Origin of the sequence: Pseudomonas sp. HN8-3, assembly GCF_020790195.1 — a bacterium.
Lineage (GTDB): Bacteria > Pseudomonadota > Gammaproteobacteria > Pseudomonadales > Pseudomonadaceae > Aquipseudomonas > Aquipseudomonas synxantha_A.
Map to the genome: position 1 here is coordinate 688856 of NZ_CP086206.1, position 227948 is coordinate 916803.

Consider the following 227948-nt stretch of genomic DNA (forward strand, 5'->3'; position numbering starts at 1 on the left):
GTTGGCGTAGTCGCTGGCGTTGACCACGATGGCCACGTCTTTGTGGTTCTTGGCCGCCGAGCGCACCATGGTCGGGCCGCCGATATCGATGTTCTCGATGGCGGTGGGAAGGTCGCAGCCTGGCTTGTTGATGGTGGCTTCGAATGGGTAGAGGTTAACGGCCACCAGGTCGATCGGCTTGATGCCGTGCTCGGTCATGATGGCGTCGTCGATGCCGCGACGGCCGAGGATGCCGCCATGGATTTTCGGGTGCAGGGTCTTGACGCGACCGTCCATCATTTCTGCGAAACCGGTGTAGTCCGCGACTTCTACTGCGGCCACGCCGTTGTCCTGCAGCAGTTTGAAGGTCCCGCCCGTGGAGAGGATTTCCACACCCAGGGCTTCCAGCTCCCGGGCAAATTCGAGGATCCCGGTCTTGTCGGAAACACTGATCAAGGCGCGGCGGATCGGCAGGCGGGTAGTCTGGTCGGTCATTTCAATTTCCATCAAAAGCAAAGGAGTCAGCAAAAAAGGCGACCGGTTTTACGCGGGCGCCTTTCTGGTTTGATTGAATGCTTACAGCAAATCGTACTGCTTGAGCTTTTTGCGCAAGGTGCCACGGTTGAGGCCCAGCAGCTCACTGGCTTTGGTCTGGTTGCCCTTGACGTAGTTCATCACGCTTTCGAGCAAGGGCGCCTCGACTTCGGAGAGCACCAGGTTGTACACGTCCGTGACGGAAGCACCCTCAAGGTGGGCGAAATAATTGTGCAGCGCTTTCTCGACACTCCCGCGAAGGGTCTGGCCTTCTTCGCTGGGCGTGTTGAGGTGCTGTTTCAAATTGACGTTGTCGCTCACGGGTGTTGTTCCACTCACTAAAGTCTCGGTCATCATCGTCATGCGGCCACCCCTTTTCCATCCCCTGTTCCCAGGCTCTTGTCACGTTCGGCGAAGAACTCACGAACGGTGGCGACCTGTGCCTGCGTTTCATCCAAACGATTGAACTGAGCGCGAAATTCCTTGGCGCCCGGCAAGGTGGCGAGATACCAGCCGACATGCTTGCGAGCAATGCGTACGCCCATCACATCCCCATAGAAGGCGTGCAGGGCGGCCAGATGCTCCAGCAGAATACGTTCCACTTCGACCAACTCCGGCGCCGGCAAGACTTCACCAGTGCGCAGGAAATGCTCGATCTCGCGAAAAATCCACGGTCGCCCCTGGGCGGCCCGGCCAATCAACAATCCGTCGGCACCGGTTGCGTGCAGCACACGCCGGGCTTTCTCGGCGCAGTCGATGTCGCCATTGGCAAATACCGGCATCGACACGGCCTGCTTGATCGCGGCAATGGTGTCGTACTCGGCTTCACCGGTATAAAGGTCGGCGCGGGTACGGCCATGCACCGCCAGCGCTGTAATCCCGGCCTGTTCAGCGATCTTTGCCACTGTGAGGCCATTTTTGTTGTCCCGGTCCCAACCGGTACGAATCTTCAGGGTCACCGGCACATCGACCGCGCCAACGACGGCCTGCAGGATCTCGGCGACCAACTGCTCATCTTTCAACAGGGCGGAACCGGCGGCCTTGTTGCAGACCTTCTTGGCCGGGCAGCCCATGTTGATATCAATGATCTGTGCACCCAGCTCCACATTGGCCCGGGCCGCATCCGCCAGCATCTGCGCATCACCCCCGGCGATCTGTACCGAGCGTGGCTCGGGATCACCTTCGTGGATCATGCGCATCCGCGATTTGCGGGTGTTCCACAAACTCATGTCGCTGGTAACCATTTCAGAGACTACTAGACCCGCGCCCAAACGCTTGCACAGCTGACGAAAGGGCTGATCGGTGACACCCGCCATCGGGGCGAGGATCAAGCCGTTCTGCAATGTATATGGGCCGATGCGTACCGCCGACATAGGACTTCCCTGTTGTGGGGCCGGATCATTAGAGTTCGAAAAAGGGTTGGCATGATACCCGCTCTCGATGACGGGTTAAAGGCTGAATTGGATAAAATCTGAACAGTTATTTTTTTATCGCCACCGGTTTGGTTGACGTCGGTCAAGTCAATAATCCGCCGTCAAACCTCTTCGGGCGTGGCGTTTCACTCGGGCGAGTGGAAGCTCAGGCTGTAGTTCACGGCTTTGTTGCCGGGATCAAGGATGTCCAGGGAAATGTGGATCGGTGTCTGCGAAGGCATTTCGCTGACGCCAGCCAACTCGCCGCTCAGATATTCGGCGGGTTTGAAGCGACGACTGGCGATCAGGCTGCCGTTCAAATCTGCAAAACGCAGTTCCAGCAGCGGGAACGGCTGGGAAAAGGTTGCGCGGTTATAGAGGATCGCATCCACCACCAGCGCACCGGCGAACTCCGGGTGGCTGCGTACCACCAGGTTGCTGCTCTTGATATGGGCGATATCGACCCGCGATGGCACGGTGCAACCCAATTTCGGGCACAGCTGCTGGAACCACGGACGGTAGGCGTCCTGACGGGCCAGTTCGTCGAATTGGTAGGCGATGTACTGGCCTGCCAGGCCGGCGGCGGCGATCAGCACCAGCAGGATCCAGATCAGGCGGCGGCCCCAGCCCGACGGACGTTTCTGCGCATAGAGGTGCAGCGGGTCGTCTTCAAGGTCCTGGAGCACGGCGTCGTGCACGCTGGCCTCGGTGCGTGGGCGTTTACGCCGTGATTGCGGGCGTTCATCGGCTTCTTCTGCCGCTGGGGTCAGGGGCGTGAAGGGCGGGTCGGGCTCGTCGTCATGCAGGGGCGAGAGCAGGGTTGGCTCGTCGTCGATGGTTTCGCTGTGCAGCGACATGGACGGTTCGGTGCGCTGCCGGGTATTGCTTGGTTCAGGCTCGTCTTCGTCGCTGTCTGCGCGCTCTTGCGCGGGCTCGCTGAACAGGCTGGCGGCCCATTGTTCTTCCTCGGCCTTGACCGTGTCGCGGCTGGCGCTGAGGGTGTCTTCCTTGTGCCGACGATCGGTGCCGGGTTGCCGACGCTCCGCGCCCTGGGGTTGAGTGTGCTGAATCTCGCGGCGCTCGAGCTTGGCCAGTTCTTCGTCCAGGTCCAGGTTGTCCAGGTCAAGCTCCTGGGCTGTCCACTGTTTCTGGCTGATGGCTCGCGGGGGTTCAGGCGTTGGCTCAACCGCAGCGGGCAGTTCAGGTTCGGCTGCCGACACTTGGGCGCGCTGCTCCAGCAACTGGCGAGCGGCGTTGAACACTTGCAGGCACGAGCCGCAGCGCACAACGCCACGGGCCACGCTCAACTGAGCGTGGTTGACGCGGAAACGGGCTTGGCAATGCGGGCACTGGGTGACGAAACTGTCGGTCATGCGGCCATCCGATTCAGACAAGCGCTCATTCTAGCGCCGACGACCGCTGATGCGTACCCAGCCATCACGGTTGGCGATCGGGTCCAGCTCGAAATCCCTGGCGTAGGCCGCAGCCACTTCTTCACCTTGCTCGGCGAGGATACCCGACAGCGCCAGGCGCCCACCCGGCTTGACCAGGCTCGACAGTTGCGGTGCCAGCGACACCAGCGGCCCGGCGAGGATATTGGCGACCAGTACATCGGCCTGTACCTGGGGCAGATCTTCAGGCAGATAGAGTGGGAATTTGCCTTCAGCGATGTTATTACGCCCGGCGTTATCGCGGGAGGCTTCCAGGGCCTGCACGTCGATATCGGTGCCCACGGCCTCCTTGGCGCCCAGCAGCAGCGCGGCAATCGCCAGGATTCCGGAGCCGCAGCCGAAGTCCAGTACGTTGCTGTCGGTCAGGTCCTGGCCGTCCAGCCATTCCAGGCACAGGGCGGTGGTGGGGTGGGTGCCGGTGCCGAACGCCAGGCCCGGGTCCAGCAGCAGGTTGACGGCGTCTGGCTCGGGAGCAGCGTGCCAGCTTGGCACGATCCACAGGCGCTGGCCGAAGCGCATGGGCTGGAAGTTATCCATCCAGCTGCGTTCCCAGTCCTGGTCTTCGATGACTTCGCTGTGATGCTCGGGCAGCGGGCCGCCGGTGAGCAGTTCCATATGGGCCAGTACGGCGGCGGCATCGGTGCCGTCTTCGAACAGGGCCAGCAGGTGGGTGTGGGACCACAGCGGCGTGGTGTTGAGTTCCGGCTCGAAGATCGGCTGGTCTTCGGCGTCCATGAAGGTCACCGACACAGCGCCCACTTCGAGGAAAGCGTCTTCGTAGGTTTCGGCTTGTTCTGGGCTGATGGCGAGACGGACTTGCAGCCAAGGCATGGCGGGCACCTTTGAAAAAATGAATGTGCAGCGAGTAGGCCGCGAAAGCGCGCAAGTTTACGCGAGCGGGCAGCATAAGACGACATTACTGAATGAATGCGGACCAAATGTGGGAGGGGGCTTGCCCCCGATAGCGGTGGATCAGTTACAGATACTGAGGCTGACACACTGCAATCGGGGGCAAGCCCCCTCCCACATTTGTACTGTGTATGGCCTGAAAGCTGGGGGGCAGAAACAACAAAGCCGCCCGAAGGCGGCTTTGTTGGGTGGAGCACTTACTGGTTGGCCAGCTTGTGTTCCAGGTAGTGAATGTTCACACCACCCTCGCAGAAGCCCTCATCGCGAACCAGGTCCCGATGCAGCGGGATGTTGGTCTTGATGCCGTCGACCACGATTTCGTCCAGGGCGTTGCGCATACGGGCCATGGCCTCGTCGCGGGTCGCGCCCCAGGTTATCAGCTTGCCGATCAGCGAGTCGTAGTTGGACGGAACCTTGTAGCCGCTGTACAGGTGCGAATCCACACGTACGCCGTTGCCGCCGGGCGCGTGGAAATGCTTGACCAGGCCAGGGCTTGGGATAAAGGTTTTCGGGTCTTCGGCGTTGATGCGGCACTCCAGGGAGTGGCCGTGCATCTTCACGTCGTCCTGGGTGAAGGACAGCACGTTACCCGCGGCGATGCTCAGCATCTCCTTGACGATGTCGATACCGGTGACCATCTCCGAAACCGGATGCTCTACCTGCACACGAGTGTTCATCTCGATGAAGTAGAAGCGACCGTTCTCGTAGAGGAACTCGAAGGTACCGGCGCCACGGTAGTTGATGTCGATGCACGCCTTGACGCAGCGTGCCAGGACTTCCTGGCGGGCTTTTTCGTCGAGGCCCGGTGCCGGGGCTTCTTCCAACACTTTCTGGTGACGACGTTGCAGCGAGCAATCGCGGTCACCCAGGTGGATGGCGTGGCCCTGGCCGTCGGACAGCACCTGGACTTCCACGTGACGTGGGTTGGTCAGGTATTTTTCCAGGTAGACCATCGGGTTGCCGAACCAGGCGCCCGCTTCGGAGCGGGTCTGCTTGGCGGCTTCGATCAGGTCTTCTTCCTTGTGCACCACGCGCATACCGCGACCACCACCGCCACCGGCGGCCTTGATGATCACCGGGTAACCGACTTCGCGACCAATGCGCAGAGCGGTTTCCTCGTCTTCAGGCAGTGGGCCGTCGGAGCCTGGAACGGTCGGCACGCCCGCTGCAATCATGGCGTCCTTGGCCGAGACCTTGTCGCCCATCAGGCGAATGGTTTCGGCTTTGGGGCCGATGAAGGCAAACCCGGATTTTTCCACCTGTTCGGCGAAGTCGGCGTTTTCCGCGAGGAAGCCGTAGCCCGGGTGGATGCCATCAGCGCCGGTCACTTCTGCGGCAGCGATGATGTTCGAGACTTTCAGGTACGAGTTCGTGGCCAGTGGCGGGCCGATGCAGATGCTTTCGTCCGCCAGTTTCACGTGCATCAATTCGGTATCGGCCGTCGAGTAAACAGCGACGGTCTTGATGCCCTCTTCCTTACAGGCGCGCAGGATACGCAGCGCGATCTCGCCGCGGTTGGCGATCAGGACTTTTTGCAGTTTCTTCGCAGGTTTCAACATCGAAGGCGCTCCGCGGTTCAAACGATGGTGAACAGCGGCTGGTCGTACTCAACCGGCTGACCGTTTTCTACCAGGATGGATTCAATGACGCCGGCTTTTTCAGCGGTGATGTGGTTCATCATCTTCATCGCTTCAACGATGCAGATGGTGTCGCCCACTTTCACGGTCTTGCCTACTTCAACGAAGGCTGGCGAGGTCGGTGCCGGGGTGCGGTAGAAAGTACCGACCATTGGCGACTTGACCACGAAGCCGTTCAACGCTGGTGCGGCTGGGGCAGCAGGGGCTGCGGCAGCGGCTGGAGCGGCGGCAGGGGCGGCAGCGGCAGGAGCCGGTGCTTGCATCTGCGGTGCGTAGAACTGTTGGGCCGGGGTCTTGCTGTGACGGCTGATCCGTACGGACTCTTCGCCTTCCTTGATTTCCAGCTCGTCGATACCGGATTCTTCCAGCAGTTCGATCAGTTTCTTAACTTTACGGATATCCATGAATCATCAACTCCCAAGGGTCGGTCAGGGGCGTTTAGCCTGTTCTTCAACGTGTTCCAGGGCGGCCTCCAGGGCCAGTCGGTAACCGCTGGCGCCAAGGCCGCAGATCACTCCTACCGCTACATCGGAGAAGTAAGAGTGATGGCGGAAAGCTTCGCGTTTGTGCACGTTCGATAAATGCACTTCGATGAATGGGATGCTCACTGCCAGCAGCGCGTCACGTAATGCAACGCTTGTATGCGTAAAAGCGGCGGGATTGATCAGGATAAAGTCCACGCCTTCGTTACGCGCGGCGTGGATGCGATCAATCAATTCATACTCGGCATTGCTTTGCAGGTAGAGCAGATGGTGGCCGGCTTCACGGGCCCGTCTTTCCAGGTCGAGGTTGATCTGGTCGAGGGTCACTGCCCCGTAGACGCCCGGTTCGCGGGTGCCAAGCAGGTTCAGGTTGGGTCCATGAAGAACCAGTAAGGTCGCCATCGGCTGTTCCTTGTTATTGGTAGGGGTGCGGCAGAACCCGGCGACTATGCCGCAAAGCCTTTGTGACTGTCCAGTTCTATGCAGTAGCCAGCACGATTAGCGAGGATTGCGCGAAATTTGTGACTGTGGCCCGGAATCCGGTCATGCTGAACACGGTCTTGAATTCACTGAAGATCAAATGTGGGAGGGGGCTTGCTCCCGATAGCGGTGGATCAGCTACAGGTATTGAGACTGACACACTGTAATCGGGAGCAAGCCCCCTCCCACATTTGATCTCCATAGGGCGGGAGAGCGGGTCAGACGCGGAAGGCTTGTACGGCAGTGTTGAGTTGCCCTCCGAGCACCAACAGGTGCTCACCCTGGCTACGCCCCTGGCCGATACGCAGCAGGTTGTCCTCACCCAGCTGGTGAATCCGCTCACTGTTATCGCGAATCTCACTCACGGCCCCACTCTGCTGCGCAGTCACATCGGCAATGCGTACCGCCGTCTCGGAAATCGTCTGGATCGCGCCGACGATTTCATCCAGCGCACCATCTGCTGCCTGGGCTTGCTGGGCGGTGGCTTCGGCGTGTTCAACCTGGGCGCGCATGCCTTGTACCGATTGATGGGCGGCGGTTTGCAGGCCGGCGATCAGGCCCTGGATTTCGGCAGTAGCGCCAGCGGTGCGCTGGGCCAGGGAACGGACTTCGTCGGCCACCACCGCGAAGCCGCGTCCGGCTTCACCGGCGCGAGCCGCCTCGATAGCGGCATTGAGCGCCAGCAAGTTGGTCTGCTCGGCAATCGAGCGAATCACGGTCAGCACGCCGCCGATGGTGGCGGATTCTTCCGCGAGTTTCTCGATCATCTGCGCATTTTGCTGCACTTCGCCCACCAAGGCGTGCAACCCGGTCAGGCTCAGGCCGATTACGCGCTGGCCTTGCTCCACAGCAAAGCCTGCACTGCGACTGGCGCCGGCAGCCTGGCTGGCATCCCCGGCCACTTGCTGGATGGTGGCTTCCAGTTCACCCAGGGAGTCACGGATTTGCGCGGTGTCGCCGGCCTGACGCTCGGCGCCGTCGTGCAGGCCGCTGCTCAGTTCGGCGAGGGCGCGGCTGCTGCCGGCCACTGCTTCGGCATTCCCGCGAATAGTGCCTACCAGGCCCACCAGATAGGCGCGCAGGCGGTTCAGGGAGGCTTCGATAGCGTGCAGTTCATGGTTGGTCTTGCCCAGGGCTATCGGCTGGCTGAAATTACCTTCGGCCCAGGTCGACAAGGCCGGTGCCAGATTGGTCAGCACCCGTGCCAGGCGCCGTTGCAGCGTGTCGATCAGCAGTGCGATCAACAGGATCAGGCCGATCATCACGCCTTGCAGCACACGCACCTCGCCCTGGATTCTGGCGTGCTGTGCACGCACTACCGGCTCCAGGCCGGCGATGGCCTGTTGCACGTTGGCGATCTTCAGGTGGGTGGCAGCGGCGAGGTCGGCGCGCTGCTGGATCTGCTCGCGGGTGCGCTTGAGTTCGGCGGGGTAGCGGGTCAACAGGCTGTTGAGCTCGCGCTTGAGGTCGACGCCGGTGTCCTGGGCTGCGGTTTTTTCGGTGTTTTCCAAGCCCATCAACGCGGAGAAATCGTCAGCGTTGGATTCGGCGCTGGCCTTTACCCCAAGCAATGGCAACTGCGCCAACAGGTCGGCCTGGGTGCGCATGGTGGCAATCTCGCGCTCCACCTCGTCGGCCAGCTCGGCGCGGCCGCTGCTCACCAGCTTGTCGCGGGCCAGGGACAGTTTGCCCAGATGCTGCGAGGCGGTCAGCAGGGGAGGCAGGTAGCGTGCTGCGTCTGTGGAGTTGACGCCGCTGGCGTACTGGCTCAGTTGCTCCAGGTTTGCGCCCAGTTCGCGCTCGGCCTGAACCAACAGTGCTTGCGGGTCGCCGGCCAGCTTGCCTGCCGCCAGCAGGTCGGTCTTACTGAAGGTTTCCAGGTCCGCAAGGCTGGGGTGCAGGGTTTGCGCTAACTCGGCCGGCAATTGCGCGAGTTGCTGCAACAGGCTCTCCAGGCTTTGACTGGCGCTGCTCAGGCGCAGGGCATCGCCGCTGGCCAGGTAGTCGTCGATATTGCGCGCTGCCTGGTTTTGAAAGCCCTGGGACAGGCCCAGGTAGCGCTCCATCAATAAATAAGGCCGCTCCAGCGCCCGTTGCGACCACCACAGCGTCGCCCCGAGGGCCAGGCATACGGCCACCAGCAGAAGGGTATTGAGATTGGTCAGCAGCTTGAGGCGCATGCGGGGTTTCAACCGACGGCAAAAGATAAGTGCCTGAAGTTATTGCGCTTGCGTTACAGAGTTATGACCGATTCGGTGGATTCCGGTGAAAAGATGGCACTTTGCTTTGATGCGCGCGCGGCTTGCACGCGGTTGCGTCCGGCGTCCTTGGCAAGATATAGCGCTTCGTCAGCCTGGGCAGCCATCGTCAGGCTGTCGCAACCGTCACACAGCTCCACCAGGCCGGCGCTGAAGGTGCACCACAAATCCTGCGGTTGGGCGGGGTAGTGGATTTCTGCAAAGCGCCGCCGAATGTCGTCCAGTACCTTGCAGGCCGATTCCACGTCGGTGTCGGGCATCACGATGGCAAACTCTTCACCGCCATAACGGCCGATGTAGTCGGTCTTGCGCAGGCGCTGCTTGAGAAACAGCGCCAGGCTCTTGATCACCCGGTCGCCCATGGGGTGGCCGTGGCTGTCATTGACTCGTTTGAAGTGGTCGATATCCAGCATCGCAAAGCTCAATGGCTTGTTCTCGCGGCGGGCGCGAAAGCTGCAGTCTTCGAGCAATTGCAGGATATGCGTATGGTTGTACAGCCCGGTCAGGCTGTCGCGCACCATCCGCGCCTTCAAGTTGCGCGCACGCGCTGCGCGGTTGCGCACGGTGGTGATCAGGTGGCGCGGCTTGATCGGTTTGGTCAGGAAGTCATCGCCGCCTTCGCTCATCGCGTCCAGCTGTTTGTCCAGGTCGTCTTCGGCCGACAGGTAGATGATCGGCACGCTGACGTAACGGTCGTTGTGGCGAATCACCTTGGCCAGTTCGGTGCCGGTACAGGCGGGCATATACATGTCGAGGATGATCAGGTCGGGCTGGAAATCCGCCAGTTCGGCCATGGCCTGGATCGGTTCGATCAAGGTGCGCGTGACAATCCCGGCGCTGTTGAGCAGGCGCTCGGTGTGCAGCGCCTGGGCCCGCGAGTCGTCAATGATCAGCACTTTGTACGGTTCGTACTGGGCAACGCAGGTCAGCACTTCGATCTTTTCCAGCAGGCTCGAAGCCTCCAGCGTGCCGGTCAGGAACTCCTCGCCTCCGGCGCGCACGGCGGCCAGGCGCGTCGGCGTGTCGGTTTCGTGCAGGCTGAAAAACAACAGCGGCAGCTTTTGCTCCAGGCCCTCCTGGGCTTGCGCGGCGAGGGTGAGGCCCAGGCCGGGGCCGCAAAAGTCCACGTCCATGACGATGGCTGACGGCAGGCGCTCAGCCATGGCCGTGTGAAAAGCCGAGACGCTGTCCAGGGATTGGGCACTCAGGCCAAAGAATTCCAGCTGCTTGGCCAGGCGCTCGGCGCGGTCGTGGTCGGCCAGCATCACGTAGATCGGTTTGCGCATCGGTGGCAGCAGGGTTTGCTCAAGCTGGTCACCCTGACGCAGGCCGGTGCGCGACAGGCGCTGCATCAAGCGGTTGAGTTCGGTGATCAGTTGGCTGCTCAAACGGCCACGGTTTTCGTCCACCGCCTGGAGAGTTTGGCCAATATGCTGGGCCAGTTGGCGGTGTTCGGGCTGTTCAAAACGCTCGGCGAAGCGCTGCAGGCGCAGGTTGGCTTCGCTGAGTTCGGAAAAGTCGGCGTTCGACCATTCGCCGCGTTGCAGGCGCTGCCAGATCTCAAGAATTTGACGTGCCTGATGAATTACCCGCTGGGCAAAATGCTGCTTGAGACGCTCGCGGCTAGGGTCTTCTGACTCGGTCATATCCTGACTACTGTGAGGGTGCATGCTGAGGTCGACTGATGGCTCTATGCTAGCACCTCTTTTCTGTTGCATGAGTGTCATACGTCAATTAAGTCTGCGTGCCGGATATTCAGTTATTGACTCGCGGGTCGCGCAGCGTAAAAAGCGTGCATCCTTTATAGTCCAACCTTGCTTGTGCGCCACTTTCGCGTAAAAGCCCCGCAACGATGGGCACGATGGGGTAGGGTTGTGGTCGGAGTGTCTGAACGCACCCGGACAATTGACGTGCATGAACTCAAGTGATTGAAAGGATATCGCCATGCTGGACTGGAAAAACCGTGAAGGCAGTGCCAAAGGCCCCGCCCCTGAGCCCAAGTCGGCCAACCGCAGCTATTTTCGCAACTTGCTGATGAGCCGGGCTTTGCTCAGCATTATCGGCCTGTACCTGCTGGTCACCGGTGGCCTGGGTTGGTACTGGAGCCAGGAGCCGGCGCTGTTTCCGGTCCAGCAGAACGCCCAGCTTGCCGCCGAGAAGGAAGGCAAGCAGATGGTCGTGGGCTACACCACGGTCGAAACCCTCAAGACCGTGGTCGGCACCTTGCTGAACAAGCCTGGCGGCTACATCTCCAACGACCGTTTCCCGCCGGGCTTGTGGATGGACAACATGCCGAGCTGGGAATATGGCGTGCTGGTGCAGGTGCGTGACCTGACCCGCGCACTGCGCAAAGACTTCGCTCGCTCCCAGTCGCAGTCGGCTGAAGACGCGGACCTGGCCAAGGCCGAACCGCGGTTTAACTTCGATAACAAGAGCTGGGTGCTGCCTTCGAGCGAGTCGGAATACCAAGAAGGCATCAACTCCCTGAGCCGCTACGAAGCGCGCCTGTCTGACCCGAACCAGCGCGGCGCACTGTTTTACGCGCGTGCCGACAACCTGAACAACTGGCTGGGCGATGTGGCGACCCGTCTGGGCTCGCTGTCCCAGCGCCTGTCGGCCAGCGTCGGCCGCGTCAAACTGAACACCGCGCTTAAAACCGAGGCGCTGGCGCCGGGCGAAGTGCCGCAAGTCGATGAAGAAGTGGTGGAAACCCCATGGATGCAGATCGATAACGTGTTCTACGAAGCCCGTGGCCAGGCATGGGCCTTGTCCCATCTGCTGCGCGCCATCGAAGTCGACTTTGCCGACGTGCTGGCCAAGAAAAACGCCACCGTCAGCGTGCGCCAGATCATTCGTGAGCTGGAGGCCTCGCAGGAGCCGGTGTGGAGTCCTATGATTCTTAACGGCAGTGGCTTCGGGGTACTGGCGAACCATTCGTTGGTGATGGCCAACTATATTTCCCGGGCAAACGCTGCAGTGATCGACTTGCGTCAGCTCCTCAACCAGGGTTGATGATGGACGCTACTCAAAAGGAGGCCGAACACCGTGCGGCCTCCGATGCTGAACTGATCTGCTGGGTCGACGAGCAGGACAAGCTGCTCGGCCACCTGGTCAGGTCCGACCTGCGCCAGCGCGGCCTGATTGGCCGTTGCACCTTTATCTTTCTGTTCAATTCCAAGGGCGAGCTGTGTGTGCATCGGCGCACCTTGAGCAAGGCCCTGTATCCGGGGTTTTGGGATACGGCGGCTGGCGGTATGGTGGCGGCGGGGGAAAGCTATGCCCTGTCGGCACAGCGAGAATTGGCCGAAGAGCTGGGCGTAAGTGGAGTGGAGTTGGTCGAGCACGATCATTTTTACTTTGAAGATGGTGACAGCCGCCTGTGGTGCACTTCCTACTCTGCCGTATGGGACGGCCCGTTGTGTTTGCAGCCTGAAGAGGTCATGGAGGCACGCTTTCTGCCCCTCGAAACGGTGCTTGCCGAGGCCGAGCAAAAGCCCTATTGCCCGGATGCTCAGGAAGGTCTGCGGCGCTATCTCGCCTCACGTCGCTAAAGTTGCATAAATTGGCGCCATTTGGCTCTTAGCAACTTCGCTTTTTGCCGTTACACTGCGCGCCTTTTCACCCGAACCACATTAGCGGTTCGGTAGCGCTGCCCCTGCCTGAGTGGGGCTTCGCGGTCGGTCACCGCCCTTTGCGGCGCCGATCAGTCTTCATCCTCCCAAGAGGATTGCCGGTGGCCAAAAAAGCCGCATCCTTCGCCGCCCTTGGTGGCCTGGTATTTTCCACCGACGCAGGTCGACACTGCCCGGACTGTCGTCAGCCCGTGGATTCGTGTACCTGCAAACAGACCCTGATCCCCGAAGGTGATGGCATTGCCCGCGTACGCCGCGAGAGCAAAGGCCGTGGCGGCAAAACGGTGACCACCATCACCGGCGTGCCCCTGGCCGAAGATGCCCTCAAGGAGCTGGCCACCACGCTGAAAAAGCGCTGCGGCACCGGTGGTGCGTTGAAAGACGGGGTCATCGAGATTCAGGGTGATCACGTCGAACTGCTGTTGGCCGAGTTGATCAAGCTCGGTTACAAGGCCAAGAAGTCCGGTGGCTGAAAGCCTCTTCCCAACCTGTGGCTAAACTCTGTCCTGCGAGTGGGGTCTGACCTTCTTGCAGGCAAATCGTCATTTTCATTCTTTAGACTGCGCCAGCCTCCGCTTGAGGTGGCGCCTTCGCCTTCATTTATAGGGGACTTCGATGTCCGTACGACGCACACGCAAAGACGATGGCAGCCAATGGACAGTTGCGGACAGCCGCAGTGTTTACGGGATCCGCCATTGGGGGGCCGGTTATTTCGCGATCAATGAAGCCGGTCGCGTAGAAGTCCGCCCCAACGGTCCGAACAGCACGCCGGTCGATTTGTACGAGCAGGTCGATCAACTGCGTAAAAGCGGCCTGTCGTTGCCGCTGCTGGTGCGTTTCCCCGACATTCTGCAAGACCGTGTACGCCAACTCACCGGCGCCTTCGATTCGAATATCGAACGCCTGGAATACCAGAGCAAGTACACCGCGTTGTACCCGATCAAGGTGAACCAGCAGGAAGCGGTGATCGAGAACATCATCGCCACCCAGAACGTTTCCATCGGCCTGGAAGCGGGCTCCAAGCCCGAGCTGCTGGCCGTGTTGGCCCTGGCGCCGAAGGGTGGCACGATCGTCTGCAACGGTTACAAGGACCGCGAGTTCATCCGCCTGGCGTTGATGGGTCAGAAGCTTGGTCACAACGTATTTATCGTGATCGAGAAAGAATCCGAGGTCGGGCTGGTGATCGAAGAGGCCGCCAGCCTCAAGGTCAAGCCTCAGGTGGGTCTGCGTGTGCGCCTGTCTTCCCTGGCATCGAGCAAGTGGGCGGACACCGGTGGCGAGAAATCCAAGTTCGGCTTGTCGGCGGCGCAGTTGCTGTCGGTGGTCGAGCGTTTCCGCGCGGCCGGCCTGGACCAGGGCATCCGCCTGCTGCACTTCCACATGGGTTCGCAGATCGCCAACCTGGCCGACTACCAGCACGGGTTCAAGGAAGCTATTCGTTACTACGGCGAACTGCGCAACCTCGGCCTGCCGGTGGACCACATCGACGTCGGCGGCGGCCTGGGCGTGGACTACGACGGTACCCACTCGCGTAACGCCAGCTCGATCAACTACGACATGGACGACTACGCCGGCGTGGTCGTGGGCATGCTCAAGGAATTCTGCGGTGCGCAGAGCCTGCCGCACCCGAACATCTTCTCTGAAAGCGGTCGCTCCCTGACCGCCCACCACGCCATGCTGGTGGTGCAAGTCACTGACGTCGAGAAGCACAACGACGAAATCCCGACCATTGAAAACAAGGAAAGCCTGCCGGAAACCGTGCAATGGCTGGTGGACCTGCTCGGTCCGACCGACATCGAAATGGTCACCGAAACCTACTGGCGCGCCACCCACTACATGAGCGACGTGGCCACCCAGTACGCCGACGGCAAACTGACCCTGGCCGAAAAAGCCCTGGCCGAACAGTGCTACTTCGCCGTGTGCCGCCGCCTGCACAACTCGTTGAAAGCCCGCCAGCGTTCGCATCGCCAGGTGCTGGACGAGCTCAACGACAAGTTGGCCGACAAGTACATCTGCAACTTCTCGGTGTTCCAGAGCCTGCCGGACACCTGGGCCATCGGCCAGGTCCTGCCGATCCTGCCGCTGCACCGCCTCGACGAAGAGCCGCTGCGCCGTGCCGTGCTGCAAGACCTGACCTGCGACTCCGACGGCAAGATCAAGCAGTACGTCGACGAGCAGAGCATCGAGACCAGCCTGCCGGTGCACGGCTTGAACGAAGGTGAAGACTACCTGCTGGGTATCTTCCTGGTCGGCGCGTATCAGGAGATCCTGGGCGACATGCACAACCTGTTCGGTGACACCGACTCGGTGAACATCTACCAGCGTGAAGACGGTTCGGTGTACAGCGCCGGGATCGAGACCCACGACACCATCGAAGACATGCTGCGCTATGTGCACTTGTCGCCGGAGGAGTTGATGACGCATTACCGCGACAAGTGTGCGAGTGCGAAGATCTCCGCGTCGGAGCGTACCCAGTTCCTGGATGCGTTGCGCCTGGGCTTGACCCGTTCTTCGTACCTGTCCTCGTAATATATGTGGGAGGGGGCTTGCTCCCGATAGCGGTGGATCAGTCAATGAGTCTGTTGACTGACACTCAGCTATCGGGAGCAAGCCCCCTCCCACATTTGGATCTGCATTCCTTCAGTTTGCTCCCAGCCACAGCCCTTGCCGATTCAAGCGCCAGGCGATCGCCCACAGCGTCAAACTGCGCACCGCCATGAACAGCAGGAAAGTTATCCACAACCCGTGGTTACCCAGCCCCTGCAATGCCCAGGCAATCGGTAGCACCAACAGCACGGTCAGCAACATCCCATTGCGCATCTCCCGCGCCCGCGTTGCGCCGATAAACAGGCCATCGAGCAAATAACTCCACACCGCAATCAACGGCAGTACCGCCAGGTAAGGCAGGTAGATGTCGGCGGTTTCGCGCACGCTGGGAATATCCGTTTGCATAGCGATAAACAGATGGCCGCCGAAGGTGAACAGCAGGGCGAAGCCGAGGCTGGCGATCAGTGACCAGCCGCAGGCAACCACCAGCGAGCGGCGCAACGCCTGGCGGTCATGGGCGCCAATGGCGTGCCCGCACAGGGCTTCGACGGCGTGAGCCAGGCCATCCAGCGCATGGGCCGTCAGCAACAGGCCATTGAGCAGCAGCGCATTGGCTGCAACGGTGGCGTCCCCCAGCCGTGCACCTTGCACCGTGATCATGAAGAACACCGACTGCAGGGCCAGGCTGCGGATAAAAATGTCGCGGTTGACCGCCAGCAACGGCCTCCAGCTTTGCCACAGTTTCAGTGCAGCCCAGGCGATATGGCCAGGGTAGGCGCGCAGGGCTTTTTGCGTAAGTGCCAAGCCGAGCAGCGCGCCGGTCCATTCAGCGATCACCGAGGCGCGGGCGGAGCCGACCACGCCCCAGTCCAGGCCGAGTACAAACCACAGGTTAAGCGCAATGTTGACCAGGTTGGTGGTCAGCAGAATCGCCAGCGGCGCCCGCGCATTCTGTGTGCCGAGGAACCAACCGACCAGCGCATAGCTGGCAAGGGCGGCGGGCAGGCCGAACAGGCGGGTGTGGAAGAATTCGCGGGTCAGTTGGTTCAGTTCAGGGGAGGGCTGCATCCATTCCAACGCCAGATGGCTCAGGGGAATACCGACCGTGCCCAGTAACATCGCCAACCCCAGCGCCAGCAGCAAGCCTTGCAACAGGATTTGCCGCAGCGCCGCGCCATCCTTGCGCCCGGCGGCCTGGGCGGCGAACCCGGTGGAGCCCATGCGCAGGAAACCCATGGCCCAGGCCAGAAAGGTATACAGGCTGGCGCCGACAGCCACGGCGCCCAGTTGGTGGGCGTGTGGCAGGTGGCCGATGACCATGCTGTCGACCAGGGCTACCAGCGGCACGGAGATATTCGACAGGATCATCGGCGCGGCCAGGGCCCAGACGCGGCGATGGGTGGGGCGGTGGCGCCAGTCGGCAAGCAGGGCGGTCATGAAGGCTCCTTGGTTGAGCGGGCATTGTACCCGTCCACCCATCACGCCGCAGATCCATGTGGGAGGGGGCTTGCCCCCGATTGCGGTGAATCGGCCAGGAATTTCTAACCTGATACACCGCCATCGGGAGCAAGCCCCCTCCCACATTTTGAACTGCATTGTTTGTGGGATTTGGTTTAGCCCGGAAGGCACCCAGAACCAAACTTCCCTCCGTCGGTCAATGTGACCGGCACCGCAGCAGCCAGCGCGGCGCTGATATATAGTTCACCCCTCGGTTCCCTCTGACTACGAGTGCCCCATGCTTAACAAAGGACTGTTCCTCGCTTGTGCGCTGGCCCTGCTGAGCGCCTGTGATTCTTCCGATAAGCCCGCTGCACCGACGGCACCCGCCGCGGCAAGCGTAGTGCCCAAACCCGCCAAGGCGGCGGTCGACGTGGCGGCGCTGAAGCAGCGCTATGCCGGGCGCGAGTTAAGCGTGGTGGACGTGTCCGAGGTGCAGTTGGACGGGGCCAGCACCTTGTCGGTGAGTTTTTCCATTCCTCTGGACCCGGATCAGAAGTTCGCCGACAAGCTGCACTTGGTGGACAGCAAGTCCGGCAAGGTCGATGGCGCCTGGGAGCTTTCCGATAACCTGATGGAGTTGCGCCTGCGCCACCTGGAGCCGCAGCGCAAGTTGGTGCTGACCGTGGACGCCGGGGTGAAGGCAGTCAACGGCAACACCCTCCCCGCCGAATACAGCGCCCGCCTGGAAACGCGCGACCTGCAAGCCACCGTCGGCTTTGCCAGCCGTGGCACGTTGCTGCCGACGCGCCTGGCCGAGGGCTTGCCGGTGATCGCGCTGAACGTCGACAAGATCGATGTTGAGTTCTTCCGCATCAAGCCCGAATCCCTGCCGTCGTTCCTGGCGCAGTGGGGGCGCAATACCAGTCTGCAAAGCTATGAGTCCCGTGAACTGCTGCCAATGGCCGAGCTGGTCTACGGTGGGCGTTTCGACCTGAACCCGGCACGCAACACTCGCGAAACCCTGCTGCTGCCGATTGCCGGCCTCAAGCAATTGCAGCAGCCGGGCGTGTACCTGGCGGTGATGCGTGCCTCGGGCACCTACAACTATTCGCAACCGGCCACGCTGTTTACCTTGAGTGACATCGGCCTGTCGGTGCACCGTTATGCCAATCGCCTGGATGTGTTTACCCAAGCGTTGGAAGGCGGCAAGGCACTGAACGGCGTCGAACTGGAAATTCTCGATGCGGAAGGCCGCGTACTCGGCCAGGGCAAGACTGAAGACGGTGGTCACGCCGAGCTGCCGCTGCCGAAAAAAGCCCAGGTGTTGCTTGCCAAACAAGGCGAGCAGACCAGCCTGTTGCGCCTGGACAGCGCCGCGCTGGATTTGGCCGAGTTCGATATCGGCGGGCAGCCGTCCCACCCGCTGCAGTTCTTTGTGTTCGGCCCGCGTGACCTGTATCGCCCCGGCGAAACCGTGCTGCTCAATGCGCTGTTGCGCGACAAGGATGGCAACGCGGTCAAGCCGCAGCCGGTGAGCGTCGAGGTGCGTCGTCCGGATGAACAGGTGAGCCGCAAGTTTGTGTGGGATGCGGATGCCTCCGGCCTGTATCAATACGCGCTGCAACTGGCCGGCGAAGCACCGACCGGGCGCTGGCAGTTGGTATTTGACCTGGGTGACGGCAAGCCGCAACTGTATGAATTCCTCGTCGAAGACTTCCTGCCCGAACGCCTGGCACTGGAACTCAAGGGCAGTGAAACCGCACTGAGCCCGGCGGAGAACCCGGTCATTCAGGTCAATGGGCGCTATCTGTACGGCGCACCGGCATCCGGCAATCGGGTCAGCGGCCAGGTCTATGTGCGCCCGCTGCGTGAGGCGGTCAAATCCTTGCCGGGGTACCAGTTCGGTTCCGTCACTGAAGAAGAGCTGAGCCAGGATTTCGAACTGGACGAAAGCGTACTCGACGCCAACGGCGAGCAAGCGCTGACCCTGGAAAGCAAATGGGCCGAGGCCAAATCCCCGTTGCAACTGATTGTGCAAGCCAGCCTGCAAGAGTCCGGCGGGCGGCCCATCACCCGACGCCTGGTGCAGCCGATCTGGCCGGCCGAGCAATTGCCGGGCCTGCGCGGGTTGTTTGACGGCAAGGAAACCAATGGCGATGGCCCGGTGGAATTCGAAGTGCTGGTGGCCAACCAGGACGGTCAGAAACTAGCTGCGCAAAACCTCAAGGTGCGGCTGGTGCGTGAGCGCCGTGACTACTACTGGAACTACTCGGAGAACGATGGCTGGAGCTATCACTTCAACGAGAAATTCCTCAACCTCGATGAGCAGAGCCTGAACATCAAGGCCGGCGACACCGCCAAGGTCAGCTTCCAGGTGGAGTGGGGCCCGTACCGTGTCGAGGTGGAAGACCCGCAGACCGGACTGGTCAGCAGCGTGCGCTTCTGGGCCGGCTACCAGGCCCAGGACAACACCGAAGGCGGCGCCGTGCGCCCCGACCAGGTCAAGCTGGCGTTGGATAAACCGGCCTATGGCGATGGCGACACCGCCAATGTCACCGTCACGCCACCGGCTGCCGGTAAAGGCTACCTCTTGGTGGAATCCGCCGAAGGCCCGCTGTGGTGGCAGGAGATCGACGTACCGGCCGAAGGCAAAAGCTTTGCGGTGAAGCTCGACCCGAAATGGTCGCGCCATGATCTGTATGTGAGCGCCCTGGTGATTTGCCCCGGCGAGCGCAAAGCCAATATCACCCCCAAACGTGCCGTGGGCCTGTTGCACCTGCCGCTGGATCGTACCCAGCGCAAACTCGGCCTGACCCTCACCGCACCGGAAAAAATGCGCCCCAAACAACCTCTGACGGTGAAGATCGCCGCCAAAAACGCCGATGGCAGCGTGCCCCAACAGGTGCATGTGCTGCTGGCGGCGGTGGATGTGGGCATCCTCAATATCACCGAATACCCCACGCCTGATCCGTATTCCAGCCTGTTCGGCCGCAAAGCCTATGGCGTCGACCAGTTCGACATCTACGGCCAGTTGATCGAAGCCGGCCAGGGGCGCCTCGCCAGCCTGGCATTTGGCGGTGACGCGGCGTTGGCCAAAGGCGGCAAGCGCCCGGACACCAGCGTGACCATCGTTGCCCTGCAAAGCGCGCCGGTGACCCTGAACGACAAAGGCGAGGGCGAAGTCAGCGTCAATATCCCCGACTTCAACGGCGAACTGCGCCTGATGGCCCAGGCCTGGAGCGATGATCGCTATGGCATGGCCGAGGGCAAGACGGTCATCGCCGCACCGCTGATTGCCGAACTCTCGGCGCCGCGCTTCCTGGCCGGAGGCGACCAGACCACCTTGGCCCTGGACCTCTCCAACCTGTCGGGCAAGGCGCAGAAACTCGATGTGCAATTGACCGCGCAAGGGCAGTTGGAACTGGTCAACGGCGGCGCGCAATCGGTTGAGCTCAAGCAAGGCCAGCGCACCACCCTGCGTATTCCGGTAAAAGCCTGGGGCGGTCTCGGCCAGGGCAAGGTCAAGGTCACCGTCAATGGCCTGGACCTGCCGGGGGAAAACCTGCCGCCGTTCAGCCGCGAATGGACCCTGGGCGTGCGCCCGGCGTACCCGGCCTTGCTCAAGCATTACCGCGCTGTGCTCAAGGATCAGCCGTGGAGCCTGCCGGCGGGCACGCTCGATCAGTTCGATGCCTCGGGGCGTGAGGCGCTGTTGAGCCTGTCGAGCCGGCCGCCGTTGAACCTTGGTGCACAGATCAGTGCGCTCAAGGCCTACCCCTATGGCTGCCTGGAACAAACCGCCAGCGGCTTGTACCCGTCGCTCTATGCCGATGATGCGCTGCTCAAGCGCCTGAGCATCAAGGGCGAACCGGATGCCGAGCGCAAGCGCAAGATCGAGTTGGGCATCGAACGCCTGCTGGGGATGCAGCGCTACAACGGCAGCTTTGGCTTGTGGGGCGCTGACGGCGAGGAAGAATATTGGCTGACCGCCTATGTCACCGACTTCCTGCTGCGCGCCCGCGACCAGGGGTTTGCCGTACCGCCTGAAGCCTTGAAGAAGGCCAGCGAGCGGTTGCTGCGGTATGTGCAGGAACGCAACCTTATTGAAGTCGACTACAGCGACAACGCCGAGCACACGCGTTTTGCCGTACAGGCCTACGCCGGCATGGTGCTGGCGCGCAGTCAGCAGGCGCCGTTGGGTGCCTTGCGCAGCCTGTTCGAACGCCGCAGTGATGCGCGCTCCGGCTTGCCATTGGTGCAGTTGGCCATCGCCTTGCAAAAAATGGGCGACCAGCCGCGTGCCGATCAAGCCTTGCTCGCCGGTTTGGCGGCGCAGCGCAGTGCCAAGGAATGGCTGGCCGACTACGGCAGCCCATTGCGCGATCAGGCGATGATCCTGGCGCTGCTGGAGGAAAACGACTTGGCCAAGGGCAAACGTGAAGAGCGCCTGTTTACCTTGTCGGACCAGTTGGCGGCCAGCCCGTATCTGTCGACTCAGGAGCGCAACTCGCTGTTCCTGGCCGGGCGGCTCGGCTTCGCCAAGCCCGAGGCTGACTGGCAGGTGTCGCTGACCGGCAGTGGCGGGGCGCGGGAGCTGAACAACCAGCAGTCCACGCTGCAACTGGATGAAAAGCTGCTATCCAGCGACCTGAGCCTGAGCAATCAGGGCCAGACCCCCGTTTACCAGCAGCTGACTATTTCAGGTTACCCACAACTGCCACCGGCAGCGGGCGGCGAGAACCTGAGCATTCGCCGCGAATACCTGGGCATGAACGGCCAGCCGTTGAACCTGCGCAGCCTCGACAGCGGCGACCTGGTGCTGGTGCACCTGGCCGTCAGTGCCAAGCAGCGCGTGCCGGATGCCCTGGTGGTAGACCTGCTGCCCGCCGGCCTGGAACTGGAAAACCAAAACCTGGCACAAAGCGCGGCGAGCCTTGAGAACGCCAGCAGCCAGGTGAAGGAGTGGCGCGAGTCGATGCAGAACGCATCGCTCAAGCATCAGGAGTTCAGGGATGATCGCTATGTGGCGGCGATGAACCTGGACGGCTACGGCACCACGCACTTGCTGTACCTGGCACGTGCGGTGACGCCTGGCACCTATCGCGTGCCGCCGCCGCAAGTGGAGTCGATGTATCGGCCGAACTGGCAGGCGGTGGGCGAGACGCCGGCGGATATGGTGATCAAGGGCCGCTGATCGCTGAAGTTGAAGTGGGGGGCTTTTGTGGGAGGGGGCTTGCTCCCGATAGCGGTGAATCAGTCACAACATCATTGGCTGACACTCAGCTATCGGGAGCAAGCCCCCTCCTACAAGGGATTGGGGCTGTCAGATAAATCAGTGCACAACCCAACTCAGCAACCACAGGCCCAGCAGCAGCCAGATGATGCCCACGATGATCGAGGCCCGCATAAAGGCGCGTACCGCCGAGTACAAGAAGAGCAACCCGACGATCAGGGTGATGATGCTGATGATCGAGGTGTCCATGCCTAGCGCTCGAGACATCCCATCGACAAAGTTGCCGCCGGCGTTGGATAGCATATTGAACAGCCCACTGAAGAACTCGATGATGTAGTGGATGATCAAGCCGAGTGTGTTACCCAGCCATCCAAAAAAGTCTGCTTGCATAGGTGTGTCTCGATGAATAAGTGGACGAAATTGCCAGCACTGAGCCTTTTGTCGCGATGGGGCGTGGCTAGTTCCCTACAAGCATAGAGGTTTAGCCGCTTGAATTTGCGTTTTGTTGCCCGCTGGACCCTGGCGAGCCTGCTGTTGGTAATCGCCGTGCTATGGCTGGCCGATCGTATCTGGCCATTGCCCCTGCCCCAGGACGACCTGGCCCGTGTGGTGCTGGCCGAAGATGGCACGCCGCTGTGGCGATTTGCCGATGCCAACGGCGTATGGCGCTACCCGGTGCAGACGCGCGAGGTGTCGCCGTATTATCTCGACGCGCTGCTCACTTACGAAGACCGCTGGTTTTACCAACACCCCGGGGTAAACCCGCTGGCGCTGGTACGCGCGACCTGGCAAAACCTGACCGGTGCACGGGTGGTGTCCGGCGGCAGCACCTTGTCGATGCAGGTGGCGCGTTTGCTCGACCCGCATTCACGCACCCTGCATGGCAAGTTGCGTCAACTGTGGCGTACCGCGCAGTTGGAGTGGCACCTGTCCAAGGACGAAATCCTCAACCTTTACCTCAATCGTGCGCCCTTCGGCGGCACGCTGCAGGGCGTGGCAGCGGCGAGTTGGGCGTATCTGGGCAAGTCGCCCTCACAACTGACCCACGCCGAAGCCGCCTTGCTCGCGGTATTGCCCCAGGCGCCCAGTCGTTTGCGTCCGGACCGTCATCCGCAACGTGCCCAGGAGGCCCGCGACAAAGTGCTGCGCCGCCTCGCCGAGTTCAAGGTGTGGCCGCAGCCTGCGGTCGATGAAGCCTTGGAAGAACCGCTGCTGCTCGCCCCGCGCCTGGAACCGAGCCTGGCGCCGTTGCTGGCGCGGCGTCTGAACCGCCCCGACAGCCCGCCGCTGATTCGCACCACCCTGGACGCCACCCTGCAACGCCGCCTCGAAGACCTCCTGCTGGGTTGGCGTGCACGCCTGCCGGAACACACCTCGGCAGCGATTCTGGTGGTGGAAGAGGAAAACATGGCGGTGCGCGCCTACCTGGGCTCGGTGGATATCAACGACACCAAGCGTTTTGGCCATGTGGACATGATCAGTGCGCTGCGCTCGCCCGGTTCGACCCTGAAGCCTTTCCTGTATGGCATGGCGTTGGACGACGGCCTGATTCACTCCGAGTCCCTGTTGCAGGACGTGCCCCGGCGTTACGGCGATTATCGGCCGGGCAACTTTTCCATGGGCTTTACCGGGGCGGTGCCGGCGAGCACGGCGCTGTCCAGCTCGTTGAACCTGCCGGCGGTGCAACTGTTGGAAGCCTACGGGCCCAAGCGCTTTGCCGCACAGATGCGCATCGGCGGCATGCCGTTGGCGCTGCCGGCGCTGGCCGAGCCGAACCTGGCGCTGATCCTCGGCGGCGCGGGCAGTCGCCTGGAGGACCTGGTGAGCGGCTACAGCGCCTTGGCCCGTGATGGCAAAAGCGCGACGTTGCGACTACAGCCGGAGGACGCGCTCAGGGAGCGGCCTTTGCTGTCGCCGGGGGCTGCGTGGATTGTGCGGCGCATCCTCAGCGGCCAGGCACGGCCCGACCGCGACCCGCGTGCCGAGCTGGTGCAACGCCCGGTGCTGGCGTGGAAAACCGGCACCAGCTATGGCTTTCGCGATGCCTGGGCGATTGGCGTGGGCCCGCGTTATTTGATCGGCGTCTGGATTGGCAGGCCCGATGGCACACCCGTGCCGGGCCAGTTCGGCCTGGCGTCGGCGGCGCCGTTGATGCTGCAGGTGCATGACGTGCTGACCAACCGCGACAGCCAACGCGGCATCAGTGCCCCGGTCAAACCGGTGCCGGCGAATATCGGCGTGGCGGCAATCTGTTGGCCGCTGGGCCAGCCCATGGCCCGCAGTGACCCCAATTGCCGGCGCCAGCGGTTTGCCTGGACCCTGGACAACACTACGCCGCCTACCTTGCAGGCATTGGATCAACCCTTGAGCGTGGGGCTGATGGAGAGCATCTGGGTCAATGCCAAGGGCTTGCGGGTTGATGCCCATTGCCCTGGCGCGGTGCCGAGGCATATTGCCCTGTGGCCCGCGCCGCTGGAGCCCTGGTTGCCAAGGGTTGAGCGCCGTGAAGCGCGCATTCCTGCGCCTGACCCGGATTGCCCGCCACCGGCGCTGGCTGCGGCTTCGCCATTGTCCATTGTGGGCGTGCGCGAGGGCGACCAGTTGCGCCTGCCCGCGGCCAGCCAACAAGCCTTGCGCCTGAAAATCTCCGCGTTGGGCGGCAGCGGTCGGCGCTGGTGGTTCCTTAATGGCGCGCCGTTGGGTGATAGCGCCAATCAGGACAGCATCAATGCCAGTTTTGAGCGGCTGGGGCGCTATCAGCTCAGCGTGTTGGATGAGGCCGGGCAAACTGCGAGGCTTGAGTTTAGCGTGGTTGATTAGGGCCTCATCGGGGGCAAGCCCCCTCCCACATTTTGAAATGTGTTCACAAATCAAAGTGTGGGAGGGGGCTTGCTCCCGATAGCGCCCTTGAGAACACCACCGCTATTCACTTGCCTTCAATCCCCATCCCCCTGAAGCTATACCCATTCAGGAGCCCCCCAATGAACCTCGAACACCTCACCGAACGCCTGCACCGCATCCGCGATACCAACGACTGGAAGCAGTTCCACAGCCCGAAAAACCTGGCCATGGCCGCCAGTGTGGAAATGGCCGAACTGGTGGAAATCTTCCAATGGCTTACTGAAGACCAATCCCGCCAGCTTCCCGCCGATAAACTCGCCCATGCGGGCCAGGAAGTCGGTGACATCGTGCTGTACTTGCTGTTGCTGTGCAGTGAGCTGGGCCTGGACATGAATGAAGTGGTGCGTGCCAAGTTGGCCGACAGCGAGCGGCGGTTTGCCCATGAGTGATCGTCATTTCGACCAGTTGGCCACGCGTTTTGCCGAGAAAATCTATGGCGGCGCCAAGGGCGCGATTCGCCTGGCGGTGCTTCAGGCTGACTTGCTTGAAGCGTTGCCTGATCGTCCGTTGCGCGTGCTGGATATCGGCGCGGGCCTGGGGCATATGTCGCTGTGGCTGGCCGAGCGCGGCCACCAGGTGACCTTGGCTGAACCCGCTGAGCCGATGCTCGACGGTGCGCGCCAACGTTTTGCCGACGCCGGCCAAAGTGCGACGTTTATTCATGCGCCATGGCAAGACTTGCTCGGCCAACTCACCGAGCCTTACGATCTGGTGCTGTGCCACGCGGTGTTGGAATGGTTGGCCGAACCCCATGCCATCCTGCCGGTGCTGCATCAGTTGACGCTGCCCGGCGGCTGGTTGTCCCTGGCGTTCTACAACCGCGATGCGTTGATTTACCGCAACCTGCTCAAAGGCCACTTTCGCAAAATGCGCAAGAATGACATGGCCGGTGAAAAGCAGAGCCTCACGCCGCAGCAACCGCTCGACCCTCGGGAATTGGCGGCGCAACTCGAAGGGTTGTGGCAGGTCGAAAGCCAGAGTGGGGTGCGGGTGTTTCACGACTACATGCCGATGGAATTCCAGGCCCGCGCCGATTTGCAGGACTTGTTGGAGATGGAGCTCGCTCATCGTCGTCACCCAAGCTTTGCCGGGCTTGGGCGTTATTTGCACTGGATCTGCCGTCCGGTTTAAGCGGCCCAGTCTGCGGAGGTCGAAATGCGTCGTCTCGGTTTAATCCTGTTATCCCTGGGGCTGGGGGCGTGCTCCAGCCCCAACCCTTACGTCGCCGCTTCAGCGCCGATGCCGCCGGCTCCGGCGCAGGCGGCCACGACCTTTGATGCCAGCGCCTATCCGGCACCAGTACGCGACTATGGCGCCTATCGCAGTTGGGGCTGGCTCAACGGCCAACTGCCGGCGGGTACGGCCTGGGCCGATTCGGCACAGATTGCCGAGGCGGTCAGCGGCGCCCTCGACCAGCGCGGCCTGCGCCCCTTGCATGACAACCGCGCCCCTGACCTACTGGTGAGTGCCGATGTGCGTTTGGAGAAACGCTTGCGCCAGGTCCAGGACGATTACGGGTATGGCTACAGTGGCTACAACCGCTATGGCAACGGTTATGGCATGTACAACACAGTGCCTGTGGTACGCACCTATGAAGTGACGGTGGCGGTGGCGCGCATCAGCCTGTTCGACGCCCGCACCCGCCAGCCGGTGTGGAGCACCAGCGCAGAAACCACCAGCCAGGGCAGCCTGAGTGAGCGCGCCGATAGCTTGCGCAAGGCGATGCAGAAGGCAATGGCTGCCTATCCGCCCAGTTAGCAGCTATTCTCATTTCAGGTTCATGTCGTTTTCTGGAGAACATCATGTTGGGTCGCATCGCTGCACTTGCTGTTGTTGTGTTGCTGGGCGGTTGCCAGAGCAACCAGGTCAACCACGATTTCGACGCCAGCCGCGACTTTGGCGCCTACCGCAATTGGGCCTGGAAAGACCCGGCGTTGCAGTACCGCCCCGATGACCCGCGGATCAAGAGCGACCTTACCGAGCAGCGCATCCGCCAGGCCGTGGGCGAGCAACTCGACCAACGCGGCCTGCGCCCGGCAGCGGCAGGTACCAAGGCCGACCTGAATGTACAGGCGTACCTGATCGTCGAAGACCGCCAGCAACAAGTCACCACCAACTACGGCGGCGCCTGGGGCGGCCCATGGAATGGCTACTGGGGCGCGCCGATGTACAACGAAACGCGCAACATCACCTATAAAGTGGCGACCATCCAGATCGACCTGCTCGACGGCAAGGACGGCAAACTGGTGTGGCGCGGCAGCGACGAGCAAATGATGGCCAGCACGCCTAATCCGGAAGATCGCAGCAAGGCCATCCGCAGTACGGTGACCAAAATCCTTTCCAACTATCCTCCGCACTAATCAACATCGGATAACTAATGTGGGAGGGAAACTTTTATCAGTCGTCAATGTGGCGAGTTGCCAGCAACCTGCCTGTCCCTTGTCTACACTCCAGTGCAACCCCGGTGAGTTAGCGCAGGAGTGCTTCGATGTCTCCCCGATTCGGTTCCAGGCAGCGTGGGGCAATAGGCTTGATGGCGGCAGGCACCTTGGCCTTGGCCCTGGTGTTTACGTTGCTGGCGGTCGACAGCGGGCGTCTGTATCTGGAAAAGCGCAAGCTGCAGTCCGTTGCCGATACTTCGGCGCTGGAAGCGGCCGGCCTCGGTGGTCAGTGCGGCGCCAACACCACGGCCAACGCCTATGCCACGCAAAACGCTGCGCGCAATGGTTTTGTGGTCGGCAATGGCCGCACCTTGGCCGTAACGTGCGGGACCCTGGCCACCAACGCCCTGAACACTCGGGTGTTTACCGCCGATGCCACCAAGAGCGACGCGATCCGCGTGGTGGCTTCGCGCACGGTGATGAGCAGCATCGCCAACGGTCTGTGGAACCTCTTTAGTGGCGCGCCGATCACCGCGCAAATCAACCTGAGCGCCACCGCTGTCGCGGCGACGCCTCCTCCGGTAGCGCAGTTGTCGATCCGCAGCAGCCTGGCCAGTGTCGATTCGAGCAAGTCGCCAATACTGAACCTGGTCATCGGCAACCTGCTGGGGGGCAACCTGTCGCTCACGGCAGCCGGTTGGAACGGCTTGTTGCAGACCAACGTCAACCTGCTCAGTTATCTGGACCAGTTAGCGATCGACTTGCAGGTAAAGGCTGGAGACTACGATGCATTACTTAACACCGCCGTCTCCGCTACCCAGTTGATCGATGCCGCCGTCAAGGTCTTGCAGAAAAACGGCGCGGCGGTCACGTCGGTGATCAATGACGTGATTTCTATTGAAGCGATTGCGCCTAATTCCAAGCTGTTGACGGTGGGGGACCTGATCGACATCGCCACTGGCACGCCGACGGCGGCGCTCAATACCAATGTGCAACTGTTTCAGTTGCTCGAAGCGGTGGCGCAGTTGTCCAGCAGCAAGAATGCCGTGAGTGCGGCGGCGCAAATCGCTATTCCGCTGGTGGGCAACGTTTCGATCCAGACCAAAGTCATTGAGCCGCCGCAGTTGTCGGCCATTGGCAATCCGGCATTGGCGAAGAAGGGCTTATTGAATGTCCCTCCGACCGATCAGATTTTTGTGCGTACTGCGCAAGTGCGCACATTGGTGACCGTACAGGCGCCGATTATCAAGGCCGTGTCCGGCGTGGCTTCCATATTGACGGGGCTGGGTACGCCGGTGTCTCAAGTGGTCAAGGGCTTGTTGAACCTCAACCTGCCGGCAGTGGTGGGAGGGGTGCTATGCCTGGTGGCCTGCAATGTGGCTGATGTTGATGTTACGACGTCGCTGGCCATTTACATTGAAGCCGGCAGCGCGCAAACCCACGTCACGGACTTCAATTGCGACTCGCCGGCCTCCAAATCCTTGACGGTGAAAACCACTACGTCCCTGGCTACCCTGGCGGTTGGTACGGTGGATCCGGTAGCGGCTTTTTCTTCATCCGCACCTGTCAATGTGCAGCCTGTCAGGCTGATCGATTTTGGCGAGCGCTACTGTGTTGTCCTGACGCTGTTGTGCAGCCCCACCCGTACACCCAATGTGGGGGGCGGTTTGCTGTTGAAGGCCAACTCCACCATTGCCGCGCAAACCAGCACGATGGTGTTTTCGCCGGTTGCCGAGATGAATGCGCCGCCGACCTATAAGTTCGCGCCGGGCACAGCCAATATCGTCGGTAGCCTGGCGGCGACTTTAAATGGCTTGCAGGTGACTTACGCACCGCCCAGCGGCAGCGTATCCAACGGTGCGCTGGCTGGCGTCGCCGGGCTGCTGGCGACAATCACCACGGCGGTGGTGGGGCTGATCCAGAACGTGCTGTCGCCGATCCTTGATCCCATCGTCAACACGTTGCTCAGTGCCTTGGGCATCAACTTGGGCAACGCCGAAGTTGGCGCCAACCTCACCTGCCATATGGGCCGGGCTTACCTGGTGATCTGATCCTGGACGATGGGCAGTTCTACGCAGAATTTCGCTCCCGCCTCGCCATTGCTGACGCTCAGGCGCCCGCCCATGTTTTCTACAATCCCATAGCTCACCGAGAGCCCCAGCCCGGTGCCTACGCCGATTGGCTTGGTGGTAAAGAACGGCTCGAAAATCCGTTCCAGCAGGCGCGGGTCAATGCCGCCTGCGTTGTCTTCGACCCAGATGCGTACATGGTGGCGGTCATGCTCGCTGTACAGGGCAATCCAGGGGCGCAGTGCGGGATTCTTTTCGCGCTGGCTGAGCAGCGCGTCGCGGGCGTTGACCATCAGGTTGATCAGCACCTGTTCCAACTGATCGACGTAGCCTTTGACCTGCACCGCAAAGTCCGCAGGTGTGATGCGCACTTCCACACCTTTGCCACGCAAGCCTTCGCTGAGCAACGCCAGGGTGCCTTCCAGCGCTTGCGCCGGGTCGAACGGTTGCTGCTCGATTTCCGAGCGACGGCCGAACACGCGCATGTGGTCGACCACCCGGGCTGCGCGTTGCACCTGGGCGTCGATGCGCTGGAGTTTTTCGGTGAGATAGTCGATTTGCACATCGCCATTGCCCAGGCGCTTGAGCACGTTGACGACGGCCATATGCATTACGTTCAGCGGCTGGTTGATCTCATGGGCCAGGCCGGTAGCCATTTCGCCGAGGGTGGCCATTTTGGCGCTTTGGGTCAGTTGTTGTTGTGAGCGGCGCACTTCAGTGTTGTCGCGGCCCACGGCTTGCACTTCCACCAGGGTGCCTTGCTGATCAAACACGCCACGGTCGGACCACACCCACCAGGCATGTTCGCGTCCGGGCAGTTGCAGGCTGATCTCGGCGGTGCTGACCGGGAATTCGGGGGTCAATCGCGCGATGCGTTGCACAAAGGACGCGCGCTGTTCATCCGACAGCCATTGGCCTAGGTCAATGCCCGGCAATTGGGCGGGCTGGCATTCCAGGTAGTTGGCCAGCGGCGTGTTGCCGAAGGTCAGGATCAGGTCGGGCCGGTAGCGGCAGATCATTGCCGGTGAGTCTTCCACCAGGATGCGGTAGCGCTCCTCACTCTGGCGCACTTGCTCAGCCGCCAGGGTCGCTTCGGTCACGTCCAGCCACAGGCCCACGGCTTCCACCGGCAGGCCGAGGTCATCGCGCAACAGCTTGGCTTCGTCGAGCAGCCAGTGGTAATGGCCTTGTTTATCGCGCAACCGGTAGCGGCTGCGCACGGTGCCTTCGCGCAGCAGTTGGCGGGTGCGTTCAAAGTAGAGTTCGCGGTCGTCGGGGTGGATCAGCGTTGCCAGGGTGTCGTGGTTGCACTCGGCCAAGGTCCAGCCCAGCAGCGGTAACAGGCTGGCGCTGAAAAACGCCGGGTGCAGCGCGCCGTTGACGTAGCGCTGTACATAGATCACCGCCGGTGAGCTGGCAATCAGGTTGTCCAGGCGCGCATGGGCGGAGGCGGCTTGCAGTTGCTGGTTCTTGATGTCGCTGATGTCGAGCATGAAGCCGATCCAGCGCCGCTCACTGCCCACGCCCAGCACTTGCCCCTGTATGCGATACCAGAGCGGCGCCTGCTCGGCCTGTGTGCGTTGCAGGCGTACGCTGGTCAGCAACGGCTTGCCCAGGGCTTGCAGATCTTGCAGACGGCTATTGAGGGCTTGGCGGTCGGCGGGGTGGATCAATCCGAGCCAGGTGTCGAGGGCCTGGCGGGTGGGGCCGTCCTCCTGGCTCAGGTTGCGCAGCAATTGTGGCGCCAGCTGGATCTCTTGGGTGGCGGGCAACAGTTCCCACCAGCCGGTGCCGAGCAGGCCCTGCAAGGCTTCCACCCGTTCCAGTTGTTGGTGGTGGCGCTGTTCACGCAGGCGGCTCAGCAGTGGCGCGGCGAGGGCGGCGCACAGGGTGAGCCAGTCACGTTCGCGGGTGTGATCCACCTGGCCGTCGTAGCAGCCACACAACAACCAGGCCGCCACGCCGTGGCTGTCGCGGTAGGGCACCAGCAATCCGCCGGCATTACCGAAGATGCTGTGCAGGCGCGGGTTCTCGCTGCGGCCCAGGGCAATGTCCAGGTTCAGAGGCATGTTGCCGTTCAGGCTGTCAAGGCTGGTGCCAAGATGTTGCCCGGTTTGCCACAGGGCCGGGGCATCATGGGCGGCGTATTGGCTGTAGATGCGCCAACCCTGATCGTCTTCGTCGAGCAGCGCCATCGCTACGCAAGGTATGCGCCAGCGCTGGGCCACGCTGCGCAGGTGCTCGTTGAACACCTGTGGCAGGCGGTTGAAGCTGCACACGCGCAGTTGTTCGCTCATCAGGCCAGCGAGTTGATGGTTCTGTTCGCGCTGTTGCATCCGTGCCCGGTCGGCCAGCAGGTCGGTGACATCCAGCAGACGCAGGGCCCAGCCGTCGCCCTCTGGCTCAACCCAGCCGCGGGTGTGCAGAACCAGGCCGGCGGCACCCTGAAAGTCCAGGTCCAGACCCTGTCGTTGCCATTGCGGCGGTGCACCTTCGACACTCAGCGCGCTGCTTGGGCACAGCAATGTGCGCAACGGCGGGTTGGGCGTGTTGACCAGGTGTTGATCGAGCAGAGGCCGCAGGCTACCGGCAATGCTTAGCACTTGGCCCAGGTTGTCCAGTTGCAACTGCAGGCCCGGCGCAGGCGTTGCCGGGGCATCCAGGGCCAAGGCGCTGCTGCGCCCGCGCAGGCGTGCGAACAATTTATCCCCCGTCGTCAAAACTGAAGGCTCGAGGTAGCGGTCAGGTTGGTGGGCAGGTTCGGAACGGTGCCAACGCCAGGCAATACCAGGGCCGGCAATACCGCTTTGATGTTGGCTGATGGATAAGTGATTTTCACCGTCAGCAAGTTATTGGTGTAAGTGGCGGTGATGTAGCCGGGCAAAAAATTCAAGGAGCCGGGGATCCAGTTCAACTGCGCCTGGGCTGCATCTTTGGCGCGCTGCACAACCAAAGCCGAATAGCCTGCGGTGCCTGGGTCCAGTGACACACTGCGGCGCACGCCTTCTGCCGCCGCCTGGTGGAACGACTGCATCAGCAGCAGCGGCAAGCTGTAGCTGAGGAGGCCGTAGAACACCGCAAAGAAGATTACGAAGACCAAGGCAAACTCGATCGCCGCCGCACCTTTTTGCTTTCTCGGGAGGCCTGATTTCATGACTGCGTCTACCCTGAGGCGAGTACCTGATATCAGCATAGAATCATTCGGCAAAAAGGGATGTTTTTTACGTGATCCAGAATGTAGTGATATTGCTGTGGTTGGGGCTGTGCGCTTTACAGGATATGCGTGAGCGGCAAATTGCTAATACGCTGACCCTGGGCGTCGGATTACTGGCGTTGATCTACCTGCTGTGGACCGGCTCGACGTGGCTCGGTGCTCCACGCAGCGATGGCGGCCTGGCCCTGGTGCTGGCGCTCGCCCTGACCCTGCCGGGTTATGCGTTGGGCCGCTTCGGCGCCGGGGATGTGAAGTTGTTGGCAGCCCTGGGCCTGGCCTCCAATACCGAGTATCTGCTGGGGTCTCTGATTGGCGCGGGCATCGCCATGGTGGCTTGGGCACTTATGCATCAAGGGCTTAGCTCAAGCCATGTAGAGCGGGACGCGCAGGTGTCAACAAAACAGCCTTTTGCACCCTTTGTTCTAACAGGTTATGCCGCCTGCTGGCTTTGGATCCACTAGTCGTTCGAGTTGATTAGTCGTATGTACATAGTCAGAAAGTACGTCTACGTTTAATGAGTGGTTGTGGGATTTTTCGTCAGAAAGGATAGGTCACCTTTTGGCTTGCCAGGCATGGAGTAGCGCGTGAACAAGCTTACATCTGCAGTAAAAGTGCTCGTAGTCGACGACCAACCGTTAATCGTAGAGGAGCTCTGTGAATTTCTTGAAAGCAGCGGGTACCGTTGTGTCCCGTGCGAGTCCAGCAAACAAGCTATAGAGCGTTTCAGCGAAGACCCTCTGATCGGCCTGGTGCTGTGCGATCTGCATATGCCGGACATGGATGGCATCGAACTGGTTCAGGCGTTGCAACGCGTCGCCGGCAAGCATCGTGCATTTGAAGCGATCATGCTCACCGGGCGCGCCGATAAGCAGGATGTGATCAAGGCCCTGCGTGCAGGGATCGCCGATTACTACCAGAAACCGATCAACCTGGATGAACTGCTCGAAGGCCTCAAGCGCCAGGAAGCGGCATTGGAGGAGCGGCAAAAGGACCTGCAACTGGGTACGCTTAACCAGAAGTTGCAGTACCTGTCCGAATCCATCAATGACTTGTATATGGACCTGGACAAGGTGCGGCGCAACCCGGCGCCCAAGGCCAGCGACGGCGAGGCGATGGCTGACGAAGCCGGGCCAGTGGAAATCCCGGCGATCTTCAATCAGTTGTCTCCGCGCCAGTTGGACGTGGCGCGCCTGGTCGGCAAGGGGCAGACCAACTACCAGATCGCCTGTGAACTGGGGATCACCGAGAACACGGTCAAGCTGTATGTGTCCCAGGTGCTGCGCCTGACCCATATGCACAATCGCACACAGTTGGCGCTGGCGTTGTCACCGAGCAACTCGGCGATGGGCCAGCGGGTGACGGCGCACTGAAAGCCCAGTCAACGGCAGAGCAAAAGCAGGTAGAGATTCAATGTGGGAGGGGGCTTGCCCCCTCCCACAGTCACCCTATTTATTCCCGCTCTGCGCAGACCCGCCCACCTTCTGATCAAAGAACTCCGGGATCGGATGCTTGTTGCTGTCCAGCCAGCGCTTCAGCGCCTGCTCGCGTTCCGCCGGCGTGGTCTTTTGCGGGTTGGCCGAGGCTGCGCGCCCGCTGAGTTGCAGGGCCATCCAGTTTTCTGTTTCCGCCTGTTGCGGGGAGGAGGGCCCGGCCTCGATGGCCGATGCTGCGTAGGGCAGGGCCAGCAATGCGAGGCTGGCGAGGTAATGGATTTTCATCATCGACTCCCTATTTCACAGACGCCGGCAGCGTGTCGCTGACGGCCGCTACCTGGTCTTTGGATGGACGTACCGTTGCCGCAGTCGCCCCCTTGATGCGTTGTGCGCGTGCCTGGGCCTGCGTCACTTGCTCGGGGCTCAGCCCGAGTTGGCCGACCACTTTTGCGGCCTGCTCCCAGTTGTCCTGGTAAATCAGCAAGGTCACCAGGTTCACCGCCGCCAATTGATCGCTCTGCTTGAGTTCGATGGCGGTCATGAATTCAAAGCGTGCGTCTTCAAGGCGCAGTTGATCGAGGTACACCACGCCCAAGTCATTGCGGATTTTTTCGTCGGTGGGCGCCAGGCGTGCCGCACGTTGCAGATGGGCCATGGCCTGGCCATTGTCGCCCTTGGCCGATGCCAGTTGCCCCAGGCCGTGCTCGCCATCGGCGGCCAGGCAGGTGCCGAGCAAACTGCGGTACAACGGCTCGGCCTCGGTGCGGCCCAGCAGGCGATAGGCGCGGGCCTGGCGCTGGCGCACCTGAGGCAAGGTAGCGGGCAGGTTTTGCAGGTTGGCCAGGCTGGCGTGCAGCTTGCCTTCGTTGGCCATGTCGTCGGCCAGGTTCAAGGACAGCTCCTGGTCCGAGCTGGGTTTGGGGCAACTGCCGGGCGCCAGCAAGCCGGCCCACGGAGCCAGGCCATTACTGGCGCAGCCACCCAGCATCAGCACGCTTATGGCGACAATCAGTGGCTTCATAACAGACTCCTCAGAAGTTATTCAGGGCGCGGGAGATGGCGATCATGGCCGGGCCCCCGAGCACAATCAGCAAGGCTGGAAACAGGAACACCATCATCACCACCGACATCTTCGCCGACATTTTCGAGATGTATTCCTGCAGGCGAGTCAGGCGGCGGTCATCGAGCAATTGCTTGAGCGCCAGCAGCGACTTCATCGCGCCGCCGCCCTGCTGAATCAGTTGCTGAAGAATGATGCAGGTGTCGGTGAACTCGTCCACCGCCAGCAGGCGCGCGGTCTTGCCCAGCTCCTCGGACAGCTCCAGGCCCGAGTCGACTCGCGCCAGGATCAGGCGCAGTTCATGGGTCAAGTCAGGGAGCAGGCGCTGGGCTTCGGTGCTCAACACTCGCAGTGATTGCTCAACCGCCATGCCGGATTCGAACAGGATGCGCAGCAGCGGAATGAACGTGGAGATTTCCCGAGCAATGCGTTCCTGGCGATATTTGGCGCTGAGGGCCAGGACGCGCTTGGGCAGCAGGTAACCAATCCCCAGGGCCACCGCCGGCGCGATCCACGGCGAGCCGGCATGGGGGAACAGCAGTTGCTGGCCCAGTAGGGTCAGGCCCAGCAGCACGATCGGTACGCCGACCTGGCAGGCGGCAAACATCGAGCGTTGGTTGGCCTTGCGCCAGCCCACACGGTTGAGCAGGGTCTGTGTTTCGTTGTCCAGGCTGACCGAGCGCTGGGCCACCTGGCTTGCGCCCAGTTGGCGCATCAGGCTGCCGAGTTTGTCTTCGCGGGTCAGGTGGCCTTGCAGGCGCTGGCTGACCATGCGCTGGCGCCGCCGTTGCTCCAGCAGGTTGCCGGCGATCAAGGCGACGGCGGCGAGCAACAGCAGGATGCTGATCAGAATCGCCATTTCAAATACTCCGCAACATGCGCCACATGACGAAGGTGCCCGTGATGTCGAGCGCCACCGCGGCCAGCAACAAATAGCGCCCGGTACCGTCATTCCACATGCTCATCAGATAACCCGGGTTGACCATCAGGAAGTAGCCCACCATGACGATGGGCAAGCCCGCCAACACATAAGCGGTCATGCGTGTTTCACCGGTCATGGCCTTGAGTTGGCGTGCGCCCTGCTCACGCTCGCGAATCATCTTGATCAGGTTCTCCAGCAATTCACTGGCGTTGCCGCCGTAGCGGTGGTTGACCTTCAAGCCCAGGGCAAACAGGCGAAACTCATCGCGTTCATAGAACTCGGCAAAGTCGCTGACAGATTCCGGCAGGCTTACGCCCATCTGCACGTTGCGCTGGATGCGGCTCATGGCCTGCTTGAGTGGCGCCTCGGTGCTGTCGATAGCACCCAGTACGGCATCGGCCAGGGTGCGGCCGGACTTGAGGCTGCGCACGCTGTGGTCCAGCAGTTGCGGCAATTGTTCGATCATGCGCTGCACGCGTCGCTGGTAGCGCCAGGCAATGTACAAGCGCAGCAGCAGCGGCGGCGCTATCAACAGGGTGAGCAAACCCAGCCAGTCGGCCAGCAGGTAGCCCAGCAACATGCCCACGGCCCAGCAACTGAGCCACAACCCGAGGCGATCGGTGGGTTTGCCCAGGCCGGCACGCTGGAACATGCGCTCCAGCGCAATCCAGCTGCCGTTCGGTTCCTGGGGCAACGGCTGGCCGTCGGCGAGACGCTCCAGCACGCGGTCGGTGCCGGCCTGGCGCAGCCCGCGCTGGAACAGCCACACCGACAGGCTGATCAGCAGGATGCAGATGAGCAGCAAGATAAGTCCGGTCATGGTGCCCTCTACAACGGCAATGCCGATTCACGCCGCAGCTTGTCACCGGCCGGGTTGAGCGCCTCGCGCAGGAAGCCAAAACCGGTACGGCGGTCCAGGCGAAACAGGGTATTGGTGACATACACGTCATCTCGCACGCCCACCACTTCCACCACCTCGCTGACGCACCGGCGCCCATCGGGCAGGCGTGTCAGCTGGATCACCACATCGAGTGCCGCACAGATCATTTGCCGCAGGGTTTTTTCCGCCACCACGCGACCGGTCAGACCCACCAGGGTTTCCAGGCGCAGCAGCGCGTCCTGGGCATTGTTGGCGTGCACGGTGCTCATGGAACCATCGTGGCCGGTGTTCATGGCGGTCATCACGTCGAGTACTTCCACGCCGCGAATTTCGCCAAGAATGATGCGGTCGGGGCGCATCCGCAGGGCGTTGCGGATCAGGTCGCTGGCTTTGACCTCGCCATGCCCTTCGGCATTGGGCGGGCGGGTTTCCAGGCGCACCACATGGGGGTGGCCCAGTTGCAGTTCGGCCACATCTTCAATGGTGACCAGGCGCTCATGGGGGTTGATCAATTGGCTGAGGATATTGAGCAGCGTGGTCTTGCCGGTACCGGTGCCGCCACTGATAAGGATATTGCAGCGCTTGCCCACCGCCTCCTGGAAGAACTCGAAGATGCTGTGGTCTATGGTTTGCATCGCCACCAGGTCGCTGCTCTTGAGCATGTCCTTGCGAAACTTTCGGATCGACAGGCAGGGCCCATCCAGGGCAATCGGCGGGATGATCGCGTTGACCCGGCTACCGTCAGGCAGGCGCGCATCGACCATTGGCGAGGATTCATCCAGGCGCCGCCCCAGTGGCGCAAGGATGCGCTGCATGACGCGCTCCACATGGTGCGCATCGATAAAGCGCAGGTCGCTCTGGTACAGCACACCGTCGCGCTCGATAAACACCCGGTGCGGGCCGTTGACCAGGATCTCGGTCACCGACACATCGCGCAGCAGCACTTCCAGTGGGCCGAAGCCGGTCAGCTCATCGACGATTTCTTCGGCCAGGCGCTCCATCTCATAGCGCGAGATCGCCAGGTGCATGCGCGTGATGTATTCGGCGACTTTGTCGATGACAAATTGCGCCAGGGATTGGCGCGAGCCTTCCAGCAAATTCTGTCCGGACTCCTCGATGGCGTCGATGATGTAGCGATGCAGCACCAGTTTCAGGCCGTCGTGATCGTTGTGCGCGGCGGCGCCGCGAGTTGGGGCGCCGAAGAGTTTTTCGCCGTTCATCGACCTGGCCCCAACAGGCGCTCGAACCAGCGCGTCGAGGGTTTTGCAATGCCCTCGGAGCGTTTCGCCAGGCGCTCACCCAGCTGACGCAGGGCTTGGGTCAAGGCTTCGCGTGGCGCCAAAGTGAACAGGCTTTGCCCCTGGTTCTTGGCGTTCAGGCGCACTTCGGGGCTCAGCGGCAATACGGCGATGCACTCAAGGCCGAAGCTTTTTTCCAGGGCTTCGGTGTCGGGCGCGCAGCCTTTGATATAGCGGTCGACAAGCAGCTTGGCATGGTCGAGTTTCATGCCTTTTTCGCGCCACAGGTTCAGCACCGCGAGGTTGCGGCGACAGTCGAGTACGCCCTGGTCGGTGCACCACAGCAGCTTGTCGCAGTGGCTGACAAAGGTGCGCAACGCTTCGCTGTCAGCCTGGCCGGTGAGGTTCACCACGATGTGCTGGAAGTGCTGGCGCAGGGCGCTGAGCAGCATGTACAGCTCGGCGGCGCTGGTCACTTCCAGGGGCTCTTCGTTGCCGGCGTAGGCGAGGATGCGCAAGCCCGTGTCGGTGCTGGTGAACGCGCTGTTGATCAGTGTGGTGTCGAGGCGGCGCAGGTGGCGCAAGGCGTCGCCGAAATTGAAGGTGCTCTCCAGGCCCAGCAGCGCGAGGCTGTCGCCCTTGGGCAGGCCGAGGTCGAGCAGCAGGGTTTGTTGGCCGCTCTTTTGCACCACCATCGCCAGGTGGCTGGCGAGCAGGGCGCCATCGGTATTGCCCTGGGCGCCGTAGAGCACGGTCAGGCCGCCAAGGTGGGCATTGGGCGCGGTGGGCGGCAGGCGTTTGCTCAGGCGCCGCACCAGCCCGGCGACTTCACTGGAGCGCGAGCCATAGGCGACAAAGTCCCTGGCGCCGGCGCGCATGGCGTTGAGTACCAATTGGTTATCCATGCCATCGCCGAGCGCGACCACCGCCAGCATCGGTTTGGCTTCCAGTGCGCCTTCGATCAAGGCGCTTTGGGCCACCAGGTGCTCGCGGTCCAGGCCCACGAACACCAGGTTGGCGAAGGTCACGTCCACCAGCGCCAGCAGTTCGTCGAGGCTGCCGCCGCCCACGCTGATCACTTGACCCAGCGGTGCCAGCGCACCCTGGAGCCATTCCAGGTCGGTGCTGTTGCGGGTGATTGCCAGGAAGGTCTGGCTCAGGCTATCGCTCATTGGGAAAGTCCACTGCGACGGTCGAAGTTGCCGTTTTCCAGGAAGAACAGGCGGAACCAGTTCGGGTCATAGTTGCGCAGTTTTTCGCCGGGCAAGGACGGCAATTGCGCATTGGCCGCCAAGGGTCGAACCAGGTGCGGGGTGACAATCATCAGCAGCTCTTTCTCTTCGCTCTGGATATTGGAGTCACGGAAAAACGCGCCAAGGATCGGGATATCGCCCAGGCCCGGAAGCTTGGCGATGGTGGAACGGTTGGTACTGCTGATCAGGCCGCTGATCACGAAGCTTTCGCCGTCGGCCAACGACACGCTGGTGTCGGTACGTCGCACGGTCAGGGCCGGCACCTGAATGCCCTCGATGCGGATCGCATTGTTGTAATCCAGTTCGCTGACTTCCGGGGCGACTTTCAGGGCGATGCGATTGTGGTCGATGACCGTGGGCGTGAGGGTCAGGCGAATACCGAACTCCTTGTACTCGATGGTGATGGTATCGCTGCCGGCACTGGGCACCGGGATCGGCACTTCACCACCGGCCAGGAAGGTCGCGCTCTGGCCGCTCATGGCCACCAGGCTCGGGCGCGCCAGGGTGTAGGCGAAGCCGCTGCTCTCCAGCGCGTTGATCAATGCCTTGACCCGCCCACCACCGAAACCGATGTTGAAGCTGTCAGCGCTCACCGGCAATTTGAACACGCTCTCGGCTGGAGACAGCAGGTCGGGGCTGCCGAGGAAGAAGTTCTTGCCCATGCCGAGGATCTTGGTGCTGGCTTCCTTGAGCTTGGTACGGCTGACTTCGACGAAGCGGATGTCGGTCTGCACTTGGCTGGGCAGTGTCGGGTCTTCGGAGGGCGACAGCGATTGGCTGGTCAGCGCCGAAGTGGCCTTGCCCTTGACGAACACCATGCTCTGGCGCGGGCCGGTGGAGCAGCTCGTCCACACCATCAGGCTGGTGGCGCCGGTGCCGACGCCGGTCAGCAGGAAGTTGCGGTCGCCATTGACCCGCACGTCGGCGATTTTCGGGTCGCCAATGGCCAGGCGCGTGATCGCCACCGGCGAGTGCAGTTCGGTTTGCAAACCTTCGCCCACCTCGACCACAGCGGGCAGTTGGCCCAGGGTGTTGCAGTTACCCGGTGCTGCCATCGCCACGCCCACGGGCAAGCACGGCAGCATCAAGGCCAAGGCCAATTGAGCGTAGCGTTGGCTCATTCAAGGCATCCTTGTTCAATCAGGGGGTTTGGGGTGCTGACGCTGCGCCGCGAATCACTTCGACGCCGCGACGCTGGCCGGTGTCGGCAACCGTGGGGGCGATTTTCTTCGGCGGTCCGCTGAGGGCCAATTGAGTGAATTGGTAGAGGTCGCGGTTGGCGCTTTGCACTTTGTCCGGGGTATCGCTTTCGCCAGCCCAGTAGCGGCTGAGCAGTTGCTCATCGGCACTGCGCACGGCCAGGCGCAACGTGCCGGCCTGGGAGGCGAGCATCAGCCGGCTCAGCAGCGGTTCTGGCACTGCCAGCACGACGCTGCGCGCGGCGGTACGGCGTTGGGCCGCCTGGGCGCGTTCTTCGGCGGTGGCCGGTGGCGGCACTGCGGGTTGGCCGTCGTTGGCCAGGCCCAGTTGATCGCCGACGCTGAGCAAGCGAATCGCCGGAATAACCACCTGTGCCGACTGCTCGGCATTGGCATTGTCCTGGCGCAGGAACAGCAACACATCGACGTAATCGCCGGGGCTCAACTGGCCACCGGCCCCGATGACTTCATCGACAGCCACGGCCAGGGCACGTTCATTCGCCCGGATCATGCGGGCCAGGGGGCCGCCGGCGGTGAAGCTTTCTTCGTTCAGCCAGGTGCCGGCACCCAGGGCACGCAAAGGCGCGCGGCCGATGGCCTGGTCGAGACTAGTGAGGCTCCCGGCCGGGACGGTGCGCAGTTTTTCCACCGCCACATCGGCGGCAGTGAGAGCGACGAAAGGCGGCACCGCGTGTACCAGCACCACCACCGGCTGGCGGGTCTGGTCCTCGACGACGGCGACGGTTTTTTCAACGGAAATGACAGGTTCTGGTGATGGGGCCGCCACTGGCACTGGAGAACGGCTAAGCACCAGGCCCCAATACCCTGCAATCAAAGCCCCAACAAGCAGCAAGCCAGCCAGGACCATGCTGATGCGACTGTTCATGACGGCTCTCCCTATCCTGTTGCACGGCTTTTTTCCCGTTACTTCAAACGAGTTAAATTCGCAACTTGGCTGTGATGAACAACTAACGATTTGGCTATTTGAAGGTAGCTCAGCTAGGACAAAATGCCATTACCGAACGAAAAAATTATCTGAGGTTCAAGGGTGGTCCTGTAAATGCAGGATGTGCGGCGTGTTTGCGGCGACTAATACTTTGTGATTAATGCGTTCTTACAGTTGTGAGTGTTAAATTTCTTGACAATGCTCTAGTGGCACACGGCAATCATTGTGCGGGCCAGCTGTAACGGCGCTTTGTGGCGCATGAAGGAGATCTTCCTATGATCCTTGACCTGTTCTTGAAGTTGTACATTCATGCCCAGTTATTTCTGCGTCGCAGAGAGGGGGCGTCGGCTATTGAATATGTGATTATTGTGGCGATAGTGGCGTTGGTTATCGTCGGCATTGGTACTGGGCTTGGCGATAAGATAAAAGGCATCTTTAAGCAAGTGTCTGATGCGCTGCCAGCTGCGCCTTAACCGTAACTGCTGTACGTTTTCGTTCCGGTGATTCTTTTTAACAGGTACTGCCCATGAGCAACCCCTCGTCATCCCGCCAAAAAATCCTATTGGTGGACGACGAGGAGGATGCGCTGATCGAGTTGGCCGAATCCCTCGAAAACGAGGGATTCGTCTGCTTTACCGCCACGTCCGTTACTTTTGCCCTGCAAGAACTGACACTTAATCCCGATATCGCCCTGGTTATCACCGACCTGCGTATGCCTGAGGAAAGTGGTATCTCCTTGATCAAGCGCCTGCGCGAACATACCTCTCGCTCGCATTTGCCTGTGATCGTGATGTCCGGTCATGCCGAGATGGATGATGTCAGCGATATGCTGCGCTTGCAGGTGCTGGATCTATTTCGCAAGCCGATCTATCTGGTGCGGTTGATTGATACGCTGGATAACTTGTTTCCCCCCTCGAAGCCTCATTGATCGATGGATCAAATGCGAGTGCTGCCTGACAACTGACAGGTATTGAACTAATACACCTCGGTCAAAATGTGGGAGGGGCGGTGCGACGATTCGACTTGCCCCCGATAGCGGTGGGTCAGGCAAAAATGCATTTGCTGACACTCCCTCATCGTGGCATGGGTATCTACACAAATTCAGTTCGCAGCCCCCTACGGTAACTACGATGCGAAGCGAGCCGCTCTTGATCTGCTTTTGATCTGAGGCGCCCCGTTAAACCACGCTGGCCGGAATTCGACAGGGATTTGGGGGGTAAACCGGCAGGGATGCCGGTTTAGCCGCCCCGCGCCATGGATGGCGCGTGGCGGCGGCCCCCCAAATCCATGGCGGATTACGGGCACACCGAGCCTAAGCGAGGTGCCGAGTGGTGGGGCAAGAGCCCTTTTGGTTACTTTTGGCTGGGCCGGCATTCCGGGCTCTTTTCCAAAAGTGACCCGCTGTAAAAGCGGAACCAATAGTGGCCGTTACCTAAATAACGGATATGTACTCGGTCTAATCCAACATCCTGGTCGGCCCTGAGGCCGCCATCGGGAGCAAGTCGAATCGTCGCACCGCCCCTCCCACATGTTCACCGAGTCTGATCCAACAAATGATCAAGGCATCAAGCTCCTCAAAGCTGATAACTGAAACTCAGCGTATACCGTGGCCTGCGGTTAAAACTGTCCAGGGCGATATCCGACATCGGCTTGGCCGCCTCCAGGGCGATGTTGTAGTACTTGTTATCGCCAAAGCGTAACCCCACTGCCGCCGAAGACATGTCGCTGGCCTTGACCGGCAGGTCGTTGAACCAGGTCTTGGCGCGGTCGAGCACCACGTAGGGTTGCAAAACCTTCACCCAGTTGCCAGCACGGTTGAAGCTGTAGTTGACCTCGTACGCCACCCCCCAGCCCTTGTCGCCCGAGCCTTGATCATCAGGATAGCCACGCCCGAAGTTTTGCCCGCCGAAGGTGGCGCGTTCGCTGTCGGGCAAGGTGTTGTTGCTCCAGTACAACGCACCTGAGAGCACGCCTTGCCAGTTGTCGAAGAACTTGTCGCTTTGCACGCCGGAGAGGCGCAGGCGGAAGAAATCGAGGTCGGGTTTTGCCACGTCCAGGTCACTGCGCGCCTTGGCGCCCAAACCGTCGATGCCTTGGTACAGGCCGCCGCTGATGATGCGTAACCGGCGTGCGTCGGCCTTGCGCCAATCACCCTCGAAGGCGAGGGCGCGCAGGTTGGATTCGATGTCGAAACTCAGCGGGTAGCCCACCAGCTTGTAACGGGTGGTCTGGTCCACCACGTACAGGCGTGTGCCCAGGCTCAATGACTCGGTGGGAGAGGCGATAAACGGGTGGCTCAGGCCGATGGAATAGCGATCGATCGACTGGTGCGGCTTGAGCTCGAAGCCGCCGTCCAGTTGCACGCTGCTGTTGGGGTCGGCGCGGTAACGTTCGGCAGCGAGTGCCAGTTGGGTGCCCTCGGCATTGATGAACTGGTTGTAGTCCACACGGTAGTAATGCTCTTTGTCCTCGCCGGGCGGGAACAGGCCGCTGACGGTCAGTTGTTCGCCCATGAACGTTTGCGAATTGCTGGTGGCGCTGAGCAAGGCTTGCGTACCGCCACGGCTTTTCTGCACCAGGCTCATGCTGGTGGTGAAAGGTTTGCGGCTGGCCTGGATCTGCATGTGCGTGGCGCCATCGGTGGTGCCGGGCGGTGGCACCTGGGCTTGTACGGTCAGGCCGGGAATGCGGCTCATCAGCGTGGTGTAGCGCTCGAAGGTCTTGCGCGTCAGCGGGCGTTCGGCCAACAGTTTTTTCGCCAGTTTGTCGACGTAGGCCGACACCGAGCCGATGTCGCCGGTTTGCTGGTAGTCCTTGATGTAACCCTCCACCAAAACAACGCGGACCAGGCCGTTTTCGAAATTCTGCTGTGGCAGGAACGCGTAGGACAACAGGTAGCCGTCCTCCTGGTAGCGGCGGGTGATGCCACGGGTTGCTTCGATCAATTGCGCGAGGTTGGTCTCACGGCCAATCAGCGGTGCGTAGACTTGGGCCGTCTCGGTCAGCGGGTAAATGGTGCCGCCTTCGATCTGCAGCTTGCGAATGGTGACCTTGGTGTCCATCAACAGGGGCTGGCCGGCAGTCGGCGGTGCTTCAGGCACTTGGGTTTGTGGCGTGGCCGGTCGATAGGCATCGGCGGGCAGGTTGGGTACGGGCAAGGTGCGCACGGTGTCATTGCTGTTCAAAAAGCTGGGAAGGGGCTCGGCCTGGGCGTAAGCGCTGAGGGTTAGCATTAACAACGGCGTTAATACGCGCATAGGACACTCCATGGTCAACTGCAGCAGCGCTTCGGGCCCGCCGGGTTCTGGGACTCGGTTCGGGAGGGTGGCGGCTCATCACACAAGGCGTCGCCCATAAAAAAGACGAGAGACTTATTTAGGGTCTCTCGTCTCAACCAAGCGTAGGCGCTGTAGGGGAGGCCGTCTAATCGGCCAGGTGCATTTCTATTTGCCGGTCAGGCCGTTCAACAAACCGCCCAGACCGCCAGTGGCTGTAGTGCCGCCGGTGGTTGTGGCAGTGCCTGTGGTCGTGGTGGTGGCGCCGATGTTCAAGCCACCGAGCAGGCCACCGCTGGTGCCGGTAGTGCCGCCGGTGACCAAGCCACCCACCGAACCTACAGTGTTGCCGACAGCCGTTACGGTGGTGCCCACTGCGTTGGTGATCGGGTTTGCATTGGCGGCAGTCAGGTTGGTGCCTACGCTGCTGACTGCCCCTCCCACTTGCGTCACCAGCCCGTTGACCGGAGCGCCAACGCCAGTGGTAGTACCAATGTTTTGCGTCAGCGCGGTGACGCCGGATGTGACCGGGTTAAGCGCGGCGCCGACATTGGTTGCCACGGCGGCGACCGGTGCCGTGGCGCCTGTGTTGGCGACACCTGTACCACCCAGCACAGTCCCTACCGAAGCGATGGTGTTGCCCAGCGCGCCACCGGTTACACCCGCTGCACTGACCGTGCCGTTGGTGTTGCCGACATTCAGGCCGGTACCGACGTTGCTGACCAGGCCGCCGACCAGTTCTGGAATGCCGGGAGCTGCGGTGCCACCGGTTGGGGCGACATAGCCGCCAGACTTGTCGAGCGTGCCGCCAACGCCAGTCAGCACGCTGCCGACCACGGTAGTGACAGGGTTGCCGGTACCGCCAGTACTGGCGACTTGAGTCCCCAGGCTGGTGACCGTCGAGCCGACTTTATCCAGCAGGCCATTGACTGGAGTGCCCAGGCCGGTTGCCGTACCGAGGTTGCCGGTGGTGTTTTCCACCAGCGATACCACAGGCACCACTACTTTGCCGCCGAGGGTGTTGGTCAACGAGCCCAATGGGCCGGTGGTGCTGGCGGTACTGAGGGTATCGCCGAGCATGGTTACCGTAGTGCCGACTTTATCCACTACGCCGCCGACTGCAGTGCCTACGCCACCTGTCAGGCCGCCGACGACGGGTACACCGCCGAGGGTGGTCGACAGTGATTGGCCGGTGGTCGAAAGGCCGCTGCCCAAGTCAGCAACGCCGCCGCCGACACCTGCGACCGTAATGCCCAGCGAGTTGCTGCTGGTCCCCAGGGAACCCAAGCCTGTTGTGACTCCGGTGCCGATGGTGTTGACAGCCGTGCCGACCGAGGTGACCAGCCCGCCTGCTGTTGTGCCTACGATCGGAACCGCGGTCAGGGTGCCGCCGAGATCACCCACCGCTGTGCCTACATTGCCTACGGTGGTGCCGAGGGTGCCGGCGATCTGGCCAGTGATCAGTGGGGTGGTTGTCGAACCTGTTCCGCCGCCAGTGCCACCACCCGTCCCGCCGGTGCCGCCACCTGTGCCGCCAGTACCACCGCCGGTCCCACCAGTGCCGCCTGTGCCGCCAGTGCCACCGCCGGTCCCACCAGTGCCGCCGCCTGTGCCGCCAGTGCCACCGCCGGTCCCACCAGTGCCACCGTCAGTGCCGCCCGTGCCACCGCCGGTCCCACCAGTGCCACCGTCAGTGCCGCCCGTGCCGCCGCCCGTGCCACCAGTGCCACCGTCAGTGCCGCCCGTGCCGCCGCCGGTTCCACCAGTGCCACCGTCAGTGCCGCCGGTTCCGCCGCCGGTTCCGCCAGTCCCACCGTCAGTGCCGCCAGTACCGCCGCCAGTGCCACCACCAGTCCCGCCAGTGCCGCCACCCGTGCCGCCGTCACCTGTGCCCGCACCTGCACCAGCATCCGGCGATGACGCCGCCACGCTGGATTTATGCCCGCCGCCACCACTGCTGCAGCCGCCGAGGCTCATTGCCAGAATCAGGGCCAACGCGGTACTTGCTTTCCACAACACGACTTGAGTTTTCATGATTGAGTTCCTTGCACCTGGTACAACCTGGGTTGTTTCAAACCTTCGCTACTTCTTGGGGCAGCAATAGATTTGTCCGTGGTTCTATCTCAGGCCATGGCACTCTTTCGCACAACGCTCAACTTGGTATTAACAATTTATATACCCTAGGCATCGGTCAACTTAGCGACTAATACAAAGGGTGTATGGCAAGGATGCTTACTGAAATTTAGGTGATGTAAATCAAAAGGTTGAATAAATAAGCGGACCTCGTAAGGTCCGCTATAACTTTGGGTGTATATATACAATTAATCGGTTTTTTCAGGCGATCGGCTGCCACTTTCCGAACATATGCTCAATGCCGCCCGGCCCTTTAAGTTCCAACTCGCCACTGGAACCGGCTGCGCTGCTCATCAATATCACTTCACCGGGCAGGCACACGGGTTTCCTGAACTCGACATTGATTTCAATATTGGCGGCCGGCAGGTGTTCTCCCAGCGCCGCGAGCGTGCGGGCCTTGTTCCACAGCCCATGGGCGATGGCTTGGGGAAAACCGAACAGCTTGGCCGTCGGCGCACTGAGATGGATGGGGTTGTAATCGCCGGACACGCGGGCATAGCGGCGACCGATATCGGTGGGCGCTTTCCAGCGGGTCAGTTCGTTGAGCGGCCCTGGGACGTGCACGCTGTTATTCAGCGATTCGCCTTCAAGCTTTACGCTACGACAGAGCATCTGGCTTTCGGCTTCCCATAGCAGTCCAAGGGCATCTTCGACCACGGTCGCAATGTCAAAGGTCGCGCCCTTGGCGTGGGGCTGTAGGTTGTGCGCGTACACACCGATGCTCAGCTCTCCCACGCCGCCCAGAGGCCGGTGAATGCGGATGCGATTGCTCAGGTGGACCAGCCCCAACAGCGGAAACGGAAACGCCTTGTCGGTCAGCAGTTGCAGTTGCAGACCGAACGCCAGGATGTGCGGGTAAGTCGCTGGCAGCATCGGGCTGTCGGTGAACCCGCAGACCTTGCGGTACGCCGCGACGGCCTTGGGATCGACGCTGACCCGACAGCGCCAGCCGCGTTCGGGCAACGTGCTGCCGGTGATCTTGCGCTTGAGTGCCGCACGCCAGTACAGCGGGAGTAGCGACGGTGTGCTGTCCAAGGTTTGCCATTGCATGCTTATGCTCCCAGAAGACTTTGCCCACACACACGCAGCGCCTGGCCGCTGACGGCACCGGAGCCCGGCTGGCCGAGCCAGGCCACGGCTTCGGCCACGTCCTGTGGCATGCCACCCTGGCCAAGCGAACTCATGCGTCGCCCGGCCTCACGCAGGGCAAACGGGATGTGTGCGGTCATCTGGGTTTCGATAAAGCCCGGCGCCACGGCGTTGATGCTGATCCCGCGTTGCTTCAAAAGGGGCGCCCATGCCTGGGCCAGGCCGATCAAACCGGCCTTGCTCGCGGCATAGTTGGTTTGCCCACGATTGCCGGCGATGCCACTGATGGACGCCAGCAGCACGACCCGTGCGTTGTCGTGCAGAGTGCCGCTGTCGAGCAGGGCCTTGGTCAGCACTTGCGGAGCATTGAGATTCACCGCCAGCACTGCGTCCCAGTATTCGGGCGTCATGTTGGCCAGGGTTTTGTCACGGGTGATGCCGGCGTTGTGCACCAGGATATCGAGCCCGTCGGGCAAGTGTTCGACCAACTGGCTGGCGGCGTCTTCGGCGCAGATATCCAGCACCACCGTACGCGCATTCAGGCGTGCGGCCAGGGCTTCGAGGTCGGCCTTGGCCTGGGGCACATCGAGCAAAATCACCTCGGCACCGTCGCGGGCCAGGGTTTCGGCGATGGACGCACCGATGCCCCGGGCGGCGCCAGTGACCAGCGCCTTGCGCCCCGCCAGCGGGCGCGTCCAGTCTTCGACCGGGGTGTCGCAGGCTGACAGGCGAATGACTTGGCCAGAAATGTAAGCGCTTTTGGGCGAGAGGAAAAACCGCAGCGCGCCCTCTAATTGGTCCTCGGCCCCGTCACCCACATACAGCAACTGCAACACGCCACCGCTGCGCAGTTCCTTGGCCAGCGAGCGGCTGAAGCCTTCCAGGGCGCGCTGGACGCTGGCGGCAAACGGGTCGCTGAGGCTTTCCGGCGCACGGCCGAGGATCACCAGGTGCGCGCTATGGTCTAGGTTTTTCAGCAATGGCTGGAAGAACTCACGCAGTTGCTTGAGTTGGTCGGTGTGCTTCAAGTCACTGGCGTCGAACACCACCGCCTTGAGCTTGGGGCCGTGCCCGGGAATCCACGCGGATGCCGTCGAGGCTTCTGCGCCGTAGCTGTAGATGGCGTCGGTGAGCCGATTGGCAAACGCCAGCACCTTGCTCGTCAATGCGCCGCCGCCCAGCAACAGTGCGCCTTCGACCGGGCGCAGGCGTCCGGCTTGCCAGCGTTCCAGGCGTACCGGTGACGGCAGGCCAATGGCGGCGACCAGGCGATGGCCGAGGCTTGAGTTGGCGAAGTCGATATAACGGTCAGACATGGAACGCTCTCCGAAGGCTGGGGTTCAAAGGGTTGACCATCCCAGGGTAGCAGTCGTTCGACTAGGCTCAGTGATCAAGCCCATAACCGACAGAGGGAGCTTTTCATGACTCAATTGCGCCGAGTGGCGATCATTGGCGGTAACCGCATTCCTTTCGCCCGTTCCAATGGCCCTTACGCCACGGCGAGTAACCAGGCGATGCTCACGGCCGCCCTGGAGGGCCTGATCGAGCGCTACAACCTGCATGGCCTGCGCATGGGCGAGGTGGCCGCCGGCGCGGTGCTCAAGCATTCCCGCGATTTCAACCTGACGCGCGAATGCGTGCTCGGCTCGCGGTTGTCGCCGCAGACCCCCGCGTACGACATCCAGCAAGCCTGTGGCACCGGTCTGGAAGCGGCGTTGCTGGTGGCTAACAAAATCGCGCTGGGCCAGATCGAATGCGGCATTGCCGGCGGGGTGGACACCACGTCCGATGCACCGATTGGCGTGAATGAAGGGCTACGCAAGCTGCTACTCAAAGCCAACCGCAGCAAATCCATGGCAGACAAATTAAAAATTCTGTTACAACTTCGTCCCCAGCACCTCAAGCCGGAACTGCCGCGCAATGGCGAACCGCGCACTGGGCTGTCCATGGGCCAACACTGCGAACTGATGGCCCAGACCTGGCAGATCCCGCGTGCCGACCAAGACCAGCTGGCGCTGGAGAGTCATCAAAAGATGGCCGCGTCTTACGCCGAAGGCTGGCACAACGATTTGCTCACGCCGTTTCTCGGCCTCACCCGTGACAACAACCTGCGCCCGGACCTGACCCTGGAAAAACTCGCCGCCCTCAAGCCGGCCTTCGAGCGTAGCGAAAAGGGCACGCTGACCGCCGGCAACTCTACGCCGCTGACCGATGGTGCCTCCCTGGTGCTGCTGGGCAGTGAAGCGTGGGCCAAGGAGCGGGGGCTGCCGATCCTTGCGTACCTGCGTGATGGCGAAGCGGCGGCGGTGGATTTCGTCAACGGTGCCGAGGGCCTGTTGATGGCGCCGGTGTATGCGGTGCCGCGCTTGCTGGCCCGCAATGGCCTGACCTTGCAGGATTTTGATTACTACGAGATCCACGAAGCCTTTGCTGCCCAGGTGTTGTGCACGCTCAAGGCGTGGGAAGACGCCGATTACTGCAAGACGCGCCTGGGCCTGGATGCTCCGTTGGGGGCTATCGATCTCAGCCGGCTCAACGTCAAGGGCAGTTCTTTGGCGGCAGGCCATCCATTTGCCGCTACCGGCGGGCGCATCGTTGCCAACCTCGCCAAGTTGCTGGATGCGGCGGGCAAAGGGCGGGGGTTGATTTCGATCTGTGCTGCTGGCGGCCAAGGGGTGACAGCGATTATCGAACGCTGATTGCCAAAAAAATTGGCCCATTGCATGCATTCTGAAGGGGTCAGAGGTCGGTAGCCTCTCCCACCGGCGAGCTGATTGCCGTATAACGAGTGCCACACGCGTGTTTGGTAATACAGGACCCACAATAAAAGCTGATGAAGACTCCTAAACGCATTGAACCCCTGATCGAAGACGGTCTGGTCGACGAAGTGCTGCGCCCACTCATGAGTGGTAAAGAAGCAGCTGTTTATGTGGTGCGCTGCGGCAACGAATTGCGTTGCGCGAAGGTTTACAAGGAGGCGAACAAACGAAGTTTTCGTCAGGCGGCCGAATACCAGGAAGGCCGAAAGGTCCGTAACAGCCGCCAGGCCCGGGCCATGGCCAAGGGCTCCAAGTTCGGCAAGAAAGAAACCGAAGATGCCTGGCAGAACGCCGAAGTGGCGGCGCTGTTCCGCCTCGCCGGTGCGGGCGTTCGCGTGCCCAAGCCGTACGACTTCCTTGAAGGCGTGCTGTTGATGGAGCTGGTGGCCGACGAGTACGGTGATGCAGCGCCGCGCCTGAATGACGTGGTGCTGGAGCCAGACCAGGCGCGCGAGTACCACGCCTTTCTGATCTCGCAGATCGTGCTGATGTTGTGCACCGGCCTGGTGCATGGTGACCTGTCCGAGTTCAACGTACTGCTTACGCCGACGGGCCCGGTGATCATCGACCTGCCCCAGGCAGTGGATGCGGCGGGCAACAACCACGCCTTCAACATGCTGGAGCGGGACGTGGGCAACATGGCTTCCTACTTTGGACGCTTTGCCCCGGAGCTGAAGAAGACCAAGTACGCCAAGGAAATGTGGGCGCTGTACGAAGCCGGCACCTTGCACCCGGCCAGTGTGTTGACCGGTGAGTTCGACGAACCGGAAGAGCTGGCGGACGTAGGCGGTGTGATCCGCGAAATCGAAGCGGCGCGGCTGGATGAAGAGCGTCGCCAGGCGATTCGCGCGGCAGACGATGCGCCACCGAGCAAAGTGCCGGACGAGCCACCGCCGCCGCCCTGGATGCAATGATCTTCGGGTAAATGAAGATCAAAATGTGGGAGGGGGCTTGCTCCCGATGGCGGTGTGTCAGCGACAGATGTGTTGACTGACACTCCCTCGTCGGGAGCAAGCCCCCTCCCACATTTGGATTTGCGTGTAGCCAGTTAGAGCATCAGGCACAGCAGTTCCCCGCCGCCAACTCCTTGAGTATCGGGCAATCGGGCCGATGATCGCCCTGGCAGTGCTCCATCAGGTCCTGCAGGGTGTCGCGCAGTTGCCCCAACTCGCGAATCTTGTGGTTGAGCTCGTCTATGTGCTGGCGCGCCAGGGCTTTTACGTCGGCGCTGGCCCGCTGCCGGTCTTCCCACAAGGTCAGCAGCTTGCCGACCTCTTCCAACGAAAACCCCAGGTCCCGCGAGCGCTTGATAAACGTCAGGGTGTGCAGGTCGTCGTGGCCATACACACGGTAGCCGCTATCGGTGCGATGGGCCGTTTTCAGCAGGCCGATGGATTCGTAGTAGCGAATCATCTTTGCACTCAGCCCGCTGGTGCGGGCGGCTTGGCCGATGTTCATGGGCGTTGATCCTCCAGGTCCTTGGGTTTCCAGGTTTTCAACAGCAGTGCATTGCTCACCACGCTGACGCTGGACAAGGCCATGGCAGCCCCAGCCAGTACCGGGTTGAGCAGGCCGAAGGCGGCCAGGGGAATGCCGATCAAGTTATACACAAAGGCCCAGAACAGATTCTGTCGAATTTTTGCATAAGTCTTGCGGCTGATCTCCAGCGCGGCCGGCACCAGGCGCGGGTCGCCGCGCATCAGGGTGATACCGGCGGCGTGCATGGCCACGTCGGTGCCGCCGCCCATGGCAATGCCGATATCGGCAGCGGCCAGCGCCGGGGCATCATTGATACCGTCGCCCACCATGGCCACCACCCCGGTTTTTTTCAGCTCGGCAACGGCGGCAGCTTTGTAAGCCGGCAGCACTTCGGCGTGCACGTCATCGATCCCCAACGCCTGCGCAACGACCCGTGCACTGCCGTGGTTATCGCCGGTAATCAGGTGGCTGCTGATGTGCTGCGCCTTGAGTTGTTGCACCGCCTCAAGTGCGCCGGGCTTGAGGGTGTCGCCAAACGCAAACAGGCCCAGCACACGCGGTTGCGCACCTTGCTCGATCAGCCAGGACAAGGTGCGGCCTTCGGCTTCCCATTCCTTGGCACGCTGAGCCAAATCGCCTGCGTCCAGACCGGTTTCCTCCAGCAGGCGTCGATTGCCAAGCGCCAGTGGGCGACCGTCCAGCGTACCGGCAATGCCGCGTCCGGTCAGGGATTGGCTGGCGCTCACATCGGCCACGTCCAGACCTTTCTCTTGGCAGGCATCCAGCACGGCTTTGGCCAGCGGGTGTTCACTGCCGCGTTGCAAGGCGCCGGCCTGTTGCAATAAGAGGGCTTCGTCGCCGTCTACCGCCGCCAGGTGCGCAATTTTCGGTGCGCCGGAGGTCAGGGTGCCGGTCTTGTCGAACACCACGGCGCTCACGGCATGGGCGCGTTCCAGGGCTTCGGCATCCTTGATCAGAATACCGTGGCGTGCTGCGACGCCGGTGCCGGCCATGATCGCGGTCGGCGTGGCCAGGCCCAGGGCACAAGGGCAGGCGATCACCAGCACGGCGACCGCATTGATGATCGCGGTTTCCAGCGATGCGCCATACAACCACCAGCCCACTACGGTGATCAGTGCCAATACCAACACGGCCGGTACGAACACCTGGCTGACTTTATCCACCAGTTTCTGGATCGGTGCCTTGGCGGCCTGGGCGTCTTCGACCAGGCGGATGATGCGCGCCAGCACGCTCTCCGCGCCCAGGGCCAGGGTGCGCACCAGCAAACGGCCTTCACCGTTGATGGCTCCACCGGTGACCGGGTCGCCGGGCTGTTTCGGCACCGGAAGGCTTTCGCCGCTGATCAGCGCTTCATCGGCATGGCTTTGGCCTTCCACCACCTCGCCGTCTACCGGGAAGCGTTCGCCGGGTTTGACCAGCACCAGGTCACCGTGCTTCAAGGCATTGATCGCGACGTCTTCTTCGCGGCCATCCAGCACGCGGATCGCCCGTTCCGGACGCAAGGCTTCAAGGGCGCGGATGGCGCTGGCGGTCTGGCGCTTGGCGCGGCTTTCCAGGTATTTGCCCAGCAGCACCAGAGCGATGACCACCGCTGAGGCTTCGAAGTACAGGTGCGGCGTCACGCCGGGGGCGGCGGTGAGCCATTCATAGATACTCAGGCCGTAGCCGGCGCTGGTGCCGATCGCCACCAGCAGGTCCATGTTGCCGGCGCCGGCGCGTACGGCTTTCCACGCGGCGACGTAAAAGCGGGCACCCAGAATAAATTGCACCGGTGTGGCCAGGGCGAACTGTATCCAGGCCGGGAGCATCCAGTGCAGGCCGAAGGGTTCTACCAGCATCGGCAGCACCAGGGGCAGCGCCAGCACAATCCCCGCCACCAGCGCCCAGCGTTCGCGGCGCAGGCGCCCGGCCTGGTCGGCTTCGGTGGCGGTTTCGCTTTGTGGCAGGGTGGCGGTGTAGCCGGCCTTGTCGACTGCGGCGATCAACACGCTGGCATCCATCGGGCCGAGCACTTCGATATGGGCGCGTTCGTTGGCCAGGTTGACGCTCACGCGTTGCACCCCCGGCACCTTGCCCAGCGCGCGTTCGACGCGGCCGGCACAGCTGGCGCAGGTCATGCCGCCGATGGGCAAGTCAAATGTGGTGGATCCATTCATGGGGCAGTCCTCCAGAAGAAGTTGCCACTAGGATCAACCTTAACCTGTGGGGAAGGTCAAGCGTCTTCAGTATTCCAATGCGGCAGGTTTGAGGTACATGCCGTCCTGGCCCTGGGCAATACGCAATTTGCGGACATCACCGGCTTTCAACGTAATGTTCTGCGCCGCCGGCGCCAGCATCCCTGGCTGGCAGCCCGGGGACTGGCCTGGCAATAGCTTGAGGCGCAGCGACACGTTACCTGCGGGCAGATTGAACGAGGTGGCTTGTTCCTGGAACAGGCGTCCGGCCAGTTGGTCCTGAAGATACAGGCCAATTTCGCAATTGGTGGGTACTTCCAGGCGTTCGCGGGAAATGATCAGCACCGCATAATCTTCAGCGGCGAGAGCCTGGGGCGCAGCGGCAGACAAGCTCATCAGGCCGGCAAGGGCAAAAAACGACCAGCGCATGGCGAATGCTCCATGGTTCACAGCGAGGAAAGTTGAAGCTTGGCCGACGTCGCCTGCGAATACCAGCCCGGCCGATTTTTTTGAAACTTGACCTTGCCATCATGGCAAGCTTGAGACTGGGTTCAACCTCATCAAAGGAGTCATGTCATGCAAATATTCAGCGTTGAAGGAATGACCTGTGGCCATTGCGTTAAAGCGGTGACCCAGGCGGTACAGAGCCAGGACCCGGCAGCGAGTGTCGAAGTAGATTTGGGCGCTAAAGAAGTGCGCGTGGCAAGCAGTCTGCCCTCGGATAAGGTCATCCAACTGATCACCGAGGAGGGCTACACCGCCAAACTGGCGTGATTTTTTCTGATCGTTAGCGACCTAACGTAATGTTCACGGCACCCAAGCGCGGCTAGACTGTCGAGCTGCCGACTCACTTGGGTGTCTGATGAACCTTCGCATAATCCTGATTCTGGGCGCCTTGAGCGCCTTCGCGCCGTTGGCGATCGACTTCTACCTGCCGGGCTTTCCGGCCATGGCCACGGCCTTTGCCACTGACGAAAAACATATCCAGTTAACCTTGGCGGTGTATTTCGCCGGCCTGGCTATCGGTCAATTGATCTACGGCCCGCTGGCTGACCGTTTCGGTCGGCGCGTGCCGCTGCTCAGCGGCGTCACCTTGTTTACCCTCGCATCCTTCGCCTGTGCCTACGCGCCGTCGCTGGAGTGGCTGATCGGCGCGCGTTTCGTGCAGGCCCTTGGCGGTTGTGCAGGCATGGTGATTTCCCGGGCGGTGGTCAGTGACAAGTGCGACGCGGTGGGCTCGGCCAAGGTGTATTCGCAACTGATGCTGGTCACCGGCCTGGCGCCGATCCTTGCGCCATTGGCGGGTGGGCTGATGGTCGGGGTGTGGGGCTGGCAATCGATTTTCCTGGCACTGTCGTTGTTCAGCGTGATGGCGGCTATTGCCGTGGCAGTCGGGTTGCCGGAAACCTTCCCGGCCGATCAGCCGCGCCAGCCATTGTCTGGTTCGTTGCGCCGCTACGGCTCGCTGTTGTCGGACCGCGTGTACCTGGGCTATGCCTTGACTGGCGGCATCTCGATTGCCGGGATGTTTGCCTACATCGCCGGCTCCCCCTTCGTATTTATCAAACTCTACGGCGTGCCTGCCGAGCATTACGGCTGGCTGTTCGGTTCCAACGCAGCCGGCTTTATCCTGGTGGCGCAGTTGAATGCGCGGTTGCTGGCCAAGCGTGGCCCGGCGTTTTTGCTGTCGCGTACGGTGTGGGTCTACGTGGCGGCAGCGTTGACGCTGCTGGGGATTGCCGCGCTGCGTACTGAGGCGCTGTGGCCGTTGCTGGTGCCGCTGTTTATCTGCATCGCCAGCCTGGGCTGCATTTTGCCGAACACCTCGGCCTGTGCCATGAGCGGGCAAGGCGCACGGGCGGGCAGTGCCTCGGCGTTGCTCGGGTGTATCCAGTTCGGCGTGGCGGCGGGTGCGGCGTCGCTGGTCGGCGTGTTGCATGATGGTACGGCGATGCCGATGGCCATGGTCATCAGCTTGTGCGGCGTGCTGGCGGTAACGATTGCAATGTCGACCCAGCGCCTGCAACGGGCAAGGGCCACGCAGGCGCAGGTCTGATAGACGGGTCAGCCAGCGGCAGAGCGCTGCTGGACGAGGGGGAAACGGTGGGGGGCCTGTATCCGCGCTTGCAGGGTGTCAACGAAGGCGCGGGCCTCGGCTTCACTGCGGAAGGTGATGGCTTCGCCGTCGAGACGAACCTGCCATTGGCTACCTGGGGATTTTGCTGACGCTTTTATCAGGATCTTCATTGCTGACTTCCTCGCGTAAAAGACTCGTGGCAAAGGCGGCCAATATAAACCCGAATCCCCTTAAAAATATGACAAGGGTCAACTCTCAGACTAATGGTGTCGTCCATTACTTACATGAATAACGGACGACACTGACAGTCGTTTTTTCAGAACCCTTCCAGCACGATCTTGCCCTTGGCCTTGCCGCTTTCCAGCAGCGCGTGGGCACGGCGCACATTGGCTGCATTGATCACACCGAAATGCTCGCCCACCGTGGTTTTCAGGGTGCCGGCGTCGATCAGATCGGCCACGCGGTTAAGCAGGTTGTGCTGCTCGATCATGTCGGGCGTCTCGAACATCGAGCGGGTGTACATGAACTCCCAGTGCAGCGACAGGCTCTTGCGCTTGAGCTTGCTTACATCCAGCGCCTTGGGGTCGTCGATCAACGCCAGCTTGCCTTGGGGTTGCAGCGCTTCCACCAGTTGATCCAGGTGATGCTCGGTTTGGGTCAGGCTGGCGACGTGGGTCACTTGCCCAAGGCCTGCCTGTTTCAGCGCTTCGCTCAGCGGCTGGCTGTGGTCGATCACTACGTGGGCGCCCAAGGCTTTGGCCCATTCCTGAGTCTCGGGGCGCGAGGCGGTACCGATGACTTTCAGCGCCGTGAGTTGGTTGGCCAGTTGGGTCAGGATCGACCCCACGCCGCCGGCAGCGCCGACGATCAGCAGGCTCTGGCCGTGATCTTCCTTGCCTTCGGGTATTTGCAAACGTTCAAACAGCAGCTCCCACGCGGTGATAGCGGTCAACGGCAGCGCGGCCGCTTCGGCAAACCCCAGGCTTTTGGGCATATGGCCGACGATGCGTTCATCGACCGTATGCAGTTCGCTGTTGCCGCCTGGGCGCACCAGGGAGCCGGCGTAGAACACCTTGTCACCGGCTTTGAACAGCGTCACATCGCTGCCGACCGCCTTGACCACACCGGCCACGTCCCAGCCCAACACCTTGGCGTCGCCATTTTCCGGGGCGACGTTGTGGCGCACCTTGGTGTCCACCGGGTTGACCGAGATGGCTTTGACTTCCACCAGCAGGTCGCGCGGGCCGGCCACGGGCTCCGGCAGCTCTATATCTTGCAGGGATTTTGGGTCGTTGATCGGCAATGACGTGTAGTAGGCAATGGCTTTCATGAGGGCTCCAGTAAAAGGTCTGAGTGATATAGCTAAGAACGGGATGGGCAGATGATTGGCTATTTCCTACGCAGATAAAAGCGGCTAAAACAGCAGTCTGTTTCAACCAAATTTTGATAATTGGCGGAATTCCATGCTGCGTTTTGATGATTTGCAGTTGTTTGTACGTGCTGCGGACCTGGGCAGCCTGTCGGCGGCGGCACGGGTGATGGACCTGTCACCGGCAGTGGCCAGCGCCGCGCTCAAGCGTATCGAACAACAGCTGGGCACGCGTTTGCTGGCGCGCTCCACCCGCAGCCTGCGCCTGACTGCCGAAGGCGAGGGCTTCCTGGAATATGCGCGTGCGTCATTAAGTGCGCTGGACGATGGCCGGCGCTTATTGGCCAGTGGCCAGGATCATGTGAGCGGCGTGCTGCAATTGTCGGCGCCGTCGGATTTTGGTCGCAACCAGCTGTTGCCGTGGCTGGATGAGTTCCAGCAGCAACACCCGCAACTGAACGTGCGCCTGTTGCTGGGCGATCGCATTGCCGACCTGTTCCGCCAGCCAGTGGACATAGCCCTGCGCTATGGTGAACCCGAAGATTCCAGCCTGGTGGCTCTGCCCATCGCCCCGGACAATATTCGTGTGCTGTGCGCCGCGCCGAGCTACCTCGCCCGGCATGGCGAACCCCAGCATCTGGAGCAACTGGCCCAGCACAATTGCCTGCTGTACATGCTCGGCAGCCGGGTGCATGACCATTGGGGGTTTTATGACGGCAAGCGCCACGTGAGCCTGACAGTCAGTGGTGACCGGTTCAGTGATGACGCCGATGTGGTGCGGCGCTGGGCGGTGGCGGGCATGGGCATCGCTTACAAATCCTGGTTGGATATCAGCACCGACGTGCTGGCCGGGCGCTTGCGTTTGATCCTGCCGCAGCTGCAGGGCGAGCGCACACCGCTCAACTTGCTATGTGCCCATCGTGCGCAATTGAGCAAACCCATCAATCTGCTGCGGGAGATGCTCGTGTCCCGCTGTGCGACCTTGACGGCGCAACGACCGGGGCGAACGGCGACTGGGCAATAGCCTGCGTAATGATCGGAAATTTCACTCATACCCTGTCCTGATCCGAGCTGTCGGAGGCCGCGGAACCTGCTGCGTGCGCACCTATACTTTGGCGTCAACCGCAGCAGAAAAATGGTCTTACAGGGAGTGAATACATGGAAGCAGCACCTTGCATCAGTCAGATCGCCAGCTTGCTTGCCGAGCCCAAACGCACGGCCATGCTCTGGGCCCTGATGGACGGTTCGGCGAAGTCTTCAGAAGAGCTGGCAACGCTGGCCGGGTTGTCGCCGGCGTCGGCCAATGCCCATTTGGCGCGGCTGACCGGCAGCGGTTTGCTGCGGACCGAGGCCCGACGTGGCAAGCGCTTGTTTCGCGTGGCGGCTGCGGATGTGAGTGCCGCCATTGATGCGCTGGCCAGCACCACCATGGCCAGCGCGGCGCGCAGCACACCGCAAGCCTTGCCGCCGGCACTGATGGCACCGCAGTTGTTGCGCCGTGCCCGCTGGTGTCACGGCCATCTCGGCGGCGAGTTGGCGGCGCAGTTGTATCAACGGATGCTTGAGGCCGGATGGTTCGAGCGCCATGAGCAGCGTACCGAGGTTACGGTCAAGGGCGCGCAGCATTTGGCGGACCTGGGGATTTTTATCCAGGCCCTGGCAGCGCCGCTGGTGTGCGACTGTTTCGACTGGAGCCAGCAGCAACCGCATCTGGGCGGAGCATTGGGGGCGGGGTTGATGCAGCTGTTTCTGCAGGCCAACTGGATCAGCGTGATCAACGAGTCGCGTGCCTTGTCAGTCAACGAGGCAGGGCTCAGGGAGATCAGCCGGCTGGCGGCACGTTAAGCGCGTCGTTCAGAGCTGCAATCAGGTCGCATCCAGCAATAGCCAGGACAAACGATGCCGCACACTCGCCAAGGGGGATTTTTCATACGGGGGGATGCGGCATGGTCAGGCAGGGTTATAGCGCAGCACAGCGGCTGGAACGGTTGCCCATCAGCGGTTACCACCGAGTCATCTTCATCATCATTGCCTTGGCGTTTTTCTTCGACTCCATGGACTTGGCAATGATGACCTTTCTGTTGGGCTCGATCAAAACCGAGTTTGGCTTGAGCACGGCCCAGGCCGGGTTGCTGGCCAGTTCGAGTTTTTTCGGCATGGTGGTGGGTGCTTCTCTTTCTGGAATGCTCGCGGATCGCTTTGGGCGCAAACCGGTGTTTCAGTGGAGCATCGTGTTGTGGGGCGTTGCCAGTTACCTGTGCTCCACGGCGCAGACGGTGGAGGCGTTGACGTTGTTTCGGATCCTGTTGGGTATTGGCATGGGCATGGAGTTTCCTATTGCTCAGTCGATGCTGTCGGAGTTGATTCCCGCCAAACGGCGCGGGCGTTACATCGCGTTGATGGATGGTTTCTGGCCGTTGGGCTTTGTAGCCGCCGGGGTGCTGTCGTACTTTTTGCTGCCGGTGATTGGTTGGCGCGACATCTTCCTGGTGTTGGCGGTACCGGCGGTGTTTGTGTTGGCCATCCGCTTCTTTATTCCAGAGTCGCCGCGTTGGCTGGAACAGGCCGGGCGCCACGAAGCGGCGGACAAGGTATTGCTGGGTATCGAGCAGAAGGTACGCGACTCCCTGGGCCGCGCCGATTTGCCGGAGCCGATGGCCCTGCCATGGGTAGAGAGTACGCCGGGTACATTCTTTTCCGCGTTCCAGCAGCTGTGGTCGGCGCAGTACCGCCAACGCACGATGATGATCTGGAGCGTGTGGTTCTTTGCCTTGCTCGGGTTCTACGGGCTGACGTCGTGGTTGAGCGCGCTATTGCAGCAATCGGGTTTCGCCGTGACCCAGTCGGTGTATTACACGGTGATCATTTCCCTGGGCGGGATCCCCGGCTTTTTGATGGCGGCCTGGCTGGTCGAGCGCTGGGGGCGTAAACCGGTGTGCGTCGTGACGCTGCTGGGTGGCGGGGTGATGGCGTTTCTGTATGGGCAAAGTGCTGTGTTTGGCGGCAATGTGGCCCTGCTGATCACCTCCGGGTTGTTGATGCAGTTTTTCCTGTTTGGCATGTGGGCGGTGCTGTACACCTACACGCCGGAGCTATATCCCACTTCGGCGCGAGCTACAGGTTCCGGATTTGCGTCAGCAATTGGCCGCGTAGGCTCGTTGCTGGGGCCGTTGGTGACCGGGTTGGTATTTCCGATAACCGGGCAGGGCGGGGTATTTGCCTTGGGGGCGTTGTGCTTTGCCGTGGCGGCGCTGGTGGTGTGGGTGTTCGGGATGGAGACCAAGGGCAAGACGCTGGAAGAGCTCACCCAAATCTAAAGGTCAGCGCAAAACCTATGTGGGAGGGGGCTTGCTCCCGATGAGGGAGTGTCAGTAAACACATCTGTGACTGACCCACCGCCATCGGGGGCAAGCCCCCTCCCACATTTAGCCTGCATTCGTTCAATGATGGCCGGTTATGGCTTTACGAGCCGCGCATCCAGGCTGTTCTGCGCCAGGCGTTTGGCCTGGTCCTGGGTCATGCCCAGGGAGGTATGCAGCGCGTGGAAGTTCTCGGTGACATAACCGCCGAAGTAGGCCGGGTCGTCCGAGTTCACGGTGACTTTCACGCCACGTTCGAGCATGTCGAGGATGTTGTGCTGGGCCATGTCGTCGAACACGCAGAGTTTGGTGTTGGACAGCGGGCATACCGTCAGCGGGATCTGTTCGTCGATGATGCGCTGCATCAAGCGTTCATCTTCAATGGCACGCACGCCGTGGTCGATACGCTGGATTTTCAGCAGGTCGAGCGCTTCCCAGATGTACTCGGGCGGGCCTTCTTCGCCGGCGTGGGCGACGGTGAGGAAGCCTTCGTGGCGGGCACGGTCGAACACGCGCTGGAACTTGCTCGGCGGGTGACCCATTTCCGAGCTGTCCAGGCCCACGGCCACGAACGCGTCACGGAACGGCAGGGCCTGGTCGAGAGTTTTCTCGGCTTCGGCTTCGCTCAGGTGGCGCAGGAAGCTGAGGATCAAGCCGCTGGTGATGCCCAGTTGCTGCTCGCCATCTTTAAGCGCAGCGGCGATGCCGTTCAGCACGACTTCGAACGGGATGCCACGGTCGGTGTGGGTTTGTGGATCGAAGAACGGTTCGGTGTGGATCACGTTTTGGGCTTTGCAGCGCAGCAGGTAGGCCCAGGTCAGGTCGTAGAAATCCTGGGACGTGCGTAGCACATCGGCACCTTTGTAATACAGGTCGAGAAACTCTTGCAGGTTGTTGAAGGCGTAGGCCTTGCGCAGGGTGTCGACGTCGTTCCACGGCAGCGCAATCTTGTTGCGCTCGGCCAGGGCGAACAGCAACTCAGGCTCCAGCGAACCCTCCAGGTGCAGGTGCAGTTCAGCCTTGGGCAGGGCGTTGAGCCAATCGTACATAGTTAAAATCTCATCAGGTGCAATGGCGGCATTCTACAGGCCATGGCTGAAATAATCGGCAAAACCTGACCAGCAGGAGAGTATTTGTGTCACTCACGCAAGGGTGAGGTGAACTAAGGTGTAACGAAACGTTAGCGGCTTGGCGCAGTCTGTACCCCATCAATGACTGATTCGCTGCACGAAAAGGCCCGTAATGCTCACACACCTCAAGCAAGAAAAATTCATGCTGCTGGCGCTGATTGCCGCCATTGCGGCTTATCCGCTGGAGCACTGGATGCTCCACAGTGGGCAACTGGTGGCCCTGCTGGCCGGTGCTGCGCTGATTGCGTTTATCGTAATGGCCTCAATGCGCGTAGCCCACCACGCCGAGCAGTTGGCAGAAAAGGTTGGCGACCCCTACGGCACCATGATCCTGACCCTCGCGGCCGTGTTGGTGGAAGTGGTGATCCTGGCGATCATGATGAGCAACGAGCCATCGCCCACCCTGGTGCGCGATACCATTTACTCGGCGGTGATGCTGGATATCAACGGTATTCTCGGCCTGGCCGCCTTGATGGGGGGCATCAAGCATGGGGAACAGTCCTACAACGATGACTCAGCGCGCACCTACAGCGTGATGATCCTCACCGCCATGGGCGTGTCGATGGTGGTACCGGAATTTATCCCCGAGGCCGATTGGAAAATTTACTCGGCCTTCACCATTGGCGCGATGGTGGTGCTCTACACCTTGTTCCTGAGGATGCAGGTAGGCCCACACAGTTATTTCTTCAGCTACAGCTACCCGGAAAAACGCCGCAAGAAATCAACCGAAGAAGAACACACACCGCCCGTTAACCTCGCGTTCTCGATAGGCACGTTGGTGTTTGGCGTGATTGTGATTGGCGCGTTGGCCGAGGTGATGTCCAAAACCCTGGATCTGGGCCTGGAAGGCACGGGCGCGCCGCCGGTGATCACGGCGATTGTGGTGGCGGCTATCTCGGCCGCGCCAGAAATTCTGACGGCATTGCGCGCTGCATTGGCCAACCGTATGCAGTCGGTGGTGAATATCGCGTTGGGTGCTTCGTTGTCTACGGTGATCCTGACGGTGCCGGTGATGGAAGCCATGGCGCTCTATAGCGGCCAGCCGTTCCAGATGGCGATGACGCCGGTGCAGACGGTGATGGTGTTTATCACGCTGATTGTCAGCGCGATCAACCTCAACGATGGCGAGACGAATGCCATTGAAGGGATGACTCATTTTGTGTTGTTTGCGACTTTTATCATGTTGTCGCTGCTGGGGCTGTAACTGTTTTTGATGACGCCGTAGACCCAATGTGGGAGCGAGCAGGCCCCCCTCCCACATTTTGATCGGCGTCTGGCTCAGGTGCCGGCGATGAGTTGGCGAGCCGCCTGGGTGTGATCGGCGATCAAGCCTTTCAGGTCCAGGCCTTCGACTTGGCCGTCGATCACCCGCCACTGGCCGCCGATCATCACTCGATCCGCCCGATCTGCACCGCACAACAGCAGCGCTGAAATCGGATCGTGGCTACCGGAGAAGCGCAGCTCATCAAGTTTGAACAATGCCAGGTCAGCCTGCTTGCCTACGGCCAATTCACCGATGTCCGTTCGGCCCAGCAACTGTGCCGAACCTTTGGTTGCCCAGCCCAGCACGCCTTCTGGGGTGATCTTTTCTGCGCCATAACTCAGGCGCTGAATGTACAGGGCCTGACGCGCTTCAAGGATCATGTTCGAGGCATCGTTGGACGCCGAGCCGTCCACGCCCAGCCCGATGGGCGCGCCGGCGGCAAGCAGGTCCAGGGTCGGGCAGATACCGGAAGCCAGGCGCATGTTGGAGCTTGGGCAGTGGCAGATCCCCGTACCGGCGGCACCCAGGCGTGCGATTTCATCCGGGTTGAAGTGAATGCCATGGGCCAGCCAGGTACGTGGGCCGAGCCAGCCGACGCTGTCGAGATAATCCACGGTACGCAGGCCGAAGCGTTGCAGGCAGAAGTCTTCTTCGTCGAGGGTTTCCGCCAAGTGGGTATGCAGGCGCACATCCAGACGGTTGGCCAATTCGGCGCTGGCTTGCATGATCTCGGGGGTGACGGAAAACGGCGAGCACGGAGCCAGGGCAATCTGAATCTGCGCGCCGTCACCCCGCTCGTGATATTCGCGGATCAGGCGCTGGCTGTCGTCAAGAATGACCTGGCCTTGTTGCACGGTCTGCTGCGGTGGCAGGCCGCCATCGGCTTCGCCCAGGCTCATGGAGCCGCGGGTGAGCATGGCGCGCATCCCCAGTTCGCGCACGCTGGCTACCTGCACATCAATGGCGTTTTCCAAACCATCGGGGAACAGGTAGTGGTGGTCGGCCGCCGTGGTGCAGCCCGACAGCAGCAATTCAGCCAGGGCGACTTTGCTGGCTAGGGCGAGTTTTTCCGGGGTAAGCCGCGCCCATACCGGGTACAGCGTTTTCAGCCAGGGAAACAGTGGCTGGTTGACCACCGGGCCCCAGGCGCGGGTGAGGGTTTGATAGAAATGATGGTGAGTGTTGATCAGCCCGGGCAGGACCACATGTTCGCGAGCATCGAACACCTGCGTGCAGGGTTGTGCCGGTTCTTGGCCCTGGGCCAGTAATTCGGTGATCACACCGTCTTGCAGCACCAGGCCGCCACGGGCGTCGAGGCCATTGGCAGTGAAAATCGCGAGGGGGTTTTTTAACCAGATACGGGTCGCAGGCATTGGCCGGCTCCTCTGAATGATGGGTTCAGGTTTGCCAGCTCAGTGTTGCCCTGTCTGCTGATCCAGGGTCGCCGGGGAGGGCGAGGGGGCTAGATTACGTGTAGTTCATTACGGGGTCTAGCTGTAGGAGCAGGGACAGAGTGGGAGGGGGGCTTGCTCCCGATAGCGGTGGGCCAGTCCACACAGCATTGACTGACACTCAGCCATCGGGAGCAAGCCCCCTTCCACAGGTTGATCGGTGTATTTACCAGGCGATGGTGTCGCCCTTGTAGTCCACGAAGTGATGGCCGCCCTTGCCGGTGTAGGCATTTACTTGATCCACCAGGCCGCGCACGCTGGTGTCGACGTCGATATGTGCGTTCTCTCCGCCCATGTCGGTTTTCACCCAGCCCGGATGCAGCGACAGAACCGTCGGCTTGTGGTCGCCCAACTGGGTGATAAAGCTGTTGGTCATTGAGTTGAGGGCAGCCTTGCTGGCCTTGTACAGCGCCAGGTCCGAACCGTCGGGAATGGTCACGCTGCCCAGCACCGAACTCATGAACGCCAGCACGCCGGTGTCTTTGCGGATCTGCCCGACAAAGCGCTGGGCCAGGTTGATCGGCGCCACGGCGTTGGTGAAAAACAGCTGGCCGACCTCTGCGAGGGTGGCGTGGCCTGGCTCCTGGTTCGCCGGGCCCTTGACGCCAGCGTTGACGAACAGCAGGTCGAAGGTGCGGTCTTTCAAGCGTTGGGCCAGGGCGATCACGGCTTGCTGATCATCCATATCCAATTTCTCGATCTGCACCGGGCCCACGGCTTTGAGGGCATCGGCCTTGTGCGGATCACGCACGGTGGCGGTGACGTCCCAGCCATCCTGGAGCAGTTGCTTGACCAGGCCAAGGCCCAGCCCGCGCGAGGCGCCGATGATCAGTGCGGTTTTTGGCGTAGACATGAAGGCTTCCTTTGAAGTCGCGGTTCAGGGAGTTCAGCGCCTAACAGTAGCAGTTTCAGCGTTGCAGCAGGATGCGCCCACGGCTCAGGTCGGCGAGCTGGGTTTGCAGGGTGTCGATGTGTGCCCCTGCCAGCGCAAGGTGTAGCTCCACGCCGTTGGCGGTGAAGGTTTCTTCCAGCACTAAACCGCCGAGTTCGGCGACGCGCAGCTTCACCAGGTTCAGCTCGGAGAACCCACAGGCGCAGCTCAGGGGCACACGGCTGATCAGTTCGATACGCTCGGCATTTTGCAGGCATTTGTTTGCGCCACCACCGTAGGCACGGGCGAGTCCGCCCGTACCCAATTGAATGCCGCCGTACCAGCGGATCACCAGCACCGCGACCTGATCGAACCCCTGGGCCTCGATAGCCGCGAGGATCGGTCGCCCGGCGGTGCCACCGGGTTCGCCGTCGTCGTTGCTGCGGTATTGATCGCCCAGCTTCCAGGCCCAGCAGTTGTGCGTGGCGTTCAGGTCGCTGTGCTGCTCGAAAAACGCCTGGGCGTCCTGCGGGCTGGTGATCGGCACCGCCAAGGTGATAAAGCGGCTTTTGCGTATTTCTTCACGAAATTCGCAAAAGCCTGTCAGCGTAAAAGACATAACTCGCTTCGTTTTTATAGGGCCGGCTTGATGCCGCAGCCTTTGAGAATGATATGGATCAGGTTGGTGCCGGCGTCTTCCATGTCCTGCTTGGTCAGCTTGGTGCGACCGGTGACGCGGCAGATCTGGGTGGCGAAGTCGGCGTAGTGCTGGGTGCTGCCCCACAGCAGGAAGATCAAGTGCACGGGATCGACGGGGTCCATTTTGCCGGCGTCGATCCACGCCTGGAACACCGCGGCTCGGCCACTGAACCAGGCGCGATAGTCCTGACCGAAATATTCGGTGAGGCATTCGCCGCCGCTGATGATCTCCATGGCGAAGATCCGCGAGGCTTGTGGTTGGCGCCGCGAGAACTCCATCTTGGTGCGGATGTAGCGCGCAAGCGCCACGGCCGGGTCATCCTCGGCGGTCAACGCGTTGAAGGTGCTGTCCCATAATTCGAGGATATTGCTGAGCACCGCGATATACAGGCCCAGCTTGTTGGTGAAGTAGTAGTGCAAGTTGGCCTTGGGCAGCCCGGCACTGGCAGCGATGGTGTTCATGCTGGTGCCTTTGTAGCCATGGCGGGCGAATTCATCTTCAGCAGCCTGGAGAATAGCTTGTTCGTTCTTTTGCCGAATGCGGCTGGCGGGTTTACCGGCGTGGTTGCTGTGGGCAGGAACTTCGAGGCTCATGGAGGTTTCCGTGCTGATCGATAAAGGCGACGTGTGCACAGATAACCCACCCTCAAGCCTCAGACAAGTCCCGATGCAATAAAACCGTCAAAGCGGCTCCAGGCTTTCGCTTTGCGCTGTTGGGTTTGTAGCGCATGTACTCACCTTGGCTTCCGGCAGCAACAGGCACAATACGATGGCGGTGAGGCCGCCGCTGGTGATGGCCGAGTCGAACAGGTTCTGTACCAGTGTCGGCATCAGGTGCAGCAAGTTGGGTTGAGCGGCGATACCCAGGCCGACGCCAAACGAGGTGGCAATGATCAACATGCTGCGTCGATCCAGCGGCGCCTGGGCGAGGATACGCACGCCGGCGGCGGCCACGCTGCCGAACATCACCAGGGTCGCGCCGCCCAGCACCGGCTTGGGGATTTGCTGCAGTACGGCGCCGATCAATGGAAACAGGCCCAGACAGAACAGCAGCACACCGATATACAAACCGACGTAACGGCTGGCCACGCCGGTGAGCTGGATCACGCCATTGTTCTGGGCAAAGGTGGTGTTGGGGAACGCGCTGAAGGTGGCGGCAATCATGCAGCTCACGCCATCGCCCAGCACGCCGCCCTTGAGCCGGCTTATATAAGATGCACCGCTGATGGGTTGGCGGGCGATCATGCAATTGGCCGTGAGGTCGCCGACGGTTTCGATGCTGCTGATCAGATAAATCAGCGCAATCGGCAGGAAAGCGCTCCAGTCAAAGTTGAAACCAAATCGGAACGGCATCGGCAGGCTGATCAAGGGCAAGTCGGGCAGGGCTTGGGGCACCAGTTTACCGCTGAACCACGCCGCGAGGCTCCCCAGGGCCAGGCCGATGATAATGGCGCTCAAGCGTACCCACGGGGTATTGGAGCGGTTGAGCAGGATGATTGTCAGTACCACGAACAGGCCGAGTGCCAGGTTCGCAGGGGCGCCGAAGTCTGGCGCATTAAAACCGCCGCCGAGGTCGGTAATCCCCACTTTGATCAGGCTGATGCCGATCAACGTGATGACGATCCCCGTTACAAGGGGGGTGATGACACGACGCAGTTGGCCAATGAAGCGGCTCAACACGATCTGTACCGCCGCGCCGAAGAAGCACACGCCGAAGATCATCGCCAGAATGTCTTCCGGGCTGCCGCCGCGTTGCTTGACTAGAAAGCCTGCCGCCAACACCGCGCCGAGAAACGCAAAGCTAGTGCCTTGCAGGCAGATCATACCGGCGCCGATACCATACGGCCTGCGTGCCTGGATGAACGTGCCTACGCCGGACACCATCAGCGCCATGCTGATCAGATAGGGCAGGTGGGCGGTGAGGCCGAGCGTGGAGCCGATGATCAGCGGCGGAGTAATGATGCCGACGAACGCCGCCAGCACATGTTGTAGTGCTGCCAATAGAGCCGGCAGTGGTTTGGGGCGGTCGTTGAGGCCGTAGATCAGGTCGCTGGGGCTGGCAGATTCTGGTGGCATGGCGGGTAGACTCGAGGCGGACGGTTCAAGGTCCTTGTGCCTTGCAAAAAGCTGTCCATGTGCTCAGCTTTTTGCGTGAGGCCCGAGTTAGCGCGTCGCGGCCAGGCTTTCAAGGAAACTTTCCAGCACCAAATGAGGGCGCCGGCCTTTGCGTGTGACCGATGCCAGGCTCAAATCGTAAAAACGTGTAGCCGGTTTCAGCGCGCGCAGTCGGCCTTGTTGCACCCACAGGCTGGCGTAGTGATCGGGCAAGTAGCCGATATAGCGGCCAGTGAGGATCAGGAACGCCATGCCTTCACGGTCCGAAGCGCTGGCCGTGCAGTTGAGCGCCTGGTAGTGGGCCTGGATCTCTGCGGGGAGGCGAAAGGTAGGGGCGATGGCGTCCTGGCTGTCGATGCGCTCGTCATCGAGTTGTTTGTTGTCGGCATAAAACAGCGGGTGCCCGACCGCGCAATAAAGCAGTGAGCGCTCGCTGTACAGCGGTTGGTATTCCAGACCCGACAGGGCGCTGGCCTGGGGCACCACGCCGACATGCAGGCGGCCATCAAGTACACCTTGTTCTACTTCATTGGGGGCGATCATGCGGATCTGGATCTGCACGTCCGGGCCGCGCTCCTTCAACTGCGCCAGTGCGTGGGTGATGCGCATATGCGGCAGGGTGACGAGGTTGTCGGTGAGGCCGATGATCAACTCGCCGCGCAAATGCTGGTGCAGGCCGTTGACCTCGGTGCGAAAGCTTTCCAGGGCGCTCAACAATTGCAGGGCTGACTGATAAACCTCGCGGCCTTCCTCCGTCAGGGAAAAACCGGCGCGGCCGCGTTGGCAAAGTCTGAGGCCGAGCCGCTGCTCCAGGTCGCTCATCTGCTGGCTGATGGCCGAGCGGCCGATGCCGAGCACGGTCTCTGCCGCCGAGAAGCCGCCGCATTCCACCACGCTGCGAAAGATGCGCAGCAAGCGAATGTCGAAGTCGCTGACTTGGGCCAAAGGGTCGGGACGACGGCTGCTCATAGTTTAGTGAAGTCCTGACTGAAGGTTAGAAGAGTTGGATTTCACCGACTTTATCCCCGTGGCAATTTAGCTGCAACAACGCTTTTTCAATCCCGACGCTGCCTGTTGCCCTGCGAGGTTTTGCTGATGAACATGCCCGAAAACGCCCCATCGTCCCTGGCCAGCCAACTCAAGCTGGATGCGCACTGGATGCCCTACACCGCCAACCGCAACTTCCAGCGCGACCCGCGCCTGATCGTGGCCGCTGAAGGCAGTTGGTTGACCGATGACAAGGGGCGCAAGGTTTATGATTCGTTGTCGGGCCTGTGGACCTGTGGCGCCGGGCATACGCGCAAGGAAATCCAGGAGGCGGTCGCCAAGCAATTGGGCACCTTGGACTACTCCCCAGGCTTCCAATACGGTCATCCGTTGTCCTTTCAGTTGGCGGAAAAGATCACCGACCTGACCCCAGGCAACCTGAATCATGTGTTCTTCACCGATTCGGGCTCTGAATGTGCCGATACGGCGGTGAAGATGGTGCGGGCCTACTGGCGCCTCAAAGGTCAGGCCACCAAGACCAAGATGATTGGTCGCGCCCGTGGTTACCACGGTGTGAACATCGCTGGTACCAGCCTGGGCGGTGTGAACGGTAACCGTAAGCTGTTTGGCCAGGCGATGATGGATGTCGACCACCTGCCTCACACCTTGCTGACCAGCAACGCCTTCTCCCGGGGCATGCCGGAGCAGGGCGGTATTGCCTTGGCCGATGAGTTGCTCAAGCTGATCGAGCTGCATGACGCGTCGAACATCGCAGCCGTGTTTGTCGAGCCGATGGCCGGTTCAGCTGGCGTATTGGTGCCACCGCAGGGTTATCTCAAGCGCCTGCGCGAAATTTGCGACCAGCACAATATCCTTTTGGTGTTCGACGAGGTGATCACCGGCTTCGGCCGTACCGGCTCGATGTTCGGTGCCGACAGTTTTGGCGTGACCCCGGACCTGATGTGTATCGCCAAGCAGGTCACCAATGGCGCTATTCCGATGGGCGCGGTGATTGCCAGCAGCGAGATCTACCAGACCTTCATGAATCAGGCGACGCCGGAATACGCCGTGGAATTCCCCCACGGCTACACCTACTCGGCGCACCCGGTGGCTTGCGCGGCAGGCTTGGCGGCATTGGACCTGTTGCAGAAAGAAAACCTGGTGCAGAGCGTAGCCGAAGTCGCACCGCACTTTGAGAATGCGCTGCACGGTTTGAAGGGCAGCAAGAATGTGATCGACATTCGCAACTACGGCCTGGCCGGTGCTATCCAGATTGCCCCGCGTGATGGGGATGCCATCGTGCGCCCATTCGAGGCCGGCATGGCATTGTGGAAGGCCGGTTTCTATGTGCGTTTTGGCGGCGACACCCTGCAGTTCGGGCCAACCTTCAACAGCAAGCCGCAGGACCTGGACCGTCTGTTTGACGCGGTCGGCGAAGTGCTGAACAAGATCGACTGATTTCTCCTTCTATATAGAACAATTTTTCAGGAGCCCTGCATGAGCCTTATCCAGCATTTGATCAACGGTGAGCTGGTCAACGACAGCGGTCGTAGTGCCGACGTCTATAACCCGTCTACCGGCCAGGTGATTCACCAGGTGCCGTTGGCCAGCCGTGAAACCATTCAACAGGCGATTGACTCAGCCAAGGCGGCGTTTCCGGCCTGGCGCAATACGCCTCCGGCCAAGCGTGCCCAGGTGATGTTCCGTTTCAAGCAGTTGCTGGAGCAAAACGAAGCACGTATCTCGCAGTTGATCAGTGAGGAGCATGGCAAGACCCTGGAAGACGCGGCGGGTGAACTCAAGCGTGGGATCGAGAACGTGGAGTACGCGTGCTCGGCACCGGAGATTCTCAAGGGCGAATACAGCCGCAACGTGGGGCCGAACATTGATGCCTGGTCGGACTTCCAGCCGCTAGGCGTGGTGGCGGGTATCACCCCGTTCAACTTCCCGGCGATGGTGCCGTTGTGGATGTACCCGCTGGCGATTGTGTGCGGTAACTGTTTCATCCTCAAACCTTCGGAGCGTGATCCGAGTTCTACGTTGTTGATCGCGCAACTGTTGCAGGAGGCTGGGCTGCCTAAAGGCGTACTGAGTGTGGTGCACGGCGACAAAGGCGCGGTGGACGCATTGATTCAAGCGCCGGAAGTTAAAGCCTTGAGCTTTGTAGGCTCGACGCCGATTGCCGAGTACATCTATAGCGAAGCGACCAAGCGCGGCAAGCGTGTGCAAGCGTTGGGCGGGGCGAAGAACCATGCGGTGCTGATGCCGGATGCAGACCTGGACAACGCCGTGAGTGCCTTGATGGGCGCGGCTTATGGTTCTTGCGGCGAGCGTTGCATGGCGATTTCGGTGGCGGTGTGCGTGGGCGACCAGGTGGCGGACGCGTTGATCGCTAAGCTGGTGCCGCAGGTCAAGGCGTTGAAGATCGGCGCGGGCACCTCCTGTGGCCTGGATATGGGCCCGTTGGTGACGGGGCAGGCACGAGATAAGGTCAGTGGCTATATAGAAGAGGGTGTTTCGGCGGGTGCAGAGCTGGTCGTTGATGGTCGCGGCTTGAGCATTGCCGGGCATGAACAAGGATTTTTCCTTGGCGGCAGTCTGTTCGACCGCGTTACCCCCGAGATGCGGATCTATAAAGAAGAGATCTTTGGGCCAGTGTTGTGCGTGGTCCGGGTGGATAGCCTGGAAGCGGCGATGCAACTGATCAACGATCATGAATACGGCAACGGTACCTGCATCTTCACGCGTGACGGTGAAGCAGCGCGGCTGTTCTGTGATGAGATTGAGGTCGGCATGGTAGGGGTTAACGTACCGTTGCCGGTGCCGGTTGCGTATCACAGCTTCGGTGGCTGGAAGCGCTCTCTGTTTGGCGACTTGCACGCCTATGGGCCGGACGGGGTGCGTTTCTATACCCGTCGCAAGGCGATCACTCAGCGTTGGCCGCAACGGGCCAGTCATGAAGCGTCGCAGTTCGCCTTCCCTAGTCTGTAAGACTCGATAAGCGAAAGCCGGCCCCCTTGGGGCCGGCTTTCGCGTTTCTAAGGCATTTTCGACCGATATGACAGAAATGTGAAAAAGAAGGTTGACGGCAGATTCTGGAAGCCTATAATTCGCCCCACTTCCGGCGCAGTCGAAACGGAAAACTCCTTGGTAAACAATGAGTTACGTGGTTTTCGGCAGCAAGTTGCTTCAGCTCATCGAAGCCAAAAGGAAGTTGAAAAAGAGGTGTTGACAGCAGCGTGTAACGCTGTAGAATTCGCCTCCCGCTTCGGAGAGATCTTAAGCGCAAGTGGTTGAAGTTGTTGAAGAAATCTTCGAAAGCTTCTGAAAATAATCACTTGACAGCAAATGAGGCTGCTGTAGAATGCGCGCCTCGGTTGAGACGAAAGATCTTAACCAACCGCTCTTTAACAACTGAATCAAGCAATTCGTGTGGGTGCTTGTGGAGTCAGACTGATAGTCAACAAGATTATCAGCATCACAAGTTACTCCGCGAGAAATCAAAGATGTAACCAACGATTGCTGAGCCAAGTTTAGGGTTTCTTAAAAACCCAAAGATGTTTGAACTGAAGAGTTTGATCATGGCTCAGATTGAACGCTGGCGGCAGGCCTAACACATGCAAGTCGAGCGGTAGAGAGAAGCTTGCTTCTCTTGAGAGCGGCGGACGGGTGAGTAATGCCTAGGAATCTGCCTGGTAGTGGGGGATAACGTTCGGAAACGGACGCTAATACCGCATACGTCCTACGGGAGAAAGCAGGGGACCTTCGGGCCTTGCGCTATCAGATGAGCCTAGGTCGGATTAGCTAGTTGGTGGGGTAATGGCTCACCAAGGCGACGATCCGTAACTGGTCTGAGAGGATGATCAGTCACACTGGAACTGAGACACGGTCCAGACTCCTACGGGAGGCAGCAGTGGGGAATATTGGACAATGGGCGAAAGCCTGATCCAGCCATGCCGCGTGTGTGAAGAAGGTCTTCGGATTGTAAAGCACTTTAAGTTGGGAGGAAGGGTTGTAGATTAATACTCTGCAATTTTGACGTTACCGACAGAATAAGCACCGGCTAACTCTGTGCCAGCAGCCGCGGTAATACAGAGGGTGCAAGCGTTAATCGGAATTACTGGGCGTAAAGCGCGCGTAGGTGGTTTGTTAAGTTGGATGTGAAATCCCCGGGCTCAACCTGGGAACTGCATTCAAAACTGACTGACTAGAGTATGGTAGAGGGTGGTGGAATTTCCTGTGTAGCGGTGAAATGCGTAGATATAGGAAGGAACACCAGTGGCGAAGGCGACCACCTGGACTAATACTGACACTGAGGTGCGAAAGCGTGGGGAGCAAACAGGATTAGATACCCTGGTAGTCCACGCCGTAAACGATGTCAACTAGCCGTTGGAAGCCTTGAGCTTTTAGTGGCGCAGCTAACGCATTAAGTTGACCGCCTGGGGAGTACGGCCGCAAGGTTAAAACTCAAATGAATTGACGGGGGCCCGCACAAGCGGTGGAGCATGTGGTTTAATTCGAAGCAACGCGAAGAACCTTACCAGGCCTTGACATCCAATGAACTTTCCAGAGATGGATTGGTGCCTTCGGGAGCATTGAGACAGGTGCTGCATGGCTGTCGTCAGCTCGTGTCGTGAGATGTTGGGTTAAGTCCCGTAACGAGCGCAACCCTTGTCCTTAGTTACCAGCACGTAATGGTGGGCACTCTAAGGAGACTGCCGGTGACAAACCGGAGGAAGGTGGGGATGACGTCAAGTCATCATGGCCCTTACGGCCTGGGCTACACACGTGCTACAATGGTCGGTACAGAGGGTTGCCAAGCCGCGAGGTGGAGCTAATCCCATAAAACCGATCGTAGTCCGGATCGCAGTCTGCAACTCGACTGCGTGAAGTCGGAATCGCTAGTAATCGCGAATCAGAATGTCGCGGTGAATACGTTCCCGGGCCTTGTACACACCGCCCGTCACACCATGGGAGTGGGTTGCACCAGAAGTAGCTAGTCTAACCTTCGGGAGGACGGTTACCACGGTGTGATTCATGACTGGGGTGAAGTCGTAACAAGGTAGCCGTAGGGGAACCTGCGGCTGGATCACCTCCTTAATCGACGACATCAGCTGCTCCATAAGTTCCCACACGAATTGCTTGATTCATTGAAGAAGACGAAAAGAAGCAGCCCGAAATTGGGTCTGTAGCTCAGTTGGTTAGAGCGCACCCCTGATAAGGGTGAGGTCGGCAGTTCGAATCTGCCCAGACCCACCAATTTTGTGTGGGAAACGCCTGTAGAAATACGGGGCCATAGCTCAGCTGGGAGAGCGCCTGCCTTGCACGCAGGAGGTCAACGGTTCGATCCCGTTTGGCTCCACCACTACTGCTTCTGTTTGTATAAAGCTTAGAAATGAGCATTCCATCGTTGTGATGGTGAATGTTGATTTCTAGTCTTTGACTAGTTCGTTCTTTAAAAATTTGGGTATGTGATAGAAAGATAGACTGAACGTTACTTTCACTGGTAACGGATCAGGCTAAGGTAAAATTTGTGAGTTCTCTTAATCGAGAAATTCGAATTTTCGGCGAATGTTGTCTTCATAGTATAACCAGATTGCTTGGGGTTATATGGTCAAGTGAAGAAGCGCATACGGTGGATGCCTTGGCAGTCAGAGGCGATGAAAGACGTGGTAGCCTGCGAAAAGCTTCGGGGAGTCGGCAAACAGACTTTGATCCGGAGATGTCTGAATGGGGGAACCCAGCCATCATAAGATGGTTATCTTGTACTGAATACATAGGTGCAAGAGGCGAACCAGGGGAACTGAAACATCTAAGTACCCTGAGGAAAAGAAATCAACCGAGATTCCCTTAGTAGTGGCGAGCGAACGGGGACTAGCCCTTAAGTGGCTTTGAGATTAGCGGAACGCTCTGGAAAGTGCGGCCATAGTGGGTGATAGCCCTGTACGCGAAAATCTCTTAGTCATGAAATCGAGTAGGACGGAGCACGAGAAACTTTGTCTGAATATGGGGGGACCATCCTCCAAGGCTAAATACTACTGACTGACCGATAGTGAACTAGTACCGTGAGGGAAAGGCGAAAAGAACCCCGGAGAGGGGAGTGAAATAGATCCTGAAACCGTATGCGTACAAGCAGTGGGAGCCCACTTTGTTGGGTGACTGCGTACCTTTTGTATAATGGGTCAGCGACTTATTTTCAGTGGCGAGCTTAACCGAATAGGGGAGGCGTAGCGAAAGCGAGTCTTAATAGGGCGTCTAGTCGCTGGGAATAGACCCGAAACCGGGCGATCTATCCATGGGCAGGTTGAAGGTTGGGTAACACTAACTGGAGGACCGAACCGACTACCGTTGAAAAGTTAGCGGATGACCTGTGGATCGGAGTGAAAGGCTAATCAAGCTCGGAGATAGCTGGTTCTCCTCGAAAGCTATTTAGGTAGCGCCTCATGTATCACTGTAGGGGGTAGAGCACTGTTTCGGCTAGGGGGTCATCCCGACTTACCAAACCGATGCAAACTCCGAATACCTACAAGTGCCGAGCATGGGAGACACACGGCGGGTGCTAACGTCCGTCGTGAAAAGGGAAACAACCCAGACCGTCAGCTAAGGTCCCAAAGTTATGGTTAAGTGGGAAACGATGTGGGAAGGCTTAGACAGCTAGGAGGTTGGCTTAGAAGCAGCCACCCTTTAAAGAAAGCGTAATAGCTCACTAGTCGAGTCGGCCTGCGCGGAAGATGTAACGGGGCTCAAACCATACACCGAAGCTACGGGTATCACGTAAGTGATGCGGTAGAGGAGCGTTCTGTAAGCCTGTGAAGGTGAGTTGAGAAGCTTGCTGGAGGTATCAGAAGTGCGAATGCTGACATGAGTAACGACAATGGGTGTGAAAAACACCCACGCCGAAAGACCAAGGTTTCCTGCGCAACGTTAATCGACGCAGGGTTAGTCGGTCCCTAAGGCGAGGCTGAAAAGCGTAGTCGATGGAAAACAGGTTAATATTCCTGTACTTCTGGTTATTGCGATGGAGGGACGGAGAAGGCTAGGCCAGCTTGGCGTTGGTTGTCCAAGTTTAAGGTGGTAGGCTGGAATCTTAGGTAAATCCGGGATTCTAAGGCCGAGAGCTGATGACGAGTTAACTTTTAGTTAACGAAGTGGTTGATGCCATGCTTCCAAGAAAAGCTTCTAAGCTTCAGGTAACCAGGAACCGTACCCCAAACCGACACAGGTGGTTGGGTAGAGAATACCAAGGCGCTTGAGAGAACTCGGGTGAAGGAACTAGGCAAAATGGCACCGTAACTTCGGGAGAAGGTGCGCCGGTGAGGGTGAAGGACTTGCTCCGTAAGCTCATGCCGGTCGAAGATACCAGGCCGCTGCGACTGTTTATTAAAAACACAGCACTCTGCAAACACGAAAGTGGACGTATAGGGTGTGACGCCTGCCCGGTGCCGGAAGGTTAATTGATGGGGTTAGCTAACGCGAAGCTCTTGATCGAAGCCCCGGTAAACGGCGGCCGTAACTATAACGGTCCTAAGGTAGCGAAATTCCTTGTCGGGTAAGTTCCGACCTGCACGAATGGCGTAACGATGGCGGCGCTGTCTCCACCCGAGACTCAGTGAAATTGAAATCGCTGTGAAGATGCAGTGTATCCGCGGCTAGACGGAAAGACCCCGTGAACCTTTACTATAGCTTTGCACTGGACTTTGAATTTGCTTGTGTAGGATAGGTGGGAGGCTTTGAAGCGTGGACGCCAGTCTGCGTGGAGCCAACCTTGAAATACCACCCTGGCAACTTTGAGGTTCTAACTCAGGTCCGTTATCCGGATCGAGGACAGTGTATGGTGGGTAGTTTGACTGGGGCGGTCTCCTCCTAAAGAGTAACGGAGGAGTACGAAGGTGCGCTCAGACCGGTCGGAAATCGGTCGTAGAGTATAAAGGCAAAAGCGCGCTTGACTGCGAGACAGACACGTCGAGCAGGTACGAAAGTAGGTCTTAGTGATCCGGTGGTTCTGTATGGAAGGGCCATCGCTCAACGGATAAAAGGTACTCCGGGGATAACAGGCTGATACCGCCCAAGAGTTCATATCGACGGCGGTGTTTGGCACCTCGATGTCGGCTCATCACATCCTGGGGCTGAAGCCGGTCCCAAGGGTATGGCTGTTCGCCATTTAAAGTGGTACGCGAGCTGGGTTTAGAACGTCGTGAGACAGTTCGGTCCCTATCTGCCGTGGACGTTTGAGATTTGAGAGGGGCTGCTCCTAGTACGAGAGGACCGGAGTGGACGAACCTCTGGTGTTCCGGTTGTCACGCCAGTGGCATTGCCGGGTAGCTATGTTCGGAATAGATAACCGCTGAAAGCATCTAAGCGGGAAACTAGCCTCAAGATGAGATCTCACTGGAACCTTGAGTTCCCTGAAGGGCCGTCGAAGACTACGACGTTGATAGGTTGGGTGTGTAAGCGCTGTGAGGCGTTGAGCTAACCAATACTAATTGCCCGTGAGGCTTGACCATATAACACCCAAGCAATTTGCATGCTCTGAGCTGAAAAGCGAAAGAGACCAGATTGCGGTGTGTGAAGACGAAAATGAACCGAAAGTTCGACGCTCACAAAACACCGAAAACTGTCACATACCCAATTTGCTGAAGCGAGACCAACTGGTCACGACTCAGTACCCGAATTTCTTGACGACCATAGAGCATTGGAACCACCTGATCCCATCCCGAACTCAGCAGTGAAACGATGCATCGCCGATGGTAGTGTGGGGTTTCCCCATGTGAGAGTAGGTCATCGTCAAGATTAAATTCCAGAACCCCTGTTTGCTAACGCAAACAGGGGTTTTGTTTTGGGCGGTCGAAAAGTGTCCACTCTATCCGCGCACGGCTGGCATCCCTCAATCGCCCGACAAAATTGCACAGTTATTTCCGAGCCAGAGCACTAGAATAGCCACCTAACTATTTTAGAGTCAGAGCCCTATCTATGCCCGATCCGGTTGATGCCGTTGAGGTGTCGGATTTACCACTGGACGACCTGGTGGCATGCCATGAGTGCGATTTGCTGATGCGCAAGCCAGCGCTCGCCCCTGGCGAAAAAGCCCAGTGCCCACGCTGTGGCTACGAGTTGTATGCTCACCGCCACAATGTGGTCGAGCGGAGCCTTGCTTTAGTACTTGCGGCCCTGCTGCTTTACATCCCGGCGAACTTTTTGCCCATCATGCAGCTCAATCTACTCGGGCAGTCCTCGGAGGACACCGTATGGAGCGGCGTTGTTGGCTTATTCGATACCGGTATGCAAGGCGTTGCTGCCGTTGTGTTCTTGTGCAGCATGGGGATCCCCTTGCTAAAGCTGCTCTGCCAATTGGCAGTGTTGCTCAGCATCCGCTGGAACATCGGTCGCAGTTACGGGCTGTTGTTGTACCGCATCTACCACCATATGAAGGATTGGGGGATGCTGGAGGTCTACTTGATGGGCGTACTGGTGGCAATCGTAAAGCTCGCCGACATGGCCTCCATCACGATCGGCCTGGGTCTGGTCTGCTTCGTCAGTTTATTAATGGTTCAAGTTCTGCTTGAGGTGGTGATGTCACCCCATCAGATCTGGCAAGCACTGTCAGGAGAGGATGACCATGCGGGCGATTGATGCAGGCATTCTGATTTGTACCGAATGCCATGAATTGAACAAGCAAGAAGCGGATACCGACGAGCAACTCTGTACCCGTTGCGGCGCGTTGATCCATGCGCGTCGCCCCAATAGCCTCACCCGTACCTGGGCATTGCTGATCACCGCAGCAATCTTGTATATCCCCGCCAACCTGTTGCCCATCATGACCGTCAACTCCCTCGGCCAAGGCGACCCGAGTACCATCATGGCGGGTGTGATCCAGCTGGTGCAGCACGGCATGTTTCCTATCGCCGCCGTGGTGTTCATCGCCAGTATTCTGGTGCCGACATTCAAGTTGGTAGGCATCGGCCTGTTGCTGTTCTCGGTGCAGCGTCACCAACCGCTGTCCGCGCAACAACGCATTGTGATGTACCGCTTTATCGAATTCATTGGCCGTTGGTCCATGCTGGATATCTTCGTGATCGCTATCCTGGTGGCGGTCGTTAACTTTGGGCGACTTGCCAGTGTCGAGGCCAATCTCGGCGCTGCAGCGTTCGCCAGTGTGGTGATCTTGACGATGCTTGCCGCAGTAACTTTCGATCCCCGACTGATTTGGGATAACACGGAGTCGGACGACGACCATGAGTGATTTGCCTAAAGCTAAAACCCGCCCGGCCTCCAATTGGTCGGCTATTTGGGTGTTGCCCCTGATTGCCCTGATCATCGGTGGCTGGCTGGGGTGGCGCGCCTACTCCCAGCAAGGTCTTGAGATTCAGGTTCGCTTTGAGAGCGGCGAGGGTATTCAAGTCAACAAGACTGAAGTGGTCTACAAAGGCATGACCGTCGGCAAGGTCAAGACCCTGGCCCTGGATGACGAAGGCAGCAATCGCGGGGTGATCGCCACCATCGAGATGAACAAGGACGTCGAACAATATCTCAAGACCAACACCCGCTTCTGGTTGGTCAAGCCCAGCGTCAGCCTCGCCGGCATCACTGGCCTGGAGACCCTGGTTTCGGGTAACTACATCGCCGCCAGCCCGGGCGATGGTGAGCCCACGCGCAAGTTCAAGGCGCTCTCTGAAGAACCACCGTTATCCGACGCCAAGCCGGGCCTGCACCTGACGCTCAAGGCCGACCGCCTGGGCTCGCTGAACCGTGGCAGTCCGGTGTTCTACAAGCAGATTCAGGTCGGCCAGGTCAAAAGCTATCTGTTGTCCGAAGACCAGAGCATCGTTGAGATCAAGGTTTATATCGAGCCGACCTACGCCAGCCTGGTGCGCAAGCACACGCGTTTCTGGAACGCCAGCGGCATCAGTATCGACGCCAACCTCTCCGGGGTGAAGGTGCGCAGCGAATCGCTTTCCAGCATTGTGGCCGGTGGTATCGCCTTCGCCACGCCTGAGAATCGCCAAGACAGCCCACCCACCGACCCGAGCCTGCCTTTTCGCCTGTACGAGGACTTCGATGCCGCCGCAGCCGGCATCAAGGTCAAGGTCAAACTCACCGATTTCGAAGGCCTCCAGGCCGGGCGTACCCCGGTCATGTACAAAGGCATCCAGGTTGGTAGCCTGAAAACCTTGAAGATCGACCCGGACCTGTCCAGCGCCAGCGCCGAGTTGACCCTTGATCCTTTGGCCGAAGACTACCTGGTCCAGGACACGCAATTCTGGGTGGTCAAGCCGTCCATCTCCCTGGCAGGCATCACCGGCCTGGAAGCACTGGTCAAAGGTAACTACATCGCGATCCGCCCGGGTGACAAAGGCACCCCGCCACAACGTGAGTATGTGGCCCGCGCCAAGGCGCCGCCGTTAGACCTGCGCTCCCCCGGCCTGCACATGGTGCTGCTCACCGACAATCTGGGCTCGCTGGATGTCGGCAGCCCGATTCTGTACAAACAGGTCAAGGTGGGTTCGGTGCAGAGCTACCAGTTTTCACGCAAGAAGAAGCAACTCGTGATCGGCGTTCATATCGAGAAAGAGTATGAAGGCCTGGTCAACGGCTCGACACGTTTCTGGAACGCCAGCGGTGTCACTCTCACTGGTGGGCTCACCGGTGGCATCCAGGTCAAAAGCGAATCCCTGGCCAGCCTGATGGCCGGTGGTATCGCCTTCGAAACACCGGAGCCCAACGTTCCCCTGAAGCACCGTATCCCGCGCTTCCGTTTGTTCACCGACCGTGACGCCGCGAATCAGCATGGCACCCTGGTGACGATCAAGGTCGATCGTGCCGACGGCCTGCGCCCCGGTACAGCCGTACGCTTCAAAGGCCTCGATGTTGGCAAGGTCGAGAGCGTCGACCTCAGCGCCGACATGCAGTCCGTATTGCTGCGCGCCCGTATTACTCAGGTGGCTGATCGTATCGCCCGCGCAGGCAGCCAGTTCTGGGTGGTCAAGCCGGAGCTGGGCCTGATGAAGACCTCCAATCTTGAAACCCTGGTCACCGGGCAATACATCGAGGTGCAGCCTGCGGTGAAAAATGCCGGGCCGCAAAAAAACTTTGTTGCACTGGATCAGCCGCCGGAGGCTGTCCATCAGGAGCAAGGCCTGAGCCTGACACTCAGCGCCGCTCGCCGTGGTTCGCTCAAAGAAGGCGTGCCGGTCACTTACCGTGAAGTCACCGTGGGCAAGGTCACCGGCTATGAACTGGGCCAGACCGCCGACCGTGTGTTGGTGCATATCCTGATCGAGCCCAAGTACGCACCCCTGGTACGCAGTGGCAGTCGCTTCTGGAACACCAGCGGCTTCGGTCTCGACTTCGGCCTGTTCAAGGGCGCGACGGTGCGCACCGAGTCCCTGGAGACCTTGGTGGCCGGCGGTATCGCCTTTGCCACGCCGGATGGCGAACGCATGGGCAACCCGGCACGGCCACAGCAGACCTTCCCGTTGTTCGATAAGTTTGAAGATGAGTGGCTGACCTGGGCGCCCAAGATTCCCCTCGGTAAATAAACCGATGCGCGGCCTTCGCGAGCAAGCCCGGCTCCCACAGGGATATGCATTTTCAGCAAGTATGCATTCCAACTGTGGGAGCCGGGCTTGCCCGCGATGAGGCCCACAAACACACCGCAAATCCCAAGCCGAAAAAAAGGCCGCGATCCAAAAGATCGCGGCCTTTTTGCATGTCAGCGCAACGCGTCAGACCTCATCCAGCTCCGGCTCATCGGCTTGCACATTCATCGTCGCCTTCACCACATCATGGCGACGGATGTATTTCCAGTCCGCCTCATCAATGTAGATTCCGTTCGGCCCGCTGCCGCCTTCCAGGTCGATCGCCACCTGGGCGGAGACCTGCGGCTTCACACTGGCCAGGATCGGCACGAAGCCCAGTTGCAAGCTGGTTTCCAGCAAGGCAGCCTGGTTCTTCTCATCAATGTCTGCAGCCTCATCGAGGTAATACGGCAAACGCACACGGCCGGCCTGGTCACGGTCCATCAAGTGCAACAACAAGTACATGTTGGTCAGCGCCTTGATGGTCATGGTGGTGCCGTTGGACGCGGCGCCATCGATGTCGGTATGAATCACCGGCTGACCGTGCACCTTGGTGATCTCGAACGCCAGTTCGAACAAGTCCTTGAGGCCCAGCTGGTTATGGTTGGCCGCAACGAGGCGCGCCAGGTATTCCTTGGCCTCTTCGTTCTTGTTGTCCTGCTCGGCGCTCTGGCTGAGGTCGAACACCGACAGCGTTTCGCCTTCTTCATACTGGCCAGCACTGTGGATGATCTGGTCGATATGCTTGAGGGCTTCCTTGTTCGGCGCCAGCACGATGCGAAAACTCTGCAGGTTGGAGACCTGGCGTTTGTTGATCTCGCGGTTGAATAACGCCAACTGGTGTTCAAGGCTGTCGTAGTCGCTACGGATATTGCGCAGGGTACGGGCAATATCGGTCACCGCTGCTCGGCGTGCCTTCCCCAGCGTCAACGCCTCATCGGTGCGGTGCGCGTAAGCGTTGATCAGCAGCTGCAGGCGACGCTCCATGTCATCTTCGCTGTCGAACTTGGCCACACCCTTGAGGCGCACCTGAGCGTACAGGGCTTCGATCTGGCCGTCGGCGCGCAGCAAGCCCTGCCAGCTATCCTGGTAGTCATTGAGCAGTGGCAGCAAGTTGTCCATGGAGTCGTCGACCGGGTCCATGAACGGCGTGCCGAACGGCAGGTCCGCCGGCAACAGCTGACGACGACGCAACGCATCATCCAGCGTGCGTTGCTTGGCTTCCATATCGCCGATCTGGCGGCCGACCAGTTGCAGCTTGGCCGATAATTGCTGGACGCGCTCGGTAAAGGCATCGCTGGAGCGCTTCAGCTCATCCTGGGCGGCTTCCATCTGCGCCAGGTTTTCCAGCTTCTCGCCTTCTTCTGCACTTAGGGTCTGGGTGCGGCGGAAATCTTCCAATGCCTTCTGAGCATCCAGCACCTGCTGATACAGCGCTTCGGTCTGGGTCTTGCTCGCCGCGCGGTCGGAAGCTACGGCCTGCTGGGTTTTGAGTTGCTTGAGTTCTTTTTCCAGGCGCTCCTTCTGGTCGCGCAATGCGGCGCGGTCGGCCAGGGCCTGCAACGCAGGCGGCTCGATGTGCGAGATGTCGATGGACAGCCCCGGCACTTCAAAGCGCTCGCCTTTGAAGCCATCGAGAATCTGCTCCAGGGATTTGACCCACTGGCCGTCCTCATCCAGCGTGATGCCGTGCTCACCCAGAGGCAGGCTGAACAACGAGCTGTTGAACAGGCGCATCAGACGTTCGACATCCTGTTGCGAGAACTCCTCGCGCAGCTTGGCATAGCTGTTGTTGTCGGCGTGATCGAGTTGCTGCCTGACCGACTTCAAGCGCTTTTCCAGGTCGCGCAGACGCTCGTCCAGGTCCTCGGCGCTGAACTGTCGCGACTGCGCCAATGCGCCCGCCAGTTCATCGTGGGCGTCCTTGGCGGCGAGCAACTGTTGCTCCAGCACCTTGACGTCATCCACCAGGGCAAAGCGATGCTTGAGTACCGACAGCTCGCCCAGCCAACGCTGGATACCGCTGATCTCCCGCTCCAGACGCATCAGTTCCTGAGTACCGCCACGCTGGTCGTTCTGCAGCGCGTCCTGCTCGTTGCGGTAGTGCTCGGCCTGGATGGTCAGCTCTTCCTTGCGCGCACTGGCGTAGTCCGACCAGGTGCCCAGCAACGAATCCAGCAGCGGTGACAGGCGATGCAGTTTGCCGCGCAAGGCGTCGCGTTGTTTCACGCCATTGGCCAACGCCTCGACCAACGGCCCGGCAGCCACCAGCGAGTTGTAGTCCTGCTCCATGCGTCGCACATCACGGAAGGCTTCTTCGCACGCAGCGATGTAGTCGACACTGCCTGAACGCAAGCTGTGTTCGAACGCGTCGAGGAACAGTTGCTTGAGCTTGGCGGCGGTGATTTCGCGCATGTGCAGCAGGTTGATAAACAACGCACGGAACGTCTTCAAGCTCTGTTCGCTGGTGGAGCGCAGCGGGATCAGGGTCAGGTCCAGCGGGATCGACGTATGGCCGCCCACCAGCAAGCGCCGCAGTTCATCAGGCTTGAGTTCGTAGGCTTTGAGGCCCTCGCGCTCAAGGTTGGTAAACAGCTCTTTCTGACGCAGACAGGTGTCGTTTTTCTGGTAGTGAGCCAGGTCCAGCTTGCCCGCATAGGCAAAGAACTGGTGACCGAAACCGCCGCCCGGCCCGCGTCCGACCACGCCGATGACGTGCGGGCCGTGGGGCAGGGAGACTTCTACCAGGATGTAGCTGGTATCGGTGGCAAAGTAGAAGCGCCGCGATTGTTCCAGCGTGTACTTGCCGAAACTCATGTCCGACATGCGCGCCAGGATCGGGAACTGCAAGGCGTTGATGGATGCGGATTTACCCAGGTTGTTCGCGCCGTACACCGACAGCGGCTCTTCCAGCGGGAACAAGCCCAGGCTGTAACCGGCGGTGTTCAATAGGGCGAAGCGGCGGATGCCGTAACGTTCCTTACTCATACGTCGGTTTCCTGTTCTTCGGCAATGGCTCGGGCCAGGGCGTCTTCTTCGCTTTCCTCATCGAAGGCGCTAAGGTCCAGCGGGTCATCGGTCTTCAGCAGTTTTTCATCGCTGTCTTCGTCGATGATCACTGGCACCGGCAGCGGCAATACGCTGTGCACGCTGGCGGCGAGGTCGCGGTCCTGTTGCACCGACAGGCACACGTCGAGGAAACGGTGCATTGGTGGCAGGAAGCGGTAGATACCGTTGTCTTCGCTGGCAAAACCGAGTTGGGTCATGCGACGCATGATTTTTTCTTCGAGCTCTTCCTGGGTCTGCACTTCGGCCTGGATAAACAGGTCGCGGTACTTCTCCAGCAACGAAGGCAATTCGTCGCGCCCCAGGCTGCCGCCGTCGAGCACGGCAACCGGGTCGCGGCCCTGGTCGGCTAGGTGCTCGACGAGAATGAAGGTAAACAAGGCCAGGCGCTGGGCGGTCTTGTTGACCTGCGCGGCAGCCACGGCGGTGTCCGGGACAAAGTAGTAGAAACCGCGGGTATCGCATACCAGCTCAAAGCCCAAGGCCTTGAACAGCGTGCGGTACTGGTCCTGGAAGTTCGACAGCTGCGCGTACAGCTCCGGGTCGCGGCGGCTGACGTGGTAACCCTTGAACAGCTCGCGAAAAATCGGCGCCAGCTGGGACAGTTCGGATAGATCAAGATGCATAAGGGGTGCTCGCAGAATTCTCGGTGGCGTCAACGCCGGCCGGGAGCAGGGCGAAGGAGCGCAGGCTGACCTGATGCTCGTGGGTGTGGTAATCGCGACGTTCCAGGCGCTCGCGCTTGAAGCGTCTTTCCCGGGACAGGCGTGAAAACCAGTACAGCAATTCGTCGGTGGCGCCGTCGGGCTCCTGTTCCAGCAGCCAGGTCATCAGGTCCGGCATCGGCAGGGCGTCTTCGCAGCGCTCGAGCATTTCCTTGACCGTACGCGGCGCGCGCGGGGCTTCGCCCTTGTGGGATTTGTGCGCCTTGGGGAATCGCGCCGGTTTCGGCTCGAAATTGGCCAGGGCATACACATAAGCCTCGACCTGGCTGGCGCTGCCCAGGAAGGTGCTTTGCGGTCGGGTGAACATCGGCATCGCCGCTTGCGGCACCGCGTCCAGGCCTTTACGGCGAATCGCCGACAAGGCTAGCGCAGCGCCGCGAGTCACTGCGTTATGCCGGCGTGCTTCTTCGCGCAGCGGCAACAGCAGCTCGCGCGCATGGCGCAAGGTCAACTGGGCGCTGGTCTGCATTTCGAGGATGCGCGCGTGAGTGCGCAGCAGCATGTCGTCGTCCACCAGGTGGCCAAGACGCTGTTGCTCGGTGAGCATGCGCAGCAGCACGTTTTCCACCTTGCGCACGCCTTGCTCGAAGGCGCCGTCAGCGTTCACCAGCTGAATCATCGGCTCGACGTATTCGTCCCAGGTTGCCAACACCTCGGCGTAGCGCTGGCGCAACGGGATCTGGCGGTCGCTGGTCTTGGCGCGATCGGCCACGGCGGCGAGGGCCTGTTCGTCGTTGGCAAGTTTTTTCAGCACGTCGCGCACGCGCATATCCAGCAAGCGCAGTTGCCGGGCCAGGTCATGGCCGTCGCGGATGTCGAAGGCGTCCTGGATATAACCGGCCAGGCGCTCAAGGTGGCGCAGGTAGGCTTCGATTTCCAGGCACAGGCCAAGCCGGTGCTCCTTGCGAAGATAAGCGAGGAAGTCGTGGATCTGCGCGTTGAGCTCGAAACGGTTCGGGCTCTTGGCGACAGGTACCAGGATATCCAGGCGAATCCACACGTCCAGCAGGCTGGTAATGTCCTGGGGCGTGCTGTCCAGTTGTTGGGCGGCCAATTGTGCGCGCAGCTCGCTCAGGCTCAGGGTGCCTTGGTCGAAGTGTTCGCACAGAGGCTCAAGTAAGGCCCAGTGTTCGGCGAGGGCGCGCAGGACGCGCTTGGGTTCGATCATGGGAATGGCCGGCTGGTTGGCGATTAAAAGTCGCGATTGTACTGCATCAGGCGCGGGATTTATCCACAGCCGGTCAGTGCGCAGTGGGCGATTGTTGCCGAACAGCGGTAGAATCCCCGCTCTTTACTTATCCACAAGTGGCCGAGCTGTGCTTATCGAGTCCCGACGTCGCGCTTACTTGACCGCCATGCAGGTGGTCAACTGGCTGCCCCGCACCGAACTGCCGTTTGCCGCGCCGTCGCGGCCCGAGTTGTTGCAGGCGCTTGAGCCCTATGAGGCGTTCGAGTCGTCGGGGGAAGAGGCTGCCGCGCCCGTGGCGGTGGTCAAGCCCCCAGTCGAAACACGCCCGGTGGTCGAACGGGCAAAGATCGAAGTGCCACGCCCTGCGCCGGTGACCAAGGCTGCCAAGGTGGTGGAGGAGGCCGCGCCGGTGGTCAAGGCACCGGTAGTGCCGCCGCCCCGCTTTGCCCTGCAATTGCTGCGGGCCGGGCGTTGCCTGTTGCTGGTGGAACTGCCAACCGGCGAGCGCTTCCAGTCGCGCGACCCGGCCTACCTGCTGCTCAAGGACATGCTGCGCGCCGCCGGCCTGCCCGACAGCCCGCAAATCATCGGTGAGCCTGTGCGCTGGCCGCTGCTGGTACGCGGCACCATGGACCAGGGCCCGGAAGCTGCGCGGGATTTTGTCCAGGGCTTTGTCTCGGCGCGTCTGGAAGACGAACCCTGCGTGTGCCTGTGGCTGATCGGCTTGCCTGCCGTGCGGTTTGCCGGTGAAGCCAATGCCGAGGCCTGGTACCGCGAACTGCAGGTCGACAGCCTGGGTTCGGTATGGGCCCTGCCGGGTCTGGAATTATTAATGGAAGAGCCACAGCGTAAGGCTGATGTCTGGCAAGCCATGCGCCGGCTGATGGCGCGCTGGAAAACAACTGATGAGTGAGGCTTTATCCTTCCGCCCGATGACCGAGGCCGACCTCGACGCGGTGCTGAAAATCGAATACGCAGCGTTCAGCCATCCCTGGACGCGAGGGATCTTTCTCGACGGGCTGGGCAAGTACCAGATATGGCTGATGTTCGAAGGCGAGCAGCAAGTGGGCCATGGGGTGGTGCAGATCATTCTCGATGAGGCGCATTTGCTGAACATTACCGTCAAGCCGGAAAACCAGGGGCGCGGATTGGGTCTGGCGCTGCTGGAACACCTGATGTCCCGTGCCTACGCGGCCAACGCGCGGGAATGCTTCCTGGAAGTGCGGGACAGCAATACCGGGGCTTTTCGGTTATATGAGCGCTATGGCTTCAATGAGATTGGCCGTCGCCGGGATTATTACCCTGCTGTGGGTGGTCGCGAAGACGCGGTCGTCATGGCTTGCACCCTCGTCGACTAAATACCGGAACCAATGTGGGAGGGAGCAAGCCCCCTCCCACATTTTGAGCTGCGTTGTGTCAGCGTTTGCCGTTGAGCGGGTCCAGATCGGCCAGTTCGGCCTCATCCAGGCCATTTCCGCCACCAATATCCTCTTCACCAACAACACTCAGATCGTAGTCCGCCGGGCTGTCTTCTCCTTCCTCCCGAGCATCTCTGGCACCGTCCTCGTGAATCAGCGTTTCCGGGCTCATATCATCATCGGTTGATTCATGATCAGCGGTCGAGGCCCCGGTCATCCCGGCCTCTCGTACCCGTTCGTCGGGCATCAGCTGCTCGCGCTCGCCACGCGGGATTTCATCGCCGATTTCCGCTGTCTGGTCCTCTTCGTCAAAATCCAGCTCGCGCATCGAACCCATGCGGTCTTCGTTGTCGTCGATCGGTTCCGGCTGGGTTGCGCCGTAGGGACGTCGTGATTCAGTCATGGCCAATCCTCATACTGTGGGGCTTATAGTGTGTGGACAGGCGCTGAGCCCCAAAGATTCAAGCTAATTTGCGCCAGGCGTGACCCGGACGAGGGGTTGTCAGTCACAAAACTGCGCATCATTCCTGAGGCTTTCCCTGATGAACGAACTACAAGACCTGCTTGATAACAACGAACGCTGGGCGGATGCGATCAAACAGGAAGATCCCGAATTCTTCGCCAAGCTCGCCCGCCAGCAAACCCCGGAATACCTGTGGATCGGTTGCTCCGACGCGCGGGTGCCGGCCAATGAGATCGTCGGCATGTTGCCCGGTGATCTGTTCGTGCACCGCAACGTGGCTAACGTGGTGCTGCACACCGACCTCAATTGCCTGTCGGTGATTCAGTACGCGGTGGACGTGCTCAAGGTCAAACACATCCTCGTCACCGGCCACTATGGCTGCGGCGGCGTGCGTGCGTCGATGCAGGACCGCCAGTTCGGCCTGATCGACGGCTGGCTGCGCACTATTCGTGATCTCTACTACGAGAACCGCGAACTGCTGGCTCAACTGCCAACTGAAGAAGAACGCGTCGACCGCATGTGTGAACTCAATGTGATCCAGCAGGTGGCCAATGTCGGTCACACCAGCATTGTGCAAAATGCCTGGCACCGTGGGCAGAGCCTGTCGATCCATGGCTGCATCTACGGCATCAAGGACGGTCGCTGGAAGAGCTTGAACACCACCATCAGTGGCTTCGAGCAACTGCCGCCGCAGTATCGCCTGCGTCCGTTGGGCGAAGCCTAGGACCTTTTGTTTTCGCGCCACCAGGCCAGGCCTTGGGCGTTCAACGGCTCTTTGCTGCCGGTGATCCAGCCCCGGCAGTTCAGCTCGCCGCAATGGCAAGCGAACTGCCGGTAAAGCGCGTCTTCAGTAATGGCGTAATCCAGGGTCAGCAGGCTGCCTGCGGTAATGGTGTTCAGGGTCCATAGTTCCATGTACGTGGTGTCCAGGAGCACGTTCGGCTTGCAGGAGTGCCGTATCAGGCCGCAGAACCATCTATCGTACAAGTGAATACGCGGCGACAGTTGCAGCGTATGCGCCCGGCGCTCGCTGACTGCGTAGCCTGAAACCAGAGCGATGCGTACTCGACTGTCAAAGTCGATGCGAGCCTTGATGCCACCCCGCTTGCCATTAGGGTATCGCACGACCTTGAATTGTGCGGTCGAGGGGTAACCCTGTTCCACCTGCAGCGTCTCAAAGGGGTAGAGGCAGTCATTCACTGCCGTTTTAGCCTTATCCATGGCTTGAGTCTTCATCACTCTCCTGAATTGGGCTGCATGGATCTGGGGTGTTCTGACTGCCAGTCTTGCAGCAAGTGGGCGCAAGCCAAGACTCGCCGAAGTTGAAGCCGGTTTCTACTGTCAGATCTGACAGTAGAAACCGCGGGTTCGCGTTAAAGCGCGGGAGAGGTAACAGTGGGGGGCGGCGCGGCGTTTTTCAGCTGCTTCAATTGCGCCTTGATAGGCGGTGTGGCGCACTTGGTATTGGCCTGCTCCGGGGTCAGGTTGCGCACCGAGGTGAAGAACAGCTCACAGGTCTGCTCCTTGCGTGTGACCTGCCAGGTATTCAAGCAGGCTTTGAGCAACACATTCGCATCGCTGGCGGGTTTCTGGCCCATGCCCGCTTGCCAGCAGGCCGCGCTTAAATCCTGCCCCATTACTTTCAATCCGGCCTCGTCGGCCTTTTGTTCATCGCCGTCATAGCTTGCCGGGTCCGCCGCGTACCAGATGTAGCTGGGGTGGTTGGCGCCCAGCACTGACACGCTCGTGCCTGGTGTCGGGCTGATCTGGGTCAGCTCCAGCACGCCGACGTTCTGACCGTATTGTTGCTTGAGCCAACTGCGCACCGGCGCGCCGAACGCCACCATCGGCAGCGAGCCGTTGGCGTGCAGGCTCAGTTCCTTGACCATGCGGGTCTGGTAGTCGGTGAAGTAGCTGTAGACGCTCTCGAGATCCTTGCCTGCGTTGGACGGTGCGGCGATGGGCGCGATATCGATGATGGTCTGGTAAGCCGGTGTCTCGCTGGCCGGGATGCCGTTGTCGGTAAGCAAGGCCGCCCAGCGGTCAGTGGTGGCCGACTCCAGGTAGTCCTGGGCCTGGGTGAGCGAGTAGTCCGGAGGAAAGTGCAGCAGTTCGATGCTCTTGCGGTTCTCCAGGGCCATGCCCAGCGGCAGGAACAGGTACCAGTTATAAGCCCACTTGCCATCGCTGTTGAGCCGGCTGGCACCCTGATAAGCGAGGTCGGCGGTACTGAGCAAGGTGGTCAGGGACTGGCCGTAGGTGTCCGGTACGCCGCTGAAATTCGCCCAGACCTGGCCATCGTGGGTTTTCACACTGACCCTGGCGCGGCTGTAGCCGTCACGCTGCAGGCTCTGGTTCAAGTAGTGCTCAGCGGTCTGCTCCAGCGTCCATGGCCGAAAGCAGATCACGTTGCAGTTATTGGGAAATGCGAATAACTGGGTGACGCGCTGCGTACTGCCCAGAGGCACCTCGATGTCGGCCTGTACGACCGCACTCACCAGCAGTGCGGCGAGGGTGAAGGACAGCCTGGTCGTTTTAAACATAGTTGGTTCCTTGTCAGCGACGCCCGTCTGCGCGGGATAAAAGCCCACCTGCACACAGTAGCGGCTGACCGGGAAAATCGCGTGTTAAATCGCCTGGCATGTCGTTATTGGATAAGCCTCTACGGGTGAAATTGCAAAGCGTTGGTCAGGTCGCCCATGGGCTTCTGGCCGCGGGCGATCATCGCGTCGTCACGCTGCTTGAGGCCGTCCAGAGTCTCCAATTGGAACACTCGGGTGATCAAACGCAGGATCGATGCAGTGTCGTACACCGTGTGGTCAACCGTGCCTTTGCGCGCAAACGGCGACACCACCAGGGCCGGCACCCGCGTGCCCGGGCCCCAGCGGTCACCCTTGGGCGGCGCGACATGGTCCCACCAACCGCCGTTTTCATCGACGGTGACCACCACCACCATGTTTTTCCACTGCGGGCTCTCTTGCAGCACTTTCAGGGCGCGGGCGATATGGCGGTCGCCCGAGGCCACATCGGCATAACCGGCGTGCATGTTCAGGTTGCCCTGGGGTTTGTAGAAACTCACGGCCGGCAGCTTGCCGGCCTGGACATCTGCGAAGAACTTGTTCGTGCTTGATTCATCCCCCAAGCCGCCGTCGCGCAGGCGTTTATCACGTTCCGCACGGTTTTGCGGACCTTGCTGCTTGAAGTAGTTGAACGGCTGGTGGTGGTACTGGAAGTTCGGGATCTTGGGGATCCCGCCCGAATCCTTGAACTGCTCCAGAGTGGCCTGCCACGCGCCGGCATACCAGGCCCAGTCAACGTTCTTTTTCGACAGCTTGTCGCCAATGTGCTCGTGGGTTTGCGGCACCAGCACATTGGGCAGGTCAGGCTTTGAGTAATCCGGGTTTTGCGGGTCGCGAATCCAGGTGGGCCAATACGGCGGGGCCAGGGTGTTTACGGCGTAACCGTCCGGGGTCAGCGCGCTGGGGCCGAACTGCGGCGGGCCGGTCATGGCGCTGGCCGGGGACGCGTCCAGCGGCTTGAGGCGCGTGTCGGTGGGGTCATCACTTTGCAGCGTGGCGATCTGCGCCTTGGCCACCGATTGCGCGGCATTGGGATAAACCGGCGCCGTGGCGCTGATCAGGTAGTGGTGGTTAAGAAACGAGCCGCCAAATGCGCCCTGGAAAAAGTTATCGCAGAGCACAAACTCCCTGGCAACGTCCCACAGGCGCAGAGAATAACGACTTTGGGCGTAATGGCCCATCACCAGGCCCCCGGCATCGCCCCAGGCGACAAAACCGTCGTTCTTGCCGCCGTTGATCTGCATCTGGTTTTGATAGAACACATGCCACAGGTCGCGGGTTACCAAGCTCAATGGCAGGTCTTCGGCGTTCGGGCCCTTGAGGGCAAACGGTGCGTTGGAAAGGTTTTCCTGGAATTGCACACCGCTGGGGTAGGTCACCCCGTCGACCGTTTGCGGGCCTACTTGCAACACACCGCCCCATGTGGGCGGCAGGCTGGCCAGCACACTACCGTCGCGGTCGCGCTGCCGGGTGTCAGTGGCGGATAACGCCGACAGTGGTTTTTCAAGCCCGGGGAAATCGGCAAACAGGTTGTTGAAGCTGCGGTTCTCGGCGTAGATCACCACCACGGTTTTAACCTGGTCGCTCAAGGCCTTGTCCAGTTCCTGGGGCGTGAGCGGCCTGGCTACCGGTGTGCTCGGCGCTTCGCTGGTATGGCCGCAGGCACTCAAAGTCGCGCCTACCCCCAACACCGCCGCACCGCCGAGGAAGCGCCGACGGCTGGTGTCGACCGGCGTTTTGGGGGCGGAGTCGGGGGTAGGGCGGTCGTTGTGCTCGTCACTCATTGCGGGGGGAGTCCTTGGCGAGATGTTGCAAGATATTTCGCAGGACGGTAGCAATGGAATGTGACGGAACGAAGACACACATGTGATGTGCGGGGCGTGTCTACACAGAGTAAGCGCTGCTAGACTGGGCTTCTAATGCACACCATCGAGGTGAGTCGTGAAACCTTCAACTGCACTTGATCTACAACGAGCAGCTGTCAGAGAAGTGATAGGACGTTTCCAAATATCAAACCCGAGAGTATTTGGGTCTGTATTAACGGGTACCGACCAAGAAGGCAGTGATCTTGATTTGTTGGTTGATGTGCCACCGGGGACAACTCTTTTTGATCTTGGCGGGTTGCAGGTCGAGCTTGAGGACTTGTTAGGCGTCAATGTCGACCTGTTGACGCCTGGCGACTTGCCTTTGAAATTTCGCGCCAAGGTGTTGGCTGAGGCCCGTCCTGTATGACAGAAAATCGCTTAGGGGATTATCTGGAGCACATAAGGCAAGCTGCCACTGACGCTATCACTTTTGTAGAGGGCTTGAGCAAAGAAGAGTTTTTGGAGGACCGGCGAACACAACAAGCTGTGGTCATGAGCCTGATCATCGTTGGTGAAGCGTCGACGAAAATCATGGATCAGCATCCGGACTTCGCGGCACGCCATTCACATATTCCTTGGCGCAATATGCGAGCGATGCGCAACCGAATCGCTCATGGTTACTTCGATATCAACTTGGATGTTGTTTGGGACACGATACAGAGTGCATTACCTGATCTATTGGCACGCCTTCCTGTAAATCCTTGACCGCAGCTGTTCTACCAACAGTTGCGGTCACCCGTTATTCAGGGCATCACAGGCGGCAAATACTTCAACGTCGTCCCCAGCGCCCACAACAAGAACAACACCAGCGGCGTGTGCACCAACAACTGCACAAACGAAAACCCGATCAAGTCCCGCGCCTTCAGCCCCAACACCCCCAGCAGCGGCAGCATATAGAACGGGTTGATCAAGTTCGGCAGTGCCTCGGCGGCGTTGTAGATCTGCACCGCCCAGCCCAGGTGGTATTGCAGGTCATTGGCCACTTGCATCACATAGGGCGCCTCGATAATCCACTTGCCGCCACCCGATGGGATGAAGAAGCCCAGCACCGCCGAATACACGCCCATCAGCAGCGCGTAGGTGTCGTGGGAGGCGATGGAGGTGAAGAACGTCGAGATATGGTGCGCCAGGGTCTGGCCGTCACCGCCCTTGACCACCGTCATCAGTGCGGCAATCGAGCCGTACAGCGGGAACTGGATCAGCACGCCGGTGGTGGTCGGCACCGCACGGGCCACGGCATCGAGGAAGCTGCGCGGGCGCCAGTGCAGCAGGGCGCCGACCATGATGAACAGGAAGTTATAGGTGTTGAGCCCCGAGATGGCGCTGATCGCCGGCTTGGTTGAGAACTCATGGAACAGCCAGCCGGCTGCCAGCAATGCCAGCAATATCGTCAGCAACGGGCTGTGTTCCAGCCATTCGCCAGGACGCGTCGGCGGTTGTGGCTTGGGCAGGTTAAAGGCCGGGTCGACGCCGCAGGCCTTGGCATCCCGGGCACTGTTGGGGCCTGGCGCGGTGGCGTAGGCGATGATCAGCGACACCACGATCAGCGCCAGAAGCAGCACACCGGATTGCCACAGGAAGATCGTTTCGGTGAACGGGATCATCCCGGTGATCGACAGGATCGACGGCGGCAAGCTGGCCGGGTTGGCCTGCAACTGCGCGGCTGACGACGATAGCCCCAACGCCCACACGGCACCGAGGCCCAGGTATGCTGCAGCGCCGGCGGCGCGGTAGTCCATGCGCAAATCGGTACGACGGGCCAACGCCCGCACCAGCAAACCGCCGAACACCAGGGACAAGCCCCAGTTGAGCAACGATGCCACCATGGAAATCAACGCCACCCAGGCTACCGCCGAACGACCGTTCTTGGGGATGCGCGCCAAGCGGTCGATCAACTTCACCGCGGGCGGCGAGCTGGCGACTACATAACCGCCGATCACCACAAACGCCATCTGCATGGTGAACGGAATCAGGCTCCAGAACCCGTCGCCAAATGCCTTGGCCGCTTCGGCGGGCGCTGCGCCCATGCCCAGGGTCGCCACGGCGACGATAATCACCGCGAGGGCGGCAAACACCCAGGAGTCGGGAAACCAGCGCTCGGCAAAATTGGAACAACGCAGAGCAAATCGAGCGTAACGGCTTTCTTCGATAGCATCGGCCATGAAGCTTTCCTCTTGTATTTATTATGGGGTTTGGCAGTTTTACGGCATGTTCCTCTACCCCCATTGATTTGGGAATGTAGTTATCTTCAACGATCAATGAGTAAAACAAATATATCCGTCGTGATTGCCTTCAATGGGTTCAGCTCATAACCTGCACGCCATTTTGTTTGTCTGCCGAGCCTGCACATGACTGCCACCTTTTCCCCACGGGCGCAGCGTTTTTCCCGCTCCGACTACAAAACCCTGGGCCTGGCCGCCCTCGGTGGAGCCCTGGAAATCTACGACTTCATTATTTTTGTGTTTTTCGCGCTGACCCTCAGCCAATTATTTTTCCCCCCGGAAATGCCTGAGTGGCTGCGCCTGTTGCAAAGCTTCGGCATCTTCGTTACTGGCTACCTCGCCCGTCCGCTGGGCGGCATCCTGATGGCGCACTTTGCCGACCACCTGGGGCGCAAGCGCGTATTCAGCTTGAGCATCCTGATGATGGCCTTGCCCTGCCTGCTGATCGGCATCATGCCGACCTACGCGCAGATCGGCTATTTCGCACCCTTGATCCTGCTGGCGCTGCGCGTGCTGCAAGGTGCCGCAGTGGGCGGCGAAGTGCCCAGCGCCTGGACCTTCGTCGCCGAGCACGCGCCGCGCCAGCACCGTGGCTACGCCTTGGGCTTCCTGCAAGCCGGCCTGACCTTCGGTTACCTGCTGGGCGCATTGACTGCCACCTTGCTGGCGCAAGTCTTCACCCCGGCCGAAATCCTCGACTATGCCTGGCGCTTGCCCTTCCTGCTCGGCGGCGTATTCGGCGTGATCGGCGTATGGCTGCGTCGCTGGCTCAGCGAAACCCCGGTGTTCCTCCAAATGCAGGCGCGTCGCCAGGCCGCCGCCGAAATGCCATTGCGCACCGTGCTGCGCGAGCATCGCGCCGTGCTGTTGCCTGCCATGATCCTCACCTGCGTACTCACCTCAGCCGTGGTGGTGCTGGTGGTCATCACCCCGACCATGATGCAGAAAACCTTCGGCATGAGCCCCAGCCACACCTTCGCCCTGAGCGCGTTGGGTATCGTCTTCCTGAATATCGGTTGCGTGCTCGCCGGCTTGCTCGTGGACCGCATCGGCGCCTGGCGCGCGGTGCTGGTCTACAGCCTGTTGCTGCCGGTAGGGATTTTTATCCTGTATGCCAGCCTGATCAGCGGCGGTGTGTGGCTGGGCGCGGCGTACGCCGTGGCAGGCTTGAGCTGCGGGGTGGTGGGCGCGGTGCCGTCAGTGATGGTCGGCCTGTTCCCGGCGCAGGTGCGGGTGTCGGGGATTTCCTTCACCTACAACATTGCCTATGCGCTGTGGGCGAGTACTACGCCGCTGCTATTGATCGCGCTGATGCCGACCAGCCCGTGGGTCTGCGTGGGGTATTGCGTGGTGATGGGGGCGGTGGGGGTGGGAAGTGTGGCGTTGTTTGGCAAACGCCACACCTTGGCCGCCTGAAGTTCAGGTCAAGAAGTGCCAGAGCAACAAGGTACCCACCAGCCCAACCACCGAAACAATCGTCTGCAACACCGACCACACCCAGATCGTCTGTTTCAACTGCAAGCCAAAGTACTCGCGCACCATCCAGAACCCGGCGTCGTTGACGTGGCAAAAAAACACCGAACCGGCGCCAATCGCGAGGGCGACCAATGAGCTTTGCGTTGCCGCCAGCCCGGCCATCATCGGCGCGAGGATGCCCGCCGTCGTAGTGGTAGCGACGGTGGCCGAGCCGGTGGCTTGGCGCAGGGCCACGGCGATCAGCCAGGCCAGCAACAGGTAGGGCATGTGCGCGCCTTCGGCGACCTTGCTGATGGTCTGGCTGACGCCTGCGTCCAGCAGGGTTTGCTTGAGGCCGCCACCAGCGCCGATGGTCAGCAGCAACACGGCGATGGGCGCCAGGGCTTTGCGCAGGGTGTTGCCGACGTCGGCGCGTGGCATGCCTGCGGCCCAGCCGAGGCAAATCACTGCGGCGATGACGGCCAGGCCGAGAGCGATCAGCGGTTCACCGAGGAACTTCAAGGTCAGGCCGAGGGGGCTTTCTGGCGCCAGCGCGACTTTGGCCAGCGTGCTGCCGAGCATCAGGATCACCGGCAACAGAATGATCAGCAACGACACCCCAAAGCTCGGCTGGCGCGGAGCCTTGGGCGGTGCGCTGAACAGCGCGCCAATCTCGGCCGGTTCGTCCACATGCAGGCGCTTGGACAACCAATTGCCGTAGAGCGGCCCGGCCAGGATCACCGCCGGTACCGCCAGGCACAAACCCAGCAACATGGTCAGGCCCAGGTCGGCGTGCAACGCACCCACGGCAATCAGCGGCCCCGGATGCGGCGGCATCAGGGCGTGCAGGGTGGTCATGCCCGCCAATGCCGGGATGGCGATTTTCAGCAGCGGCTGGTTCGAACGCTTAGCCATCACAAAGATGATCGGCACCATCATCACCAGGCCCACTTCAAAGAACAGCGGCAGGCCGATCACCATGGCGACCAGCGCCATCACCCACGGCAATGACTTGCCTTTGCCCAGCCCAAGCAAGGTAGTGGCGATACGGTCGGCTGCACCGGATTCGGCCATCAGCGCGCCGAGCATTGCGCCCAGGGCAATGATAATACCGGCCTCACCCAGAATCGCCCCGGCGCCCTTGCTGAACGCTTTGGCCACTTCCTCTGGTGGTAGACCGGCACCCACACCGGCGATAAAGGTGCCGATCAGAATCGACAGGAACGGCGGCAATTTGGTCGCGCTGATCAGCACGATGATGCTCGCGATGGCCAGCAGGACGCAGAGCATAAGACGGGTGTCGTGAACCATCCACGCGGCAGTCGATAACTCCAAAACGGAACTCCTTATCGAGCAGGTTGGCTAATATGTTTCTTTTTGTTTCGGCTTGAAAAGCATACCTGATAGAACTGCCCCAGCGTGTCCATGAACGATTTTGGTGCGCTCAACGCTAACGACGTTCTGGCGTGCAGATGACAATTTTGCAAACCATGCCCGTGGATCTGGCCTATAGCTCTATGATCCGTTTCCTCCCAACCCACAAGGACATCCCATGAGCGCAGGACACAGCCACGCCCAAGTACGCGCCGGCCACGAACGCAAGTTGTGGATCGCCCTGGGGCTGACCGGCAGCTTCATGCTGGCCGAAGTCATCGGCGCCTTTATCACCGGCAGCCTGGCACTGTTGTCGGACGCGGCGCACATGATGACCGACGCCCTGGCCCTGGCGATTTCCCTGGTGGCGATCCAGGTCGCCAAGCGCCCGGCAGATCGCAAGCGCACCTTCGGGTATGCGCGGTTCGAGATTCTGGCGGCTGCGTTCAATGCATTGCTGCTGTTCGCCGTGGCGTTCTACATCTTGTACGAGGCTTACCTGCGGCTGCAGACGCCCGCCGAGATCCAGTCCACCGGCATGTTGGTGATTGCGCTGCTGGGGCTGGTCGTCAACCTGATCTCCATGCGCCTGCTCAGCGCGGCCAGCGGCGAGAGCCTTAACGTCAAGGGTGCCTATCTGGAAGTCTGGAGCGACATGCTCGGCTCCGTCGGCGTGATCATTGCCGCGCTGGTGATCATGTTCACCGGCTGGGGGTGGGTCGATTCCGTGGTCGCGGCCGCCATCGGCTTTTGGGTATTGCCGCGCACCTGGACCCTCCTCAAGGCGAGCATGAACATCCTGCTGCAAGGTGTGCCGGAAGGCGTCGATATCGAGCAGGTGGAGCAGGCCATCCGCAGCGTGCCTGGGGTCAGGGACGTGCACGACCTGCACATCTGGGCCCTCACCAGTGGCAAGAATGTGCTGAGTACGCATTTGGTCGCGGATGCATCCCAGGGCACTGAGCAGCAGATCCTCAGCCGAGTGACGGAGTTACTGCACGAGCAATTCGATATTTCCCATGCCACGATCCAGGTCGAGGGCGAGGGTTTTCAGCATGACGATCACGACGACGTGCATGCCTGAGCCTGGCTAACGGATTTGTAATCTTTCACCCACGGCCCTGATAAGTACCGACAGCTACATTGCCCCCGCTGGGACACCTCAGCGACTTCATGGGCGTGGAACTCTCGTTATGGCAATTTCCGTTAGAACACTGTTGGGGGCGGCAGCATTGGCATTGTGGATATCCGCAAACGCCGCCCAGGCACAACCCCTCACCCTCGATGCAGCGCTGCAAACCGCCTTCGCCAACAACCCGGACCTGGCGGCCGCACAATGGGAAATCGACATCGCCCAGGGCGGCCGCCAGCAGGCCGGCTTGATCCCCAACCCGGTGGCCTCCTGGGATGCCGAAGACACCCGCCGCAACAGCCGCACCACCAGTATCAAACTCAGCCAGACCCTGGAACTGGGCGGCAAGCGCGGTGCGCGCATCGAGGTGGCCACCCGCGCCCAGGACGCCGCCGCGCTGACCCTGGAGCAGCGCCGTAACCTGTTGCGCGCCGAGGTCATCGACAGCTACTACGGCGCCCTGCGCGCCCAGGAGCGCCTCGACCTGGCGCAACGCTCCATGACGCTTGCCGAGCGCGGCCTGGTGGTCGCCAACGGGCGTGTCACCGCCGGCAAGTCATCACCGGTGGAAGCTACCCGCGCCCAGGTGCAGGTGTCGGAAATCCGCCTGGAATTGAACCGCGCACAGATTGGCCTCACTGATGCCTACCGTCGCCTGGCCACCAGCACCGGCAGTGCGGCCACCGACTTCCAGGCCGTCGCCACGCCAAACACCTCCGCGCCGGCGTTACCCGCCGCCGCGCCATTGCTGGCACGTCTTGAGCAAACCGCCGAACTGCGCCTGGCCGAACTGAACATTGTGCAGAACGAAGCCAGCGTGGGCCTGGAAAAAGCCCAGCGCATTCCGGACCTGGATGTGTCCATTGGCAGCCAGTACGACGCCAGCGTGCGCGAGCGGGTCAACCTGGTGGGCGTGTCGATGCCGATCCCGCTGTTCAACCGCAACCAGGGCAACATCCTCGCGGCCACTCGACGCGCCGACCAGGCCCGCGACCTGCGCAACGCCGCCGAGCTGCGCCTGCGCACCGAAACCCGCCAGGCCCTGGACCTGTGGCAAACGGCGAACACCGAAGTGCGTGCGTTCAACCAACAGATCCTGCCTGCCGCACAGAGCGCGGTAGACAGCGCCACCCGTGGTTTCGAGATGGGCAAGTTCAACTTTCTCGACGTGCTCGACGCCCAGCGTACCTTGATCGCGGCCCGCACCCAGTACCTCGCGGCGACGGCCCAGGCCACCGACGCCTGGGTGCGTATCGAACGAATTTACGGCGACCTCGCCCGGTTTTGATTTTTCCTGGAGTTCCCTGATGAACAAAAAACATGGCATGGCGCTCGCCGTCGCCTTGGGCCTGCTGCTATCGGGCTTGGCCCACGCCGAGGAAGAAGAAGGCAAACTTGAACTCACCGAGCAGCAGATCCAGGCCGCCGGTATTCAACTGGCCCAGGCGCAACCGCGCTCGATCAGCACGGTGCTGACGCTGCCCGGCGAGGTGCGTTTTGATGAAGACCGTACCTCCCACATCGTGCCCCGTGCTGCGGGCGTAGTGGAAGCGGTGAACGTCAATCTGGGCCAGTCGGTAAAAAAAGGCGAACTGTTGGCGGTGATCGCCAGCCAGCAGATTTCCGACCAGCGCAGTGAGTTGGCGGCCAGCCAGCGCCGGGTCGAACTGGCGCGTACCACCTTTGAGCGCGAGCGCCAGTTGTGGCAGGACAAAATCTCCGCCGAGCAGGATTACCTGCTGGCGCGACAAACCCTGCAAGAGGCCGAAATCGCCCTGAACAATGCGCGGCAGAAGATGACCGCCCTCAGCGGCAGCGCAGTTCTGGCCGGTGGCAATCGCTATGAACTGCGGGCGCCGTTCGCCGGGGTGGTGGTGGAAAAACACCTGGGCGTGGGCGAGGTGGTCAGTGAAACCAGCAACGCATTCACGCTCTCGGACCTGTCTCAGGTGTGGGTCACCTTCGGTGTCTTTCCCAAGGACTTGAACAAGGTCCGTGTAGGCAAACCCGTAAAAGTCAGCTCGACGGAAATGGGCACCGAAGTGCTGGGCACCGTGGCGTATGTCGGCAACTTGCTCGGCGAGCAAACGCGTACCGCCACCGTGCGTGTGACGGTGCCCAACCCCGACGACGCCTGGCGTCCTGGTTTATTCGTGGCCGTGCAAGTCGCCACCGATACCTACCAGGCCAAGGTGACCGTGCCGCAAGCCGCCATCCAGACCGTCGAGGACAAGCCCTCGGTGTTCGTGCGCACTGCAGAAGGCTTTATCACCCGCCATCTTGAACTGGGCGTCAGTGAAAACGGCTACGTCGAAGTGCGTCAGGGCCTGGAGGCCGGTGCGCAAGTGGCGACGGCTGGCAGCTTCATCCTCAAGTCCGAACTGGGCAAAGGCTCGGCCGAACACGCCCATTGATCTGCGAGTGATTCCCCATGTTTGAGCGCCTTATCCAATTCGCCATCGAGCAGCGCATTATCGTGTTGCTGGCGGTGCTGTTGATGGCCGGTGTCGGCATCGCCAGCTATCAGAAACTGCCCATCGACGCGGTGCCCGATATCACCAACGTGCAGGTGCAGATCAACTCGGCGGCCGCCGGTTTTTCGCCGCTGGAAACCGAGCAGCGCATCACCTTTCCCATCGAAACCGCCATGGCCGGTCTGCCCGGCTTGCAACAGACACGTTCGCTGTCGCGTTCCGGTTTGTCCCAGGTCACGGTGATTTTCAAGGACGGCACCGACCTGTTTTTTGCCCGCCAACTGGTCAACGAGCGCCTGCAAGTGGCCCGAGGACAATTGCCCGATGGCATCGAAACCGCGATGGGGCCGATTTCCACCGGGCTTGGGGAAATTTTCCTGTGGACCGTGGAAGCTGAGGACGGTGCGCGCAAAGAGGACGGTACGCCTTACACCCCCACCGACCTGCGGGTGATCCAGGACTGGATCATCAAACCGCAGCTGCGCAATGTGCCGGGCGTGGCCGAGATCAATACCATCGGAGGCTTCGCCAAGGAGTATCAGATTGCGCCGGACCCCAAGCGCCTGGCCGCCTACAACCTGACGCTCAACGATCTGGTGACCGCTCTGGAGCGCAACAACGCCAATGTCGGCGCCGGTTATATCGAGCGCAGCGGCGAACAGTTGTTGATCCGCGCGCCGGGGCAAGTGGCGTCTATCGATGACATCGCCAACATTGTCATCACCACCTCGGACGGCACCCCGATTCGTGTGCGTAACGTGGCCCAGGTCGACATTGGCCGCGAGCTGCGCACCGGCGCCGCCACCGAAAACGGCCGCGAAGTAGTACTGGGCACCGTGTTCATGTTGATCGGTGAGAACAGCCGCAGCGTGTCCCAGGCAGTGGCGAAAAAGCTCGAGGAGATCAACCGTTCACTGCCCGAAGGCGTGGTGGCGGTCACCGTCTACGACCGCACCAACCTGGTGGAAAAAGCCATCGCCACCGTGAAGAAGAACCTCTTCGAAGGTGCGTTGCTGGTGGTGGCGGTGTTGTTCCTGTTCCTGGGCAATATTCGTGCGGCGCTGATCACGGCGATGGTGATTCCGCTGGCGATGCTGTTCACCTTCACCGGCATGTTCACCAACAAAGTCAGCGCCAACCTGATGAGTCTCGGTGCGCTGGACTTCGGCATTATCGTCGACGGTGCGGTGGTGATCGTCGAGAACGCCATCCGTCGTCTGGCCCATGCGCAGCAGCGTCACGGCCGCCTGCTGACCCGCAGTGAGCGCCTGCACGAAGTGTTCGCTGCTGCCAAAGAGGCGCGACGGGCGCTGATCTTCGGGCAACTGATCATCATGGTGGTGTACCTGCCGATCTTTGCTCTTACCGGGGTGGCCGGGAAGATGTTCCACCCGATGGCGTTCACGGTGGTAATTGCCTTGCTCGGCGCGATGATTCTGTCGGTGACCTTCGTACCGGCGGCGATTGCGTTGTTCGTCACCGGCAAGGTCAAGGAAGAAGAAAACTTCGTCATGCGCAGCGCACGCCGGGTGTATGACCCAGTGCTCAATTGGGTGATGACGCGCCGCCCCTTGGTATTTGGCCTGGCGCTGCTGACCATCGTCGTATCGGGCCTGGTCGCCAGCCGTATGGGCAGCGAATTTATCCCCAGCCTCAGCGAGGGCGACTTCGCCCAGCAGGCGCTGCGCGTACCTGGCACCAGCCTGACGCAATCGGTGCAGATGCAGCAGCAATTGGAAAAAACCTTGCTGGCCGAAGTGCCGGAAATCGAGCGGGTATTTGCGCGCACCGGTACGGCGGAAATCGCCTCCGACCCGATGCCGCCGAACATCTCCGACAGCTACGTGATGCTCAAACCCAAGGACCAATGGCCGGACCCGAGCAAGTCACGCGAGGCGATCATTGCCGACATCCAACGCGCCAGCGCGATTGTGCCGGGCAGCGTGTATGAGCTGTCGCAACCGATCCAGCTGCGCTTCAACGAGCTGATTTCCGGGGTGCGCAGCGATGTGGCGGTGAAGGTGTTTGGCGATGACATGGCGGTGCTCAACCAGACCGCCGCAGAGATTGCCGAGACCTTGCAGAAACTCGACGGTGCCTCGGAAGTGAAAGTGGAACAGACCTCCGGCCTGCCGGTTCTGACCATCAATATCGACCGCGACAAGGCCGCTCGCTTTGGCCTGAATGTGGGCGATGTGCAGGACACCATCGCTGTCGCCGTCGGTGGGCGTCAGGCCGGTACGTTGTACGAAGGTGATCGGCGTTTCGACATGGTGGTGCGCTTGTCCGACACGTTACGCACCGATATCGACGGCTTGTCACGCCTGTTGATCCCGGTGCCGGCGCTGGCGAGTAGTACCTCGGGGCAGTTGGGCTTTATCGCCTTGTCCCAGGTTGCCAGCCTCGATCTGGTGCTGGGCCCCAACCAGATCAGCCGCGAGAACGGCAAGCGCCTGGTGATCGTCAGCGCCAACGTGCGTGGGCGCGATATCGGCTCGTTTGTCGAGGAAGCCGAAGCGGCCATTGCCACTCAGGTGAAAGTGCCCGCCGGTTACTGGACCACCTGGGGCGGGCAATTCGAACAGTTGAAAGAAGCCTCCGAGCGCCTGCGTATCGTGGTGCCGGTGGCGTTGCTGCTGGTGTTCGGCCTGCTGTTCATGATGTTCAAAAACCTCAAGGACGGCTTGCTGGTGTTCACCGGGATTCCGTTCGCGTTGACTGGTGGAATCATGGCGCTGTGGCTGCGGGATATTCCGCTATCGATTTCGGCGGGGGTGGGCTTTATCGCTTTGTCGGGTGTGGCGGTGCTGAACGGCCTGGTGATGATCGCCTTTATCCGCAACCTGCGCGAAGAAGGGCGCTCGTTAGCGGTGGCGATCCACGAAGGCGCGCTGACCCGCTTGCGCCCGGTGCTGATGACTGCGCTGGTGGCGTCCCTCGGGTTTATCCCCATGGCACTCGCCACCGGCACCGGCGCCGAAGTACAACGCCCGTTGGCGACGGTGGTGATTGGCGGGATTATTTCCTCGACCTTGCTGACGTTGCTGGTGCTACCGGCGTTGTACCAATGGGCTCATCGCCGTGAAGAAGAGGCCGAATAACAATCTTGAATGCACCACACAACCAATGTGGGAGGGGCGGTGCGACGATTCGACTTGCTCCCGATAGCGGCAGGTCAGTTGATACATGTGTTGACTGACACACTGCCATCGGGGGCGAGCCCCCTCCCACATGAGATCTCTGTTGTTTGCAAAGGAAACACCAGGCTAAACCGTGTGAAACGCCCAGGTTGGCTGGTGACATGAGCATGCCCCTGATGCAAATGCATGATCGATTTCACTATGGCCAACCCCAGCCCGTTGCCGCCTTCGGCGCGGGTACGACTGCTGTCGGCGCGGTAGAAACGTTCGAACAGGTGCGGCAGGTGGTGCGCGTCGATGCCTCGGCCGGGGTTGCCCACCGACAGCGACACGCTCTGGCCATAGGTTTCCACCAACAGCAGGATGCTCGAACCTTCTGGCGTATGGCGTATGGCATTGGAGAGCAAATTGGAAATCGCCCGCTGGATCATCAGACGATCCCCCGTCACCCAGGCCTCGCCGCGCAGGCTCAGGGTGACTTGCTTGTCTTCGGCACTCAGGGCAAACAGCTCCATCACTCGCTCGGCCTCTTGCCCCAGGGATACGTCGGTGAATGACGCCCGCGCCGCCGGATGGCTGACCTGGGCAAGGAACAGCATGTCGCTGACAATACGCCCCAGGCGTTCAAGCTCTTCGGTGCTGGATTCCAGCACCGCTTTGTATTCCTCCGGCGGGCGCTGGCGCGACAGGGTCAGTTGAGCCTTGCCCATCAGGTTGGTCAGCGGGGCGCGCAGTTCGTGGGCCAGGTCATCGGAGAATTGCGAGAGTTGCTGTACGCCCGCATCCAGGCGGTCGAGCATCACGTTGAAGCCTTGGGCCAGTTCCCCCAGTTCGTGGGGCAAATTGTCGACGGACAAACGGTGTGTCAGGTCCTGGGTGGTGACCTTCGCCGCCACCTGGCTGAATTGCTTCAACGGCGCCAAGCCGCGTTGTACCAACCACCAGGCACCCATGCCGATCAGTATCAACAGCAGCGGCAGCGCAATCAGCGTGGCGCGCAGATAGGCGCTGAGCAGTGCCTGGTCGTCTCTGCGGTCCAGGGACAGCAGCACCCGCACGCGTTCACCGCTGGCCAGGCGCATCAGGCTGGAGGCGCTGAGCACCTGGTTGCCGTCGCTGTCGGTCCAGTTCAGGTAGCCGAGGGTTTCCCGCGGTTTGAAGTCGGTGAGCAACGGCGATTGTGGCTTGGCGCCGATGTTCAGTAACACGCGGGTGTCGGGCGCGGTGCCGACGATGGTCAGGTAGAAATTGTCGTGGCCGATGACCAGGTCCAGCAGCGCATGGGGACGAGCGCGAATGGCCTGGGCGTCGAGCCCCAGGGACAGGCTGTGCTGGAGCTGCTCCATCTTGCTTTCCAGGCCCTTGCGCGCCAGTTTTTCCAGTTCATGGGTGAGGGCCAGGTAGGCCAGGGTGGCCAGCAGCAAGACCAGGCCCGCGCCCATCAGGCTGACGGTCAAACCCAGGCGCATCGACAGGCTGCCGGTTTTCATGGACGCGCCTCCAGCACGTAGCCGACGCCGCGAATGGTGTGGATCAGCTTGACCTCGCTCTGGTCGTCGATCTTGGCGCGCAGGCGGCTGATGGAGACTTCCACCACATTGGTGTCGCAGTCGAAATTCATGTCCCATACCAGCGAAATAATCTGCGTGCGGGTCAGCACTTCACCGCTCTGGCGCATCAGCACCTGCAGCAGGGCGAATTCCTTGGTGGTCAGGTCGATGCGCCGAGTGCCGCGATAGGCGCGGTGGCGACGCGGGTCCAGTTCCAGGTCCGAGACGCGGAACACTTCCGGCTGGGGGATGTGTTCGCTGCGCCGCAACAGGGTGCGCACCCGCGCCAGCAGCTCGGGGAACTCGAACGGCTTGACCAGGTAATCGTCGGCGCCCATGTCCAGGCCCTTGATCTTGTCCGCCAGCCTGCCGCGGGCCGTGAGCATCATCACCCGCTGGTTGCCGTTGCGGCGCAGTTGTTCCAGCACTTGCCAGCCATCCTTGCCCGGCAGGTTGACGTCCAGAATCACCAGCTCGTAGGCATGCTGCTCGGCCAGGTGCAGGCCATCAATGCCATTGGCGGCGCAGTCGGCCACGTAGCCGCTTTCGTTCAAACCCTGTCGCAAATAGTCAGCGGTTTTTTGCTCGTCCTCAATCACAAGGATACGCATGGGGGTTACCTCTTGAATGATGGAGAGAAGGCGCCCATGTCCTTATGGCGGCTGTTATCAAAGTGGGAAAAGTCTGAAGGCTAAAGTAGCTTTAGGGTCAACTGCGACCATCGGTCGCACAGCCCGGCGCACAAAAAAAACGCCCCAAGCGGGGCGTTAAAAATTCATCTCTTTCCAAAGGAGCTACACAAAAGCTTCAGAGATGAACGTGCTCGGTAAATAAGTTGGCGCGAGTATAGAAAGTTGAAACTAACGAGAAGCTGAGGCCAATATTACAATTTTGATAACCGGCTATTTGTGAACAGATGTTAGTTAATCGCGAGCGAATGTAAGTGTCACAAAATGGCCAGTGGATATTCGGCGATCAAGCGAACTTCTTCCAGATCGGACTCAAAGGCGCTGGAGCGCACGGTGGCCTGGCGCAAGCGCAGGGACAAATCCTTGAAACGCCCACTTTGCACCACGTACTTGGCCTCGATATCCCGTTCCCAACGGCGTTGATCGGTCAGCGGGTTACCCGCCGCATCGCGACGCATGTACACGGCGTTGGCGTTGCTGTAGTCGGCGCCGGTGCCCTTGCCGTAGCGGGTCATGAACGACAGGCCCGGGATGCCGAACGCCTGCATGTCCAGGTCGTAGCGCACCATCCATGAGCGCTCCTTGGGCGAATTGAAGTCGCTGTACTGGATCGAGTTGTTGAGGAAGATCGAATCAGACTGGCGCAGGTAGTCGAAGTCATCGTCGCCATTGTTGCGCTGGTGCGACACGGCCACGCTATGGGCGCCGACCTTGACCCCAAGCCTGGCGCTCCAGATGCTGTTGTCGAATTCGCCGAGCCGTTTGCGGCCTTCGTCCACGGCCTTGTAGTAGTTGAAATCGCCGAACAGTGACACGTCGTCGGTCAGCGCATAGTTGGCGTTGCTGCCCAGGTAGTACTGATCCCAGGCGTCCTTCAAGCGGCTGCTGTAGAGGCTAAAGCCCAGATGGCTGTTGAGCTGGTAGTCACCACCGAAGTAGGCGATCCAGGGCGAGTCGACCTTGCCTGCATAGAAGGTGGCAAAGCCTTTGTTCATGCCGCTTTCACTGGGCTGGCTCATGCCGCTCAGGCGCCCGCCTTGCAGGCTCAAGCCTTCCAGGCTGGTGTTTTGCAGGGTGACGCCGCGAAAGCTCTCGGGCAACAGGCGAGAGTCGCCGTAGGCCACCACCGGGGTGAGTGGGAACACGTCGCCGGCCTTGATCACCGTGTCCAGCACGCGCAGTTTTGCCGCGCCGCCGATTTTGCTGTAGCTGTTTTCCGGCTGGTTGTCGCTGTTCACCGGCAGCACGCCGAACGAGCCTTTGCCGCCGCTGCGGCCGCTGCCCGAGTCAAGCGTAAGGCCGTACATGGCGAACGCGTCCAGACCAAAACCCACTGTGCCCTGGGTAAAACCGGATTCGAATTTGCCTATAAAACCTTGGGCCCAGGCTTCGGAGTAACCATTGCCAGTGGGGCTGGACTGGCCTTTGCGGTCATCGCGGTTGAAGTAGAAATTGCGTGCCAGCACGTTGATGCGGCTGCCCTCGATAAAACCCTCGGGTGTGTCTTGCACCGCCACAGCGGTCAGGGGCAACGCGGCCATCAATGAAAAGGGAAGGGTGTAATGACGAATGCTCATGATGCGCTCCTCGGTGATGGCAGTTATCAGCTTCTTATAGAGGCGGGCGTTCTTATTGATCTGGCCCTGGCTGATAGTTGCAAACGACGGATAACAGCTGCATGGCGCGAAGATTACAATTCTGGAAACTAACGGCCATCTAACAAATAAGTAATGTTCTGGTGAACCTGGCGTCAGGGTGGGTTGGTTAATCTCGACACTGAACTTTTCAGTCGAGGAAACCGCAATGAACTTTTATAAAGTAGGTGCGGCTGTATTAACGGCTGTGTTGTCATTTGGCGCACTGGCCGAAGGGGGCGGGGATCGCACCTTTGCCCTGATGATGGAGCGCAATGAGAAAGCCATGGCCGCCTACGCCATAAAAAAAGGCAAGCCGGTGCCCGAGGTCCAGGCCTACCGCTACGGCATGGACTTGGACATCGCCAAGGTCGTCAACGTGACGCCGCCGATCCGCTCATGCAACGTCGTGCCGTCGCGCATGACCTATGAAGACTCCAGCGGCAAGCTCAATACCCTGGAATATCAGGTCATGGGCGTATGCCGTAACAATGGCAGTTGAAAATATAGTTCGGCTCAGGGCTCAAGCGCTCTTCAGAAAACCCCGGCAGCGCCGATGCAAGTGAGAAGACCCACCTCACTTGCCTAACGGTGCCCCATGTTCAATACCCGCCTGAAGCAGGAGCTGACCGCTCTGCGCGAAGAATTGTCGAGCTTGCTCCAGGTGAAAGAGAGCCTGGAAAACGAAATGCTCTGCCTGACACTGGACCCTGAAGGCCGTGTGGAGTGGGCCAATGCCAACTTCCTGCAGGAACTGGCTTACTCGCTGGGCGAGATTGTCGGGCGCGCGATCGAAGACCTGGTGCCGGCCCACGTGCGCCAGGACGAGTTCCAACTGCGCTTCAAGCACGCGCTGGCCCGCGGGGAACACTTTGCCGGCGCCGTGCGCCTGATGCGTGGCAATGGCAAAGAAGCCTGGTTGCGCTCAATCTTGCAGCCGGTGCGCAGTTCACAGGGGCGCATCAAGCAGTTTTCGATGTTCTCCAGCGACCTTACCCGCACCATCGAGAGTTCGCGTGAACATGAAAACCTCATCACCGCGCTAATGCGCTCCACCGCGTTGATCGAGTTCGACCTGGACGGGCATGTGCTCACCGCCAATGACCGCTTCCTCGGCGCCATGGGGTACAGCCTGGCGCAGATCCAGGGTAAACATCACCGTATGTTCTGCGAACCGCAGGAATACAACAGCGCCGAGTACCAGCAGTTCTGGAAGCGCTTGAACGCCGGTGAGTTCGTGGCGGCGCGCTTCAAGCGCGTGGACAGCCACGGTCGCCTGGTGTGGTTGGAAGCCACCTATAACCCTGTGCTGGACGCCAACGAACGGCTGTACAAAGTGGTCAAGTTCGCCACGGTGATCACCGACCAGGTTAACCGCGAGCAAGCGGTGGCCGAGGCCGCCAACATTGCCTACAGCACCTCCTTGCAAACTGACGACAGCGCCCAGCGCGGCACCACCGTGGTCACCCAGGCGGTGGACGTGATGCGCGACCTGGCCCAACACATGCAACAGGCTGGCGAAGGTATCGAGGCGCTGAACGCTCAGTCCCAGGTGATCGGCAGCATCGTCAAGACCATCAGTGGCATTGCCGAGCAGACCAACCTGCTGGCGCTCAACGCCGCCATCGAAGCCGCGCGTGCCGGTGAGCAGGGGCGTGGCTTTGCGGTGGTGGCCGATGAAGTGCGGCAACTGGCTTCACGCACCAGCAAAGCCACCGAGGAAATCGTCGGCGTAGTGCGCCAGAACCAGGACATGGCCCGCGATGCGGTTGCGCTGATGGCCGACGGTCGCCTGCAAGCCGAGCAAGGCCTGGCCCTGGCAGCCGAGGCGGGTACGGTGATTGTGGAAATTCAGGACGGTGCGCAAAAAGTGGTGAGTGCGGTCGGGCAGTTTGCCAATCAGTTGTCGAGCTAAAGAGCACGTTCGGACACCAAACTCGATTTTGGCGACAACAGAACCCAAATGTGGGAGCTGGCTTGCCTGCGATAGCATCACCTCGGTGTACCTGATGTACCGAGGTGTTTGCATCGCAGGCAAGCCAGCTCCCACATGAGTTTTGTCGTGTTTTCAGGTGCGCGGCATGCACTCGATAGTGCGGTTTACCACGGTCTTGGCCATCTCCAGCAAATGCCACGCGGCATGGATTCTGGCGCGGTCGTGGGGTTGCAGGTGATCGCAACAGTCCCACACGGTGGCAGAGGCGCTGTTGATCAGGTGTGAGATATAGAGTTGAGCGTCTTCGAAGCTGAGGTCTTCGTTGACGACGAGGCAGTCCATGGGTGGATCGGGAAGTGCTTTGGTCATGGTGTAACTCCTATTGGGCATGGGAGCGACCACCAACGCTGCTAAACGTAGGGTGGCAGCTGTACGCGGGTTAGCAGACCGGTCAATAGGAAAACCAGCGCACCCGAAGGTGCCCCGCGCACAGCCACCATAAATGCAGATGTGGACCGTGTGCCTATTGAACTCAGGCTGCTAAACCCGATCACTGAAATCCAGCGACGGACCGAAGACTAGCCATCGATTCCAACAGGCACAAGGCGGCAGGGATTGTCTCGGAAACGTCCTGCAATTTAAAGGGACACAGCTTGCTGGCCCTTTACAAACCATGACCAAATGCCAGCAACACCACTACATTCAAAATGTGGGAGGGGGCTTGCTCCCGATAATGGTGTGTCAGTCAATATATTTGTCGCTGATACACCGCTATCGGGAGCAAGCCCCCTCCCACATTGAATGCATTCCAAGTCTTGGATCAGCGTCCGAGCATCTTTACCCAACGCGACGGCGGCATGCCGTAGGTGCTGCGAAATTGCCGGGTCATGTGGCTTTGGTCGGTGAAGCCGGCGGTCATTGCGGCATCCACCAGAGATTGGCCCTGGGCCAACAAGTGACGCACCAGGTCCAGCCTGCGCATGGTCAGGTAGCGGTAGGGGCTGGTGCCGAACAACAAGCGAAAATCCCGCGATAACGCCCAGCGGTCGCGGTCGGCATGGTCGGCTATTTCATCCAGGGTGATGCTGCGGCCCAGGGCGCTGTGGATAAATTCACGGGCGCGTTCGGCGGCCACGTAGTCGAAGGATTTACGGCTGACGACGGCACCGGATGCCTCGCTCAGGGCCTGGGCCAGGTCGAACATGGCGTCTTGCTCTTGCATCGGGTCAATCGGGCAATCCAAGCTTTGCAGCAGCACTTCGCTGGCGCGGTGCAGCCGAGGGTCGGTGGACAGGCCGCCGGGAATGAAAGGCAAGGGTTTGCCGCCGAGGATCTGCTGGATCAGCGCCGGCTCCACATAAATCATCCGGTACTTGAAGCCTTCATCGCTGCCGGCACGGCCGTCGTGGGTTTCGTCCGGGTGAATCACCATGGTGGTGCCGGGCATGCTGTGGGTCATGCCACCGCGATAATGAAAACTCTGCACGCCGAACAACGTGCGCCCGATGGCGTAGGTGTCATGGCGATGGGGGTCGAATGCGAAACCGGCAAAGTACGCCTCGATACGGTCCAGGCCACTGGCGTGCGGCGCGCGGTGCAGCCAGTCGAGGGAGTGGGTGGGTTTGCCCATGGTGACTTGTCACAGAAGGAGGTGGGAACACGTTAACCGAGTCTGCCGCAGTTGTCTGCCTGGGGTCTTGTACGATTGTGCAGGCGTTGGGCGGTGCAGATTGCTAGCGAACCGCTGACTACCCGTGTTAAGAAGCCTTACTTTCAACAGTGAGGCCGGGTCATGAGCAAGGTGCGGGTAGGTATTATTTTTGGTGGCCGTTCGGCTGAGCATGAGGTCTCGCTGCAATCGGCGCGCAACATCGTCGATGCCCTCGACCGTTCGCGCTACGAACCCATCCTGATCGGTATCGACAAGGCCGGTCACTGGCACCTCAACGACACGTCGAACTTCCTGATCAACCAGGAAAACCCGGCCCTGATCGCCCTCAACCAATCCAACCGCGAATTGGCGGTGGTGCCCGGCAAGGCCAGCCAGCAGGTGGTGGAAACCTCCGGGCAGGGCCTGCTGGAACATATTGATGTGATCTTCCCGATTGTCCACGGCACCCTTGGCGAAGACGGTTGCCTGCAAGGTTTGCTGCGTATGGCCGACTTGCCTTTCGTCGGCTCCGACGTGCTCGGCTCGGCCGTGTGCATGGACAAAGACATCAGCAAGCGCCTGCTGCGTGACGCCGGTATTGCCGTCACGCCGTTCATCACCCTCACCCGTGGCAACGCGGCGCGCACTTCCTTTGAAGCGGCGGCGAAAAAGCTCGGCGTGCCGATGTTCGTCAAGCCCGCCAACCAGGGCTCCTCAGTGGGCGTGAGCAAAGTCGGCAGCGAAGCCGAGTACCACGCTGCGGTTGAGCTGGCGTTGGGTTTTGATGAGAAAGTGCTGGTGGAGTCCGCCGTTCTAGGCCGTGAAATCGAATGCGCGGTGTTGGGCAATGACCACCCAATCGCCAGCAGTTGTGGCGAGATCGTGGTGAGCAACGGCTTTTATTCCTACGACAGCAAATACATCGACGATCAGGCCGCACAAGTGGTGGTGCCTGCGGCTATCAGCCGTGAAGCCAGCGAGCGAATTCGCAGCTTGGCCATTGAAGCCTTTGAGGTGTTGGGTTGCGCAGGGCTGGCGCGGGTGGATGTGTTCCTGACGAATGAGGGCGAAGTCCTGATCAACGAGATCAACTCACTGCCTGGTTTTACCCGCATCAGCATGTACCCCAAGCTGTGGCAGGCGGCGGGCATGAGCTACAGCGAGTTGGTGAGCCGGTTGATTGAGTTGGCGTTGGAGCGGCACGCGGGGCGCAAGGGGTTGAAGATCAGCCGCTGATTGCTGGTGGCTCGCGGTTCAAGGGCTGCTTCGCAGCCCAGCGGGAGCAACCTCCCTCTCCACAAGGTACGGTATGTCCGTCAGGTCGTACGAGCAATCCACGAATAGATCAATGTCTTCGGCTCCTCCAAGTGATGCGTCCTCCTGCGATAGCTGGCAAACGTCGGTGACGTGCAATAAGTGCACACGTCACTCACCTCGATCTGCTCGCGCTTGACCCCCGCCGCTTGCAGCAACAGCAGCCCATACCCGCTCAAGTCAAACCAGGCACTTCCCGCTTGCCTGGCGTGGGGCGGTGTAATGTGCGGAGCTTGTAGCGGTGTCGGTTGCTCAATGCTCCAGGGCGCCTGGCTGTCCTCCCATAGGTGGCCTTGATCCGCTTGGAACTGGGCAATGAACGTTTCACTCACCTCATAGCAGCAAGGCTTGATCGACGGCCCAATTGCCACCCGCAACTGGGCCGCGCTAATGCCTTCATCGATAAAACGCTGCACGGCATTGCCGATAATCCCGCGTTGCAGGCCCTTCCAGCCGCCATGAATGGCGGCCACTAAATCACCGCCTGCGATCAGGATGGGCAAACAGTCGGCCGTGATGACCGCAATTGGCTGCCGGCTCCGGGTGAACACCCCGTCCGCCTCAACCGTATTAGTCACTTGGCCCGACTGCCATTCAATCACCGACGCGCTGTGCACCTGCTTGCAAATGAACACATCATCAGGTCGCAGCGGGTCATCAATCGAACAAAAACCGTGATCGACGCCGGGTAGGGCGCCGAGGTTGTGGGCTGTGTGCACCGTGCATTCTCCGTTGATCAAAACCCCTTAGTCACCCAGCGCCTCGCCTTCACGCCGAGGGTCGGCGCCGCCGCTCAGCGACACCTTGCCCTGGGCATCCCGCGTGCGCACGATGGCCTGTACGCCGCTGGTCATATCGATCTCGCTCAGGGCATGGCCCTTGTCCTTGAGCGCTTGTTTGAGCGCAGGGCTGAACAGGCCGGTTTCCAACTCAGTGGCGCCATTGCGGCTGCCGAAATTCGGCAGGCTGATGGCCGCTTGCGGGTCGAGCTTCCAGTCGAGCATGGCCACCAGGGATTTGCTCACGTACTCGATGATCTGCGAACCGCCCGGGGAGCCCACGGTGGCCAGCAACTCACCATTGTTGCGATCGAACACCAGGGTCGGAGCCATGGCCGAGCGCGGGCGCTTGCCGGGTTGCACGCGGTTGGCCACAGGCTGGCCGTTTTCTTCGGGGATGAACGAGAAATCGGTCATCTGGTTGTTGAGCAAAAAGCCCTGGACCATCACGTGGGAGCCGAACGCCGCTTCCACGGTGGTGGTCATCGACACCGCGCCACCCTGGTCGTCCACCGCCACCACTTGCGAGGTGGAGATGCGCAGCGGCGAGCGATCCGGTGCATACGCCACTTGAACGCCCTCCGGTTGGCCAGGCTTGGCGACCCCCATGCTGCGCTCGCCGATCAGCGCGGCGCGCCGGGTCAGGTAGTTGGGTGCAACAAGGCCGGCAACCGGCACGGGGGTGAAGTCTGCATCGGCCACATACAGGGCGCGATCGGCAAAGGCCAGGCGCCCGGCTTCGGCGATCAGGTGCACGGCCTCGGGTGTCGGTTCAAGCCCGGCCGGCGAAGTACTCTTGTTCGGGGTCATCGGCGCGATCGCCAGGCGCGGGTCGCGGGTCTGCAGCGCCTGCAAGGTGCCAAGGATCTGCGCCACGGCAATCCCGCCAGAGGAGGGCGGCGGCATCCCGCAGATTTTCCATTGTTTGTAGTCGGTGCACAGTGGGGCGCGCTCCTTGGCGCTGTAGCCCTTGAGGTCGGCTACGGACAAGCTGCCGGCATTGTGATTGCCCTGCACCTTGCGTGCGATCTCATCGGCAATCGCCCCGTGGTACAGCGCATCCGGCCCTTCCTTGGCGATGCGCTTGAATACCGCGGCCAGCGCCGGGTTTTTCAACAGCGTGCCGGTGGCTTTGGGCGAGCCATCGGCATTCAGGAAGTACGCCGCCATCTCGGGCGATTGCACAATAAAGCGATCCGCCGCGATCAAGCTATGCAAGCGCGGTGAAATGGCAAAGCCCTGCTCCGACAGGCGGATCGCCGGCTCGAACAGCTTGGCCCATTGCAGATGGCCGCTCTTCTTGTGCGCCATTTCCAGTGCGCGTAATACACCCGGCGTGCCGACAGAGCGCCCGCCAATTTGCGCATCGGTGAACGCCATCGGCGTGCCGTCGGCCTTCAGGAACAAGCGCTCGGTCGCCCCCGCCGGTGCGGTCTCGCGGCCATCGTAGGCCTGCACGTTTTTGCCATCCCATAGCATGATGAACGCACCGCCACCAATGCCGGAAGACTGTGGCTCTACCAGGGTCAGCACCGCTTGCATCGCAATCGCCGCGTCGATGGCCGAACCGCCTTGGCGCAACATCTCGCGTCCGGCTTCGGCAGCCAACGGGTTGGCAGCGGCGGCCATATGGTGCTCGGCGTGGCGGGTACTCAGGTCAGTGCGATAGCCCGAACCCAACTCCGGTGCCGGTGGTTGTTCGGTGACAGACGTGTGGCAGGCCGCAAGGGCCAGGGCTGCTGCGATGACCGTCAGCTGACGGCGGGAAGTCAAAAGCACGCGCTGAACTCCGTTCATTTTGAGAATGATCTGTTGTCCTTCGGGAATTGCGTTTTACAGATAAATCGTGCCTTGCATATACAGCACCGCCTTGCCGGAGATAATCACGCGGTCGCCCTTGAGTTCACAGCGCAACTGGCCCTTGCGCTGGCCGCCTTGCTCGGCGGTCATCTGCAACTTGCCCAGGCGCTCGGCCCAGAACGGTGCCAGCGAGGTGTGCGCCGAGCCGGTGACCGGGTCTTCATTGACCCCCACATTCGGGCCGAACCAGCGTGAGACAAAATCAAACTGTGTGCTTTTGGCGGTGACTGCAATCCCACGTTTGGGCAGGCCCTTGAGCCGTGCGAAATCCGGTGTCAGTGCCGCCACCTGCGCTTCATTTTCCACCAGCACGATGTAGTCATCGGTGCCAGACACCTCAGCAGTTTCAATGCCCAGTGCGCTCAACATTCCGGCCGGTGGCTCGCAGCGTTGCGGCTGTTTGGCTGGGAAATCCATCGCCAGTTCATCGCCATTGCGCGTCACCCGCAACTCGCCGCTACGCGTTGCAAAGCGCAGCACTTGCGGCGCATCGGCCAGCATATGAATCAATACCCAGGCCGCCGCCAAGGTGGCATGGCCGCACAGGTCTACCTCGACTTCGGGGGTGAGCCAGCGCAGCTCGTAGAACTCGCCACGGGGTACAAAAAACGCGGTTTCCGAGAGGTTGTTTTCAGCCGCGATACTCTGCAGTTGCTCGTCGGGCAACCATTCGGTGAGCGGGCACACCGCCGCCGGGTTGCCGCCGAAGGGGTGTTGGCTGAAAGCGTCGACTTGGTAGATGTCCAGTTTCATCGGGGCACTCCGCATTTTAGGGAGGCTGGACACTAACAGTGGGGGTGGGGGGCGTCAAAATACAGTTGGGGAGTTTTTTACGCGCACAAAAAAACGGCCTACCTTTCGGTAAGCCGTTTTTAGTACTTGGTGGCTACACAGGGACTTGAACCCCGGACCCCAGCATTATGAATGCTATGCTCTAACCAACTGAGCTATGTAGCCAAGTGGCGCGCATTATTCGCTCGGAACGGCAATGCGTCAAGTCTTTTTGTTGAGTTTTTTTCTACGCTTTCAACCGTTTAACCGAAAACGCTGCTTTGGGTGACAGGCGGCAGGGAGGCTCGCTGGCGGATGCGCTCTGTAGCGGGGGGCAGATGCAGAGCATTGGCGTCTATCAGGCCAAGTCTGACAGTGTTGGGCAGATATCCCTGTCGCCCAACGCTTGCCCGGCTAATTCAGCTTAGCGATGCAGGGGGGTGTGGGTCACGCGCTTGAGCTGTTCGCGTGCCCGTGACAGGCGCGAGCGCACGGTGCCGATAGGGATGTCCAGTACGTCGGCGGTGTCCTGATAGCTACCGTCGGTTTCCAGTGAAGCGTACAGCGTCTTGCGCATCTCGGTCGGCAAGTGATCGATAGCGCTCAGGGTATTTTCCAGGCGCCGGTTGATCTCAAACTCCCAATCCAGACTGTGGGTGTCTTCCTGGCCATGCCACAGCGACTCATCGAATTCGCAATGTGCGGGTTTGGCATACAGGCGCCGAAAGTGATTGCGGATCAGGTTCTGCGCGATGCCACACATCCAGGTGCTGAGCGTTGCGGTGCCGCTGAAACGTTCGCGATTACGCCAGGCTTCCAGGTAGGTCAATTGCAAAAGATCATCCGCATCTTCCGGGTTAAGCACGCGTTTATGAATAAAGCGGCGAAGCTTTTTCTGTTGATCGTCTGTCAGATGAAGCATGAATTGAGGCGAATTGCCACCAAGGTGAACTAAGGCTTCAATAGGAATATTCATGATTTTTTCCTTAAGGTAGACGCAGTCGAAACGTATCGACAGGAACCCGATTGCACTGCTTGTGCCAAACAGAAAAAATCACGTAACTACTTAATTTATATATATAAATATCTTGAATTGATGCTTTTTTACGCAGGCTTTTGCACGTGAGGATTAGAGGTCCGTGCAAGTATTTTCAAACGTGCCGTCGTCTCGAATTTCAATGGAACCGTATGGGTAGGCTTTGCCACACAGAGACACACTCTTCCTGAACTGGCCTGTCCATGAAAGTCGAATCGCGCAACGATGTGCCAACGGTCCAACGCCTGGATCAACCTGTTATCAGCAATACTGCCGTGCCTGCGCCTGCGAAGGGTGTTGATGAACTGGCCCAACTGTTCAATCAGGAAGTAGAGCTCAATAAACTTCCGCTGGCCCAGCGGCAGATGGCCCAGCGCGTGCCTGCTGCGGAACAACTGGTGCAGCTTTATGACCAGTTGGGGCATCCGGCCCAGGCGAGCATGGCCTCGGTTTCTCGCCGCATCAGAATGCAGTTACTGCAAAACGCCAGCGTCGACAAATTGCTCGACCTCACAGGCGGCGACCCGGCGCGTGCGTTCGTGGTCCTCAAGCACGTGGCAGGCCAGGCGGACGCTGAACTGCGTAAATCCGAGGCTGCCTTGGCCCGCGCAGCCATTGCCAAATTCGAGGCGCGTTTCAAGGGAGAAATCCAGGCTGGCCTGAACATTGCCGTAGCATTGCAAGCAGCCGGCGCGGACCCGCAGGAACGCCAGGCGCTCCGCGCGCTCTACTATGCCAGCGTGGTCACGCGCCAATCGCTGGCGACCATGATGCAAGCCCTGCTGGGCGTATACGGCGGCGAGCGCTTCTATGAAGGGCTCAATGTGATGCGTAAAGCCTTGGCAGACGATATCGCGGCCCGGGTGTCATCGATGCCCACCCCACTGTTGCGTTCTGTGCTGCTGGGCCTGCGAAGTTGCGGGCAGTTGGGCACCGTATTGGCCGATTGCCTGGCGTTCAACCTGCGACTGGGCATCGATCATGACGCCGTTTCCCTGCTGCAGCGCCTGCTTGGATACGCCGATAGCGGCATCGCCGCCGATGAAATCCTGCGGTTGGGGAATGAGATGGGGAGTGGATCACCCTCCAGGCAACTGGCCGCTCTCAACGCGCTTTACCCTCTTATCCGGCAGTTACCGTTGGCCTTATGGTCTGACAGTAGAGTCCGCGAGGAAACCTTGTTCAGGTTTGTAGCGGTGATGGACGAGCTGAACCGGATCGACGGTGGTACCCAGCGTTTTCCTGAGTTGGCCGGGGTTATGACGTGACCCTGCTGTCGACCATCAACGGCTTGCTGCTCAAAGTGGCACAGCGCGCAGAAGTGCTGGGCGCCGTGGTGGTCATGGCCATTGTCTTTATCTTTATCGTGCCACTGCCGACCTGGCTGGTAGATATTCTGATTGCGCTCAATATCTGCATATCTTGCCTGTTGATCGTACTGGCGCTTTATCTACCAGGCCCTCTGGCGTTCTCATCGTTCCCATCGATCCTGTTGCTGACCACCATGTTTCGTTTGGCGCTGTCGATTGCGACCACGCGCTTGATCCTGCTGGAACAGGACGCCGGTGACATCGTCGAGGCCTTCGGCAATTTCGTGGTGGGGGGAAACCTGGCGGTAGGGATGGTGATCTTTCTGATCCTGACCCTGGTCAACTTCCTGGTGATCACCAAGGGCTCGGAGCGGGTCGCCGAGGTGGCGGCGCGGTTCAGCCTGGATGCGATGCCGGGCAAACAGATGTCTATCGATAGCGATCTGCGTGCAGGGCTGATTGACGGCATGCAAGCGAGGGACAAGCGTGAGCAGTTGTCGCGTGAGAGCCAACTGTTCGGGGCCATGGATGGGGCCATGAAGTTCGTCAAGGGCGACGCTATCGCCGGCTTGATCATCGTCGTGGTCAACCTGTTGGGCGGCTTCTCCACAGGAATGTTCCAGCACGGCTTGAGCGCAGGCGATTCGATGGCGTTGTATTCGGTACTGACGATCGGCGATGGCCTGATTGCACAGATTCCGGCGCTGCTGATCTCTTTGACTGCGGGCATGATCATCACCCGTGTTGCGCCGGATGGACGCAAAGGCGTCAGTAACATGGGCGTCGAAATTGCCCGGCAAATGACCAGCGAGCCCAAGAGTTGGGTGATTGCCTCGGTGGGAATGCTTGCGTTTGCCGCGGTCCCTGGCATGCCTACCCTGGTATTTATCCTGATCGCGCTGATCACCGGCAGCGTGGGTTACTACCTGGTGCGCCAGCGTCAACACCAGGCAGAGCCTTCCAACGAGGCCGCCGAAGTCGTTCGCCCTGAAGAGAACGGTAAAGAGGACTTGCGCGGCTTTGACCCGTCGCGCCCTTACCTGTTGCAGTTTTCCCCTGTTCTGCGTGGCACGCCTGAAGTGACGAATCTGATTCACGGGATTCGCCAGGCGCGAAATTCGCTGGTCGCCAATATTGGCCTGACATTGCCGCCGTTCGAAGTCGAGCTCGATGACTCCCTGGCCCCCGATGAGATGCGCTTTTGTGTGCATGAAGTCCCCATGGTCAGGGCGTCAGTGGTCAATCATATGGCCGTTGAGCGCATGGCGCTTGAGGTTGAGCCAGAGCACGCCATCGCCGGGTTGGCTGAGCGCGATGAACAGGATTGGCTCTGGTTGGCCCCTGACGATCCGCTGCTTGATGATCCGCAACTGGAGCGCTTCACCGCCACGAGCCTGATCCTGGAGCGTATGCGAAAGGCGATGATGCTCAGCGGGCCACAGTTCCTGGGGATTCAGGAGAGCAAGTCGATCCTGAGTTGGCTTGAGCATAATCAGCCGGAACTGGTGCAGGAACTGCAGCGCATCATGCCGCTGTCGCGTTTTTCTGCGGTGTTGCAGCGCCTGGCCAGTGAAGGTGTCCCCCTGCGGGCGGTGCGCCTGATTGTCGAATCGCTGATCGAGTACGGACAGCATGAGCGTGAGCCGGAAGCCCTGGCCGACTATGCACGCATTGCTCTCAAGGCGCAGATCTATCACCAGTACAGCGAGGCCGACGGCCTGCACGCCTGGCTGTTGTCTGCGCAAAGCGAAAACATCCTGCGCGAAGCCCTGCGCCAAACCCAGACCGGGGTGTTCTTTGCGTTGGACCAGGATCACAGCGCGGCGTTTATCAACCTGCTCAATCAGGCCTTTACCTTGAGGGCCAAGAGCAAAAGCGTGATGTTGGTGGCGCAGGACTTGCGCAGCCCCTTGCGGACTCTATTGCTCGAAGAGTTCAACCATGTACCGGTGCTGTCTTTCGCTGAGTTGGGGAGCGCATCCAAGGTCAAGGTGTTGGGGCGCATTGACCTCGGTCAGGAAGCATTGATGCGTGGCGCAGCGGCATGATTTCGCAGCCATGGACAGTACGAAGGAGGGCTCGATGATGTATGAGTTACGCGTGCTTGATGGGCTGCGCCAGGGCGCTGCGTTGCCGTTGTTCGGCGAGCGATGGAGCATCGGTGCCCAGCCGGACGCTGACCTGGTGCTGAGCGATCCAGGGGTCGCCGAGCATCATGCCCTGCTGCAGTTTTGCGACGTTAACTGGTCGGTGCAGGCCCAGGCGCAGTTGGTGTACGGGGCTGATGGCCAGGCCCTGGCGCAGATCCCGAGCCTGGCGTTGAACGTGCCCTTTCTGGTGGGTAGCGTGAGATTGTGCGTCGCCTTGGCAGATCATCCATGGCCTGAGCCTGTGCCTGAGGCCCCGGTATCTGCGGCATTGCCATCACCGGAACAACCTGTGCAGACACTGCCGTTATCGTCGATATCACCCTCGCAGCAAAATCGGTTGATCAGCCTGATGCTGGTGGTGGCGGTAGTCATCGCAGTGGTGGGCATGGTTTCGACAGGGGAGCATGACGCGCAGGCTTCCCTGATGCCATCGGTGATTGGCAAACACGAATTGGCCTCACCGTTTGATGTGCGTCAGCAGTTGTTGAAAATGCTCGGCGAGCGTGAGCTGAGCCAACGGATCGACCTGCAAGTCATCAACGGTCAAGTCGTGCTCAACGGCGATGTTTCCCAGGACGATGTGGAGCTGGTGTCGCGGATGCTCAGCCGCTTTGGTGAGCAATTCGACAGTATGGTGCCGGTGATCAGTCGTGTACGTGTGCGAGATGACGCCTTGCCGTTCAGGATCGTGCAAATTGTCGGCGGACCTAACGGTCATGTGGTTCTGGAAGAGGGTAGCCGGCTCTTTTTGGGGGATCAGGTGGACGGCTTGCGCCTGGTGCTGATCGACAACAGCAAAGTGGTTTTTGATGGCGCACAGCGTTACGAGGTGCACTGGTGAGTACCTCCGAGCAAGCGCGTCTGGACGCCTGGCAGCAACGCCAGGCCCAGGCGCTCGGCAGCTTTGCGCCGGTGTCCATGCGCGGGCGAATCCAGCGCGTCAACGGCATGCTGCTGCAGTGCCGGCTGCCTCAGGCGCGTATCGGTGATTTGTGCCAGGTGGAAAAAGGTCCGGGTGACTGCATGCTCGCTGAAATCATTGGTTTTGATCAGCAGGATGCGGTGCTCAGTGCCCTTGGGAACCTGGAAGGCGTGCGCGTGGGGGCGCCTGTCGAGCGCCTGGGCGTGTCGCATAGAGTGCAAGTCAGCGAGGCGCTCCTGGGCCAGGTTCTGGACGGTTTCGGAAGGCCGATTACGGGCCAGGGTGCCAGCGCATTTGTCGAATCCGAACTGCCGGATACCAGCCCGGTGTTATGTGAAGCGCCCTTGCCCACCGAGCGGCCGCGTATCAACCGTGCGCTGGCCACCGGGGTGCGGTCCATCGATGGATTGATGACGCTCGGTGAAGGCCAGCGTGTCGGTCTGTTCGCCGGGGCCGGTTGTGGCAAAACCACCTTGTTGGCCGAGATCGCCCGTAACGTCGAATGCGATGTCATCGTGTTCGGCTTGATCGGCGAGCGGGGGCGCGAGCTGCGTGAGTTTCTCGACCATGAGCTCGATGAGCAACTGCGCTCTAAAGCGGTACTGGTGTGTGCCACGTCTGATCGCTCCAGCATGGAGCGTGCCCGCGCCGCTTTTACCGCCACGGCACTGGCTGAAGGTTTTCGGCGCAAGGGCCAGCGGGTGTTGCTGCTGATCGATTCCCTGACCCGTTTCGCCAGGGCCCAGCGTGAAATCGGCCTGGCTGCCGGCGAACCCCTGGGGCGCGGAGGCCTGCCGCCTTCGGTGTACAGCTTGCTGCCGCGCTTGGTGGAGCGCGCCGGGTTGACCCGTGACGGCGTGATCACAGCGATCTACACAGTGCTGATTGAGCAGGACTCCATGAACGATCCGGTGGCCGATGAAGTACGTTCATTGCTCGACGGCCATATCGTGCTGTCGCGCAAATTGGCTGAGCGTGGGCACTATCCGGCGGTGGATGTGTTGGCGAGCCTTTCACGAATATTGAGCAACGTTGCGGCGCCAGAGGATATTCAGGCGGGCACGGCGTTGCGACGGTTGTTATCGGCGTACCAGCAGATCGAGTTGATGCTCAAGCTGGGCGAGTACCAGCCTGGCAGCGATGCGTTGACGGACCTGGCCGTGAACAGTCGCCAGGCGGTGGACGGTTTCCTGCGCCAGGATTTGCGTGAGCCGACACCGATGGCCGTCACGCTGGAGCAACTCAAGGAGCTGACGACCTATGTCCCCTTCTGATGTGCTGCACGGTGAAGTGCAGATGCTGCGTTGCCTGCGCAGGCACAGGGCTGATCGTGCCGAACGTGCCCTGCGTGAGGCCAAGCGTGCGCAGCAGGCCCTGCTCGCGCATATCCAGCAGGCCCAGGATGCACTTGAACACACTCGGCAGGAGCAAGCCCGGCAAAGTGCTGAGTTGCTCAGTCAGCACCAGGGCCAGCTCTTGACCTTGGCGGGCCTGAAATCCTGGAACGCACAGGAGCGCTCCTTATCCGCCAGTACCCAGCGCGAAGAGGGGCAGCTTGAGGCGCTGCGCAACCAACGGCAAGAAAAGGAACACCACGTTGGCAGTGCCCAGAGGCAAGCCACCGAATGCCTGCGGCAGGTGGAAAAGTTACAGGAGCTATCACTTTTGCTTGCACAGGAGCCGACATGACCCAGGTTGCGAATAAACCCACCGAACGACCCCCCCTGCGTGAGCCCCGCGAAGAGCGTGACTCGGGAGCAGCGGGCATGGTTGCGTGGGAACAAGGGCGACTGTTTACGCGGTTGTTTGCGGGTGATGGGGAGGGCGCAGGGACGAGCGCCTCCTTGTCGCGAAAAAAATCTGCGGCCGGTATTGCCATGATCGAGGCGCTGGCCGAACAACTGACGCCTCGTGTGTTGGCCGGTTCGCAGTGGCCGTTGCAGGCAGTGTTGTACTTGCCACGCCTGGGACGGATCAACGCCAGCGTGCGCCGAGAGCAGAGCGGCTGGGCCATTGAATTGGAAGCGGAACACGACGCCACGGCCCGCTGGCTCAGCGGCGTACGGCAACAGTGTGAGGACCGTTTTACGCAAGCGCTGGGTCTGCCGGTCAGCCTGCTTCTGCCAAGCGTCGGCAACCCATGATCGTACCGCTACTGACATTACCTTCGATCAAGAGCGACGGGGTTGCCGCGCGCCGCCAGCTGGGCCGCGGCCTGTACCTGCCGTTCCATGTTGCGGGTCAGGCCGGTGAATTGCGGCTTGAGCCTGGACGTGCGCCTGTTGGCGGTGACGTGGTGTGCTTCGACACGCAGTGCGGTGTGCTGGCGCTCGCTAAGGCGGGGCCGTTGCTTAGCCTGCTGGGTGAATGTCCGGTGACCCTTGCAGGGGCCGACAACGAACCGGATTCCTGGTTCTGGACGTTGTTTCAGTATTACCTGAGCCCCGAAGTGCGAGCGCTGTTGGGTTATGTGCGATTGCTACACACCGGGCGACCAAAAGGCTTTGGCTGTCGCCTCACCGTGACCCTGGGGGCATCGTGGGTTGAGGGTTATGTGTGGTTGAGCCCCGAAAGCTTTTTGGCGTTGTACGAGGCGGGGGCCTGGCGGGCCACGGCTGCGCCGCTGCCGTTGTCGTTTCAACTGGCAATTGCCGTGACCCTTGGGCGGTTGCGGTTACCGATTGTACAGGCCGGCAGTCTGCGAGCTGGCGATGTGCTGGTGCTTGAACAGACCTTTTTTCAGGCCCGGGGCAGCGGCTATGTGTCGGTCGGCAGAGAGCGCCTGCATGGCGGCATTGACGATGACACCGGGTGGTTACGTTTCACTCTTACTTCTATCGAGGACGTGTCTGTGGACGAAGATTTAGATGTACCTCATCACTCGGGGCATGAAGACGATGAACCCGTAATGGACGTATTCGGCCCCGAGCCGTTCGATGAATTGAGCATGACGCTGAGCGTACGCTGCGGAACACTGAACCTGACCCTGGGGGAGTTGCGTAACCTCGTGCCCGGCTCGGTACTGGGCATTACCGGCTTTGCCCCAGGCATGGCGGGTCTGTTTTATGGCGATCGGCCCATCGGCCAGGGGCAGTTGGTGGAAGTTGACGGGCGCCTTGGGTTGCAGTTGTCCCGAGTGGTGTTCGGTCGATGATACTTCAAGGGCTGGACCCGATCGTCCTGGCGATATTTCTGGGCGCGCTGTCGTTGATGCCCATGCTGTTGGTGGTCTGCACAGCCTTCTTGAAAATCGTGATTGTGCTGATGATTACCCGCAATGCCATCGGCGTACAGCAAGTACCTCCGAGCATGGCCATCAACGGAATCGCTCTGGCGGCTACCTTGTTCATCATGGCGCCGGTGGGGTACGAAATCGCCGAGAATATCAAGGCGTCGCCTCTGGACATGAGCAACGTGCAAACGTTTCTGCATACCGGCAATGAGGCCATCAACCCCTTGCGTGCATTCATGTTGCGTAATGTGGACCCGGATGTGCTGACCCATCTGCTGGACAATACCGCACGTCTGTGGCCTGCGAAAATGGCTCAGGAGGTACAGCGTGAGGATCTTATCCTGCTGATCCCGGCCTTTGTGCTTTCGCAATTGCAGGCGGGGTTCGAGATCGGTTTCCTGATCTACATTCCCTTCATTGTGATCGACCTTATTGTTTCCAACCTGTTGCTGGCGTTGGGTATGCAGATGGTCTCGCCGATGACCATTTCCCTGCCGCTCAAGCTGCTGCTGTTTGTGCTGGTGTCTGGCTGGTCGCGGTTGCTCGACAGTCTGTTCCTTTCCTATCTCTGAGTGGCGTATGGAACCTATCGTGCTGTTCAAGCAGGGCATGTTGCTGGTGGTTGTACTGTCTGCACCGCCGCTGATCGTGGCGGTGGTGGTGGGGGTGCTGACCTCTTTGGTACAAGCGCTGATGCAGATCCAGGACCAGACATTACCCTTTGGTATCAAGCTAGTGGCGGTGGGTGTCACATTGATCCTCACGGGCCGATGGATTGGCGTGGAGTTGATCCAGCTGATCAACCTGACGTTTGAAATGATCGGCCGTTCGGCCCTGAACTAAGGCGTTGCCTGTGCTGCTTTATCTTGAGTATCTCCCCAGCCTGTTGATCGGCATGGCGCGTATCTACCCCTGTGGCATCCTGGTAGCGGCGTTTTGTTTTCAACATGTGCGCGGCCTGCCCCGGCACACCATCGTGATGGTCATGGCGTTGTTGCCCGCTCCAGGTATTCATGCTGCTTTGGCAGGGCAGGACTATTCAGCATTGATGCTCGGTGCGCTGATGCTCAAGGAGGTAGCGTTGGGGTTGCTGCTGGGGGTGTTGTTGGCGATGCCGTTCTGGATGTTCGAGTCGGTGGGAGCGCTGCTGGACAACCAGCGTGGAGCCTTGGCCGGTGGCCAACTTAACCCGTCACTGGGGCCGGACGCGACGCCGATCGGGCACATGTTCAAGCAACTGGCGATTTACTTGCTGATGGCCATCCTGGGGTTGGGCGCGCTCACCCAGGTGATCTGGGACAGTTACCTGATCTGGCCACCCACCGTGTGGTTTCCGCTTCCAGCAGCTAATGGCATGAGCGTATTTGTCGGGCTGCTCAGTGACACATTCATGCACATGATGCTTTATGCCGCGCCCTTTATTGCCGTGCTGTTGCTGTTGGAGTTCGGTATCGCGTTACTGGGGGTCTACAGCCAGCAATTGCAAGTGAGTACCTTGGCTCCGCCGGTCAAGTGCCTGGCGGGAATCGGTATTTTGTTGCTGTACTTCGCACTGTTACAGGATCTTATTGTCGGGCGTATGAGCCAGCTGGGTGACCTTAAGCACTACCTGGGGCTTTTGTTCAAGGTCTCGGCGCCGTGAGTGATTCGGGGGAAAAAAAGCATCCGGCGTCCGCCAAGAAGCTGCGTGACCAACGTAAGAAAGGTCAGGTTGCGCAGAGCCAGGATGTGAGCAAGCTGCTGGCGCTGACGGCTATCAGTGAGGTCGCTTTGTTCACTGCCGAAACCAGCTTGCAACGCTTTCAGCAACTGCTGGTGTTGCCGATATCACGCTTGGGCCAGCCGTTTGCGCGGGTGCTGGAAGAAGTGCTGGTGGAGGGCCTGGTGATGTTTTTCTCGTTCTCTCTGTTGATGGCCGGGCTTGCGATTGCCGCGAAGCTGATTGCCAGTTGGATGCAGTTCGGCCTGCTGTTCGCGCCGGACACGCTGAAGATGGATTTCAATCGCCTCAACCCTATCAGCCAGATCAAGCAGATGTTCTCTGCCCAGTCGTTAATGAATCTGCTGATGAGCATCGCCAAAGCGTTCCTACTGGGCCTGATTGTGTACGTGGTGGTCTGGCCCGCGTTGGGGGCGTTGATTAACCTTGCCAACAGCGACCTGCAGAGCTATCTGTTGGCGCTGATCGCGTTGTTCCGTCACCTGCTGCATGCCTGCCTGGGGCTGTTGCTGGTGTTGGCGCTGATCGATCTGACTTTGCAAAAGCACTTCTTCGCCAAGCGTATGCGCATGACACAGGTTGAGGTCGTCAAAGAGTACAAGGACATGGAGGGCGACCCGCATGTGAAAGGCCAGCGCCGCCAGTTGGCGCAGGAATTGGCGCAAGAGGAGCCGAAGGTCAAGCTGCCCAAGCTGGAAGAAGCCGACATGTTGGTGGTCAACCCGACGCACTTTGCAGTCGCGCTGTACTACCGCCCAGGCGAGACGCCTTTGCCCCTGCTGATCAGCAAGGGCACGGACGACGAAGCGCGAAAACTGATCGCGCGCGCAAAGGTCGCCGAGGTCCCGGTGATTCAATGTGTGTGGCTGGCCCGCACGATCTATACCAAGCAGCTGGGTGCAAGCATTCCTCGCGAGACCTTGCAGGCCGTAGCGTTGATCTACCGCACCTTGCGCGAGCTGGATGACGAAGCCAAGCGCGAAACGCTGGAATTGCCTGAGCTTGATCAGCGCTGATCAGCGACTGGAGCCTGGGTCCAGAGCGCTGAGATTGGCCAGCGAGAGCATCCTGCTGAGGATCCTGCCCGGATTGCAGTGGGAGGTGGGCAATGCGTGCCAGATCACCAAGGCGCCCTGGGTATCGAGATAGATAAAACAGCCATCAAACACCTGTGCCTGCTCAAAGCGGCGCTGCAATACGCGTTGTAGTTGCCCGGCTTGCAACGCTTCGCGAATGATGTGCAAGGCCAGTCCAGGGTGATTACCCGCGTTGAGCGCGCGCACCTCGATGCCCCGAGTGAGAACCTGGTGAGTGGCAGCGCCGCTCACCAGGTTCTCCAGAAATACCTGGCGTGGTTCGTCGGGTATTTCCTTGATGCTCATCGTTCCAGCGATATCGTCTGGTAATCCGCTCGCTCCCCGGAAGGGCCGGGCTCGACGCGCATGTGAGATGGCCACCAGATCACCATCTTTTGTGCGGTCGATTGGGGGCGTGAGCAGGAGTCGCCTTTGCACGTGGGGGTGCAAGCGCTGACAAGCAGCGCCGCACCGATCAGAGTGACGCACAACAATTGATGTTTCATGGGCGAACCTTTTGAGATGGCGTAATCAAGGTGGGGCGCGGTACGCTGAGGTGTTCATCCTTCACCACCGGACGCATGGCAATAAATACCTCGGCTTCCTCTCCCGGTTTCAACCAGGCGTGTGGCCACACGGTGACGGCAAGCGTTTGCGAGTTGCTGCATTCTTTTTCATCGATGCGCACATTGCGGTTGAACTGGTTGCGTAGTACTACGACTGCAACGTTGTACTCAGGGCCTGCATACCATTGGCTGCGCTCGGTACTCAGTGCGAGCAGGTCGCGGGTGCTGCACAGCGTGTTCAACCCCACGGGCATTGGCGCCAACTTGAAGGCCTTGGGCACTTGCCCAGTCACCAGGTGCGCCAGGGTACTGATCACGTCGCTACGCTTGATCACCGGCTGGTGAGGGGCGTTACGCCTGGCCAGCGGTGCCAGCGCCGCCTGCAATTGGGCCTGATCTGCCTGGGGTAAATAGCGAGACGGATCGGCCTGGTCGCCGATGACGCGCGGCGTGATGATAAACAGGCGTTCACGCCGATTGTTCTGCCTTTCGCTGGAAGAGAACAGCGCCTTGCCCAGCAACGGGATATCACCCAGCAGTGGCACCTTGCTTTGCCTGTCGGTGCTTTCCGTGACGTGGAAGCCGCCTACAACCATAGAGCGCTTTTCCGCCATGACGGCCTGGGTGCTGACGTTACCGCGGCGAACATCCAGGTCCCTGAGGTTACGGTTGGGGTTGGATTCGTCGAACGTGCCGTCCTCGATATCCACGACCAAGTGAATCTGATGGCTGCCGCGGCTGGTGATGACGCGGGGTATGACCTGAACGCTGGTCCCCACGGTGACCGGCAAGATGGTTGCGTTCTGCCGACCAGGTGTCAGGTATTGAGTGCGGTTGAAGTCGATCACCGCCGGCTGGTTTTCCAGGGTGAGCACGGACGGGTTGGAAACCATCGTCGCCAGCCCCTTGGCTTCCAGGGCGCGTATGTCGGCATAGAAACGTTCGCGATTCTCAAGCGACAACTGTTGGGATGACGAACCTGCACGGAACCGGCTGTTCTGAAACCCCCAGTTCACGCCGAACTCATCCAACTGCGTACGCTCGATATCCAGAATGATCGTGTCGATCTCCACCAGTTTGCGCGCCACATCGAGTTGTGCGATCAACTCGCGGTACATGGCCTGGCGCTCTGGCAGGTCATAGATCAGGACTGCGTTATTGCGAATGTCGGCTTCGACGCGAATCCGGCTGCTGGGTATCGGTGCACGCGGGGGGAGTGTGGCGCCAATATCCAATGGCATGGTGTTGCTGTTTGTACCGAGTATCTGCCCCAGCATGGGATTGCTCAAGCGGGGAACATTCGGCGCAATAGGCGAGGGCTGTGAGGAAGGGCGCTGGCTCAGCACCGAGGAGATCGGATTTGAACGGGGCTCCAGCAGCCCTTGCACAATGCTGGAAACACCGGCAATGGTCAGCTTCTGGCCGCGGTAATCCACTTGACGATCAGCGGCATTGGCGAACTTCAGCGGGAAGCTCAGCACCGTCTGTTTTTCATCCACGGTGCGGCGTTGGCTGCTGAACTGCTTGATTTGTTCGATATAGCGCCGAGGCCCGGAGACGAGCACGACGCCATCCTCGGGCAACTCACCCCAGCCGAAGCGACTATCGAGCAGGCCAATATCAGTGAGCGCCTGCTTGAGGTCGGCAATGGTCTCAGAGGAAACCTCCAGGCGCGCGGACTCCTGCTGGTCCAGGGTGCTGATGTAGAGTGTGTTGTTGTACAGATACCATTGGAAGCGATGTTCTACTCCCAGCCGGTCGAGCAAGGATTGTGGGGTATTGGCGCGTATCTTGCCGTTGACGGTGCCCTCCAGCAGGCCCTCGATTTGCAGTTGCGTACCGAAGGTTTGGGCGAAGTCGTCGAGCACGTCCCGGACTGGCTTATGCTCGGCTTCATAAGCGTAGGCGGTGTTCTTCCATTCGGCGGGGATCGCCGCCACCGCGCTTTGAGTTGAAACCAGCAGCCAGGAAAACAGGAACACATTCCGCCAATGGGCTCTTTTGAATGAAGCATCAGGCGAGTCAAGGCACAAGCGGCCGCCCTTATGGGTCTTGTTAGGCATAGACAGTTCTCTGATTAGTACGCGCGTGAACGTAGCGGGGTGGGTTTGAGGTTTTGGGCTGGACGAGCAAGACGCGCAACGATGGCGCGCCATGTGTCACGTTGGTTCAGCAGGGTCTCGAGGCAATTCAGTACGTGGGCTTCACCACGGTCGGTGCGCAGACTTTGAATCAGCCATAGCGCACCTGTGTCAGCTTTTTGAGCCAATGCACCCTGAAAATGGTTCAAGCTGGCAGCACCCAGGCGCAGCCAGCCTTGCAAGGCTGAGTTATCTGTCACCGCTGAGGTCAGTTGAACACCCAATAAAACGGCGTCGCCCTGACGTCGCAAGGTGACTTCGTCGTCACCTTCAAATATGGCGATTTTTTCCTCCCTGCCGCTCAACCAGTCACCCACGAGCGCTTTCATTTACTGAAAACTTTCAATGGTTGTTTTGAGCATCTGATTGACTGTTTTACCGTGCTCACTATAAAGCGCAAAGGTGACCTCTCTGCGCGTTACTAAATTGTGAAACCGCTCGCTGTCTTCGGCCGCCAGGCTTTCTTCAAAACCGGACTTGAACTCTTTGTATGTAGAAGTTTTATTTCTGGCAATCGAATGAGTCAGCTCTTTGAAAAAATCCATGATTTCCCTCTGATAGCTATGTTGATGGGTGAATTTAAACAGTTAGTTCTGAGTGGAGAATATAAATAAAGTCTCTGTGCTCGTAGGATTAGATCTCGATCGAGTACTCTTTGCCCTGGTTGAAAAAAGTGTCGAGCATGGCATTCCAGCTGATACGGAAGTCCCCCTCATCTGTTTTCAATACGAGTGTTTGAGGATGAACCGTGTCGTCGGCGTTTAACTTCCAGAATCTGCTCTTGTGACGGGCAAGGCCCTGTCTTATCTCCTCAAGATCATGGGGATGACAGAGCAACGTCGCACTGACTTCCTGAACTTGGCTATCCAGCAATTGTTTCAACAGCGCTGCGAGCCGTTGCGGGGCAGTTGTCTCGTCGAGCAGGCAGCGAATGGCTTGGTTGGTGATGGCGGTCGCGTAGTGTTCAAGGTTGTCGCACATCGATTGACGGTCGCGTTCCCATTGTTTGAGTTGAGCATCGGCGCGTTGCCAGATTTCCAGTGAGGCTTGTTCAAGCATGGCCTCGCATTTTTTTTCGGTCATACGTATCAATTCGTCGGCCTGGGCATTGGCGTGGCTCAAGAGATGGTTGGCCTGTTCCCAATTGGCTAGCTCTTCGCGCGGGATAAGGTTGGCTCGCGTGCCGGACGCGTCCTTGCGTAACTCAATAGTATGTCGGCATAACATCGCTGCTTTCCTCATCCTTGCGAGACAGGGGCATGTTGTCGCTCGCCATGCTTGCGACGCGCCAGACGACGGCCTGCCAGAGGGTGTTCAATCGGCTGCTCGCACTTTCGAGTGGGGCGTCTGCTGTTTCAGCCTCGCTCACACGTGTACGGGGGAAACGCAATCGAAGGCGCTGCCAGGTAGCGGGCTCAACCCAGCTATGAAGTAGTCGCAGCGGATCGGAATGTGGGGGCAGCATGGAAGGGTGCAGCGCCATGGAGAGGCGCATGCACCACTCATGATGATCTTCACTCAAGGGTGATGCTGCCTGGGGATTGAACGTGTGGTTGGCCAATGCCAGCGCCAGGTTGAGTTGGTCCGTGGAGGCCAGGGCCAACCGAAGCACAGTGGCATGAGGTGCAGCCGGCAAGCAGGCGACAAAACCCGTAAGGTCTTCTGGCGCTGACCGACCGCTATAAAAAAGCCTTTCAATCGCACGATACTTGTCGCCTCTCCAGTCTTCGTGGGCCTGTTTCCAGGGAAAAGCCCACCATTGAGCCCAGGCCAGTTGCTCACGCATCAGATGATCGGGTCTAGGTGCCATGCGTTGGCCCCGTTGAGTTTCCTGTAAGCGCGGGCTCCAGATGAGGACGCTTGCGCCGCGCTTGCAGGAAGATCATGGCTGCCACGGCCGAAGCCAGACCGAGCAGCAAGATCATGATGCTGGATCGCCAGAATCCGAGATCGTCGCCGGGCACCAGGAAGGGGCCGAAATACACCAGGCGTTGTTGTTCCTGATAAGTGGAGGCCGGTACAAACACCACGGTGAGTTTTTGCGGGTTATCCACTGCGGTGGTCATCCCAGGGATACTGCTCGCCACCATTCTGCGGACCCGCGCGCGAATGTTGTCGGGGTCCAGGCGTGGATCATGCTTGATGAATACGGAAGCGGATGCGGGTTGGACCGGCTCTCCTGGCGCTATGCGTTCAGGCAATACCACATGCACACGTGCGACGATCACACCGTCGATCTTGGATAACGTGGTTTCAAGCTCTTGAGATAAGGCATAGATGTAGCGGGCACGCTCTTCCAGAGGGGTGGAAATTACCCCTTCCTTGCGAAAGGTATCCCCCATAGTGGTCCGGGCGAGCCGGGGAAGGCCGGCGGCTTCCAAGGTACGTACGGCGCGCCCGATGTCGCTTGTATTAACCGTTACGACGACCCCGTCTTTGGCCGGTACCTTTTGCGCACGAATATGTTTATCAGCCAATTCGGCTACAACCTCATTGGCTTCTTGTTCGGACAGTTGGCGATGCAGTTCTACCCGGTCACCACATCCGCTCAATATAAAAGTCATACTCAAAACTAAAGCGACAAGCAGAGAGTTATTCATGCTCAAGACTGCATGTTGCTGATCTTGTCAATGCACTGCGTTGTCTTGGCAAGACATTTCACCATCAATTGTGTTGTAAGTTGCGCGTTATGTAACTCGCGTGGGTAATTTCCTATGGCCTCAACATCAATCCCCTTTTTGGTTGAGCGGATTATTTTTGCGAAGCCATCTCTTGAGTTGCTCAGGTGCTTTGATGCTTCTGTCAAAAGGAGTGAGCCTTCAGGCTTGGCAGAGATTGTGCTTGTGGGATGGGAACCTTCGAACAGTGACGTGAAAAAACTGACGTCCGTACCGCCTGCCGATTGTTCCTGTGGCTTACGGTCGTGTTCGGTATTGCTGCTTTTCTGTGAAAAGCGGTCGTTTATTATTTGCATGGAGTGTCTACTCATTCAGGGTGGACAGTGGCTCTAGAGCACTAAAATGGTCTGTCGGGCCGGTTGGATGATTACCTTTCGGGCTGCAAAGCCTGAAAGGTAATCGATCACCTCGCGATTATTGGCCTGAGCCCGACCGGATCAGTGCTTGAATATTTTTTACTTCAGCACTCTTCCAGCCATTTTTTATTGCATCAGCCTTCATTTTCTCGAAGATAGCTTCGGCTGAGCCCTCGTTCGCGCCTCCAACTCCATCCATACTCCCTGAATATGTCTGCGGTATAGAGCCTGTACCACTTCCTGCGCCAACATTCATATAGAAATCCTACTATGGGTTTTTTGGGTCTTTATTTTTCCATCGGTCAAATCACGGCAGCATCTACGTGTTACAGAGATTTGCTTCTGGCAACAACTGTGTGGCCCGTATTAGTAATGCGTTCCAGATGTTTCCAGGTCGCGATGTAACTAATTGTTTTCTTGAGTGGTTGTTTGATCAGGTCTTTGGCGATACAGGGTTTTTATGGCCTACTTGTTAGCTGTGAGAGGAATGATTGAGCTTATGCCAGTGATATCTTCAAGTGTTTCATCCTGTAATACAGCGTGCGCTTAGCGACCCCCAGTTCAATTGCTACGGTATCTACACAGTGGTGGTGGCGGTACATGGATTCTTCAATCAATGCTTTTTCAATTTGTTGGAGGCGTGTCTTCAGGTCCGTCTGAAGTGGTTGCTGTCTGCATGCGGGAGTTGAGAGCGGCGGGAGGCCCAAGACGAACCGTTTCGCCGTCGAACGTAGTTCGCGCACATTACCCAGCCAGGAGTGACAGAGCAGTTGATGCAGCAGGCTGTCAGGAGGCGATGGGGCACTGCATTTGAACTGCTCCGCTTCTTCCTGAACCATTTCCAGAAACAATGGGATGATGCGTTCGCGCCGATCTCGCAGGGCGGGGAGCTCGATGTTGACCACATTCAAACGAAAGTAGAGGTCACGCCTGAAGGCGCCTTGTTCGACCATGATTTGCAGCGACTGCTGGGCTGATGCGATGACGCGCATGTCCACTGAGATCAACCGAGTCGAGCCCAGGCGTTCCACCCCACGGCACTCCAGCACGCGCAGGAGCTTGGCTTGCAGGTTCAGGGGCATGCTGTCGATCTCATCCAGGTATAGGGTACCCAGGTGGGCTGCTTCGACGAATCCAGCCCTTGATTGTATTGCCCCGGTATAAGCCCCGCTGTTGACACCGAACAACTGGCTTTCCGCGAGGCTTTCTGGGATTGCCGCACAGTTCACGGCAACAAAATTACCGCGTCGCCCCGATAAACGATGAATCCGCTGTGCAAGAGTGTCTTTTCCGGTGCCGGTTTCTCCCAGCAACAGAATGTCAACGTTGAGCGCGGCAGTGTTGTTAAGCGTGGTTTCAATTTCCGGACCTTCGATGAGTGAAACGTCTGTTTTATTATCCTTCTGGACGTAGGTCGACATGAATTGATACTCCCTGTTCGCTATTACTTCACTGTTGCAAATACGGTGTGCAAGCGCCATTTCAGTAGAGCGTAGATTATAAAAGTTGTCACTCGGTGTAGAGAGGTTTAAGCGGAGGAGTGATGTAGGAAAATGATGGTAAGTTAAGGCTTGTTGGACGCAGGAATAAGTGCGGGGTTAATCGATCGATTGGTAAGTAGGAATATTCTGAGAGTCTGTTTTTTTTGGGGATACAAGTCTTTTTTCATAAGCGCTCGCCCACAAAAAAGCCGATGCAATGCATCGGCTTTTTCTGGTCCCGCAGTCAATACCGCGGGTTGTACTTACACGTTAAAACGGAAGTGCATTACATCGCCATCCTTGACGACGTATTCCTTGCCTTCCAGGCGCCATTTACCGGCTTCCTTGGTGCCGGCTTCACCCTTGTACTGAATGAAGTCGTTGTAGGCGATCACTTCGGCGCGGATGAAGCCCTTTTCGAAGTCGGTGTGGATCACGCCGGCAGCTTGTGGCGCGGTAGCGCCAACCTTGACGGTCCAGGCGCGAACTTCTTCGACACCGGCGGTGAAGTAGGTCTGCAGGTTGAGCATCTCGTAGCCGGCGCGGATCACACGGTTCAGGCCAGGCTCTTCAAGGCCCAGGGCCTCAAGAAACATATCTTTTTCTTCGCCGTCATCGAGCTCGGCGATTTCAGCTTCGATCTTGTTGCATACCGGAACAACAATGGCGCCTTCTTCCTCGGCAATGGCCTTGACCACGTCGAGCAGCGGGTTGTTCTCGAAGCCGTCTTCGGCGACGTTGGCGATGTACATCACAGGCTTGGTGGTCAGCAGGTGGAAGCCCTTGATCACAGCCTTCTCATCGGTGCCCATGCTCTTCATCAGGCTGCGTGCCGGCTTGCCTTCGGTGAAGTGAGCGATCAACTGCTCCAGCAGGCCTTTCTGGACCACTGCGTCCTTGTCTCCGCCTTTGGCGTTACGCGCGACTTTCTGCAGTTGCTTTTCGCAGCTGTCGAGGTCGGCGAAGATCAGTTCCAGGTCAATGATTTCGATGTCGCGCTTGGGGTCGACGCTGTTGGAGACGTGGATCACGTTCTCGTCTTCAAAGCAGCGGACCACATGGGCAATGGCATCGGTTTCACGGATGTTGGCCAGGAACTTGTTGCCCAGGCCTTCGCCTTTGGATGCGCCAGCGACCAGGCCCGCGATGTCGACGAATTCCATGGTGGTCGGCAGGATGCGCTTGGGGTTGACGATCGCTGCCAGTGCCTCCAGGCGTGGGTCCGGCATCGGCACGATGCCGCTGTTGGGTTCGATGGTGCAGAAGGGGAAGTTCTCCGCCGCAATACCGGACTTGGTCAGGGCGTTGAACAGGGTGGATTTGCCGACGTTGGGCAGGCCGACGATGCCGCAATTGAATCCCATGGTGTTTCCCCTCGGGTAAAAGTCAGGCCTTCTGGCTGTGCAGGTTTTTCATCGCGCGGTTCCATTCACCGGCGAAGATATCCGGCAGCACGCCGAGGGCAAAATCGATGCTGGCATCGAGTTTTTCCTGTTCGGCGCGTGGCGCACGACCCAGGACGAAATTTGAAACCATACTGGCAACGCCTGGGTGGCCAATGCCGAGCCGCAGACGGTAAAAGGTATTCTGATTGCCCAGCTGCGCGATGATGTCGCGCAGGCCATTGTGCCCGCCGTGTCCGCCGCCTTGCTTGAGCTTGGCAACGCCGGGTGGCAGGTCCAGTTCGTCATGGGCCACCAGGATTTCTTCGGGTTTGATCCGGAAGAAGCCCGCAAGCGCCGCGACAGCCTGGCCGCTGCGGTTCATGTAGGTGGTGGGAATCAGTAGACGAATATCCTGACCCTGGTGCGAAAAGCGCCCGGTCAGGCCGAAATATTTGCGATCGGCCACAAGGTTGATGCCTTGGGCGTGGGCGATGCGCTCAACAAAAAGGGCCCCCGCGTTATGCCGGGTCTGTTCGTATTCGGCGCCTGGATTTCCCAGGCCAACGATCAGTTTAATGGCAGTCACGACAGGGGCCCTTCCTTTGGAGTTGTGGATAACATCGCTACACCAGCGTGCGGCGAAAGTGGACGACAGGAGCTCACTTATCCAGAGATAAACTTCGCGTTGTTGCCCGCTTTCTCGCTACGTTTCGGTCCGCGATGTTCCCTCAAGCTCCTTCGTTGCAGAGTGTATTACTCGGCAGCGGTTTCGCCGGCTTCATCTTCTGCTACAACACGTGGCGCGTGGACGTTGGCAACAGCCTTGTCGTCGTTGTGAGCCAGTGCAACGAACTCAACGCCTTTAGGGGCCTTGAGGTCGGACAGGTGGATGATGGTGCCGATTTCAGCAGCCGACAGGTCGACTTCGATGAACTCAGGCAGGTCTTTCGGCAGGCAGCTTACTTCCAGCTCGGTAGTGGTGTGAGAAACAACGCCACCTTTCTTGACTGGAGCTTCTTCGCCAACAAAGTGCACAGGCACGATAGCGGTCAGTTTCTGACCAGCTACGACGCGTACGAAGTCAGCGTGCAGTACGTGGCCCTTGGAAGGGTGGCGCTGCAGGGCCTTGATGATAACGTTCTGCTTTTTGCCGCCAACGTTCAGTTCGATAACGTGGCTGTAGGCAGCGTCGTTTTCGAGCAGTTTGGCAACTTCTTTGGCCAGCATGCTGATGGATTCAGGGGCTTTGTCGCCACCGTAAACTACAGCTGGAACCAGGCTTGCGAGACGACGCAGGCGGCGGCTCGCACCTTTCCCCAGGTCGGAACGCACTTCAGCATTCAGAGTAAAATCGTTCATGTTGTATCTCCAAAATAACCACATTCGCCCCAGCGTTTGCGACCAGCGCTAAAGGCGATATGGGCAAAAAAGCCCCGCCCCAACAGTATGTTGGGGCGGGGCGCTTTTCGTCAGTGAGGTGCTCCGAAGGTTTGACCCTTAACGGAACATCGCGCTGATCGATTCTTCATTGCTGATGCGGCGAACCGCTTCGGCAACTACCGGTGCGATATCCAGTTGACGGATACGCGAACAGGCTTGAGCAGCAGCGGACAACGGGATGGTGTTAGTCACCACCAGTTCGTCCAGCATGGAGTTCTCGATGTTCTCGATCGCTCGGCCCGACAGCACAGGGTGTGTGCAGTAGGCGAAGACTTTTGCAGCACCGTGCTCTTTCAGGGCTTTCGCCGCGTGGCACAGGGTGCCGGCGGTGTCGACCATGTCATCAACCAGAATACAGGTACGCCCTTCGACATCACCGATGATATGCATCACTTCAGAGTGATTGGCTTTTTCACGGCGTTTATCGATGATCCCGAGGTCCACGCCCAGGGATTTGGCAACGGCCCGTGCACGCACGACGCCACCAATGTCCGGGGACACGATCATCAGGTTTTCAAAGCGCTGGTCTTCGATGTCATCCACCAGAACGGGGGAGCCGTAGATGTTATCTACCGGAATATCGAAGAAACCCTGGATTTGGTCAGCGTGCAGGTCAACCGTGAGAACACGGTCGATGCCTACCACGGTCAGCATGTCAGCAACGACTTTCGCGCTGATAGCCACACGTGCGGAACGCGGACGGCGATCCTGACGGGCATAACCAAAGTAAGGGATTACAGCTGTGATTCGAGTCGCTGAGGAGCGGCGGAAGGCATCAGCCATCACGACGAGTTCCATCAGGTTATCGTTGGTCGGAGCGCAGGTCGGCTGAATAATGAAGACGTCTTTACCGCGGACATTTTCATTGATCTCGGCTGTAATTTCGCCGTCGGAAAACTTACCGACAGAAATGTCACCGAGAGGGATATGCAGCTGACGTACGACACGTCGAGCCAGATCGGGGTTGGCATTCCCCGTAAAGACCATCATCTTGGACACGCGCAGTACCTAGAGGCTGAGGGTAACCTGGATGAGTATTAGAAAATGGCAGGGGCGGCTGGATTCGAACCAACGCATGGCAGGATCAAAACCTGCTGCCTTACCGCTTGGCGACGCCCCTGTATCTGTTGCAACGAGTGCCTAACACTCGATTCCTTTTAGAGCAGACTTTGCAGCTTGCGATGCAACATCGAAACGTTGCTTCCCTTTGCTACAAACCCTGTAAGGGTCTCTGTAAGAAGGGCCGAGACTTTATCAGCTTCAGCTTTGCTTGGGAAGCCCCCAAACACACAACTTCCAGTTCCGGTTAATTTTGCTTCGGTAAATTTACCTAACAAATTCAAAGCGTTACGTACCTCTGGATAACGCCTTGCTACAACCGGTAAGCAGTCATTTCGACTGTTTCCCTTGGGAACGGGGCGCACTTTAATGGGAGAAGAGTTACGTGTCAACAACGGATCTGAAAAAATTTCTGCTGTACTTACAGATACTTGCGGCACAAGCACGACATACCAAGGTTCTTCGGGCTCTACAGGGGTAAGTTTCTCCCCTACGCCCTCAGCAAACGCGGCGTGGCCGCGCACGAAAACCGGGACGTCCGCGCCCAGCGTCAGGCCCAGCACAGCCAGGCGATCGTGGTCCCAGCCCAGTTGCCACAAGTGGTTCAGCCCCAGCAACGTCGTTGCAGCATTCGAGCTCCCGCCCCCGATACCTCCGCCCATGGGCAGGATTTTGTCGATCCAGATATCTATCCCGAGCGGGCAGCCGGATTGTTGCTGAAGTTTTTTCGCCGCCTTCACGATCAGATTGCTGTCGTGGGGCACGCCTTCGAATTCGGTGTGCAGCTGGATCACGCCATCGTCGCGTACGGCGAAGGTCAGCTCATCGCCATAGTCGAGGAACTGAAAGAGGGTCTGCAGCTCGTGATAGCCATCTTCACGGCGACCAAGAATATGCAGCATCAGATTGAGTTTCGCAGGCGAGGGCAGGGTCAGGCGTTCTGTCACGTTATTGCCCCAACTTGCGCGGTTGCCAGTCCTTGATCACCAACGTGACATCAAGGTCGGTGTCGTGCAGCTTGATGCGCTCGGGCAGCCAATAACCGTTCTGTTGCACGTAGCTCAGGTACTCCACCTGCCAGCCGTCCTGCTCCAGGGAGGCAAGGCGACTGTCGCCATTGAGGCTCAGGCGACTTTTGCTCTCGGGCGCCGGAAGACCGCGCACCCACCAGACCAAATGCGAGACAGGCAGCTTCCAGCCGATCTGCTGCTCCAGCAGTTCCTCCGGGGAGGTCGCTTCATAGCGGCCCTGGTTGGCCACTTCCAGGCTCACCTGCCCCGGCCGGCCCGTCAGGCGAGCCGCCCCCCGGCCCAGCGGGCCCGAGAGGCGAATGTCGTAATAATCCTGGCGTTGCAGCCAGAACAGGGTGCCGCTGCCGGAATCTTTCGGCGCGCGAACCCCGACCTTGCCCTCGATCTGCCAGCCGTCGATGCTGCTGAGCTGATCCTTGTGTTGTTGCCATTGCGCCGGGTTGCCCTGGCCTTCAACGGATTCACGGGTGCCTACGCCCGCGCAACCGGCGAGCAGGGCGATAAAACTGAAAACGATAATGTGGCGCAAGAACATAAGCTTAAAGGGTCTCGGATCCGGTCAGGCGCTTGATGGTGCCGCGCAGGATTGGGCTTTCGGGTTGTTCCTTGAGGAATTTTTCCCAGATTTGTCGTGCTTCGCGTTGCTTGCCCTTGGCCCAGAGCACTTCGCCCAGGTGCGCGGCAACTTCTTGATCGGGAAACCGCTCCAGTGCCTGGCGCAGCAAGCGCTCGGCCTCGTCGAGGTTGCCCAGGCGGTAATTCACCCAACCCAGGCTGTCGAGTACAGCCGGGTCTTCAGGGTTGAGCGCATGGGCCTGTTCGATCAGTACCTTGGCTTCGGCGTAACGCGTGGTGCGGTCGGACAAGGTATAACCCAAGGCGTTGAGTGCCATGGCGTTATCCGGGTCGCGCTTGATGATCAGGCGCAGGTCCTTTTCCAGTTGGGCCAGGTCATCGCGTTTTTCTGCCTGCATGGCGCGGGTGTACAGCAGGTTCAAATCGTCGGGATATTGCAACAAAGCTTGTTGCAGCAGCTTCCAGGCGCGTTCGCCCTGCTTGTTGGCCGATAAGGTCTCGGCCTGGATCAAGTACAGCTGGATGGCGTAGTCCGGTTCGGCATCGCGGGCCGCCGCCAGGCGTTTTTCCGCTTCGTCGGTACGGCCATTGCTCATCAGGATGTCGGCCTGGCGCAACTGGGCGGGCAGGTAGTCATTGCCGGGGCCGACCTGGGCGTACTCGAGCAGGGCGGCCTGCGGGTCGTTGCGTTCTTCAGCGATGCGGCCCAGGTTCAGGTGCGCCGAGTCGACATGGCTGTCACGTTCAATCAACTGTTCCAGGTAGCCCTTGGCCTCATCCCAGGCTTTGGCTTCCAGGCACACCAGGGCCAGCGAATAGCGCAGTTCGTCGTCGTCGGGGTATTGCTGGACCAGGTTGGCGAACTGCACTTTGGCGTCTTCCATGCGGTCCTGCTCAACCAGCATTCGCGCATAAGTCAGGCGCAGGCGCTTGTCGTCCGGGTATTTCTTGATGCTTTTTTCCAGCAGAGGAATCGCTTCCTTGCCGCGGTTGAGGTTCTGCAGCAGGCGTGCTCGCAGCAGGATCGGCGCGATCTCGCCGTCTTCCGGCGGGTTCTGCTCAAGCAATTTGAGTGCGGCGTCGGCTTCGTCATCCTGTTGCAACAGCAAGGCTTTGCCGAAAATCAACTGGCTGTTCTTCGGGTGCTTTTGCAGCAGGCGGTCGAAGCTCTTCATCAGGCCATTGCGGGTGTCCTGATCGGTGTCGGCGGCCGACAGTGCCAGGAAGTCGAAATGCGTGTCGCCCTTGCCCTGCAGGACTTTCTCCATATAGACCATAGAGTCGTCATAGCGGCCCGCGCGCGCCAGTTGCACGGCGGCGGCGCGCTGGGCTTCCAGATCATCGGGGGCATTTTTTGCCCAGATCAGCGACGTATCCAGCGCAGCCTGGTCGGCGCCCAGGTATTCGGCGATGCGAAACGCCCGCTCGGAAATGCCCGGATCCTGGGTGTTGATGGCCTGGGTCACGTAATTATCCAGCGCAATATCGAAACGATTACGCTGGCCGGCCAGTTCCGCGGTCAGCAGGCTGTAGATCGTTTCTTCACTGAACGAGGAATAAACCTTGGGCTTTTCAGGGGCGGGGGAGGTGTCTTCTACCGGCGGCGTAGCCTCCGGCGACACGGGTGCCATGGCCTGGCAGCCGCTGAGAAAGACAAAAGCAAGGAGCAACGCGGAAGATCTATTCATATAGGAAGAGGACGACTAACCTGCGGTCGGATCATCATGACACAAGCCTTCGGCCAAACATAACCGAGTCTCAGTGGAGGCCTTTATAGGCATAACGCATTAGGACAATAGACGACGGTGGTTGTTCTGGATCTTTCGAAGTAGGACAATTGTCGGCTTCCCGACATCATCAGCGATATTGAATGGCCTTCCTCGCACTCGGTATTAACCACAAGACTGCCTCCGTAGACGTGCGCGAGCGCGTGGCGTTTACGCCAGAGCAGTTGGTTGAGGCCTTGCAGCAGCTCTGCCGGCTCACCGACAGCCGCGAAGCTGCGATCCTTTCGACCTGCAATCGCAGCGAGCTCTATATAGAGCAGGAACATCTTTCAGCGGATGTGGTACTGCGCTGGCTGGCCGATTATCACCATTTGAGCCTCGATGACCTGCGCGCCAGTGCCTATGTGCATGAAGAGGATGCGGCAGTTCGTCACATGATGCGTGTGGCGGCCGGTCTCGACTCGCTGGTGTTGGGCGAACCGCAAATTCTTGGCCAGATGAAGTCTGCCTATGCCGTAGCGCGTGAGGCCGGCACGGTCGGCCCGCTGCTGGGGCGCCTGTTCCAGGCCACCTTCAATTCGGCCAAGCAGGTGCGTACCGACACGGCTATCGGCGAAAACCCGGTGTCGGTGGCCTTTGCCGCTGTCAGCCTGGCCAAGCAGATTTTCAGCGACTTGCAGCGCAGCCAGGCGCTGCTGATAGGTGCCGGTGAAACCATTACCCTGGTAGCCCGGCACCTGCACGATTTAGGCGTGAAGCGCATCGTTGTCGCCAACCGCACGCTCGAACGGGCGAGTATCCTCGCCGAACAGTTCGGTGCCCATGCCGTGCTGTTGTCAGACATTCCGGCTGAACTGGTACGCAGTGATATCGTTATCAGCTCCACCGCCAGTCAGTTGCCGATCCTCGGCAAAGGTGCGGTCGAGAGCGCGTTGAAACTGCGCAAGCACAAGCCGATCTTCATGGTGGATATCGCCGTTCCCCGGGATATCGAACCCGAAGTCGGCGAGTTGGACGACGTTTACCTCTATAGCGTCGACGATCTGCATGAAGTGGTCGCCGAGAACCTCAAGAGCCGCCAGGGTGCCGCCCAGGCCGCTGAGGAGATGGTCAGCACCGGTGCTGAAGATTTCATGGTGCGCCTGCGTGAATTGGCGGCGGTGGATGTGCTCAAGGCGTATCGTCAGCAGGGCGAACGCCTGCGTGATGAAGAGTTGCTCAAGGCCCAGCGTCTGCTCGCCAACGGCAGCAGCGCCGAAGAGGTGCTGATGCAATTGGCCCGTGGCCTGACCAACAAACTGCTCCATGCACCCAGCGTTCAGTTGAAAAAGCTTACCGCCGAAGGCCGCCTCGATGCGCTGGCCATGGCTCAGGAACTCTTTGCCCTCGGTGAGGGCGCGTCAGACAGCTCTTCGGATAAAAAACCGCAATGAAAGCTTCACTGCTCAATAAACTGGACGTGCTCCAGGACCGTTTCGAAGAACTGACCGCCTTGCTCGGCGACGGCGAGGTCATTTCTGATCAGGCCAAGTTTCGCGCTTATTCCAAGGAGTACGCCGAAGTTGAGCCGATTGTAGCCACCTACAAACATCTCACCAAAGTGCAGGCTGACCTCGAAGGCGCTCAGGCGCTGCTCAAGGACAATGACCCGGACATGCGTGAAATGGCCGTGGAAGAAGTCCGCGAGGCCAAGGAAAAACTCGCCGAACTGGAAGGCGACCTGCAACGCATGTTGCTGCCCAAGGACCCTAATGACGGCCGTAACGTGTTCTTGGAGATCCGCGCCGGTACCGGTGGCGACGAGGCGGCGATTTTCTCCGGCGACCTGTTCCGCATGTATTCGCGCTACGCCGAACGACGCGGCTGGCGGGTCGAGATCCTGTCCGAGAACGAAGGTGAACACGGTGGCTATAAAGAAGTCATTGCTCGGGTCGAAGGTGACAACGTCTACGGCAAGCTGAAGTTCGAATCCGGCGCCCACCGTGTGCAGCGTGTCCCTGCGACTGAGTCCCAGGGCCGTATCCATACCTCGGCGTGCACCGTGGCGGTGTTGCCTGAGCCGGACGAGCAGGAAGCCATCGAGATCAACCCCGCGGACTTGCGTGTCGACACCTACCGCTCGTCGGGCGCCGGTGGCCAGCACGTCAACAAGACCGACTCGGCGATTCGGATTACCCACTTGCCGTCGGGCATCGTGGTGGAATGCCAGGAAGAACGTTCCCAGCACAAGAACCGGGCGCGGGCCATGTCCTGGCTGTCGGCCAAATTGAACGACCAGCAAACCAGCGCCGCCGCCAACGCGATTGCCAGCGAGCGTAAGCTGCTGGTGGGCTCGGGCGATCGCTCCGAGCGCATCCGAACCTACAACTTTGCCCAGGGCCGGGTAACCGACCATCGGGTCAATCTCACCCTTTATTCCCTGGACGAGATTCTCGCTGGCGGCGTGGATGCGGTGATCGAGCCGTTGCTCGCCGAATATCAGGCGGATCAACTGGCCGCGATAGGTGAATAAATGACCATCATAGCCAGCCTGCTGCGAGCGGCCGACCTGCCCGATTCGCCCACCGCGCGCCTGGATGTGGAACTGCTGCTGGCCGCCGCCCTGGGCAAGTCCCGCAGCTACCTGCACACCTGGCCGGAAAAGATCGTCAGCAGCGAAGACGCCCTGACCTTTGCCGACTACCTGCAGCGCCGCCGCAGCGGCGAGCCGGTGGCCTATATCCTCGGCCAGCAAGGCTTCTGGAAGCTGGATCTGGAAGTCGCGCCGCACACGCTGATTCCGCGTCCGGAAACCGAATTGCTGGTGGAAGCCGCTCTGGAACTGCTGCCTGCTACCCTGGCCAAAGTCCTGGACCTGGGCACCGGCAGTGGCGCCATTGCCTTGGCGTTGGCCAGCGAACGCCCGGCCTGGCAAGTCACCGCCGTTGATCGCGTGCTCGAAGCGGTGGCCCTGGCCGAGCGCAACCGCCAGCGCCTGCACCTCAATAACGCCACGGTGCTGAACAGCCATTGGTTCAGCGCCCTGCAAGGCGATCGCTTCGACTTGATCATCAGCAATCCGCCCTACATTGCCGACAACGATCCGCACCTGGTGGCGGGGGACGTGCGGTTTGAGCCGGCGAGCGCCCTGGTGGCCGGGCCTGATGGCCTGGACGATTTGCGCCTGATCATCGATCAATCACCGGCCCATCTGAATGCCGGTGGCTGGCTGTTGCTTGAGCACGGCTACGACCAGGCCTTGGCTGTGCGTGACTTGTTGCTGAGCCAAGGCTTTGAAGGCGTACACAGTCGTATCGATCTTGGCGGTCACGAACGCATCACCCTGGGGCACCGACCGTGCTGACCGATCAGGAGCTGTTGCGTTATAGCCGGCAGATTCTGTTGCAGCATGTCGACATCGAAGGGCAGTTGCGCCTGAAACAGAGCCGCGCGTTGATCGTCGGCCTCGGTGGCCTGGGCGCTCCGGTTGCGCTCTACCTCGCCGCTGCCGGTGTAGGTGAGCTGCACCTGGCGGATTTTGACACGGTCGATTTGACCAACCTGCAACGTCAGATCATCCATGACACCCACAGCGTAGGGCAGACCAAGGTTGATTCGGCCATGCGTCGCCTGAACGCGCTCAACCCTGAAATCACCCTGACCGCCCATCGCGTGGCGCTGGATGCTGACTCGCTGGTCTCTGCAATCGGCGCGGTGGATGTGGTGCTCGATTGCAGCGACAACTTCTCTACCCGCGAAGCGGTGAATGCGGCCTGCGTCGTCGCGGGCAAGCCATTGATCAGTGGCGCGGCCATTCGCCTTGAGGGGCAATTGTCGGTGTTCGACCCGCGTCGCGCCGACAGCCCGTGCTATCACTGTTTATACGGGCACGGCAGCGACACCGAACTGACCTGCAGCGAAGCCGGTGTGGTCGGGCCGTTGGTGGGGCTGGTCGGTAGCCTGCAAGCGCTGGAAGCCTTGAAGCTGCTGGCAGGTTTCGGTGAGCCGCTGGTGGGGCGCCTGTTGCTGATCGACGCCTTGACCACGCGTTTTCGCGAATTGCGCGTCAAGCGCGACCCGGGTTGCAGCGTGTGTGGAACCCGGCATGGTTAAGGGCGCGCCCATCGGTGTGTTCGACTCCGGCGTCGGCGGCCTGACGGTGCTGGAAGAAATCCAGCAGTTATTGCCCCATGAATCGCTGCTGTATGTGGCCGACTGCGGGCATATCCCCTATGGTGAGAAAACGCCCACTTTCATCCTTGAGCGTTCTCGAACCGTCGCCGAGTTTTTCCGCGAGCGCGGTGCCAAGGCATTTGTTATCGCGTGTAACACCGCAACGGTCGCCGCCGTTGCCGATTTGCGTCAGGACTACCCTGATTGGCCGCTGGTCGGCATGGAGCCTGCGGTCAAGCCCGCTGCTGCCGCTACCCGCTGCGGCGTGGTGGGTGTGCTGGCCACCACCGGCACGCTGCAAAGCGCCAAATTCGCGGCCTTGCTCGACCGCTTCGCCACTGATGTACGAGTGGTGACCCAACCCTGTCCGGGCCTGGTGGAGCTGATTGAAGCCGGCGACCTGAACAGCCCGGCTTTGCACATACTGTTGCAGGGCTATATCGAGCCACTGCTCAGCGCCGGTTGCGACACCATCATCCTGGGTTGCACCCACTATCCCTTCCTCAAGCCGCTCCTGGCGCAGATGCTGCCCCCCAGCATTATCCTGATCGACACCGGCGCCGCCGTGGCGCGCCAGCTCAAGCGTTTGCTGGATGAGCGCGACCTGCTGGCAGCTGGCAATCCCGACACTGCACAGTTCTGGACCAGCGGCGATCTGACCAACCTAAGAAATATCCTACCGACACTTTGGAAACATCCCGGAGTTGTGCGAAGCTTTGGCTCGTGAAAATTTCGTGAAATGGTGCTGATAAAAGCTGAACTTCCGGCTCTACGTCAGCTTCTATAGCCAGTTAGCCTGTTTAAAACTATATAACTTCGTTCGGAAGGATGTTTCTTATGAAGCGCTTGTTCTGTTTGGCTGCGATTGCGGCCGCTGTGTTGGGACACTCTGTTTCAGCCCAGGCCGCCGGCCTGGAGTTCGGGTTGGGGAGTACCAGTGATTCGACGTTGACCTATCGACTGGGCCTGACTTCGGATTGGGATAAAAGCTGGATGCAAAGCGATGTTGGCCGTCTGACCGGCTACTGGAGCGGCGCCTACACGTATTGGGAAGGTGATGACCGGGCAGGTGCCAGCAGCCTGTCGTTCTCGCCGGTGTTTGTGTATGAGTTTGCCGGCCAGTCGGTCAAGCCCTACATCGAAGCCGGTATCGGCGTGGCGGTGTTCTCCCGTACCCGGCTGGAAGACAACAACATCGGCCAAGCCTTTCAGTTCGAAGACCGCCTGGGTTTCGGCCTGCGGTTTAACGGTGGGCATGAAGTGGGCATTCGCGCCACGCACTATTCCAACGCCGGCATCAGCAGCAATAACGATGGGGTAGAGAGCTACTCGTTGCACTACACCATGCCGTTGTAATTCAACAACAACGAAGCCCCCCTGTGGGAGCGGGCTTGCTCGCGAAAGCGGTGTATCAGCTAGCACATGCATAGACTGACCCACCGCCTTCGCGAGCAAGCCCGCTTCCACATTTAGATCTTTGCTCATTGCAGGATCAGCGGTAGACCGTCGCGATGCCTTCCCGCTCTTCAAGACACTCCGGCGCACCCATCTCAAACTCCCGGCAAATCAGCGGTCGAAGCGCGTAAATCGTGCACATCATCGTGTCCCGGTCCAGCGCGGCGCACCAGCCGTCGTCCAGGCGCAGCATCACTTCGCCGCCCCACTCATCGGTATCGATAAAGCGCTGCGGCACGCCGGTGTCGGTGATCAGCATGACTTCCAGCTGACAGCAGCAGGCCGCGCACGTCGAGCAGGTGACGGCCGGTTCAGTGATTTGGATATGGGGGATGTTGGTCATAGCCGCGCAGTGTAAGGCAAGTGCGTTAAACGTGTATGAATGCTCGGACAAGCGTCAGTGTTCGAGCTTGCGCGCGAGCCCGTGCAGCAAAGGGAACAGCATGGCCCATAGCAGCGTCAGACCGATCAGAGTCGCTGCCGTGCCGTAGCCAAAACCCACACCGGCCAATTGGCTGCCGGCGTAATAAGACAAAGGTCCACCCACTGCGCCCAACAGGCCGGCCAGCCACCAGGGCCGTGCACTCCAGGCCAGGCAATGGCGCAGGGTCGTGGCCAGCAGCGCCCACAGTACGATCAACCAGAATGGAATCAACGGCCCGGGCTCGCTGAAGTGGAAAACGCCCAGGGTGCGCAACAGCGTGTCCAGCAGTGTGCCCGCCAGTGTCACGTTGAGCACGAGCAGGCCGTCATCCGCCGGCGAACTTATCCACAGCAGATGCACGCCCAGTGCCGCCAAACCCACCAGCAGCCATGGGCTGTCGCCGCCGAGTACGCAGGCAAACCAGCCGCATTGGAACAGCGCGGCATTGGCCAGGGTTTTAAGCACTGAAGCGCCCAAGCAATGGCGGGTTGATCGCCGCGGGTTTGGCCAGCAGCAGTTGTGCGGTACCAATGGTGCGTTCCATAAACCCGCCTTCGCAATAGCACAGGTAGAACTCCCACAAACGCAGGAAATATTCGTCGTAGCCCAATTCCATGAGACGGCCATGGGCGCGGCGGAAGTTTTCATGCCACAGGCGCAGGGTACGGGCGTAGTGCAGGCCGAATTCCTCCATGTGCAGCAGGTTCATGTCGGTGTCGCGGCTGACGATGTGCAGCATGTTCTGTACACAGGGCAGGGCGCCACCGGGGAAAATGTAGCGCTGGATGAAGTCGACGCTGCGCTTGGCCTGCTCAAAGCGCTGTTCGCGAATGGTGATGGCTTGCAGCAGCATCAGGCCGTTGGGCTTGAGCAAGTGCGCACATTGTTTGAAATAGGTCGGCAGGAACCGATGGCCCACCGCTTCGATCATCTCGATCGACACCAGCTTGTCATACTCGCCGGTGAGGTCGCGGTAATCGCTGAGCAGCAAGGTCACTTGATCTTGCAGGCCCTGCGTCTGGATGCGTTTTTCGGTGTAGGCGAATTGCTCCTTGGACAGGGTCGTGGTGGTGACCTTGCAGCCGTAATGCTGCGCCGCATACAACGCCATGCTGCCCCAGCCGGTGCCGATTTCCAGCAGATGGTCGCTGGGCTTGAGCGCCAGTTTCTGGCAGATGCGCTCCAGCTTGTTCAGTTGCGCTTGTTCCAGGCTGTCATCGGGTGTCAAAAACTGCCCCGCCGAGTACATCATGGTCGGGTCGAGAAACTCTTCGAACAGGTCGTTGCCCAGGTCGTAATGGGCGGCGATGTTTTTCTGCGAGCCCTTGCGTGTGTTGCGGTTGAGCCAGTGCAGGCCTTGGGTGAACGGGCGGGCCATGCGTGCCAGGCCACCTTCCATGGCGTCGAGTACTTCCAGGTTGCTGACCATCACCCGGACCACGGCGGTGAGGTCGGGACTGGTCCAGTAACCATGGATAAATGCCTCGCCGGCGCCGATCGAACCATTGGCGGCCACCAGGCCCCATACCGCGGAGTCGAGAATCTGAATTTCGCCTAACAGGTGCGCTTCCCGTGCGCCGAACACTTGTCGCTCGCCGTCTTCGATCACCACCAACTGGCCGTGACGCAGTTGGCTGAGCTGGCGCAGCACCGCCTTGCGCAACAGCGCAGCGGTCATGCCATTGACGTTCAGGCGGTTAGCCTTGACCGATAAACTAGGGTGTTTCATGGCGGCGATCCTTGGTGTACCCGACGGCGGTGCGAGAGGCGCCATCGGCGGCCCGGTGGGAAAAAATCGGTGTGCGCTTGAGCAGCAGGCGCAAGGCTTGCCAGTAGATTGCCAGGCAGGTCTTGGCGGTCATCCAGGGGAAACGCCACAAATATTGATGCAGGCTTGCGCGGCTGAGTGAGTGTTTTTCCAGGCTCAAGGTGGCGTCGAAAACCTTTTGCGTGCCCTGCCAGTCGGCCATGTGCACGCCGAGCCGGGCAGATGGAGGGCTGAAACTCATGCGATATTCCAGGTCGCGCGGTAAGAAGGGCGACACATGGAACCCCTTGGCCACGGCGAAGTGCTGATGCTCATCGGCGTCGAGGGGCTGGGCCGGCAGCACGTAGTGATAGCGCTCGCGCCATGGCGTGTTGGTCACTTCACACAGAATCGCGGCCAACTGCCCGTCGGCCTCGAAGCAGTAGAAGAAACTCACCGGGTTAAACGCCAGGCCCCAACTGCGGGCCTGGGTCAGCAGGCAGATAGCGCCCTGGGGTGTTCGCCCCAGAGCTTTGCCGACTTCGTGGCGCACGGCATCGCTCAAACTCATGCCGTGGCGCGTGAGTTCACGCAGGTAATCCTGCTGGCGAAAGCCGAAAGGCGCCAGGCGACCAGTGCCGGCCAGGGGTGAAAGCCCGAGTACTGCATCCTGTTCGCTGAGGTCCAGATACAGCAGGCCGATGCGGTAGCGAAAGGCGTGGGCCCTGGGCGTAAACCGGCGATGGGCGATCCAGCCGCTGTACAGGGCGCTGTTCACAGGCTTTCCCCGAACGCCTGGGCCACGCGCAGGGCACTGACCACGCCGTCCTCGTGGAAGCCGTTGGCCCAGTACGCGCCGCAGTAGAAGGTGTTGCGGGTGCCGTGCAATTCTTCCCAGCGTGCTTGAGCGGCCACGGCGGCCAGGCTGTACTGCGGATGGGCGTAGGTGTAGCGCGCGAGGATCTTCAACGGGTTGATCACTTGCGTCTGGTTGAGGCTGACACAAAACGTGGTGTCGCTGTCGATGCCCTGCAGGATGTTCATGTCGTAGGTGACGGCGGCCTGATTCTGCGAGTGGCCGGTCAACCGGTAATTCCAACTGGCCCAGGCCAGCTCGCGGTCAGGCAGCAAGCGCGTGTCGGTGTGCAGCACTACGTCGTTGTCGGCGTAGGGTAGGGCGCCGAGGATCTCTTGTTCGGCCTGGCTCGGGTCATCAAGCAATTCCAGGGCCTGATCACTGTGGCAGGCCAATACCACCCGGTCGAAGGTTTCGCTGCCGTACGGGCTGTGGATAACCACGCCATTGTCGATGCGTTGCACTTTATGCACAGGGCAACCGAGGCGCACACGCTCGCGAAAACTGCGGGTCAGCGGTTCGATGTAGCTGCTTGAACCGCCTTCGATCACGCACCATTGCGGCCGGTTGTTGACCGACAACAAGCCGTGGTTCTTGAAGAAGCGCACGAAGAATTGCAGTGGGAAACCGAGCATGTCCGAAAGGGACATTGACCATATCGCAGCCCCCATTGGCACGATGTAGTGGCGGATAAACCTTTGGCCGTAACCGCCGGCTGCGAGGTAGTCACCGAGGGTCATCTCGGCACTGATACGCTGCTCTTGCAGGTCCAAAGGCGCTTGGCGGTTGAAGCGCAGGATATCGCGCAACATGCCCCAGAACCCGGGCGACAGAATATTGCGGCGTTGGGCAAACAAGCTGTTGAGGTTGTTGCCGTTGTACTCGAACCCGCTGCTTTGGTCACACACCGAAAAGCTCATTTCGGTGGGTTTGAACGTCACGCCGATCTGGCCCAGCAACTGGATGAAGTTGGGGTAGGTCCAGTCGTTGAACACAATAAAGCCGGTGTCCACGGCATAGCGTTCGCCCTCTACGGTAACGTGGACTGTGTGCGTGTGCCCGCCGATGCGGTCGCCCGCTTCGAACACCGTGATGTCGTGGCGGCGGCTGAGCAGGTAGGCGCTGGTCAGCCCGGCGATACCGCTGCCGACAATGGCGATCTTCACGGAATGTCCTTTTTCGGTGGCGGGCTGCGCAACATGCGCTTGCCGATGATCAATTGCGCGCGGTTAGGCAGCTTCGACAGCGGCCACAGGGTGGCAATGAACATGGCCGGGAAGGCAATTTCCAGCGGGCGTTTCTCCAGTTTCGCAAAGATGTGCCGCGCCGCCTTGTCGGCGGACCAGCTCAGGGGCATCGGGAAGTCATTGCGTTCGGTCAGCGGTGTGTCAACAAAGCCTGGGCTGATCACGGTGACGTCGATGTTTTCCGGTGACAGGCTGATGCGCAGGGACTCGAACAGGTAACGCAGGCCGGCCTTGGATGCGCCATAGGCTTCGGCGCGTGGCATCGGCAGGTAAGTCACCGCGCTGGCCACGCCCACCAGATGCGGGGTACGCCCCGCGCGCAACAGCGGCAGCGCGGCCTCGATGCAATAACTGCTGGCCAACAGATTGGTACGCACCACATGTTCGATGATCGAAGCGTCAAATTGCCGGGCGTCGACATATTCACAGGTGCCGGCATTGAGGATCACCGTGTCCAACTCACCCCAGACCTGGGCGATGTGTTCACCGATCTCGCGCACGGTCTGGCTGTCGGTCAGGTCGCCGGCCACCACCAGCACTTGCCCTGGATAACGATGGGCGAGTGCTTCCAGCGGGCCTTTGGTGCGGGAACTGAGGGCCACATGGGCGCCACTGTTGAGCAGCTCTACGGCCAATGCGGCGCCGATGCCACTGCTGGCGCCGGTCAGCCAATAACGGCGGGGCGATGCAAGGCTCATCCCATTCTCCTTTTCAGCCAACTGATGACGCGGCCGAGAATCGGCACATGTTCATAAAGCAGTGCGCCCGCATCGAAGTAATCGCGATGCCGGTAGACCTTGTCGCGCCACATCAAGTGGGAACACCCCTCTACCCGGATCATCTTGCCTGCGGCCAGGCGCGGATGACGAAAACTCATGATCCAGCGCAGGTAGCCTTCGCCTTCGGCCGTCTGGTCGATACCCTGAAACTCGAAATCCAGTTGGCTGACGTTGCTGTATAGCTGAGCGAAATAACGCTGCAGTTCGGGCAGCCCATGGACTTCATGCAGCGGGTCGGCAAATACAATGTCATCACTGTACAAACTGCCAAGCAGGTGCAGGTTGTGCTTGTCCAGCGTAGTGAAGGCTTCGGCGAAGCGGCGCAGGAAGTCACTCATGATCGGCCATCTCCTGACGTGAAGGCAGGCGGCGAAAGGCAGCCAATGCGCGTTCCCGAGAGGCTTTGAGGTCGACGATGGCGCAGGGGTAATCCGCCACGCCAAACAAACCGCCAGCCGCTGCCGGGTTATGCACTTCTTTTTTATTCAGCGTGGCCAGTTCCGGCAGCCAGCGCTTGATGAAAATGCCGTCGCCGTCGAATTTTTCCGATTGGCTCAACGGGCTGAAAATCCGGAAGTACGGTGCCGAGTCGGTACCGGTCGATGAGCTCCACTGCCAACCGCCATTATTGGCCGCCAGGTCACCGTCGATCAGGTGGCGCATAAAAAAGCGCTCGCCTTCGCGCCAGTCGATCAGCAGGTTCTTGGTCAGGAACATCGCCACCACCATGCGCAGGCGGTTGTGCATCCAGCCGGTCTCCAGCAATTGGCGCATGGCCGCGTCGATGATCGGCAAACCCGTGCGCGCCTGTTGCCAGGCCGCGAGGTCTTCGGGGGCATTGCGCCAGGCCAGCGCTTCGGTTTCCGGGCGAAAGGCGCGGTGGCGGGACACCCGTGGGTAGCCGACCAGAATGTGTTTATAGAACTCGCGCCATAGCAGCTCGTTGATCCAGGTGATGGCGCCCATGTCGCCGCTCTCGAACTCGCCCTGATTGGTTTGCAGCGCAGCGTGCAAGCACTGGCGCGGCGAAACCACACCGGCGGCGAGGTAGGCCGAAAGCTGGCTGGTACCGGGTTTGGCTGGGAAGTCGCGCTCGTCCTTGTAATAGCTGATCTGCTCGTCGGTGAAGGCGTCGAGGCGGCGGCGCGCCTCGTCTTCACCGGCTGGCCACAGGGCGCGCAAGGTTTCGCTGGGCGACTCGAAACCGTCGACCGTGGTCGGCACCGGATCGCTTCTCACGTCGAGCCTGGCCTGAGCTTTCGGCGTTGCCACCTGGCGCGGCAGGGCGCTGTGCAGGCGGTTGTAGCAAACCTTGCGAAACTGGCTGAACACTTGGAAATAGGTGCCGGTCTTGGTCAGTACGCTACCGGGTTGGAAAAACAGTTGGTCCAGGTAGCTGTGAAACGTGATTCCCTGCGTTTGCAGCGTCTCTGCCACGCCAGCATCACGCTGGCTCTCGTGGATGCCGTATTCCTCGTTGACATGCACAGACTCCACCGACAGTTCCCGGCACAGTTCGCTCAGTGCAGCGGGCGCCTGGTCCCAGGTCGCGGCGTAGCGGATCAATAAAGGGATGTTCAGTTCGCCCAGCGCCTGGCTCAAGTGCTGCAGGTTGCGCAGCCAGAAATCGATTTTGCACGGCGCGTCATCGTGGGCCAGCCACTGCTGGGGAGTGATCAGGTAAATGGCCGCGACGGGGCCACGCTGGCACGCAGCAGCAAGGGCCGTGTTGTCGTGCAGGCGCAAGTCGGTGCGCAGCCAGATCAGATGCATTTAGACGATTCCACGCTGGATCAATAATTGGTGGGCCGACAACGGGTCTTGCGCCATGAACAACTCAGGGATGTCGCGGGTGAGTACGGACAACTCGGCGTTGTGAATGCGCACCGTCGGGCCGGCAATCACTATTGGGCAACTGACGTCGCCCAATAGTTTTGTCAGTGTCGACAAATGGAGGGTCTTGCTCGAATACAACAGCACGGCGCGTGGTTGCAGGTGTTCCACCGCCAGGGCCAGTTCGCCGGCAGGCAGCGGCCAATCGAATACTTCCACCGGGCAGTCGGCGCTGCTCGCCAGCCAGGCGCTCAGCCACAGGTGCGGTTCCAGCGGTAAGTCGGAATGGTTGACCAGCAGCAGCGGCGCGCCGTGGAGTTGGCGATTGTTGTGATAAATCCGCGCGCCGAACTTGCTGCGCAGCCACGACAGGAAAAACGCCCGCTCCATCTGCGCGCCGAACTGGCCCTGCCACCGTTGTTCCAGCTCCTTGAGCAGCGGCAGCATCAATTGCTCGCACAAGGTGCGTGGCGGGTAGAGCGCCATGGCCTGGTTGAAGGCGTCATCGACCCGGCGTTCGGCCAGTTCGCTGATGGCATCCACCAAATGCTGGCGCAGGGCGTGCCACTCGTTTTCCATGGGCGCGGGGCTAGCCTGGGCTGAGTCGATCAAGCCTTTGACCTGACTGACCGGCACGCCTCGATTGAGCCAGGTGAGGATGGCGTGGATGCGTTGTACATGTTCGGCACTGAACAGCCGGTGCCCCTTGGGCGTGCGCTGGGGCACGATGAGGCCGTAGCGGCGCTCCCAGGCGCGCAGGGTCACGGCGTTGACGCCGGTCTGGCGCGCCACTTCGCGGATTGGCAACCAGCCGTTTTCAATGGCCAGGGCAATGTCTTCGCCGGGTTCGTCAAACAGGGCAGCTTTCATGGGTTATATCGCATTACGCAGGCTGAGGTTTTCCGGGTGCGGTTGCAGGTAGGCCTGCTGCGCGATGTAACGGTCCGGATGTTGGCGAAAGTGATGCTTGAGCAGGGTGAGTGGCACTACCAGCGGCACGATGCCTTGACGGTACTGGCCGATCACGGTTTGCATTTCCTGTTTGTCATCGGCGCTGATGACCTGCTTGAGGTAGCCGCTGATGTGTTGCAGCACATTGCTGTGTGTGCCGCGGGTGGCGCACTTCTTCAGGCCCGTCATCAGCTCGCTGAAGTAGCCGTGGGCCAGAGCCTGGAGATCGACGTCCTTGCCCATGCTGCCGAGCAAATGGCCCAGGCTTTTGTAATGCGCCGGGCTGTGGGCCATCAGCAGGTACTTGTAGCGCGAGTGAAACGTCAGCAAGCCGTGGCGGGTGAGCCCCTCGGCCAGCAGTTGTTGCCAGCTGGCATACACGAATACGCGGGTCAGGAAGTTTTCCCGCAACACAGGGTCGTTCAGCCGGCCGTCTTCTTCTACCGGCAGGTTAGGGTGGCGCGCACAAAACGCCTGGGCGTAAATGCCGCGGCCGCCACCGTCAACGGGCGTGCCGTTGGCGCGGTACACCTTGACCCGCTCCAGGCCGCACGATGGCGACTTCTGCATGAAGATATAACCGCACAGGTCTGTGTGTGCCTGGGCCATTTGCTGGCCGTAGTCGTGCAGTGGCTGCGTGACGTTGAGTTCACGGTTTACCGTGCCAACGGCTTGCGGCTGCGCAGGGTCGCCTACCAGCCGGATTGGCTCGCGGGGGATGCCCATGCCGATGGCAACTTCCGGGCACAACGGCACGAAGTCGAAGTAGTCGCTGAGTGTCTGGGTGCACAGCAGCGACTGTTTATGCCCACCGTTAAAGCGCACGTTCTCGCCAAGGAGGCAGGCGCTGATGGCGATCTTCGGTTTTGTACTACTCGACATACCCAAAACCTCTGCAATAATCCTGTACAACCTATAAAGTTTGTACAACTACGTCTCATCATAGATTCGATGTTGTACAAGTCAAATGGTTTGTATAGGTTTTTTGCAGCGTTACTTCCAGCCGATTTTCCAGCACTCGGCGTTTTGCAGGGTCTGCCATGGCAGGCGTTCGGCACGGTGGGTCAGCACCGCTTGCAGCTCGATTTCCAGCACCGTGCCTTCGTCATCACGAAACAACTCGGTGACCAAAAAGTGTTTTTCCTTGTTGCGTGGCTGTGCTGCCGTCCATTTCGACAGCAGCAGCTTGCTGGGGTTGAGGCGGTTCATTGCAGGTGTGCGATCAAGCGTCGTGCCGCTTCCTGGCCACTGAGCCAGGCGCCTTCCACCCGGCCCGAAAGGCACCAGTCGCCGCAGACGAACAGGCCCAGGTCGGCATCGGCCAGTACGCCGAACTCATGGCTGCCCGACGGGCGAGCGTAGAGCCAGCGGTGTGCCAGGCTGAATGACGGCGCGGGCATGGCGCTGTGCAGCAGTTCGGCGAAGGCGCCGTGCAAGTGCTCGATTACCGCTTCCTTGGGCAGGTCCAGGTGCGCCTTGCTCCAGGCGCTGGTGGCGTGCAGCACCCAGGTGTCGAGGGTGGTGTCGCGCCCGGGTTTGCTGCGGTTGCGCGCCAGCCAGTCAAGGGGGCTGTCTTGCACGAAGCAGCCCTCCATCGGTGTATCCAGGGGCTTGTCGAAGGCCAGCGCAATGGCCCAGGTCGGGTCCATTTTCACCCCGGCGGCGGCACTTGCCAGCTTGGGGGCAGCGGCCAGCAGGGCAGTGGCCTGAGGGGCCGGTGTGGCGATGATCACATGGCTGAAGGGGCCGTGACTCTCACCGTCGGCGTCGAGCAGGTTCCAGTGCTGTGTGCCCTGGAACACCTCGGTGATGCGGCAACCGAACTCCACCGGCAGGTCATCGAGCAGTGCGCGGGTGATCGCGCTCATGCGCGGTGTACCGACCCAGCGGATCTGTTCATCGGGGGAAGGCGTCAGTTGGCCGGACTTGAAGTTGTACAGCTGGGGCTTCCACTGTTCGGCCCAGCCATTGCTTTGCCAGCGCTGCACTTCGTTGACGAAGCGCCGGTCGCGGGCGGTGAAGTATTGCGCGCCCATGTCCAGCGCGCCGGCATCGCTGCGCTTGCTGGACATGCGGCCACCGCTGCCGCGGCTTTTATCGAAGAGTTGTACGGTGTGGCCCGCGTCTTTTAACGCTCGGGCGGCGGAGAGACCGGCTATGCCGGTGCCGATGATCGCGATGGGGACAGTCATGGGAGGCCTCGTTTTACCGTTGGGTACAGACTACGCCGACACCAATAGCTGTACAATATTGTTTTTTGGTATAAGTTTTGGCGTGCCTGATTGTGTGGCGTGACCTATGGTTAAGCTCAGGCTTGAACGCGCGTCACGCTCGATTATCAAATTGATCCCTGCTTATAAAATAGACCAGTGAGCGGCGGCGAACGTTACATGAGGAGAGTCCCATGCATATTTTGCTGACCGGCGGTACCGGCCTGATTGGCCGTCAACTTTGCCAACACTGGCTCGCCCAGGGTCATCGCCTGACGGTGTGGAGCCGGCAACCGGAAACGGTCGCCAGGGTCTGCGGCGCACAGGTGCTTGGGGTGGCTCGCCTGCAAGAGGTGATTGGCGCGGTGGACGCGGTGGTCAACCTTGCGGGTGCACCCATCGCTGACCGGCCCTGGACCCACAAGCGCAAGGCATTGCTGTGGAGCAGCCGCATCAACCTCACCGAAACCCTGCTGGCCTGGATCGACAGCCTGGAGCAGAAACCGGCGGTACTGATCTCCGGCTCCGCAGTGGGCTGGTATGGCGACGGCGGCGAGCGCGAATTGACCGAAGCCAGCGGGCCGGTGCTGGACGATTTCCCCAGCCAGTTGTGTATTGCCTGGGAAGAAACCGCCCAACGTGCCGAAGCCCTGGGCGTTCGCGTGGTGCTGGTGCGCACCGGCCTGGTGCTGTCGGCGCAGGGCGGCTTTTTGTCGCGCCTGTTGCTGCCCTTCAAACTGGCGCTGGGCGGGCCGATCGGTAACGGTCGGCAGTGGATGCCATGGGTGCATATCAAGGATCAAATCGCCCTGATTGATTTTCTTCTGCACAAGACTGACGCCAGCGGTCCTTATAATGCCTGCGCGCCACACCCGGTGCGTAATCGCGAGTTTGCCAAGACCCTCGGCCAGGTGTTGCACCGCCCGGCGTTCATGCCGATGCCGGCGTTTGCACTGAAGGTTGGCCTGGGCGAATTGTCTGGTTTGTTGCTGGGCGGGCAGAAGGCCTTGCCTGAACGGCTGCTGGCGGCGGGTTTCACTTTCCAGTTCACTGAGTTGCGTGCGGCTCTGGACGACCTGTCCAGCCGCCTCTAAAGATAGGATGTTGCATGACCGATCACGCGTTGTTACTGGTCAACCTGGGTTCGCCAAAGTCCACTTCGGTGGCTGATGTGCGCAGCTACCTCAATCAGTTCCTGATGGACCCTTATGTGATCGACCTGCCATGGCCGGTGCGGCGTTTGCTGGTGTCGCTGATCCTGATCAAGCGCCCTGAGCAGTCTGCCCATGCTTATGCGTCGATCTGGTGGGATGAGGGCTCGCCGTTGGTGGTCTTGAGCCGTCGTCTGCAACAGCAGATGACCGCGCAGTGGACCCAGGGCCCTGTGGAACTGGCAATGCGTTATGGCGAGCCGTCGCTGGAAACCGCCCTGACACGGCTGGCCGCCCAGGGTATCGGCAAGGTGACACTGGCGCCGCTGTATCCGCAATTTGCCGACAGCACCGTGACCACGGTGATAGAAGAAGCCAGGCGCGTGGTGCGCGACAAGAAACTCGCTATCCAGTTTTCGATTCTGCAGCCTTTTTACGACCAGCCCGAGTACCTCGATGCTCTGGTAACCAGCGCACGCACTTACTTGGAGCAGGATTTCGATCACTTGCTGCTCAGTTTCCATGGTCTGCCCGAGCGCCATCTGAAAAAGCTCGACCCTACCGGCGGGCATTGCTTCAAGGATGCCGACTGCTGCAAGAACGCATCGCCAGAGGTGCTCGCCACCTGCTATCGCGCCCAATGCTTCAGCGTCGCCCGGGATTTTGCCGCGCGTGCCGGTTTGCCCGATGGCAAGTGGTCGGTGGCGTTTCAATCGCGCCTTGGCCGGGCCAAGTGGATCGAGCCCTACACCGAGGCCCGCCTGGAGGCGCTGGCCCAGCAGGGCGTGAAGAAGCTGCTCGTGATGTGCCCGGCGTTTGTCGCCGACTGCATCGAGACCCTGGAAGAAATTGGTGATCGCGGGCGGGAGCAGTTCCGCGAGGCGGGGGGCGAGGAGTTGGTGTTGGTGCCGTGCTTGAATGATGACCCGCAATGGGCGGCGGCGCTCAATACCCTGTGCGAACGAGCGCCCGTTGCCTTGTAGTCAAGCCTTGCGGTGACTCAAATGTGGGAGGGGGCTTGCTCCCGATGGCGGTGGATCAGTGACAGATATACTGCCTGATACTCTGCTATCGGGAGCAAGCCCCCTCCCACATTCAGTTCCATGCTCGTCAGAGATTGAGGGTCAGGCTGACGGTGAGGTTGCGCGGTTCACCGGGGTTGGTCCAATAGCGGCTGTAGGAGCGCTCGTAGTACTTCTCATCGAACAGGTTATTCAGGTTCAGCCCCACGGTGACATTCTTCGTGGCCTTGTAGTGGGCCAGTAAATCCACGGTGTGGTAGGCCGGCAGTTCGAAGCCTGTGCCCGCCTCGCCGGAACGGTCACCCACATAAGTAAACGCCGCCCCCAGGTCTGAACCGCGCAACGCCCCATCCTGGAATTCATAAACGCCCAACAGACTGCCGCTGCGCTTGGCGACCCCGAGAATGCGACTGCCCGTGGGGATGGCTTTGTCGCCCTTGGTCACTTCGGCGTCGATGTAGGCCAGGGCGCCAATCACGCGTATGGCGTCGGTCACTTGCCCGGTCACCTGCAGGTCAAACCCCTGGCTGCGCGCCTTGCCAATGGCGCGGTCGGTGTTGGTCGCCGGGTCCAGGGTGAGGACGTTTTCCTTTTCGATATGGAAGGCCGCGAGCGTCGCGCTGAGGCGCTCGTCAAACATCTCGCTCTTGATACCCACCTCATAGCCCACGCCTTCTTCTGGCTTGAAGGATTTGCCGCCGGCATCCAGGCCGCTGTTCGGCTTGAACGAGGTGGATGCGTTGGCAAATACCCCGACTTGCGGTGTCAGCTGATAGAGCAGGCCGGCGCGTTGGGTCAGGGCGTCGTGGGTCTGGCGGCTTTTGGCGTGGTTGCGGGCGAAGTTCTCGGTGCTCTGTTCAAAGTGCTCGAAGCGCGCACCGATCATGCCTCGCAGGCGGTCGGTGAAGATGATCTGGTCTTGCAGGTTCAGGGCGTGGCTTTTGGTCTGTTCGAAGAAGTCGGTGCCGGAGCGTGCGCCATTGGGTTTGGCCTGGCCATAGACCGGTTTATAGATGTCGATAGGGTAGTCACCGCCAATCGCCGTCACACGCTCCTTTTTGCGGTAGTCCTCGTATTCGGTGCCGATCAGCAGTTCATGCTGCCAGCTGCCGATATCGAACAGCCCGCGCAGTTCCAGCTGGGTGATGCTGTCATGCCAACCGGTCGAGCGTTCACGGTAGCGACGGTTGACGGTGTGACCATCCCCATTCAGCGCACGGCTTTCCGACGCATCGCCCCACAGGCTGCCCTGCTTGTAGTGGCTGGCCAGGCGCAGCTTCCAGGCGTCGTTGAGGTGGTGTTCCAACGCGGCCTGGATGCGGTTGTTGTGGTTGCGAATATTGCCGTCGTTGGGCTCGCCCAGAAAGGTGGAATGGGACATGCCAGTATCGGCGACGATGCCCCGGTCGAAGGTGGAGCTGTGGCGCACGAATTCGCTTTCGACCAGCAACTGAGTGTCCGGGGTCAACTGCCAACTGAACGACGGCGCGACGAACACTCGTTTAGCGTCCACGTGATCGCGGAAACTGTGCTTGTCTTCAACCGCCAGATTCACCCGTGACAAGACGCGCCCCTCGCTGTCCAGCGGCGTATTCACATCCAGCGCAGTGCGGTAGCGGTCCCAACTACCAGCACTGGTTTGCAAGGTGGTGAACGCTTCGGGCTGGGGTTTCTTGGTGACGATGTTCACCGTGCCGCCAGGATCGCCACGCCCATACAAGCTGGCGGCGGGGCCTTTGAGAACTTCAATGCGTTCGATATTTGCCGCGTCCGGCGTACTGGGGTAACCGCGGTTGGCGCTGAAACCGTCCTGGTAGAACTCAGACGTGGTGAAGCCGCGCACGCTGTATTCGTAGAGGGTCAGGCCACCGAAGTTGTTTTGCTTGGATACGCCGCCGGCAAATTCCAGGGCGCGCTCCACGCTGGTACTGCCCAGGTCCTTGAGCACCGTGGCGGGGATCACGCTGATCGATTGCGGTATGTCGCCAAGGGCGGTATCCGTTTTGGTGGCACTGGCAGAGCGGGTGGCGCGATAGCCTTGGACCGGGCCTGTGGCGGACTCATACGCCTCGGAGGTTACGCTGATGGTGTCCAGTTCCAGGGTGTTTTCTTCGGCGTAGGCAGGGTCGAGCAGCAAACCCAAGGCCAGGCCGGCCAAGGGCACAAACTTTCGAGACGGCATGATAGAGCGTTCCAATAGCGATATTGAAACAATATAACATGCCTAATGAGAATGAATCGCTAAGAAATGTCGCCCTACAAGCGCCCGCGAACGGGCGCTAGGGTCGCGACGGTTATTGCTCTTCTTTTATCGGTGCGGTCGCCGGTGGCGGACGCAGGCCGATTTCCGCCGAGAGCTTGATCTCCTTGCCGTTACGCATGACCAGGATCGCCACCTTGTCGGTCGGTTTGATTCGCGCTACCTGGTTCATCGACTTGCGGCCATCACCGGCCGGTGCACCGTCGATGCTGAGGATTACATCGCCCAACTCCAGGCCGGCTTTCTGTGCCGGGCCATCGCGGAAGATCCCGGCGACCACGATGCCTGGGCGTCCGGTCAGGCCAAACGACTCGGCCAGTTCCTTGGTCAAGGGTTGCACTTCGATGCCCAGCCAGCCGCGAATGACCTGGCCGTGTTCGATGATCGACTTCATCACTTCCATCGCCAGCTTCACCGGGATCGCAAAACCGATGCCTTGGGAGCCGCCGGACTTGGAGAAAATCGCTGTGTTGATGCCGGTCAGGTTGCCATTGGCATCCACCAGCGCACCGCCGGAATTGCCCGGGTTGATGGCTGCGTCGGTCTGGATGAAATCTTCGTAGCTATTAAGGCCCAACTGGTTGCGCCCGGTGGCGCTGATGATGCCCATGGTGACCGTCTGGCCCACGCCGAACGGGTTGCCGATCGCCAGTGCTACGTCACCCACGCGCAACCCGTCGGAGCGACCGAGGGTGATCGATGGCAGGTTCTTCAAATCGATTTTCAGTACTGCGAGGTCGGTTTCCGGGTCGCTGCCCACCACACGGGCCAGGGTTTCGCGGCCATCACGCAGGGCGACCACGATCTGGTCGGCGCCGGTAGTCACGTGATTATTGGTGAGGATGTAGCCTTCGGGGCTCATGATTACCCCGGAACCCAGGCTCGACTCCATGCGGCGCTGCTTGGGGCCGTTGTCACCGAAATAGCGGCGAAACTGCGGGTCCTCGAACAGCGGGTGCGCCGGTTTGTTGATGACCTTGGTGGTGTACAGGTTGACCACCGCAGGGGCCGCAATGGTGACCGCGTCGGCATAGGTGACCGGGCCCTGCACCACCGTGTTGGTTTGCGGTGCTTGTTGCAGGTTCACATCCAGGGTAGGCAGGCCCACCCATTGGGGATAACGCTGAATAATCAGCATCGCGATCAGCACGCCAGCCAACAATGGCCATCCAAAAAAACGCAGTGCCTTGAGCATCAAGTAAGTCCTGACAGGTTGCAGGGGGCGGGCGAGCGCCCATAATGTCGCGCATTATACGAGGCTGCGATGCCTGCGAACCGGATATTTAGGAGTCTTTTATGGCCGTCCCTCTTACCACCCTCGTTGAGGAAGCCGACCGCTACCTTGGCAGTGCCAAAATTGCCGATTATTGCCCCAATGGCTTGCAGGTCGAGGGCCGCCCGCAGGTGATGCGCATCGTCAGCGGTGTGACCGCAAGCCAGGCGCTGCTGGACGCCGCCGTCGAAGCCGGGGCCGACCTGGTGCTGGTGCATCATGGTTATTTCTGGAAGGGCGAGAGCCCATGTATCACCGGCATGAAGCAGCGCCGCCTGAAAACGCTGCTCAAGCACGACATCAGCCTGTTGGCCTATCACCTGCCATTGGACCTGCACCCTGAGGTGGGCAATAACGCGCAGTTGGCCAAACAACTGGACATCACGGTTGAAGGCCCGTTGGACCCGAGCAACCCCAAGGTGGTCGGCTTGGTGGGGTCGCTGGCCGAACCTTTGTCACCGCGTGATTTCGCCCGCCGTGTGCAGGATGCAATGGGGCGCGAACCGCTGTTGGTCGAAGGCAGCCAGATGATCCGCCGCGTCGGCTGGTGCACCGGAGGTGGCCAGGGCTATATCGACCAGGCGATTGCCGCCGGAGTCGACCTGTACCTGAGCGGCGAGGCATCCGAGCAGACCTTCCACAGCGCCCGTGAAAACGACGTCAGCTTCATTGCTGCCGGTCATCACGCCACCGAGCGCTATGGGGTGCAGGCGTTGGGCGATTACCTGGCGCGACGCTTTGCCCTCGAGCATCTATTTATCGACTGCCCGAACCCGATCTGAGCCTTAGAGCGCGACTGAATGTGGGAGGGGGCTTGCTCCCGATGGCGATGGATCATTGAAATATGTACTAACTGACACACTGCTATCGGGAGCAAGCCCCCTCCCACACTTGAGTCTATTTGCGGCCAAACTGGCCGGTATATTCATATACCGTTTCGATCTAGATGGCGCCCTGAATAGAAGAAGGTGCTGTGCTAGCATGCCCCGCTCGAACACGGCCCGCCTGGCCGTCCATAAGATCGTTTTTCCGTGAGTAACCATGGTCGACAAACTGACGCATCTGAAACAGCTGGAGGCGGAAAGCATCCACATCATCCGCGAGGTCGCCGCCGAGTTCGACAACCCGGTGATGCTCTACTCGATCGGTAAAGACTCCGCCGTGATGTTGCACCTGGCACGCAAGGCTTTCTTCCCGGGCAAGCTGCCGTTCCCAGTGATGCACGTCGACACGCGCTGGAAATTCCAGGAAATGTACAAGTTCCGCGACAAAATGGTCGAAGAGCTTGGCCTGGACCTGATCACTCACGTCAACCCGGATGGCGTGGCGCAGGGTATCAACCCCTTCACCCACGGCAGCGCCAAGCACACCGATATCATGAAGACCGAGGGCCTCAAGCAAGCCCTGGACAAGCATGGTTTCGATGCAGCGTTCGGCGGCGCCCGTCGCGATGAAGAGAAGTCCCGTGCCAAAGAGCGCGTGTACTCGTTCCGCGACAGCAAGCACCGCTGGGACCCGAAGAACCAACGTCCGGAGCTGTGGAACGTTTACAACGGCAACGTCAACAAGGGCGAGTCGATTCGCGTGTTCCCGTTGTCCAACTGGACCGAGTTGGATATCTGGCAGTACATCTACCTGGAAGGCATCCCGATCGTGCCGTTGTACTTCGCCGCCGAGCGCGAAGTGATCGAGAAGAACGGCACGTTGATCATGATCGACGACGACCGCATCCTCGAACACCTGTCCGACGAAGACAAAGCCCGCATCGTCAAAAAGAAAGTCCGTTTCCGTACCCTTGGCTGCTACCCGTTGACGGGCGCGGTGGAGTCCGAAGCCGAGACGCTGACGGACATCATTCAGGAAATGCTCCTGACGCGAACTTCCGAGCGCCAGGGCCGGGTCATCGACCACGATGGCGCAGGCTCCATGGAAGATAAAAAACGTCAAGGCTATTTCTAAGGGGCTGTCATGTCGCATCAATCTGATTTGATCAGCGAGGACATCCTCGCCTACCTGGGCCAGCACGAGCGCAAAGAGATGTTGCGCTTCCTGACCTGCGGCAACGTCGACGACGGCAAGAGCACCCTGATCGGGCGCCTGCTGCACGACTCCAAGATGATCTACGAAGATCACCTGGAAGCCATCACCCGCGATTCGAAGAAGTCCGGCACCACCGGCGATGACATCGACCTGGCCTTGCTGGTCGACGGCCTGCAGGCCGAGCGTGAGCAGGGCATCACCATCGATGTTGCCTACCGCTACTTCTCCACCGCCAAGCGCAAGTTCATCATCGCCGACACCCCCGGCCATGAGCAGTACACCCGCAACATGGCCACCGGTGCGTCCACCTGTGACCTGGCGATTATCCTGATCGACGCCCGCTATGGCGTGCAGACCCAGACCCGTCGCCACAGCTTTATCGCCTCGTTGCTGGGCATCAAGCACATCGTGGTGGCCGTCAACAAGATGGACATCAACGGCTTTGACCAAAGCGTATTCGAGTCGATCAAGGCCGATTACCTGAAGTTCGCCGAAGGCATCGCGTTCAAGCCAAGTACCCTGGCCTTCGTGCCGATGTCGGCGCTCAAGGGCGACAACGTGGTGAACAAGAGCGAGCGTTCGCCCTGGTACACCGGCCAGTCGCTGATGGAGATCCTCGAGACCGTCGAGATCGCCAACGACCGCAACTACACCGACCTGCGTTTCCCGGTGCAGTACGTCAACCGCCCGAACCTGAACTTCCGTGGTTTTGCCGGCACTCTTGCCAGCGGCATCGTGCACAAAGGCGACGAAGTCGTGGTGCTGCCGTCACGCAAACGCAGCCGGGTCAAATCCATCGTCACCTTCGAAGGTGAGCTGGAGCACGCCGGCCCAGGCCAGGCCGTGACCCTGACCATGGAAGACGAGATCGATATCTCCCGTGGCGACCTGTTGGTGCATGCCGACAATGTGCCGCAAGTGACCGATGCGTTCGACGCCATGCTCGTGTGGATGGCTGAAGAGCCGATGCTGCCGGGCAAGAAATACGACATCAAGCGCGCTACCAGCTACGTGCCGGGCTCTATCACCAGCATCGTGCATCGCGTGGACGTGAACACCCTGGCCGAAGGTCCGGCGAGTTCGCTGCAGCTCAACGAAATTGGCCGGGTCAAGGTCAGCCTTGATGCCGCCATTGCGTTGGATGGCTATGACAGCAATCGCACCACCGGTGCCTTTATCGTCATCGACCGCCTGACCAATGGCACCGTGGCCGCGGGCATGATCATCGCGCCACCGGCCAGCCAGGGCGGTGCAGCGCAGCACGACAAATTGGCACACGTGGCCACTGAAGAGCGTGCCCTGCGTTTCGGCCAGCAACCGGCCACCGTGTTGTTCAGCGGCTTGTCGGGTGCCGGCAAGAGCACGTTGGCCTATGCGGTTGAGCGCAAGCTGTTCGACATGGGGCGTGCGGTGTTCGTGCTGGACGGCCAGAACCTGCGGCATGACCTGAACAAAGGCTTGCCTCAGGACCGTGCCGGGCGTACCGAGAACTGGCGCCGTGCGGCTCACGTGGCGCGTCAGTTCAACGAAGCCGGTTTGCTGACCCTTGCGGCTTTTGTCGCGCCGGATGCCGAAGGCCGTGAACAGGCCAAGGCGCTGATTGGCAGTGATCGCCTGTTGACCGTCTATGTGCAGGCGTCGCCGCTGGTATGTGCCGAGCGTGATCCGCAAGGTTTGTACGCGGCCGGTGGGGATAATATCCCTGGCGAGTCCTTCCCGTACGACGTGCCGTTGAATGCCGACCTGGTGATCGATACCCAGGCCTTGTCGCTGGAAGACAGCGTCAAGCAAGTGCTGGAGTTGTTGCGTCAGCGCGGCGCGATCTAGGCTTTATTGCCGCACAAAAAAGCCCGCCACCGAGTGATCGGTGGCGGGCTTTTTACACATTCTCAAATGTGGACTCGGTCAATGTGGGAGCTGGCTTGCCTGCGATGGCGGACTGTCAGTTTATTTATCCTTAGCTGATCCACCGCTATCGCAGGCAAGCCAGCTCCCACATTGAATTGCATCCACATGTTGATCAGCGGCTGGCTGGAAAGTCTTTGTGCAACTGCTCCAGCAACGCATCCTTGTCTTCCCACAACCGGTTGATCCAGCCCTGGAACGCTAACCGGTACTCCCCATCCTGCTCATAATTCTTGCCAATGAATTCAGCCGGGATCTGCACCTCTTCAAACTGCACCACCACCTCCTTCACATTCCCGCACAGCAAATCCCAATAGCCAGGGCGCCCGGCAGGGTAGTGAATGGTTACATTCACCAGTGATTTGAGCTGCTCCCCCATGGCATCCAGCACAAACGCAATTCCGCCGGCCTTGGGCTTGAGCAAATAGCGAAATGGGGAGTTTTGCTGCGCATGTTTGCCCGGCGTAAACCGTGTGCCCTCGGCAAAGTTGAAAATGCCCACCGGATTGTCGCGAAACTTCGCACAGGTCTTGCGGGTGGTTTCCAGGTCCTTGCCTTTCTTTTCCGGGTGCTTCTCAAGATAAGCCTTGCTGTAGCGCTTCATGAACGGAAAGCCCAGTGCCCACCACGCCAGACCAATCACCGGCACCCAGATCAGCTCTTGCTTGAGGAAAAACTTCAGCGGGCGAATGCGCCGATTGAGCACGTATTGCAGCACCATGATATCGACCCAGCTCTGGTGGTTGCTGGTCACCAGATACGAATGCTGATAGTCCAGGCCTTCAAGGCCGCTCAGGTGCCAGCGTGTGCGGCGCACCAGGTTCATCCAGCCTTTGTTGTTGGTCACCCAGGCTTCGTGGGTGTGGTTCATCAGCCATTCGCTGAAGCGCTTGGCGAAGGGCAGTGCCTTGAACAGTGCGACAATAAACAGGAACGAGCACAGCAGGATCGTGTTCAGCGCCAGCAACAGCGAAGCGATCACCCCGCGTACGGCGGCAGGTAGAAAATCCAGCATTTAGATATCCATAGGTCGGTTGGCGGCTTGGATCGCAGTCAGCGCGATGGTGTACACGATGTCGTCTACCTGGGCGCCGCGCGGCAGGTCGTTGACCGGTTTGCGCAGGCCCTGGAGCATCGGCCCCAGGCTCACGCAATCGGCGCTGCGTTGCACGGCTTTGTAAGTGGTGTTGCCGGTGTTCAGGTCGGGGAACACGAACACCGTGGCCTTGCCCGCCACCTGGCTGTTGGGCGCCAATTGCCGGGCCACGCTTTCATTGGCGGCGGCGTCGTATTGCAGCGGTCCGTCGATCAGCAGCGAGCCTTGCTGTTCGTGGGCGAGCAGGGTGGCTTCGCGGACTTTTTCCACTTCTTCGCCGCTGGCCGAATCACCGCTGGAGTAGCTGATCATCGCCACGCGTGGCGTGATGCCGAACGCGGCGGCGGAATCGGCGCTTTGCAAGGCGATTTCCGCCAGTTCCGCGGCGCTTGGGTGTGGGTTCATCACGCAGTCGCCGTACACCAGCACCTGCTCGGGGAACAGCATGAAGAACACCGACGATACCAGGGTGCATCCGGGCGCGGTCTTGATCAGTTGCAGGGCAGGGCGAATGGTATTGGCGGTGGAGTGAACAACCCCGGAGACCAGGCCGTCCACTTCGTCCAGGGCGAGCATCATGGTGGCGATCACCACTGTGTCTTCCAGCTGTTGCTCGGCCATGGGGGCGTTGAGGCTCTTGGTCTTGCGCAAGGCAACCATCGGCTCGACATAGCGCTGGCGAATCAGGTCCGGGTCAAGAATCTCCAGGCCCTCGGGTAGCTCGATACCCTGGGCACGGGCGACCGCTTCGACATCCGCCGGTTTGGCCAACAGCACGCAGCGGGCAATGCCTCGGGCCTGGCAGATGGCGGCGGCCTGCACCGTCAGCGGCTCGCTGCCCTCGGGCAACACGATGCGCTTGTTGGCGGCCTGGGCCCGTTGGATCAACTGGTAGCGGAACACCGCCGGCGACAGGCGCATCTCCCTGGGCGTGCCACACCGTTGATGCAGCCAGCGTGCATCGAGGTGGCTGGCGACGAAGTCGGTGATGATCTCCGCGCGCTCACGGTCATCGATGGGGATTTCCTTGTTGAGGCTATTGAGCTGGTTGGCGGTGTCGTAGGAGCCGGTGCTCACCGACAGCACTGGCAGCCCGGCCTGGAAGGCGCCGCGGCACAGATCCATGATGCGCGGGTCGGGCAGGGTGTCGCTGGTCAGCAGCAGGCCGGCCAGCGGCACGCCGTTGATCGCGGCCAGGCTGACGGCGAGGATGATGTCGTCGCGATCGCCGGGGGTAACCACCAGGACGCCGGGCTTGAGCAGCTCTACGGTGTTGCGCATGGTACGGGCGCAAATGATGATCTTGGTCATGCGCCGGGTTTCATAGTCACCGGCGTTGAGGACCTGCGCACCCATCAGGTCGGCCACATCGCGGGTGCGCGGGGCATTGAGTTCGGGCTGGTAGGGGATGCAGCCAAGCAGGCGGAAATCGCCGCTGCGCAACAACGGCGAGTGCTCTTTAAGGCGCGCCGAGAATGCCTCCATGCTTTCGTCGGTGCGCACTTTGTTGAGGATCACGCCCAATACTTTCGGGTCTTTGGGGCCGCCGAACAGTTGGGCCTGCAATTCCACCCGGCCAGAAAGCTCGGTGAGCACTTCGTTCTCCGGCGCCGAGACCAGGATCACTTCCGCATCCAGGCTCTTGGCCAGGTGCAGGTTGACCCGCGCGGCGTAGCTGGCGCTGCGGGTCGGCACCATGCCTTCGACGATCAGCACGTCTTTGCCTACGGCGGCCTGCTGATACAGGGTGATGATTTCTTCAAGCAGCTCATCGAGTTGGCCGTCGCCGAGCATTCGCTCCACATGGGCCAGGCCCAGGGGTTGTGGTGGCTTCAGGCCGTGGGTACGTGCCACCAGCTCAGTGGAGCGCTCCGGACCGGTATCGCCCGGGTGTGGCTGGGCAATCGGTTTGAAGAAGCCGACTTTAAGGCCGGCCCGTTCCAGGGTGCGCACCAGCCCAAGGCTGATGGAGGTCAGACCCACACCAAAATCGGTGGGCGCGATAAAAAAAGTCTGCATGCGAATTCTCTGGAGGTGCATGGCTTGGGTGGCGCCCTATGCATGGGCGCCTACCGCGAATCAGGCGTCAAGGTTATCGTTATTCGCGCACTTGCGCACACCAGCCGCACGCAAAGGGTTGGCCTATTTTTTCAAGGCGTTGCGCGGGGGCGACGACCCAGGCGCGCGACTGCCACGGCGGCTGGTGGCGCAGGTGCTGGGTGTGGCCGCAGGACAGTTCGGCAACCCAGTGCAGGTCGTCATCCTGGTGGAATCCGGTGATCGTCGAGACCGTTGGTCGGCCCCGTCTGTCCGGGTTCTGTTCGCTTTCGGGCAAATCCTTGTTTAGACTTGTCCGTTCTTCATTCTTATGCAAAAGGTCTCGCCCCATGACGATCGCCGCTAACAAGGCTGTCTCCATCGACTATACCCTGACCAACGACGCTGGTGAGGTCATCGACAGCTCAGCCGGCGGCGCGCCGCTGGTCTACCTGCAAGGCGCAGGTAACATCATCCCAGGCCTGGAAAAGGCCCTGGAAGGCAAGGCAGTCGGTGACGAACTGACCGTAGCCGTAGAACCTGAAGATGCCTACGGCGAATACTCCGCCGAGCTGGTCAGCACTTTGAGCCGCAGCATGTTCGAAGGCGTTGACGAGCTGGAAGTGGGCATGCAGTTCCACGCTTCCGCGCCGGACGGCCAAATGCAGATCGTCACCATCCGTGACCTGGACGGCGATGATGTGACGGTCGACGGCAACCACCCTCTGGCTGGCCAGCGCCTGAACTTCCAAGTGAAAATCGTTGCCATCCGCGATGCTTCCCAGGAAGAAGTGGCTCACGGCCACGTCCACGGTGAAGGCGGTCACCACCATTGATTGTGGTTTGATCAATCGGTAGCAAAAACGCCCCGACTGGTTCGGGGCGTTTTTTTTTGCGTTTTAATGTGGGAGGGGGCTTGCTCCCGATAGCGGTGTATCAGTACCAGATATTCTGACTGACACTCCGCCATCGGGAGCAAGCCCCCTCCCACAAGGGAGGTTGTGATGAATCTGTGGGCAAACAAAAATGCCCCGGACCTTTCGGTACGGGGCATTTCTTAACTGTTACGCAGCCTGGGCTGCGTGGCAGTTGTTACCACTTAGGCTGCAGCAGGAACGCTCAGAGCCTTGATGTGGCCATTCAGGCGGCTCTTATGGCGAGCGGCCTTGTTCTTGTGGATGATGCCTTTATCGGCCATACGGTCGATAACTGGCACGGCCAGAACGTAAGCAGCTTGGGCTTTTTCAGCGTCTTTGGTGTCGATGGCTTTAACTACATTCTTGATGTAGGTACGAACCATGGAACGCAGGCTGGCGTTGTGGCTGCGACGCTTCTCAGCCTGTTTTGCACGTTTTTTGGCGGAAGGTGTGTTGGCCACCGTCGAGCTCCTCGAAAGACTTTTTAGGAAATAGCAAACAAAATAGGCCGCGAATCATGCCGATGACTTGATGGGTTGTCAAGGGCGGCTGATGCGAACTGCTGAGTGGTCGATCTGAAGAGGCGGGTGATTTATTTCCGGCGCTTGACCTGTAAACTCGCGAGCTTTGGCTCTGTGCTGTTGCAGGCGCGCAGTATCGCATAAGTGGGCGCTTTGTTCGCCTGCTCTTTATCTATAGGCGCAAACTCTTTCAATGAATCTGCTCAAATCGTTGGCTGCGGTCAGCTCTATCACGATGATCTCCCGGGTTTTGGGGTTTGTGCGTGACACTCTGCTGGCGCGCATCTTTGGCGCCAGTATGGCCACGGATGCCTTCTTTATTGCCTTCAAACTCCCCAACCTGCTGCGACGGATCTTTGCCGAAGGCGCGTTCTCCCAGGCGTTCGTGCCGATTCTGGCCGAATACAAGACCCAGCATGGCGAGGAGGCGACTCGTACGTTCATCGCCTACGTCTCGGGTTTGCTGACGCTGGTACTGATGCTGGTAACCATCGTCGGGATGCTCGCCGCGCCCTGGGTGATCTGGGCCACGGCGCCCGGTTTTGCCAATACGCCGGAAAAGTTTGCGCTCACCACTGATCTGCTGCGGGTGACCTTTCCTTATATATTGCTGATTTCCCTGTCTTCGCTCGCCGGGGCGATCCTCAATACCTGGAATCGTTTCTCGGTACCGGCCTTTGTGCCGACCTTGCTGAACGTCAGCATGATTATTTTTGCGCTGTTCCTTACGCCGTATTTCGATCCGCCCGTCATGGCCCTGGGCTGGGCGGTCCTGGCCGGCGGCCTGGCGCAGTTGCTGTACCAACTGCCGCACCTGAAAAAAATCGGCATGCTCGTACTGCCACGCCTGAACCTCAAGGACACCGGCGTCTGGCGCGTGATGCGCAATATGCTGCCGGCGATACTCGGGGTATCGGTCAGTCAGATTTCCCTGATCATCAACACCGCGTTCGCCTCGTTGCTGGTATCCGGCTCGGTATCGTGGATGTACTACGCCGACCGCTTGATGGAGTTGCCATCCGGTGTGCTTGGTGTGGCATTGGGCACGATCCTGCTGCCTACCCTGGCACGCACCTATGCCAGCAAGGATCGTCAGGAGTATTCGCGCATTCTCGATTGGGGCCTGCGTCTGTGCTTTCTGTTGGTGTTGCCATGCGCACTGGCCCTGGGAATCCTGGCCGAGCCGCTGACGGTCTCGCTGTTTCAATACGGGCAATTCGATGCGCACGACGCGTTGATGACCCAGCACGCACTGGTTGCCTACTCTGTCGGTCTGCTCGGCATTATTGTGATCAAGGTGCTGGCACCGGGCTTCTACGCACAGCAGAACATCCGTACGCCGGTGAAAATCGCGATTTTCACGCTGATTGTCACGCAACTGCTCAACCTGGTATTTATCGGTCCTTTGGCCCATGCCGGGCTGGCGCTGGCGATCAGTGCCGGAGCTTGTATCAATGCCGGCCTGCTGTTTTATCAACTACGCAAACAGCAAATGTATCAACCACAGCCGGGTTGGGGGATGTTTACCCTCAAGTTGCTCGTGGCGGTGGCTGCGATGTCCGCCGTGCTGGTGGGCTTGATGCACGTGATGCCAGCCTGGGGCGATGGCGATATGCTGGAGCGCTTTATGCGCCTGGGCGTGTTGGTGGTTGCGGGTGTGGCGGTGTACTTCGGGATGTTGCTGTTGCAGGGTTTCCGCCTGCGCGATTTCAATCGCAAGTCGCTGGGATAGAGACTTCGCCGCGATAAAACGATTGTTTTATCGATTCGACCCATTTGGCCTGCGCTGTTGCCTGTCGTCCGGGGCCGGGTGTGGTTATAATCGACCACTTTATGAGCAAGAAGCGCGTTATGCAGCTGGTTCGAGGTCTCCACAACCTGCGCCCCGAGCATCGGGGCTGCGTCGCCACTATTGGCAACTTTGACGGTGTTCACCGTGGCCACCAGGCTATCCTGGCAAGGTTGCGCGAGCGTGCGGTCGAGTTGGGTGTGCCCAGCTGCGTGGTGATTTTCGAGCCACAACCGCGGGAGTTCTTTACCCCGGAAACAGCGCCGGCCCGTTTGGCGCGCTTGCGCGACAAGCTGCAACTGCTGGCGGAGGAGGGCGTGGACCGCGTCCTCTGCCTGGCTTTCAACCAGCGTTTGCGCAGCCTCAGCGCCGCCGAGTTCGTCGACCGCATCCTGGTCGATGGCCTGGGTGTACAACACCTGGAGGTCGGTGACGACTTCCATTTCGGTTGCGATCGGGTCGGGGATTTCGATTTCCTGCAACATGCCGGCGTCAACCAGGGCTTTACCGTTGAAGCCGCCCAAACCGTCGAACTGGACGGCCTGCGTGTGAGCAGCACCCAGGTGCGTAACGCCTTGGCTGCCGCCGACTTCGACCTGGCCGAGCGTTTGCTCGGTCGCCCCTTCCGCATTGCCGGGCGGGTACTGCACGGCCAGAAGCTGGCGCGCCAATTGGGCACGCCAACTGCCAACGTGCAACTCAAGCGCCGCCGTGTGCCGCTGACCGGGGTTTACCTGGTCAGCGTCGACATCGACGGCCAATCGTGGCCGGGAGTCGCCAATATAGGCGTCAGGCCCACGGTTGCAGGTGATGGCAAGGCCCACCTGGAAGTTCACCTTTTGGATTTTGCCGGTGATTTATACGACCGGCGTTTGACGGTGGTTTTCCACCAGAAGCTGCGTGAAGAGCAGCGTTTCGCCTCCCTGGAGGCGTTGAAAACGGCGATCAATGCGGATGTCGCCGCCGCCCGTGCACTAGCCGCACCTAGCGCCCATCGCTAACCGAAGAGCCTTAAATGACCGACTATAAAGCCACGCTAAACCTTCCGGACACCGCCTTCCCAATGAAGGCCGGCCTGCCACAGCGCGAACCGCAGATCCTGCAGCGCTGGAACAGTATTGGCCTGTACGGAAAGTTGCGCGAAATTGGCAAGGATCGTCCGAAATTCGTCCTGCACGACGGCCCTCCTTATGCCAACGGCACGATTCATATCGGTCATGCGCTGAACAAGATTCTCAAGGACATGATCCTACGCTCCAAAACCCTGTCGGGCTTTGACGCGCCGTACGTTCCGGGCTGGGACTGCCATGGCCTGCCGATCGAGCACAAAGTCGAAGTGACCTACGGCAAGAACCTGGGCGCGGACAAGACCCGCGAACTCTGCCGTGCCTACGCCACCGAGCAGATCGAAGGGCAGAAGTCCGAATTCATTCGCCTGGGCGTGCTGGGCGAGTGGGACAACCCCTACAAGACCATGAACTTCAAGAACGAGGCCGGTGAAATCCGTGCCTTGGCTGAAATCGTCAAGGGCGGCTTCGTGTTCAAGGGTCTCAAGCCCGTGAACTGGTGCTTTGACTGCGGTTCGGCCCTGGCCGAAGCGGAAGTCGAATACGAAGACAAAAAGTCGTCGACCATCGACGTGGCCTTCCCGATTGCCGATGACGCCAAGCTGGCCGAGGCATTCGGCCTGGCAAGCCTGGCCAAGCCGGCTGCCATCGTGATCTGGACCACCACCCCGTGGACCATCCCGGCCAACCAGGCGCTGAACGTGCACCCGGAATTCACCTACGCTCTGGTGGATGTCGGTGATCGCCTGTTGGTGCTGGCCGAAGAAATGGTCGAGTCGTGCCTTGCCCGCTACGAGTTGCAAGGCTCGGTGATCGCCACCGCCACCGGCTCCGCGCTGGAACTGATCAACTTCCGTCACCCGTTCTATGACCGTCTGTCGCCGGTGTACCTGGCTGACTACGTCGAGCTGGGTTCGGGTACCGGCATTGTCCACTGCTCGCCTGCCTATGGCGTGGACGACTTCGTGATCTGCAAGAAGTACGGCATGGTCAACGACGACATCATCAACCCGGTGCAGAGCAACGGCGTATACGTTCCTTCGCTCGAGTTCTTCGGTGGCCAGTTCATCTTCAAGGCTGACCAGCCGATCATCGAAAAGCTGCGTGAAGTCGGTGCGTTGATGCAAACCGCCGCCATCCAGCACAGCTACATGCATTGCTGGCGTCACAAGACCCCGCTGATCTACCGCGCTACGGCGCAGTGGTTTATCGGCATGGACAAAGAGCCGACCAGCGGCGACACCTTGCGTGTACGCTCGCTCAAGGCCATCGAAGACACCAAGTTCGTCCCGTCCTGGGGTCAGGCGCGCCTGCACTCGATGATCGCCAACCGTCCGGACTGGTGCATCTCCCGCCAGCGCAACTGGGGCGTGCCGATCCCGTTCTTCCTGAACAAGGAAAGCGGTGAGCTGCATCCGCGCACCGTCGAGCTGATGGAAGTCGTGGCCCAGCGTGTCGAGCAGGAAGGCATCGAAGCCTGGTTCAAGCTGGACGCTGCCGAGCTGCTGGGCGACGAAGCGCCGCTGTACGACAAGATCAGCGACACCCTCGACGTGTGGTTCGATTCGGGCACCACTCACTGGCATGTGCTGCGTGGTTCGCACCCGATGGGCCACGAGACCGGCCCGCGTGCCGACCTGTACCTGGAAGGTTCGGACCAACACCGTGGCTGGTTCCACTCGTCGTTGCTCACCGGTTGCGCCATCGACAACCATGCGCCGTACCGCGAGCTGCTGACCCACGGCTTCACCGTCGACGAGACGGGCCGCAAGATGTCCAAATCGCTGAAGAACGTGATCGAGCCGAAAAAGATCAACGACACCTTGGGCGCCGACATCATGCGCCTGTGGGTGGCTTCCACCGATTACTCGGGTGAAATCGCCGTCTCGGACCAGATCCTGGCCCGCAGCGCCGACGCCTACCGCCGTATCCGCAATACCGCGCGATTCATGCTGTCGAACCTGACCGGCTTCAACCCGGCCAGCGACCTGCTGCCGGCCGAAGACATGCTCGCCCTCGACCGTTGGGCTGTGGACCGTACCTTGTTGCTGCAGCGCGAGTTGCAGGAACACTACGGCGAATACCGCTTCTGGAACGTCTACTCCAAGATCCACAACTTCTGCGTGCAGGAGCTGGGTGGTTTCTACCTCGACATCATCAAGGACCGCCAGTACACCACTGGCGCCAACAGCAAGGCGCGCCGTTCGGCGCAGACCGCGCTGTACCACATCAGCGAAGCGCTGGTGCGCTGGATCGCACCGATTCTGGCATTCACCGCTGACGAACTGTGGGAGTACCTGCCGGGCGAGCGTAACGAGTCCGTCATGCTCAACACCTGGTACGAAGGCCTGACCGAACTGCCGGCTGACTTCGAACTGGGCCGCGAGTACTGGGAAGGCGTGATGGCCGTCAAGGTTGCGGTGAACAAGGAACTGGAAGTCCAGCGTGCGGCCAAGGCCGTGGGTGGCAACCTGCAAGCCGAAGTCACCCTGTTTGCCGAAGACGGCCTGACCGCCGACCTGGCCAAGCTGAGCAACGAGCTGCGCTTCGTGCTGATCACCTCTACTGCGAGCCTGGCGCCGTTTACCCAGGCTCCGGCAGATGCGGTGGCTACCGAAGTGCCTGGCCTTAAGCTCAAAGTGGTCAAGTCGGCCTTCCCCAAGTGCGCTCGTTGCTGGCACTGCCGTGAAGACGTCGGCGTGAACCCTGAGCACCCGGAAATCTGCGGTCGTTGTGTCGACAACATCAGCGGTGAAGGCGAGGTTCGCCACTATGCCTAATGCAGACAGTCGTTTCGGACGTCTGGGCTGGCTCGTACTGAGCCTGCTGGTCCTGGTCATTGACCAGGTCAGCAAGGCTCACTTCGAGGGCTCCCTGGAAATGTTCCAGCAAATCGTGGTGATCCCGGATTATTTCAGCTGGACCCTGGCCTACAACACTGGCGCCGCCTTCAGCTTCCTCGCTGACGGCGGTGGCTGGCAGCGCTGGCTGTTTGCTGTGATCGCCGTGGTGGTAAGTGCCGTACTGGTGGTGTGGCTCAAGCGCCTGGGCCGCGACGACACCTGGCTGGCCATCGCGCTGGCCCTGGTGTTGGGTGGCGCGCTGGGCAACCTGTATGACCGCATCGCCCTGGGCCATGTGATCGACTTTATCCTGGTGCATTGGCAGAACCGCCACTACTTCCCGGCGTTCAACTTTGCCGACAGTGCTATCACCGTCGGCGCAATCATGCTGGCGCTGGATATGTTCAAGAGCAAGAAAACCGGAGAAACAGTCAATGACTGATCAGGTATTGGCTGAGCAACGCATCGGCCAGAACACGGAAGTCACTTTGCATTTCGCACTGCGCCTGGAGAATGGCGACACGGTCGACAGCACGTTCGACAAGGCCCCCGCGACCTTCAAGGTCGGCGACGGCAACCTGCTGCCGGGTTTCGAAGCGGCACTGTTCGGTTTCAAGGCCGGTGACAAGCGCACCCTGCAAATCCTGCCGGAAAACGCCTTTGGCCAGCCCAACCCGCAAAACGTGCAGATCATCCCCCGTTCGCAGTTCCAGAACATGGACCTGTCGGAAGGCTTGCTGGTGATCTTCAATGATGCGGCGAACACAGAATTGCCTGGCGTGGTGAAAGCATTTGATGACGCGCAAGTGACCATCGACTTCAATCACCCGTTGGCCGGCAAGACGTTGACCTTTGACGTCGAGATTATCGACGTCAAAGCGCTGTAACCGACCGTACGCGGTCTAAAATGTGGGAGGGGGCTTGCTCCCGATAGCGGTGTATCAGCTAAATGTGCAGACTGATATACCTATATCGGGAGCAAGCCCCCTCCCACCTTTGATCTCCATTGTCGGTTGAGTCAGTGTCAAATTGACTCAATATGGCTGCAATACACGAGGCACAGCATGCAAATCAAACTCGCCAACCCCCGTGGCTTCTGCGCCGGCGTGGACCGGGCGATCGAAATCGTCAATCGCGCCCTGGAAGTCTTCGGGCCGCCGATTTATGTGCGCCATGAAGTCGTCCATAACAAATTTGTGGTCGAAGACTTGCGCGCGCGCGGGGCGATCTTTGTCGAAGAACTCGATCAGGTGCCCGACGACGTGATCGTCATCTTCAGTGCCCACGGTGTTTCCCAGGCTGTACGTACCGAAGCGGCGGGCCGTGGCCTCAAGGTGTTCGATGCCACCTGCCCACTGGTGACCAAGGTGCATATCGAAGTGGCGCGCTACAGCCGCGACGGTCGTGAGTGCATCCTGATCGGCCACGCCGGTCACCCGGAGGTAGAAGGCACCATGGGCCAATACGACGCCAGCAACGGCGGTGCTATCTACCTGGTCGAGGACGAGAAAGACGTCGCCAACTTGCAGGTGCACAATCCGGAACGCCTGGCCTTCGTGACCCAGACCACCTTGTCCATGGACGACACCAGCCGCGTAATCGATGCCCTGCGCACGCGGTTCCCGGCCATTGGCGGCCCGCGCAAGGATGACATCTGCTACGCCACGCAAAACCGCCAGGATGCGGTCAAGCAACTGGCAAATGAGTGTGACGTAGTGCTGGTGGTCGGCAGCCCTAACAGCTCCAACTCCAACCGCCTGCGTGAGCTGGCCGAGCGCATGGCTACGCCGGCGTACCTGATCGACGGTGCCGAAGACATGCAGCGCAGTTGGTTCGATGGTGTCGAGCGTATCGGCATCACGGCAGGCGCCTCCGCACCGGAAGTGCTGGTACGCGGCGTGATCCAGCAGTTGCAGGCCTGGGGCGCTACTGGCGCCGATGAGCTGGCAGGTCGTGAAGAGAACATCACGTTCTCGATGCCGAAGGAACTGCGGGTCCGCTCGCTGCTCTGACGCCAACAATGCCGGCATCGGCTCGGCATAATGCCTGCTCGGTCTTGTCACTGCGCAGGCTGATGCGTCCGCTGGGGGCCAGCACGATCTGATACAGGCTCTGTGCCTGGCTCGTGTCGCACACATGCACGGTGCCGGCACGGAAGCCTCCGCCGGCGAAAACCGGTTCTCCCAAGCCGCTGAAACGCACCTGGTCCGTGACCGGGCCATTGCCTGCCACGGGCACGCGACCATCGCCCTGGCGCTCCAGCAGCACCGGGTTGTCGTCGTCCTGATGGCCGCGTCCACTGACATCCAGTATCACCCGCCACCCCAGGCTCCAGTCCCTGTCGTTTGCATGAATGACCACCGCCTGATTGCGCGTGATGGCCTCCATGCGTGCGTAACGCAGTCCGGCGGCAAGTGATTGGGCCACGCTTTGTCGTTGCTGCGATTCAAGCAAACCTTTGAAACCGGGTACGGCCAATTGCGCGAGGAAGCTGGTGACGATCAGCCCCAGCAGCATTTCAATCAGGGTGAACCCTCGTTGTGTCATGTGCGTTCCCTCCGTGGACGCGAGTGAATCTTCGAGTTGCAGACCTAGGTATAGCGCCTGGCCGCGAATGCTGGGTGATGGCCTTTATGTCCAAAGTATTTCCCTTTGTTCCGGCAGCAGCGCTGCTCGAAATCCGCCGCTAGTCTTGGATCGCACAGCAGGGTTTGCCTGCTTTTTTCCGGCCTTCGACATGGATGACGACGGTAATGCCTGCCCGCCCGAATCGATTTTTTCTGCGCTCCGCGCATCGGCACCAATCCGGCATGACGCTGATCGAGGTGCTGATAGCGCTGTTGATCCTGGCTGTCGGCCTGATGGGCGCTGCAATGCTTCAGCTCAACGCGCTCAAGTACACCGACAGCGCCAGGATGATCAGCCAAGCCAGTTTTATCGCCTACGACATGCTCGACCGAATTCGCGCCAATGCTGGCGCGGATTACACGTGGGGGAGGGACGAGTCGGGGCCGCCCAACACTTCGGCCGCCAGTGTGCGCGACCTGGACCTGCACGATTTCGAGGCCAATATCATTGGTTTTGCTGGCAAGGATGCCAAGGGATCCGTGGCGGTAAGCGGGCATGAGGTCACCATCAGCATCAGTTGGGAGGATCGCCGCTCAGCAGGCACCCCAGGAGCACGGGAAACCTTCACGCTGACCAGCCGAGTCACCAGTGAGCAGGGAGCCTTGCAATGAATCGTCATGCCCGAGGTTTCAGCCTGGTGGAGTTGTTGCTGGCACTCGCCGTCGGGCTGGTGCTGGTGTTGGGGGTGAGTCAGGTGCTCATAAGTTCACGATTGACTCACGACAGCCAGCAGGCCGCCATGGTGCTGCAGGATGATGCGCGGCTTGCCCTGGGCAAGATCACACAGGACATTCGTCAGGCAGGCATGTTGGGATGTTTGGCCGCGACCTTTATCGACAACGCCCCGGCTGCCTTCGATCGACCGATAAGCTGGGACGCGTCGGGAAGTTCAAGGTCGCTGACGTTGGTCACCGCGTACGTCGGTAACGGCGCTGGCAAGCCCGACTGGACGGTGTTGTCCGACTGCAAGGAGGCGGCCCAGGCGTATGAGGGGGCAGCACCTGCTGCCGCCCCTGGCCTGATCCGCTTTGGCATACGCCAGCTTACCTACACCTATGAATCGGGCCAGTTGAAGGTCAGTACTCCGGCAGCACCGGCAAAGGCGGTACTGATTGATAACGTGCGTGCATTCGACATCAGTTTTGGCTTGGCGGCTGAGCCTGCATCAACGGTTGTGGTGCGTTACGACAGCCATTCGGCTGACAGTTCTTTGGTACGTAGTGTGCGTATCTCCATGACTCTGCAAGACCCAACTGGGCGGGTTAAGGATCAGACCTACAGTGTCGTCGCGGCGCTGCGAAATCGGTTGGGTTAGGGGCGATGTCGATGCTTGGCGGTATTCGGGTACGGCAGAACGGGATGGTGCTGCTGATCAGTCTGGTATTCCTGCTGTTGTTATCGCAGCTGGGGCTGTCGTCGATACAGGGGGCGGTCGCCCAGCAAAAAGTCGCGAGTAGCCTGTGGCAGCGTAATCAATCCTTTCAGTCTGCTGAGAGCGGTTTGCGGCTGGGGGAGTCGGTTGTGCAGAGGGGCGGCCCTGCGATGCCTGTGTGTAACTCGGTTATTACGTGTGTACCGCCCAATGAAGCATTTTCCTTGACTGGCGCAGGGGCAAACCCTGTCTCAGCGGTCACCTGGTTGGCCTTGAGGGGTGGGTTTTATGGCGTTCAATCCCTGGGGGAAGGAGCAGGGCTGGCTCATTTGCCGCCCGATACACGGGCAGCGCTCTTTCGCATCACTGCCGTGGGCCTTACAGGCCAATCGCGCACGGTGCTGGAGTCGGTTTATGCACGGGTGGAGGAGGGCGGCAACGTCAGGTTTCGACGGATTTCATGGCGGCAACTTCAATAAGGAGCAATGGGATGGGCATGGATAGCCAGGGCTTTACCCTGATGGAGTTATTGATCGCCGTGGCGATCGTTGCGTTGTTGGCCGGCATTGCGTATCCCGGGTACATCGGCCAGGTAAAAAAGGTGTATCGCGCGCAAATAGTCGCGTTGCTGAGCGAGCAAGCCCAGCACCTGGAGCGCGCATATACCAGAAACGGCACTTTTATTGATGCGGGCGGCGCCATTGCGGGTAACGATCACTATAGAATCAGTGTGATTTTAAACCCCCAGGATTTCGACTTGCTCGCTACGCCTGCCGTGGACTCAGTCATGGCGGACGACGCGTGTGCAGCTTTCAGCTTGAGCAGCACCGGTATGCGAAGCAACCCGGGAGCGGCGCCTGAAATGTCGCGCAAAGTCTGCTGGGGGCAGTGATGAGAGTGCTTGAAGAGTGGGCGCCGGGCGCGCCTTTCCCTGTTTATCGGCGGGATCAGATGATGGCAAAGCAACAGCAAGTGGTGATTGTCGGCGGCGGAGTAATCGGGCTGTTGACGGCGTACAACCTTGCCAGAGAAGGGCGTGCAGTCATGCTGCTGGAGCGTGTGGGGCTTGGGCAGGAGTCTTCCTGGGCGGGTGGCGGAATTGTCTCACCGTTGTATCCATGGCGTTATAGCCCAGCCGTGACTGCCTTGGCCCATTGGTCCCAGGATTTCTATCCGCAGTTGGCACAGCGCTTGTTTGCCGCAACCGGTGTCGATCCCGAGGTTCATACCACGGGTTTGTACTGGCTTGACCTGGATGATGAGGCTGATGCATTGGCCTGGGCTGCGCGTGAAGGGCGGCCATTGAGCAAGGTGGATGTGTCCCAGGCTCATGATGCCGTGCCGGCGCTGGGAGGCGGCTACTCCCGGGCGATCTACATGGCCGATGTGGCCAATGTGCGCAACCCTCGCCTGGTTAAATCCTTGAAGGCGGCGCTGCTGGCGTTGCCGGATGTGACGATTCACGAGCACTGCGAAGTGTCGGGTTTTGTGCAGAACAACAATCGCGTGGTGGGGGTGAACACTGCTACGGGACCGGTTTTTGCCGATCAGGTGGTGCTCGCCGCCGGGGCCTGGAGCGGGCAGTTGCTGAGCACACTGGGCATGACCCTTCCCGTGGAGCCGGTCAAAGGCCAAATGATCCTGTACAAGTGCGCGTCCGACTTTTTATCCAGCATGGTCTTGGCCAAGGGGCGCTATGCAATCCCCCGCCGCGATGGGCACATTCTGATTGGAAGCACATTGGAACATGAGGGGTTCGACAAGACGCCGACCGAAACTGCGTTGGCGAGCCTCAAGGCGTCTGCGGTGGAACTGATCCCCGCCTTGGCGGACGCCGAGGTAGTCGGGCATTGGGCGGGGTTGAGGCCCGGTTCGCCGGAAGGTATCCCCTATATCGGAGAGGTTCCCGGCTTTCAGGGCTTGTGGCTCAATTGCGGGCATTACCGCAATGGCCTGGTACTCGCACCTGCCTCCTGCCAGTTGTTCGCCGACTTGCTGTTGGGGCGGGCTCCGATCATTGATCCGGCGCCTTATGCCCCGGCAGGTCGCCTCAACGCTGGATAGACTTCGGCCCTTGTTCCAGGTGCGCCTGGGTGCAGTACCACTCCTGGCGCGAACTCAGTGCGCGATCCTGCGGCAGGTGCACGCCGCAGTGGGCGCATCGCACCATCAGCGCTGCGTTCGGCTCGGCAGGTCGTTGCTGGCGGGCTGCAGGGTTTTTGAATTTGCGCCAGAACCATACCGCGGCAGCAATGACGGCAATCCAGAACAGTAGACGAAGCATGATGGGCAGTTTCTCGACAAGGAATGCGCCAGTTTAGCCAAGCTGGCCACAGGCGCACAGCGCAATAAATACTCGCTCATAAAAAAGGGAGCTCCTTCAGAGCTCCCTTTTGCGTTGCGTCGAACAATCAGTCGAACACACCGAAGGTCATGTAGCTGAACCACGAACGGTCTTCGTTGTTGCCAAGGGCCTGCGGCTCCTCTTCTTCGATAACGTCGCCGTTCTCGTCGTGAGGCTTGAGGTCCGAAGGGATGGCATCCTTGGCGTCCTGGTACTGCTTGATCACGTCCTGGTTGGCGCGGGTTTCACCCGGCGGCAGTGGCGGACGAGACTCGATCAGGCCCAAGGTGTACTTGCTCAGCCACGAACGGTTGTCGGCTTCGGCAACCTGAGGCACGAACTGGCCATCTTTCAGGCTTGGGTGATCTGGGTAGTTGAGCTTCAGGGTTTCCAGGCTGGTGGTCGCCAGGGTGTCCAGGTGCAGACGCTGGTAAGCCTCGGTCATCACCGCCAGGCCGTCGCCCACGGATGGGGTTTCCTGGAAGTTCTCCACAACATAGCGGCCACGGTTGGCGGCAGCTACGTAGGCCTGACGGGTCAGGTAGTAGTGGGCCACGTGGATTTCGTAGGAGGCCAGCAGGTTGCGCAGGTAGATCATGCGCTGCTTGGCGTCCGGCGCGTAGCGGCTGTTGGGGTAGCGGCTGGTCAGCTGGGCGAACTCGTTGTAGGAGTCGCGTGCAGCGCCCGGGTCACGCTTGGTCATGTCCAGCGGCAGGAAGCGCGCCAGCAGGCCAACGTCCTGGTCGAACGAGGTCAGGCCCTTCATGTAGTAGGCGTAGTCCACGTTCGGGTGCTGTGGGTGCAGGCGGATAAAACGCTCGGCAGCGGACTTGGCAGCTTCCGGCTCGGCGTTCTTGTAGTTGGCGTAGATCAGCTCCAACTGGGCCTGGTCGGCATAGCGGCCGAATGGGTAGCGCGACTCCAATGCCTTCAGCTTCGCTGTGGCGCTGGTGTAGCTATTATTGTCCAGGTCTGTCTGAGCTTGCTGGTACAGCTCGACTTCGCTCAGGTTTTCGTCGACGACGTCCTTTGTTGACGAGCAAGCAGCAGTCATGGCGAGGATGGCGATCAGCAGCAGGTGTTTCACTTGCATGGCGGCTTGCGTCCCTATGACGGCCGCTGTCTTGGGCGGGGCCGTCCTGTTATGATGAGCGCCCCGTTGAAAGCCTCGGGGCAAAAGACGCCGTATTTAACCACAAGCGCGCAGCCGAAACCAAAGGCTGTGCCACGCCTAGTCTGAGCATGTCCGATAAAATTGAACTTCGCGCAGAGGTGCCGTCCGAATTGGGCGGCCAACGCCTCGATCAAGTCGCCGCACAATTATTCGCTGAGCACTCGCGCTCGCGCCTTTCCGCCTGGATCAAAGACGGCCGCCTGACTGTGGATGGAGCGGTTATCCGCCCGCGAGACATAGTTCATGGCGGTGCGATTCTTGAGCTGACTGCCGAGCAGGAAGCCCAGGGAGAATGGGTCGCCCAGGACATCGAGCTGGATATCGTCTATGAAGACGACGACATCCTGGTCATCAACAAACCCGCTGGCCTGGTGGTTCACCCGGCTGCCGGGCACGCTGATGGCACTTTGCTCAATGCCCTGTTGCACCACGTCCCGGACATCATCAATGTCCCGCGCTGCGGCATCGTGCACCGTCTGGACAAGGACACCACCGGTTTGATGGTGGTGGCCAAGACCATTCAGGCGCAGACGCAACTGGTTACTCAGTTGCAGAGTCGCAGCGTCAGCCGGATCTACGAGTGCATCGTGATCGGTGTGGTGGTGGCCGGGGGCAAGATCAACGCCCCGATCGGTCGCCATGGCCAGCAGCGCCAGCGTATGGCGGTGATGGAAGGTGGCAAGCAAGCCGTCAGCCACTACCGTGTGCTGGAGCGTTTCCGCTCCCACACCCATGTGCGGGTCAAGCTGGAAACCGGGCGCACCCACCAGATTCGCGTGCACATGGCGCATATCAACTTCCCGTTGGTCGGCGATCCTGCCTACGGTGGGCGCTTCCGTATTCCGCCGGCGGCAAGCCAGACAATGGTCGAGTCGCTGAAGTCCTTCCCGCGTCAGGCACTGCACGCACGCTTCCTGGAACTGGATCATCCGACGAGCGGTAAGCGCATGAGTTGGGAATCGCCACTTCCAGACGACCTGGTCTGGTTGTTGTCGCTGCTCAAGCAGGATCGTGAGGCGTTTATCGGATGAGTGACTGGCTGATTCCTGACTGGCCCGCGCCGTCTCAGGTCAAAGCCTGCGTCACGACTCGTGCGGGCGGTGTCAGTCTGGCGCCGTTCGACAGCCTCAACCTGGGCGATCACGTCGAGGACAGCCTTGAGGCCGTCCTTGAAAATCGCCGTCGTCTGAGCAGCGCCTTCGATATCCAGCCCGCCTGGTTGCGCCAAGTCCACGGTACTCACGTGGTTGAGGCCGATCCAGGCCTTACCGTCGAGGCAGATGGCAGTTGGACCAGCACCCCCGGCATCGCCTGCACATCCATGACCGCCGATTGCCTGCCTGCGCTGTTCTGTAATCGTGCGGGTACCCGGGTTGCCGCAGCCCATGCCGGTTGGCGTGGCTTGGCGGCTGGCGTGCTGGAGGCCGCATTCGAAAGCCTGGATACTGCTCCTGAAGACGTCCTGGTCTGGCTCGGCCCAGCCATTGGCCCGCAAGCCTTTGAGGTCGGCCCGGAGGTACGTGAAGCGTTCATGCAGCAACTGCCGGCCACCGCTGAAGCCTTTGTTCCCAGCCACAACCCCGGCAAGTTCATGGCCGACATCTACCAGCTGGCGCGCCTGCGTCTGGCAGCAAACGGTGTCACCGCTGTATATGGTGGTGGTTTTTGCACCGTGACCGATCCACGCTTCTTTTCTTATCGCCGCAGCCCGCGTACGGGCCGATTCGCCTCCCTTATCTGGCTTGAACGCTAGACTGTCCTGACCTGTATCAACAGTCCGCCGCTTGAAACCCCCAGAATCCACCCCATCTATAAGGGTATCTGGCAGGTTTCTTCATTCAGGATGTGTTTGTTCATAGCTCCGGCCTGCTCAAAAGGAAGGTGACTAATGCGTATTGATCGTTTAACCAGCAAATTGCAGTTGGCCTTATCGGACTCCCAATCCCTGGCGGTCGGCCTCGACCATCCGGCGATTGAGCCGGCACACTTGATGCAGGCGCTCCTGGAGCAACAAGGTGGTTCTATCAAACCCTTGTTGATGCAGGTGGGCTTTGACATCAACAGCCTGCGCAAGGAGTTGAGTAAAGAGCTCGACCAACTGCCGAAAATTCAAAACCCTACCGGCGACGTGAATATGTCCCAGGACCTGGCGCGCCTGCTCAATCAGGCGGACCGCCTGGCCCAGCAGAAGGGTGACCAGTTCATCTCCAGCGAACTGGTGCTGCTCGCCGCCATGGACGACAACAGCAAGCTCGGCAAATTGTTGCTGGGGCAGGGCGTGAGCAAGAAAGCCCTGGAAAACGCTATCAACAACCTGCGTGGCGGCGAGGCCGTGAACGACCCCAACCATGAGGAGTCGCGCCAGGCCCTGGACAAATACACCGTCGACCTGACCAAGCGTGCAGAAGAAGGCAAGCTCGACCCGGTGATTGGTCGTGACGATGAGATTCGTCGCACCATCCAGGTCCTGCAGCGTCGCACCAAGAACAACCCGGTGCTGATCGGTGAGCCTGGCGTGGGTAAAACCGCGATTGCCGAAGGCCTGGCCCAGCGCATCATTAATGGTGAAGTGCCGGACGGCTTAAAAGGCAAACGCCTGTTGTCCCTGGACATGGGGGCCCTGATCGCCGGTGCCAAGTTCCGTGGTGAGTTCGAAGAACGACTGAAATCCCTGCTTAATGAATTGTCGAAGCAGGAAGGCCAGATCATTCTGTTTATCGACGAACTGCACACCATGGTCGGCGCCGGTAAAGGCGAAGGCTCCATGGATGCTGGCAACATGCTCAAGCCGGCCTTGGCGCGGGGCGAGTTGCATTGCGTCGGTGCGACCACGCTCAACGAATACCGTCAGTACATTGAAAAGGATGCGGCCCTTGAGCGGCGTTTCCAGAAAGTGCTGGTGGAAGAGCCAAGCGAAGAAGACACCATCGCGATCCTGCGTGGCCTGAAAGAACGCTATGAGGTCCACCATAAAGTGGCGATCACTGATGGCGCGATCATTGCGGCGGCCAAGCTGAGTCATCGCTACATCACCGATCGTCAGTTGCCGGACAAGGCCATCGACTTGATCGACGAAGCGGCCAGCCGCATTCGCATGGAGATTGACTCCAAGCCGGAAGTGCTCGACCGCCTGGATCGGCGCCTGATTCAACTGAAAGTCGAATCCCAGGCGTTGAAGAAAGAAGAGGACGAGGCAGCGAAGAAACGCCTGGAAAAACTTCAGGAAGAAATCGTCCGTCTGGAGCGTGAGTATTCGGACCTCGAAGAAATCTGGACCTCGGAAAAAGCCGAAGTACAGGGTTCGGCGCAGATCCAGCAGAAAATCGAGCAGTCCCGTCAGGAACTGGAAGCCGCGCGTCGTAAAGGCGATCTGAGCCGCATGGCTGAGTTGCAATATGGTGTGATTCCGGACCTGGAACGCAGCCTGCAGATGGTCGACCAGCACGGCAAGCCTGAGAACCAGTTGCTGCGCAGCAAGGTGACCGAGGAGGAGATCGCCGAAGTAGTCTCCAAGTGGACCGGCATTCCAGTCTCGAAAATGCTCGAAGGCGAGCGCGACAAACTGCTGAAAATGGAAAGTTTGTTGCACCAGCGCGTCATCGGTCAGGAAGAGGCTGTGGTGGCGGTATCCAATGCGGTACGGCGTTCCCGTGCCGGCTTGTCCGACCCGAACCGTCCAAGCGGCTCGTTCATGTTCCTCGGCCCGACCGGCGTAGGTAAGACTGAGCTGTGCAAGGCCCTGGCCGAGTTCCTCTTTGATACTGAAGAGGCCATGGTGCGCATTGATATGTCCGAGTTCATGGAGAAACACTCGGTGGCTCGCCTGATCGGCGCACCACCAGGCTATGTGGGCTACGAGGAGGGCGGTTACCTGACCGAAGCCGTTCGACGCAAGCCTTACTCGGTGATCCTGCTGGATGAGGTCGAGAAGGCGCACCCGGATGTGTTCAACATTTTGCTGCAGGTGCTGGAAGATGGTCGCTTGACGGACAGCCACGGGCGTACGGTGGACTTTCGCAATACGGTGATCGTGATGACCTCCAACCTGGGCTCGGCACAGATCCAGGAACTGGTGGGGGATCGCGAGGCCCAGCGCGCAGCGGTGATGGACGCCTTGACCACCCACTTCCGCCCGGAATTCATCAACCGGGTCGACGAAGTGGTGATCTTCGAGCCTCTGGCACGGGATCAGATTGCGGGTATCACCGAAATCCAGTTGGGCCGCCTGCGCAGTCGCCTGGCTGAGCGTGAGCTCGACCTTGAGCTGAGCGGCGAGGCGTTGGACAAGCTGATCGCAGTGGGCTACGACCCGGTGTATGGCGCACGGCCGTTGAAGCGTGCGATCCAGCGCTGGATCGAGAACCCGCTGGCACAGTTGATCCTGTCGGGCAGCTTTATGCCGGGCACTCGCGTCACGGCAACGGTGAAAGACGACGAAATCGTCTTCCACTGAGGCCAGCACCCGGTGTAATAACAAGAGGCCTCGCATTGCGAGGCCTTTTTTTTCGATAGGGCGTTGAACTGTAAGGCAAAGGCTTGTAAAGTGCGCCCCGCAGCAACGTCAGCCCACGGGTTTCTTCTCCCCAAGAAGAAATCAGAAAGAAGCGCAAATCATTGTCTTAAAAGCAATTTAAAGGGTTGACAGGGGTTTTTAAGATTGTAGAATAGCGCGCCTCAGAGACGCTAACGTAGCGATACGGACAGGGTCGAAGAGAAGGTTACACAGCAGTAAATTTGAAATATGTAGTTCCGTGATAGCTCAGTCGGTAGAGCAAATGACTGTTAATCATTGGGTCCCAGGTTCGAGTCCTGGTCACGGAGCCAATTTCAAATCGGGGTATAGCGCAGTCCGGTAGCGCGCCTGCTTTGGGAGCAGGATGTCGGGAGTTCGAATCCCCCTACCCCGACCATATTTGGGTCGTTAGCTCAGTTGGTAGAGCAGTTGGCTTTTAACCAATTGGTCGTAGGTTCGAATCCCACACGACCCACCATTTTTGAGATCAGTTCAGGCTGGAATCGAATCTTAAGATCAGAGGCCAAAAGCGCTGATCGAAGAAGGCGACTGAAAGGTCGCCTTTTTTTTACCGGGGTATAGCGCAGTCCGGTAGCGCGCCTGCTTTGGGAGCAGGATGTCAGGAGTTCGAATCCCCTTACCCCGACCATATTAAAAATCCTCGTATCGAAAGATACGGGGATTTTTTTTGCGCGCGCGAATCCTGAATTCTCCTCAAAACAAATGTGGGAGGGGGCTTGCTCCCGATAGCGGTGGGTCAGCTAAGTATTCATTAACTGACACACCGCTATCGGGAGCACGCCCCCTCCCACAGGTGTTATGCGTTGTTAGTGGAGTTTGAGGCGCGGTTCTGTGCCTCGCCCAATCTTGCTGCCCAGCATCAGCATCGCCGTGCGGAAGAAGCCGTACAGCGCCATCTGGTGCATACGGTACAGCGACACATAGAACATCCGCGCCAACCAGCCCTCCAGCATCACGCTGCCAGTCAGGTTACCCATCAGGTTACCTACCGCCGAGAACCGCGACAGCGAGATCAGCGAGCCGTAGTCGGTGTACTTGTAGGTCGGCAGATCCTTGCCTTCAATGCGCAATCTCAGCGACTTGGCCAACAACGAAGCCTGCTGATGCGCGGCCTGGGCTCGTGGGGGCACATTGCGGTCGGTGCCCGGTTGCGGGCAGGCGGCACAATCGCCAAAGGCGAAGATGTTTTCATCGCGAGTGGTTTGCAGTGTTTGCAGCACCTGAAGCTGATTGATGCGGTTGGTTTCCAGGCCATCGATGTCTTTGAGAAAACCCGGTGCGCGGATCCCGGCCGCCCATACCTTGAGGCTGGCGGGAATCACTTGGCCGCTGCTGGTAATCAGTGCGTCGGCGGTTGCTTCGCTGACCGCCGAGTTGGTCAGCACGGTCACCCCGAGTTTTTCCAGGGTTTTATGCACTGGGCCGCCGATCCGCTCTGGCAGGGCAGGCAATACCCGCGGGCCGGCTTCGATCAGGGTGATATGCATGTTTTCCGGTTTGATGCGGTCCAGGCCATAGGCAGCCAGTTCATGGGCTGCGTTATGCAGCTCGGCGGCCAGCTCCACCCCGGTGGCGCCGGCACCGACGATGGCCACGCTGATTTGTTCAACGGCATCGGTTTGTCCGGCATGGGCGCGCAGGTAGTGGTTGAGCAGTTGTTGGTGGAAGCGCTCGGCTTGCTTGCGGGTATCGAGGAACAGGCAATGCTGCGCCGCACCCTCGGTGCCGAAGTCGTTGGTGGTGCTGCCTACGGCAATGACCAGGCTGTCATAGCCCAGTACGCGCGCGGGCACCAGCTCGCGGCCTTCTTCATCGAGGGTGGCGGCCAGCTGGATTTTCTTCTGTTCACGGTCAAGCCCACTCATGCGCCCAAGCTGGAACTCGAAGTGGTTCCATTTTGCCTGGGCGACATAATTGAGTTCGTCTTCCGAAGAATTCAGCGAGCCGGCAGCCACTTCGTGCAGCAGAGGCTTCCAGATGTGAGTCAGGTTGGCGTCCACCAGCGTGATGCTGGCCTTGCCGCGCTTGCCCAGAGTCTTACCCAGGCGGGTAGCCAACTCCAGGCCGCCGGCGCCGCCGCCGACGATAATAATACGATGGGTCATGGGGATATCTCGCAAGGCTAAAAGAAATCGGAGCAGTTACCCCCGCGAGCGCCAGGCAGCTCATAGCGTCAGGTAACTCAATAGGCGGCTCAGCACGCCGAGCCCGATCACCACTACCAGCACCACACAAAGGAGCAGCCATGGCCGGAAAGGCTTGCGTTCGACTCTGTGCTGGGAGAGTTGCAGGTACTCTTGGACATGCTGTTGGTCATCGGGGTTCAGGCGGCTGGTCATAAAGGCCTCGTCAGGTAGACGTTGCAAAAGGGCGCCACGTTACAGCCAAGGGTTCAAAGGCTGATGCCCACATCGAACACTATGCTGCGGCCCAGGTTGTTGCGCAAGAAGTCCGGCGCGTCCGGGTGTGCGAACAGTACGCGCGCGAAGGTTGGCCCCACCAGTGACAGTGAGCGCCAGCCCTGGCGCAGGTATTCGGTTGGCGGCGGAAAGTGGCTGTTGAGGTCCAGCACTTCGCGTTTGAGGCTGGTGAAAGCGATAAGGTCCAACTCCCCCAGGTCCATGCCGCGTTCTTTGTAGTTATGTGCTTTTTTGCGCAGTGTCGGTGCCAGGCGCAACAGAAACTCATGGGCGGGAATGCGTCGTGGCTTGGCTTCGCGCCGCACCAGTTGGCTCAAAGAGAACGCGCTACGCCTGCGCAGCAATTCATCGCGCCATTCGTCGTTCAGGCGGCGCCCCTCGTCCAGCACGAAAAACACCTCGAAACTGGCGTCGCGAAACAACACATCCGGCGGCTCCTGGCCCGCAGCGTGAAACTCTTCGACGCGGTAGGGCACATTCAAGCCCTGCAGCAGGCGCTGGCAGACCCAACGCTCACGCTCCCATTTGCGGGCATTGGACAGAAACGCATTGGCTTGTTCGGCTGCTACGGTGAGCAGGCGCAAATAATCTGAGTCATCCATATTCCCAGCTTAGCGTTCAAATGATGACCACAGGAAGTCCTGCTTTAAAACGCGGGTGTAGACTGGTCACCTGGCAGCAGGCCCAAGGATGAGGTGTGTGGTGAGGCTTTTTATAAAGGTAGTGCATCCGTGATCAGTGCAGCTGTTCTGGCGCCATCGACCCTCGGCATTGGCTGGCTGTTATATGCGCCGGTGGTGATGTGGGCGACGTTGCGCTCGCCTTGGGTCGAATTGTTCGCCGACCGACGGCGCCAGCATTTGCTGTTCGGTACGGTGTTCGCGTTGTTTATGCTGTGGCTGGTGCGCCGGGATTTCGATACCGGGGTCTCGTACCACTTTATCGGCATGACCGCCGTGACCTTGCTGCTGGATTGGCCGCTGGCAATCGTCGGTGGGTTTGCTGCCCAGTTCGGATTGATGCTGCTGGGGCGCCAGGATCTGGCCGCCCTTGGCGTCAACGGCCTGCTTCTGGTCGGGCTGCCGGTGCTGGTCACCGAAAGCTGCGCGCTGTTGGTCGAACGGGCGCAACCGCGAAACCCCTTTGTGTATATCTTCTGTTCCGGTTTTTTTGCGGCGGCGCTGTCGGCATTGTTGTGCCTGTTGGTTGGCCTGGGCCTGTTGTGGTTGAACGGCCGCTTTGCGATGCCGGAATGGTTGGAGGACTTTGTAGGTTACCTGTGGCTGATCATCTTCCCTGAAGCCTTTATCAACGGCATGGTCATCAGCGCGCTGGTGGTGTTTTGCCCGGAATGGCTGGAGACCTTCAACCGAACTCGCTATCTCTCGGCCCCCTGGAAGGACGACGATTCACGGCGTTGATCCAGGTCAAATCTCGCACGACGGCGCAGGCCCATGCTCTGCAAAATTTTTTCTGGAGCACGGATCATGAGTGTGTACGAGTGGGCACGGCAGGAGTTGCGCAGAAGCCAGGACGCAGCGCAGGAAATCGGTTTTGACCCCGGCTTGACCTTGCGCGCCATGCTCAGTGCGGTGGTGCAGCAAAGCAAGGGTGTACGCAGTTTTGAAGACCTGGCCGACGAGTTGCAATACCTTGCAGAAAACCTCGACGACCAGCAGGAATATGCCTTTATGCGGCCTTAGTGGCGCGGCGGCAGGTCTTCGGAAAACAGTTCATCTTCGGCGTCCGGGGCCACCGGAATCTTGTGTTCTTCAGCGGCCCAGGCACCCAGGTCGATAAGCTTGCAACGGTCCGAGCAGAACGGCCGGTTGAGGTTGGTCGCTTTCCATTCCACGGGTGCACCGCAGGTTGGGCAGTCGACGGTCAAGGGTTGGCTCATGATCGGCCTCCACGCAAAGTAAGGTAAAAGTGGTGCAGTCGCTCGACCTCGCCGTGCAGCCAGGCAAGGTCCTTATCGTTGACCAGCACGTCATCGGCATGGTTCAGGCGGTCTTCGCGGCTCGATTGGGCCTTGAGAATCGCCTGCACCTGTTGTTCGCTGATGCCATCGCGCTGCAGGGTACGCTGAATCTGCAGCGATTGCGGCACGTCGATCACCAGGATGCGCTGGGTCATGCTGTATTGGCCGGACTCGATCAGCAGCGGTGACACCAGGATCGCGTAAGGCGACTGGGCGCGTGCCAGGTGGCTGCGAATTTCCTCGGCAATCAGCGGGTGCAGCAAGGCTTCCAGCCACAAACGTTCTTGCGGTATCTCAAAGATCAGTTTGCGCAGCGCGGCGCGATCCAGCTGGCCGTCGGGTTGCAGCACGCCGTCGCCGAAATGCTCGGCAATGCGCGCCAGTGCCGGTCGCCCGGGTTCGACGACCCAGCGGGCAGCATGATCGGCGTCCACCAGGTCGATGCCCAGGTCGATAAAGTGCTCGGCCGCAGCGCTTTTGCCGCTGCCAATGCCGCCTGTGAGGCCAAGAATCCAGGGTGTTGCGACAGAAGTGGTCATCTGAAACCGACAGACTGCAAATAGAAGTCGGTTATTTGACCACCCCAGAGCAATGCAATCCAGCCGGCAATTGCCAGGCACGGCCCAAAGGGCATCGGCGTCGACGTTTGGGCCTTGCGCAAACGCAGCAGGATCAGCCCTGCAAACACGCCCATCAGTGAGGCCATCAGCAACGTCATCGGCAGGATCTGCCAGCCACCCCAGGCTCCCAGCAATGCCAATAACTTGAAATCGCCATGGCCCATGCCATCCTTGCCGGTGACCAGCTTGAACAACCAGAACACGCTCCATAGGCTCATGTAGCCAATGACCGCGCCCCACAGTGCGTCGGGCAGTGTCGCCAACAGGTCAGCGCTGTTGATAACCAGCCCCAGCCAGAGCAGCGGCAGGACCAGCGCGTCCGGCAGCAATTGGTGGTCCAGGTCAATCAGGCTCATGGCCAGCAAGCCCCAGCTCAGCAACATCACCGCAGCGGCTTGCCAGCCGAAGCCGAAATGCCAGGCAACGGCCGCGGTGATCAGCGCGCACGTCACTTCGGTCAGGGGATAGCGGACGCTGATGGGCTCACGGCAATGGGCGCAACGACCCCTGAGCATCAGGAAGCTGAGCAGCGGGATATTTTCCCAGGGCCGAATCGGCTGGTTGCAGCGCGGACAGCAGGAGCTCGGGCGCATCAGGTTGTACACCGGACCGGCGGGCTCGGTTGGCAGGCCAAGGACCTCATGGGCCTGGGCACGCCATTCGCGTTCGAGCATTTTGGGCAGGCGCCAGACCAGTACGTTGATGAAACTGCCGATGATCAGGCCGAGCACCAGTGCCATGCAGGCAAACGCCCAGTGCTGCTCGCTCAGCAGCAGGCTCAAAAGGCCGTACCCAATTGAAAGACCGGCAGGTACATCGCGATCACCAGCGCGCCGACAATGGCCCCCAGGACAACCATGATCAGCGGCTCCATCAGGCTGGTGAGGTTATCGACCAGGGTGTCTACGTCCGACTCGTAGTGGTTCGCGACTTTTTCCAGCATCCGGTCCAGGGTGCCGGACTCCTCTCCAATGGCGGTCATCTGGATCGCCATGCCGGGAAACAAACCGCAGCTGTGCATGGATTGATTCAACTGCATGCCTGTGGATACATCGTGGCGCATACGTTCGATTGCCTGTTTGAAGGGGTCATTGCCGACGGCTCCGGCTACTGAGCCCAGTGCCTGGACCAGCGGGACACCCGCTGCAAATGTGGTCGAAAGCGTGCGGGCGTAGCGGGCGACGGCGGTTTTTTGCAGCAGTTTGCCTGCCAGAGGCGCTTTCAACAAACTCGCTTGCAGCCAATGGCGAAAGCCAGGGTAACGGCGGTAGGCGTGGCGCAGCCCGCCCACCCCCACGGCCAGGCCCAGCACGAGTATCCACCACGCTTGTTGCAAGAACTCGGACAGGGCAATGACCCCCAGGGTAAACCCGGGCAGTTGGCTGTCGACCCCGGCAAACATATGCTGGAACTGAGGCACGACGTGTATCAACAGCACTGTGCTGACCAGTGTCGCGACTACCAGGACTGCGACAGGGTAAGTCATGGCTTTTTTGATCCTGGCTTTGAGCTGTTGGCTTTTTTCCAGATGAATCGCCACGCGCTCCAGCAGGGTTTCCAGAGCCCCGGCCTGTTCTCCGGCAGCTACCAGGTTGCAGTACAGGTCATCGAAATAACGCGGGTGCAGGCGTAGCGCTGCGGCCAGGTTATTGCCGCTGGCGATCTGTTGTTTCAACGCCTTGACCAGTTCACGCACCTGCTGGTTTTCAAAACCCTCACTGATGATGTCGAAGGCTTGCAGCAGCGGGATCCCGGCTTTGAGCAAGGTCGCCAACTGTCGGGTAAACAGGGCGATATCGGCTGGCAGGATTCGCGGGGTGAAAGCCGAACGTGATCGAGGCCTCTTGCGCACACGCTCGGGGCAGATCCCTTGCTGGCGCAGTTGTGCCTTGATCAGCGCAAGGCTGTCGCCAGCGGTTTGCCCGGTCACCCTGCGTCCTTTGCGGTTGGTGCCTTCCCAGGCATAGATCGTTGACGTGTCGTTCATATCGGTTTGCGCACCCGGCAGTGAAGAATTTATAGCGTAGTCAGGTGGCGGATTCGGGGCGGCTGGTGTTATGGGATAAAGTGTCAGAATGTGCGTCTTGCAGGCGATGGGCTTCGTGGTGGTGGGTACACTGGCGCCGTTGCACACTTCGGGGCGCAGGACGCGCCTTGTCATGGTTTTATTCTGGAGAGTGAAAGAGATGCGTCAAAAAGGCTTTACCTTGATCGAGTTGTTGATCGTTGTGGCAATCATCGGCATTTTGGCCACGATCGGTTTGCCCATGTACACCAAGCACCAGGCCAAGGCCAAGTTTACGGCGGGGCTGGCTGAAATCAGCGCGTTGAAGGCCGGTTATGAAGACGTCATCAACCAGGGCACTGTGCCCACTGTGTCGTTGATCGGTGGCAACAGCCCCACTGCCAATTGCAAGATCGACGTGACAGGAGATGTAGCCTCGGGCGCCGGCTCCATCAGCTGTGAAATCCTCGATGCGCCAGCGCCCGTGCTCGGCAAGACCATCACCTTGACCCGCAACGCAACCAGCGGATGGACCTGTGCTACCACAGCGGATCCGCAGTACGTTGCCAAGGGCTGCTCTGCCAACGGCGCGTGATGGCGCCGGGCGGTGAGCGAGTCAGTTGCTGCATGACCAATGCAGTGCTAGCTTTAGCCCACCGCCCGTGTAGCTCAGCCGGTAGAGCAGCGCACTCGTAACGCGAAGGTCGCAGGTTCGATTCCTGTCTCGGGCAAAAGCGCACCACTGCTTCAAAGGCAATGTTTTCAGATGATCCCAGAATGGTTCTGAAGGCCAGACGAGTCGGCATTCGTGCTCGCTCTTTTGTATCTGCGCAACCTTGATGACCCAGATGCATCCCCATTCCTCGATCCAAGAGAACGACATGACCACGACTGAGATAACCCAGCAAGCGCGTCACGAAGAAGCACTCAAGCAATACCTTGAGGAGTCGCCGCAGCTTAAAGAAGAGATCAAGGACCTGAGCGCTGACGACCAGCGCGATCAGATTCAGTGGGCATTCGAGGATGAGGCAGAGAGCCAGAGCCTCCAGCCTTGGGAGTTGACCCTCAAGTACACCTCGACACCGGAAGAATTCGAAGCTGCGCGGTTGGCCTTGCATAAAGAGGCGGCCGAGGTGCTGGGCGTCGAATGGGAAGAGTACTGCGAGATGAATAATCTTGTAGTTTAAAAGCAGCCGCGAGTTTCAAGCTGCAAGCGGCAAGTTGTCTCGCAGCCTTCTTGCAGCTTGCAGCTGGCAACTACTCAGATACTGAGGCGCATCGACAGATCCACTGCCTTCACATCCTTGGTCATCGCGCCGATGGAGATGAAGTCCACACCGGTTTCAGCGATAGGCAGCAGGGTACTTTCATTGATCCCGCCGCTGGCTTCCAGCTTGGCCTTGCCGGCGTTCAAGCGCACGGCCTCGCGCATGTCTACCAGGCTCAGTTCATCGAGCATGATGATGTCGGCTCCCGCCGCCAGGGCTTCGCGCAACTCATCCAGGTTTTCCACTTCGATTTCCACCGGCTTGCCTGGGGCGATCTTGTGGGCGGCCGTAATCGCCTGGGCAATGCCACCGCAGGCGGCAATATGGTTTTCCTTGATCAGGAACGCGTCATACAGCCCGATGCGGTGATTGTGGCAACCGCCACAGGTGACCGCGTATTTTTGCGCCAGGCGCAGGCCCGGTAATGTCTTGCGGGTGTCCAGCAGCTTGACCTGGGTGCTGGCGACAAAGTCCGCGAGGAACTGCGCTCGGGTGGCTACACCTGACAGCATCTGCAAAAAATTCAGCGCACTGCGTTCACCTGTGAGCAGCGAGCGTGCCGGGCCTTCAAGGTGGAACAGCGCCTGGTTGGGGCTCACACGTTCACCGTCGGCCACCTGCCAATGCACGGCCACCCGTGGGTCCAGTTGGCGAAATACCGCATCCACCCAGGCCGTACCGGCAATAACAGCCGCTTCGCGGGTAATGATCGTGGCCTTGGCCAGCCGTTCGGCGGGGATCAACTGCGCGGTGATATCGCCACTGCCGATGTCTTCCAGCAGTGCGCGGCGCACGTTGGCTTCGATTTCGGCGGTGAGGTCGGCAAGACGGAGGTTCGGCATAACAGGCTCCACAAACAAAGTGCCTGGATTATAGGGGCTGCGTGCGTTCGAACCCAGCGCGCCGCTCATTTACAGCGTAAAGGCAGAGTTTGCTGGCGCAACCCCCCTCATTTGCAAGATAATCTCGCGCCTTTCAATTGGCGTCATAGCTTTGACGTCGAGGTGGTAGCCGGTTTATTTGCAGCGCACTGCCGTGCCTGCCCCGTTCTTTGCCCCTCTCAACACCGCCGTTTCAGGAGGCCAGGATGCACAATGACGGAAAGGTGGTGCCTATCAACAGGGCACAGGCCACGCCATCGCCGCTCGCGCGCCTGCCGGTGGTGTTGCTGCAGGTGCGTGACAAGGCCGCGCAACAATTGCAGCAGGGTTTGCAGGAACTGTTCGATAACGCCGACGACACCCTGTTCGAAATGGCTGACAAGGCCCGAAGCACCGTCGACCATCATATTTTTTTCGAAGCAATGCGCGACCTGCGCCTCAAGCGCAAGAACTTCGAACGCGTGTTCATGGAGCAGCTGTTTGTCGCCTTCGCCAATCTGGGCCAGGCCGGAAGCGGCGATCTGCACCTGGTGCCGGTGGTGTCCTACGAAGCGGTATCCGGTACCAGTGCCGACGATATGGAAAAAGCCGTAGCCCTTGAGGCGATGCTCGGTCGGGTGCGACATCGTGATGGCTTGGCCCTGGGACAGTTAAGCGCGCGCATGAGCCGATTGCTGGGCCGGCGACTGGATGACCATACCAACCCACTGGGTCCGGCACTGCTCTGTGAGTTTTTCCTGCAGGCAGGGCGCAGTCTGGGGGTGGAAATCCGCGTCAAACTGATCATGCTCAAGCTCTTTGAAAAATACGTGCTCAGTGACGCGGACCTGTTGTATGGCGAAGCCAATCAACTGCTGGTCGCCGTTGGTGTACTGCCTGAACTCAAGGCCGTGCCATCCCGTCGTCCCGGCGGGCGCGCCAGCCGGGAACACCAACGCGCCAGCCAGCCGATCGTCGACCCGCCGCTCGATAAAAGCGGCCAGCAAGCGTTCAGCGCGTTGCAGAAGTTACTGCAAGCCGTGCGTGGCAGCGTGGCGCCGACCCTCGAAGCCAGTGCCGAGCCGCAACCCATTGCCACCCGTGATCTGCTACGCCTGCTGTCGCATTTGCAGCAGTACGTCCCCGAGCCCGAGGCTGAAGACGATTTCGACCTGCGTAACCAGCTTGAACAGCTGCTCACCCGGGTCAGCGTCAAGAGTGGCAAGTCGCGGGTCCTGGAAGATGCTGACGAAGATGTAATCAATCTGTTCGCTATGCTGTTCGCGTTCATACTCGGTGATAGCAGCGTGCCGGACGCGTTCAAGGGCCTGATCGCCCGTTTGCAGATACCCTTGCTGAAAGTCGCCGTGCTGGACAAGAGCCTGTTCAGTTGCACGCGCCATCCGGCGCGACGCTTGCTCAATGACATCGCGGGCGCCGTCATGGGCTGGAGCCCGCCCGAAGACGCCTCCCGCGATACTCTGTACCTGTGTGTCGAGCAGGTCGTGCAGCGTTTATTGAATGAGTTTGTTGAAGACCCGGCGATTTTCTCCCAGCTACTGACCCAATTCAGCGCGTTTACCGCTGATGAATCCAGGCGCAGCGAGTTGCTTGAGCGCCATACCCGAGAGGCCGAGCAGGAGCGCCTGCATACCGAGGCTGCCCGCCAACGTGTGGCGCAGGTGCTTGATCGAAGGCTGGCGGGCAAGGTTCTGCCGCAGTTTGTGGTGCAATTCCTCCAGCAAGCCTGGAGCCAGGTGTTGCTATTGGCCATGCTCAAGCATGGCGGACAGTCGCTGCAATGGCAGGCAGCGCTGCGCACCCTGGATGAGTTGATCTGGAGCGTCGGCCTGCGGGAAGACACCGAAGCGGGCCGGCATTTGCTTGAGCAACTACCCGCGTTGCTCAAGGCGTTGCGTGACGGTTTGGCCGCTGCGGCGTTCGACTCTTTTAGCACCCGCGAATTTTTCCGGCGGTTGCAGGCCATGCATGTTCAGTGTTGCGGGGGCGACGGCGGCGAAGTGCTGGTCGAAGTCCGTGAGTCCTTCACGCTTGGCACCGGTGCGCCATCCGTCGTTGCGCCGCTGCCCGATGATGACCCCGACCTGCTCAAGGCCAGGCAGTTGCAGATCGGCGCCTGGGTAGTGTTTCAGCACGATCAGGAAATCGCCCTGCGCTGCAAGTTGACGGCAATCATGCCGCCTGCCAATACCTGTATTTTCGTCAGCCGCACCGGGCTCAAGGTTCTGGAAAAAACTACCGACCAATTAGCCCATGCGTTCAAGCGTGGTGTGCTGCGCACGCTGGATGATGGCCCTTTGTTCGAGCGTGCGCTGGCTGCGGTGATGGGCGACCTGCGTCAACTCAAACGCGGCAAGTGATCGCAACCGCAGGGTGGAACGCGGCATACTGGTAACACCTCGTCTCATTTCAGGAGCCTGTATGCAGTTGGACCCCGCCAGCGGTTGGTGCCAGGGCATCCGTCATTGCCCGTCGCCCAATTTCAACGAGCGCCCTGAAGGCGAAATCTCGCTGTTGGTGGTGCATAACATCAGCTTGCCTCCAGCGCAGTTCGCCACGGGCAAGGTGCAAGAGTTTTTTCAGAATCGTCTGGATGTTTCAGAGCATCCCTACTTTGCCGGTATCGACCACCTACGCGTGTCTGCGCATTTTCTGATTGAACGTGACGGCACTGTGACGCAATTTGTCTCGTGCCGGGACCGGGCCTGGCACGCCGGTATTTCCAGCTTCGAGGGGCGCGAGGTGTGCAATGATTTCTCGCTGGGGATCGAACTGGAAGGCACAGACGAACTGCCGTTCACCGATGCCCAGTACGCGGCGCTGACCGAGCTGACGCGCCAGTTGCTCAAGGCTTACCCAAAGATCACTCGCCAACGTATTTGTGGTCACAGCGATATCGCCCCGGGGCGCAAGACTGACCCGGGCCCCGCTTTTGATTGGGCGCGCTTTCTCGGCGCCCTGCAGGATGGAGGACACGAACAATGAGTTTCCTGGTGTTGGTGCTGGCGGTGTGGATCGAGAAGTTCTCGGCCTTGCGCCTGCGGTTGCAGCGCGACGGTGGATGGCTGCGTGAGCTGGCCAAGCTGGAGTCGAGCCCGCGCATGGGCAAGCGACCCTGGCTGATCCTGACGCTACTGGTGCTGCTGCCGGTAGCGTTGCTGGCGCTGTTGTTGTTGGTACTGGAGCCGGTGGCCTATGGCCTGTTGGCGTTACCTGTGCACATGCTGGTGGTGATCTATAGCCTGGGCCGTGGTGATTTATTGGCAGGGCTGGGGCCATTCCGTGATGCCTGGCGGCGTGGTGACCTGCAAGCCGCCGAGCATGTGGCCGAGCGCGACTTGAAGCTTGGCGCCGACAGTGGCGAGCAATTGCTGGAGCGGGTCCAGGGCTATCTGTTGTGGCAGGCATACCAGAGCTTTTTTGCGGTGATTTTCTGGTATTTCCTGCTGGGCCCGGTGGCGGCTTTGGCCTACCGGCTGTTGGCGCTGGCCAGCGAACATAGCCAGAACCCGTTGGTGGCTGAACGTGCCGCGCAGTTGCGTCACGCGTTTGACTGGTTGCCGGTACGCCTGTTGGCGGCGAGCTTTGCTTTGGTGGGCAACTTTGTCGGGGTCAGTCGGGTGATGCTCCACGAACTGCTGAGCTGGGACATCAGCGCGGCGCAGTTGATGGAAAAGGTCGGGCTGGCCGCGGCTGAAATCCCTCCTCCAGTGGTGGGGGCTGACGGCATCAATAGCCTGGATCGGTTGTGGGAGCTGCTGCTGCGTGCGGCGGTGTTGTGGTATGCCGGGTTTGCCATTTGGACTGTGTTGCCCTGAATACTGTGGGAGGTGAGCTTGCCCCCGATGACCACCGGGATCTACACATCTTGTGGGAGGGGGCTTGCTCCCGATGGCGGCCTCCGGGCCGACCAGGGTGCTGGATCAGACCGAGTACATATCCATTCCTGCGGTAACGGCCACGGTTGGTTCCGCTTTTACAGCGGGTCACTTTGGAAAAGAGCCCCAAAGTAACCAAAGGGCTCTTGCCCCACCACTCGGCACCTCGCTTAGGCTCGGTGTGCCCGTAATCCGCCAGTGATTTGGGAGGCCGCCGCCACGCGCCATCCATGGCGCGGGGCGGCTAAACCGGCATCCCTGCCGGTTTGCCCCCCAAATCCCTGTCGAATTCCGGCCAGCGTGGTTTGACGGGGCGCTTAAGATCAAGGTCAAGAGCGGCTCGCTTCGCATCGTGGCTACGGGGGCAAGCCCTCCTACATGTGCTCTCCGGATCTGCCGTTAACCTTACGTTACAAAACTTCCCTTCGAATTGAGCTATACAGACAGAGCGCCAAATAGTGGCTATCTGCCGCCGCCCTGCGCCTCAATAACAATAAAAGAAGGGGAGATCACCTGTGATGAGCTTGCTCTATCCTGCCGTCGCGCTGATGAACCGCCTGAGCTTCGGCATGAAGTTCAGCCTGATCAGCGTGCTGTTCCTGCTGCCGATGCTGGCGACCAACTATTACCTGGTGCGTGACTCGTGGCGCGAATTCCAGGGCACCCGTATCGAACTGCAAAGTCTCGACCTGCTTGGCAGCAGCCTGGCATTGCGTCGTGAGTTGGAAACGCTCAACAACCAGGTGCAGATCAACGTCATTCTCGGGCAGTCCGGCAAGGCGGCTGATCTTGAAGCGCAGATCACTGCCCTGGAGCAAGGTGTGCTGGAGCGGTTGCAGGGGTTGCACGCCATGGCGACGCAGCCCGAGCAAGTCGAGGTTTTTGAAAACAAGCGCGACGAGCTGATCGCCGCGTTCAAGGCGCAGCAACAGGAAACCTCGTTGCTCAACAAAGCGGCGTTGATCGGCAAGTTACTCAACCAGGCCCAGATGCTCAGCCAAATCATCGCCAGCCAAGCCGGCTTGAGCCGTGATGTGCAGAGTGACCTGCGCCAACTCAGCGACCTGGTCACTGCGGTCACCCCACAGGTCACCCAACTACTCGGTGAGGGCCGCGCGATGGGCGCGTATTCCCTGGGCCAGGGCTTTATCAATTCCTCCTCCAGTACGCGCTTTGACGAGTTACTGCAGCAGGTGGAAAAGCTCCAGGGCGAATACGGCTTGAAGCTGCAGGACGCGCTGGGCGCCAGCAACGCCGCGCATGCAGCACTCGATAGCTTGGCGCAAGCCAGCCAGGCCAGCCTCAAGCAAGGCAGTGAGTTGTTCGAAGAACAGGTAGTGATGGCCGAGACCCTGGATACACCTTGGCAAGGTTTTTACGACGGCGTCAGTCAACTGATGGCCAAGACCTATCAACTCGATGACGCCACCTTAGCGTTCATCGGCCAGCAACTGGAGCAGCGTCTGACGCAAAACCGCCTGCACATGGTGTTGCTGGTCGCGGCCCTGGTGGCGGTATTTGCGCTGATCTTCTACTTGTATGCAGGTTTCTTTGTCTCCACTCGCACTACCTTGCGCAGCCTGGGGGCGATGATGGACAAAGTCGCGGCCGGTGACATGACGGTCACTTTCGTCGCCCACAGCCGCGACGAGCTGGGAGACCTGGGCCAAGTATTCAATGGCACCGTGGCCAAGATCCACGACCTGATTGAGCGCGTCGGGCATACGGTCAGCCAGGTCGAGTTGCAGGCCAGCCAGGTGCAGACGATTTCGGCACAGAGTAACCAGGCGGTATCCGGCCAGCGCAGCCAGATCGAACAAGTGGCAACGGCGATGAACCAGATGTCTGCCACCGTACAGGAGGTGGCGCGCAGCGCGGCGGCGGCGGTCAACAGTGCACAGAGTGTCAATGATGAAACCGTCAGCGGACGGGCGCTGGTGCAATCTCAACAAAGCGGCATCGCACGCCTGGCTTTGGAGATCGATGAGTCGGTGCGGGTGATCAATCAGTTGGCGGCCGATAGCCAGTCCATCAGCAGCGTATTGGAGGTGATCAAGAGCATCGCCGAGCAAACCAATTTGCTGGCGCTCAACGCGGCCATCGAAGCTGCGCGTGCCGGTGAGCAAGGACGCGGTTTTGCCGTAGTGGCCGATGAGGTGCGCACCCTGGCCCGGCGTACCCAGCATTCCACCGGAGAAATCGAACAAATGATCAGCCGCTTGCACAGCGGCGTCGGCGCAGCGGTAAAGGCGATGGGCAGTAGCCATGAAATGGCGAGTGGCACGGTAGGGCAGTCGGAAAAGGTCCAGCACGCCCTGGAAAATATCCTCGGTGCCGTAGGCATGATTGTTGACCAGAACCAGCAGATCGCCGCTGCCGTGGAGCAGCAAACGGCGGTCGCTCACGACATCGACCAGAATATTGTCCAAATCAACCGCGCCGGTGAACATGCAGCACAAGGCGCCCAACAGACCGAAGCGGCCAGCCGGCAGTTGTCGGCGCAGGTCATTGAGCTGAAGCAATTGATTGGTGCGTTTCGGGTGTAAGAACTTTCTGTGGGACTGGGCCATGAATCACGTGGCATTTGTCCTGATTTGCCGGGCTGTGTTTTATCGCGACGTGAATGGGTGAGAATTTGTTTCATCAGTCACGGTCACGAGGGGATACGACGATGGCCGCTGCAATCGGCATCAAAGGGCATTGTGCCCAGTGCAACATGACGTTTGAACTCAAGCCTTGGCAACTGAACGCCATCGCCATGGAAGTACCGTTTGACTGTGCGTACTGCCACTCGGGCCTGCAGTTGTGCTGCCACAAGCAGTTGCGTCAGTTTCGCGCCCTGGACCAGTGGGCGCTGGTGCGGCCCGGCATGATCATGCTGACGTGCGCGACCTTGCTGATGGCGTTGTTCGCAGAGTGGTTGGGGCTGCTCAGCGTGATCGGGCAGCTGAACATTTCGCTGGTCGCGGTGTTGATTTATCTGCTGGTCGTGCGCTACGCCCGTTATCGGCAAAGGATGACCTTGAACTTGCAGGTCATCAGCCCGCTACCAGTTGAACAGCTCGCACGCATTGCGTGTGCTCGTCTCACCCAGCAATAAAGGGCTGATGCCCATACGCTCAGCCAGGGCGGTGCAGATATCCGGCAGGTGTTGCGGGCAATTGCGCTGGTTGGGATACATGGCCGGGGCCATGTCCGGCGAATCGGTTTCCAGTACCACGGCTTCAAGAGGCAGTTGTGCCAGTACCTTGTGCATGCGCAGGGCCTGGGGCCAAGTGGCGGCGCCGCCCAGACCGAGTTTGAAGCCCAGTTTGATGTACTCGCGGGCCTCTTCAATGCTGCCGGCGAACGCATGAATGATCCCGCCCCTCGGTAGACGGATGCGCTTGAGCGTGGCAATCACGACGGCGTGGCTGCGGCGTACATGCAGCAAGGCGGGGAGTTGGAAATCCGCCGCGAGTTTCAGCTGGGCTTCGAACAGGCTTTGCTGGCGCTCGCGATCCAGGTGCTCAAGGAAGTAATCCAGACCGATTTCGCCCACGGCGCAGAGTTGCCGATGGCCGTGCAAGCGCGTCAACCAGTCACCCAGCTCCAGCAGGTCGGCAGGGCGATGCTCATCGAGATACACCGGGTGCAAACCAAAGGCAGCGAACAAACCGTCGTCCTGCTGCACCAGATCCCACAGCCGCTGCCAGTTTTTCTGATACACCCCCAGTACCACCAGACGCCGTACCCCGAGTTCACGGCTATGGGCGAGGACTTGCGGGCGGTCGTGATCGAAGTCCGCAAAGTCCAGGTGGGTGTGGGTGTCGATCAGCTCCACGTTCAGACCTCGTGAATGCGCTGCTTGAACGTGCGGCCAATCGCATGCACACCCGGTTGGTACTGTTCTTCTTCAATGGCCGCCAGGGCCAGGCGCAGAGCTGTCTCGGCGATCAGTTGATGTTGCTGGGCCATGGCGTTGACTGGCAGCGGCAGGAAGTCCAACAGTTGGGTGTCGCCAAAGGTGCCCAGGCGTAGCGGCCGCGACCGGAGCGGGAAGTCATGCAGCGCATCGAACACGCCTTGCAGCAGCACGTAGGAGGTAGTCACCAGCGCGTCAGGCAAATGCCCCAGGCGCTGCAGCAGTTGCTCCATCAGCTGTCGGCCACAGTCACGGCTGAAGGCTTCGCCCTGTTCGATGATCACTTCGCCGGTGAAGTCTTGCAGCGCTTCACGAAAACCCGCAGTACGTTCCTGGCTGATGCTCAGCTCGGGACGTGCGCCGATCAGCGCGATTTGCTTGGGCAGCGGTTGTAGCAGGCTGCTGGTGAGTTGCTGACAGGCCTGGTGATCATCGCTGACCACTGAGCAGAACTGGTCAGGCTCCATCACCCGGTCGATGGCAATCACCGGCAACCCCTTGGCTTGCAAGTCTCGATAGCTGTCATCGCTGGCCGGCAGGCAACTGGCGACGAACAACGCATCGCAACGCCGCGCACGGAACAGTTGCAGCAGTTGGCGTTCGCTGTCGGCTTCGTCATCGGAGCTGGCAATCAGCAACTGATAGCCCCGTGCCCGGGCGCCTTGCTCCAACAGTTTGGCAATGCGTGCGTAGCTGGGGTTTTCCAGGTCTGGCAGGATGAACCCCAGGGTGCGCGTATGCCGGCTGCGCAGCCCGGCGGCTTGGGGGTTGGGGGTAAAACCATGGGCCTGGACCACGGCACGCACACGCTCAACGGTTGCGTTGCTGATGCGCTGCTGTTCGGCCTTGCCATTGATGACATAGCTGGCGGTGGTCACGGACACACCGGCCAGACGTGCAATATCACTGAGTTTCAAACCGGGATTTCCTTGTTTTTTAGAGCGTGCCCCGACATTTTGTCCAATCGTAACCGATTCCAGCCCACGACCAATGTCCCACGACAGGTGCCGAGTGGTGCTTCAAGCTTGCGCAATTAACGCGTAATCTGCCATAAATTCTAGATTAAACGTTTCAGCAAGCGTATTTTTACGATGTTCGCCGCTGAGTGGCTACTGCCAATTGACCACTCAGTCAGTTATTTTTGAACGTCCCGCGCTGATTTATTCAAAACAATACCTAGTGCGCACATCGCACTAACTAGGAGAACGGCATGCTTGAGCTCACTGTAGAGCAGATATCCATGGGCCAGGTGGCTGTGGATAAATCTGCTGCCTTGCACCTGCTCGCTGACAAACTGGTGGCCGATGGCCTGGTTGCCGAGGGCTATCTGAGCGGCCTGCAAGCCCGTGAGGCCCAGGGTTCGACCTTTCTCGGCCAGGGCATCGCCATTCCCCACGGTACGCCAGAGACCCGCGACCAGGTGTTCACCACGGGTGTGCGCCTGCTGCAGTTCCCCGAAGGGGTGGACTGGGGCGATGGCCAGATCGTCTACCTGGCGATTGGCATCGCCGCCAAATCCGACGAACACCTGCGCTTGCTGCAACTGCTGACCCGTGCCCTCGGTGAAACCGACCTCGGCCAGGCGTTGCGCCGTGCCGGCAGTGCCGAAGCGTTGTTGAAGCTGTTGCAAGGTGCGCCCCAGGAACTGGCGCTGGATGCGCAGATGATCAGCCTGGGCGTGTCTGCCGATGATTTTGAAGAGTTGGTATGGAGGGGCGCGCGCCTGCTGCGCCAGGCCGACTGCGTGAGCAATGGTTTTGCTGCGGTGTTGCAACAGGTCGACGCGTTGCCCCTGGGCGATGGCCTGTGGTGGTTGCACAGTGAACAGACAGTCAAGCGTCCGGGCCTGGCGTTTGTCACGCCGGACAAACCCATGCGCTACCTCGGCCAGCCGCTGCACGGCCTGTTCTGCCTGGCGAGCCTGGGCGAAGCCCACCAAACCTTGCTTGAACGCTTGTGTGCCCTGTTGATTGAAGGGCGCGGCCAGGAATTGGGGCGTGCCACCAGCAGCCGTGCGGTGCTTGAAGTGCTGGGCGGCGAATTGCCACCGGACTGGCCCAGCGCCCGCATCAGCCTGGCCAACGCCCACGGCCTGCACGCCCGTCCGGCCAAGATCCTTGCGCAACTGGCGAAAAGTTTTGACGGCGATATCCGCGTGCGCATCGTTGATGGACCGGTGGGCGCGGTATCGGTCAAAAGTTTGAGCAAGTTGCTCAGCCTCGGTGCGCGTCGTGGCCAGGTGCTGGAGTTTGTCGCCGAGCCGACGATTGCCGGCGATGCACTGCCTGCACTGTTGGCCGCGGTAGAGGAGGGCCTTGGCGAAGAGGTCGAACCATTGCCGGCCCTGAGCGCCCAGCCTGCTCCTGTGGATATCGAGCCGGTGCTCAGCGCGCCATCGAGCGGCAGCCAGATCCAGGCCATCGCCGCCGCGCCGGGCATCGCCATCGGCCCGGCGCATATCCAGATTCCACAGCTGTTCGATTATCCCCTGCGCGGTGAGTCTGCCGCCACTGAACGCCAGCGCCTGCACGCCGCCCTGGGCGATGTGCGTAAGGATATCCAGGGCCTGATCGAGCGTAGCCAGGCCAAGGCCATCCGCGAGATTTTCATTACCCATCAGGAGATGCTCGACGACCCGGAACTGACCGACGAAGTCGATACCCGCCTCAAGCAGGGCGAAAGCGCCGAAGCTGCGTGGATGAGTGTGATCGAAGCCGCCGCCAAGCAGCAGGAAGCCTTGCAGGACGCCTTGCTGGCCGAGCGCGCCGCTGACCTGCGTGACATCGGCCGTCGCGTGCTGGCGCAGTTGTGCGGCGTCGAAACCGTCCAGGAACCCAGCGAGCCCTACATTCTGGTGATGGATGAAGTCGGCCCCTCGGACGTTGCGCGCCTGGACCCGGCCCGCGTAGCCGGCATTCTGACTGCCCGCGGTGGTGCCACCGCTCACAGCGCCATCGTCGCGCGCGCCCTGGGGATTCCCGCCTTGGTCGGTGCTGGTGCTGCGGTGCTGCTGCTGAGCGCCGGTACGCCACTGCTGCTCGACGGCCAGCGCGGTCGCCTGCATGTCGACCCGGACGCCGCCACCCTGCAACGCGCCACCGTGGAGCGCGACACCCGCGAACAACGCTTGCAAGCTGCCTCGGCTCAACGCCACGAGCCGGCGCTGACCCGTGACGGTCACGCCGTGGAAGTGTTCGCCAATATCGGTGAAAGCGCCGGTGTGGCGAGTGCGGTGGAGCAGGGCGCCGAAGGCATTGGCCTGCTGCGCACCGAACTGATTTTCATGGCCCACCCTCAGGCGCCGGACGAGGCTACCCAGGAAGCCGAGTACCGCCGCGTCCTCGATGGGCTCGGCGGTCGCCCGCTGGTGGTGCGCACCCTCGATGTAGGCGGCGACAAGCCCTTGCCCTATTGGCCCATCGCCCAGGAAGAAAACCCCTTTCTTGGCGTGCGCGGCATTCGCCTGACCTTGCAACGCCCGCAGATCATGGAAGCGCAATTGCGGGCACTGCTGCGTTCGGCGGATAACCGGCCGCTGCGCATCATGTTCCCCATGGTCGGCAGCGTGGATGAATGGCGCGCCGCCCGCGACATGACCGAGCGCCTGCGCCTGGAAATCCCGGTCGCTGATTTGCAACTGGGCATCATGATCGAAGTGCCGTCAGCCGCCTTGCTGGCGCCGGTACTGGCCAAGGAAGTCGACTTCTTCAGCGTCGGCACCAACGACCTGACCCAGTACACCCTGGCCATCGACCGCGGCCACCCGACCCTGTCGGCCCAGGCCGATGGCTTGCACCCAGCGGTCTTGCAACTGATCGACATCACCGTGCGCGCCGCCCATGCCCATGGCAAATGGGTCGGCGTGTGCGGTGAGTTGGCGGCAGACCCGCTGGCGGTGCCGGTGCTGGTCGGCCTGGGGGTGGATGAGTTGAGCGTGTCAGCCCGCAGCATTCCTGAAGTGAAGGCGCGGGTGCGCGAATTCAGTCTGAGCGAGGCCCAGGGCCTGGCGCAACAAGCACTGGCGGTGGGTTCGCCCGCGCAAGTGCGTGCCCTAGTGGAGGCCGTGTAGATGGCGAAGATTCTGACCCTGACGCTGAACCCGGCGTTGGACCTGACGGTGCGCCTGGCGCGCCTGGAGCCCGGTGCAGTCAATCGCAGTGAGGCGATGTTGACCCACGCGGCCGGCAAGGGCGTGAATGTGGCGCAGGTGCTGGCCGATCTGGGCCACCACGTCAGCGTTGGCGGGTTTCTCGGTGACGCGAACCCTCAGGCTTTCGACGCGCTGATCGCCAGCCGCGGGTTTGGCGATGCGTTCGTCCGCGTGCCGGGCGAAACCCGCAGCAATATCAAGATTGCCGAACAGGACGGACGTGTCACCGATATCAATGCGCCGGGGCCGCTGGTGAGTGAAGCGGCGCAAACAGCGCTGCTTGAGATGATCGCGAAGAAGGGTGCGCAATTCGATGCGGTGGTGGTGGCCGGTAGCTTGCCGCGCGGCGTCAGCCCGCAGTGGTTTCAAGCACTGTTGGGTCAGTTGAAAGACCTCGGTTTGAAAGTCGCCCTGGACACCAGTGGTGAAGCGTTGCGCGCTGGTTTGCAGGCTGGCCCGTGGCTGGTCAAACCCAATACCGAAGAGCTGGCAGAGGCCCTGGATAATGCCACCGATGCCATCAGCCAATTGCATCAGCAAGGCGTCGAGCATGTGGTGGTCTCCGACGGCGCCGCAGGCGTGACCTGGTACCGCCCAGGCGCGGCTCTACACGCCACGCCACCCAAGGTGACGGTGGCCAGTACCGTGGGCGCTGGCGACTCGCTGCTGGCCGGGATGCTTCACGGTTTGCTCAGTGGCGATACGCCTGAGCACACTTTGCGCCGCGCCACGGCGATTGCCGCGATGGCCGTCACGCAGATCGGTTTTGGCATCAGCGATGACGCGCAGTTGGCGCGCCTGGAAAGCGGCGTCGATGTACGCGCGCTGACAGAACAATAAGAGGGTTTGTGATGAAGTTAGCCATTGTTACCGCCTGCCCCAACGGCATGGTCACCAGTGTGCTGTGCGCCCGCTTGTTGGACGCCGCCGCCCAGCGCATGGGCTTGCACACCAGTGTCGAGGTCGTTGATGTGCAGCGCCCGGAACGTCAGTTGTCCCAAGCCACGATCGATGATGCCGAGTGGGTACTGCTGGTCAGCAGCACGCCGGTGGATATGCAGCGTTTTGTCGGCAAACGCGTGTTTCAAACCACACCGGCCCAGGCGCTGGCAGATGTCGAAGGCGTATTGCGCCGGGGCGCTGAAGAGGCCCAGGTGTATGTCGCCAGTGACGCCCCGGTATCGGCGAAGAATGCGCCGCGTATCGTCGCGATTACTGCGTGCCCGACCGGGGTGGCCCACACCTTCATGGCCGCCGAAGCCTTGCAGCAGACCGCCAAGCGCTTGGGCTACGACTTGCAGGTCGAGACCCAAGGCTCGGTCGGCGCCCGCACACCGCTGAGCCCGCAAGCCATCGCCGAGGCCGACGTGGTGTTGCTGGCGGCGGATATTGAAGTCGCCACCGAGCGTTTTGCCGGCAAGAAAATTTACCGCTGTGGCACCGGCATCGCCCTCAAGCAATCCGAAGCCATCCTTAACAAAGCCCTGGCTGAAGGCGCGGTGGAAAACGCCGCCAGCGGCGCGCCGGCCAAGTCGGAGAAAACCGGGGTCTACAAGCACCTGCTCACTGGCGTGTCGTACATGTTGCCGATGGTGGTGGCGGGGGGCTTGTTGATCGCCTTGTCATTTGTGTTCGGCATCCATGCTTTCGAACAGCCAGGCACCTTGGCAGCGGCGCTGAAAAGCGTCGGTGACCAGGCATTCCTGCTGATGGTACCGCTGCTGGCGGGCTACATCGCCTACTCGATCGCCGACCGTCCTGGCCTGGCGCCGGGCATGATCGGCGGCTTGCTGGCGGGGACGCTGGGGGCTGGGTTTATCGGCGGCATCCTGGCCGGTTTCGTCGCGGGTTACTGCGTCAAGCTGATCAGCCGTGCGGTGCAATTGCCCCAGAGCCTGGAGGCGCTCAAGCCGATCCTGATCATCCCGTTACTGGCGAGCCTGTTTACCGGCTTGGTGATGATCTACCTGGTGGGCCCGCCGGTCGCACGTTTGCTGACGGGTCTCACCGATTTTCTCAGCACCATGGGCACTACCAACGCAGTGCTGCTGGGCATTTTGCTCGGCGGCATGATGTGCGTGGATTTGGGCGGGCCGATCAACAAGGCGGCGTATGCGTTTTCTGTCGGCCTGCTGGCGGCGTCGAGCGGCGCACCGATGGCCGCGACCATGGCTGCCGGCATGGTGCCGCCGATTGGCATGGGCATCGCTACGTTATTGGCTCGGCGCAAGTTCGCCCAGACTGAACGCGAAGCCGGCAAGGCCGCGATGATCCTGGGCCTGTGCTTTATCTCCGAAGGCGCGATCCCGTTCGCGGCCAAAGACCCGCTGCGCGTGATCCCGGCCAGCATCGCCGGTGGCGCGCTGACCGGTGCGCTGTCGATGTACTTCGGCTGCAAGTTGGCCGCGCCCCATGGCGGGTTGTTTGTGCTGGTGATTCCGAATGCGATGAACCACGCGTTGTTGTACTTGCTGGCGATTGTGGCGGGCAGTGTGTTGACGGGGTTGGTGTATGCGCTGCTCAAGCGACCGGAAGCCGTGGAGCTGACGGTCACTGCTGCCAGGGGCTGATGGGATTCAGAATGTGGGAGGGAGCAAGCCCCCTCCCACATTTGGATCTCCATTGTTTGTAAGGCCGGTGTCATCTTCGTTTCATCCCATCATGCTTTAGTGGCCCTTTTGATACTCAAGAGGGCACCTGCATGAGCCACTTCGATCTCGGCCGCCGCCGCGTGATGCAAGCCGTGGGCGCCGGCCTGTTGTTGCCGGGCCTGGCCCCGGCGGTGATCGCTTCGGTGAAGGACCGGCCGCAACTCACGGATGGCGTGCAATCGGGCGACCTACTCGGCGACCGTGCGATGATCTGGAGCCGCAGCGACCGCCCCGCGAAGATGGTGGTGGAGTGGGATACGCGCAGTGTGTTCAGCAACCCCCGCCGATTGGTTTCCCCGCTGGCCGACAGCCGCAGCGACTTTACTGCCCGTGTCGAGCTCACCGGTTTGCCGGTCGATCAGTCGATCTTCTACCGTGTTCACTTCGAAGACGCCCAGACCGGTGTCGCCAGCGAGCCCTGGTTCGGTCACTTGCGCAGCGAGCCGCAACAGCGTCGCGATATCCGCTTTGTATGGAGCGGCGACACCGTTGGCCAAGGCTTCGGCATCAACCCGGAGATTGGCGGTATGCGTATCTACGAAGCCATGCGCCTGCGCCTGCCAGACTTTTTTATCCACAGCGGCGACACCATCTACGCCGACGGCCCGGTGCCCGCGCAGTTGACCACCGAAGGCGGACGTATCTGGCGCAACATCACCACCGAGGCCAAGAGCAAAGTGGCGGAAACCCTCGATGAGTATCGCGGCAATTACCGCTACAACCTGCTGGATGAAAACGTGCGCCGCTTCAATGCCCAAGTGCCGCAGATCTGGCAGTGGGACGATCATGAGGTGATCAATAACTGGTCCTCCAGCAAGCAACTGGATGAGCGTTACCAGACCCGCGACATCAATACCCTGGTCGGCCGTGCGCGGCAGGCCTGGCTGGAATATTCACCGATGCGCCGCCAGAGTGCCGACGGCGGCGGGCGTATTTATCGCAAGCTCAGTTACGGGCCGCTGCTGGACGTGTTTGTGCTGGATATGCGCAGCTATCGTGGGCCGAATGATGACAACCTGGGCGGCGAAAAACCCTTCCTCGGCCGCCAGCAACTGGACTGGCTCAAGCGCGAACTCAAGGCGTCGCAGGCGCAGTGGAAGGTGATCGCCGCCGACATGCCGATCGGCCTGGGCGTGCCCGACGGTGAAGTCAGCCCCGGCGTGGCGCGTTGGGAAGCCATCGCCAATGGCGACCCCGGCCCGGCGCAAGGGCGTGAGCTGGAGATTGCCGAACTGCTTGGCTTTCTGCGTGCGCAGAAGGTGCGCAACCATGTGTGGCTGACGGCCGATGTGCACTACTGCGCGGCGCACCACTACCACCCGGACCGGGCGGCGTTCCAGGATTTCGAGCCGTTTTGGGAGTTTGTGGCAGGGCCGCTGAATGCCGGCAGCTTCGGGCCGAATCCGTTGGATAAAACCTTTGGCCCGCAAGTGGTGTTCGAGAAAGCGCCGCCTGCGCAAAACACCTCGCCGTTTGCTGGCTTTCAGTTTTTTGGTGAAGTGCAGATTGATGGGCAGACGGGGGAGTTGACCGTCATTTTGCGCGATCTCGATGGCGTTTCGGTGTTTGAGCAAAAACTGCAACCTGCCTGATTGGAATGCAGTTAAAACTGTGGGAGGGAGCAAGCCCCCTCCCACAATTGATCTTCATTGCCTGACGGGTCAGTAGACATCCCGGCGATAGCGGCCCTGTTCAATCAAGCGCTCCACCGCCTCACTGCCCAGGATATCCACCAACGCCTGATCCACCCCCGTCGCCATCCCTTGCAAACTGCCGCACACATAAATCGCCGCGCCGTCCGCCAGCCATTTGCGCAACACATCTGCCGATTCGCGCAGGCGATCCTGTACGTAGATCTTCTCTTCCTGGTCCCGGGAAAACGCCAGCTCCAGCAGCGCCAGGTCGCCACTGGCGAGCCAGCCTTGCAGTTCGTCCTGGCACAGGTAATCGTGGGCGATATTGCGCTCGCCAAACAGCAACCAGTTACGCTGCTGGCCATCGGCAATACGCGCCTTGAGCAGGCTGCGCAGGCCCGCAAGGCCGGTACCGTTGCCCAGCAGGATCAACGGCACGGGAGCGTCCGGCAGGTGGAAGGCACTGTTGCGGCGCAGGCGCAGGCTGATACCCGAACCGATGGAGGCGTGTTCGGTCAGCCAGCCGGAGCCCAGGCCCAGGCTGCCGTCGGGGTGGCGTTCCTGGCGCACGATCAGTTCCAGCACGCCGTCGCTGGCAATCGAGGCGATGGAATATTCGCGCATACCCAGGGGCACCAGTGCGTCCACCAGGGCTTGGGCATGCAAGCCGACCAGGTGTGCACGGTTGTCCGGCAGTTGACGGTTGGCCAGGGCTTGATCGAGCGTTTGTGCCAAGCCGTCGATCAACACGCCGTCACTGCCGGCCAGGCCGAGGCCGTCGAGGAAATGCTCCACGGCCCACGGACAATTGCGCGGCAAGACCTCCACCAAGTCACCGGCGAGCCAGCTCTGAGGCGAGGGTGGAGTGAGACCTAGCAGGTAGACATCGGCCCCCGCGCTGCCGGGGTTGAGCAGGCGGCGTTGGCTCAACGTCCAGTTTTCGTACGGGTCTGCCTGCCAGGCTGCCGCGGATGCGTGACCGGTGAGTTGGCCCAGTTGCTGTTGCCAGGTGTGCAAGGCCACTGCGTCGCCGCTGTCGACTTCCACCGGGGCAAACAGCGGGTTACCGCCCTGGTTGGTCAGCCAGAAATGCAGGCGCCGGGCGAAGCCACAGAAGTGTTCATACTGCCGATCACCCAGGGCCAGTACCGAGTAGTTCAAGCCTTTGAGGGGCAGGTCCTGGCCGAGCACGCTGCGCTCGAAACCACGGGCGCTGTCGGGGGCTTCGCCATCGCCGAAGGTGCTGACCACAAACAGCGCATGTTGCGATTGGCTGAGGTCGTCGCGGCTGACGCTGCCCAGGGGCTGCACCTTGACCGCAACGCCGGCGGCCTGCAATTGCCCGGCAGTCTGCCAGGCCAACTGTTCGGCAAAGCCGCTTTGGCTGGCAAACCCGATCAGCCAGGCCGGCGCATCGCTGTGAGGGGCACTCAAACTTTGGCGGGCTTCGCGTACCTGGCGTTTCTTGCGACGACGGTCGAGGTACAACAGCCAGCCAGTGATGAAAAACAGGGGCATGAGCAGCGAGCTGACGGTGAGCACGATGCGTCCGATCAGGCCGAAATAACTGCCGGTGTGCAACGCATAGACGCTGGTCAGCAATTGAGCCTTGAGGCTCTTGCTGGCATAGCGATCATGGGATTTGACCTCGCCGGTGGCCGGGTCCAGGTTGATCTGGTTCAGCGCACGGTCATGGGGTGAATCCTTGAGCAGGTAGTACACGGTGGCCGGTTGCCCGGCGACGGCCGGCATACGGATATTGTAGGCACTCAGGTCGGGGCCGGCGTTGCTGTAGATGCTGCTCCAGATCGCGTCGTAGTTGGCTAGCGGAGCAGGGCCAGCAGGTGGCGGGCCGCGTTTACGCATCCGCTCGTTCTGCGGCGCATCGGAGAGCAGTTTGGTCACGCCCTGGTTGTACCAGTCGTAGGACCAATACAGCCCGGTCAGTGCCGCCAGCAGATAGAACAGCAGGCACCAGGTGCCGAACACCGAGTGCAGGTCCCAGTTGAAGCTGCGGCCCTTTTTGCGCCAGTCCAGGGTCAGCCACACGCGCCAGCTTTTTACCTGGCGCGGCCAGCGCAGGTACAAACCAGAGAGGCAGAAAAACACCAGGATCAGGGTGCAGGCGCCCGTGATATTGCGCCCAGTGTCGCCGATGGCGAGGAAGCGGTGCAGTTGCAGGATAAAGCCGAATACATCCTGGCCGACGGCGTCGCCCAGGTAGTCGCCGGTGTACGGGTCGAAGTAGCGCATCTGGCCACGACGCTCCCCCGGTGGCGGGGTGAAGGACACCCGGCCGGCATTGCCACTGTCGCTTTCTACCCACAGCATCGCGACGCTCTTGCCTTCGGTGGCCTCCAGTTTGCGCACCAGCTCGGCAGGCGGCAGTACGCCGGCTTCGCGTTTCTGTACGTTCAATACTGTGGGGTTGAGGGCCCGCAGGATTTCATCCTGGAACGAGTACGCAGCCCCGGTGATCCCCATCAAGGCCAGCACCAGCCCGGCAGTGATGCCGAAGAACCAGTGCAACTGAAACAGGGTTTTCTTCAACACGTCGGAGCGCCTCGCTGATCTGGATATCGATGTCACGGCGCGCATTATGCCGTGGGTTATCGAGAAAAATTCTGTTTTACACACAAAAGCCCCACGCATCCGATGCGTGGGGCCTTGGGTCGAGCATTGACTGCGTTTAGAAGTGGAAGCTGGTGGTCAACAGGGCGGTACGACCGGCCGCCTGGTTGGCGAAGTGCGCCGAGTAGGCCTTGTCGTAGTAGGTCTTGTCGGTCAGGTTCTGCACGTTCAATTGCAGGTCGACGTTCTTGGTCAGCTTGTAGCTGGCCATGGCGTCGTAGCGAGTGTAGGAGGGTACGTACACGGTGTTGCCTGCATCGCCGTAAACCTCATCGACGTAGAACGCGCCGCCGCCGACTGTCAGCTTGGGGGTGAGGTCGTAGGTGGTCCACAGGCTGAAGGAGTTCTTCGGCGTGTTGGGCATCTGGTTGCCTTTGTTGGAGCCGGCACTCACTACACCGTTACGCCCGTTCAGGCCGGATTTGACCAGCTCGCTGTCCAGGTAGCTGTAGCCCGCAAACAACTGCCATTTATCTGTGATCTTGCCGCTGGCGGACAACTCGATGCCGTCGACCTGAGATTCACCGGCGTTCTGGTAGGTGAGAGCGTCCACCAGGATGCGGGTGTTTTTCTTCTCGGTGCGGAAGATAGCTGCGGTCAGAGACAGGCGATCGTGGAACAGGTCCCACTTGGTGCCCAGTTCATAGTTGACGGTTTCTTCGGGCTGCAAGTCGCTGGTGGCGGCACCGGCTGACAGTGGGTTGCCGTCGGAGCCTTCGCCGATCAGGCCACCGGCAGGCGTGGCCGAGGTCGCGTAGGAAGCGTAGATGCTGCCGTTCTCCAGCGGCTTCCACACCAGGCCGGCCTGCCAGTTGAAGAACTGGCTGTCGTCCTTGATCTTGGAGCGTCCGGCCACGGCGTTGCTGTTGGCCTCGGTATCGAAGGTGTCGTAACGCAGGCCCACGTTCAGCAGCCATTTCGGATCCAGCTCGATGGTGTCGAACACATAGGCGGCGCGGCTGGTGGCCTTGGTGTTGGTGCCCATGTAGTTGCGCGCAACGCTGCCGTTCCAGGCGTCGTCCGGGTTCGGGTTGCTCAGTGAGGTGCACTGGCCGCCCAGGCTGCCCTTGGCCGGGTTGCACACCGGGTTGGCGTTGGGGCTGACGGTATAGCCGCTGACACGGGTCTCTTCCCCGGTGAACTCCAGGCCGGTGGAGTAGCTGTGCTTGAAGCCCAGCGCCTGGAAGCTGCCAAACAGGTCGGTCTGGTTGGTGGTTGTGGTGGTCGTGGAAACACGGCTATTGGCACGACGCCATACGGTGCCGAACTTGTTGACGTTGAGTTTGCTGTCGTCCGGTTGTGTCAGCACATAGTCCTGGCCGGTGCTGCCATGGCGCAGGGTATTTTTCAGCGTCATGTTGTCGTTCAGGTCGTGCTCGATGGAGAACGTGCTGATGTCGGCACGGGTCTTGCGGAAGTCGCGGCTTTTCAAACCGTAGAAATTGTTGCTGTCGCCGCCGTCGTTGGGTTTGTCGTGCGCGTGGGCGGTGGCGGTCAAGGAGCCATAACCATACGGAATCCCCGAATCCGGCAGGTCATCGCTTTCCATATGGTAATAGCTGAGGTTGACGCGGGTCGGCGTGCCCAGGCCGAACGTCAGCGACGGGGCTACACCCCAGCGGTCGTAGTTCACCGCATCGCGGCCTGCCACGTTTTGTTCGTGGCTCATCAGGTTCAGGCGGAAGGCGGCGCTGTCGTCGAGGAACTGGCGGTTCACGTCGAGCACGTAGCGGCGGGTCTGGTCGGAGCCGTAGGTAAAGCCGCCGTTGGTGAAGTCACGTGCTTGTGGGGTTTTGCTCACCAGGTTGAGGCTACCACCGGCCGAACCACGGCCGCCGAACGAGGAGTTCGGGCCCTTGCTGACTTCGATGGACTCGATATCGAAGATCTCGCGGCTCTGGCCGCCGGTGTCGCGCACGCCGTCCAGGTAAGTGTCGCCTTGGGCATCAAAACCACGAATGAACGGGCGATCGCCTTGGGGGTTGCCGCCTTCACCGGCGCCGAAGGTAATGCCCGGTACGGTGCGCAAGGCGTCCTGCAACGACGTGGCGGCAGTGTCCTTGAGTACTTGTTGCGGCACCACGGTGACCGAACGCGGTGTGTCCACCAGCGGCGCGGTGTATTTCTGCGACGAGGCTTTTTCCACCTGATAGGAGGTGTTGTCCTGGTCCTGGCCGGTAATGTTGGTGGCGCCGAGGGAGATAGGGTTGCGCTCGCCTTTTTGCTCGGTGTTTTCTGCTGCCTGCGCCAGGTGGGCGGCAGAGCTGGCGCTGAGGGCAACGCCGATGGCCGAGGCCAGCATACGTGGTGAACTGGCGGTTGTTATTAGCGTAGTGCGCGACATGACGTGTCCCTTCCCCAAGGATGTGAGGCCGCGGAATATAGGGCCAACAAGACTTTGTATCAATTGAGAGATATTGCTATTCGCATCGAATTTACATTCTTTACACTTTTTCGTTACGGATTTTGCGTTCTCGTTCGTCCCGGGTTTTACAGGGCGGATAAGAATCAATACCATTGGCGCCTCTCTGATCGCAGGTATTGCCTCATGTTGCTGCACATTCCCGGCCTGTTCTCTCGCGAGGAGGTGCTGCGCATTCGCCAAGCCCTGGAAGAGGCCGAATGGGCCGATGGCAAAATCACTGCCGGGCATCAGTCCGCCAAAGCCAAGCACAACCTGCAATTGCCCGAAGGCCACCCATTGGCCAAGGAAATCGGCGCAGCCATGCTGGAGCGGTTGTGGAGCAACCCGCTGTTCATGTCGGCGGCGCTGCCGCACAAGGTCTTCCCGCCGCTGATCAACTGCTATACCGCAGGTGGCAGTTTTGACTTCCATATCGACAATGCGGTGCGCCAGCCCAAAGGCAGCCACGAGCGCGTGCGCACCGACCTGTCGTCCACGCTGTTCTTCAGCGATCCCGACGAGTACGACGGCGGCGAACTGGAGATCCAGGACACCTTCGGCCTGCAACGGGTCAAGCTCCCCGCCGGCGATCTGGTGCTGTACCCCGGCTCCAGCCTGCATAAAGTCAACGCCGTGACCCGTGGTGCTCGCTATGCCTCGTTCTTCTGGACCCAAAGCCTGGTGCGCGAAGACAGCCAGCGCACCTTGCTGTTCGAAATGGACGGCGCCATCCAGCAACTGAGCCGCGACTTGCCCGAGCACCCGGCGCTGATCCAGCTCACCGGCACCTATCACAACCTCCTGCGCCGCTGGGTCGAGGTCTGAGATGGGCTTTTTATTGCGTCGCCAGGAAGTGCTCAACGTCGAGCAATTGCAGTCCATGCTTGATGATTCCCCGGTGCGCGCCGCCCAGGCGATTCTGATCGCAGCCAAGGAAGGCGTGGTCGATGCCCAGGCGTTGCTCGGGCAGATCCTGCTGGAAGGGCGCGGTATTGCACGCGATGAAGCGCTGGCGCTGCGCTGGTTCCAGATTGCGGCGCAGGGCGGGCACGTGATGGCGCGCAATATGGCCGGGCGTTGCCTGGAGCATGGTTGGGGTTGCGCCGTCGATGAAGCGGCAGCTGCGCGGCAATACCGGCTGGCAGCAGAGACCGGCCTGGATTGGGGCCAGTACAACTACGCCAACCTGCTGGCGACCGGCCGTGGCGTTGTGCAAGACCAGGCCCAGGCGCTGACGCTTTATCGCCAGGCGGCAGAGCAGGGCCACGCCAAGTCGATGAATCTGTTGGGGCGTTATCTGGAAGATGGGCAGTATTGCCCCAAGGATCTTGAGGCAGCCGTTGAATGGTACCGGCGCTCCGCCGAAGCCGGGGATTTTCGGGGGCAGTTCAGTTATGCGGCGGTGCTGGCGCACAGAGGCCAAATCGACGCTGCGCTGGAGTGGCTGCGCAAGGCGTTGGCGCATGGGAATCTCAAATTCCTGCGAACGGCGCACAAGGCGCTGGCGCTGGCCAATGAGCCGCAGATTCGCGCCATGGCCAATGCCTATCAACAGCGTGCCGCGACCTTTTCCTGAAGCCAAAAAAAACCCATGACTTGTCATGGGTTTTTTATATGCGGCGTTCTTACACGTAGAACGATTTCAACGGTGGGAACCCATTGAACTCAATCGCGCTGTAGCTGGTGGTGTACGCACCGGTCGACAGCCAGTACAAACGATCACCAATCGCCAGGTTCAGCGGTAGGCCGTACTTGTAGTTCTCGTACATGATGTCGGCGCTGTCGCAGGTTGGGCCGGCAATGACCACTTCTTCCATCTCGCCCTTCTTCTCGGTCCAGATCGGAAACTTGATGGCTTCGTCCATGGTTTCGATCAGGCCGGAGAACTTGCCCACATCCGTGTACACCCAACGCTCGACGGCGGTACGCGACTTACGGGCCACCAGCACCACTTCGCTCACCAGGATACCGGCGTTGGCGATCAGCGAACGGCCTGGCTCCAGGATGATTTCCGGCAGGTCGTCGCCGAAGTCTTCCTTGAGGAAGCGGATGATTTCTTCGGCGTAGGTTTCCAGGCTGTTGGTGCGAGTGATGTAGTTGGCCGGGAAGCCGCCGCCCATGTTGATCAGCTTCAGTTCGATGCCGTCTTCTTCTTTCAAACGCTCGAAGATCACCTTGACCTTGGCGATGGCCGCGTCCCACACGCTGATGTCGCGCTGTTGCGAGCCAACGTGGAACGAGATGCCGTAAGGCACCAGGCCCAGGTCGCGGGCGAGGATCAGCAGGTCCATGGCCATGTCGGTCTGGCAGCCGAATTTGCGCGACAAAGGCCAGTCGGCCGTGGTCGAGCCTTCGGTGAGGATGCGCACATACACTTTCGAGCCCGGCGCGGCCTTGGCGATGTTGCGCAGGTCGGCTTCGGAGTCGGTGGAGAACAGGCGCACGCCCTTCTCGTAGAAGTAGCGGATGTCCTTGGATTTCTTGATGGTGTTGCCGTAGCTGATACGGTCGGCGCTGACGCCGCGGTCCATGACCTTGTCCAGCTCGTAGATCGAGGCGATGTCGAAGCTCGAACCCTTGTCTTTCAACAGGTCGATGATCTCCACGGCCGGGTTGGCCTTGACGGCGTAATACACTTTGGCGAATTCGAAACCGGCGCGCAGGTCATCGTAGGCCTGGCTGATCATCGCGGTATCGATCACCACGAACGGGGTTTCTTGCTTGTCGGCGAACGCCTTCATTTTGTCAAAGGTGGCGCGCGCGAAATAATCTTCGACGTTGATCGACATGCTGGGGAACTCCTAAGGGCAAACTGTATTGATCAATGGGTGCAAATGAACGTCCTCCGTATCCCCACTTTGGTTCGCCTACTTCCCAAGGCATGTCGCCGAAAGCAAAAAGGCCACGGGATAAGCTTCCCTTGGCCTTGCTGTCTCGTCGTCAGTACTTGAGCCGGATGGATCGTTTCCAGCATGGACGTTCGGCGCGAACTTTAGGGCTTGATGGGCGTGGGATCAACTAAAAATGTCGCGTTTTTGCACGCGTTCGTCGCGGGACCCAGTCCAGCTACTTATGTAACCGACCGGTGTGACGGATTGATGTTCCCCGCTGAGTGGGAATTGAGGACATTTCCCTGACTCACCGAGGGGCAAATGTGGGAGGGGGCTTGCTCCCGATAGCGGTGTGTCAGTCACTTCTCAGTCACTGATTCACCGCTATCGGGAGCAAGCCCCCTCCCACATTTTTATCCCTGTTGTATCAGGTCAGGCCAGGGCGGTCTCGGCCGGCGAGACAATACTGGTCTTGCCCCCACGGGACTTGCCAGAGCTCAGGTACTCGGCAATCGACTCCTGAGTCACTTCACCCAGGAACACCCGCTCGGCATCCATCACCGGCAACCACGAGCGGTTGAACTCGTACATGCGCGACAGCAGGATGCGCAAGTGTTCGTCATAGGCTGCCGTGGCGTTGAACTCGCGCAGGTACTGGCCGCAGGTACCGGTCTGACGGTGCAAATCGCGACGGCGTACATAACCCAGTGCCTTGTTCTCGGCACAGGTGACCACCACGTAGCGGCGGTCGTGCTCGTCCATCAGCTCCAGCGCATCGGCCACCGGGGTTTCCGGGCTGACCGACGGGGCGTTGTCCGCCGCGTCTTCGGCCTTCACCAATAGCAGGCGCTTGAGCGTGCTGTCCTGGCCCACGAAGTTGCTCACGAACTCATCGGCCGGGTGTGCCAGCAGCGTGTCCGGGTGGTCGATCTGCAGCAGCTTGCCGGCACGGAAGATGGCGATCTTGTCACCCAGCTTGATGGCTTCGTCGATGTCGTGGCTGACCATGATCACGGTCTTGTTCAGCGCGCGCTGCATCTCGAAGAACTCGTTCTGGATCATCTCGCGGTTGATCGGGTCGACCGCGCCGAACGGCTCATCCATCAGCAACAGCGGCGCATCAGCCGCCAGCGCACGGATCACGCCGATACGCTGTTGCTGGCCACCGGACAGCTCACGTGGGTAGCGATGCAGGTACTGCTTGGGTTCCAGCTTGATCATGCTCATCAGTTCGCGGGCGCGGTCGTGGCATTTTTGCTTGTCCCAACCGAGCAGCTTGGGCACGACCACGATGTTTTCCTCGATGGTCATGTTGGGAAACAGGCCGATCTGCTGGATTACATAGCCGATGTTGCGACGCAGGGTCACTTCGTCCAGGTCAGTGGTGTCTTCACCGTTGATCAGGATCTTGCCCGAGGAGGGCTTGATCAGGCGGTTGATCATCTTCAGCGTGGTGCTCTTGCCGCAGCCCGAGGGCCCCAGGAATACGCAAATTTCGCCTTCGTTGACGGTCAGGCTTACATCGTTGACGGCGGTGACAGTCTTGCCGTTGCTTTGAAAAGTCTTGGACAGGTTTTGAAGTTCGATCATTTGAGCAATCCTTTTGGAGTCAGCGAGCGTTGCAGCCATTGCAGAAGCAGGTCGGCGAAGATGGCCAGGAGACTGACCAGCACGGCGCCGACAATCAGCATCGACATATCGCTGCGGCTGATGGAAGCCAGAATAAGTACACCCAGGCCACCGGCACCGATGGTGGCGGCGATGGTCATCACACCGATATTCATCACGACGGCGGTGCGCACGCCAGCGAGGATCACCGGCACGGCAATCGGCAGTTCGACCATGCGCAGGCGCTGGCCGAAGGTCATGCCGATGCCTTTGGCGGCCTCGCGAATGCCTGGCTCAACGCCGGTGAGGGCCAGGTAGGTGTTACGCATGATTGGCAGCAGGGAGTACAGGAACACGGCGGTGATCGCCGGCATCGGCCCCAGGCCCTGGCCGAACTTGGAGTAGAACGGCAACAGCAGCCCGAACAGCGCAATGGATGGCACGGTCAGCAACACCGTGGCGCTGGCTTGCAAGGGACCTGCGAGGGTTGGGAAGCGCGTCATCAGAATACCCAGGGGCACGCCGATAAAGATCGCGAGGATCACGGCGATGCCGACCAGGGTGATGTGCTGCCAGGTCAGGTGCAGGACTTGGGCCCAATCAAGATGGGAAAAGGCGTTCAAAAATTCCATGTCTTCTCCTTCTTAGTTGATCGGATGTTGGCGCAGGAAATCGGCGGCGACAGCGGACGGGCTTTCGTGGTCGACGTCGACCCGCGCATTCAGCTCGCGCATGGTTGCGTCGTCGAACAGCTCGGCCAAGGGCTTGAGCTCTGCGGCCAATTGAGGATGCTGGTCGAGATATTCCTGACGGATCACCGGAGCTGCGGTGTAGTCCGGGAAGTAATGCTTGTCGTCGGCCAGCAGCTTCAATTTGAACGCGTTCAGGCGGCCATCGGTGGTGTAGACCAGACCGGCAAACACCTGGCCATTACGCAGGGCGGTGTAGACCAGGCCAGCGTCCATCTGCCGGGTGTTTTTGCGCGTGAGGTTCATGTCATACAACTTGACCATGCCGCCCATGCCGTCGGAACGGTTGGCGAACTCGGTGTCGAGGGCCACCAGGCGGTTTTCCTTGGTGTCCTCGGCCAGGGCTTTGGTCAGGTCGCTGATGCTGTTGATCTGCGGAAATTCCTTGGCCACGTTTTCCGGCAGTGCCAGCGCGTAGGTGTTGCTGAATTTCGACGGCGAGAGCCAGACCAAGCCTTTTTTCGCGTCGAGTTCTTTCACCCGGGCGTAGGACTGTTCGCTGTCGAGCTTCTCGTCGATGTGGTTATAGGCCACCAGCGATACGCCGGTGTATTCCCAGATCAGATCCAGTTGCCCGCTTTCCTGGGCACTGCGTGCCAGGTTGCTGCCCAGGCCACCCGTCACACGGGCGTCGTAACCCTTGGTGCGCAGGTACTGGGAGGTGATTTCGGCGAGCAGGGTCTGCTCGGTGAACACCCGGGCGCCAATGCGAATCACCGGTTTTTCAGCGGCTTGCGCAATACCTGCAAACAGCAGGACGCAGCCTAATATCAAGCTTAGTTTTTTCATGTCGATTCCTTTCCTGGCGTTAAGACGGGCGCAACCCGCGTTCCAGCCAGAGGCGGCTGGCCATGGTCACCAGGCCGTCAAGCAGCAATGCCAGCAGCGCGGTGCATGCAGCGCCGAGCAGCAGTTGCGGCTGGTTGTTCAGGGCAATGCCGGGGAAGATCAGGCTGCCCAGGCTGTTGGCACCAATCAGGAACGCCAGTGGCGCGGTGCCGACGTTGATCGCCAGGGCCACACGTACACCGCCGATGATGATCGGCACTGCGTTGGGCAGTTCCACGCGAAACAGCACCTGACGCGGCGTCATGCCGATGCCGGTGGCGGCTTCCTTGAGGGAACCCTGGACGTTTTTCAAGCCTTCGTAGGTGTTA

At 60.2% G+C, this 227948-nt stretch carries 203 protein-coding genes, 9 tRNA genes, 3 rRNA genes and 2 pseudogenes (2 of these 217 running past the window's edge); 104 read left to right on the top strand and 113 right to left on the bottom strand.

Going from position 1 to position 227948, the window contains the following annotated elements; all coding sequences use genetic code 11:
• From purH to LJX92_RS03020, 10 genes are all read right to left on the bottom strand, one after another.
• Positions 1-474 carry the 5' end (the start) of a bifunctional phosphoribosylaminoimidazolecarboxamide formyltransferase/IMP cyclohydrolase gene (gene purH / locus LJX92_RS02975; RefSeq protein WP_032878113.1) on the bottom strand. The gene continues 1134 nt to the left of window position 1, outside the view, so only the first 474 of its 1608 coding nucleotides appear in the window; the start codon lies at positions 472-474; the stop codon falls past the left edge of the window.
• An 81-nt stretch (positions 475-555) separates the two neighbouring features.
• The gene (gene fis, locus LJX92_RS02980; protein ID WP_002555375.1) at positions 556-876 is read right to left on the bottom strand and encodes a DNA-binding transcriptional regulator Fis; all 321 of its coding nucleotides are present in this window, start codon (positions 874-876) and stop codon (positions 556-558) included.
• Positions 873-1886: a tRNA dihydrouridine synthase DusB gene (gene dusB / locus LJX92_RS02985; protein ID WP_032878112.1), complete on the bottom strand. Its 1014-nt coding sequence runs from the start codon at positions 1884-1886 to the stop codon at positions 873-875. The genes fis and dusB overlap by 4 nt, the downstream gene beginning before the upstream one ends.
• 185 nt (positions 1887-2071) lie before the next feature.
• Positions 2072-3298, bottom strand: coding sequence for a DUF3426 domain-containing protein (locus tag LJX92_RS02990; protein ID WP_032878111.1), 1227 nt, complete (start codon positions 3296-3298; stop codon positions 2072-2074).
• 30 nt (positions 3299-3328) lie between these two features.
• Positions 3329-4207: a 50S ribosomal protein L11 methyltransferase gene (gene prmA, locus LJX92_RS02995; protein ID WP_032878110.1), complete on the bottom strand. Its 879-nt coding sequence runs from the start codon at positions 4205-4207 to the stop codon at positions 3329-3331.
• A gap of 275 nt (positions 4208-4482) precedes the next feature.
• Positions 4483-5844 carry an acetyl-CoA carboxylase biotin carboxylase subunit gene (gene accC, locus LJX92_RS03000; RefSeq protein WP_003188188.1) on the bottom strand — a complete coding sequence of 454 codons (1362 nt, stop codon included), beginning with the start codon at positions 5842-5844 and terminating at the stop codon, positions 4483-4485.
• Between the two features lie 17 nt (positions 5845-5861).
• Positions 5862-6326 carry an acetyl-CoA carboxylase biotin carboxyl carrier protein gene (gene accB / locus LJX92_RS03005; protein ID WP_003188191.1) on the bottom strand — a complete coding sequence of 155 codons (465 nt, stop codon included), beginning with the start codon at positions 6324-6326 and terminating at the stop codon, positions 5862-5864.
• Between the two features lie 24 nt (positions 6327-6350).
• Positions 6351-6806 carry a type II 3-dehydroquinate dehydratase gene (gene aroQ / locus LJX92_RS03010; protein WP_032878109.1) on the bottom strand — a complete coding sequence of 152 codons (456 nt, stop codon included), beginning with the start codon at positions 6804-6806 and terminating at the stop codon, positions 6351-6353.
• 296 nt (positions 6807-7102) lie between these two features.
• Positions 7103-9064, bottom strand: coding sequence for a methyl-accepting chemotaxis protein (locus LJX92_RS03015; RefSeq protein ID WP_148854572.1), 1962 nt, complete (start codon positions 9062-9064; stop codon positions 7103-7105).
• Between the two features lie 53 nt (positions 9065-9117).
• On the bottom strand, positions 9118-10788 hold the full coding sequence (locus LJX92_RS03020; protein WP_078820186.1) for a response regulator: 1671 nt from the start codon (positions 10786-10788) through the stop codon (positions 9118-9120).
• A 298-nt stretch (positions 10789-11086) separates the two neighbouring features.
• Between LJX92_RS03020 and LJX92_RS03025 the strand changes: the two genes are divergently transcribed.
• The 4 genes from LJX92_RS03025 to speA all read left to right on the top strand — a co-directional run bounded on the left by LJX92_RS03025 (position 11087) and on the right by speA (position 15303).
• Complete coding sequence (locus LJX92_RS03025) at positions 11087-12154, top strand: DUF2333 family protein (RefSeq protein ID WP_003188197.1); 1068 nt, start codon at positions 11087-11089, stop codon at positions 12152-12154.
• 2 nt (positions 12155-12156) lie between these two features.
• Positions 12157-12693: an NUDIX hydrolase gene (locus LJX92_RS03030; protein WP_032878106.1), complete on the top strand. Its 537-nt coding sequence runs from the start codon at positions 12157-12159 to the stop codon at positions 12691-12693.
• Positions 12694-12875: 182 nt separating this feature from the next.
• A complete protein-coding gene (locus tag LJX92_RS03035) occupies positions 12876-13247 on the top strand; it encodes a translation initiation factor Sui1 (protein WP_005784408.1) in 372 nt (123 codons plus the stop codon).
• 142 nt (positions 13248-13389) lie between these two features.
• A complete protein-coding gene (gene speA, locus LJX92_RS03040; RefSeq protein ID WP_228309296.1) occupies positions 13390-15303 on the top strand; it encodes an arginine decarboxylase in 1914 nt (637 codons plus the stop codon).
• 111 nt (positions 15304-15414) lie between these two features.
• On the opposite strand, the gene LJX92_RS03045 is transcribed toward speA, so the two are convergent.
• Positions 15415-16758, bottom strand: coding sequence for an MATE family efflux transporter (locus tag LJX92_RS03045; RefSeq protein WP_228309297.1), 1344 nt, complete (start codon positions 16756-16758; stop codon positions 15415-15417).
• 298 nt (positions 16759-17056) lie between these two features.
• On the opposite strand from LJX92_RS03045, the gene LJX92_RS03050 reads away from it, so the two are divergent.
• Positions 17057-21955, top strand: coding sequence for an alpha-2-macroglobulin family protein (locus LJX92_RS03050; protein ID WP_228309298.1), 4899 nt, complete (start codon positions 17057-17059; stop codon positions 21953-21955).
• A 138-nt stretch (positions 21956-22093) separates the two neighbouring features.
• Here LJX92_RS03050 and LJX92_RS03055 read toward each other — a convergent pair whose 3' ends face one another.
• Positions 22094-22384: a hypothetical protein gene (locus LJX92_RS03055; RefSeq protein ID WP_032878103.1), complete on the bottom strand. Its 291-nt coding sequence runs from the start codon at positions 22382-22384 to the stop codon at positions 22094-22096.
• A gap of 99 nt (positions 22385-22483) precedes the next feature.
• On the opposite strand from LJX92_RS03055, the gene pbpC reads away from it, so the two are divergent.
• The 6 genes from pbpC (at position 22484) to LJX92_RS03085 (ending at position 29327) form a co-directional block, all read left to right on the top strand.
• A complete protein-coding gene (gene pbpC, locus LJX92_RS03060) occupies positions 22484-24814 on the top strand; it encodes a peptidoglycan glycosyltransferase PbpC (protein ID WP_228309299.1) in 2331 nt (776 codons plus the stop codon).
• A gap of 161 nt (positions 24815-24975) precedes the next feature.
• The gene (locus tag LJX92_RS03065) at positions 24976-25284 is read left to right on the top strand and encodes a MazG-like family protein (RefSeq protein WP_003188211.1); all 309 of its coding nucleotides are present in this window, start codon (positions 24976-24978) and stop codon (positions 25282-25284) included.
• Positions 25277-26026 (top strand): methyltransferase, encoded by a 750-nt coding sequence (locus LJX92_RS03070; RefSeq protein WP_078820191.1) that lies wholly within the window; start codon positions 25277-25279, stop codon positions 26024-26026. The genes LJX92_RS03065 and LJX92_RS03070 overlap by 8 nt, the downstream gene beginning before the upstream one ends.
• A 24-nt stretch (positions 26027-26050) precedes the next feature.
• Positions 26051-26653 carry a DUF4136 domain-containing protein gene (locus LJX92_RS03075; protein WP_228309300.1) on the top strand — a complete coding sequence of 201 codons (603 nt, stop codon included), beginning with the start codon at positions 26051-26053 and terminating at the stop codon, positions 26651-26653.
• A gap of 44 nt (positions 26654-26697) precedes the next feature.
• The gene (locus LJX92_RS03080; protein WP_032878099.1) at positions 26698-27255 is read left to right on the top strand and encodes a DUF4136 domain-containing protein; all 558 of its coding nucleotides are present in this window, start codon (positions 26698-26700) and stop codon (positions 27253-27255) included.
• A 128-nt stretch (positions 27256-27383) separates the two neighbouring features.
• Positions 27384-29327 (top strand): pilus assembly protein TadG-related protein, encoded by a 1944-nt coding sequence (locus tag LJX92_RS03085; RefSeq protein ID WP_103733869.1) that lies wholly within the window; start codon positions 27384-27386, stop codon positions 29325-29327.
• Here the strand turns inward: LJX92_RS03085 and LJX92_RS03090 are convergent.
• Together LJX92_RS03090 and LJX92_RS03095 are read right to left on the bottom strand one after the other, a co-directional pair.
• Entirely contained in the window at positions 29312-32065 is a 2754-nt protein-coding gene (locus LJX92_RS03090; RefSeq protein ID WP_228309301.1) for a PAS domain-containing sensor histidine kinase, read from the bottom strand. The genes LJX92_RS03085 and LJX92_RS03090 overlap by 16 nt on opposite strands.
• On the bottom strand, positions 32062-32499 hold the full coding sequence (locus LJX92_RS03095; protein WP_032878095.1) for a TadE/TadG family type IV pilus assembly protein: 438 nt from the start codon (positions 32497-32499) through the stop codon (positions 32062-32064). Before LJX92_RS03095 ends, LJX92_RS03090 begins: the two co-directional genes overlap by 4 nt.
• A gap of 71 nt (positions 32500-32570) precedes the next feature.
• Here LJX92_RS03095 and LJX92_RS03100 point away from each other — a divergent pair, with 71 nt between their 5' ends.
• Positions 32571-33020, top strand: a complete 450-nt coding sequence (locus tag LJX92_RS03100; RefSeq protein WP_032878094.1) for a prepilin peptidase — start codon at positions 32571-32573, stop codon at positions 33018-33020.
• Positions 33021-33143: 123 nt separating this feature from the next.
• Positions 33144-33929 (top strand): response regulator transcription factor, encoded by a 786-nt coding sequence (locus LJX92_RS03105; protein WP_032878093.1) that lies wholly within the window; start codon positions 33144-33146, stop codon positions 33927-33929.
• Between the two features lie 75 nt (positions 33930-34004).
• Here the strand turns inward: LJX92_RS03105 and LJX92_RS03110 are convergent, their stop codons facing one another.
• Genes LJX92_RS03110 through cpaB form a run of 8 tightly spaced genes read right to left on the bottom strand, consistent with a single transcriptional unit; the run spans position 34005 to position 41430 of the window.
• A complete protein-coding gene (locus LJX92_RS03110) occupies positions 34005-34277 on the bottom strand; it encodes a DUF3613 domain-containing protein (protein WP_223018707.1) in 273 nt (90 codons plus the stop codon).
• 10 nt (positions 34278-34287) lie between these two features.
• Entirely contained in the window at positions 34288-35013 is a 726-nt protein-coding gene (locus LJX92_RS03115) for a tetratricopeptide repeat protein (protein WP_228309302.1), read from the bottom strand.
• Positions 35014-35023: 10 nt separating this feature from the next.
• Positions 35024-35911 carry a type II secretion system F family protein gene (locus LJX92_RS03120; RefSeq protein ID WP_005784440.1) on the bottom strand — a complete coding sequence of 296 codons (888 nt, stop codon included), beginning with the start codon at positions 35909-35911 and terminating at the stop codon, positions 35024-35026.
• 1 nt (position 35912) lies between these two features.
• Complete coding sequence (locus LJX92_RS03125; RefSeq protein WP_216090688.1) at positions 35913-36794, bottom strand: type II secretion system F family protein; 882 nt, start codon at positions 36792-36794, stop codon at positions 35913-35915.
• 8 nt (positions 36795-36802) lie between these two features.
• Entirely contained in the window at positions 36803-38074 is a 1272-nt protein-coding gene (locus tag LJX92_RS03130) for a CpaF family protein (RefSeq protein ID WP_032878088.1), read from the bottom strand.
• Positions 38071-39264, bottom strand: coding sequence for an AAA family ATPase (locus LJX92_RS03135; RefSeq protein WP_032878087.1), 1194 nt, complete (start codon positions 39262-39264; stop codon positions 38071-38073). The genes LJX92_RS03130 and LJX92_RS03135 overlap by 4 nt, the downstream gene beginning before the upstream one ends.
• Entirely contained in the window at positions 39261-40466 is a 1206-nt protein-coding gene (locus tag LJX92_RS03140; RefSeq protein ID WP_032878086.1) for a type II and III secretion system protein family protein, read from the bottom strand. The genes LJX92_RS03135 and LJX92_RS03140 overlap by 4 nt, the downstream gene beginning before the upstream one ends.
• Before the next feature lie 19 nt (positions 40467-40485).
• Positions 40486-41430, bottom strand: coding sequence for a Flp pilus assembly protein CpaB (gene cpaB, locus LJX92_RS03145; RefSeq protein ID WP_032878085.1), 945 nt, complete (start codon positions 41428-41430; stop codon positions 40486-40488).
• 335 nt (positions 41431-41765) lie between these two features.
• Here cpaB and LJX92_RS03150 point away from each other — a divergent pair, with 335 nt between their 5' ends.
• Both LJX92_RS03150 and LJX92_RS03155 read left to right on the top strand, forming a co-directional pair.
• The gene (locus LJX92_RS03150; protein WP_032878084.1) at positions 41766-41963 is read left to right on the top strand and encodes a Flp family type IVb pilin; all 198 of its coding nucleotides are present in this window, start codon (positions 41766-41768) and stop codon (positions 41961-41963) included.
• A 53-nt stretch (positions 41964-42016) separates the two neighbouring features.
• Complete coding sequence (locus LJX92_RS03155) at positions 42017-42418, top strand: response regulator (protein ID WP_032878083.1); 402 nt, start codon at positions 42017-42019, stop codon at positions 42416-42418.
• A 646-nt stretch (positions 42419-43064) separates the two neighbouring features.
• Here the strand turns inward: LJX92_RS03155 and LJX92_RS03160 are convergent.
• From LJX92_RS03160 to LJX92_RS03175, 4 genes are all read right to left on the bottom strand, one after another.
• Positions 43065-44747 carry a ShlB/FhaC/HecB family hemolysin secretion/activation protein gene (locus LJX92_RS03160; protein WP_122732315.1) on the bottom strand — a complete coding sequence of 561 codons (1683 nt, stop codon included), beginning with the start codon at positions 44745-44747 and terminating at the stop codon, positions 43065-43067.
• Between the two features lie 186 nt (positions 44748-44933).
• A complete protein-coding gene (locus LJX92_RS03165) occupies positions 44934-46799 on the bottom strand; it encodes a collagen-like triple helix repeat-containing protein (RefSeq protein WP_223018704.1) in 1866 nt (621 codons plus the stop codon).
• Positions 46800-47099: 300 nt separating this feature from the next.
• Positions 47100-47948, bottom strand: a complete 849-nt coding sequence (locus LJX92_RS03170; RefSeq protein ID WP_228309303.1) for a MaoC family dehydratase — start codon at positions 47946-47948, stop codon at positions 47100-47102.
• A gap of 2 nt (positions 47949-47950) precedes the next feature.
• The gene (locus LJX92_RS03175; protein ID WP_228309304.1) at positions 47951-49303 is read right to left on the bottom strand and encodes a 3-oxoacyl-ACP reductase; all 1353 of its coding nucleotides are present in this window, start codon (positions 49301-49303) and stop codon (positions 47951-47953) included.
• A 105-nt stretch (positions 49304-49408) separates the two neighbouring features.
• Between LJX92_RS03175 and LJX92_RS03180 the strand changes: the two genes are divergently transcribed.
• Complete coding sequence (locus LJX92_RS03180) at positions 49409-50686, top strand: acetyl-CoA C-acetyltransferase (RefSeq protein ID WP_032878077.1); 1278 nt, start codon at positions 49409-49411, stop codon at positions 50684-50686.
• Positions 50687-50820: 134 nt separating this feature from the next.
• Positions 50821-51720: a PA4780 family RIO1-like protein kinase gene (locus LJX92_RS03185; protein ID WP_005784460.1), complete on the top strand. Its 900-nt coding sequence runs from the start codon at positions 50821-50823 to the stop codon at positions 51718-51720.
• 142 nt (positions 51721-51862) lie between these two features.
• On the opposite strand, the gene cueR is transcribed toward LJX92_RS03185, so the two are convergent.
• The 3 genes from cueR to LJX92_RS03200 all read right to left on the bottom strand — a co-directional run bounded on the left by cueR (position 51863) and on the right by LJX92_RS03200 (position 54909).
• Entirely contained in the window at positions 51863-52264 is a 402-nt protein-coding gene (cueR, locus tag LJX92_RS03190; protein WP_003188242.1) for a Cu(I)-responsive transcriptional regulator, read from the bottom strand.
• A complete protein-coding gene (locus LJX92_RS03195; protein ID WP_148854584.1) occupies positions 52261-54462 on the bottom strand; it encodes a heavy metal translocating P-type ATPase in 2202 nt (733 codons plus the stop codon). The genes cueR and LJX92_RS03195 overlap by 4 nt, the downstream gene beginning before the upstream one ends.
• Before the next feature lie 66 nt (positions 54463-54528).
• On the bottom strand, positions 54529-54909 hold the full coding sequence (locus LJX92_RS03200) for a hypothetical protein (RefSeq protein ID WP_032878074.1): 381 nt from the start codon (positions 54907-54909) through the stop codon (positions 54529-54531).
• Between the two features lie 147 nt (positions 54910-55056).
• Between LJX92_RS03200 and LJX92_RS03205 the strand changes: the two genes are divergently transcribed.
• Positions 55057-55254: a heavy-metal-associated domain-containing protein gene (locus tag LJX92_RS03205; protein ID WP_228309305.1), complete on the top strand. Its 198-nt coding sequence runs from the start codon at positions 55057-55059 to the stop codon at positions 55252-55254.
• An 88-nt stretch (positions 55255-55342) separates the two neighbouring features.
• Positions 55343-56536: a multidrug effflux MFS transporter gene (locus LJX92_RS03210; protein WP_032878072.1), complete on the top strand. Its 1194-nt coding sequence runs from the start codon at positions 55343-55345 to the stop codon at positions 56534-56536.
• An 8-nt stretch (positions 56537-56544) separates the two neighbouring features.
• Here the strand turns inward: LJX92_RS03210 and LJX92_RS03215 are convergent, their stop codons facing one another.
• Complete coding sequence (locus LJX92_RS03215) at positions 56545-56727, bottom strand: hypothetical protein (protein WP_032878071.1); 183 nt, start codon at positions 56725-56727, stop codon at positions 56545-56547.
• Positions 56728-56873: 146 nt separating this feature from the next.
• Positions 56874-57887 carry a zinc-binding alcohol dehydrogenase family protein gene (locus LJX92_RS03220; protein ID WP_005784471.1) on the bottom strand — a complete coding sequence of 338 codons (1014 nt, stop codon included), beginning with the start codon at positions 57885-57887 and terminating at the stop codon, positions 56874-56876.
• Positions 57888-58020: 133 nt separating this feature from the next.
• Between LJX92_RS03220 and LJX92_RS03225 the strand changes: the two genes are divergently transcribed.
• The 3 genes from LJX92_RS03225 (at position 58021) to LJX92_RS03235 (ending at position 61243) form a co-directional block, all read left to right on the top strand.
• Positions 58021-58950, top strand: coding sequence for a LysR family transcriptional regulator (locus tag LJX92_RS03225; protein WP_032878069.1), 930 nt, complete (start codon positions 58021-58023; stop codon positions 58948-58950).
• 134 nt (positions 58951-59084) lie between these two features.
• Positions 59085-59771: an ArsR/SmtB family transcription factor gene (locus LJX92_RS03230; protein ID WP_032878068.1), complete on the top strand. Its 687-nt coding sequence runs from the start codon at positions 59085-59087 to the stop codon at positions 59769-59771.
• A gap of 101 nt (positions 59772-59872) precedes the next feature.
• The gene (locus LJX92_RS03235) at positions 59873-61243 is read left to right on the top strand and encodes an MFS transporter (RefSeq protein ID WP_032878067.1); all 1371 of its coding nucleotides are present in this window, start codon (positions 59873-59875) and stop codon (positions 61241-61243) included.
• A gap of 137 nt (positions 61244-61380) precedes the next feature.
• Here LJX92_RS03235 and LJX92_RS03240 read toward each other — a convergent pair whose 3' ends face one another.
• Positions 61381-62334 carry an adenosine deaminase gene (locus LJX92_RS03240; RefSeq protein ID WP_005784479.1) on the bottom strand — a complete coding sequence of 318 codons (954 nt, stop codon included), beginning with the start codon at positions 62332-62334 and terminating at the stop codon, positions 61381-61383.
• A 193-nt stretch (positions 62335-62527) separates the two neighbouring features.
• On the opposite strand from LJX92_RS03240, the gene LJX92_RS03245 reads away from it, so the two are divergent.
• Positions 62528-63619, top strand: coding sequence for a calcium:proton antiporter (locus tag LJX92_RS03245; protein WP_005784481.1), 1092 nt, complete (start codon positions 62528-62530; stop codon positions 63617-63619).
• A 74-nt stretch (positions 63620-63693) separates the two neighbouring features.
• On the opposite strand, the gene LJX92_RS03250 is transcribed toward LJX92_RS03245, so the two are convergent.
• The 6 genes from LJX92_RS03250 to LJX92_RS03275 all read right to left on the bottom strand — a co-directional run bounded on the left by LJX92_RS03250 (position 63694) and on the right by LJX92_RS03275 (position 69784).
• Positions 63694-65052 carry an 8-oxoguanine deaminase gene (locus tag LJX92_RS03250; protein WP_228309306.1) on the bottom strand — a complete coding sequence of 453 codons (1359 nt, stop codon included), beginning with the start codon at positions 65050-65052 and terminating at the stop codon, positions 63694-63696.
• Positions 65053-65296: 244 nt separating this feature from the next.
• The gene (locus LJX92_RS03255; RefSeq protein ID WP_005784485.1) at positions 65297-65983 is read right to left on the bottom strand and encodes an SDR family oxidoreductase; all 687 of its coding nucleotides are present in this window, start codon (positions 65981-65983) and stop codon (positions 65297-65299) included.
• Between the two features lie 55 nt (positions 65984-66038).
• On the bottom strand, positions 66039-66620 hold the full coding sequence (locus LJX92_RS03260; RefSeq protein ID WP_032878063.1) for an IMPACT family protein: 582 nt from the start codon (positions 66618-66620) through the stop codon (positions 66039-66041).
• Positions 66621-66634: 14 nt separating this feature from the next.
• A complete protein-coding gene (locus LJX92_RS03265; RefSeq protein WP_005784489.1) occupies positions 66635-67294 on the bottom strand; it encodes a TetR/AcrR family transcriptional regulator in 660 nt (219 codons plus the stop codon).
• 87 nt (positions 67295-67381) lie between these two features.
• Complete coding sequence (locus LJX92_RS03270; protein ID WP_228309307.1) at positions 67382-68776, bottom strand: uracil-xanthine permease family protein; 1395 nt, start codon at positions 68774-68776, stop codon at positions 67382-67384.
• 87 nt (positions 68777-68863) lie between these two features.
• Positions 68864-69784: a LysR family transcriptional regulator gene (locus LJX92_RS03275; protein ID WP_003188270.1), complete on the bottom strand. Its 921-nt coding sequence runs from the start codon at positions 69782-69784 to the stop codon at positions 68864-68866.
• 126 nt (positions 69785-69910) lie between these two features.
• Here LJX92_RS03275 and LJX92_RS03280 point away from each other — a divergent pair, with 126 nt between their 5' ends.
• From LJX92_RS03280 to LJX92_RS03325, 10 genes are all read left to right on the top strand, one after another.
• Positions 69911-71260, top strand: coding sequence for an aspartate aminotransferase family protein (locus tag LJX92_RS03280; protein WP_078820209.1), 1350 nt, complete (start codon positions 69911-69913; stop codon positions 71258-71260).
• A 39-nt stretch (positions 71261-71299) separates the two neighbouring features.
• Positions 71300-72793 (top strand): CoA-acylating methylmalonate-semialdehyde dehydrogenase, encoded by a 1494-nt coding sequence (locus tag LJX92_RS03285; protein ID WP_032878059.1) that lies wholly within the window; start codon positions 71300-71302, stop codon positions 72791-72793.
• 572 nt (positions 72794-73365) lie between these two features.
• Positions 73366-74902: ribosomal RNA gene (locus LJX92_RS03290) — 16S ribosomal RNA — on the top strand.
• A gap of 82 nt (positions 74903-74984) precedes the next feature.
• Positions 74985-75061 (top strand) — tRNA-Ile (locus LJX92_RS03295).
• Between the two features lie 30 nt (positions 75062-75091).
• Positions 75092-75167, top strand: a tRNA-Ala gene (locus tag LJX92_RS03300).
• A 247-nt stretch (positions 75168-75414) separates the two neighbouring features.
• Positions 75415-78306, top strand: a 23S ribosomal RNA gene (locus LJX92_RS03305).
• A gap of 170 nt (positions 78307-78476) precedes the next feature.
• A 5S ribosomal RNA gene (rrf, locus tag LJX92_RS03310) occupies positions 78477-78592 on the top strand.
• The 16S, 23S and 5S rRNA genes sit together here with 2 tRNA genes alongside, the layout of an rRNA operon.
• Before the next feature lie 180 nt (positions 78593-78772).
• Positions 78773-79432: a paraquat-inducible protein A gene (locus LJX92_RS03315; RefSeq protein WP_032878058.1), complete on the top strand. Its 660-nt coding sequence runs from the start codon at positions 78773-78775 to the stop codon at positions 79430-79432.
• Positions 79419-80042: a paraquat-inducible protein A gene (locus LJX92_RS03320; protein ID WP_032878056.1), complete on the top strand. Its 624-nt coding sequence runs from the start codon at positions 79419-79421 to the stop codon at positions 80040-80042. The genes LJX92_RS03315 and LJX92_RS03320 overlap by 14 nt, the downstream gene beginning before the upstream one ends.
• On the top strand, positions 80035-82338 hold the full coding sequence (locus LJX92_RS03325) for a PqiB family protein (RefSeq protein WP_078820210.1): 2304 nt from the start codon (positions 80035-80037) through the stop codon (positions 82336-82338). The genes LJX92_RS03320 and LJX92_RS03325 overlap by 8 nt, the downstream gene beginning before the upstream one ends.
• 186 nt (positions 82339-82524) lie before the next feature.
• On the opposite strand, the gene mksF is transcribed toward LJX92_RS03325, so the two are convergent.
• The 3 genes from mksF to mksB are packed head-to-tail and all read right to left on the bottom strand — an operon-like array spanning position 82525 to position 87336.
• Positions 82525-85365, bottom strand: a complete 2841-nt coding sequence (gene mksF, locus LJX92_RS03330) for an Mks condensin complex protein MksF (protein WP_005784503.1) — start codon at positions 85363-85365, stop codon at positions 82525-82527.
• Positions 85362-86069 carry an Mks condensin complex protein MksE gene (mksE, locus tag LJX92_RS03335; RefSeq protein WP_032878054.1) on the bottom strand — a complete coding sequence of 236 codons (708 nt, stop codon included), beginning with the start codon at positions 86067-86069 and terminating at the stop codon, positions 85362-85364. Before mksE ends, mksF begins: the two co-directional genes overlap by 4 nt.
• Positions 86059-87336 (bottom strand): Mks condensin complex protein MksB, encoded by a 1278-nt coding sequence (gene mksB / locus LJX92_RS03340; protein WP_228309308.1) that lies wholly within the window; start codon positions 87334-87336, stop codon positions 86059-86061. Before mksB ends, mksE begins: the two co-directional genes overlap by 11 nt.
• A gap of 187 nt (positions 87337-87523) precedes the next feature.
• Here mksB and LJX92_RS03345 point away from each other — a divergent pair, with 187 nt between their 5' ends.
• The gene (locus tag LJX92_RS03345) at positions 87524-88270 is read left to right on the top strand and encodes a hypothetical protein (RefSeq protein ID WP_050549356.1); all 747 of its coding nucleotides are present in this window, start codon (positions 87524-87526) and stop codon (positions 88268-88270) included.
• Positions 88263-88715 (top strand): ribosomal protein S18-alanine N-acetyltransferase, encoded by a 453-nt coding sequence (gene rimI / locus LJX92_RS03350; RefSeq protein WP_003188286.1) that lies wholly within the window; start codon positions 88263-88265, stop codon positions 88713-88715. Before LJX92_RS03345 ends, rimI begins: the two co-directional genes overlap by 8 nt.
• Positions 88716-88773: 58 nt before the next feature.
• Here the strand turns inward: rimI and LJX92_RS03355 are convergent, their stop codons facing one another.
• Positions 88774-89178 (bottom strand): hypothetical protein, encoded by a 405-nt coding sequence (locus LJX92_RS03355; protein WP_032878051.1) that lies wholly within the window; start codon positions 89176-89178, stop codon positions 88774-88776.
• Positions 89179-89317: 139 nt separating this feature from the next.
• On the opposite strand from LJX92_RS03355, the gene can reads away from it, so the two are divergent.
• The gene (gene can / locus LJX92_RS03360) at positions 89318-89962 is read left to right on the top strand and encodes a carbonate dehydratase (RefSeq protein WP_005784518.1); all 645 of its coding nucleotides are present in this window, start codon (positions 89318-89320) and stop codon (positions 89960-89962) included.
• On the opposite strand, the gene LJX92_RS03365 is transcribed toward can, so the two are convergent.
• The 3 genes from LJX92_RS03365 to acpA all read right to left on the bottom strand — a co-directional run bounded on the left by LJX92_RS03365 (position 89959) and on the right by acpA (position 93601).
• Complete coding sequence (locus tag LJX92_RS03365) at positions 89959-90474, bottom strand: hypothetical protein (protein WP_032878050.1); 516 nt, start codon at positions 90472-90474, stop codon at positions 89959-89961. The genes can and LJX92_RS03365 overlap by 4 nt on opposite strands.
• Before the next feature lie 137 nt (positions 90475-90611).
• Positions 90612-91781, bottom strand: a complete 1170-nt coding sequence (locus LJX92_RS03370) for a hypothetical protein (protein WP_103734686.1) — start codon at positions 91779-91781, stop codon at positions 90612-90614.
• 119 nt (positions 91782-91900) lie between these two features.
• Positions 91901-93601, bottom strand: coding sequence for an acid phosphatase (acpA, locus tag LJX92_RS03375; RefSeq protein ID WP_228309309.1), 1701 nt, complete (start codon positions 93599-93601; stop codon positions 91901-91903).
• Positions 93602-93758: 157 nt separating this feature from the next.
• Between acpA and LJX92_RS03380 the strand changes: the two genes are divergently transcribed.
• Both LJX92_RS03380 and LJX92_RS03385 read left to right on the top strand, forming a co-directional pair.
• Complete coding sequence (locus LJX92_RS03380; RefSeq protein WP_078820214.1) at positions 93759-94049, top strand: nucleotidyltransferase family protein; 291 nt, start codon at positions 93759-93761, stop codon at positions 94047-94049.
• Positions 94046-94387 (top strand): DUF86 domain-containing protein, encoded by a 342-nt coding sequence (locus LJX92_RS03385; RefSeq protein WP_103734685.1) that lies wholly within the window; start codon positions 94046-94048, stop codon positions 94385-94387. Before LJX92_RS03380 ends, LJX92_RS03385 begins: the two co-directional genes overlap by 4 nt.
• Before the next feature lie 38 nt (positions 94388-94425).
• Here the strand turns inward: LJX92_RS03385 and LJX92_RS03390 are convergent, their stop codons facing one another.
• Positions 94426-95844 (bottom strand): short-chain fatty acid transporter, encoded by a 1419-nt coding sequence (locus tag LJX92_RS03390; RefSeq protein ID WP_032878044.1) that lies wholly within the window; start codon positions 95842-95844, stop codon positions 94426-94428.
• 186 nt (positions 95845-96030) lie between these two features.
• On the opposite strand from LJX92_RS03390, the gene LJX92_RS03395 reads away from it, so the two are divergent.
• Positions 96031-97320, top strand: a complete 1290-nt coding sequence (locus tag LJX92_RS03395; RefSeq protein ID WP_078820216.1) for an MFS transporter — start codon at positions 96031-96033, stop codon at positions 97318-97320.
• Positions 97321-97323: 3 nt separating this feature from the next.
• Here the strand turns inward: LJX92_RS03395 and LJX92_RS03400 are convergent, their stop codons facing one another.
• Positions 97324-98694 carry a gluconate:H+ symporter gene (locus LJX92_RS03400; protein WP_228309310.1) on the bottom strand — a complete coding sequence of 457 codons (1371 nt, stop codon included), beginning with the start codon at positions 98692-98694 and terminating at the stop codon, positions 97324-97326.
• Between the two features lie 217 nt (positions 98695-98911).
• Between LJX92_RS03400 and LJX92_RS03405 the strand changes: the two genes are divergently transcribed.
• The 4 genes from LJX92_RS03405 to LJX92_RS03420 all read left to right on the top strand — a co-directional run bounded on the left by LJX92_RS03405 (position 98912) and on the right by LJX92_RS03420 (position 105440).
• The gene (locus tag LJX92_RS03405; protein WP_032878042.1) at positions 98912-99817 is read left to right on the top strand and encodes a cation diffusion facilitator family transporter; all 906 of its coding nucleotides are present in this window, start codon (positions 98912-98914) and stop codon (positions 99815-99817) included.
• A 109-nt stretch (positions 99818-99926) separates the two neighbouring features.
• A complete protein-coding gene (locus LJX92_RS03410) occupies positions 99927-101153 on the top strand; it encodes a TolC family protein (protein ID WP_078820218.1) in 1227 nt (408 codons plus the stop codon).
• A gap of 19 nt (positions 101154-101172) precedes the next feature.
• Positions 101173-102279 carry an efflux RND transporter periplasmic adaptor subunit gene (locus LJX92_RS03415; RefSeq protein WP_078820219.1) on the top strand — a complete coding sequence of 369 codons (1107 nt, stop codon included), beginning with the start codon at positions 101173-101175 and terminating at the stop codon, positions 102277-102279.
• Between the two features lie 17 nt (positions 102280-102296).
• A complete protein-coding gene (locus LJX92_RS03420; protein WP_228309311.1) occupies positions 102297-105440 on the top strand; it encodes a CusA/CzcA family heavy metal efflux RND transporter in 3144 nt (1047 codons plus the stop codon).
• 74 nt (positions 105441-105514) lie between these two features.
• Here LJX92_RS03420 and LJX92_RS03425 read toward each other — a convergent pair whose 3' ends face one another.
• The 3 genes from LJX92_RS03425 to LJX92_RS03435 all read right to left on the bottom strand — a co-directional run bounded on the left by LJX92_RS03425 (position 105515) and on the right by LJX92_RS03435 (position 109295).
• Positions 105515-106969, bottom strand: a complete 1455-nt coding sequence (locus LJX92_RS03425) for a heavy metal sensor histidine kinase (protein WP_103734681.1) — start codon at positions 106967-106969, stop codon at positions 105515-105517.
• Entirely contained in the window at positions 106966-107640 is a 675-nt protein-coding gene (locus LJX92_RS03430) for a heavy metal response regulator transcription factor (RefSeq protein WP_228309312.1), read from the bottom strand. Before LJX92_RS03430 ends, LJX92_RS03425 begins: the two co-directional genes overlap by 4 nt.
• A 335-nt stretch (positions 107641-107975) precedes the next feature.
• Positions 107976-109295 carry an OprD family porin gene (locus LJX92_RS03435; protein ID WP_228309313.1) on the bottom strand — a complete coding sequence of 440 codons (1320 nt, stop codon included), beginning with the start codon at positions 109293-109295 and terminating at the stop codon, positions 107976-107978.
• 226 nt (positions 109296-109521) lie between these two features.
• Between LJX92_RS03435 and LJX92_RS03440 the strand changes: the two genes are divergently transcribed.
• The 3 genes and pseudogenes from LJX92_RS03440 to LJX92_RS27060 form a co-directional block, all read left to right on the top strand.
• Positions 109522-109854 (top strand): DUF2790 domain-containing protein, encoded by a 333-nt coding sequence (locus LJX92_RS03440; RefSeq protein ID WP_228309314.1) that lies wholly within the window; start codon positions 109522-109524, stop codon positions 109852-109854.
• A gap of 186 nt (positions 109855-110040) precedes the next feature.
• Positions 110041-110679, top strand: a pseudogene (locus LJX92_RS27055) (PAS domain-containing protein); the annotation flags it as partial.
• A 156-nt stretch (positions 110680-110835) separates the two neighbouring features.
• Positions 110836-111267: pseudogene (locus tag LJX92_RS27060) on the top strand (methyl-accepting chemotaxis protein); the annotation flags it as partial.
• Positions 111268-111420: 153 nt separating this feature from the next.
• On the opposite strand, the gene LJX92_RS03450 reads toward LJX92_RS27060, so the two are convergent.
• Positions 111421-111657, bottom strand: a complete 237-nt coding sequence (locus LJX92_RS03450) for a hypothetical protein (RefSeq protein WP_057701723.1) — start codon at positions 111655-111657, stop codon at positions 111421-111423.
• Positions 111658-112108: 451 nt separating this feature from the next.
• Positions 112109-112918: an AraC family transcriptional regulator gene (locus tag LJX92_RS03455; RefSeq protein WP_032878033.1), complete on the bottom strand. Its 810-nt coding sequence runs from the start codon at positions 112916-112918 to the stop codon at positions 112109-112111.
• 162 nt (positions 112919-113080) lie between these two features.
• Here LJX92_RS03455 and ddlA point away from each other — a divergent pair, with 162 nt between their 5' ends.
• Positions 113081-114175 carry a D-alanine--D-alanine ligase gene (gene ddlA, locus LJX92_RS03460; protein ID WP_228309316.1) on the top strand — a complete coding sequence of 365 codons (1095 nt, stop codon included), beginning with the start codon at positions 113081-113083 and terminating at the stop codon, positions 114173-114175.
• Between the two features lie 80 nt (positions 114176-114255).
• Here the strand turns inward: ddlA and LJX92_RS03465 are convergent, their stop codons facing one another.
• From LJX92_RS03465 to LJX92_RS03485, 5 genes are all read right to left on the bottom strand, one after another.
• Positions 114256-114972, bottom strand: coding sequence for a polyphenol oxidase family protein (locus LJX92_RS03465; protein WP_228309317.1), 717 nt, complete (start codon positions 114970-114972; stop codon positions 114256-114258).
• A gap of 27 nt (positions 114973-114999) precedes the next feature.
• On the bottom strand, positions 115000-116829 hold the full coding sequence (gene ggt, locus LJX92_RS03470) for a gamma-glutamyltransferase (protein WP_228309318.1): 1830 nt from the start codon (positions 116827-116829) through the stop codon (positions 115000-115002).
• Between the two features lie 36 nt (positions 116830-116865).
• Positions 116866-117645, bottom strand: a complete 780-nt coding sequence (locus LJX92_RS03475; RefSeq protein ID WP_228309319.1) for a PhzF family phenazine biosynthesis protein — start codon at positions 117643-117645, stop codon at positions 116866-116868.
• A 127-nt stretch (positions 117646-117772) separates the two neighbouring features.
• Positions 117773-117849 (bottom strand) — tRNA-Met (locus tag LJX92_RS03480).
• 238 nt (positions 117850-118087) lie between these two features.
• Positions 118088-118639 (bottom strand): RNA polymerase sigma factor, encoded by a 552-nt coding sequence (locus tag LJX92_RS03485; RefSeq protein ID WP_078820225.1) that lies wholly within the window; start codon positions 118637-118639, stop codon positions 118088-118090.
• Positions 118640-118902: 263 nt separating this feature from the next.
• Between LJX92_RS03485 and LJX92_RS03490 the strand changes: the two genes are divergently transcribed.
• The 11 genes from LJX92_RS03490 to sctU are packed head-to-tail and all read left to right on the top strand — an operon-like array spanning position 118903 to position 129049.
• Positions 118903-119967: a TyeA family type III secretion system gatekeeper subunit gene (locus tag LJX92_RS03490; RefSeq protein WP_078820226.1), complete on the top strand. Its 1065-nt coding sequence runs from the start codon at positions 118903-118905 to the stop codon at positions 119965-119967.
• Positions 119964-122057 carry a type III secretion system export apparatus subunit SctV gene (gene sctV / locus LJX92_RS03495; protein WP_103734675.1) on the top strand — a complete coding sequence of 698 codons (2094 nt, stop codon included), beginning with the start codon at positions 119964-119966 and terminating at the stop codon, positions 122055-122057. The genes LJX92_RS03490 and sctV overlap by 4 nt, the downstream gene beginning before the upstream one ends.
• A gap of 37 nt (positions 122058-122094) precedes the next feature.
• Positions 122095-123000, top strand: a complete 906-nt coding sequence (locus tag LJX92_RS03500) for an FHA domain-containing protein (RefSeq protein ID WP_228309887.1) — start codon at positions 122095-122097, stop codon at positions 122998-123000.
• Positions 122997-124355, top strand: a complete 1359-nt coding sequence (locus LJX92_RS03505; protein WP_005784571.1) for a FliI/YscN family ATPase — start codon at positions 122997-122999, stop codon at positions 124353-124355. Before LJX92_RS03500 ends, LJX92_RS03505 begins: the two co-directional genes overlap by 4 nt.
• Positions 124342-124770 carry a type III secretion system stalk subunit SctO gene (gene sctO / locus LJX92_RS03510; protein ID WP_032878023.1) on the top strand — a complete coding sequence of 143 codons (429 nt, stop codon included), beginning with the start codon at positions 124342-124344 and terminating at the stop codon, positions 124768-124770. Before LJX92_RS03505 ends, sctO begins: the two co-directional genes overlap by 14 nt.
• The gene (locus LJX92_RS03515; RefSeq protein WP_078820228.1) at positions 124767-125225 is read left to right on the top strand and encodes a type III secretion system HrpP C-terminal domain-containing protein; all 459 of its coding nucleotides are present in this window, start codon (positions 124767-124769) and stop codon (positions 125223-125225) included. Before sctO ends, LJX92_RS03515 begins: the two co-directional genes overlap by 4 nt.
• Positions 125222-126235 (top strand): FliM/FliN family flagellar motor switch protein, encoded by a 1014-nt coding sequence (locus LJX92_RS03520; protein WP_032878020.1) that lies wholly within the window; start codon positions 125222-125224, stop codon positions 126233-126235. The genes LJX92_RS03515 and LJX92_RS03520 overlap by 4 nt, the downstream gene beginning before the upstream one ends.
• The gene (gene sctR, locus LJX92_RS03525; RefSeq protein WP_078820229.1) at positions 126232-126885 is read left to right on the top strand and encodes a type III secretion system export apparatus subunit SctR; all 654 of its coding nucleotides are present in this window, start codon (positions 126232-126234) and stop codon (positions 126883-126885) included. The genes LJX92_RS03520 and sctR overlap by 4 nt, the downstream gene beginning before the upstream one ends.
• A gap of 7 nt (positions 126886-126892) precedes the next feature.
• A complete protein-coding gene (sctS, locus tag LJX92_RS03530) occupies positions 126893-127156 on the top strand; it encodes a type III secretion system export apparatus subunit SctS (protein WP_014716816.1) in 264 nt (87 codons plus the stop codon).
• A 10-nt stretch (positions 127157-127166) separates the two neighbouring features.
• Positions 127167-127955, top strand: coding sequence for a type III secretion system export apparatus subunit SctT (gene sctT, locus LJX92_RS03535; RefSeq protein ID WP_078820230.1), 789 nt, complete (start codon positions 127167-127169; stop codon positions 127953-127955).
• Positions 127952-129049, top strand: a complete 1098-nt coding sequence (gene sctU / locus LJX92_RS03540) for a type III secretion system export apparatus subunit SctU (protein ID WP_032878016.1) — start codon at positions 127952-127954, stop codon at positions 129047-129049. The genes sctT and sctU overlap by 4 nt, the downstream gene beginning before the upstream one ends.
• Here sctU and LJX92_RS03545 read toward each other — a convergent pair whose 3' ends face one another.
• From LJX92_RS03545 to LJX92_RS03630, 18 genes are all read right to left on the bottom strand, one after another.
• Positions 129050-129415 carry a transcriptional regulator gene (locus LJX92_RS03545; RefSeq protein WP_078820231.1) on the bottom strand — a complete coding sequence of 122 codons (366 nt, stop codon included), beginning with the start codon at positions 129413-129415 and terminating at the stop codon, positions 129050-129052.
• Positions 129412-129615, bottom strand: a complete 204-nt coding sequence (gene hrpT, locus LJX92_RS03550) for an HrpT family type III secretion system protein (RefSeq protein ID WP_078820232.1) — start codon at positions 129613-129615, stop codon at positions 129412-129414. Before hrpT ends, LJX92_RS03545 begins: the two co-directional genes overlap by 4 nt.
• Positions 129612-131738 (bottom strand): type III secretion system outer membrane ring subunit SctC, encoded by a 2127-nt coding sequence (gene sctC, locus LJX92_RS03555; protein WP_032878014.1) that lies wholly within the window; start codon positions 131736-131738, stop codon positions 129612-129614. Before sctC ends, hrpT begins: the two co-directional genes overlap by 4 nt.
• Positions 131739-131752: 14 nt before the next feature.
• Complete coding sequence (locus tag LJX92_RS03560; protein ID WP_078820233.1) at positions 131753-132145, bottom strand: type III secretion protein; 393 nt, start codon at positions 132143-132145, stop codon at positions 131753-131755.
• Complete coding sequence (locus LJX92_RS03565; protein WP_032878012.1) at positions 132146-132361, bottom strand: hypothetical protein; 216 nt, start codon at positions 132359-132361, stop codon at positions 132146-132148.
• 88 nt (positions 132362-132449) lie between these two features.
• Positions 132450-133043 (bottom strand): type III secretion system stator protein SctL, encoded by a 594-nt coding sequence (gene sctL / locus LJX92_RS03570; protein ID WP_032878011.1) that lies wholly within the window; start codon positions 133041-133043, stop codon positions 132450-132452.
• Positions 133021-133602, bottom strand: coding sequence for a type III secretion protein (locus tag LJX92_RS03575; protein ID WP_228309320.1), 582 nt, complete (start codon positions 133600-133602; stop codon positions 133021-133023). The genes sctL and LJX92_RS03575 overlap by 23 nt, the downstream gene beginning before the upstream one ends.
• Positions 133603-133615: 13 nt before the next feature.
• Positions 133616-134416, bottom strand: coding sequence for a type III secretion system inner membrane ring lipoprotein SctJ (gene sctJ, locus LJX92_RS03580; protein ID WP_032878009.1), 801 nt, complete (start codon positions 134414-134416; stop codon positions 133616-133618).
• A gap of 2 nt (positions 134417-134418) precedes the next feature.
• Positions 134419-134790: a hypothetical protein gene (locus LJX92_RS03585; protein ID WP_032878008.1), complete on the bottom strand. Its 372-nt coding sequence runs from the start codon at positions 134788-134790 to the stop codon at positions 134419-134421.
• 557 nt (positions 134791-135347) lie between these two features.
• Positions 135348-136271: a sigma 54-interacting transcriptional regulator gene (locus tag LJX92_RS03590; protein ID WP_032878007.1), complete on the bottom strand. Its 924-nt coding sequence runs from the start codon at positions 136269-136271 to the stop codon at positions 135348-135350.
• Positions 136272-136594: 323 nt separating this feature from the next.
• On the bottom strand, positions 136595-137695 hold the full coding sequence (gene ychF, locus LJX92_RS03595) for a redox-regulated ATPase YchF (protein ID WP_005784608.1): 1101 nt from the start codon (positions 137693-137695) through the stop codon (positions 136595-136597).
• Between the two features lie 22 nt (positions 137696-137717).
• On the bottom strand, positions 137718-138302 hold the full coding sequence (gene pth / locus LJX92_RS03600) for an aminoacyl-tRNA hydrolase (RefSeq protein ID WP_005784610.1): 585 nt from the start codon (positions 138300-138302) through the stop codon (positions 137718-137720).
• 167 nt (positions 138303-138469) lie between these two features.
• Positions 138470-139075, bottom strand: coding sequence for a 50S ribosomal protein L25/general stress protein Ctc (locus LJX92_RS03605; protein WP_005784612.1), 606 nt, complete (start codon positions 139073-139075; stop codon positions 138470-138472).
• A gap of 138 nt (positions 139076-139213) precedes the next feature.
• Positions 139214-140155: a ribose-phosphate pyrophosphokinase gene (locus tag LJX92_RS03610; RefSeq protein ID WP_003208392.1), complete on the bottom strand. Its 942-nt coding sequence runs from the start codon at positions 140153-140155 to the stop codon at positions 139214-139216.
• Between the two features lie 46 nt (positions 140156-140201).
• Positions 140202-140276 (bottom strand) — tRNA-Gln (locus LJX92_RS03615).
• A 37-nt stretch (positions 140277-140313) separates the two neighbouring features.
• Positions 140314-141162, bottom strand: a complete 849-nt coding sequence (gene ispE / locus LJX92_RS03620) for a 4-(cytidine 5'-diphospho)-2-C-methyl-D-erythritol kinase (protein WP_032878006.1) — start codon at positions 141160-141162, stop codon at positions 140314-140316.
• 1 nt (position 141163) lies between these two features.
• Complete coding sequence (gene lolB, locus LJX92_RS03625; protein WP_228309321.1) at positions 141164-141781, bottom strand: lipoprotein insertase outer membrane protein LolB; 618 nt, start codon at positions 141779-141781, stop codon at positions 141164-141166.
• A gap of 4 nt (positions 141782-141785) precedes the next feature.
• Positions 141786-143510, bottom strand: coding sequence for a tetratricopeptide repeat protein (locus tag LJX92_RS03630; protein ID WP_032878004.1), 1725 nt, complete (start codon positions 143508-143510; stop codon positions 141786-141788).
• Between the two features lie 182 nt (positions 143511-143692).
• Between LJX92_RS03630 and hemA the strand changes: the two genes are divergently transcribed.
• The 6 genes from hemA to LJX92_RS03660 all read left to right on the top strand — a co-directional run bounded on the left by hemA (position 143693) and on the right by LJX92_RS03660 (position 149057).
• Positions 143693-144982 (top strand): glutamyl-tRNA reductase, encoded by a 1290-nt coding sequence (gene hemA, locus LJX92_RS03635; protein WP_032878003.1) that lies wholly within the window; start codon positions 143693-143695, stop codon positions 144980-144982.
• Positions 144979-146061, top strand: a complete 1083-nt coding sequence (gene prfA / locus LJX92_RS03640) for a peptide chain release factor 1 (protein WP_032878002.1) — start codon at positions 144979-144981, stop codon at positions 146059-146061. Before hemA ends, prfA begins: the two co-directional genes overlap by 4 nt.
• Positions 146062-146892 carry a peptide chain release factor N(5)-glutamine methyltransferase gene (gene prmC, locus LJX92_RS03645; protein ID WP_228309322.1) on the top strand — a complete coding sequence of 277 codons (831 nt, stop codon included), beginning with the start codon at positions 146062-146064 and terminating at the stop codon, positions 146890-146892.
• The gene (locus LJX92_RS03650) at positions 146886-147641 is read left to right on the top strand and encodes a molybdopterin-synthase adenylyltransferase MoeB (protein WP_032878000.1); all 756 of its coding nucleotides are present in this window, start codon (positions 146886-146888) and stop codon (positions 147639-147641) included. Before prmC ends, LJX92_RS03650 begins: the two co-directional genes overlap by 7 nt.
• Positions 147634-148428 (top strand): glutamate racemase, encoded by a 795-nt coding sequence (gene murI / locus LJX92_RS03655; RefSeq protein ID WP_228309323.1) that lies wholly within the window; start codon positions 147634-147636, stop codon positions 148426-148428. The genes LJX92_RS03650 and murI overlap by 8 nt, the downstream gene beginning before the upstream one ends.
• 110 nt (positions 148429-148538) lie before the next feature.
• Positions 148539-149057 carry an acyloxyacyl hydrolase gene (locus LJX92_RS03660; RefSeq protein WP_148853433.1) on the top strand — a complete coding sequence of 173 codons (519 nt, stop codon included), beginning with the start codon at positions 148539-148541 and terminating at the stop codon, positions 149055-149057.
• 136 nt (positions 149058-149193) lie between these two features.
• On the opposite strand, the gene LJX92_RS03665 is transcribed toward LJX92_RS03660, so the two are convergent.
• The 12 genes from LJX92_RS03665 to LJX92_RS03720 all read right to left on the bottom strand — a co-directional run bounded on the left by LJX92_RS03665 (position 149194) and on the right by LJX92_RS03720 (position 159185).
• Complete coding sequence (locus LJX92_RS03665) at positions 149194-149499, bottom strand: YkgJ family cysteine cluster protein (protein ID WP_032803249.1); 306 nt, start codon at positions 149497-149499, stop codon at positions 149194-149196.
• Between the two features lie 54 nt (positions 149500-149553).
• A complete protein-coding gene (locus LJX92_RS03670) occupies positions 149554-150045 on the bottom strand; it encodes a DUF2878 domain-containing protein (RefSeq protein ID WP_228309324.1) in 492 nt (163 codons plus the stop codon).
• Positions 150038-151309: an SAM-dependent methyltransferase gene (locus LJX92_RS03675; protein ID WP_032877997.1), complete on the bottom strand. Its 1272-nt coding sequence runs from the start codon at positions 151307-151309 to the stop codon at positions 150038-150040. The genes LJX92_RS03670 and LJX92_RS03675 overlap by 8 nt, the downstream gene beginning before the upstream one ends.
• On the bottom strand, positions 151296-152105 hold the full coding sequence (locus LJX92_RS03680) for a DUF1365 domain-containing protein (protein WP_032877996.1): 810 nt from the start codon (positions 152103-152105) through the stop codon (positions 151296-151298). Before LJX92_RS03680 ends, LJX92_RS03675 begins: the two co-directional genes overlap by 14 nt.
• Entirely contained in the window at positions 152102-153349 is a 1248-nt protein-coding gene (locus tag LJX92_RS03685; RefSeq protein WP_228309325.1) for an NAD(P)/FAD-dependent oxidoreductase, read from the bottom strand. Before LJX92_RS03685 ends, LJX92_RS03680 begins: the two co-directional genes overlap by 4 nt.
• Positions 153346-154128, bottom strand: a complete 783-nt coding sequence (locus LJX92_RS03690; RefSeq protein ID WP_032877994.1) for an SDR family NAD(P)-dependent oxidoreductase — start codon at positions 154126-154128, stop codon at positions 153346-153348. The genes LJX92_RS03685 and LJX92_RS03690 overlap by 4 nt, the downstream gene beginning before the upstream one ends.
• The gene (locus LJX92_RS03695; protein ID WP_032877993.1) at positions 154125-154547 is read right to left on the bottom strand and encodes a nuclear transport factor 2 family protein; all 423 of its coding nucleotides are present in this window, start codon (positions 154545-154547) and stop codon (positions 154125-154127) included. The genes LJX92_RS03690 and LJX92_RS03695 overlap by 4 nt, the downstream gene beginning before the upstream one ends.
• Positions 154540-155982, bottom strand: a complete 1443-nt coding sequence (gene phrB / locus LJX92_RS03700) for a deoxyribodipyrimidine photo-lyase (RefSeq protein WP_228309326.1) — start codon at positions 155980-155982, stop codon at positions 154540-154542. Before phrB ends, LJX92_RS03695 begins: the two co-directional genes overlap by 8 nt.
• Positions 155983-156912 carry a MerR family transcriptional regulator gene (locus LJX92_RS03705; protein WP_228309327.1) on the bottom strand — a complete coding sequence of 310 codons (930 nt, stop codon included), beginning with the start codon at positions 156910-156912 and terminating at the stop codon, positions 155983-155985.
• 3 nt (positions 156913-156915) lie between these two features.
• Complete coding sequence (locus tag LJX92_RS03710) at positions 156916-157875, bottom strand: YbgA family protein (RefSeq protein ID WP_228309328.1); 960 nt, start codon at positions 157873-157875, stop codon at positions 156916-156918.
• Between the two features lie 111 nt (positions 157876-157986).
• Positions 157987-158202, bottom strand: a complete 216-nt coding sequence (locus tag LJX92_RS03715; protein ID WP_005784634.1) for a TIGR02450 family Trp-rich protein — start codon at positions 158200-158202, stop codon at positions 157987-157989.
• A complete protein-coding gene (locus tag LJX92_RS03720; protein ID WP_032877989.1) occupies positions 158199-159185 on the bottom strand; it encodes an NAD(P)/FAD-dependent oxidoreductase in 987 nt (328 codons plus the stop codon). The genes LJX92_RS03715 and LJX92_RS03720 overlap by 4 nt, the downstream gene beginning before the upstream one ends.
• Positions 159186-159397: 212 nt before the next feature.
• Between LJX92_RS03720 and LJX92_RS03725 the strand changes: the two genes are divergently transcribed.
• Positions 159398-160297, top strand: coding sequence for a TIGR01777 family oxidoreductase (locus LJX92_RS03725; protein WP_032877988.1), 900 nt, complete (start codon positions 159398-159400; stop codon positions 160295-160297).
• Between the two features lie 14 nt (positions 160298-160311).
• Entirely contained in the window at positions 160312-161337 is a 1026-nt protein-coding gene (hemH, locus tag LJX92_RS03730; RefSeq protein WP_005784637.1) for a ferrochelatase, read from the top strand.
• Positions 161338-161464: 127 nt separating this feature from the next.
• Here the strand turns inward: hemH and LJX92_RS03735 are convergent, their stop codons facing one another.
• On the bottom strand, positions 161465-163558 hold the full coding sequence (locus tag LJX92_RS03735; RefSeq protein ID WP_228309329.1) for a TonB-dependent siderophore receptor: 2094 nt from the start codon (positions 163556-163558) through the stop codon (positions 161465-161467).
• A gap of 112 nt (positions 163559-163670) precedes the next feature.
• The gene (gene algW, locus LJX92_RS03740) at positions 163671-164831 is read right to left on the bottom strand and encodes a Do family serine endopeptidase AlgW (protein WP_005784639.1); all 1161 of its coding nucleotides are present in this window, start codon (positions 164829-164831) and stop codon (positions 163671-163673) included.
• 101 nt (positions 164832-164932) lie between these two features.
• Between algW and LJX92_RS03745 the strand changes: the two genes are divergently transcribed.
• From LJX92_RS03745 to cysN, 3 genes are all read left to right on the top strand, one after another.
• A complete protein-coding gene (locus LJX92_RS03745) occupies positions 164933-165691 on the top strand; it encodes a Nif3-like dinuclear metal center hexameric protein (protein WP_078820249.1) in 759 nt (252 codons plus the stop codon).
• Positions 165692-165950: 259 nt separating this feature from the next.
• Positions 165951-166868: a sulfate adenylyltransferase subunit CysD gene (cysD, locus tag LJX92_RS03750; RefSeq protein ID WP_005784641.1), complete on the top strand. Its 918-nt coding sequence runs from the start codon at positions 165951-165953 to the stop codon at positions 166866-166868.
• A gap of 9 nt (positions 166869-166877) precedes the next feature.
• Positions 166878-168776: a sulfate adenylyltransferase subunit CysN gene (gene cysN / locus LJX92_RS03755; protein WP_005784642.1), complete on the top strand. Its 1899-nt coding sequence runs from the start codon at positions 166878-166880 to the stop codon at positions 168774-168776.
• 193 nt (positions 168777-168969) lie between these two features.
• Here cysN and LJX92_RS03760 read toward each other — a convergent pair whose 3' ends face one another.
• The 3 genes from LJX92_RS03760 to LJX92_RS03770 all read right to left on the bottom strand — a co-directional run bounded on the left by LJX92_RS03760 (position 168970) and on the right by LJX92_RS03770 (position 172369).
• Positions 168970-169869 carry an acyltransferase gene (locus LJX92_RS03760; RefSeq protein WP_228309330.1) on the bottom strand — a complete coding sequence of 300 codons (900 nt, stop codon included), beginning with the start codon at positions 169867-169869 and terminating at the stop codon, positions 168970-168972.
• Positions 169870-171969, bottom strand: coding sequence for a phosphate acetyltransferase (pta, locus tag LJX92_RS03765; RefSeq protein ID WP_032877983.1), 2100 nt, complete (start codon positions 171967-171969; stop codon positions 169870-169872).
• A gap of 79 nt (positions 171970-172048) precedes the next feature.
• A complete protein-coding gene (locus LJX92_RS03770; protein ID WP_416309130.1) occupies positions 172049-172369 on the bottom strand; it encodes a DUF3565 domain-containing protein in 321 nt (106 codons plus the stop codon).
• Between LJX92_RS03770 and LJX92_RS03775 the strand changes: the two genes are divergently transcribed.
• Complete coding sequence (locus LJX92_RS03775) at positions 172338-172823, top strand: FKBP-type peptidyl-prolyl cis-trans isomerase (protein WP_003171645.1); 486 nt, start codon at positions 172338-172340, stop codon at positions 172821-172823. The genes LJX92_RS03770 and LJX92_RS03775 overlap by 32 nt on opposite strands.
• Positions 172824-173086: 263 nt before the next feature.
• On the opposite strand, the gene rpsT is transcribed toward LJX92_RS03775, so the two are convergent.
• A complete protein-coding gene (gene rpsT / locus LJX92_RS03780; RefSeq protein WP_003188401.1) occupies positions 173087-173365 on the bottom strand; it encodes a 30S ribosomal protein S20 in 279 nt (92 codons plus the stop codon).
• A 253-nt stretch (positions 173366-173618) separates the two neighbouring features.
• On the opposite strand from rpsT, the gene murJ reads away from it, so the two are divergent.
• The 6 genes from murJ (at position 173619) to ispH (ending at position 181136) form a co-directional block, all read left to right on the top strand.
• Positions 173619-175157, top strand: coding sequence for a murein biosynthesis integral membrane protein MurJ (gene murJ, locus LJX92_RS03785; protein ID WP_078820255.1), 1539 nt, complete (start codon positions 173619-173621; stop codon positions 175155-175157).
• A 119-nt stretch (positions 175158-175276) separates the two neighbouring features.
• The gene (gene ribF, locus LJX92_RS03790) at positions 175277-176215 is read left to right on the top strand and encodes a bifunctional riboflavin kinase/FAD synthetase (protein WP_003188404.1); all 939 of its coding nucleotides are present in this window, start codon (positions 175277-175279) and stop codon (positions 176213-176215) included.
• A 14-nt stretch (positions 176216-176229) separates the two neighbouring features.
• Positions 176230-179061, top strand: coding sequence for an isoleucine--tRNA ligase (gene ileS, locus LJX92_RS03795; protein ID WP_228309331.1), 2832 nt, complete (start codon positions 176230-176232; stop codon positions 179059-179061).
• Positions 179054-179566: a signal peptidase II gene (gene lspA / locus LJX92_RS03800; RefSeq protein WP_032877979.1), complete on the top strand. Its 513-nt coding sequence runs from the start codon at positions 179054-179056 to the stop codon at positions 179564-179566. The genes ileS and lspA overlap by 8 nt, the downstream gene beginning before the upstream one ends.
• Positions 179567-179573: 7 nt before the next feature.
• The gene (fkpB, locus tag LJX92_RS03805; protein WP_177327426.1) at positions 179574-180011 is read left to right on the top strand and encodes an FKBP-type peptidyl-prolyl cis-trans isomerase; all 438 of its coding nucleotides are present in this window, start codon (positions 179574-179576) and stop codon (positions 180009-180011) included.
• A gap of 177 nt (positions 180012-180188) precedes the next feature.
• Positions 180189-181136: a 4-hydroxy-3-methylbut-2-enyl diphosphate reductase gene (ispH, locus tag LJX92_RS03810; protein WP_005784653.1), complete on the top strand. Its 948-nt coding sequence runs from the start codon at positions 180189-180191 to the stop codon at positions 181134-181136.
• On the opposite strand, the gene LJX92_RS03815 is transcribed toward ispH, so the two are convergent.
• The gene (locus LJX92_RS03815) at positions 181090-181671 is read right to left on the bottom strand and encodes a GspH/FimT family pseudopilin (protein WP_078820257.1); all 582 of its coding nucleotides are present in this window, start codon (positions 181669-181671) and stop codon (positions 181090-181092) included. The genes ispH and LJX92_RS03815 overlap by 47 nt on opposite strands.
• 206 nt (positions 181672-181877) lie before the next feature.
• Between LJX92_RS03815 and pilV the strand changes: the two genes are divergently transcribed.
• From pilV to thiO, 5 genes are all read left to right on the top strand, one after another.
• The gene (gene pilV, locus LJX92_RS03820; protein ID WP_005784655.1) at positions 181878-182363 is read left to right on the top strand and encodes a type IV pilus modification protein PilV; all 486 of its coding nucleotides are present in this window, start codon (positions 181878-181880) and stop codon (positions 182361-182363) included.
• Positions 182360-183067, top strand: a complete 708-nt coding sequence (locus tag LJX92_RS03825; protein WP_148853442.1) for a prepilin-type N-terminal cleavage/methylation domain-containing protein — start codon at positions 182360-182362, stop codon at positions 183065-183067. Before pilV ends, LJX92_RS03825 begins: the two co-directional genes overlap by 4 nt.
• Positions 183068-183072: 5 nt before the next feature.
• Positions 183073-183603, top strand: a complete 531-nt coding sequence (locus LJX92_RS03830) for a pilus assembly PilX family protein (RefSeq protein ID WP_032877967.1) — start codon at positions 183073-183075, stop codon at positions 183601-183603.
• Between the two features lie 11 nt (positions 183604-183614).
• A complete protein-coding gene (locus LJX92_RS03835; RefSeq protein ID WP_032877965.1) occupies positions 183615-184016 on the top strand; it encodes a type IV pilin protein in 402 nt (133 codons plus the stop codon).
• Between the two features lie 62 nt (positions 184017-184078).
• Positions 184079-185188, top strand: coding sequence for a glycine oxidase ThiO (gene thiO / locus LJX92_RS03840; RefSeq protein WP_032877963.1), 1110 nt, complete (start codon positions 184079-184081; stop codon positions 185186-185188).
• Here thiO and LJX92_RS03845 read toward each other — a convergent pair.
• A complete protein-coding gene (locus tag LJX92_RS03845) occupies positions 185175-185408 on the bottom strand; it encodes a PP0621 family protein (RefSeq protein WP_005784659.1) in 234 nt (77 codons plus the stop codon). The genes thiO and LJX92_RS03845 overlap by 14 nt on opposite strands.
• 127 nt (positions 185409-185535) lie before the next feature.
• Complete coding sequence (locus LJX92_RS03850) at positions 185536-186561, bottom strand: outer membrane protein assembly factor BamD (protein WP_005784660.1); 1026 nt, start codon at positions 186559-186561, stop codon at positions 185536-185538.
• A gap of 149 nt (positions 186562-186710) precedes the next feature.
• Here LJX92_RS03850 and rluD point away from each other — a divergent pair, with 149 nt between their 5' ends.
• The 7 genes from rluD (at position 186711) to LJX92_RS03885 (ending at position 191804) form a co-directional block, all read left to right on the top strand.
• The gene (gene rluD, locus LJX92_RS03855) at positions 186711-187673 is read left to right on the top strand and encodes a 23S rRNA pseudouridine(1911/1915/1917) synthase RluD (RefSeq protein ID WP_005784662.1); all 963 of its coding nucleotides are present in this window, start codon (positions 186711-186713) and stop codon (positions 187671-187673) included.
• Complete coding sequence (pgeF, locus tag LJX92_RS03860; protein ID WP_032877959.1) at positions 187670-188395, top strand: peptidoglycan editing factor PgeF; 726 nt, start codon at positions 187670-187672, stop codon at positions 188393-188395. Before rluD ends, pgeF begins: the two co-directional genes overlap by 4 nt.
• Before the next feature lie 135 nt (positions 188396-188530).
• Positions 188531-191095, top strand: a complete 2565-nt coding sequence (clpB, locus tag LJX92_RS03865; protein ID WP_005784667.1) for an ATP-dependent chaperone ClpB — start codon at positions 188531-188533, stop codon at positions 191093-191095.
• A gap of 295 nt (positions 191096-191390) precedes the next feature.
• Positions 191391-191466, top strand: a tRNA-Asn gene (locus LJX92_RS03870).
• Positions 191467-191475: 9 nt separating this feature from the next.
• Positions 191476-191552 (top strand) — tRNA-Pro (locus LJX92_RS03875).
• Between the two features lie 5 nt (positions 191553-191557).
• Positions 191558-191633, top strand: a tRNA-Lys gene (locus tag LJX92_RS03880).
• A 94-nt stretch (positions 191634-191727) separates the two neighbouring features.
• Positions 191728-191804: transfer RNA gene (locus LJX92_RS03885), tRNA-Pro, on the top strand.
• A 178-nt stretch (positions 191805-191982) separates the two neighbouring features.
• On the opposite strand, the gene LJX92_RS03890 is transcribed toward LJX92_RS03885, so the two are convergent.
• From LJX92_RS03890 to LJX92_RS03900, 3 genes are read right to left on the bottom strand one after another with little or no spacing between them, the layout of a single operon-like run.
• On the bottom strand, positions 191983-193281 hold the full coding sequence (locus LJX92_RS03890; protein WP_228309332.1) for an NAD(P)/FAD-dependent oxidoreductase: 1299 nt from the start codon (positions 193279-193281) through the stop codon (positions 191983-191985).
• Between the two features lie 60 nt (positions 193282-193341).
• Positions 193342-193515, bottom strand: coding sequence for a DUF3094 family protein (locus LJX92_RS03895; protein WP_005784671.1), 174 nt, complete (start codon positions 193513-193515; stop codon positions 193342-193344).
• 53 nt (positions 193516-193568) lie between these two features.
• Positions 193569-194198, bottom strand: a complete 630-nt coding sequence (locus tag LJX92_RS03900; RefSeq protein ID WP_003188431.1) for a DUF1780 domain-containing protein — start codon at positions 194196-194198, stop codon at positions 193569-193571.
• Positions 194199-194327: 129 nt separating this feature from the next.
• Between LJX92_RS03900 and LJX92_RS03905 the strand changes: the two genes are divergently transcribed.
• Complete coding sequence (locus LJX92_RS03905; protein WP_032877845.1) at positions 194328-195017, top strand: energy-coupling factor ABC transporter permease; 690 nt, start codon at positions 194328-194330, stop codon at positions 195015-195017.
• Positions 195018-195083: 66 nt separating this feature from the next.
• Positions 195084-195299: a hypothetical protein gene (locus LJX92_RS03910; protein ID WP_003171680.1), complete on the top strand. Its 216-nt coding sequence runs from the start codon at positions 195084-195086 to the stop codon at positions 195297-195299.
• On the opposite strand, the gene yacG is transcribed toward LJX92_RS03910, so the two are convergent.
• The 4 genes from yacG to LJX92_RS03930 are packed head-to-tail and all read right to left on the bottom strand — an operon-like array spanning position 195296 to position 198184.
• Positions 195296-195496: a DNA gyrase inhibitor YacG gene (yacG, locus tag LJX92_RS03915; protein WP_003188437.1), complete on the bottom strand. Its 201-nt coding sequence runs from the start codon at positions 195494-195496 to the stop codon at positions 195296-195298. The two genes, LJX92_RS03910 and yacG, sit on opposite strands and share 4 nt — an antisense overlap.
• A complete protein-coding gene (gene coaE / locus LJX92_RS03920) occupies positions 195493-196116 on the bottom strand; it encodes a dephospho-CoA kinase (RefSeq protein ID WP_103734653.1) in 624 nt (207 codons plus the stop codon). The genes yacG and coaE overlap by 4 nt, the downstream gene beginning before the upstream one ends.
• Positions 196113-196979 (bottom strand): A24 family peptidase, encoded by an 867-nt coding sequence (locus LJX92_RS03925; RefSeq protein WP_323134836.1) that lies wholly within the window; start codon positions 196977-196979, stop codon positions 196113-196115. The genes coaE and LJX92_RS03925 overlap by 4 nt, the downstream gene beginning before the upstream one ends.
• The gene (locus LJX92_RS03930; protein ID WP_228309333.1) at positions 196976-198184 is read right to left on the bottom strand and encodes a type II secretion system F family protein; all 1209 of its coding nucleotides are present in this window, start codon (positions 198182-198184) and stop codon (positions 196976-196978) included. The genes LJX92_RS03925 and LJX92_RS03930 overlap by 4 nt, the downstream gene beginning before the upstream one ends.
• 199 nt (positions 198185-198383) lie before the next feature.
• On the opposite strand from LJX92_RS03930, the gene LJX92_RS03935 reads away from it, so the two are divergent.
• From LJX92_RS03935 to LJX92_RS03945, 3 genes are all read left to right on the top strand, one after another.
• A complete protein-coding gene (locus LJX92_RS03935) occupies positions 198384-198797 on the top strand; it encodes a pilin (RefSeq protein WP_005784685.1) in 414 nt (137 codons plus the stop codon).
• A 63-nt stretch (positions 198798-198860) separates the two neighbouring features.
• A tRNA-Thr gene (locus tag LJX92_RS03940) sits at positions 198861-198933 on the top strand.
• Positions 198934-199083: 150 nt separating this feature from the next.
• Complete coding sequence (locus tag LJX92_RS03945) at positions 199084-199389, top strand: DUF6388 family protein (protein ID WP_032877840.1); 306 nt, start codon at positions 199084-199086, stop codon at positions 199387-199389.
• A gap of 74 nt (positions 199390-199463) precedes the next feature.
• Here the strand turns inward: LJX92_RS03945 and nadC are convergent, their stop codons facing one another.
• The gene (gene nadC, locus LJX92_RS03950) at positions 199464-200312 is read right to left on the bottom strand and encodes a carboxylating nicotinate-nucleotide diphosphorylase (RefSeq protein WP_032877839.1); all 849 of its coding nucleotides are present in this window, start codon (positions 200310-200312) and stop codon (positions 199464-199466) included.
• 245 nt (positions 200313-200557) lie between these two features.
• Here nadC and LJX92_RS03955 point away from each other — a divergent pair, with 245 nt between their 5' ends.
• The 5 genes from LJX92_RS03955 (at position 200558) to LJX92_RS03975 (ending at position 207329) form a co-directional block, all read left to right on the top strand.
• Positions 200558-202711, top strand: a complete 2154-nt coding sequence (locus tag LJX92_RS03955) for a DUF1631 domain-containing protein (protein ID WP_228309334.1) — start codon at positions 200558-200560, stop codon at positions 202709-202711.
• 61 nt (positions 202712-202772) lie between these two features.
• Complete coding sequence (gene ampD, locus LJX92_RS03960; protein ID WP_005784693.1) at positions 202773-203336, top strand: 1,6-anhydro-N-acetylmuramyl-L-alanine amidase AmpD; 564 nt, start codon at positions 202773-202775, stop codon at positions 203334-203336.
• Positions 203333-204169, top strand: coding sequence for a regulatory signaling modulator protein AmpE (gene ampE / locus LJX92_RS03965; protein WP_032877836.1), 837 nt, complete (start codon positions 203333-203335; stop codon positions 204167-204169). Before ampD ends, ampE begins: the two co-directional genes overlap by 4 nt.
• 575 nt (positions 204170-204744) lie before the next feature.
• A complete protein-coding gene (locus LJX92_RS03970) occupies positions 204745-206775 on the top strand; it encodes a methyl-accepting chemotaxis protein (RefSeq protein WP_228309335.1) in 2031 nt (676 codons plus the stop codon).
• A 125-nt stretch (positions 206776-206900) separates the two neighbouring features.
• Positions 206901-207329: a hypothetical protein gene (locus LJX92_RS03975; RefSeq protein WP_032877832.1), complete on the top strand. Its 429-nt coding sequence runs from the start codon at positions 206901-206903 to the stop codon at positions 207327-207329.
• On the opposite strand, the gene LJX92_RS03980 is transcribed toward LJX92_RS03975, so the two are convergent.
• Both LJX92_RS03980 and cra read right to left on the bottom strand, forming a co-directional pair.
• On the bottom strand, positions 207276-208052 hold the full coding sequence (locus tag LJX92_RS03980) for a TatD family hydrolase (RefSeq protein WP_032877831.1): 777 nt from the start codon (positions 208050-208052) through the stop codon (positions 207276-207278). The genes LJX92_RS03975 and LJX92_RS03980 overlap by 54 nt on opposite strands.
• Before the next feature lie 2 nt (positions 208053-208054).
• On the bottom strand, positions 208055-209050 hold the full coding sequence (cra, locus tag LJX92_RS03985; RefSeq protein WP_032877829.1) for a catabolite repressor/activator: 996 nt from the start codon (positions 209048-209050) through the stop codon (positions 208055-208057).
• 293 nt (positions 209051-209343) lie between these two features.
• Here cra and ptsP point away from each other — a divergent pair, with 293 nt between their 5' ends.
• From ptsP to LJX92_RS04005, 4 genes are all read left to right on the top strand, one after another.
• Positions 209344-212202 (top strand): phosphoenolpyruvate--protein phosphotransferase, encoded by a 2859-nt coding sequence (gene ptsP / locus LJX92_RS03990; protein WP_228309336.1) that lies wholly within the window; start codon positions 209344-209346, stop codon positions 212200-212202.
• Positions 212203-213123, top strand: a complete 921-nt coding sequence (gene pfkB, locus LJX92_RS03995) for a 1-phosphofructokinase (protein ID WP_223017578.1) — start codon at positions 212203-212205, stop codon at positions 213121-213123.
• A gap of 11 nt (positions 213124-213134) precedes the next feature.
• Complete coding sequence (locus tag LJX92_RS04000) at positions 213135-214853, top strand: PTS fructose-like transporter subunit IIB (protein WP_148853452.1); 1719 nt, start codon at positions 213135-213137, stop codon at positions 214851-214853.
• 131 nt (positions 214854-214984) lie between these two features.
• Positions 214985-216526: an alkaline phosphatase D family protein gene (locus tag LJX92_RS04005; RefSeq protein ID WP_032877824.1), complete on the top strand. Its 1542-nt coding sequence runs from the start codon at positions 214985-214987 to the stop codon at positions 216524-216526.
• A gap of 69 nt (positions 216527-216595) precedes the next feature.
• Here the strand turns inward: LJX92_RS04005 and LJX92_RS04010 are convergent, their stop codons facing one another.
• Both LJX92_RS04010 and LJX92_RS04015 read right to left on the bottom strand, forming a co-directional pair.
• Entirely contained in the window at positions 216596-219121 is a 2526-nt protein-coding gene (locus tag LJX92_RS04010) for a PepSY domain-containing protein (RefSeq protein ID WP_228309337.1), read from the bottom strand.
• A 136-nt stretch (positions 219122-219257) separates the two neighbouring features.
• Positions 219258-221543, bottom strand: a complete 2286-nt coding sequence (locus tag LJX92_RS04015) for a TonB-dependent receptor (RefSeq protein ID WP_228309338.1) — start codon at positions 221541-221543, stop codon at positions 219258-219260.
• A gap of 204 nt (positions 221544-221747) precedes the next feature.
• On the opposite strand from LJX92_RS04015, the gene LJX92_RS04020 reads away from it, so the two are divergent.
• Together LJX92_RS04020 and LJX92_RS04025 are read left to right on the top strand one after the other, a co-directional pair.
• Entirely contained in the window at positions 221748-222428 is a 681-nt protein-coding gene (locus tag LJX92_RS04020; protein ID WP_228309339.1) for a Fe2+-dependent dioxygenase, read from the top strand.
• Between the two features lies 1 nt (position 222429).
• Positions 222430-223179, top strand: a complete 750-nt coding sequence (locus LJX92_RS04025; RefSeq protein WP_032877819.1) for a tetratricopeptide repeat protein — start codon at positions 222430-222432, stop codon at positions 223177-223179.
• Between the two features lie 49 nt (positions 223180-223228).
• Here LJX92_RS04025 and LJX92_RS04030 read toward each other — a convergent pair whose 3' ends face one another.
• The 5 genes from LJX92_RS04030 to LJX92_RS04050 all read right to left on the bottom strand — a co-directional run.
• A complete protein-coding gene (locus LJX92_RS04030; RefSeq protein WP_005784717.1) occupies positions 223229-224392 on the bottom strand; it encodes a type III PLP-dependent enzyme in 1164 nt (387 codons plus the stop codon).
• A 474-nt stretch (positions 224393-224866) separates the two neighbouring features.
• A complete protein-coding gene (locus tag LJX92_RS04035; protein WP_005784718.1) occupies positions 224867-226024 on the bottom strand; it encodes a betaine/proline/choline family ABC transporter ATP-binding protein in 1158 nt (385 codons plus the stop codon).
• Entirely contained in the window at positions 226021-226674 is a 654-nt protein-coding gene (locus LJX92_RS04040; RefSeq protein WP_005784720.1) for an ABC transporter permease, read from the bottom strand. The genes LJX92_RS04035 and LJX92_RS04040 overlap by 4 nt, the downstream gene beginning before the upstream one ends.
• A gap of 12 nt (positions 226675-226686) precedes the next feature.
• The gene (locus tag LJX92_RS04045; RefSeq protein WP_032877818.1) at positions 226687-227580 is read right to left on the bottom strand and encodes a glycine betaine ABC transporter substrate-binding protein; all 894 of its coding nucleotides are present in this window, start codon (positions 227578-227580) and stop codon (positions 226687-226689) included.
• A 19-nt stretch (positions 227581-227599) separates the two neighbouring features.
• A protein-coding gene (locus LJX92_RS04050; protein ID WP_004372306.1) for an ABC transporter permease crosses the window boundary here: on the bottom strand, positions 227600-227948 show its final stretch. The gene runs 368 nt beyond the window's last position; 349 of the gene's 717 nt are visible here — the last part of the coding sequence; the start codon falls outside the window, past its right edge — the gene reads right to left on this strand; it ends in the stop codon at positions 227600-227602.

What these genes read in the sequence shown, in the direction of transcription:
- LJX92_RS03395 (WP_078820216.1), top strand. Translation starts at nt 96,031, where the DNA reads ATGACTGCCACCTTTTCCCCACGGGCGCAGCGTTTTTCCCGCTCCGAC.
- ddlA (WP_228309316.1), top strand. Translation starts at nt 113,081, where the DNA reads ATGAGCAAGGTGCGGGTAGGTATTATTTTTGGTGGCCGTTCGGCTGAG.
- LJX92_RS03025 (WP_003188197.1), top strand. Translation starts at nt 11,087, where the DNA reads ATGCTGGACTGGAAAAACCGTGAAGGCAGTGCCAAAGGCCCCGCCCCT.
- aroQ (WP_032878109.1), bottom strand. Translation starts at nt 6,806, where the DNA reads ATGGCGACCTTACTGGTTCTTCATGGACCCAACCTGAACCTGCTTGGC.
- LJX92_RS03895 (WP_005784671.1), bottom strand. Translation starts at nt 193,515, where the DNA reads ATGACCAGCCGCCTGAACCCCGATGACCAACAGCATGTCCAAGAGTAC.
- LJX92_RS03850 (WP_005784660.1), bottom strand. Translation starts at nt 186,561, where the DNA reads ATGCAAGTGAAACACCTGCTGCTGATCGCCATCCTCGCCATGACTGCT.
- cysD (WP_005784641.1), top strand. Translation starts at nt 165,951, where the DNA reads ATGGTCGACAAACTGACGCATCTGAAACAGCTGGAGGCGGAAAGCATC.
- LJX92_RS03240 (WP_005784479.1), bottom strand. Translation starts at nt 62,334, where the DNA reads ATGTACGATTGGCTCAACGCCCTGCCCAAGGCTGAACTGCACCTGCAC.
- LJX92_RS03370 (WP_103734686.1), bottom strand. Translation starts at nt 91,781, where the DNA reads ATGTTTAAAACGACCAGGCTGTCCTTCACCCTCGCCGCACTGCTGGTG.
- can (WP_005784518.1), top strand. Translation starts at nt 89,318, where the DNA reads ATGAACGAACTACAAGACCTGCTTGATAACAACGAACGCTGGGCGGAT.
- LJX92_RS03715 (WP_005784634.1), bottom strand. Translation starts at nt 158,202, where the DNA reads ATGAACCGCCTCAACCCCAGCAAGCTGCTGCTGTCGAAATGGACGGCA.
- LJX92_RS03345 (WP_050549356.1), top strand. Translation starts at nt 87,524, where the DNA reads ATGCAGGTGGTCAACTGGCTGCCCCGCACCGAACTGCCGTTTGCCGCG.
- LJX92_RS03545 (WP_078820231.1), bottom strand. Translation starts at nt 129,415, where the DNA reads ATGAGCATCAAGGAAATACCCGACGAACCACGCCAGGTATTTCTGGAG.
- nadC (WP_032877839.1), bottom strand. Translation starts at nt 200,312, where the DNA reads ATGCCGAACCTCCGTCTTGCCGACCTCACCGCCGAAATCGAAGCCAAC.
- prfA (WP_032878002.1), top strand. Translation starts at nt 144,979, where the DNA reads ATGAAAGCTTCACTGCTCAATAAACTGGACGTGCTCCAGGACCGTTTC.
- LJX92_RS03520 (WP_032878020.1), top strand. Translation starts at nt 125,222, where the DNA reads ATGATCGTACCGCTACTGACATTACCTTCGATCAAGAGCGACGGGGTT.
- yacG (WP_003188437.1), bottom strand. Translation starts at nt 195,496, where the DNA reads ATGAGCCAACCCTTGACCGTCGACTGCCCAACCTGCGGTGCACCCGTG.
- LJX92_RS03285 (WP_032878059.1), top strand. Translation starts at nt 71,300, where the DNA reads ATGAGCCTTATCCAGCATTTGATCAACGGTGAGCTGGTCAACGACAGC.
- LJX92_RS03015 (WP_148854572.1), bottom strand. Translation starts at nt 9,064, where the DNA reads ATGCGCCTCAAGCTGCTGACCAATCTCAATACCCTTCTGCTGGTGGCC.
- LJX92_RS03205 (WP_228309305.1), top strand. Translation starts at nt 55,057, where the DNA reads ATGCAAATATTCAGCGTTGAAGGAATGACCTGTGGCCATTGCGTTAAA.
- ychF (WP_005784608.1), bottom strand. Translation starts at nt 137,695, where the DNA reads ATGGGATTCAATTGCGGCATCGTCGGCCTGCCCAACGTCGGCAAATCC.
- LJX92_RS03045 (WP_228309297.1), bottom strand. Translation starts at nt 16,758, where the DNA reads ATGACCGCCCTGCTTGCCGACTGGCGCCACCGCCCCACCCATCGCCGC.
- pgeF (WP_032877959.1), top strand. Translation starts at nt 187,670, where the DNA reads ATGAGTGACTGGCTGATTCCTGACTGGCCCGCGCCGTCTCAGGTCAAA.
- LJX92_RS03975 (WP_032877832.1), top strand. Translation starts at nt 206,901, where the DNA reads ATGGCCGCTGCAATCGGCATCAAAGGGCATTGTGCCCAGTGCAACATG.
- LJX92_RS03320 (WP_032878056.1), top strand. Translation starts at nt 79,419, where the DNA reads ATGCGGGCGATTGATGCAGGCATTCTGATTTGTACCGAATGCCATGAA.
- LJX92_RS03955 (WP_228309334.1), top strand. Translation starts at nt 200,558, where the DNA reads ATGCACAATGACGGAAAGGTGGTGCCTATCAACAGGGCACAGGCCACG.
- LJX92_RS03155 (WP_032878083.1), top strand. Translation starts at nt 42,017, where the DNA reads ATGAGCAACCCCTCGTCATCCCGCCAAAAAATCCTATTGGTGGACGAC.
- LJX92_RS03945 (WP_032877840.1), top strand. Translation starts at nt 199,084, where the DNA reads ATGACCACGACTGAGATAACCCAGCAAGCGCGTCACGAAGAAGCACTC.
- LJX92_RS03575 (WP_228309320.1), bottom strand. Translation starts at nt 133,602, where the DNA reads ATGCGTGAGCAACTGGCCTGGGCTCAATGGTGGGCTTTTCCCTGGAAA.
- LJX92_RS03030 (WP_032878106.1), top strand. Translation starts at nt 12,157, where the DNA reads ATGGACGCTACTCAAAAGGAGGCCGAACACCGTGCGGCCTCCGATGCT.
- LJX92_RS03165 (WP_223018704.1), bottom strand. Translation starts at nt 46,799, where the DNA reads ATGAAAACTCAAGTCGTGTTGTGGAAAGCAAGTACCGCGTTGGCCCTG.
- LJX92_RS03245 (WP_005784481.1), top strand. Translation starts at nt 62,528, where the DNA reads ATGCTCACACACCTCAAGCAAGAAAAATTCATGCTGCTGGCGCTGATT.
- LJX92_RS03770 (WP_416309130.1), bottom strand. Translation starts at nt 172,369, where the DNA reads ATGGAGACAGCCTTGTTAGCGGCGATCGTCATGGGGCGAGACCTTTTG.
- LJX92_RS03160 (WP_122732315.1), bottom strand. Translation starts at nt 44,747, where the DNA reads ATGCGCGTATTAACGCCGTTGTTAATGCTAACCCTCAGCGCTTACGCC.
- LJX92_RS03200 (WP_032878074.1), bottom strand. Translation starts at nt 54,909, where the DNA reads ATGCGCTGGTCGTTTTTTGCCCTTGCCGGCCTGATGAGCTTGTCTGCC.
- LJX92_RS03140 (WP_032878086.1), bottom strand. Translation starts at nt 40,466, where the DNA reads ATGAGCCAACGCTACGCTCAATTGGCCTTGGCCTTGATGCTGCCGTGC.
- LJX92_RS03830 (WP_032877967.1), top strand. Translation starts at nt 183,073, where the DNA reads ATGTCGATGCTTGGCGGTATTCGGGTACGGCAGAACGGGATGGTGCTG.
- LJX92_RS03325 (WP_078820210.1), top strand. Translation starts at nt 80,035, where the DNA reads ATGAGTGATTTGCCTAAAGCTAAAACCCGCCCGGCCTCCAATTGGTCG.
- sctO (WP_032878023.1), top strand. Translation starts at nt 124,342, where the DNA reads ATGTCCCCTTCTGATGTGCTGCACGGTGAAGTGCAGATGCTGCGTTGC.
- accC (WP_003188188.1), bottom strand. Translation starts at nt 5,844, where the DNA reads ATGTTGAAACCTGCGAAGAAACTGCAAAAAGTCCTGATCGCCAACCGC.
- hrpT (WP_078820232.1), bottom strand. Translation starts at nt 129,615, where the DNA reads ATGAAACATCAATTGTTGTGCGTCACTCTGATCGGTGCGGCGCTGCTT.
- LJX92_RS04025 (WP_032877819.1), top strand. Translation starts at nt 222,430, where the DNA reads ATGGGCTTTTTATTGCGTCGCCAGGAAGTGCTCAACGTCGAGCAATTG.
- LJX92_RS03890 (WP_228309332.1), bottom strand. Translation starts at nt 193,281, where the DNA reads ATGACCCATCGTATTATTATCGTCGGCGGCGGCGCCGGCGGCCTGGAG.
- LJX92_RS03515 (WP_078820228.1), top strand. Translation starts at nt 124,767, where the DNA reads ATGACCCAGGTTGCGAATAAACCCACCGAACGACCCCCCCTGCGTGAG.
- accB (WP_003188191.1), bottom strand. Translation starts at nt 6,326, where the DNA reads ATGGATATCCGTAAAGTTAAGAAACTGATCGAACTGCTGGAAGAATCC.
- LJX92_RS03195 (WP_148854584.1), bottom strand. Translation starts at nt 54,462, where the DNA reads ATGAATGGATCCACCACATTTGACTTGCCCATCGGCGGCATGACCTGC.
- LJX92_RS02990 (WP_032878111.1), bottom strand. Translation starts at nt 3,298, where the DNA reads ATGACCGACAGTTTCGTCACCCAGTGCCCGCATTGCCAAGCCCGTTTC.
- LJX92_RS03115 (WP_228309302.1), bottom strand. Translation starts at nt 35,013, where the DNA reads ATGAAGCCACTGATTGTCGCCATAAGCGTGCTGATGCTGGGTGGCTGC.
- pta (WP_032877983.1), bottom strand. Translation starts at nt 171,969, where the DNA reads ATGCAGACTTTTTTTATCGCGCCCACCGATTTTGGTGTGGGTCTGACC.
- LJX92_RS03135 (WP_032878087.1), bottom strand. Translation starts at nt 39,264, where the DNA reads ATGAGCGATAGCCTGAGCCAGACCTTCCTGGCAATCACCCGCAACAGC.
- LJX92_RS03910 (WP_003171680.1), top strand. Translation starts at nt 195,084, where the DNA reads ATGAGTGTGTACGAGTGGGCACGGCAGGAGTTGCGCAGAAGCCAGGAC.
- LJX92_RS03845 (WP_005784659.1), bottom strand. Translation starts at nt 185,408, where the DNA reads ATGCTTCGTCTACTGTTCTGGATTGCCGTCATTGCTGCCGCGGTATGG.
- LJX92_RS03660 (WP_148853433.1), top strand. Translation starts at nt 148,539, where the DNA reads ATGAAGCGCTTGTTCTGTTTGGCTGCGATTGCGGCCGCTGTGTTGGGA.
- LJX92_RS03365 (WP_032878050.1), bottom strand. Translation starts at nt 90,474, where the DNA reads ATGAAGACTCAAGCCATGGATAAGGCTAAAACGGCAGTGAATGACTGC.
- LJX92_RS03440 (WP_228309314.1), top strand. Translation starts at nt 109,522, where the DNA reads ATGAACTTTTATAAAGTAGGTGCGGCTGTATTAACGGCTGTGTTGTCA.
- LJX92_RS03665 (WP_032803249.1), bottom strand. Translation starts at nt 149,499, where the DNA reads ATGACCAACATCCCCCATATCCAAATCACTGAACCGGCCGTCACCTGC.
- LJX92_RS03225 (WP_032878069.1), top strand. Translation starts at nt 58,021, where the DNA reads ATGCTGCGTTTTGATGATTTGCAGTTGTTTGTACGTGCTGCGGACCTG.
- LJX92_RS03775 (WP_003171645.1), top strand. Translation starts at nt 172,338, where the DNA reads ATGACGATCGCCGCTAACAAGGCTGTCTCCATCGACTATACCCTGACC.
- LJX92_RS03485 (WP_078820225.1), bottom strand. Translation starts at nt 118,639, where the DNA reads ATGAATATTCCTATTGAAGCCTTAGTTCACCTTGGTGGCAATTCGCCT.
- LJX92_RS04035 (WP_005784718.1), bottom strand. Translation starts at nt 226,024, where the DNA reads ATGATCGAACTTCAAAACCTGTCCAAGACTTTTCAAAGCAACGGCAAG.
- LJX92_RS03220 (WP_005784471.1), bottom strand. Translation starts at nt 57,887, where the DNA reads ATGAAAGCCATTGCCTACTACACGTCATTGCCGATCAACGACCCAAAA.
- LJX92_RS03050 (WP_228309298.1), top strand. Translation starts at nt 17,057, where the DNA reads ATGCTTAACAAAGGACTGTTCCTCGCTTGTGCGCTGGCCCTGCTGAGC.
- LJX92_RS03280 (WP_078820209.1), top strand. Translation starts at nt 69,911, where the DNA reads ATGAACATGCCCGAAAACGCCCCATCGTCCCTGGCCAGCCAACTCAAG.
- cpaB (WP_032878085.1), bottom strand. Translation starts at nt 41,430, where the DNA reads ATGAACAGTCGCATCAGCATGGTCCTGGCTGGCTTGCTGCTTGTTGGG.
- LJX92_RS03260 (WP_032878063.1), bottom strand. Translation starts at nt 66,620, where the DNA reads ATGTCTTTTACGCTGACAGGCTTTTGCGAATTTCGTGAAGAAATACGC.
- LJX92_RS03175 (WP_228309304.1), bottom strand. Translation starts at nt 49,303, where the DNA reads ATGTCTGACCGTTATATCGACTTCGCCAACTCAAGCCTCGGCCATCGC.
- sctR (WP_078820229.1), top strand. Translation starts at nt 126,232, where the DNA reads ATGATACTTCAAGGGCTGGACCCGATCGTCCTGGCGATATTTCTGGGC.
- LJX92_RS03420 (WP_228309311.1), top strand. Translation starts at nt 102,297, where the DNA reads ATGTTTGAGCGCCTTATCCAATTCGCCATCGAGCAGCGCATTATCGTG.
- LJX92_RS03085 (WP_103733869.1), top strand. Translation starts at nt 27,384, where the DNA reads ATGTCTCCCCGATTCGGTTCCAGGCAGCGTGGGGCAATAGGCTTGATG.
- LJX92_RS03315 (WP_032878058.1), top strand. Translation starts at nt 78,773, where the DNA reads ATGCCCGATCCGGTTGATGCCGTTGAGGTGTCGGATTTACCACTGGAC.
- speA (WP_228309296.1), top strand. Translation starts at nt 13,390, where the DNA reads ATGTCCGTACGACGCACACGCAAAGACGATGGCAGCCAATGGACAGTT.
- LJX92_RS03230 (WP_032878068.1), top strand. Translation starts at nt 59,085, where the DNA reads ATGGAAGCAGCACCTTGCATCAGTCAGATCGCCAGCTTGCTTGCCGAG.
- LJX92_RS03185 (WP_005784460.1), top strand. Translation starts at nt 50,821, where the DNA reads ATGAAGACTCCTAAACGCATTGAACCCCTGATCGAAGACGGTCTGGTC.
- prmC (WP_228309322.1), top strand. Translation starts at nt 146,062, where the DNA reads ATGACCATCATAGCCAGCCTGCTGCGAGCGGCCGACCTGCCCGATTCG.
- pfkB (WP_223017578.1), top strand. Translation starts at nt 212,203, where the DNA reads ATGGCGAAGATTCTGACCCTGACGCTGAACCCGGCGTTGGACCTGACG.
- LJX92_RS03095 (WP_032878095.1), bottom strand. Translation starts at nt 32,499, where the DNA reads ATGAAATCAGGCCTCCCGAGAAAGCAAAAAGGTGCGGCGGCGATCGAG.
- lolB (WP_228309321.1), bottom strand. Translation starts at nt 141,781, where the DNA reads ATGTTCTTGCGCCACATTATCGTTTTCAGTTTTATCGCCCTGCTCGCC.
- LJX92_RS03705 (WP_228309327.1), bottom strand. Translation starts at nt 156,912, where the DNA reads ATGAAAGCTGCCCTGTTTGACGAACCCGGCGAAGACATTGCCCTGGCC.
- LJX92_RS03390 (WP_032878044.1), bottom strand. Translation starts at nt 95,844, where the DNA reads ATGGCCGATGCTATCGAAGAAAGCCGTTACGCTCGATTTGCTCTGCGT.
- LJX92_RS03720 (WP_032877989.1), bottom strand. Translation starts at nt 159,185, where the DNA reads ATGACTGTCCCCATCGCGATCATCGGCACCGGCATAGCCGGTCTCTCC.
- cueR (WP_003188242.1), bottom strand. Translation starts at nt 52,264, where the DNA reads ATGAACATCGGCCAAGCCGCCCGCACCAGCGGGCTGAGTGCAAAGATG.
- LJX92_RS03710 (WP_228309328.1), bottom strand. Translation starts at nt 157,875, where the DNA reads ATGTCGAGTAGTACAAAACCGAAGATCGCCATCAGCGCCTGCCTCCTT.
- LJX92_RS03430 (WP_228309312.1), bottom strand. Translation starts at nt 107,640, where the DNA reads ATGCGTATCCTTGTGATTGAGGACGAGCAAAAAACCGCTGACTATTTG.
- LJX92_RS04000 (WP_148853452.1), top strand. Translation starts at nt 213,135, where the DNA reads ATGAAGTTAGCCATTGTTACCGCCTGCCCCAACGGCATGGTCACCAGT.
- LJX92_RS03170 (WP_228309303.1), bottom strand. Translation starts at nt 47,948, where the DNA reads ATGCAATGGCAAACCTTGGACAGCACACCGTCGCTACTCCCGCTGTAC.
- clpB (WP_005784667.1), top strand. Translation starts at nt 188,531, where the DNA reads ATGCGTATTGATCGTTTAACCAGCAAATTGCAGTTGGCCTTATCGGAC.
- LJX92_RS03055 (WP_032878103.1), bottom strand. Translation starts at nt 22,384, where the DNA reads ATGCAAGCAGACTTTTTTGGATGGCTGGGTAACACACTCGGCTTGATC.
- LJX92_RS03435 (WP_228309313.1), bottom strand. Translation starts at nt 109,295, where the DNA reads ATGAGCATTCGTCATTACACCCTTCCCTTTTCATTGATGGCCGCGTTG.
- LJX92_RS03210 (WP_032878072.1), top strand. Translation starts at nt 55,343, where the DNA reads ATGAACCTTCGCATAATCCTGATTCTGGGCGCCTTGAGCGCCTTCGCG.
- LJX92_RS03255 (WP_005784485.1), bottom strand. Translation starts at nt 65,983, where the DNA reads ATGTCTACGCCAAAAACCGCACTGATCATCGGCGCCTCGCGCGGGCTG.
- LJX92_RS03675 (WP_032877997.1), bottom strand. Translation starts at nt 151,309, where the DNA reads ATGAAACACCCTAGTTTATCGGTCAAGGCTAACCGCCTGAACGTCAAT.
- thiO (WP_032877963.1), top strand. Translation starts at nt 184,079, where the DNA reads ATGGCAAAGCAACAGCAAGTGGTGATTGTCGGCGGCGGAGTAATCGGG.
- ampD (WP_005784693.1), top strand. Translation starts at nt 202,773, where the DNA reads ATGCAGTTGGACCCCGCCAGCGGTTGGTGCCAGGGCATCCGTCATTGC.
- LJX92_RS04030 (WP_005784717.1), bottom strand. Translation starts at nt 224,392, where the DNA reads ATGTCGATCAACGTCGAAGATTATTTCGCGCGCGCCACCTTTGACAAA.
- sctL (WP_032878011.1), bottom strand. Translation starts at nt 133,043, where the DNA reads ATGTTATGCCGACATACTATTGAGTTACGCAAGGACGCGTCCGGCACG.
- LJX92_RS04040 (WP_005784720.1), bottom strand. Translation starts at nt 226,674, where the DNA reads ATGGAATTTTTGAACGCCTTTTCCCATCTTGATTGGGCCCAAGTCCTG.
- LJX92_RS03490 (WP_078820226.1), top strand. Translation starts at nt 118,903, where the DNA reads ATGAAAGTCGAATCGCGCAACGATGTGCCAACGGTCCAACGCCTGGAT.
- LJX92_RS03075 (WP_228309300.1), top strand. Translation starts at nt 26,051, where the DNA reads ATGCGTCGTCTCGGTTTAATCCTGTTATCCCTGGGGCTGGGGGCGTGC.
- ileS (WP_228309331.1), top strand. Translation starts at nt 176,230, where the DNA reads ATGACCGACTATAAAGCCACGCTAAACCTTCCGGACACCGCCTTCCCA.
- LJX92_RS03250 (WP_228309306.1), bottom strand. Translation starts at nt 65,052, where the DNA reads ATGCCTGCGACCCGTATCTGGTTAAAAAACCCCCTCGCGATTTTCACT.
- mksE (WP_032878054.1), bottom strand. Translation starts at nt 86,069, where the DNA reads ATGCATCTTGATCTATCCGAACTGTCCCAGCTGGCGCCGATTTTTCGC.
- hemA (WP_032878003.1), top strand. Translation starts at nt 143,693, where the DNA reads ATGGCCTTCCTCGCACTCGGTATTAACCACAAGACTGCCTCCGTAGAC.
- LJX92_RS03065 (WP_003188211.1), top strand. Translation starts at nt 24,976, where the DNA reads ATGAACCTCGAACACCTCACCGAACGCCTGCACCGCATCCGCGATACC.
- coaE (WP_103734653.1), bottom strand. Translation starts at nt 196,116, where the DNA reads ATGACCACTTCTGTCGCAACACCCTGGATTCTTGGCCTCACAGGCGGC.
- LJX92_RS03450 (WP_057701723.1), bottom strand. Translation starts at nt 111,657, where the DNA reads ATGACCAAAGCACTTCCCGATCCACCCATGGACTGCCTCGTCGTCAAC.
- LJX92_RS03415 (WP_078820219.1), top strand. Translation starts at nt 101,173, where the DNA reads ATGAACAAAAAACATGGCATGGCGCTCGCCGTCGCCTTGGGCCTGCTG.
- LJX92_RS03070 (WP_078820191.1), top strand. Translation starts at nt 25,277, where the DNA reads ATGAGTGATCGTCATTTCGACCAGTTGGCCACGCGTTTTGCCGAGAAA.
- LJX92_RS03270 (WP_228309307.1), bottom strand. Translation starts at nt 68,776, where the DNA reads ATGCCACCAGAATCTGCCAGCCCCAGCGACCTGATCTACGGCCTCAAC.
- LJX92_RS03825 (WP_148853442.1), top strand. Translation starts at nt 182,360, where the DNA reads ATGAATCGTCATGCCCGAGGTTTCAGCCTGGTGGAGTTGTTGCTGGCA.
- dusB (WP_032878112.1), bottom strand. Translation starts at nt 1,886, where the DNA reads ATGTCGGCGGTACGCATCGGCCCATATACATTGCAGAACGGCTTGATC.
- LJX92_RS03930 (WP_228309333.1), bottom strand. Translation starts at nt 198,184, where the DNA reads ATGAACGACACGTCAACGATCTATGCCTGGGAAGGCACCAACCGCAAA.
- rimI (WP_003188286.1), top strand. Translation starts at nt 88,263, where the DNA reads ATGAGTGAGGCTTTATCCTTCCGCCCGATGACCGAGGCCGACCTCGAC.
- LJX92_RS03745 (WP_078820249.1), top strand. Translation starts at nt 164,933, where the DNA reads ATGGCCGTCCCTCTTACCACCCTCGTTGAGGAAGCCGACCGCTACCTT.
- LJX92_RS03735 (WP_228309329.1), bottom strand. Translation starts at nt 163,558, where the DNA reads ATGCCGTCTCGAAAGTTTGTGCCCTTGGCCGGCCTGGCCTTGGGTTTG.
- hemH (WP_005784637.1), top strand. Translation starts at nt 160,312, where the DNA reads ATGACCGATCACGCGTTGTTACTGGTCAACCTGGGTTCGCCAAAGTCC.
- rluD (WP_005784662.1), top strand. Translation starts at nt 186,711, where the DNA reads ATGTCCGATAAAATTGAACTTCGCGCAGAGGTGCCGTCCGAATTGGGC.
- LJX92_RS03630 (WP_032878004.1), bottom strand. Translation starts at nt 143,510, where the DNA reads ATGAATAGATCTTCCGCGTTGCTCCTTGCTTTTGTCTTTCTCAGCGGC.
- LJX92_RS03235 (WP_032878067.1), top strand. Translation starts at nt 59,873, where the DNA reads ATGGTCAGGCAGGGTTATAGCGCAGCACAGCGGCTGGAACGGTTGCCC.
- LJX92_RS03425 (WP_103734681.1), bottom strand. Translation starts at nt 106,969, where the DNA reads ATGAAAACCGGCAGCCTGTCGATGCGCCTGGGTTTGACCGTCAGCCTG.
- LJX92_RS03690 (WP_032877994.1), bottom strand. Translation starts at nt 154,128, where the DNA reads ATGAGCCTTGCATCGCCCCGCCGTTATTGGCTGACCGGCGCCAGCAGT.
- algW (WP_005784639.1), bottom strand. Translation starts at nt 164,831, where the DNA reads ATGCTCAAGGCACTGCGTTTTTTTGGATGGCCATTGTTGGCTGGCGTG.
- ribF (WP_003188404.1), top strand. Translation starts at nt 175,277, where the DNA reads ATGCAGCTGGTTCGAGGTCTCCACAACCTGCGCCCCGAGCATCGGGGC.
- LJX92_RS03150 (WP_032878084.1), top strand. Translation starts at nt 41,766, where the DNA reads ATGATCCTTGACCTGTTCTTGAAGTTGTACATTCATGCCCAGTTATTT.
- LJX92_RS03565 (WP_032878012.1), bottom strand. Translation starts at nt 132,361, where the DNA reads ATGGATTTTTTCAAAGAGCTGACTCATTCGATTGCCAGAAATAAAACT.
- pilV (WP_005784655.1), top strand. Translation starts at nt 181,878, where the DNA reads ATGCCTGCCCGCCCGAATCGATTTTTTCTGCGCTCCGCGCATCGGCAC.
- ampE (WP_032877836.1), top strand. Translation starts at nt 203,333, where the DNA reads ATGAGTTTCCTGGTGTTGGTGCTGGCGGTGTGGATCGAGAAGTTCTCG.
- LJX92_RS03080 (WP_032878099.1), top strand. Translation starts at nt 26,698, where the DNA reads ATGTTGGGTCGCATCGCTGCACTTGCTGTTGTTGTGTTGCTGGGCGGT.
- murI (WP_228309323.1), top strand. Translation starts at nt 147,634, where the DNA reads ATGGTTAAGGGCGCGCCCATCGGTGTGTTCGACTCCGGCGTCGGCGGC.
- LJX92_RS03585 (WP_032878008.1), bottom strand. Translation starts at nt 134,790, where the DNA reads ATGCAAATAATAAACGACCGCTTTTCACAGAAAAGCAGCAATACCGAA.
- lspA (WP_032877979.1), top strand. Translation starts at nt 179,054, where the DNA reads ATGCCTAATGCAGACAGTCGTTTCGGACGTCTGGGCTGGCTCGTACTG.
- LJX92_RS03410 (WP_078820218.1), top strand. Translation starts at nt 99,927, where the DNA reads ATGGCAATTTCCGTTAGAACACTGTTGGGGGCGGCAGCATTGGCATTG.
- ispH (WP_005784653.1), top strand. Translation starts at nt 180,189, where the DNA reads ATGCAAATCAAACTCGCCAACCCCCGTGGCTTCTGCGCCGGCGTGGAC.
- LJX92_RS03900 (WP_003188431.1), bottom strand. Translation starts at nt 194,198, where the DNA reads ATGGATGACTCAGATTATTTGCGCCTGCTCACCGTAGCAGCCGAACAA.
- LJX92_RS03835 (WP_032877965.1), top strand. Translation starts at nt 183,615, where the DNA reads ATGGGCATGGATAGCCAGGGCTTTACCCTGATGGAGTTATTGATCGCC.
- LJX92_RS04015 (WP_228309338.1), bottom strand. Translation starts at nt 221,543, where the DNA reads ATGTCGCGCACTACGCTAATAACAACCGCCAGTTCACCACGTATGCTG.
- LJX92_RS03815 (WP_078820257.1), bottom strand. Translation starts at nt 181,671, where the DNA reads ATGACACAACGAGGGTTCACCCTGATTGAAATGCTGCTGGGGCTGATC.
- sctS (WP_014716816.1), top strand. Translation starts at nt 126,893, where the DNA reads ATGGAACCTATCGTGCTGTTCAAGCAGGGCATGTTGCTGGTGGTTGTA.
- LJX92_RS03130 (WP_032878088.1), bottom strand. Translation starts at nt 38,074, where the DNA reads ATGAACGGCGAAAAACTCTTCGGCGCCCCAACTCGCGGCGCCGCCGCG.
- LJX92_RS03405 (WP_032878042.1), top strand. Translation starts at nt 98,912, where the DNA reads ATGAGCGCAGGACACAGCCACGCCCAAGTACGCGCCGGCCACGAACGC.
- LJX92_RS03725 (WP_032877988.1), top strand. Translation starts at nt 159,398, where the DNA reads ATGCATATTTTGCTGACCGGCGGTACCGGCCTGATTGGCCGTCAACTT.
- LJX92_RS04045 (WP_032877818.1), bottom strand. Translation starts at nt 227,580, where the DNA reads ATGAAAAAACTAAGCTTGATATTAGGCTGCGTCCTGCTGTTTGCAGGT.
- LJX92_RS03475 (WP_228309319.1), bottom strand. Translation starts at nt 117,645, where the DNA reads ATGAAACTGGACATCTACCAAGTCGACGCTTTCAGCCAACACCCCTTC.
- LJX92_RS04005 (WP_032877824.1), top strand. Translation starts at nt 214,985, where the DNA reads ATGAGCCACTTCGATCTCGGCCGCCGCCGCGTGATGCAAGCCGTGGGC.
- sctC (WP_032878014.1), bottom strand. Translation starts at nt 131,738, where the DNA reads ATGCCTAACAAGACCCATAAGGGCGGCCGCTTGTGCCTTGACTCGCCT.
- acpA (WP_228309309.1), bottom strand. Translation starts at nt 93,601, where the DNA reads ATGAGTGACGAGCACAACGACCGCCCTACCCCCGACTCCGCCCCCAAA.
- LJX92_RS03275 (WP_003188270.1), bottom strand. Translation starts at nt 69,784, where the DNA reads ATGAGCAGCCGTCGTCCCGACCCTTTGGCCCAAGTCAGCGACTTCGAC.
- LJX92_RS03935 (WP_005784685.1), top strand. Translation starts at nt 198,384, where the DNA reads ATGCGTCAAAAAGGCTTTACCTTGATCGAGTTGTTGATCGTTGTGGCA.
- LJX92_RS03265 (WP_005784489.1), bottom strand. Translation starts at nt 67,294, where the DNA reads ATGAGCCTCGAAGTTCCTGCCCACAGCAACCACGCCGGTAAACCCGCC.
- LJX92_RS03180 (WP_032878077.1), top strand. Translation starts at nt 49,409, where the DNA reads ATGACTCAATTGCGCCGAGTGGCGATCATTGGCGGTAACCGCATTCCT.
- LJX92_RS03385 (WP_103734685.1), top strand. Translation starts at nt 94,046, where the DNA reads ATGACAGAAAATCGCTTAGGGGATTATCTGGAGCACATAAGGCAAGCT.
- mksB (WP_228309308.1), bottom strand. Translation starts at nt 87,336, where the DNA reads ATGATCGAACCCAAGCGCGTCCTGCGCGCCCTCGCCGAACACTGGGCC.
- LJX92_RS03500 (WP_228309887.1), top strand. Translation starts at nt 122,095, where the DNA reads ATGTATGAGTTACGCGTGCTTGATGGGCTGCGCCAGGGCGCTGCGTTG.
- mksF (WP_005784503.1), bottom strand. Translation starts at nt 85,365, where the DNA reads ATGAGTAAGGAACGTTACGGCATCCGCCGCTTCGCCCTATTGAACACC.
- LJX92_RS03760 (WP_228309330.1), bottom strand. Translation starts at nt 169,869, where the DNA reads ATGCTGGATTTTCTACCTGCCGCCGTACGCGGGGTGATCGCTTCGCTG.
- LJX92_RS03110 (WP_223018707.1), bottom strand. Translation starts at nt 34,277, where the DNA reads ATGAAAATCCATTACCTCGCCAGCCTCGCATTGCTGGCCCTGCCCTAC.
- LJX92_RS03215 (WP_032878071.1), bottom strand. Translation starts at nt 56,727, where the DNA reads ATGAAGATCCTGATAAAAGCGTCAGCAAAATCCCCAGGTAGCCAATGG.
- LJX92_RS03455 (WP_032878033.1), bottom strand. Translation starts at nt 112,918, where the DNA reads ATGGGCAAACCCACCCACTCCCTCGACTGGCTGCACCGCGCGCCGCAC.
- LJX92_RS03605 (WP_005784612.1), bottom strand. Translation starts at nt 139,075, where the DNA reads ATGAACGATTTTACTCTGAATGCTGAAGTGCGTTCCGACCTGGGGAAA.
- LJX92_RS03560 (WP_078820233.1), bottom strand. Translation starts at nt 132,145, where the DNA reads ATGAAAGCGCTCGTGGGTGACTGGTTGAGCGGCAGGGAGGAAAAAATC.
- fis (WP_002555375.1), bottom strand. Translation starts at nt 876, where the DNA reads ATGACGATGATGACCGAGACTTTAGTGAGTGGAACAACACCCGTGAGC.
- LJX92_RS03355 (WP_032878051.1), bottom strand. Translation starts at nt 89,178, where the DNA reads ATGACTGAATCACGACGTCCCTACGGCGCAACCCAGCCGGAACCGATC.
- murJ (WP_078820255.1), top strand. Translation starts at nt 173,619, where the DNA reads ATGAATCTGCTCAAATCGTTGGCTGCGGTCAGCTCTATCACGATGATC.
- LJX92_RS03695 (WP_032877993.1), bottom strand. Translation starts at nt 154,547, where the DNA reads ATGAGTGACTTCCTGCGCCGCTTCGCCGAAGCCTTCACTACGCTGGAC.
- LJX92_RS03120 (WP_005784440.1), bottom strand. Translation starts at nt 35,911, where the DNA reads ATGGCGATTCTGATCAGCATCCTGCTGTTGCTCGCCGCCGTCGCCTTG.
- ggt (WP_228309318.1), bottom strand. Translation starts at nt 116,829, where the DNA reads ATGAACGGAGTTCAGCGCGTGCTTTTGACTTCCCGCCGTCAGCTGACG.
- phrB (WP_228309326.1), bottom strand. Translation starts at nt 155,982, where the DNA reads ATGCATCTGATCTGGCTGCGCACCGACTTGCGCCTGCACGACAACACG.
- ptsP (WP_228309336.1), top strand. Translation starts at nt 209,344, where the DNA reads ATGCTTGAGCTCACTGTAGAGCAGATATCCATGGGCCAGGTGGCTGTG.
- prmA (WP_032878110.1), bottom strand. Translation starts at nt 4,207, where the DNA reads ATGCCTTGGCTGCAAGTCCGTCTCGCCATCAGCCCAGAACAAGCCGAA.
- cysN (WP_005784642.1), top strand. Translation starts at nt 166,878, where the DNA reads ATGTCGCATCAATCTGATTTGATCAGCGAGGACATCCTCGCCTACCTG.
- LJX92_RS03125 (WP_216090688.1), bottom strand. Translation starts at nt 36,794, where the DNA reads ATGACCGGACTTATCTTGCTGCTCATCTGCATCCTGCTGATCAGCCTG.
- sctJ (WP_032878009.1), bottom strand. Translation starts at nt 134,416, where the DNA reads ATGAATAACTCTCTGCTTGTCGCTTTAGTTTTGAGTATGACTTTTATA.
- LJX92_RS04020 (WP_228309339.1), top strand. Translation starts at nt 221,748, where the DNA reads ATGTTGCTGCACATTCCCGGCCTGTTCTCTCGCGAGGAGGTGCTGCGC.
- LJX92_RS03020 (WP_078820186.1), bottom strand. Translation starts at nt 10,788, where the DNA reads ATGACCGAGTCAGAAGACCCTAGCCGCGAGCGTCTCAAGCAGCATTTT.
- LJX92_RS03590 (WP_032878007.1), bottom strand. Translation starts at nt 136,271, where the DNA reads ATGTCGACCTACGTCCAGAAGGATAATAAAACAGACGTTTCACTCATC.